At 35.9% G+C, this 230,686-nt stretch carries 202 protein-coding genes, 1 tRNA gene and 12 pseudogenes (2 of these 215 cut by a window edge); 101 read left to right on the forward strand and 114 right to left on the reverse strand.

The genetic code is table 11. The annotated features are described in order from the left end of the window. From IPK35_09780 to IPK35_09805, 6 genes and pseudogenes are all read left to right on the forward strand, one after another. Positions 1–219 carry the 3' portion of an RNA polymerase sigma factor gene (locus tag IPK35_09780; protein ID MBK8053540.1) on the forward strand. The gene continues 384 nt to the left of window position 1, outside the view, so only the last 219 of its 603 coding nucleotides appear in the window; its start codon lies beyond the left edge, outside the window; the stop codon is at positions 217–219. Next, positions 216–1,640 (forward strand): outer membrane beta-barrel protein, encoded by a 1,425-nt coding sequence (locus IPK35_09785; protein ID MBK8053541.1) that lies wholly within the window; start codon positions 216–218, stop codon positions 1,638–1,640. The genes IPK35_09780 and IPK35_09785 overlap by 4 nt, the downstream gene beginning before the upstream one ends. Before the next feature lie 214 nt (positions 1,641–1,854). Beyond that, positions 1,855–2,391, forward strand: coding sequence for a DUF2975 domain-containing protein (locus tag IPK35_09790; protein ID MBK8053542.1), 537 nt, complete (start codon positions 1,855–1,857; stop codon positions 2,389–2,391). A 3-nt stretch (positions 2,392–2,394) separates the two neighbouring features. Beyond that, positions 2,395–2,601: a helix-turn-helix transcriptional regulator gene (locus tag IPK35_09795; GenBank protein ID MBK8053543.1), complete on the forward strand. Its 207-nt coding sequence runs from the start codon at positions 2,395–2,397 to the stop codon at positions 2,599–2,601. 320 nt (positions 2,602–2,921) lie between these two features. Further along, entirely contained in the window at positions 2,922–3,128 is a 207-nt protein-coding gene (locus IPK35_09800) for a GNAT family N-acetyltransferase (GenBank protein MBK8053544.1), read from the forward strand. 335 nt (positions 3,129–3,463) lie between these two features. Then, positions 3,464–3,679: pseudogene (locus tag IPK35_09805) on the forward strand (SWIM zinc finger family protein). Positions 3,680–3,697: 18 nt separating this feature from the next. Here IPK35_09805 and IPK35_09810 read toward each other — a convergent pair. The 9 genes from IPK35_09810 to tnpA form a co-directional block, all read right to left on the reverse strand. After that, positions 3,698–4,468 (reverse strand): FAD-dependent oxidoreductase, encoded by a 771-nt coding sequence (locus IPK35_09810; GenBank protein ID MBK8053545.1) that lies wholly within the window; start codon positions 4,466–4,468, stop codon positions 3,698–3,700. Continuing rightward, positions 4,461–5,783 carry a hypothetical protein gene (locus IPK35_09815; protein MBK8053546.1) on the reverse strand — a complete coding sequence of 441 codons (1,323 nt, stop codon included), beginning with the start codon at positions 5,781–5,783 and terminating at the stop codon, positions 4,461–4,463. Before IPK35_09815 ends, IPK35_09810 begins: the two co-directional genes overlap by 8 nt. Next, a complete protein-coding gene (locus IPK35_09820; protein ID MBK8053547.1) occupies positions 5,780–6,142 on the reverse strand; it encodes an HAD-IA family hydrolase in 363 nt (120 codons plus the stop codon). Before IPK35_09820 ends, IPK35_09815 begins: the two co-directional genes overlap by 4 nt. Before the next feature lie 13 nt (positions 6,143–6,155). Next, on the reverse strand, positions 6,156–6,473 hold the full coding sequence (locus IPK35_09825; protein ID MBK8053548.1) for a hypothetical protein: 318 nt from the start codon (positions 6,471–6,473) through the stop codon (positions 6,156–6,158). A gap of 168 nt (positions 6,474–6,641) precedes the next feature. After that, positions 6,642–7,949, reverse strand: a complete 1,308-nt coding sequence (locus tag IPK35_09830; GenBank protein ID MBK8053549.1) for a type II toxin-antitoxin system HipA family toxin — start codon at positions 7,947–7,949, stop codon at positions 6,642–6,644. Further along, a complete protein-coding gene (locus tag IPK35_09835; protein MBK8053550.1) occupies positions 7,864–8,289 on the reverse strand; it encodes a helix-turn-helix transcriptional regulator in 426 nt (141 codons plus the stop codon). Before IPK35_09835 ends, IPK35_09830 begins: the two co-directional genes overlap by 86 nt. Positions 8,290–8,707: 418 nt before the next feature. Continuing rightward, the gene (locus IPK35_09840) at positions 8,708–9,475 is read right to left on the reverse strand and encodes a response regulator transcription factor (protein ID MBK8053551.1); all 768 of its coding nucleotides are present in this window, start codon (positions 9,473–9,475) and stop codon (positions 8,708–8,710) included. Between the two features lie 14 nt (positions 9,476–9,489). Continuing rightward, positions 9,490–13,029 carry a histidine kinase gene (locus IPK35_09845; protein ID MBK8053552.1) on the reverse strand — a complete coding sequence of 1,180 codons (3,540 nt, stop codon included), beginning with the start codon at positions 13,027–13,029 and terminating at the stop codon, positions 9,490–9,492. 491 nt (positions 13,030–13,520) lie between these two features. Continuing rightward, positions 13,521–13,973: an IS200/IS605 family transposase gene (gene tnpA / locus IPK35_09850; GenBank protein ID MBK8053553.1), complete on the reverse strand. Its 453-nt coding sequence runs from the start codon at positions 13,971–13,973 to the stop codon at positions 13,521–13,523. A 566-nt stretch (positions 13,974–14,539) separates the two neighbouring features. On the opposite strand from tnpA, the gene IPK35_09855 reads away from it, so the two are divergent. The 8 genes and pseudogenes from IPK35_09855 to IPK35_09890 all read left to right on the forward strand — a co-directional run bounded on the left by IPK35_09855 (position 14,540) and on the right by IPK35_09890 (position 27,239). Then, on the forward strand, positions 14,540–15,226 hold the full coding sequence (locus tag IPK35_09855; GenBank protein MBK8053554.1) for a hypothetical protein: 687 nt from the start codon (positions 14,540–14,542) through the stop codon (positions 15,224–15,226). Positions 15,227–15,230: 4 nt separating this feature from the next. Continuing rightward, entirely contained in the window at positions 15,231–15,977 is a 747-nt protein-coding gene (locus IPK35_09860) for a hypothetical protein (GenBank protein ID MBK8053555.1), read from the forward strand. Between the two features lie 319 nt (positions 15,978–16,296). Next, complete coding sequence (locus tag IPK35_09865) at positions 16,297–17,124, forward strand: hypothetical protein (protein MBK8053556.1); 828 nt, start codon at positions 16,297–16,299, stop codon at positions 17,122–17,124. After that, entirely contained in the window at positions 17,079–18,629 is a 1,551-nt protein-coding gene (locus tag IPK35_09870) for a hypothetical protein (protein MBK8053557.1), read from the forward strand. The genes IPK35_09865 and IPK35_09870 overlap by 46 nt, the downstream gene beginning before the upstream one ends. A 173-nt stretch (positions 18,630–18,802) precedes the next feature. Beyond that, positions 18,803–21,316: a tail fiber domain-containing protein gene (locus IPK35_09875; protein MBK8053558.1), complete on the forward strand. Its 2,514-nt coding sequence runs from the start codon at positions 18,803–18,805 to the stop codon at positions 21,314–21,316. A gap of 310 nt (positions 21,317–21,626) precedes the next feature. Next, positions 21,627–23,864 (forward strand): tail fiber domain-containing protein, encoded by a 2,238-nt coding sequence (locus tag IPK35_09880; GenBank protein MBK8053559.1) that lies wholly within the window; start codon positions 21,627–21,629, stop codon positions 23,862–23,864. A 105-nt stretch (positions 23,865–23,969) separates the two neighbouring features. Further along, positions 23,970–24,863 (forward strand): hypothetical protein, encoded by an 894-nt coding sequence (locus IPK35_09885; protein MBK8053560.1) that lies wholly within the window; start codon positions 23,970–23,972, stop codon positions 24,861–24,863. A 1,165-nt stretch (positions 24,864–26,028) separates the two neighbouring features. Then, positions 26,029–27,239 (forward strand): annotated as a pseudogene (locus IPK35_09890) (IS256 family transposase). Positions 27,240–27,269: 30 nt separating this feature from the next. Here the strand turns inward: IPK35_09890 and IPK35_09895 are convergent. Both IPK35_09895 and IPK35_09900 read right to left on the reverse strand, forming a co-directional pair. Continuing rightward, positions 27,270–27,623, reverse strand: a complete 354-nt coding sequence (locus tag IPK35_09895; GenBank protein ID MBK8053561.1) for a transposase — start codon at positions 27,621–27,623, stop codon at positions 27,270–27,272. Positions 27,624–27,645: 22 nt separating this feature from the next. Then, positions 27,646–27,882 carry a hypothetical protein gene (locus IPK35_09900; protein MBK8053562.1) on the reverse strand — a complete coding sequence of 79 codons (237 nt, stop codon included), beginning with the start codon at positions 27,880–27,882 and terminating at the stop codon, positions 27,646–27,648. Between the two features lie 170 nt (positions 27,883–28,052). Here IPK35_09900 and IPK35_09905 point away from each other — a divergent pair, with 170 nt between their 5' ends. Next, positions 28,053–28,307 carry a hypothetical protein gene (locus IPK35_09905; protein ID MBK8053563.1) on the forward strand — a complete coding sequence of 85 codons (255 nt, stop codon included), beginning with the start codon at positions 28,053–28,055 and terminating at the stop codon, positions 28,305–28,307. Positions 28,308–28,309: 2 nt separating this feature from the next. On the opposite strand, the gene IPK35_09910 is transcribed toward IPK35_09905, so the two are convergent. The 6 genes from IPK35_09910 to IPK35_09935 form a co-directional block, all read right to left on the reverse strand. Further along, complete coding sequence (locus IPK35_09910) at positions 28,310–28,954, reverse strand: DUF1801 domain-containing protein (GenBank protein MBK8053564.1); 645 nt, start codon at positions 28,952–28,954, stop codon at positions 28,310–28,312. Next, entirely contained in the window at positions 28,951–29,556 is a 606-nt protein-coding gene (locus IPK35_09915) for a YdeI/OmpD-associated family protein (GenBank protein ID MBK8053565.1), read from the reverse strand. Before IPK35_09915 ends, IPK35_09910 begins: the two co-directional genes overlap by 4 nt. 38 nt (positions 29,557–29,594) lie before the next feature. Then, a complete protein-coding gene (gene mgrA, locus IPK35_09920) occupies positions 29,595–30,590 on the reverse strand; it encodes an L-glyceraldehyde 3-phosphate reductase (protein MBK8053566.1) in 996 nt (331 codons plus the stop codon). A 171-nt stretch (positions 30,591–30,761) separates the two neighbouring features. After that, positions 30,762–31,739, reverse strand: coding sequence for a winged helix-turn-helix transcriptional regulator (locus tag IPK35_09925; protein MBK8053567.1), 978 nt, complete (start codon positions 31,737–31,739; stop codon positions 30,762–30,764). A 285-nt stretch (positions 31,740–32,024) separates the two neighbouring features. After that, positions 32,025–32,651 (reverse strand): nucleotidyl transferase AbiEii/AbiGii toxin family protein, encoded by a 627-nt coding sequence (locus IPK35_09930; GenBank protein ID MBK8053568.1) that lies wholly within the window; start codon positions 32,649–32,651, stop codon positions 32,025–32,027. Then, positions 32,606–32,914, reverse strand: a complete 309-nt coding sequence (locus tag IPK35_09935; GenBank protein ID MBK8053569.1) for a hypothetical protein — start codon at positions 32,912–32,914, stop codon at positions 32,606–32,608. The genes IPK35_09930 and IPK35_09935 overlap by 46 nt, the downstream gene beginning before the upstream one ends. Positions 32,915–33,181: 267 nt before the next feature. Here IPK35_09935 and IPK35_09940 point away from each other — a divergent pair, with 267 nt between their 5' ends. Beyond that, on the forward strand, positions 33,182–34,495 hold the full coding sequence (locus IPK35_09940; GenBank protein MBK8053570.1) for a serine hydrolase: 1,314 nt from the start codon (positions 33,182–33,184) through the stop codon (positions 34,493–34,495). Between the two features lie 39 nt (positions 34,496–34,534). Here the strand turns inward: IPK35_09940 and IPK35_09945 are convergent, their stop codons facing one another. Next, entirely contained in the window at positions 34,535–35,026 is a 492-nt protein-coding gene (locus IPK35_09945) for a macro domain-containing protein (protein MBK8053571.1), read from the reverse strand. A gap of 321 nt (positions 35,027–35,347) precedes the next feature. Next, complete coding sequence (locus IPK35_09950) at positions 35,348–38,449, reverse strand: DUF4981 domain-containing protein (protein MBK8053572.1); 3,102 nt, start codon at positions 38,447–38,449, stop codon at positions 35,348–35,350. 368 nt (positions 38,450–38,817) lie between these two features. Between IPK35_09950 and IPK35_09955 the strand changes: the two genes are divergently transcribed. Continuing rightward, a complete protein-coding gene (locus tag IPK35_09955; protein MBK8053573.1) occupies positions 38,818–39,993 on the forward strand; it encodes an IS4 family transposase in 1,176 nt (391 codons plus the stop codon). 296 nt (positions 39,994–40,289) lie between these two features. Here the strand turns inward: IPK35_09955 and IPK35_09960 are convergent, their stop codons facing one another. The 3 genes and pseudogenes from IPK35_09960 to IPK35_09970 all read right to left on the reverse strand — a co-directional run bounded on the left by IPK35_09960 (position 40,290) and on the right by IPK35_09970 (position 43,621). Beyond that, entirely contained in the window at positions 40,290–41,081 is a 792-nt protein-coding gene (locus tag IPK35_09960; protein ID MBK8053574.1) for a queuosine precursor transporter, read from the reverse strand. 89 nt (positions 41,082–41,170) lie between these two features. Further along, complete coding sequence (locus tag IPK35_09965) at positions 41,171–41,908, reverse strand: TIGR00730 family Rossman fold protein (protein ID MBK8053575.1); 738 nt, start codon at positions 41,906–41,908, stop codon at positions 41,171–41,173. 439 nt (positions 41,909–42,347) lie between these two features. Next, positions 42,348–43,621, reverse strand: a pseudogene (locus IPK35_09970) (sigma-54-dependent Fis family transcriptional regulator). 315 nt (positions 43,622–43,936) lie between these two features. Between IPK35_09970 and ddlA the strand changes: the two are divergent. Then, complete coding sequence (gene ddlA / locus IPK35_09975; protein MBK8053576.1) at positions 43,937–45,034, forward strand: D-alanine--D-alanine ligase; 1,098 nt, start codon at positions 43,937–43,939, stop codon at positions 45,032–45,034. 312 nt (positions 45,035–45,346) lie between these two features. Here the strand turns inward: ddlA and IPK35_09980 are convergent, their stop codons facing one another. From IPK35_09980 to IPK35_10020, 9 genes and pseudogenes are all read right to left on the reverse strand, one after another. Beyond that, entirely contained in the window at positions 45,347–46,108 is a 762-nt protein-coding gene (locus tag IPK35_09980; GenBank protein MBK8053577.1) for a hypothetical protein, read from the reverse strand. Positions 46,109–46,129: 21 nt separating this feature from the next. Next, the gene (locus IPK35_09985; protein ID MBK8053578.1) at positions 46,130–46,735 is read right to left on the reverse strand and encodes a GNAT family N-acetyltransferase; all 606 of its coding nucleotides are present in this window, start codon (positions 46,733–46,735) and stop codon (positions 46,130–46,132) included. A gap of 41 nt (positions 46,736–46,776) precedes the next feature. Then, positions 46,777–47,121, reverse strand: a pseudogene (locus tag IPK35_09990) (DHCW motif cupin fold protein). A gap of 58 nt (positions 47,122–47,179) precedes the next feature. Next, positions 47,180–47,589 (reverse strand): annotated as a pseudogene (locus tag IPK35_09995) (hypothetical protein). 64 nt (positions 47,590–47,653) lie between these two features. Next, positions 47,654–48,184 carry an N-acetyltransferase gene (locus IPK35_10000; protein ID MBK8053579.1) on the reverse strand — a complete coding sequence of 177 codons (531 nt, stop codon included), beginning with the start codon at positions 48,182–48,184 and terminating at the stop codon, positions 47,654–47,656. A gap of 11 nt (positions 48,185–48,195) precedes the next feature. Next, positions 48,196–48,861: an SUMF1/EgtB/PvdO family nonheme iron enzyme gene (locus IPK35_10005; protein MBK8053580.1), complete on the reverse strand. Its 666-nt coding sequence runs from the start codon at positions 48,859–48,861 to the stop codon at positions 48,196–48,198. A gap of 215 nt (positions 48,862–49,076) precedes the next feature. Continuing rightward, positions 49,077–49,586 (reverse strand): annotated as a pseudogene (locus tag IPK35_10010) (Crp/Fnr family transcriptional regulator). After that, positions 49,550–50,242, reverse strand: a complete 693-nt coding sequence (locus tag IPK35_10015; GenBank protein ID MBK8053581.1) for an IS982 family transposase — start codon at positions 50,240–50,242, stop codon at positions 49,550–49,552. The pseudogene IPK35_10010 and the gene IPK35_10015 overlap by 37 nt, the downstream one beginning before the upstream one ends. A gap of 4 nt (positions 50,243–50,246) precedes the next feature. Beyond that, positions 50,247–50,465: a hypothetical protein gene (locus tag IPK35_10020; protein ID MBK8053582.1), complete on the reverse strand. Its 219-nt coding sequence runs from the start codon at positions 50,463–50,465 to the stop codon at positions 50,247–50,249. Positions 50,466–50,635: 170 nt separating this feature from the next. Between IPK35_10020 and IPK35_10025 the strand changes: the two genes are divergently transcribed. Next, positions 50,636–51,280, forward strand: a complete 645-nt coding sequence (locus tag IPK35_10025; protein ID MBK8053583.1) for a DUF1801 domain-containing protein — start codon at positions 50,636–50,638, stop codon at positions 51,278–51,280. Between the two features lie 2 nt (positions 51,281–51,282). Here the strand turns inward: IPK35_10025 and IPK35_10030 are convergent, their stop codons facing one another. Together IPK35_10030 and IPK35_10035 are read right to left on the reverse strand one after the other, a co-directional pair. Beyond that, positions 51,283–52,746, reverse strand: a complete 1,464-nt coding sequence (locus tag IPK35_10030; GenBank protein MBK8053584.1) for a pyruvate kinase — start codon at positions 52,744–52,746, stop codon at positions 51,283–51,285. An 85-nt stretch (positions 52,747–52,831) separates the two neighbouring features. Next, entirely contained in the window at positions 52,832–54,583 is a 1,752-nt protein-coding gene (locus IPK35_10035; protein ID MBK8053585.1) for a lysophospholipid acyltransferase family protein, read from the reverse strand. 174 nt (positions 54,584–54,757) lie between these two features. Between IPK35_10035 and IPK35_10040 the strand changes: the two genes are divergently transcribed. The 7 genes from IPK35_10040 to IPK35_10070 all read left to right on the forward strand — a co-directional run bounded on the left by IPK35_10040 (position 54,758) and on the right by IPK35_10070 (position 60,124). Next, on the forward strand, positions 54,758–55,963 hold the full coding sequence (locus IPK35_10040; protein MBK8053586.1) for a glycosyltransferase family 1 protein: 1,206 nt from the start codon (positions 54,758–54,760) through the stop codon (positions 55,961–55,963). A 36-nt stretch (positions 55,964–55,999) separates the two neighbouring features. Further along, the gene (locus tag IPK35_10045) at positions 56,000–57,139 is read left to right on the forward strand and encodes a glycosyltransferase family 4 protein (GenBank protein ID MBK8053587.1); all 1,140 of its coding nucleotides are present in this window, start codon (positions 56,000–56,002) and stop codon (positions 57,137–57,139) included. 350 nt (positions 57,140–57,489) lie between these two features. After that, a complete protein-coding gene (locus IPK35_10050) occupies positions 57,490–57,774 on the forward strand; it encodes a hypothetical protein (GenBank protein MBK8053588.1) in 285 nt (94 codons plus the stop codon). Beyond that, positions 57,771–58,874, forward strand: coding sequence for an alkaline phosphatase family protein (locus IPK35_10055; protein MBK8053589.1), 1,104 nt, complete (start codon positions 57,771–57,773; stop codon positions 58,872–58,874). The genes IPK35_10050 and IPK35_10055 overlap by 4 nt, the downstream gene beginning before the upstream one ends. Positions 58,875–59,041: 167 nt before the next feature. After that, positions 59,042–59,191, forward strand: a complete 150-nt coding sequence (locus IPK35_10060; GenBank protein ID MBK8053590.1) for a hypothetical protein — start codon at positions 59,042–59,044, stop codon at positions 59,189–59,191. After that, positions 59,188–59,616 (forward strand): helix-turn-helix transcriptional regulator, encoded by a 429-nt coding sequence (locus tag IPK35_10065; GenBank protein ID MBK8053591.1) that lies wholly within the window; start codon positions 59,188–59,190, stop codon positions 59,614–59,616. Before IPK35_10060 ends, IPK35_10065 begins: the two co-directional genes overlap by 4 nt. A gap of 79 nt (positions 59,617–59,695) precedes the next feature. After that, positions 59,696–60,124, forward strand: a complete 429-nt coding sequence (locus tag IPK35_10070; protein MBK8053592.1) for a DUF4199 family protein — start codon at positions 59,696–59,698, stop codon at positions 60,122–60,124. Here the strand turns inward: IPK35_10070 and IPK35_10075 are convergent. Both IPK35_10075 and IPK35_10080 read right to left on the reverse strand, forming a co-directional pair. Beyond that, a complete protein-coding gene (locus IPK35_10075) occupies positions 60,110–60,898 on the reverse strand; it encodes a transposase (GenBank protein ID MBK8053593.1) in 789 nt (262 codons plus the stop codon). The two genes, IPK35_10070 and IPK35_10075, sit on opposite strands and share 15 nt — an antisense overlap. Next, positions 60,840–61,787 carry a transposase gene (locus tag IPK35_10080; GenBank protein MBK8053594.1) on the reverse strand — a complete coding sequence of 316 codons (948 nt, stop codon included), beginning with the start codon at positions 61,785–61,787 and terminating at the stop codon, positions 60,840–60,842. The genes IPK35_10075 and IPK35_10080 overlap by 59 nt, the downstream gene beginning before the upstream one ends. A gap of 191 nt (positions 61,788–61,978) precedes the next feature. Here IPK35_10080 and IPK35_10085 point away from each other — a divergent pair, with 191 nt between their 5' ends. Both IPK35_10085 and IPK35_10090 read left to right on the forward strand, forming a co-directional pair. Beyond that, on the forward strand, positions 61,979–62,599 hold the full coding sequence (locus IPK35_10085; GenBank protein ID MBK8053595.1) for a TIGR04282 family arsenosugar biosynthesis glycosyltransferase: 621 nt from the start codon (positions 61,979–61,981) through the stop codon (positions 62,597–62,599). 187 nt (positions 62,600–62,786) lie between these two features. Then, entirely contained in the window at positions 62,787–65,558 is a 2,772-nt protein-coding gene (locus IPK35_10090; protein ID MBK8053596.1) for a peptidase, read from the forward strand. 208 nt (positions 65,559–65,766) lie between these two features. Here IPK35_10090 and IPK35_10095 read toward each other — a convergent pair whose 3' ends face one another. The 11 genes from IPK35_10095 to IPK35_10145 form a co-directional block, all read right to left on the reverse strand. Beyond that, on the reverse strand, positions 65,767–66,240 hold the full coding sequence (locus IPK35_10095) for a hypothetical protein (protein ID MBK8053597.1): 474 nt from the start codon (positions 66,238–66,240) through the stop codon (positions 65,767–65,769). A 534-nt stretch (positions 66,241–66,774) separates the two neighbouring features. Further along, positions 66,775–69,138 (reverse strand): TonB-dependent receptor, encoded by a 2,364-nt coding sequence (locus tag IPK35_10100; GenBank protein MBK8053598.1) that lies wholly within the window; start codon positions 69,136–69,138, stop codon positions 66,775–66,777. A gap of 121 nt (positions 69,139–69,259) precedes the next feature. Beyond that, on the reverse strand, positions 69,260–69,820 hold the full coding sequence (locus IPK35_10105) for a hypothetical protein (protein ID MBK8053599.1): 561 nt from the start codon (positions 69,818–69,820) through the stop codon (positions 69,260–69,262). A 272-nt stretch (positions 69,821–70,092) separates the two neighbouring features. Next, the gene (locus tag IPK35_10110) at positions 70,093–70,236 is read right to left on the reverse strand and encodes a hypothetical protein (GenBank protein ID MBK8053600.1); all 144 of its coding nucleotides are present in this window, start codon (positions 70,234–70,236) and stop codon (positions 70,093–70,095) included. An 18-nt stretch (positions 70,237–70,254) separates the two neighbouring features. Next, entirely contained in the window at positions 70,255–70,533 is a 279-nt protein-coding gene (locus IPK35_10115) for a hypothetical protein (GenBank protein ID MBK8053601.1), read from the reverse strand. 227 nt (positions 70,534–70,760) lie between these two features. Next, positions 70,761–71,054 (reverse strand): hypothetical protein, encoded by a 294-nt coding sequence (locus IPK35_10120; protein ID MBK8053602.1) that lies wholly within the window; start codon positions 71,052–71,054, stop codon positions 70,761–70,763. A gap of 5 nt (positions 71,055–71,059) precedes the next feature. After that, positions 71,060–71,638: a sigma-70 family RNA polymerase sigma factor gene (locus tag IPK35_10125; protein MBK8053603.1), complete on the reverse strand. Its 579-nt coding sequence runs from the start codon at positions 71,636–71,638 to the stop codon at positions 71,060–71,062. 54 nt (positions 71,639–71,692) lie between these two features. Further along, entirely contained in the window at positions 71,693–72,439 is a 747-nt protein-coding gene (locus IPK35_10130; GenBank protein ID MBK8053604.1) for a hypothetical protein, read from the reverse strand. A gap of 75 nt (positions 72,440–72,514) precedes the next feature. Next, positions 72,515–72,898: a hypothetical protein gene (locus tag IPK35_10135; GenBank protein ID MBK8053605.1), complete on the reverse strand. Its 384-nt coding sequence runs from the start codon at positions 72,896–72,898 to the stop codon at positions 72,515–72,517. Between the two features lie 20 nt (positions 72,899–72,918). Next, entirely contained in the window at positions 72,919–73,380 is a 462-nt protein-coding gene (locus IPK35_10140) for a hypothetical protein (protein MBK8053606.1), read from the reverse strand. A 124-nt stretch (positions 73,381–73,504) separates the two neighbouring features. Continuing rightward, the gene (locus IPK35_10145) at positions 73,505–74,137 is read right to left on the reverse strand and encodes an NAD(P)H-binding protein (GenBank protein ID MBK8053607.1); all 633 of its coding nucleotides are present in this window, start codon (positions 74,135–74,137) and stop codon (positions 73,505–73,507) included. A 105-nt stretch (positions 74,138–74,242) separates the two neighbouring features. On the opposite strand from IPK35_10145, the gene IPK35_10150 reads away from it, so the two are divergent. Beyond that, positions 74,243–74,575: a helix-turn-helix transcriptional regulator gene (locus IPK35_10150; protein MBK8053608.1), complete on the forward strand. Its 333-nt coding sequence runs from the start codon at positions 74,243–74,245 to the stop codon at positions 74,573–74,575. Between the two features lie 348 nt (positions 74,576–74,923). Beyond that, entirely contained in the window at positions 74,924–76,246 is a 1,323-nt protein-coding gene (locus IPK35_10155; GenBank protein MBK8053609.1) for a hypothetical protein, read from the forward strand. A gap of 51 nt (positions 76,247–76,297) precedes the next feature. On the opposite strand, the gene IPK35_10160 is transcribed toward IPK35_10155, so the two are convergent. The 9 genes from IPK35_10160 to IPK35_10200 all read right to left on the reverse strand — a co-directional run bounded on the left by IPK35_10160 (position 76,298) and on the right by IPK35_10200 (position 84,441). Further along, a complete protein-coding gene (locus tag IPK35_10160) occupies positions 76,298–76,828 on the reverse strand; it encodes a DinB family protein (GenBank protein MBK8053610.1) in 531 nt (176 codons plus the stop codon). Positions 76,829–76,846: 18 nt separating this feature from the next. Continuing rightward, positions 76,847–77,365 carry a hypothetical protein gene (locus IPK35_10165; GenBank protein MBK8053611.1) on the reverse strand — a complete coding sequence of 173 codons (519 nt, stop codon included), beginning with the start codon at positions 77,363–77,365 and terminating at the stop codon, positions 76,847–76,849. 10 nt (positions 77,366–77,375) lie between these two features. Further along, complete coding sequence (locus IPK35_10170) at positions 77,376–77,828, reverse strand: GNAT family N-acetyltransferase (protein MBK8053612.1); 453 nt, start codon at positions 77,826–77,828, stop codon at positions 77,376–77,378. Positions 77,829–77,841: 13 nt separating this feature from the next. Next, complete coding sequence (locus IPK35_10175) at positions 77,842–78,933, reverse strand: aspartyl protease family protein (protein ID MBK8053613.1); 1,092 nt, start codon at positions 78,931–78,933, stop codon at positions 77,842–77,844. Positions 78,934–79,188: 255 nt separating this feature from the next. Further along, a complete protein-coding gene (locus IPK35_10180; protein ID MBK8053614.1) occupies positions 79,189–79,413 on the reverse strand; it encodes a hypothetical protein in 225 nt (74 codons plus the stop codon). Next, a complete protein-coding gene (locus tag IPK35_10185) occupies positions 79,410–81,935 on the reverse strand; it encodes a hypothetical protein (GenBank protein MBK8053615.1) in 2,526 nt (841 codons plus the stop codon). The genes IPK35_10180 and IPK35_10185 overlap by 4 nt, the downstream gene beginning before the upstream one ends. Before the next feature lie 50 nt (positions 81,936–81,985). After that, the gene (locus IPK35_10190; GenBank protein ID MBK8053616.1) at positions 81,986–82,900 is read right to left on the reverse strand and encodes a DJ-1/PfpI family protein; all 915 of its coding nucleotides are present in this window, start codon (positions 82,898–82,900) and stop codon (positions 81,986–81,988) included. Positions 82,901–83,236: 336 nt separating this feature from the next. Then, positions 83,237–84,124 carry a TlpA family protein disulfide reductase gene (locus IPK35_10195; protein ID MBK8053617.1) on the reverse strand — a complete coding sequence of 296 codons (888 nt, stop codon included), beginning with the start codon at positions 84,122–84,124 and terminating at the stop codon, positions 83,237–83,239. Beyond that, complete coding sequence (locus IPK35_10200; GenBank protein ID MBK8053618.1) at positions 84,070–84,441, reverse strand: hypothetical protein; 372 nt, start codon at positions 84,439–84,441, stop codon at positions 84,070–84,072. The genes IPK35_10195 and IPK35_10200 overlap by 55 nt, the downstream gene beginning before the upstream one ends. 397 nt (positions 84,442–84,838) lie before the next feature. Here IPK35_10200 and IPK35_10205 point away from each other — a divergent pair, with 397 nt between their 5' ends. Continuing rightward, positions 84,839–85,153, forward strand: coding sequence for a hypothetical protein (locus IPK35_10205; GenBank protein MBK8053619.1), 315 nt, complete (start codon positions 84,839–84,841; stop codon positions 85,151–85,153). 214 nt (positions 85,154–85,367) lie between these two features. On the opposite strand, the gene IPK35_10210 is transcribed toward IPK35_10205, so the two are convergent. Both IPK35_10210 and IPK35_10215 read right to left on the reverse strand, forming a co-directional pair. Beyond that, positions 85,368–87,170, reverse strand: coding sequence for a peptidoglycan-binding protein (locus IPK35_10210; GenBank protein ID MBK8053620.1), 1,803 nt, complete (start codon positions 87,168–87,170; stop codon positions 85,368–85,370). A gap of 676 nt (positions 87,171–87,846) precedes the next feature. Continuing rightward, entirely contained in the window at positions 87,847–88,395 is a 549-nt protein-coding gene (locus tag IPK35_10215) for a DUF255 domain-containing protein (protein ID MBK8053621.1), read from the reverse strand. A gap of 973 nt (positions 88,396–89,368) precedes the next feature. On the opposite strand from IPK35_10215, the gene IPK35_10220 reads away from it, so the two are divergent. From IPK35_10220 to IPK35_10230, 3 genes are all read left to right on the forward strand, one after another. Continuing rightward, complete coding sequence (locus IPK35_10220) at positions 89,369–90,313, forward strand: magnesium transporter CorA family protein (protein ID MBK8053622.1); 945 nt, start codon at positions 89,369–89,371, stop codon at positions 90,311–90,313. Between the two features lie 349 nt (positions 90,314–90,662). After that, on the forward strand, positions 90,663–91,640 hold the full coding sequence (locus tag IPK35_10225) for a ribonucleotide-diphosphate reductase subunit beta (GenBank protein MBK8053623.1): 978 nt from the start codon (positions 90,663–90,665) through the stop codon (positions 91,638–91,640). Between the two features lie 252 nt (positions 91,641–91,892). Then, positions 91,893–94,262 carry a ribonucleoside-diphosphate reductase subunit alpha gene (locus IPK35_10230; GenBank protein MBK8053624.1) on the forward strand — a complete coding sequence of 790 codons (2,370 nt, stop codon included), beginning with the start codon at positions 91,893–91,895 and terminating at the stop codon, positions 94,260–94,262. Positions 94,263–94,308: 46 nt separating this feature from the next. Here the strand turns inward: IPK35_10230 and IPK35_10235 are convergent, their stop codons facing one another. Further along, positions 94,309–95,289, reverse strand: coding sequence for a Gfo/Idh/MocA family oxidoreductase (locus IPK35_10235; protein MBK8053625.1), 981 nt, complete (start codon positions 95,287–95,289; stop codon positions 94,309–94,311). Between the two features lie 264 nt (positions 95,290–95,553). On the opposite strand from IPK35_10235, the gene IPK35_10240 reads away from it, so the two are divergent. Beyond that, positions 95,554–96,207: a methyltransferase domain-containing protein gene (locus IPK35_10240; GenBank protein ID MBK8053626.1), complete on the forward strand. Its 654-nt coding sequence runs from the start codon at positions 95,554–95,556 to the stop codon at positions 96,205–96,207. Between the two features lie 14 nt (positions 96,208–96,221). Here the strand turns inward: IPK35_10240 and IPK35_10245 are convergent, their stop codons facing one another. The 4 genes from IPK35_10245 to IPK35_10260 form a co-directional block, all read right to left on the reverse strand. Then, the gene (locus IPK35_10245) at positions 96,222–97,058 is read right to left on the reverse strand and encodes a hypothetical protein (protein MBK8053627.1); all 837 of its coding nucleotides are present in this window, start codon (positions 97,056–97,058) and stop codon (positions 96,222–96,224) included. Between the two features lie 220 nt (positions 97,059–97,278). After that, positions 97,279–97,695 (reverse strand): biopolymer transporter ExbD, encoded by a 417-nt coding sequence (locus IPK35_10250; protein MBK8053628.1) that lies wholly within the window; start codon positions 97,693–97,695, stop codon positions 97,279–97,281. Positions 97,696–97,701: 6 nt separating this feature from the next. After that, positions 97,702–98,103, reverse strand: a complete 402-nt coding sequence (locus tag IPK35_10255) for a biopolymer transporter ExbD (protein MBK8053629.1) — start codon at positions 98,101–98,103, stop codon at positions 97,702–97,704. 55 nt (positions 98,104–98,158) lie between these two features. Further along, positions 98,159–98,851 carry a MotA/TolQ/ExbB proton channel family protein gene (locus tag IPK35_10260; GenBank protein ID MBK8053630.1) on the reverse strand — a complete coding sequence of 231 codons (693 nt, stop codon included), beginning with the start codon at positions 98,849–98,851 and terminating at the stop codon, positions 98,159–98,161. A 382-nt stretch (positions 98,852–99,233) separates the two neighbouring features. Between IPK35_10260 and IPK35_10265 the strand changes: the two genes are divergently transcribed. After that, positions 99,234–99,371, forward strand: a complete 138-nt coding sequence (locus IPK35_10265) for a hypothetical protein (protein MBK8053631.1) — start codon at positions 99,234–99,236, stop codon at positions 99,369–99,371. Positions 99,372–99,589: 218 nt separating this feature from the next. On the opposite strand, the gene IPK35_10270 is transcribed toward IPK35_10265, so the two are convergent. Beyond that, complete coding sequence (locus tag IPK35_10270; protein ID MBK8053632.1) at positions 99,590–102,730, reverse strand: gliding motility-associated C-terminal domain-containing protein; 3,141 nt, start codon at positions 102,728–102,730, stop codon at positions 99,590–99,592. Positions 102,731–103,086: 356 nt separating this feature from the next. Here IPK35_10270 and IPK35_10275 point away from each other — a divergent pair, with 356 nt between their 5' ends. Next, a complete protein-coding gene (locus IPK35_10275) occupies positions 103,087–103,458 on the forward strand; it encodes a CoA-binding protein (GenBank protein MBK8053633.1) in 372 nt (123 codons plus the stop codon). 344 nt (positions 103,459–103,802) lie between these two features. On the opposite strand, the gene mfd is transcribed toward IPK35_10275, so the two are convergent. Then, positions 103,803–107,171 (reverse strand): transcription-repair coupling factor, encoded by a 3,369-nt coding sequence (gene mfd / locus IPK35_10280; protein ID MBK8053634.1) that lies wholly within the window; start codon positions 107,169–107,171, stop codon positions 103,803–103,805. A 171-nt stretch (positions 107,172–107,342) separates the two neighbouring features. Beyond that, positions 107,343–108,368, reverse strand: a complete 1,026-nt coding sequence (locus tag IPK35_10285; protein MBK8053635.1) for a DUF2279 domain-containing protein — start codon at positions 108,366–108,368, stop codon at positions 107,343–107,345. 544 nt (positions 108,369–108,912) lie between these two features. On the opposite strand from IPK35_10285, the gene IPK35_10290 reads away from it, so the two are divergent. From IPK35_10290 to IPK35_10335, 10 genes and pseudogenes are all read left to right on the forward strand, one after another. Beyond that, positions 108,913–110,034, forward strand: a complete 1,122-nt coding sequence (locus IPK35_10290; GenBank protein ID MBK8053636.1) for a PorP/SprF family type IX secretion system membrane protein — start codon at positions 108,913–108,915, stop codon at positions 110,032–110,034. 83 nt (positions 110,035–110,117) lie between these two features. Beyond that, positions 110,118–112,109 (forward strand): OmpA family protein, encoded by a 1,992-nt coding sequence (locus IPK35_10295; protein MBK8053637.1) that lies wholly within the window; start codon positions 110,118–110,120, stop codon positions 112,107–112,109. A gap of 241 nt (positions 112,110–112,350) precedes the next feature. Then, positions 112,351–113,202 carry an ATP phosphoribosyltransferase gene (locus IPK35_10300; protein MBK8053638.1) on the forward strand — a complete coding sequence of 284 codons (852 nt, stop codon included), beginning with the start codon at positions 112,351–112,353 and terminating at the stop codon, positions 113,200–113,202. Between the two features lie 51 nt (positions 113,203–113,253). Further along, positions 113,254–114,540 carry a histidinol dehydrogenase gene (gene hisD, locus IPK35_10305; GenBank protein ID MBK8053639.1) on the forward strand — a complete coding sequence of 429 codons (1,287 nt, stop codon included), beginning with the start codon at positions 113,254–113,256 and terminating at the stop codon, positions 114,538–114,540. Between the two features lie 33 nt (positions 114,541–114,573). Beyond that, a complete protein-coding gene (hisC, locus tag IPK35_10310; GenBank protein MBK8053640.1) occupies positions 114,574–115,620 on the forward strand; it encodes a histidinol-phosphate transaminase in 1,047 nt (348 codons plus the stop codon). Between the two features lie 2 nt (positions 115,621–115,622). Then, a pseudogene (hisB, locus tag IPK35_10315) lies at positions 115,623–116,731 on the forward strand (bifunctional histidinol-phosphatase/imidazoleglycerol-phosphate dehydratase HisB). 39 nt (positions 116,732–116,770) lie between these two features. After that, on the forward strand, positions 116,771–117,379 hold the full coding sequence (hisH, locus tag IPK35_10320) for an imidazole glycerol phosphate synthase subunit HisH (protein MBK8053641.1): 609 nt from the start codon (positions 116,771–116,773) through the stop codon (positions 117,377–117,379). Beyond that, positions 117,369–118,088 carry a 1-(5-phosphoribosyl)-5-[(5-phosphoribosylamino)methylideneamino]imidazole-4-carboxamide isomerase gene (gene hisA, locus IPK35_10325; protein ID MBK8053642.1) on the forward strand — a complete coding sequence of 240 codons (720 nt, stop codon included), beginning with the start codon at positions 117,369–117,371 and terminating at the stop codon, positions 118,086–118,088. Before hisH ends, hisA begins: the two co-directional genes overlap by 11 nt. A gap of 4 nt (positions 118,089–118,092) precedes the next feature. After that, positions 118,093–118,854 carry an imidazole glycerol phosphate synthase subunit HisF gene (hisF, locus tag IPK35_10330; GenBank protein MBK8053643.1) on the forward strand — a complete coding sequence of 254 codons (762 nt, stop codon included), beginning with the start codon at positions 118,093–118,095 and terminating at the stop codon, positions 118,852–118,854. A 14-nt stretch (positions 118,855–118,868) separates the two neighbouring features. Beyond that, a complete protein-coding gene (locus IPK35_10335) occupies positions 118,869–119,480 on the forward strand; it encodes a bifunctional phosphoribosyl-AMP cyclohydrolase/phosphoribosyl-ATP diphosphatase HisIE (GenBank protein MBK8053644.1) in 612 nt (203 codons plus the stop codon). A 425-nt stretch (positions 119,481–119,905) separates the two neighbouring features. Here the strand turns inward: IPK35_10335 and IPK35_10340 are convergent, their stop codons facing one another. After that, positions 119,906–120,073: a hypothetical protein gene (locus IPK35_10340; GenBank protein ID MBK8053645.1), complete on the reverse strand. Its 168-nt coding sequence runs from the start codon at positions 120,071–120,073 to the stop codon at positions 119,906–119,908. Positions 120,074–120,219: 146 nt separating this feature from the next. After that, on the reverse strand, positions 120,220–120,684 hold the full coding sequence (locus IPK35_10345) for a GNAT family N-acetyltransferase (protein ID MBK8053646.1): 465 nt from the start codon (positions 120,682–120,684) through the stop codon (positions 120,220–120,222). 75 nt (positions 120,685–120,759) lie between these two features. Between IPK35_10345 and IPK35_10350 the strand changes: the two genes are divergently transcribed. After that, on the forward strand, positions 120,760–122,118 hold the full coding sequence (locus IPK35_10350) for a Gfo/Idh/MocA family oxidoreductase (GenBank protein MBK8053647.1): 1,359 nt from the start codon (positions 120,760–120,762) through the stop codon (positions 122,116–122,118). A 255-nt stretch (positions 122,119–122,373) separates the two neighbouring features. On the opposite strand, the gene IPK35_10355 is transcribed toward IPK35_10350, so the two are convergent. Beyond that, positions 122,374–123,153 (reverse strand): hypothetical protein, encoded by a 780-nt coding sequence (locus IPK35_10355; protein MBK8053648.1) that lies wholly within the window; start codon positions 123,151–123,153, stop codon positions 122,374–122,376. Positions 123,154–123,186: 33 nt separating this feature from the next. Next, positions 123,187–124,482: a Na+ dependent nucleoside transporter gene (locus IPK35_10360; GenBank protein MBK8053649.1), complete on the reverse strand. Its 1,296-nt coding sequence runs from the start codon at positions 124,480–124,482 to the stop codon at positions 123,187–123,189. A 98-nt stretch (positions 124,483–124,580) separates the two neighbouring features. Here IPK35_10360 and IPK35_10365 point away from each other — a divergent pair, with 98 nt between their 5' ends. After that, positions 124,581–125,240: a uridine kinase gene (locus tag IPK35_10365; protein MBK8053650.1), complete on the forward strand. Its 660-nt coding sequence runs from the start codon at positions 124,581–124,583 to the stop codon at positions 125,238–125,240. Between the two features lie 72 nt (positions 125,241–125,312). On the opposite strand, the gene IPK35_10370 is transcribed toward IPK35_10365, so the two are convergent. From IPK35_10370 to gldA, 4 genes are read right to left on the reverse strand one after another with little or no spacing between them, the layout of a single operon-like run. Beyond that, positions 125,313–126,311 (reverse strand): hypothetical protein, encoded by a 999-nt coding sequence (locus IPK35_10370; protein MBK8053651.1) that lies wholly within the window; start codon positions 126,309–126,311, stop codon positions 125,313–125,315. Positions 126,312–126,331: 20 nt separating this feature from the next. Continuing rightward, positions 126,332–128,032, reverse strand: a complete 1,701-nt coding sequence (gene gldG, locus IPK35_10375; GenBank protein MBK8053652.1) for a gliding motility-associated ABC transporter substrate-binding protein GldG — start codon at positions 128,030–128,032, stop codon at positions 126,332–126,334. Between the two features lie 6 nt (positions 128,033–128,038). Next, on the reverse strand, positions 128,039–128,767 hold the full coding sequence (gene gldF, locus IPK35_10380; GenBank protein MBK8053653.1) for a gliding motility-associated ABC transporter permease subunit GldF: 729 nt from the start codon (positions 128,765–128,767) through the stop codon (positions 128,039–128,041). After that, positions 128,760–129,680: a gliding motility-associated ABC transporter ATP-binding subunit GldA gene (gene gldA / locus IPK35_10385; protein MBK8053654.1), complete on the reverse strand. Its 921-nt coding sequence runs from the start codon at positions 129,678–129,680 to the stop codon at positions 128,760–128,762. The genes gldF and gldA overlap by 8 nt, the downstream gene beginning before the upstream one ends. Before the next feature lie 354 nt (positions 129,681–130,034). Between gldA and IPK35_10390 the strand changes: the two genes are divergently transcribed. The 3 genes from IPK35_10390 (at position 130,035) to IPK35_10400 (ending at position 132,142) form a co-directional block, all read left to right on the forward strand. Then, complete coding sequence (locus tag IPK35_10390; protein MBK8053655.1) at positions 130,035–130,292, forward strand: hypothetical protein; 258 nt, start codon at positions 130,035–130,037, stop codon at positions 130,290–130,292. An 8-nt stretch (positions 130,293–130,300) separates the two neighbouring features. After that, positions 130,301–130,573, forward strand: a complete 273-nt coding sequence (locus IPK35_10395; GenBank protein MBK8053656.1) for a type II toxin-antitoxin system RelE/ParE family toxin — start codon at positions 130,301–130,303, stop codon at positions 130,571–130,573. Between the two features lie 210 nt (positions 130,574–130,783). After that, positions 130,784–132,142, forward strand: a complete 1,359-nt coding sequence (locus IPK35_10400) for a pyridoxal-phosphate dependent enzyme (protein MBK8053657.1) — start codon at positions 130,784–130,786, stop codon at positions 132,140–132,142. Between the two features lie 70 nt (positions 132,143–132,212). Here IPK35_10400 and IPK35_10405 read toward each other — a convergent pair whose 3' ends face one another. Beyond that, a complete protein-coding gene (locus IPK35_10405) occupies positions 132,213–132,716 on the reverse strand; it encodes a hypothetical protein (protein ID MBK8053658.1) in 504 nt (167 codons plus the stop codon). 361 nt (positions 132,717–133,077) lie between these two features. Here IPK35_10405 and IPK35_10410 point away from each other — a divergent pair, with 361 nt between their 5' ends. Beyond that, entirely contained in the window at positions 133,078–133,281 is a 204-nt protein-coding gene (locus IPK35_10410) for a hypothetical protein (GenBank protein ID MBK8053659.1), read from the forward strand. Then, the gene (locus IPK35_10415) at positions 133,256–133,849 is read left to right on the forward strand and encodes an alpha/beta hydrolase (protein MBK8053660.1); all 594 of its coding nucleotides are present in this window, start codon (positions 133,256–133,258) and stop codon (positions 133,847–133,849) included. Before IPK35_10410 ends, IPK35_10415 begins: the two co-directional genes overlap by 26 nt. On the opposite strand, the gene IPK35_10420 is transcribed toward IPK35_10415, so the two are convergent. Beyond that, a complete protein-coding gene (locus IPK35_10420) occupies positions 133,824–134,195 on the reverse strand; it encodes a hypothetical protein (protein ID MBK8053661.1) in 372 nt (123 codons plus the stop codon). The genes IPK35_10415 and IPK35_10420 overlap by 26 nt on opposite strands. A gap of 212 nt (positions 134,196–134,407) precedes the next feature. On the opposite strand from IPK35_10420, the gene IPK35_10425 reads away from it, so the two are divergent. From IPK35_10425 to queE, 3 genes are all read left to right on the forward strand, one after another. Continuing rightward, positions 134,408–134,905, forward strand: a complete 498-nt coding sequence (locus IPK35_10425; protein ID MBK8053662.1) for a DUF1761 domain-containing protein — start codon at positions 134,408–134,410, stop codon at positions 134,903–134,905. A 628-nt stretch (positions 134,906–135,533) separates the two neighbouring features. Continuing rightward, positions 135,534–135,914, forward strand: a complete 381-nt coding sequence (locus IPK35_10430) for a RidA family protein (GenBank protein MBK8053663.1) — start codon at positions 135,534–135,536, stop codon at positions 135,912–135,914. A gap of 5 nt (positions 135,915–135,919) precedes the next feature. Beyond that, positions 135,920–136,546, forward strand: coding sequence for a 7-carboxy-7-deazaguanine synthase (queE, locus tag IPK35_10435; protein ID MBK8053664.1), 627 nt, complete (start codon positions 135,920–135,922; stop codon positions 136,544–136,546). A gap of 84 nt (positions 136,547–136,630) precedes the next feature. On the opposite strand, the gene IPK35_10440 is transcribed toward queE, so the two are convergent. After that, positions 136,631–137,053 (reverse strand): nucleoside-diphosphate kinase, encoded by a 423-nt coding sequence (locus tag IPK35_10440; GenBank protein ID MBK8053665.1) that lies wholly within the window; start codon positions 137,051–137,053, stop codon positions 136,631–136,633. A 127-nt stretch (positions 137,054–137,180) separates the two neighbouring features. Between IPK35_10440 and IPK35_10445 the strand changes: the two are divergent. The 6 genes and pseudogenes from IPK35_10445 (at position 137,181) to groL (ending at position 142,984) form a co-directional block, all read left to right on the forward strand. Then, a pseudogene (locus IPK35_10445) lies at positions 137,181–138,187 on the forward strand (bifunctional oligoribonuclease/PAP phosphatase NrnA). A gap of 503 nt (positions 138,188–138,690) precedes the next feature. Next, on the forward strand, positions 138,691–139,131 hold the full coding sequence (locus tag IPK35_10450; protein MBK8053666.1) for an FKBP-type peptidyl-prolyl cis-trans isomerase: 441 nt from the start codon (positions 138,691–138,693) through the stop codon (positions 139,129–139,131). Positions 139,132–139,409: 278 nt separating this feature from the next. Further along, positions 139,410–140,456: pseudogene (gene prfB / locus IPK35_10455) on the forward strand (peptide chain release factor 2). Beyond that, positions 140,446–140,820 (forward strand): VOC family protein, encoded by a 375-nt coding sequence (locus tag IPK35_10460; protein MBK8053667.1) that lies wholly within the window; start codon positions 140,446–140,448, stop codon positions 140,818–140,820. The pseudogene prfB and the gene IPK35_10460 overlap by 11 nt, the downstream one beginning before the upstream one ends. Positions 140,821–141,034: 214 nt before the next feature. Continuing rightward, entirely contained in the window at positions 141,035–141,298 is a 264-nt protein-coding gene (locus tag IPK35_10465; GenBank protein MBK8053668.1) for a co-chaperone GroES, read from the forward strand. 48 nt (positions 141,299–141,346) lie between these two features. Beyond that, positions 141,347–142,984 carry a chaperonin GroEL gene (groL, locus tag IPK35_10470; protein MBK8053669.1) on the forward strand — a complete coding sequence of 546 codons (1,638 nt, stop codon included), beginning with the start codon at positions 141,347–141,349 and terminating at the stop codon, positions 142,982–142,984. A gap of 467 nt (positions 142,985–143,451) precedes the next feature. Here groL and IPK35_10475 read toward each other — a convergent pair whose 3' ends face one another. Next, entirely contained in the window at positions 143,452–144,531 is a 1,080-nt protein-coding gene (locus IPK35_10475; protein ID MBK8053670.1) for a M20/M25/M40 family metallo-hydrolase, read from the reverse strand. A 7-nt stretch (positions 144,532–144,538) separates the two neighbouring features. Then, a complete protein-coding gene (locus tag IPK35_10480) occupies positions 144,539–145,189 on the reverse strand; it encodes an orotate phosphoribosyltransferase (GenBank protein MBK8053671.1) in 651 nt (216 codons plus the stop codon). A 12-nt stretch (positions 145,190–145,201) separates the two neighbouring features. Between IPK35_10480 and IPK35_10485 the strand changes: the two genes are divergently transcribed. The 3 genes from IPK35_10485 to IPK35_10495 all read left to right on the forward strand — a co-directional run bounded on the left by IPK35_10485 (position 145,202) and on the right by IPK35_10495 (position 147,475). Then, positions 145,202–145,762 carry an NUDIX domain-containing protein gene (locus IPK35_10485; protein MBK8053672.1) on the forward strand — a complete coding sequence of 187 codons (561 nt, stop codon included), beginning with the start codon at positions 145,202–145,204 and terminating at the stop codon, positions 145,760–145,762. Between the two features lie 112 nt (positions 145,763–145,874). Beyond that, a complete protein-coding gene (gene mtgA, locus IPK35_10490) occupies positions 145,875–146,618 on the forward strand; it encodes a monofunctional biosynthetic peptidoglycan transglycosylase (GenBank protein MBK8053673.1) in 744 nt (247 codons plus the stop codon). Between the two features lie 374 nt (positions 146,619–146,992). Continuing rightward, positions 146,993–147,475, forward strand: coding sequence for a hypothetical protein (locus IPK35_10495; GenBank protein MBK8053674.1), 483 nt, complete (start codon positions 146,993–146,995; stop codon positions 147,473–147,475). A gap of 43 nt (positions 147,476–147,518) precedes the next feature. Here IPK35_10495 and IPK35_10500 read toward each other — a convergent pair whose 3' ends face one another. From IPK35_10500 to IPK35_10535, 8 genes are all read right to left on the reverse strand, one after another. Further along, a complete protein-coding gene (locus tag IPK35_10500) occupies positions 147,519–148,238 on the reverse strand; it encodes a pseudouridine synthase (protein ID MBK8053675.1) in 720 nt (239 codons plus the stop codon). Positions 148,239–148,454: 216 nt separating this feature from the next. Continuing rightward, positions 148,455–149,552 carry a redox-regulated ATPase YchF gene (gene ychF, locus IPK35_10505; protein MBK8053676.1) on the reverse strand — a complete coding sequence of 366 codons (1,098 nt, stop codon included), beginning with the start codon at positions 149,550–149,552 and terminating at the stop codon, positions 148,455–148,457. Positions 149,553–149,965: 413 nt separating this feature from the next. Further along, complete coding sequence (locus IPK35_10510; protein ID MBK8053677.1) at positions 149,966–150,337, reverse strand: hypothetical protein; 372 nt, start codon at positions 150,335–150,337, stop codon at positions 149,966–149,968. 330 nt (positions 150,338–150,667) lie between these two features. After that, entirely contained in the window at positions 150,668–151,114 is a 447-nt protein-coding gene (locus IPK35_10515) for a DUF2452 domain-containing protein (protein MBK8053678.1), read from the reverse strand. A 55-nt stretch (positions 151,115–151,169) separates the two neighbouring features. Beyond that, positions 151,170–151,880 (reverse strand): hypothetical protein, encoded by a 711-nt coding sequence (locus IPK35_10520; GenBank protein MBK8053679.1) that lies wholly within the window; start codon positions 151,878–151,880, stop codon positions 151,170–151,172. Positions 151,881–152,071: 191 nt separating this feature from the next. Further along, positions 152,072–154,021: a DNA primase gene (gene dnaG / locus IPK35_10525; protein MBK8053680.1), complete on the reverse strand. Its 1,950-nt coding sequence runs from the start codon at positions 154,019–154,021 to the stop codon at positions 152,072–152,074. Positions 154,022–154,050: 29 nt separating this feature from the next. After that, positions 154,051–154,776 carry a 4-hydroxy-tetrahydrodipicolinate reductase gene (dapB, locus tag IPK35_10530; protein MBK8053681.1) on the reverse strand — a complete coding sequence of 242 codons (726 nt, stop codon included), beginning with the start codon at positions 154,774–154,776 and terminating at the stop codon, positions 154,051–154,053. A 258-nt stretch (positions 154,777–155,034) separates the two neighbouring features. Continuing rightward, positions 155,035–156,432, reverse strand: a complete 1,398-nt coding sequence (locus tag IPK35_10535) for a PQQ-dependent sugar dehydrogenase (GenBank protein MBK8053682.1) — start codon at positions 156,430–156,432, stop codon at positions 155,035–155,037. Positions 156,433–156,726: 294 nt separating this feature from the next. Between IPK35_10535 and IPK35_10540 the strand changes: the two genes are divergently transcribed. Genes IPK35_10540 through IPK35_10550 form a run of 3 tightly spaced genes read left to right on the forward strand, consistent with a single transcriptional unit; the run spans position 156,727 to position 160,919 of the window. After that, a complete protein-coding gene (locus IPK35_10540; protein MBK8053683.1) occupies positions 156,727–158,676 on the forward strand; it encodes a peptidylprolyl isomerase in 1,950 nt (649 codons plus the stop codon). 3 nt (positions 158,677–158,679) lie between these two features. Continuing rightward, entirely contained in the window at positions 158,680–159,531 is an 852-nt protein-coding gene (locus IPK35_10545; GenBank protein ID MBK8053684.1) for a hypothetical protein, read from the forward strand. Between the two features lie 26 nt (positions 159,532–159,557). Continuing rightward, positions 159,558–160,919 carry a peptidylprolyl isomerase gene (locus IPK35_10550; protein ID MBK8053685.1) on the forward strand — a complete coding sequence of 454 codons (1,362 nt, stop codon included), beginning with the start codon at positions 159,558–159,560 and terminating at the stop codon, positions 160,917–160,919. Positions 160,920–160,932: 13 nt separating this feature from the next. On the opposite strand, the gene IPK35_10555 is transcribed toward IPK35_10550, so the two are convergent. From IPK35_10555 to IPK35_10595, 9 genes are all read right to left on the reverse strand, one after another. Continuing rightward, a tRNA-Ala gene (locus IPK35_10555) sits at positions 160,933–161,006 on the reverse strand. Positions 161,007–161,111: 105 nt separating this feature from the next. Beyond that, on the reverse strand, positions 161,112–161,303 hold the full coding sequence (locus IPK35_10560) for a hypothetical protein (GenBank protein MBK8053686.1): 192 nt from the start codon (positions 161,301–161,303) through the stop codon (positions 161,112–161,114). Positions 161,304–161,348: 45 nt separating this feature from the next. Further along, on the reverse strand, positions 161,349–161,621 hold the full coding sequence (locus IPK35_10565) for a hypothetical protein (protein MBK8053687.1): 273 nt from the start codon (positions 161,619–161,621) through the stop codon (positions 161,349–161,351). Positions 161,622–161,669: 48 nt separating this feature from the next. Further along, complete coding sequence (locus IPK35_10570) at positions 161,670–161,867, reverse strand: hypothetical protein (protein ID MBK8053688.1); 198 nt, start codon at positions 161,865–161,867, stop codon at positions 161,670–161,672. A gap of 20 nt (positions 161,868–161,887) precedes the next feature. Beyond that, positions 161,888–162,718 carry a hypothetical protein gene (locus tag IPK35_10575; GenBank protein ID MBK8053689.1) on the reverse strand — a complete coding sequence of 277 codons (831 nt, stop codon included), beginning with the start codon at positions 162,716–162,718 and terminating at the stop codon, positions 161,888–161,890. An 85-nt stretch (positions 162,719–162,803) separates the two neighbouring features. Continuing rightward, positions 162,804–163,025 carry a hypothetical protein gene (locus IPK35_10580; GenBank protein ID MBK8053690.1) on the reverse strand — a complete coding sequence of 74 codons (222 nt, stop codon included), beginning with the start codon at positions 163,023–163,025 and terminating at the stop codon, positions 162,804–162,806. 210 nt (positions 163,026–163,235) lie between these two features. Then, on the reverse strand, positions 163,236–163,556 hold the full coding sequence (locus IPK35_10585; protein MBK8053691.1) for a hypothetical protein: 321 nt from the start codon (positions 163,554–163,556) through the stop codon (positions 163,236–163,238). A gap of 246 nt (positions 163,557–163,802) precedes the next feature. Next, positions 163,803–164,717 (reverse strand): hypothetical protein, encoded by a 915-nt coding sequence (locus IPK35_10590; GenBank protein MBK8053692.1) that lies wholly within the window; start codon positions 164,715–164,717, stop codon positions 163,803–163,805. A 237-nt stretch (positions 164,718–164,954) separates the two neighbouring features. After that, entirely contained in the window at positions 164,955–165,155 is a 201-nt protein-coding gene (locus IPK35_10595) for a hypothetical protein (GenBank protein MBK8053693.1), read from the reverse strand. A gap of 377 nt (positions 165,156–165,532) precedes the next feature. On the opposite strand from IPK35_10595, the gene IPK35_10600 reads away from it, so the two are divergent. From IPK35_10600 to IPK35_10610, 3 genes are all read left to right on the forward strand, one after another. Then, the gene (locus IPK35_10600) at positions 165,533–165,787 is read left to right on the forward strand and encodes a transposase (protein MBK8053694.1); all 255 of its coding nucleotides are present in this window, start codon (positions 165,533–165,535) and stop codon (positions 165,785–165,787) included. Between the two features lie 201 nt (positions 165,788–165,988). Beyond that, complete coding sequence (locus IPK35_10605) at positions 165,989–166,114, forward strand: transposase (protein MBK8053695.1); 126 nt, start codon at positions 165,989–165,991, stop codon at positions 166,112–166,114. A gap of 97 nt (positions 166,115–166,211) precedes the next feature. Next, the gene (locus tag IPK35_10610) at positions 166,212–166,472 is read left to right on the forward strand and encodes a transposase family protein (protein ID MBK8053696.1); all 261 of its coding nucleotides are present in this window, start codon (positions 166,212–166,214) and stop codon (positions 166,470–166,472) included. Between the two features lie 271 nt (positions 166,473–166,743). Here the strand turns inward: IPK35_10610 and IPK35_10615 are convergent, their stop codons facing one another. From IPK35_10615 to IPK35_10625, 3 genes are all read right to left on the reverse strand, one after another. After that, positions 166,744–167,964 (reverse strand): TlpA family protein disulfide reductase, encoded by a 1,221-nt coding sequence (locus tag IPK35_10615; GenBank protein MBK8053697.1) that lies wholly within the window; start codon positions 167,962–167,964, stop codon positions 166,744–166,746. Positions 167,965–168,333: 369 nt separating this feature from the next. Further along, positions 168,334–169,032: a response regulator transcription factor gene (locus tag IPK35_10620; protein ID MBK8053698.1), complete on the reverse strand. Its 699-nt coding sequence runs from the start codon at positions 169,030–169,032 to the stop codon at positions 168,334–168,336. Positions 169,033–169,083: 51 nt separating this feature from the next. Further along, positions 169,084–170,541, reverse strand: a complete 1,458-nt coding sequence (locus IPK35_10625) for a HAMP domain-containing histidine kinase (protein ID MBK8053699.1) — start codon at positions 170,539–170,541, stop codon at positions 169,084–169,086. A 221-nt stretch (positions 170,542–170,762) separates the two neighbouring features. On the opposite strand from IPK35_10625, the gene IPK35_10630 reads away from it, so the two are divergent. The 4 genes from IPK35_10630 (at position 170,763) to IPK35_10645 (ending at position 173,107) form a co-directional block, all read left to right on the forward strand. Continuing rightward, the gene (locus IPK35_10630) at positions 170,763–171,323 is read left to right on the forward strand and encodes a 1-acyl-sn-glycerol-3-phosphate acyltransferase (protein ID MBK8053700.1); all 561 of its coding nucleotides are present in this window, start codon (positions 170,763–170,765) and stop codon (positions 171,321–171,323) included. A 180-nt stretch (positions 171,324–171,503) separates the two neighbouring features. Next, positions 171,504–172,310, forward strand: a complete 807-nt coding sequence (locus IPK35_10635) for a hypothetical protein (protein MBK8053701.1) — start codon at positions 171,504–171,506, stop codon at positions 172,308–172,310. Between the two features lie 18 nt (positions 172,311–172,328). Next, entirely contained in the window at positions 172,329–172,607 is a 279-nt protein-coding gene (locus tag IPK35_10640; protein ID MBK8053702.1) for a hypothetical protein, read from the forward strand. After that, positions 172,604–173,107 (forward strand): hypothetical protein, encoded by a 504-nt coding sequence (locus IPK35_10645; protein ID MBK8053703.1) that lies wholly within the window; start codon positions 172,604–172,606, stop codon positions 173,105–173,107. Before IPK35_10640 ends, IPK35_10645 begins: the two co-directional genes overlap by 4 nt. A 652-nt stretch (positions 173,108–173,759) precedes the next feature. On the opposite strand, the gene IPK35_10650 is transcribed toward IPK35_10645, so the two are convergent. After that, positions 173,760–175,520: a S8 family serine peptidase gene (locus IPK35_10650; protein MBK8053704.1), complete on the reverse strand. Its 1,761-nt coding sequence runs from the start codon at positions 175,518–175,520 to the stop codon at positions 173,760–173,762. Positions 175,521–175,775: 255 nt separating this feature from the next. Between IPK35_10650 and rplS the strand changes: the two genes are divergently transcribed. Next, a complete protein-coding gene (rplS, locus tag IPK35_10655) occupies positions 175,776–176,138 on the forward strand; it encodes a 50S ribosomal protein L19 (GenBank protein MBK8053705.1) in 363 nt (120 codons plus the stop codon). A 446-nt stretch (positions 176,139–176,584) separates the two neighbouring features. Further along, positions 176,585–178,126: an acyl-CoA carboxylase subunit beta gene (locus IPK35_10660; protein ID MBK8053706.1), complete on the forward strand. Its 1,542-nt coding sequence runs from the start codon at positions 176,585–176,587 to the stop codon at positions 178,124–178,126. A 188-nt stretch (positions 178,127–178,314) separates the two neighbouring features. Here the strand turns inward: IPK35_10660 and IPK35_10665 are convergent, their stop codons facing one another. The 3 genes from IPK35_10665 to IPK35_10675 all read right to left on the reverse strand — a co-directional run bounded on the left by IPK35_10665 (position 178,315) and on the right by IPK35_10675 (position 182,280). Beyond that, positions 178,315–179,043 (reverse strand): tRNA threonylcarbamoyladenosine dehydratase, encoded by a 729-nt coding sequence (locus tag IPK35_10665; GenBank protein ID MBK8053707.1) that lies wholly within the window; start codon positions 179,041–179,043, stop codon positions 178,315–178,317. After that, positions 179,004–179,699: a TatD family hydrolase gene (locus tag IPK35_10670; protein ID MBK8053708.1), complete on the reverse strand. Its 696-nt coding sequence runs from the start codon at positions 179,697–179,699 to the stop codon at positions 179,004–179,006. Before IPK35_10670 ends, IPK35_10665 begins: the two co-directional genes overlap by 40 nt. A gap of 610 nt (positions 179,700–180,309) precedes the next feature. Further along, the gene (locus IPK35_10675) at positions 180,310–182,280 is read right to left on the reverse strand and encodes a hypothetical protein (GenBank protein MBK8053709.1); all 1,971 of its coding nucleotides are present in this window, start codon (positions 182,278–182,280) and stop codon (positions 180,310–180,312) included. A gap of 434 nt (positions 182,281–182,714) precedes the next feature. Between IPK35_10675 and IPK35_10680 the strand changes: the two genes are divergently transcribed. From IPK35_10680 to IPK35_10705, 6 genes are all read left to right on the forward strand, one after another. Then, positions 182,715–183,893, forward strand: a complete 1,179-nt coding sequence (locus tag IPK35_10680; GenBank protein ID MBK8053710.1) for a thiolase family protein — start codon at positions 182,715–182,717, stop codon at positions 183,891–183,893. Positions 183,894–184,334: 441 nt separating this feature from the next. Further along, positions 184,335–185,681: a DUF5106 domain-containing protein gene (locus tag IPK35_10685; GenBank protein MBK8053711.1), complete on the forward strand. Its 1,347-nt coding sequence runs from the start codon at positions 184,335–184,337 to the stop codon at positions 185,679–185,681. A 126-nt stretch (positions 185,682–185,807) separates the two neighbouring features. Further along, on the forward strand, positions 185,808–187,226 hold the full coding sequence (locus IPK35_10690; protein ID MBK8053712.1) for a redoxin domain-containing protein: 1,419 nt from the start codon (positions 185,808–185,810) through the stop codon (positions 187,224–187,226). A 666-nt stretch (positions 187,227–187,892) separates the two neighbouring features. Beyond that, positions 187,893–188,840, forward strand: a complete 948-nt coding sequence (locus IPK35_10695) for an SDR family oxidoreductase (GenBank protein MBK8053713.1) — start codon at positions 187,893–187,895, stop codon at positions 188,838–188,840. A 30-nt stretch (positions 188,841–188,870) separates the two neighbouring features. Then, on the forward strand, positions 188,871–189,605 hold the full coding sequence (locus IPK35_10700) for a DUF1080 domain-containing protein (protein MBK8053714.1): 735 nt from the start codon (positions 188,871–188,873) through the stop codon (positions 189,603–189,605). 15 nt (positions 189,606–189,620) lie between these two features. Continuing rightward, positions 189,621–190,229: an HAD family phosphatase gene (locus IPK35_10705; GenBank protein MBK8053715.1), complete on the forward strand. Its 609-nt coding sequence runs from the start codon at positions 189,621–189,623 to the stop codon at positions 190,227–190,229. A gap of 25 nt (positions 190,230–190,254) precedes the next feature. On the opposite strand, the gene IPK35_10710 is transcribed toward IPK35_10705, so the two are convergent. The 4 genes from IPK35_10710 to IPK35_10725 are packed head-to-tail and all read right to left on the reverse strand — an operon-like array spanning position 190,255 to position 194,187. Beyond that, entirely contained in the window at positions 190,255–191,175 is a 921-nt protein-coding gene (locus IPK35_10710; protein ID MBK8053716.1) for a helix-hairpin-helix domain-containing protein, read from the reverse strand. 13 nt (positions 191,176–191,188) lie between these two features. After that, entirely contained in the window at positions 191,189–192,598 is a 1,410-nt protein-coding gene (locus IPK35_10715) for an HD domain-containing protein (GenBank protein MBK8053717.1), read from the reverse strand. A gap of 20 nt (positions 192,599–192,618) precedes the next feature. Further along, entirely contained in the window at positions 192,619–193,614 is a 996-nt protein-coding gene (gene dusB / locus IPK35_10720; protein ID MBK8053718.1) for a tRNA dihydrouridine synthase DusB, read from the reverse strand. A gap of 18 nt (positions 193,615–193,632) precedes the next feature. Next, positions 193,633–194,187, reverse strand: coding sequence for a hypothetical protein (locus tag IPK35_10725; protein ID MBK8053719.1), 555 nt, complete (start codon positions 194,185–194,187; stop codon positions 193,633–193,635). A 778-nt stretch (positions 194,188–194,965) separates the two neighbouring features. On the opposite strand from IPK35_10725, the gene IPK35_10730 reads away from it, so the two are divergent. The 3 genes from IPK35_10730 (at position 194,966) to IPK35_10740 (ending at position 205,906) form a co-directional block, all read left to right on the forward strand. Then, the gene (locus tag IPK35_10730) at positions 194,966–200,002 is read left to right on the forward strand and encodes a T9SS type A sorting domain-containing protein (protein ID MBK8053720.1); all 5,037 of its coding nucleotides are present in this window, start codon (positions 194,966–194,968) and stop codon (positions 200,000–200,002) included. A 118-nt stretch (positions 200,003–200,120) separates the two neighbouring features. Beyond that, the gene (locus tag IPK35_10735) at positions 200,121–204,608 is read left to right on the forward strand and encodes a T9SS type A sorting domain-containing protein (protein MBK8053721.1); all 4,488 of its coding nucleotides are present in this window, start codon (positions 200,121–200,123) and stop codon (positions 204,606–204,608) included. 335 nt (positions 204,609–204,943) lie between these two features. Then, positions 204,944–205,906 (forward strand): NAD(P)-dependent alcohol dehydrogenase, encoded by a 963-nt coding sequence (locus IPK35_10740; GenBank protein MBK8053722.1) that lies wholly within the window; start codon positions 204,944–204,946, stop codon positions 205,904–205,906. A gap of 257 nt (positions 205,907–206,163) precedes the next feature. Here the strand turns inward: IPK35_10740 and IPK35_10745 are convergent, their stop codons facing one another. Continuing rightward, positions 206,164–206,778 (reverse strand): inorganic pyrophosphatase, encoded by a 615-nt coding sequence (locus IPK35_10745; protein ID MBK8053723.1) that lies wholly within the window; start codon positions 206,776–206,778, stop codon positions 206,164–206,166. A gap of 103 nt (positions 206,779–206,881) precedes the next feature. Between IPK35_10745 and IPK35_10750 the strand changes: the two genes are divergently transcribed. From IPK35_10750 to IPK35_10770, 5 genes are all read left to right on the forward strand, one after another. Continuing rightward, positions 206,882–207,433, forward strand: a complete 552-nt coding sequence (locus IPK35_10750) for a cob(I)yrinic acid a,c-diamide adenosyltransferase (GenBank protein MBK8053724.1) — start codon at positions 206,882–206,884, stop codon at positions 207,431–207,433. Next, positions 207,434–207,913: a DUF4442 domain-containing protein gene (locus IPK35_10755; GenBank protein MBK8053725.1), complete on the forward strand. Its 480-nt coding sequence runs from the start codon at positions 207,434–207,436 to the stop codon at positions 207,911–207,913. A gap of 136 nt (positions 207,914–208,049) precedes the next feature. Further along, positions 208,050–208,523 carry a pantetheine-phosphate adenylyltransferase gene (gene coaD, locus IPK35_10760; GenBank protein ID MBK8053726.1) on the forward strand — a complete coding sequence of 158 codons (474 nt, stop codon included), beginning with the start codon at positions 208,050–208,052 and terminating at the stop codon, positions 208,521–208,523. Between the two features lie 16 nt (positions 208,524–208,539). Beyond that, positions 208,540–210,171 (forward strand): L-glutamate gamma-semialdehyde dehydrogenase, encoded by a 1,632-nt coding sequence (pruA, locus tag IPK35_10765; protein ID MBK8053727.1) that lies wholly within the window; start codon positions 208,540–208,542, stop codon positions 210,169–210,171. Positions 210,172–210,326: 155 nt separating this feature from the next. Beyond that, positions 210,327–211,052: an NUDIX hydrolase gene (locus tag IPK35_10770; GenBank protein MBK8053728.1), complete on the forward strand. Its 726-nt coding sequence runs from the start codon at positions 210,327–210,329 to the stop codon at positions 211,050–211,052. A gap of 439 nt (positions 211,053–211,491) precedes the next feature. Here the strand turns inward: IPK35_10770 and IPK35_10775 are convergent, their stop codons facing one another. The 5 genes from IPK35_10775 to IPK35_10795 form a co-directional block, all read right to left on the reverse strand. Beyond that, a complete protein-coding gene (locus IPK35_10775; protein ID MBK8053729.1) occupies positions 211,492–212,346 on the reverse strand; it encodes an MBL fold metallo-hydrolase in 855 nt (284 codons plus the stop codon). Positions 212,347–212,391: 45 nt separating this feature from the next. After that, positions 212,392–212,910, reverse strand: a complete 519-nt coding sequence (locus IPK35_10780; protein MBK8053730.1) for a 6,7-dimethyl-8-ribityllumazine synthase — start codon at positions 212,908–212,910, stop codon at positions 212,392–212,394. Between the two features lie 80 nt (positions 212,911–212,990). Beyond that, on the reverse strand, positions 212,991–213,320 hold the full coding sequence (locus tag IPK35_10785; GenBank protein ID MBK8053731.1) for a tetratricopeptide repeat protein: 330 nt from the start codon (positions 213,318–213,320) through the stop codon (positions 212,991–212,993). 157 nt (positions 213,321–213,477) lie between these two features. Continuing rightward, positions 213,478–213,687 (reverse strand): hypothetical protein, encoded by a 210-nt coding sequence (locus IPK35_10790; GenBank protein ID MBK8053732.1) that lies wholly within the window; start codon positions 213,685–213,687, stop codon positions 213,478–213,480. Between the two features lie 124 nt (positions 213,688–213,811). Next, positions 213,812–216,919 carry a hypothetical protein gene (locus IPK35_10795; GenBank protein MBK8053733.1) on the reverse strand — a complete coding sequence of 1,036 codons (3,108 nt, stop codon included), beginning with the start codon at positions 216,917–216,919 and terminating at the stop codon, positions 213,812–213,814. Positions 216,920–217,129: 210 nt separating this feature from the next. On the opposite strand from IPK35_10795, the gene IPK35_10800 reads away from it, so the two are divergent. The 4 genes from IPK35_10800 (at position 217,130) to IPK35_10815 (ending at position 221,017) form a co-directional block, all read left to right on the forward strand. Next, complete coding sequence (locus IPK35_10800) at positions 217,130–217,588, forward strand: DUF2384 domain-containing protein (protein ID MBK8053734.1); 459 nt, start codon at positions 217,130–217,132, stop codon at positions 217,586–217,588. Then, the gene (locus tag IPK35_10805; protein ID MBK8053735.1) at positions 217,588–218,043 is read left to right on the forward strand and encodes an RES family NAD+ phosphorylase; all 456 of its coding nucleotides are present in this window, start codon (positions 217,588–217,590) and stop codon (positions 218,041–218,043) included. Before IPK35_10800 ends, IPK35_10805 begins: the two co-directional genes overlap by 1 nt. Positions 218,044–218,116: 73 nt before the next feature. Continuing rightward, positions 218,117–218,818: a purine-nucleoside phosphorylase gene (gene deoD / locus IPK35_10810; protein MBK8053736.1), complete on the forward strand. Its 702-nt coding sequence runs from the start codon at positions 218,117–218,119 to the stop codon at positions 218,816–218,818. A 198-nt stretch (positions 218,819–219,016) separates the two neighbouring features. Next, positions 219,017–221,017 carry an OmpA family protein gene (locus IPK35_10815; protein ID MBK8053737.1) on the forward strand — a complete coding sequence of 667 codons (2,001 nt, stop codon included), beginning with the start codon at positions 219,017–219,019 and terminating at the stop codon, positions 221,015–221,017. A gap of 1,742 nt (positions 221,018–222,759) precedes the next feature. On the opposite strand, the gene IPK35_10820 is transcribed toward IPK35_10815, so the two are convergent. After that, positions 222,760–223,365, reverse strand: coding sequence for a WbqC family protein (locus IPK35_10820; protein MBK8053738.1), 606 nt, complete (start codon positions 223,363–223,365; stop codon positions 222,760–222,762). A 278-nt stretch (positions 223,366–223,643) separates the two neighbouring features. Between IPK35_10820 and IPK35_10825 the strand changes: the two are divergent. Continuing rightward, a pseudogene (locus IPK35_10825) lies at positions 223,644–225,243 on the forward strand (amidohydrolase family protein). 702 nt (positions 225,244–225,945) lie between these two features. On the opposite strand, the gene IPK35_10830 reads toward IPK35_10825, so the two are convergent. Continuing rightward, complete coding sequence (locus IPK35_10830; GenBank protein ID MBK8053739.1) at positions 225,946–226,242, reverse strand: RNA-binding protein; 297 nt, start codon at positions 226,240–226,242, stop codon at positions 225,946–225,948. 194 nt (positions 226,243–226,436) lie between these two features. Between IPK35_10830 and IPK35_10835 the strand changes: the two are divergent. The 4 genes and pseudogenes from IPK35_10835 to IPK35_10850 all read left to right on the forward strand — a co-directional run. Beyond that, positions 226,437–227,392: pseudogene (locus IPK35_10835) on the forward strand (amidinotransferase). 790 nt (positions 227,393–228,182) lie between these two features. Continuing rightward, a pseudogene (locus IPK35_10840) lies at positions 228,183–229,276 on the forward strand (DUF2911 domain-containing protein). A 455-nt stretch (positions 229,277–229,731) separates the two neighbouring features. Next, positions 229,732–230,130 (forward strand): DUF1801 domain-containing protein, encoded by a 399-nt coding sequence (locus tag IPK35_10845; protein MBK8053740.1) that lies wholly within the window; start codon positions 229,732–229,734, stop codon positions 230,128–230,130. A gap of 232 nt (positions 230,131–230,362) precedes the next feature. Beyond that, positions 230,363–230,686, forward strand: the 5' portion of a protein-coding gene (locus IPK35_10850) for a hypothetical protein (GenBank protein ID MBK8053741.1). Its footprint extends 102 nt past the window's final position; 324 of the gene's 426 nt are visible here — the first part of the coding sequence; it begins with the start codon at positions 230,363–230,365; its stop codon lies beyond the right edge, outside the window.

A 230,686-nucleotide genomic window follows, 5' to 3' on the forward strand; every position in this document is an offset into this window, starting at 1 on the left:
CTTCTATCGGTGATTCAGGAATTAACACCCGTCTATCGTATGGTCTTCACACTTTATGTCGTAGAAGGATACAATCACAGAGAAATAGCTGATATGCTCGGAATACAGGAAGGCACATCAAAATCTAACCTGAGAGACGCTCGTACAAAACTTCAACAATTGGTTTACAAAAGATATGGTCATCATTATCACAAACTTAAAATCTTAAGGGCAAAATGAGAAAAGAAGACTTTGACAAATCCGTTAAAAATAAGTTACTCTCTATTAAGGAGGATGCTATCACTGCTATTGAAGTTCAAAATGTATTGAATGTCATCAATCATAAGCCAGTAACCGTCAGATGGTACCAGAAGAATTTATTTAAGATATTTTCATTGAGTCTTATGGCAGCCTTAGTGGTAGGAGGATATTTTATTATTCAAAAATCTGGACATTTTACTAAAAATGATCCATTGAATGATGTCAAAGTTATTACTAAAAAAATTACACAACCATTACTATCAAAAAATGAGGGTCACTCTTCAAACTTGTCAGCAAATCGAAATGAAGCATCAAAACATGAAATCCAACCAACGGACAACGGTATAAATCATCTCGAAAAGTCCATAAAAAAAGCTCCAACCACTGCCAAAACTTCATTACAATCTTCTATCCGTGAAAAGATCGGATTTATACATAATTACTTCAATGAAAGGGAGGGGAATAATGAAGTTTTCACCAGCCGGAATGTTCTAAAAACAGAAATAGATACTCAAGAGCTGACACAGCAAAATGAACAGATTAACCACATAAATTTGCATCATTCTGAATCCAATCCCAGTTACAAAAAGGGAGAAAAAAATGCCATTGATGTCCCTGATAGTTTCGTTAGTATTGAAAATCCTAAACACAAGGGTGAAAACGGTCAGGAAGATACTCGTGAACAGGAAGATGTCAAAGTCCTTGTAAAGGATATAACCTTATTATCAGCCAAACCACTGATGTTGCATTTTCCCGAGAGAGGATTTGACTTTCCAACTATACAAATCAGACCTTCGTCCAAAAACCAAAAGTGGGCAATTGGAATTACAGGTGTTATAGGTGATGTCCCGAATTACGCAGCAGGATTATTTGCTGAGTATCATCTGAATAAAAGATGGACAGTTATCTCAGGAATTGATTACGTGATGAAGGGAGGGAGGTCATATAATAATCCTGTCGTATATATAAATAAGACAGGTCTGGATTTTTACAATACTTACAGCGTCGTTTTTAAACCTGATCTGTTTAACATCCGAATCAAGGAAAACTATATAAGTGTGCCGCTGGCAGCGCGCTATTATCAGCCGATTTGGAAAAGGTACTCCACATTTGCAGGAGTTGGTATCAGGTACCAGTCGCTGAATATCCAGCAGGTATCTTATACACTATCTCCCTCAGGTACAGGTGATGCTATTGAAAAAACCTACATCAGAAGTGCCGACCAGGCCTTTCATAGACTTCTTTCACCTAGTGCTGAGCTCGGATTTTCTGCTGCTTTTGGTCGGTATAGTTTTCAGGCTTCTGGTCTGATCCGTACAGAACCTGATGGTGAAAACAAACACCATCCCGGTAATGAACCCAAGCCTGAGATTAGGGTATATTTTAGCAGGAAGTTTTGACAAAAGAGTGATAGGTTATCTGTAGTAAGCATGATTCTACTCGAATCAATTAATGATTTTTTACCCCTGTAATATCCTTTTTCTGATAACTACAATCCTGAATTTATTTAATATTTCACGGAAAAAGAAAAAATATTTTAAAAATATTAGTAAAAATATATTGATAAACAATAAATATATATTATCTTTGCATTGTAATTAAAATTTAATTGTAATGTCAAAGAAAAATGATTTAGTTTTAGATGTATTAAATGTATTGTCCTGGATAATTTTTATCGGACTATGTATAGAGGCCGGAGCGTTGCTTTTCAATTTTGTTTATACGCTTTTCAAGCCCATTGCCACCCACAATGTGTATAAAGGTCTCGACCTTGCAGATATGTATCAAAACCAGTTTAACCATTATGTGGGTATTATGAGTTTTGCCATTGTGCTGTCATTGCTGAAAGCATACTTGTTCTATCTTGTGGTTAAGATGTTTACGAAACTCAACCTGGTAAAGCCCTTTAGCATAGAAATAGCCAAACTGATAGAAAAGATAAGTTATGAAGCCTTCGCTATTGCTATCGTTAGCATTGTGGCACACAAATACACCGCTAGACTCATTGAGTCAGGATATAAAGTGAGCCTGATTGAAGAATATTGGGATAATGTAGCAGCATTTCTGATGATGGCGGCCATTGTCTTCGTCATATCGCAGATATTTAACAAAGGGATAGAAATTCAGAACGAAAACGATTTAACAGTATAAACCATGCCCATAATAGTAAATGTTGATGTTATGATGGCTAAGCGGAAAATGTCGCTCAACGAGCTATCGGAAAAAGTGGATTTAACACTTTCTAATCTTTCGATCCTGAAAACAGGAAAAGCCAAGGCCATAAGATTTAGCACACTTGAAGCCATTTGTCGGGCATTGGATTGTCAGCCGGGAGATATATTGGAGTATAGGAGTGAATGACGGTTTGCTTTATGGCATATCTAATTATTGAAATAGTAATGAATTATTCAATAAACATAAAGATGATGTTGAATCTTAACCCTAATTATCATGACAGTTGAACCAATCTCATTGATCAACTTAAATGACTTAACCCATTTATCCATAGAGCTATGGCCAGAATGTGATTTTGAAGAAGAGTTACAAAATTGGAAATCAGTATTGATGTCTTCAAATCAAATTTGCCTTCTTGCTAAATATAATAATGCTTATATTGGCTTCATCCATTTGTCCATTAGAATGATTATGTAGAAGGGGCGAGTAGGGAAGATACTGCCTATATTGAAGCATTATTTGTTAAACAAAAATGGAGACATAGCAGCTTTGCCACGGAGCTTTTGAAAAATGGTGAAACCTGGGCAAAGTCATCCGGAATATCACAAATTGCCTCTGATACTGAAGTAGAAAATGTAGAGAGTATCGCATTTTACAAAAAAGCAGGATTCAGTGAAGTAAATAGGGTAGTTTGTTTTATTAAGGATTTGTAAGTTTTGAAAATTTCTATATAAAAAAAATAAAAAAAATGTCTTGATCGGAAAAGAAACGTCCCGAAAGATTAAGCATAACTTGACATGATACGACGAAAAATATACTGCCGAACAAAATAAAATTCTCCACTTAGAGCCAAATGATAAAAGTTTAAACATCCTCTAATCAAATACAATAAATTAGAGCTTTTTAGGCACAAAAAATAGGTGTACAGATTAAATACACTTCAGTTGGCAGAAAATGGATGTGTTGGTTTTAAAAGTAGATAATTTTGTTTTACTTTTACAGCAAGAAACTAACCATTGTGAAATTTACAGAATCACAAATTTAATCTATCGCACCTGACGACGCATCGCTCAAGGCTGGCAAGGCATTGTCTGGCAAAAATCAGTGGCTTACTGCTAGTTTTACCGAAAGATCACTATGGGGAGAGATCAAAGGAAGTGGATCGAAGCCATATCAGACCCAAGTAGATATCCACAATATTGCCTTCAAATGTAGTTGTCCATCCCGCAAATTTCCTTGCAAACATGGTATCGGACTCATGCTTTTGTGGGCCAATGATCCGTCAGCAGTAACAGCTGGCACCGAACCATCTTGGGTAGCAGAATGGATGGACAAAAGGGTAGCCAAAGCTGAAAAGCCCTCCGAACCAAAAGAACAATCCGAAGAAGACATTGCCAAATCCGAAAAATCCAAACAAAAGCGAGCCGATGATCATATGATGTCCGTAGAAGCTGGTGTGGAAGAGTTGACCCCCACCGACCCATTTATCACCTGCGGTATCAAAAACTATGGCTTCATTTTCAGTTTCATAAATATCTACTATACGTTTTCCGAAGATCAGCTTAAGTCCAAGTCCTTGGACCAGGTAGTTAGTGATAGCGGGTATGGTTTTCCTACTGTCTGCATTGATTTCATCAGGAAAAAATAGTGCTCCTTTGACATAACTATCTTTGAGCATAGGATATTTTTCTTTACACTGTTGCGCGGTGATCAGCTGAGATGGATATGCGTTTGCCGTATTGATATGGTGCAGCTCTTCTATGAGTGTCATTTCATCTTCGTCAGAAGCTATATAAATACTACCTTCCTTTCGCACGAAGATATCAGTATTTGCAGCTATGTCCAGATAATGTTTTGTAGAAGCAATACCATATTTTTGCCACTCCACACCAAACCCTGACGGCACTACCTGACCAAAATTAAGAATACTGGCTCCCATAGCCTGATAGTTTTTTTCAATCATCAATACTTTTAGGCCTTTTTTAAGTGCGTGGTAAGCGTGAGACAAGCCAAGTATGCCACCACCGATAACGATAAGGTCGTGCTTAAACATATTTTTGCTGAAGATTTATATCTGATACCATACTTTTTCCATGATCCGATTTATGAAGTAATGCAACTATCCAGATATGCGTGAGAATCATAATCATGACACCTATGATGCCAGCTACAACACACAATACAGTATAGAACTGTAGCCAGGAAATGCTTTGATTACCAAAATTTTTGTACAAAAGAATCCCCACACTACTCAGATAGCCAAATGCATCCACGATGTATATAAAAAATCCTACGTTTGCAGTGATCCTGAATGCCCCGATCAATCTGTCAAAAAGGATACCATTGTACAATATATAGGGTACAAATAAACCCACACCTGTAATCATCATCCACAACATACCACTCAGATTTCCCGTGTAAAATGCCAGTGTCGCCAAAACCAAAAGGACCAAACCAGCAATTGTCAACCAGAGATTGAGCAGCAAAGCTTTTTTGTTGTCTTTAATTCTGTAAAGTGCACCCAAAAGTATAAGTAGCAGCACAGTAGCAGGAATTTCTGATGTGGTATAGACTGATGCATCATCTCCATAACCTAGTCCTTTCCATATTTCTACCCCAAAATTATCCCTGACATCTCTGATCATAGTCAGAATGATATATCCCAAGATAAAGAGTACCAACACACCGCCAAAGTTTTTAATAATCGTTCTTCTTTCCAATGGAGACATTGGAAGTCTTTGTACGCGTTGCTCCATATCCGATTTGTTTTGAGCCGGTATCATAGTCAGCATCCATACAAACAGCAATGTCAATGGCACAAAAATGCAACCAATCATCATGGGCATCATTTTTTCAGAAATACCAGACTTAACCCAATATTGTCCTAGCGTTTTGGCCACTCCTGATGTAAAGATAAAATTGGCGCTCAGAATTACAGTCAGCAACTCAGTAATGCTACGTCCTTCTAAGTATTGAAAAACTACTCCCCAAATCAATCCTAATGCCAGACCATTGATAAATAACCACAACATACTCCATACCGGACTACTAAAGTAAAATAGACTCAAACCCGTCAAAGCTAAGCCAATCAACCCGATGTAATAATTTGCTCGGCTATCAGGCTTCATGGATGAGATAATGCGGATACCTAAAAACTTGGAACACGCATAACCGGCCACTTGTGAGACGATTAACACAATCTTATAATCCAGTCCAAAGAGCATTTGCCCTTCAAATAGAGCAGCAGCATATGGTTTTCGATACATATACATACAGAAGTAAGCTCCAAATGCAGCCATACTTGCCCATAGTGTTAAAAAAACCGGATGAGCTGACATCTGATGGTGCAGGTACGTCCTAATTTTCACAAAGTATTGTTTACGAAATCAATGATTTCTATCAGCTCCCTCAAATGATGAATGATATAATCCGGTGTCGCTGTACTTAAAATAGCTGCAGACTGTGCCCCTGTAGTGATGCCTATACTGTATTTCACTTTAGCGTTTTTACCTTCTTCTATATCGACTACAGAATCTCCTACTTTGATACATTCCCATGGTTTGATTTGATATTGATGTAATGCATAATGTATCATATCCGGTGCAGGTCTGCTGTGGGCGACCATATCTGCAGTAACCAATAAATCGATATCCCGGCCAGGAATGATATTTACCTTTTGCAGGATATCAGAAGCAACAGCATGCGTATATCCTGTATTGAATACCACCTTAATGTCTCTTTTATGCAAAAAAATACAAGAGCGCTTTAACCCCTTCAAACAGTTTCATCTGTATGGTACTATATGCTTCTTCGAGCAGTGTAGTAAATGATTGGTAGATTTCCTGAGCTATAGCTTCATCAGGTATTTCGTTTAAAACTTCGGCATATACAGTTTTGATGGCATCCAATTTTTCCTTACCGGCACCATGCATCAGAACAGTCTCCAGTTCTACAACTATCTTATGATCGACAAACGCTTTGGTCACACATTTATAGACCATATTATCTTCGTCGATCGTAGTACCAGCCATATCAAAAACGACCATTTTTATCATCACAAAGGTTTATTTGGTTATAAGCCACAAATTTGATATTTTGTGATGAGCTAATGATGTGATCTCAGGTTATGTATTTGTTATATTTACATTAAGGGAAGGTGATGGCGTGATGAAAAGTATTGATTTTCTTAGGTGTATATAAATCAGAAATACACTAATCAATATACTTCACTTTATACTCAACAAAGTTTTTGCAATACTTTCAGTTAGTTCCGTGCTGACCTGTACATCTGCTGCAAATTTAGGCCATTGAGAGATGGTGTGGTATATTTCAGAGATGATGCTCTTTGATTTTTTACATTTGATGGATTCCCCTACGGCCATTAGGTCATCTTTCGAAATATTATTTCTTTTGTTGTTGATGCTCAAAGCATGTTGACTCACCCATTCGCTTCCAGGGCGGTAAGCATGGCAGATATCGTATGCAGGTGTTAATTCCCATTTTTCATCTTTTTTTAATCTGAAAGCAAAATTTTTGGTGTGGTCGTCACAATTTCGAGCTATGACATTAAAAATCATTCGTCTATACATTTGCTCCATGTCTTGGTAAGTCAATTTTAGCTCCCTCATAGTTTGGAATAACTGTTCATAACTAAAACTATTCACCATGTTGAAATCAAAATGTTTAAGGGCACAAAATGTCTGAATATGATGCTTGGTCGCACCACCTTCACGGTCAAATCGTTTGGTCATAAAATGAGCCCTACCATTTTCTTTTAATAGTCGAGATGGCATCATATCTATTCCACAAGCTACAGCCATATTGTAATAAGCCATTTCCACTCTACCATATCCTTTACTTTTTCCTAGTTGGACATCGCTGACGTTGTCCAATTTTATCAACCAATGTTCAAATCCATTTGGCGCAATTGTTTGACCTGACTTCACTTCCCCCGTTTTTTCATTATACGCGATGACTGCTTTTGGGCGAGCACCACCAGCTGATGTGCCTATTTTCAAAATCTCCAATACTGCTTTTTCTTCATCCTTTTTGAGATTTGTAGTAAAAGATTCTCTTTTGGTAAGCATTTTTTGGGCGATGTCCACGAGACTATTTATCTCAATAGAAAATGCCTTTTTACTATCGCTCATCGTAGCAGGTTCAAACTCTAGTGCGCCCATGCCTCTATTTCCTATGAAGCACAACATTTCTACAGGGTTCATGCTGTCTTGTGGACGTCCTTGTTGGGCTAACCAAATATTGATCAACTGATTTCCATATTTGTCGGGTAGTACATCAGCTAATAAGCCGGGCATTCCTTTGAAAGTATCGTAGTCTGCATTTTTGTTTCTACGTAGTTCAGGGAATGTAAATATTCTATTTGCAGATGCAATAGGAAGCTTTAAGGGAGCTAAATCCCATTGGAGTTTTTTAAATTTAGAATCAAACTCAAAACTTGCAAAACCTTTCTTCTCGTCCCAGGAAACAGCTCCTACAAGTTCTCCCCATATTTTCACGAATGCCGTATTCATAATTCCACTTTATATCTTTTTCATCTGATTTGCCACTAGCTCTTTTGCGTTTAGTTTGTTCCATTTTTGCCAAAGCTAGTGGACTAATGGTTTGTGACACTGTAAAAATTTCCATTACATGCAATAAATCCAATACTCTCAACACTTGAATAAAAGTAGCCAAAGTGACCGTTTCACCACGCTCCAATAAACTTAATGTAGAGCGGCTAATCCCTGCAGCTTTAGCCAATGTATCTTGTGTTTTGTTTTGCTCCATGCGATGGTGTCTGATAAATACACCAATATGCTCTGCCAAAGCATGATCACTCATGGAGTCCCAATTTGTGTATGATAAACCAGTCATAAAATACAATAAATGATATTAGTGAATGAAATACAATACAAAAATAGGGTGTATTTATGAATTAGGCAAGTATTATTCAAATATATCTACATTCTGTATGATATCTCATTCATAATGTATTGTAAATGTATTTTGTGAATGATTTAGCATTCATTGATTTGCAAATAGTATTATTCCATTAAGTTCTTTATTCCGCAAAAACATCAACTCACCACAACTTAACCATACCTTAATATCGGAGATACCTACTGGTAAATAAAAAAAAGCACATTCCCACACATTGAGAAAATATTTTTTAGGGTCTAACCACAAAAGTAGGTAGAAATGATCGATATAATAGTCAATATTTGATTATTTGTTTATGAAGACTTTAAAATTCTGGTTCAGGGATAAAAGCTATTAACTCTGTACATCTTTTTCACTTCATCATTCCTGGAAAAAACCCTTCAATTGCTGTCATTATTTCATCTTTTTTTCTACGAGAGATCTCTATTTTGTCTCCATTTGTTAACTCCAAAAATCCACCGTCGGCTTTGATGAATTTAACTATTTTATTGATGTTTATCAGATGAGAATTGTGAATCCTTAAAAATTTATAAGGTGTCAACAATTCATCATATTCCTTTAGAGTTTTGGAGACTAATATTTTTTTACCACCTTCAAGATAGATGGTAGAATAATTACTCGAGCTTTCGACTCTAATTATATCTTTTACATAAGGAAAAATCATACCCTCGTGTGTATTTACTGTAATCTTTATTTGATCTATATTTGACTGATTGATCTGTTGGAGTAGGACATTCAATTGATTACCAAATTGTTGACTGGGTTCTACTTTTTGAAGACGACTAGAGACGTCCATTAGATCGTCTTTAGATATGGGTTTTAGGAGATAATCAAAAGCACTAAATTTGATTGCCTTGATAGCGAATTGGTCAAAAGCTGTAGTAAATACAATCTTAAAATCAATTGTTTTTAGTCGTTCCAAAAATGTAAAACCATTGATGACAGGCATCTCAATATCCAAAAACAGGATATCTGTGGTCTCCTTTTCAAAATAGTCGAGTGCTAATTGAGGCTTGATGAAAGATTGTACCACTTCGATAGAAGGACAATAAAGTTTGATTTTTTCTGTAAGTGTTTCTATGCAGTGCATCTCATCATCAATAATTATTGCTTTGGTCATGATTTGAATATTTTTTAAATGATGGGAATTAGTACAACAACCTTTGTACCACAGGCGATAAGATTGCTATCATACAAATCTTCTACAAAAAAAGTGATTTCTATATTGTTTCTCTGATTATATAGGTCGATTCGGTTTTGTGTGATGTCTATGCCATAGCTTTTGTGTTCGTGGTTTCTGTATGTCTTTTGTGCTTTAGATTTGGCTCGACCTATTCCATTGTCTTGGAGGGTATATTCCAGATAATCGTTGTTGTTGATGGTCATGGAGATGTTAAGTCGTCCACGTTTGTCTTCGAGATGTTTAATGCCGTGAAGGATGGCATTCTCGACATGTGGTTGCATGAGCATCGGAGGGATATTGATGTTATCTTCTATGATATCATCAGGTATATCATAAAGGACATCAAAGGCATCGCCTGTACGCAGGCGTTCAAGCTCAATATAGAGTTTTAATGTTTCGATTTCTTTGGCTATAGGTATCTGTTCAGATTTGCTATTGTCCAAAATATTGCGAATAAGTTTTGAAAACTTACCAAGATATTCGGATGCTATAATTTTTTCATTCTTGAGGATAAAGTTTTCTATGCTATTGAGACTATTGAAAATGAAGTGTGGATTCATTTGGCTGCGGAGTGCGTCGAGTTGAGCACCCTTAAGATCTTCGATGGTTGTTGCTAATTCTTTTTTATTTGATTCTAGTTCAGTTTTTGTTTTTAATTCTGTAAGTTTTACAGAAATATTTGCTGCAATCGTACTTAAAATTTGAATATCATTTTGAGTAAAATGATCCACTTCAGGGTGTTCTGCATCTATGATCCCTATGACTTCTCCATCAAGTAAAATGGGTACACAGATTTCACTCAATCGCACCATTTCATCTACTCTATATCTGGCATCCAAGCGAGTATCTTTGATGAGTACACTCTCTTTGGTCTCTGCCACATAACCCACTACTCCCTGACCCAGTACTACATCAAATACTTGTTTGTCGATTTCTTCTATAGATCCTTTTGGTCCGTAACCTGCTTTTTGAATCAATTTGCTTCTGTCATCATTCCAGAGATAAATCATGCAGTCTGCATAATTTAACTGGCCAATCAAGTTTTTTGCGACATCCCACAAAACATCATTTTCGTTATTAATATCTTTAAGTGAGTTTGAAAAATAATGACTAATGCGTGATAACTCATATTGGTTTTTGTATTGCTCGGCAGCCAATCGTTGGATCTCGATTTCTTGTCGTTGTTTTTCTTTTTCTGTTTTAAATCGCCATCTTATCAGCAACGAAATTATTGATAATATGCCCAAAATAGATCCATATTTGAAGGTACTTGTCTGGTACCACTTGGCTATAATAGTAAAATGTACTGTATCGATATTGGAAAAAAGTGAATTAACCTTGCCACGAACCTCAACGGTGTAGTCTCCCGGCTCTATGGTATTGATAGGGACAATGCCTTCATTACATTCTATCCATGTAGTGTCTCCTCCCGTATATCGGTAGAAGTATTTTCGGTCTGCCTTAGTAGTATAATCTATAATATTGAACAATATATTTACAGGGAAGTCTTCAAAACTTAGGTCGATCGTCTTTTGACTATTTTCATTAATTTTATAGACTAGGCTACCACCATTACCTTCCACTTCACTAATAACAACCGTAGGTTTTATCGTGGGTATGACATTGAATTGGTCTATGGAAATTCTTGTAATAACACCCGTGTATCCAACATTTAAAGTATTAATACTATCAACAAAAAAGGGCACACTATTCTCTGTCGTAGATAGTGGAAGTCCATCTTCACAAGTCAAATGTTTTACCATTCCTGTTTTAGGATTAATTTGAGTCAATCCAATGCTAGTCAATACCCAAAGATTCTTTTGATGATCTTGAGTAATTTTTCTAGTTATATTGGTATGCAATTTATTAGCTAAAGAATAGTGAATTTCTTTTTGATCACTTAAATGGTGGCAGATAAGACCTCCTTCTCCAGTGATCCAAAGATTTCCAAAGTCGTCAAAGAAAATGTCATATATGGCCTTGACTTTCTTATTATTTGCATTGATATGAGATTGATGGATGAATATATTTTTTAAGCTATCATATTTAAAAATTTGAAAATTACTGAGCGTCCATATATTGCCTTCTTTATCTTTTGTTAGGTTTAGCAAAGATGGGAGTTCTTTTTTCTTATCAAGATCAGCATGTAGACGAATAGGAGAAAAGGTCTTTGCTTTAAGGTTGTATTTTCGAATTTGACCTTCATTTGTCCTAATCCAGTATTCGTCTGAATTTATCGATACCATGTTTCTTAAGACATTGATTTCATTATTAGGAAACTCCATCGACTTTGGAGAATAATGGACAGGAGTAATTTTATCATTTTCATACAATGCCATACCTGAAGCCCCAAGAAGCACAACTTTATTCGGAGCAATCTCTAACATCTCTCGCACATCCAAATCATATTGTTTGCCCTGGAAACTATATTTTTTTATGGTTTTTGTAAGCTTATAATTTTTATCATATACTCTAATCCCATTAAAACCTAAAATACCAAAAATAGAATTACCATTCGCCATTTGTAGGCCGCATCGCACCAAACCATCATAAAAAATGTCAAATGGTTTTCCTCTTTCATAAACATATTCATTTGTAATGGCTTGTCTGAGAGGCTTTGCCTCTAATAGTCCTTCAGCTGAAGTTATGTATATGCTACCATCATAACCTTGTAGTAGAAAGCCTGGATACAAAGTACTATTCGTTTCATTATCAATGGTGAGAACTTGAGATGTATATTTTTTTGTCACTGGATCAACGATATATATACTTCCTGTAGTCGATTCACTGCAAAGTATCCAGTACTTTCCTTTATGATCTTTCAATTCTGTAATGTGAGAAACACGTTTGTTATTGAAAACATTGATTTTTTCTTTAGTAATTTCATTTATGATGCTAAGTCCTCCATTCCATTCACCATACCAAATAAGGCCTTGATGATCTTTAAACAAATACAACACTTCATAAGCATCACTTTTGACAATTCGTTGCCTATTATTTGTATTAGGATCGAACTTAAATAAGCCATGTATACTATATAGATAAATTGAACCATCCCATTGTGGTTCGGAAAGATGTCCGATGATATCTTTGCTAAACTTAGGATGTGTATCATCATCAGGGTTTCCTTTTAAACCAGTATTTTCAAATTTGGCATTTTGGGGATTCAATTTATACAAACTCTTTAAATCTGAAGATGCAATAAATACTTCTCCATTTGGTGCAAGTCTTACATACCCGAAAGGATTCGAAGTAGTATCGTTGTATTTGTACTCAAAGTTTGTAAAAGTATTGTTTTTCAAAAGACTTATACCCATACCATGATTTATCCAAATATTACCTTCTTTGTCTTCTGTAGTCATTGATACAGAATTTGACAAGATGGTATTGGAGTCGTTTGTATTGGTTCTATATACTTTAGTATTTTTGCCGTCCCATCTGCATAATCCATCGTAGGTGCTTACCCAGAAAAATCCTTTAGAATCTCTCATGATATGAAACAACGATTTATTAGGGAATGAATAAGTATTGTGATTTCTCGTGAAAGTAAACTTAGGGAAATCTTGACCATACAGTTGTAAAGAAAAGCTCCAGAAACAAATCAATATAAAGATTTTAGTTTTGATATTAACAAATTTATTATCTGAAAAAGATATCATGATTATAAAAGTATAAAATTACAACATTCTTACATTTTTCTATTATCAACTTAGAAAATGGTTGGTTTCGATTAGAGATCGGTAAGGAGATATTCTCCCTGTAACATCATTTAGATTGAACAATCCATACTCTATAAGGAATTCGTATCGCCCATACAGGGCTAAAACAATTTCAGGTGTTATATCAGGCCTGAAGGGTCAATATTTTATTGTGATGGGCAGCACCCATAAGATCAATTTGAGTAACAATGCCCTTCCCATTATCAGGATGATTATTATCAATAACAAAATCATTTATTGTAAATAATGTAGGAATTTGACACTTAATCCCAAACATATTTTTCATCAAATTCAATATTGTGTGCTACCATAATTTCCCTATATTCATCTTGAAATCCTTTTTTCTTATGATGGATTTTTTGTCTTTCAATATACCTGACCACACCTTGTACACCACTTTGACTTACAGAAAATACACCATAACCATCTTGCCAATAAAAATCAACTAATCTAGGATCAAGCGTCTTAATCCATTTAGAAGAACTTTTTTTGACTTCCTCGACAAGTTTTGACATAGACAATGGACGATACAGTTTACACAACAAATGAACATGATCCAAATAACCTCCAACAGATATAGTTTGGCAATTCAAATTATTCATTGTCTGCCCTAGATATCCATATATATCTGTTTCATATTCCGGTAGGATTAATGGCTGTCTATATTTGGTACTAAAAACTATGTGGATGTTTACATTAGAAATTGATTGCGGCATATCTGATTTTATTTTCCAAAAATAACACTTTTCATAATAACTAAGTTATGTTGAAATTTGAAATTAATATTTTATGAAATTGTCAAAAAATTTTGTGCGGAAAGGGCGATGCCCATTCCTATTGAACTGACACCCATTCAGGGCTAAAACAGTTTCAGATATTATATCAGGCCTGAAAGGTCGATATTTTATTGGGATAGGCTGCACCCATCACAACGCCCATTCCTATTGAACTGACGCCCATTCAGGGCTAAAACAATTTCAGATATTGTATCAGGCCTGAAAGGTCGATATTTTATTGGGATGGGCTGCGCCCATCAAACCATTGGATGGGCAGCACCCATCACACCTAGTGAAATATAAATAATCTTTAAATAAAAGGGTAAGGTTTACATTTTATTTTCACCAATTTTCATCACACTTTTACCGAAATCTAATTCATCATTACCGAAATCTATTTAGGTACCGTCGGTTTGAAATCCTTGCAATAGCTTTGTCATATAATCTTTTGGAATATAAGTTTACACGGATTATGAATCTTTTATTTCATCAAAAAATAATTCAACATGAAAAATTATCTTCTTTTATTTTTCCTTTGCGTAGCTGTATTTGCTAATGCCCAAAATGTGGGTATCAATAATATGGACCCTCAAGCTGCACTAGATTTGAAAGGAGATTTGCGATTGCGTACAGCAAACTTAAAACTGCAAGCAGCTATAAATCATAATGTCATATTAGATGAATACGGTAATGGAGTAGTGTATCATTTCATAGGTGATGCAGTTGCGAATGGCGGTGCGATCACAGGTTTTCAAGCCTACAAAGATGGACAAATTATCACTATATTTAACAATTGTACCTCTGAAGATATCATCCTTCATGATGCTGGTAATACTTTAAGTTTAGGAAGTGATAAGAAATATAGAATATTGACAGGTACAGGCCAAAGTGCAAATATCAAACTGAATGGTTCTATCACTCTACGGTACGATGGAGAAAAAGAGCGATGGATTGTATTAAATAGTCATTATGTAAATGGCTTGACTGCTACCCCATGGCTGATTAATGGAAATAATATAAGCAATAGTAATACTGCTAATGTAGGCATTGGCTTATCAGCTCCCTCTGAGAAGCTTCAAATAATTAACGGTAATATAAAAATTGGAGAAAATGGCTGGGGTTCTGCTGCTGATAATAGATTATTAAAATTTGGAGATGGCAGTTTTGTAACCATTGGCGAAGTGGGAGGATGATAAAATGGAAATAAAAGCAAACGATATAACTCTACAAACAACCATCACCAAGATACCTAACGGTAACCTGGGTATTGGAACTGGTGCTAACTCTATACAAAATAGATTACAAATAGGCAATCCGACAGGTTTTGTAAATAACGATATTGCTATTGGCAACGGTACACAAGCCATGTCATTATACCAAAGCCCTACTGCTTCAACTTTTCACACCAATACTAATTTTGCTTTTATGCCAGCTAGTGGTACAGGTAATTTAGGAATTGGAACTGATACGCCAACTCAAAAACTTCAAGTATTAGGAAATATAGCCTTAGGCAATGAAATGTATTCTACAGCAACTGCTGGATTGAATATAGTGCCTATTGGTGTCATTAAAATTAATGAAATTGGGGATAATAATCACAACGGCTATTATTTTACACCCTTTTATACAAATGAAGTTGGTAATTTGGGTTATGGTGGAGTTCGAATAATAACATCAGGAGCCGATGATGGTAGGATATTTAACATTCATCTTAATCCAGCAATAACAAACAATTATGTAAAAGTAATAGTTATTGGAGGTGCGGGATTTAACAATTCTAATGCAAGTGCAGCTATATATAGTGCAAAAGCTGAAATAGTTCCTTCGGAACCATTAGGTAACCCAGCAGGCTCTGGAGGTTTATCGTTAAAGATTTTTTATTATGGAGATAATTTGAATTACATGACACCGAATGGAACTTTTTTAATTTATGGAATAAAATAATTTACAAAAAAAGGATGTAGGGATGCAAACAACATCCATTGTCACTTATTTTCATTTTCGATCCGATCATAAATTGAATTACCGAAAAAAATAACCTTAAATTCTGGAACTACAATGATTATATCACCAGGTGTACTGTTTAAGGTGAATGGGCAGTAAGGTTTATAAAGTCATAAGTTGATAAAGTTTTTCTCTCCAAATTCTTAGTCGGCATTTCCGATCTCTAAGTCAAACCCACCACTTACCCTTTTCTCATAAATGGTGCATCTTTTATGTATATGTTTATGACAATTTTGAAGATCATATTTAATAAATATCAATGAGCAGAATTTTATCCTTTATTTTCTTTATCTTTATAGGTTTGGTGGCAGAAGCACAATGTCCTAATGGAAATATAACACTCACCACACAAGCTCAGATCGATAACTTTGCTGCAACTTATCCTGGGTGTTCCAATACCGAGTATGGTATTACTATAGTAGATGATAATGATAGGATGGGCAATATTACTAATCTCAATGGCTTGAGTGGACTTAATTCGATTGGGGGGTTCTTTCAAATTGCTCAAAATGATAATTTAACAAGTACGCATGGTCTGGGTAACATTACTTCGGTAGGTAGTTATTTTACCATTATTGATAATCCTAGCTTGGTCAACCTTGATGGACTAAGTGGCGTTAGTTCAATTACAGGTTTTCTTCATATTGAGAATAATGACGCCTTGACTAATGTTGATGGTTTGAGTAAAGTCTATGGTATTGGTAACCTTTCAGGTATAGGAAATACTTCATATAATAGTATCATTATTAGACGTAACGATTTATTAGAAAATATATCAGGTTTAAAAAATGTACTAACAGATTTCATCACCAGTATAACCATTACCAACAATCCACAACTCGCTTGGTGCGACCTCCCCAACATCTGTTCCTACCTTTCCAACCCGGCAAAACCTTCATCTATATCAGACAATGCTCCAGGCTGCCAATCAAGACCCCAAATCATTACAGAGTGTGTATCACCTTGCCCTACGAGTGATTTTACCTTGAGTACCCAAGCTCAAGTCAATTCTTTTCCAAAAGATACCAAGGTTGCCAAGATATGCCATTCAACATCACCATCAATGAGTCTATACCTGGCCATATGATCCATCTTGACAGCTTGTATGAGTTGCAAACTATCAAAGGCAATCTTTTCATATGGGACAATACCGGCTTGACCAATCTTGATGGCTTAAGTAATCTTGACTCAATAGGTGGTTATTTTTCTTTGGCTGGCAATACTAGTCTAACATCTTTATCAGGCTTAAATAAACTGGACAGCGTACAAGGTGGATTCGAAATAAGCAACAATGCTTTGACCAATCTTAATGGCTTAAATCGTTTAAAAAAAGTTAGTGGATATTTTGCTATTTTTTCCAATCCTACTTTGACTACGTTTGCGGGTTTGGATAGTTTGACTACAGTATCTGGCTTGACTATAAGCAACAATGATGCTTTAGTAAATGTAAACGGCATCAATAAACTAAAAACAAACAATGGTCCATTGAGAATATTCAATAACGCAAATCTTACTCAACTTCTTGCTTTAAATAATTTGACATCAATAAATGGTTTCCTGGAAATATACAACAATAATGCATTGACCTCCCTGGCAGGATTGGGTAATATTGACAATGCTGGTATCACAAATTTAATCATAACAAACTCAAGTCAATTATCTGCATGCAGTTTGCCAGGTATCTGTTCCTATCTTTCTACTGGGAAACCTCACACCATAAGTGGCAATATTTCTGCTTGTATAAACAAAGACTCAATAAATCAGTACTGTGGTCTACCATGCCCCTCTTCTAATGTCTATTTTTCAAAACAAAGCCAGATCGACATTTTTCCTACTTTATATCCAAGCTGTACTGTATTGCCTTCTGACCTTAGTATTACATACTCATTGAATATCACAAATCTTGATAGTCTCTTTCAGCTGACAAAAGTGATGGGCAATGTTAGAATAAGTTATAACAATAGCCTCATCCACCTTAATGGTTTGAGCAATCTGGATACCATCGGTGGATCACTAACCATATCAAAAAATCCTATCAATCAATTAGGCATGACTAATTTAAAAAAGATAGGAAGCTTCTTAGATATATACAATAATCCATTACTCAAAAACCTAAATGGATTAGGAAACTTATCGTCCATCAATGGTGGATTGTACATACAGGACAATAACAATTTGGCATCTATCCATGATCTTACAAATGTAAATTTTGACACTTCAGCTACAATTGTCATTGCTAACAATCCAAACTTATCATGTTGTACAATGCCTAATTTGTGCAATTATTTAAATAACTCAAATAATGCGTATGTACTAGGAAATGCACAAGGATGTATAGATAAAACACAAATCGTCGAAGGCTGCAATGGGACATTTTTTTGGCTGGGTACCACTAATGCCAACTGGTCCACCTTATCCAACTGGCCCTGCGGCATGATACCCAATACCAATGCCAAAGTAGTCATCCCAGACAATGCACCACATCAACCTACCGTGGATATGAATATAGAAGTTAAAAAAATAACGCTAAACGCGGGAGCTACCATGAATATATCACCAGGTGTAGTCTTTAAGGTGAACGGGCAAAATTAGGTTAATACGTGAAAAATTGGTCCAAAGAGCCATAAAAAAACTTTGTTCTTTTCCAATTTTCATCAGAATCTTACCTTTCTCTAAGTCCACGCCACCGAAATCTAATAGACCGAAATTATGATGCCCACGTAATCTAACTTTGAAACATAATTTATCAAAAAAAATAATTCAACATGAAAAATTATCTCTATTTGCTTTTTATTTGCGTAGCTGTATTGGCTAATGCCCAAAATGTGGGTATCAATAATACGGATCCGCAGGCTGCTCTAGATTTGAGCGGAGATTTGAGGTTGCGTACAGCGAACTTAAAACTGCAAGCAGCTATAAATCATAATGTCATATTAGATGAATACGGTAATGGAGTAGTGTATCATTTCATAGGTGATGCAGTTGCGAATGGCGGTGCGATCACAGGTTTTCAAGCCAATAAGGATGGGAGAATTATTACTATTTTTAACAATTGCCTTACAGCTAATATAGTACTTCACGATGAAAGCAATCCCATAAGTTTGGGTAGTGATAAAAAATATAGAATATTAACTGGCTCTGGTGATAGTGCGGTTATCTATCGCAATGGTTCGGTCACCTTAAGATACGATGGCGGTAAAGAACGATGGACTGTAGTGAGCAGCAATAATGTGGATGGATTATCTACGCTAAGCAATACCTGGAATACATTAGGAAATGCAGGTACTACAACAAATAGTTTTATTGGGACAACAGATGGAAAACCTCTTAGAATACGAATTAATAATGTTTCTTCAGGCATTATCGACTCCATCTATCAATCTACTGCTTTAGGGTATAAAGCACTAAAAAACAATACAAATGGTCAAAGCAATACAGCATTCGGATATGAAGCAATGATAGAAAACACAATTGGTGCTAATAATTCTGCTTTTGGTGTAAACGCTCTTTCAAATAACTCGACTGGAAACAATAATACAGCAATTGGGCCTGCAGCATTATATTCAAATGTTACCGGTTCTGAAAATGTTGGTATTGGATTTCAAGCATTAGCTAGTAATGAAGGAAGTTCAAATGTAGCTGTTGGTAATCAATCATTATTATCTAATACAACAGGTAAAAATAATGTGGCCATTGGTGATAATTCATTGTCCAATAGTATGGTAATTAATAGTCTTGTAGCAATTGGAGATAGTGCAATGTACAAGAGTACAAACGGTGAACAAAATACCGCAATAGGCTCTAAAGCTTTGTATAATAATATTAGTGGTGATTTTAATACTGCGGTTGGTTATCTATCATTAAAAGAAAATACAGGCTCTAACAATACAGCGGTTGGTAGAGCAACATTATTTTTGAACTCTACAGGTGAAAATAATACAGCAGTTGGGACTGATGCAATGATACTAAATACAACTGGAAGTATTAATACAGCTGTAGGGAGTAATGCTTTGCGACAAAATACTTTTGGTTACTCCAATACTGCATTGGGTGCTAGTTCACTGTATACTAACACGACAGGTTATGACAACACCGCAATAGGCACAGGAACATTAAATAGTAATGTTGGTGGTAATGCGAATGTTGCTGTTGGTCGAAATGCTTTAGCGTCCAATATTTCTGGTAGTAGTAATATTGCTATTGGGCCAGGTACATTATACAAGAATGTGATTTCAAACTATCAAGTTGCTATAGGTGACAGTGCATTACATAATTTCCGAACTACTGACAACTTTATAGGTCGCAATATTGCGTTGGGAGCCTTTTCTTCATATAGTAATATTGCTGGAGATGATAATATAGCATTGGGCTATAATTCTCTTAGTGAAAATCTTTTTGGAAATAGAAATATAGCAATTGGTAATGGAGCACTACAACATATGGGTTTTGATTTACCTATTAATTCCCAATATGCCAATGATAATATAGCCATTGGAACTGGATCACAAAGATCAGGTGCCGAAGGTCGTAAGAATACAACATTGGGACATCTATCATTAAATACAAACCTTTATGGTATAAATAATACAGCAGTGGGAGCTAATGCACTATTTTTAAATAGAGGAAGTGCAAATATTGGTATTGGAGTAAGTGCAGGATCTGAATCTTCTGATGCAGCAAGAGATGTAAATAACACTATCACAATTGGTAATAATGTTTCGACCAATGTTTCCAATCATGTACTCATTGGAAATCCCTTACATGCAGGCAATTATTATATTTGGGGAAGTGGCTGGGGTACAGCAAGTGATGAAAGGGTGAAAAATTCTGTGAAAGATGATGTACAAGGGCTAAGTTTCATAAAGAAATTAAGACCTGTGACTTATCATTACGATGTGGACAAGATATGTGAATTGGCAAATCAGAGACCTGAGACATTATTCGCTGAGGCAAAAAACCGTTCGAACAATCGGGTTTTTACTGGTTTTATAGCTCAAGAAGTGGCACAAGCAGCAAAAGAATGTGATTTTAATTTTAGTGGCGTTACAGCTCCCGTAGAAGGCTGGGATATATATACGCTCAACTATACAGACTTTATCATGCCTATGGTAAAAGCAATTCAAGAACAGCAGTTACAAATTGAAGACATGAAAAAATATATTGACTCTGCTAAATCTGAAATTCCAAAACAGCAATTAATCATTAATGCTCAAAATAAAAAAATTGAGGTCCTTGAAGCAGCATTAATTTCTATCAAAGATAAACTTGACATCAAATAATGTTGCGGTATTTATCGAAATTGCTTCTCATTTTCTTTCCTACAAAATACTCAACTCACTCATAAAAAAAATTAACCTTAAATAAATACATGAGCTTCCATCAAAATCTCCCGGAGCATAGTCTTTAAGGTATCTGGGCAGTTGTAAGTTTTGGTGTGGAAAATTGTTTACAAAGAGCTTAATTAGAACCTGTTTTACACCACTTTTTGTCATTATTCATCCTAACTCTTAGTCAAAGCATCCTAATTCTCAATACATAAAATTAAAAGGATATCATATCCTAATTTTGTAATAATAAATTCATATAAACATGAAAAAACAAATTTTTCTATTTTTTATAAGTGTCTCGACATTTGTCAATGCCCAAAATGTGGGTATCAATAATATAGACCCACAAGCGGCTTTAGATCTGAAGGGCGATTTAAGACTGCGATCAGAAACACTCTCGGGCATCATTAATGGTATAAATAATAATGTAAATATCTCTACTTTAAAATCGAGTGTTTATACGTTCAACCCATCGATAAATGGTTGTACTATTTCAGGATTTAATGGTGGAGTTGACGGTCGAATAATTACAATCTTTAATAATACCCTTGATGTAGTAGAACTAATTGACGAATCAAATGCAATAAATGGTAGTATAGCTGACAATAAGATTCTCACAGGTACTGGCAATTCGGCAATTATAGGTGGCAAAGGATCGGTCACACTACGCTATGATGAATCCAAAATGCGCTGGACAATTGTAAGCAGTAATTTTACTTCTGGACTTGATGACAACCCAAATCCTTGGTATACTGATGGCATTAATATTTTTAACCAAAACAGTGGCAATGTGGGCGTAGGTTCTCAGGTACCTGTTGCCAAGCTGCAGGTCGAAGGAGCAACAAGCAGCCCTACTATACCAGGTATGATTTCCAATGGCATTTTTAGGATAAATTCCAACAATGCTTCAGGATTGGATGTAGGTCAGATAAATGATAGTCCTTATTCATTTTGGATGCAAGGAGGAGCAATAGGAGTTGCATCTCTCCCTATGGCTATACAACCTCAGGGCGGCAATGTAGGCATCGGTACCACAGCACCTGCTCCCTCTGCTGTATTAGATTTAGCAAGCACAACACAAGGCTTTTTGCCTCCACGTATGACTGAAGTACAAATAGATGCTATAGCTACACCTGCAGAAGGCTTGATATTATTCTGTACAGACTGCAATTTTAAGGGCCTCCATCAGTTCATCAATGGAAAGTGGCAAGCGTTAAATGCCGTATGGAAATTAAAAGGGAATTCAGGTATAGATTCTACATGTTTCATTGGGACTACGGACAATAAACCATTAATTTTAAAATCAAATAATATAGAAATAGCAAGGGCCGATACAAACGGCAATTTGTATGTAGGAAACATTAATGTTAAACAAAGTTATAGTGTTATACCTGGTGTACTTTCATATACAAATCTGAATATTTCTGGAAATAGTATCCAAACAACGTATTTTCATGGATATGATTTTGGAAGTTCTGAAAACGCTGACTTAAAAATAAATACTGCTGGTGGTAATGTAGGCATCAGAAATTCAGGTCTAACACAAAATAAACTACAAATAGGAAATACACCAAATTTTGTTGGATATGATTTAGCGGTTGGAAATGGAATACAACAAATGGCACTTACTCAAAGTCCAACTGTATCCATTTGGTATTCGGATACAAATTTTGCACCTATGCCAGCTGGTGGTACAGGCAGGGTAGGTATCGGCACTACTGCACCCGAAGCACCACTACATGTAGTTGGTGCTGCCTTAGTTAACTCATCCTATGCTTTTTATGCAAAAGCTCTTAACGGTTTAACTGGAGCACCCATAACAAACACAGGTGGCGGAACATCTACTATTGATGTAAGTATTTATGCTAGTAATAGGGTATTAGCATCTGAATTTAATGCACAGTCAGATGCTAGACATAAATCTATTACAAATAGAAATGACAATACTTTAGCTCTTTCTAAATTACTTAAACTCGCACCTACCAATTATAAATTTATTGATACCGTAGGTAAAGGAAATAGAGAAAAACTAGGTTTTATAGCACAAGAAGTCGAGGCTGTTTTGCCTCTAGCAGTATCAAAAACTGCTGACTACGTACCTAATATATTTGCGATGGCAAAACTATTTTCCTATGAAGAGGGAAGTCATACGCTCACTATTTATCTTGAAAAAGAGCACGGACTTGAATTAAACGATGAGATTAAAATCGTATCAAGCTCTAATGAATTTGGAAAAATTACGAAGATCATCGACAAGAATACCTTCATTATGGATAATATACAGAAAAAACCTGAAGGCGTTTTTGTCTTTGGTAAAAAAGTCAATGATTTCAGAGTAGTAGATTATGATCATATCTTCACTTTAGGTATTTCCGCTATTCAACAGCTCGCAAAAGAGAATGAAGCTTTAAAAAGTAAAATATCAACGATTGAATCTCGATTTGATAAACTTGAAGCCTCACTAAAGCACACCCTTCCGTTAGTCTCTGATAGTAAGTAAATCTTAACACTAACTATTGAAATCTTCCATTGATTTGACATCAGTCCTATCATCACTATCAATAAATTCATTTATCCATTTTTTAACAATAAAATTTTTTAAATCATGAAAAAGTACTCTTTAAAATCATTAAGTATTATGGCATTTGCTACAGTTTTGGGAAGTTGCCAAAGTTCACTCACATCTGAGTCACAAGATTTCTGCCAGCTCACAGAAATTTCTGCCAATGATGGTTCCAGTACCAGATACACCTACAACTCCAATAATAAATGGGAGACTATAACTGTATCTGATGGGTCAAAATCTACAACCTACTATCTTGCTTATGACAAAACCACATCAAATGGCCCAGTCGTGAGCATTGGTAATACGGCCAATGGCTCAGTTTCAGTATTGGATTACAATAAAGATAATCTGCTGTCAAATGTTACCACCAATATCAAAAAATTGGACAAGGGATTGATTTTGGGAAGCAAAGCTACCGGTACTAACCACAAAATGGAAGTTAACTTTCAATGGAACAGCAGCAAACAGCTCATGAAAAGAACCTATGAAAACAATGTGGATATTACCATCAATAATGTCACCGAACCATTCCAATTCAGTGGATACGACACATTTGAATATGATGTTGCGGGCAATATCAAAAAAGTGAATTATTATACCAATGAAGAAATAAAAGTCGACGGCAAGATAGTAGTAAAGTCAGGTCTGACCGGGTATTCTATCTTTGAGTACGATGCCAAATCCAGCAAAATGATCCAACACCTGGGTTTAACCAACCTTGCATTGGACATCGATCTCAACGGGCAGGTACAAGTTGAACCCCGGGTGGGTAGTGCATCCGTAAGCAAAGTGACTTTTTATTCAGTGAGTGACGATGGTACTGTGACTCCATACATTACTACCTACACCAATACAAATAATGCATCTGGCTATTTGAACAAAACTGTCTTTGATGGTGACATGATCACCTTCACTTACAAAAATTGTAAATAGGCATTCCACTCCGAAAAGGTGTGCTGTGAATGATTAATCAGTAGTAAGGGTTAGTCAATGCTGTATAAGAGATGATGGTAGGTCCATCGGTGTCGGCTTTCAAGAGCAGGTATCAAACCGCTTTCCGATGCACTGATAGTAATAGAAGTGTGTTAAACGGTAGAAAGAAAAGGCTATCAAGAATAGTCAGGTACGAATTAAGGAGACAAACGAGAGTGAACCTGTGCTGAAGTTGTGAGAGGGTGGTACATTTTGTCAAAAGTTTGTATTCTTTTCTACAAGTGAAAAGCTGTAACGGGAGCTTGAATATTGGTTACAGGGCAAACGCAACTAAGCAGGTGTGAACTTAATTCAGGCTTTTATACGGAACTCAGGAAGTCCTTATAAAATGCAAAGAGAAGGGCACAAGTAGGCAATACTTACGAAGCTTAAAGTATCGATGATTATAAGGATGACGGATGCTGTTGTAGTAGTTATGAAGTGTTTGTAATGAACATGGAGCGAAGGGCAGCAGACATACAGTTTTAATTATTTAACCCCGCTATGCTTAGTATTTACTACGTCTGAGTGATGCCATGGCTGTGCTATGAAACGGAAATAGAATTAATGCCATATAATACATACAAAACACCAATATAAAATAAACACTTGACCAATTGTATTTACAAATCAGACTCAACAACCTTAAAAAATCAAAGCAAGAAGCACAAAAACTTGATCGTCATATTGGCCTATAGAGCGGAATGTGCCATTAAGAATAAATATAATCGCACCAGTTTATAAAAATACTGAAAATGACGGCAGGATGTTTTATTAAAACTTTTTTAAATCTCAATAATTGTGACCTTCTAAGCACGAAAATTAGATTAATGAGTACAAAGTTACATTCATTTTTTGTAATTGTTTAAGTCTTATTGAGCAAAGGTAATTTCTTTGCCATCAAAAACATCCATAAGAGTAGAGAAGACATTGATGTTTTGTTTTCGGAGTGTTGATGTAAATCCAGCTAGTCTGGCATGGTGGGGAGTGTAAGAAAGATTGTGTAAACTAGTATCAAGGAGTTAGGCTTCCATCTGTGGGGGGTACCCCCCACAGATGGAAAATTTTTTAATATGTTTGTGCGACCAAGTACAGACACATTTTTAACCTAACAAATTTAATAGTTATGCAAAGTAACAAATTTAATCTTAATCTCTCTGAATTTCTTCAGGATGTCAAGTCTCTTAATGATTTTGACAATGTTATGAATGGTCTTTACAAAGATGGCATTCAAGAACTTTTAAAAGCTGAACTAAGTCATCATTTAGGCTATTCAAAACACTCGCCCGATGGGATTAATTCAGGTAATTCCCGGAATGGGTGTTATAAGAAAAAGATACGCACTACACAAGGACAGGTAGAGTTGGATATTCCACGGGATCGTAACGGTGAATTTGAGCCTATCATTGTTCCCAAGGGCCAAACTACCACTGAGAAAGTAGAATCTGTCATTACATCTCTTTACAGTAGAGGTATGAGCACTGATGACATAACAGCTCAAATTCAGGAAATTTATGGCTTAGACGTTTCTAAAACCTTTGTTTCAGATATTACAAACAAAATGATTCCGGCTATCCAGGAATGGCAAAACAGACCTTTGGATAATACTTATTACATCGTTTGGATGGATTGTATTTGTTTTAAAATCCGGCAGGATAATAAAATCATCAACAAGAGTATTTATATCGTTATAGGACTGAAAACCAATGGGATCAAAGAAGTTTTGGGCATCTGGATGAGCGCCAACGAGTCTGCCGCGTTTTGGCTTTCTGTCTTAAATGAGCTCAAAGACAGGGGCGTTAAAAGATGCTCATTGCATGTACTGACAATCGTATAGGATTCACTCAGGCCATTCAAACTGCTTTCCCCGATACCGTATCCCAGCTTTGTATCGTTCATCAAATCAGAAACTCTATGAAGTTTGTCCCATGGAAAGATAGAAGGGCCTTCCTGGCTGATTTAAAAACTGTTTATGCCGCTTTAAATATGGAAACTGCTCTCATTGCTTTTGAAGCTTTTAAAGCAAAATGGGGGTCTAAATATGCCTATGCCATTAAAAGTTGGGAAGCAAACTGGTCAAATCTATCTCCCATGTTTCAGTATCCTACTAACATTCGTAAAATTATGTATACCACTAATACCATTGAAGGCCTCAACAGAGCCATCAGAAAATTTACCAAAACCAAAACACTTTTTCCAAATGATCAGGCAGCCTTGAAATCTGTATATCTTGCTATTCAGCAAATTCAAGTTAAATGGACAATGCCAATTCATAACTGGCATATTACTCATAATGAAATTTTAATTATCTTTGAGGATAATTTGATTCAGCCATAATTCTTTGAAGTTTTGTTTACACAAAATATTTTACAGCCTCGCATGGTGAATTGCTCCCTCAATTGATCTGAATGTGTTGGATACTTTCATTTTTATTTTCGATGGTCGCAAGTCCCTCTCCGCCAAATTATTTGTAAATGGAATAATAGGATCAAAGGCATAAGCCAAAACACTTTCTTTATGCTTCTCTAATCGCTCCAAGAGATTTAACCCTTTACTGCGTTTGTATTTTCCGCGTTTCCCACTCTTTTGGGGTGGTGGTTCTTCCTTTTTTCCATCGGATATAATAATATCATATTGTTTTTCTATAAATACTCTGTTTTTAATATTTTGGTTGATATCTATTTTTGCTTGTTTTAGCAACTCCAACAACATCTCACTCATGAGTTGAGCCCATGCTTTTTTATCATCTACCTCCTATATGTCCATCTTGTCCTCCCTGCTTCCCTCCTTTACTCTTTGGAAAGGCAGGCCTCTTACCATATCCATCCGAAGATGGTGGTTTGTGGCTATTACTGCTATTTTTATTTAATCGTTCGGTGAGTTCTTTGACCTTTGATTCCAATTGGGCAATCTTGGCATCTTTCAATACTATAACCGCTCGAAGAGAAGCATTCTCTTCTTCTAGTTCTTTGATTCGCAACTCAAGGGATGCAAATCTTTCTTCTATGGTTAATATTGGTATGATAATGAATACATTTTTATTCCCGTACTACTTATCATTCATGGTTGGTTCAAAATAAAAACCAAATATATCACTTTCTATAATATGTTGCTTATTTTTGACCTAAATAATTACGAAAATACTTAAAAATGAGAATATATTTCTACTTATTTTTCTTTTGTTTATATACAAATTCTTTTGCACAGAACGTGGGTATAAACAATACGGGTACAGCTCCACATCCATCTGCAATGCTAGATGTGAATAGCACAAACAAAGGGGCACATACGATAGAAGTGCTGGAAATGCTAAAAGATATCTCACAGCGACAATCAGAACACAGAAGTAAAAAACGTTATACTTTCAGGCCACTTAGTATAGCCAAGGAATTTATTGATAAGTAATACTATCGCAGAGATTTGTACTTATCGTGCAATCCTTCTCCATTCATGATCTTTTCGATACATTTTTCTATCCTGCTGAATCTTGCTTCTGATCCTTTGGGTTGAGAAATATAGATAACATATCCTCTCCTTTTACCGGGAGTAAGAGAATAGAAAGCATCTTTAAGTGCCGGTAAATCTTCAAATCTATCTTCCAATTCAACAGGAATAGGTTCAAGATCTTTTTTAAATTCTACTTTAGTTCCACTTACTTCAATGGCCACGGCTTCAGTGATATAATCCTTGATTACAGATGCCATCTCCAAAATTCGATCAACAGAAGTAAATCTGATGATACGGGCAGATTGTACACTTTCTCCTTGTTTTTCGAGTATCTGATGTGTGTCTTTAAGCAAAACACCTTTAAAAAACCCGAAGGTGACACAATCTTTTAGTGCACTGATGATGACGATATTTTTACCTTCGTGGGTATAGACAGGTACTCCCCATTTGATTTCTTCTTCAAGATCAGATTCAAGCATGATTTGTCTGACATGCTGCAATTCTGTTTGCCAGTTTCTGACCTTACATCGGTCGGTAGCATAGTATTCACAACGCCCGCAACCGTCCGCAATAAATAGATCGACTTTTGGATTGATTATCTTCATTTGGAAATTTTATTTGCCGGATTATATTGATTTGCTTTAATATTTTGCAATGCCAATGATACTGTTTCTTCCATTCTTTTTTGCCTTGTTTCAGGCTTTTTAGCATTATATATCCATTCGAGAATACCTCTTTTGGTTGATTTGGAAAATTTTTCCCAATTTTCAAATGCAAGCGGTGCTGCTTCAAACAGTTGTTTCATGTCTGATGGTACAATCAGGTTGTCCACAACATCAAGCGCGGTCCAGGTATTTGTTTTTTTAGCTAATTCCACCATGTAAAGACCGGCTGTATGCATCAATCCTTTTTGCATCAATGAAGCTACTTTTTCCTTATTGATTTTACTCCAGTTGCTCTTTGGATTTCTCTTAGCAAAATACTGGTAATAGCTTTCGTTATCCCTTTTATTGACTAAACTATCCACCCATCCAAAACATAATGCTTCATCCACAGCTTCAGAATAATATACACTTGGAATATTACTTTCCATTTTATAGATGATCAGCCATACGCTCTTTTCATTTTCATGGTTGTCGGAAAGCCATTTGCTCCATGACTCCTGACTATCTGCATAAAAAGTTTTTGTGCCTTTGTTCAGTTCCATTTTTCAAGTAAAAGTATGAAGATCCAGAAATTTAAGTTTTACATTAAGATGCCATCTATCAATGCAAGCTCATCTACGCTAAACGTATAATTTTTAAGACACTGAATGGAATCTGTAACTTGTTCAGACTTACTAACTCCAATAATTACAGATGTCACCCTTTCATCTTTTAGTATCCATGCCAGTGCCATTTGCGCCAGATTTTGTCCTCGTTTTATGGCCAATTCGTTCAATTGTTTTACCTTTTCAATTTGTGAAGCCGTTATTTGAGATTCTTCCAGAGCTCCATTCCCTCTGTGAGATGTTGCCCTTGAATCTTTGGGTATACCATTGAGATATTTATTGCTGAGAAGTCCCTGTGCCAATGGAGAAAACGCTATACATCCTACTGCGTTTTCTTTCAATACATTCAACAATCTGGCTTCCACCCATCTGTCAAACATGGAATATTTGGGTTGATGGATAAGGCATGGAGTACCTAGTCGTTTAAGGATTTGAAAAGCCTGCTGGGCTTCCTCCGCCTGGTAGCTGGATACACCCACATAAAGTGCTTTGCCTTGTCTGACCATCAAGTCAAGTGTTGACATAGTTTCTTCCAAAGGAGTGTAAGGGTCAGGCCTGTGATGATAAAAAATATCCACATAATCCAATCCCATTCTCTTTAAGCTTTGATCCAGACTTGCTACCAGATATTTTTTTGAACCCCAGTTGCCATAAGGGCCTTCCCACATGCCCCATCCAGCCTTTGTGGAAATAATCAGCTCATCCCGATATCCGGCAAAATCTGTTTTAAGAATTTTACCAAAGTTTTCTTCCGCCGAACCTGGAGGAGGACCATAATTATTTGCCAGATCAAAATGTGTTATGCCACTATCAAAGGCCAATTGTAAAATACCCCTTGCATTTTCGAATGAATCAATGTGTCCAAAGTTATGCCATAACCCAAGAGAAATAGCCGGTAACATCAGGCCACTTTTACCACATCGGCGATATTCCATGCTCTTGTAGCGCTCAGTATTAGGTATATATTGCATTGAATTTATTTTTTGAAGTAAAATAGATGATCCATGTATGGATTTGCCGTAAAGATAATTAATCGGTTTTTAACATCAAAGTACTCTATTGCATTGGTGTGTTTAACAAATTGCACAAATACTTAAATTTTAGTGCAAAAAATGGGATACACCCTTTATTAAGGATACACTTTATAACTCAGATATTACATCAAAACCCTTGAAACTTCCAGTTATTGCTAATCCAGATACTATTTTTGCAACTTTCTTGTTTTTAACTTTTGCAGCTATTTCGTTGATTGTAGATCCACTTCCTACAGCATCATCAATAATGAGTATATGATTATAACTTTTTTGGCTTGGAACTACAAAAGTATTTTTAGCATTTGCCACTCTTTCAAATATTTTAGACAAGGCTTTTTGAGGTATAATTATATTTGTCTTAATTTTGCTTATTTGAATTTGAGGTAAATTGATAGCCAAATATTTTTCTAGAACATCCATAATTTGGACTTTTCTGTTTATAGTTGGTGGAACAAATAGTACTGCGTCAATATTTTTGGATTGAATTAAATTCAGAATTCTCTGTTTTATCTCATTCACTATAATTGTCATTAAATTTTTATTTTGACCTTGCTTGGCATAATGCATTAAAGTACCTAAACGGGTCTTACCAAATCTTTCTATAGCGTAGAAGTCTAAATAATACAATTCATCAACATAGACTTGGCCAATTCCACTTGTATTTTTTAACTTTTCCAAACCGCTGATTAAACTTTCACTATCGAAATATTCTAAGTATTTTTTTCTTGTTTGAATGAATTCTTCTATGGTTTTTTCTATAGGCAAATTTTGTCTTTCACACCAATACTTCATAGCTTGGAGACCTTCTAACTTTTGGCCCAAAGGATCAATGGCTATAAAATGTCTTTGTAAAAACAATTCTTGGTCATAGGTTATATTTATATGATGGCTATTATCCGTTAGCTTTAGTAATGTATAATAAACTTTTGGAGGTAAACCCACCTTAACAATTAAATTATCACTTTCTAATTCCAAAATCAATCTATGAACGTATTGCCTGGAAACGGAAAGAGCATTAGCCATTTCATGAATGCTAATCTGATCATTTTTTTGAAGTAATTTTAAGATTTTATCTCTTGTCTTCATAGCACAAAGGTATTACATTTTGTTTACAGTAAACTATTTACTGTAAACAAAATGTATATTTTTAATAAAATTAATTCAATAAATTATTTTTATTTCCACAAAATGGAATTTCAGAAGGTAAAAAAAATGGAGAAAATACAGGTATAGGTGCTTTCAGCAATGTGGTGGTCATGACGACCTTTAATAATTCTGATGAATATATTAAAATTGGCAATAACAAAGGTATAGGAAAATTTGCTGATCGTGGAGCTGGCGGACTATACGTAAGCGATAAATAGGAACGTATTAGGTCAAATGATTTCTTACTTTAGTACTGATTGCTTTTTTTACTTTTTTCCAAGTCTGGCCTTTCAAACTTACAGGTTCTTCGCTGTCCTCGGCATCGTCAAAATAAACTATGGCCTGTGGTACGGTGATTAATAAATTTTGAGTGCTGTATTTTTCTTTATGAAAGGATTCAAACTGAGCCACTGAATAATGTTGTAGTAATTCGGCAATATCCCAAAAATCCTTCTTTTTTGCTCTGCCCAGAATGGCTTGCACCTTCATGGCAACGATATCTTCCAGACTATACATCCTGACTCCATCTTCTTCTACGATAGGTCTGATCAGTGGGTGCGGAAACCTGACGATATCAACTTTGATATTATCGATATAGCAGAAGATGCCAAATTTTGGAGGTTTTTGTTCAATGACTACCGTAGATCCAAAATGAGATTTTAATTGTTCAATGATTACAATATTATCAAACTTTGAGTTTGTAAAAAGGTCTAAATCTACTGAAATTCTATGTCCATATTTTAATGATAAAGCAGTACCGCCTACAAGGCTAAAGTCTTGTAGTGTTGACAATGTCATTAGTTCTTTTAGTATGGAAAAAGTTCCGGGTTCAACTGTCTCAAGGTGTAACATCTGAAATCTTCAATGGGTCTATCAATAACGGCACTAGCCAAATAAATTCTAGTGAGTGGTAAAAATTTTTCATTCAACAACACATCAGTGATCTTTTCATCTCCATAATATCGCCTGCAATTGCGAATATCAGGAACATCGCCCCTTTCAAACACTCTTTCAATGACAAAGGCGGCACGTTTGTCATAATCAAGTTTTTCGAAATCGACATCCCAAAAAATCCTTTTATTGAAGACTGGTTTTTCTTTTACTTTCTGAGACATACATCTTTTGTATTATTTCTCCACAAAGATAAGATATTATGAATAATTTTATTTATAGTTGCAATATTTTGTGTGTATAACCAATTGCACTTTTTCAGTGTTCTTTTTTATAAACGGTAAAAATGTGGTTGAATTGGGCGGGTCGCCCATTAAGGGAATGAGGGTAGCGAGGAATAAATTTGAATTTGTGCAGTTTGTTATACACACCAATATTTTAAACCTTTGGCTCAGAAATGAGTCTAATACTGAAGTAATATTTTATAATATATGAAAACTGTATTTTTCTCACTTTTTTGTCTTTTATGTAGCAGTGTTGTTTTATCACAAACCTACTTTCCGCCCAACAACGCTCAGACATGGAGCACAACAGACCCTTCAACTTTGGGCTGGTGTCAGACGAAAATCGACAGTTTATATCGTTTTCTTGAGTCCAACGATACCAAGGCTTTCATTTTGCTCAAAGACGGGAAAATAGTCCTTGAAAAATACATGAACGGGCATACCGTGTCTTCAAACTGGTATTGGGCATCCGCCGGAAAAACACTGACTGCACCCCTTGTAGGTATAGCACAACAGGAGAACCTCTTAAAAATATCTGAACCCTCATCCAAATATCTTGGTAAAGGTTGGACAAGTTGTACACCGGAGCAGGAAGATAAAATCACAATACGCCACCAGTTGACTATGAGTAGCGGCTTGGATGATGGTGTGGCTGATCCTTTCTGCACATTGAGTTCATGCCTGAAATATAAAGCAGATGCCGGCAACCGATGGGCGTACCATAATGGTCCATATACACTGCTCGACGGTGTCATAGAAAAAGCAACAGGTAAGTCACTCAATCTGTATTTGAATCAAAACATAAAGCCTGTGACAGGCATGGATGGTCTCTTTGTCAAACAAGGATATAATAATGTCTATTTCAGCACAGCCAGAAGTATGGCCAGATTTGGTCTGCTTATCCTCAATAAGGGAATTTGGGACAAAACCTCTGTACTCACCGATCAGCAATACTATGATGCTATGGTCAATACCTCCCAAAACATCAATTTATCTTACGGCTATCTCTGGTGGCTCAATGGCAAAAACAGCTATATGGTGCCTGGCGCCCAAATAAAAATCCCGGGAAGCCTACACCCAAATGCACCGAATGATATGTTTTCTGCTTTGGGCAAAAACGGACAGTTTATCAATGTCATTCCTTCACAAAAAATAGTCATGATCCGCATGGGCGACAATCCTGATAGCGCTTTAGTCCCATTTCTATTTAATAATGATATCTGGAAATATATCAATAATCTGTCCTGTACTTCATCTCTGGATAAGCCTTCAATACATAAATCTACAGCTTTTAAGCTTATCGAAAATCCAGTCTCGCAAATCTTACAAATAGTTAAAGATGAAGTTGATCAGGATATGGTTTCTATTGCAATTTTTGATATTGCGGGAAAACAAATCCTTCAAAATGAATATTACGGCAGCAACATTAGTATTAACGTCGAAAATATAAAAAGTGGCTTATATTTTGCTTTTTTAAAAACCAAAAGTGGATTGCATAATCTTAAGTTTATAAAGCACTGACGCTATATTATTCTCTGTTAAACCAAAATATAATAATGGTTATTTTTCCTCAGCTTTTGACCCTTTTACAAAATTACTATATACAAAAACAGGTATCTCCAATCCGTCAAGGTGTTTAATTATAGATTGTCTCACATCTTTCCAGTCAAGTCCACCAACACCTGTCGCTAATTTAGGGATGGCGAGGCTTTCACAATTTTCTTTTTTGATGTACTTTACCAGTTCTTTTAATGTTTTATCGAGACTGCTCAAAGATGCTTTTCCCGGATGACCTTTATAATTTTCTGATGGTGCTGGTTCCTGAGCCATAAGATTGATGATTCTGATACCACCTACACCGGCCCATACCCAAATTTCTCCTGGCTTTGGATGATGTGTATGACAGTAATTTCTGAATCCCTTCACCATCGAAGGATAGTTTTCTCTCAAACTTAGTGCCAGACCTGAGTCAAAATGATCCATTGGAGCGATACAGTGTGCTATTGTTTTTGACCCGGAAAGTAGGATATCTCCTGTGACTTCTTTTATCATACTTTTGTTATTTTTGGATTATCAAAATTAATTTATATCCAAAAATATGTAAAAAATATAGTAATTATTCTGACCTCTGTCATCTGAAGATATGATTTGAATTATCAGACCGTTACTTTTCAGCTTTGAGTCTGGTTAAATTTTGTCTTATTAACTAATTAAGAGAATATGATGCAGGAGATAAAAAACGAATTTAGCCTTCCTGACAACTAATTTATAGGCAGTTAGGTGAACTAATTGATGGAAACTTTTATATTTAAATTAATAACGCATTGATATTAAGGCAATAAAAAAATAAACATATCCATATTTTGATCATGGTTAAAATCCATACGGTTTTATAAAATATGTATATTGATAATCTTTGTATGGAAGCTGATACTGCTTTTGAGCTATTCTGCCCCAGCTATCTTCACAACCAAGGCCTGCCTGTATTAAATCAATATTTAAATTTACAGCATCTGATTTTTGAAGATCTGCAGGATGGCGATTGTGTTTTTTTGTGCCTTCGTCAAGTTCATCTATGGAATACTCCAAAGCAGATATTGAAAGAGGTTTGTCACTGATTATTTTGATTCCCTGGCCTGTGATATTTTTATTTATCCACCATCTGACATCAGTTTTATTTCCGGATTCCTGTGGTCTGATATAAGGATAAAACTGGTCTGCTACACTTTGATGATAAATCCCAACAAAAGCGGCTGTATTTCTGTCCGAGTAGTTTTCGCCCGGACCTTTTCCATAGTATTCTATTTGATCCAAATCTTTATTTAATTGCATTTTCATCCCAAACCGAAATAAATTGGCAACACTTTTTTCTTTATTCGCCATCAGCTTTTGAGTAATTTTTATTTCGCCGACATTATTTATCAGATAAACCAACTCCATCTTAGACCCTGAATCCGGTATCTCGTAGTGAGCCTCTACTTCTGCCAATCCATCAATGTTTCTCCATTTGAAGTTTTTCAGCTTCATTTCAGGGTTTTTCCAGATGGCGTATGAGTTATTGATGTTTGCACCAAAATCATTGTCTGTTGGGGCACGCCAGAAATTAGGCACAATTTTGCTGCCCTTTGCAAGGATTGGCTGGTTTCCTATGTGATATTTATGGATAAATCCGGTCTCCCTGTCAAATTCCACAGTAAAGACCGAAGACGATACCTCAAGCGTGATCATACTGTTTTCTCTGACTTTCGGGAGTTCTGTTTCAAGGTTTGCAGATTGAATTACATTTTTCATTCTATAAGTATCAGGCATACCCTCATCTATCAAAAACTGAAACTTTGCCACTTCGTGGTCTGCTTCTTTCAGGTCTTCTGCTTTTTTTGTCAAAATCCTGATATTCAGATATTTTTCTCTTCCGTCTGATTGAATAGAAAAAGGTAGTGTGAGACCGGAGTATTTTTGTGGCTCAACTTCAAGTTTGTCCAAAACTCCTGATTCGATAAGTCTTCCTTCAGATATGATCTCCCACCGCAAATAATGGTTGTTAAGGGTTTTAAAAAAATATTCATTAAAAACTTCAATTTCATTAGCACCTTTATGTTTTATCCAAATATCCTGATAATAAAATTTCACTTCATCGGCATGTGGATTGGGAGATCTGGAAGGAGAAAACAGACCATTATTGCAAAAATTGAAATCATGACCATCATAATCATTCCAATCACCACCATAAAAATATTGGTATTGACCATCAGGTCGCTGCTGTCTGGGAGACTGATCTACAAAGTCCCAAATAAAACCACCCTGATAAGAAGGATATTTTCTTGTTAGTTCCCAATATTCTTTAAAACCACCCATAGAATTTCCCATAGCGTGGGCGTATTCGCACTGGATCAGGGGTTTTACAGGATTTGATTTTGCATAGTTTTCACAGCCTTCATAACTGAGGTACATCGGACAATATATATCTGACCATTGCATATCATTTTGATTTTCACAAGCCCTTTCATACTGAACAGGCCTGGAACTATCCATTTTTTTTATAAGCTGATATGTGTCTATAAAATTCTGTCCAAATCCGGCTTCATTTCCCATGGACCAGATGATAACGGACGGATGGTTTCTGTATTTTTGAATATTTCGCTCATTTCGCTGTAAATGAGCCAACTTAAACTCCGGGACTCCGGCCAATGTATTTGCACCGTATCCAATACCGTGAGACTCTACATTTGCTTCTGCCACTACGTACAGACCATAGCGATCACAAAGCTCATACCATCTCCCTTCATTTGGATAATGGCAAGTTCTGACAGCATTGATATTGTATTTTTTCATCAGACTGATGTCCTGCATCATCCTTGACTCTGTCATGACATATCCAGTGACCGGATCCATTTCATGACGGTTGACGCCTTTGATCAAGATAGGTTGTCCGTTGATCAGCATCCGGCCACCTTTTATTTCTATTTTTCTGAACCCTACTTTTTGCCTGATCACTTCAGCTACCTTATCACCCGTCATGAGGGCGATTTCAACAGTATATAAGTTAGGTGTTTCAGCGGTCCAGGACTTTACATTTTTTACGGTATATTGAACACTTTCTGATTTTTTCTGATAATTAATGGAATGCGTAAAGGTTGTTTTCCCATCTGAATCCATCAACGATAATTTGACTATTTCATTTTTACATGCTTTAGAAAAATCAATATCAACACTAAGCAAACCATCCGTATAAGAAGCATCAAGATCAGCATTAATTTTTACATCAGAGATATGAGCAATCGGCCTTTTGTATAGATAACAGCTTCTCCCGACACCACTTAGTCTGACAAAATCCTGATCTTCAAGATATGTCCCGTCGCACCACCTAAAGACCTGAAAAGCAAATATATTTTCGCCAGCCTTGACAAACCTTGTGACATCAAATTCTGCTTCCAATTTGGAATCTTCGCTATAACCGACAAACTGGCCGTTGATGTAAAGATACATATTGGAAGTCACTGATCCAAAATGGGCGATTATTTGCTGACCTGTCCAGGTAGCAGGAATTTTTACCACCTTTCTGTACGTCCCCACGTGGTTGTTTTCTTCCGGTACTATAGGTGGATTATTTTTGTACTGATTGTGCCAGGCATAACCTATGTTTTTGTACACCTTGTCACCATATCCATTGAATTCCCACAGGCCAGGAACAGGCAGCTGTTTCCATGACCTATCATCATAGTCGGTTTTGAAATAATCTCCGGGTCGCATATCAGCATTTCTAACCCAAAGAAATTTCCATAACCCATTCAATGACAAATAATTATCTGAACTTTCACGATTGCCTGACTCAGCCTTTTCCCTACTCTCATAGGCGAAATAATTGGTGTGCATTGGCATCCTGTTGATTTCATTGAGCTGAGGGTTTTGCCATTCAGGTAGTTGAGCTAAGCCTTTGATGCTTACAAACATAAGAAACAGAAAATAACGCTTCATATAGGTATTGGTAAGTGAAAAAATAAAATACAGTTACACTACTTATTGATACTGAAATACCATCAAATATAATGATTTTATTTTAACGTCGATTAGATAAGGAAGTTTTTTTTTCCTTTTACCCTATCTAAATCTTTCCCTTACAAAGGAGAGACTTCATAAAGGTGTCTGAACTAAACGACATTGGATATTATTTTAAGAAAAACAGGAAACTATAAAAAATTTCACTACTAACCGACTTAAAAAATAAAAAAGCGGGTTAACCTCAAAGATTAACCCTTTTGTCATACCTTTTGGCTACCAAACACACTAAGTATGACAGTCAAAGATAACTCAAAAAATTAGTCGGTCAGCCAATTTTCAAACAATTGATTGATTTTATACCAAAAGATAAGTTTGCAGTATTAGCACTAACCCACAAAACAGATAAGCATTATAGGTCATTCCCTGCTTGGACGCAACTGATCACTATGCTTTTCGGAATATTTAGCAGATGTGATTCTATGGGTGAAATATGTGATGGAATGATGGGAATGCAAGGTAAATTAAATCATCTTGGACTTAAATCGTCACCTGCCAGAAGTACTGCTGGTGATGGATTGAGAGAACGAGACAACGTGTTTTTTGAAAAGCTGTACTTTGAACTTCTGCAACATTTTAAGCCAATTTTGTCGGTCAGCCGCATTAATAATGTATCATTCAGCGACCTATTTATCTTTGATTCGAGTACCATTAGACTATTTTCTGATATTATGAAAGGTGTGGGGCGCAATCCAAAGGATGACGGCAGGAAGAAAGGTGGGCTCAAAGTCCATATGCTCATTGATGCACACGCTGATACCCCTGCGTTTGTAAAGATCAGCGAAGCCAAATGTCATGATAAAACTTTTATTCAATACCTAAACCTTCCCGAGCATAGTATGGTGGTGTTTGACAGGGCTTATAACCATTACCTCCAATTTGCTAAATTTACAGGCAAGAAGATCAATTTTGTATGTAGATTGAAGAAAAATGCAGTGTATGACATCATAGAACAAACATATTGTAAAGAACTGAACGACACAGAATATGGTGTCTTGAAAGAAGAACACATACACCTTAAATACAAGGACAACGGAGAAGAAAAAGCGTTGTGTTTGAGGAAAGTCACGTACAAAGACGAAAAAGGAAGGGTATATGAGTTTATCACCAATAACTTTGAAATAAAAAAAGAAGAAGTAGCTTATATATATAAACTCAGGTGGAATATAGAGCTCCTGTTCAAGAAATTGAAACAAAATTTTCAATTGCACTTTTTCTATTCAGAAACAGAAAACGGGATAAAGACACAAATATGGTGCACATTGATAGCACAATTACTACTCCTGATACTAAAAGTAAAATCCGAAACAAAAAAAGCCTTCTCTACAGTGGCAGCATTGGTGAGGATCCATATGATAAGCCTCATAGATGTAATCTGGATGGTTGAAAACAGCCGCAGAACTTATGTAAAAGCCACAAAGACAAAAAATAAATCACCCTGTCCTCAATTATCGATCTTTTAAAATATGGGGGTACTAAAGGAAGTCTTAAACAATGGTCATTGACAGTCAGTTGTTTATAGGTGAAATTTGATGAATTATAATTTAAGTCGGTTAATAGTGAAAAAATTTATGTCTCTGCTTATGGTTTTTTTAAAAAACAAAAAATATAGGTTTTTAAAGATCAAACTTTATAAAATGACGGAACCAGCTAAAAATATCGACAGGTCGCTCCATGTGATATACCTTTTGTTTTCTGGAAAAAGTTTTTAATCATAAATTGTCCGGATCTTGCACAAAGTTACATAGTCAGTAACAGATCACAGGTTTAAGGCTTGTTTTCTCATGTTTTCTGCTTCATCTGTACCAATATATCTGTCAATGATAAAATGACTCAGATACAACACCGGAGTAAGTATGATAGCCATACTGCCCTTATAGATATAATTTACAGTACCTATGGCAAGCACTCTGGTGATATCCCAATCAGAACCTATCCAGAAAGCTATCAGAAGAACTATATAACTATCTACAAGCTGCGAAACCAATGTTGAACCTGTGGCTCTAAGCCAAATGTATTTATCTCCGGTGGCAGACTTGATTTTTTGAAAAACAAATACGTCCAGAATCTGGCCTACTAAAAATGCAAACATTGAGCCAACAATAATCCAAAGACCCTGACCCATTACTTTATTAAAAATCATGCTCATGTCACTCACATTTCTGGCTGGATCATCTGACAGCCCACTCTGGAACTGCCACCAATCGTTTGGAGGCAAACAAATAGCTCCATAGACCATAATAAATGAATAAAACACTATCCCTATAGCGAGAAAAGATAAGGTTTTCACGGCTTTGCTGCCATAATACTCATTTATAATGTCAGTCATCACAAAAACCAAAGGCCATAGAATAGCACCTGCTGTAAGATTAAATCCTAAGCCATCCACACCAAAAATCTTCATATTAAGTGGAGCTAAGCCAAAGAGTTTTTCCATAGAAAATATCTTGCCTCCTATAAACTCAGCAACCAACGTATTGCCAATAAACAAACCTGTCAACAGGAAAAACAGAAAAACCCCCTTGTCTTGCAGTATCCTTTGTATTGCCATAAACGCTTATGAATAATAATTCTATTTACAAAATTAAATATTTTTTTTTGCAAAATTAAACTACATCTTTACTCCCCATATTGAGCTGATTACAACTCATAATTTGGTTTGATAGAATGTATCCTGTCAGAACCATCATAAAAATTGCGAATAATTGAAACCACTTCATCAGGATCATCAGTGATGGGCAGCAAATCTAAGTCTTTGGAAGATATATTATTTGCTTGTGACAACATCACATCATGAATCCATTGCTTCAGTCCTGACCAATATTCTGTTCCAACCAGGATCACAGGTACCATTGATATTTTATTGGTCTGAATCAAAGTGAGTACTTCAAACAGCTCATCTAATGTTCCAAAACCACCAGGACACACTACAAAGGCCTGTGCATACTTGACGAACATGACTTTTCTGACGAAAAAATATCTGTGGTGCAGTATTTTTGATGGGTCAATGTATGGATTGTTGAACTGCTCAAAAGGAAGATCAATATTTAATCCCACTGAAAGTCCACCACTTAGATAGGCTCCCTTATTTGCTGCTTCCATAATTCCTGGTCCTCCACCTGTGATCACACCAAATCCTTCTTCAGTACATTTTGCTGCAATATCTGTTGCAAGTTTGTAATATGGATCATCAGGTTTTGTCCTGGCTGAGCCGAAAATAGAAATACATGGATCCAACTTATTTAAACTCTCAAAGCCATCCACCAATTCAGCGATAACTTTGAACATCGTCCATGAGTTTTCGCCCTTGATTTCACTCCATTTCTTTATTTCGCGATGTATATGGGCATCTGCTTCTTTCAACTCTTTTTCACTCATGATTAATTTGTTTGTCTTTATAATTTACTGGGTGCTTCAATTCAAAAGTTATTTACTATTTACTATTATTAAGATAACACTCTACCGATTAATATCAAAAAAAATACCTGCGATCCGATCATTTCAAAAGGCAGGTATTATAGTCAAAAGAAATTACATTGCGAAAAATTTTAATTTAAATTCATTGGAAATGTGTCAATTAAAATTCTAAATTTTTGAAATCAAATTTACTTTAAGTATAACCTAAATATCTAAAATGAGATTCGTAGTGAGAGCTTCAAATACAAGAAAATCAGCGCTTTTAGCGACAAATCATAGTCACCACTATGGTGCGAAGCTAAAAGTGATCCGCCGCGGCGGAGACTGATTTTGAAGTATTTGGAGGTCGTAATAGATTATCATTTTAGATTTTTAGGTTTAAGTTTTTGAACATGAAGAACTAAACCAATTCTCCCTTATATTTCTCAAATTCCTCGCGAAGGTATTTGTTTAATGCGCTAAAGTTGTCAAACTGATCAAAAACAGATGACATGGCATTGCTAGTTCTATTATTACACTGAACAAAAGTCTCCACATCATTCCCCGAGATAGAGCTACCCGAAAGTATGATAAGTCTTTCAACCACATTTCTTAATTCCCTGATATTTCCTGTCCAATTGACTTTTTGAAGCAGTTTTAAAGCCTGGGGTTCTATTTTTTTGTGAGCGATATTGTATTCATCACAAACCATTCCAATGAAGTATTTGACTAATTCAGGAATATCTTCCACACGTTCATTGAGTGATGGTACTTTGATGATAATAACAGCCAACCTATGGTAAAGGTCTTCTCTGAAGTTGCCTTTGGCTATCTCTGCTCTCAAATCTTTATTGGTGGCTGCTATGACACGTACATCCACATTGATATCTTTCTCTCCCCCAACTCTGGTAATCTTATTCTCCTGAAGTGCGCGCAATACCTTTGCCTGTGCCGAAAGACTCATGTCGCCGATTTCATCAAGAAACAAAGTACCTCCATGCGCTTGTTCACATTTACCCAGCCTTTGTTTTATTGCAGATGTAAATGATCCTTTTTCATGCCCAAACAATTCAGATTCAATTAATTCTGAAGGTATAGCAGCACAATTCACTTCTACTATGGGGTAATCTTTCCTTCTACTCAATTGATGTATCCATCTGGCAACCAACTCCTTACCAGTACCATTTTGACCGGTGATCAGTACTCTGGCTTCTGTCGGAGCTACTTTATCGATGGTGGATTTGATCAGTTCCATATTGGCAGACTCGCCTATCATATCCTGAATCTTAGATTTGTACACCTTTTTTGCAAGACTTTTTTCTCAGTTATAAGACTGGATTTATCTAATGCATTACGTAAAGTAATCAGAAGTCTGTTCAGATCGGGTGGCTTTTGTATAAAATCAAAGGCACCTTTTTTTACAGCTTCTACAGCGGTGTCAATATTACCATGTCCTGATATCATAACCACAGGCGTGTCCGGCGTCAAATTTTGTATTTTTTCGATCGCTTCCATACCATCCATTCGCGGCATTTTTACATCCAGAATGATCACATCATAACTTTGTTGCTTGATTTTGACAATACAATCCAGCCCATCAACTGCTTCGTCCACTTCATATTTTTCAAACTCCAAAATATCTTTTAGTGTCTTTCTGATACTCTTGTCATCGTCCACAATCAAAATCTTAGCCATACGTTATATATTTGTATTTTAAAAATGATAAAATCGGATACTATTTGAAATAATAGTTTGAAGGCAATGTCGTTTAAATAAGGAATTTTTTCTTTGTTTTTACCCTATCTAAATCTTTCCCTTGCAAGGGAAAGACTTCATAAAAATGCCTTAACTAAACGACATTGAATTTCAGGGTGTAAATATATAATCTTTTTTAATAATAGGTAATATTTTTTATATCAATTTTATAAATATTAATTTATTTTGTAATTTGTATTATTGATTTATGTGAATCATTTAACTTTGGGCATTATTTTAAATTCTGAAAAAAAAATGAAAAATAAAATGAATCTTGCTGTCATTATAGGCGGCAAATCTCCGGAGCACGCCATATCTCTGAGATCCGGTCGTAGTGTAGTTCAGTCCCTTGATTCTGAAAAATATGACATTACTGTTATTGGCATCAACAAGGAAGGCATTTGGCATCTTCAGGATACCAACGATTTTTTACTTCACGCTGATGATAATGTAAAAATAACCCTAAAACCTTCTGATACAAAAGTATTTCTTGACACCAATGGTAAAAAGACCATCCTTTACAACAGAAAAAATAACCGCAAAATTAAGGTTATTGATGTCGCATTCCCGGTGATTCATGGTGCCTATGGTGAAGATGGAATTATTCAGGGTCTGTTTAGATCTGTCAATGTTCCTTTTGTGGGTGTCGACTTGATGGCGTCTTCTGTAGGCATGGATAAAGATATAGCTAAAAGGCTCTGGAGAGATGCCAATATCCCGATCGCTGCTTTTGAAGTAATAGATCTCAGCAATAAAAGCAAGGTGCGATATGAGGATATCATTAAAAAACTTGGTACTCCGGTATTTGTCAAACCTGCCAATGCGGGTTCATCTGTAGGAGTGCACAAAGTCACCACCAAAGAAGAATTTAAGGCAGCTGTGAAAGATGGCTTCCTTTATGATAGAAAATTGCTTGTAGAAGAAGCTATCACCGGGATAGAAGTGGAATGTGCCGTATTAGGCAATGAATTTCCTGAAGGGTCTGTCATAGGTGGCATCATGCCGACAGAACAGTTCTACTCTTATGATGCCAAGTACATCAGCAGCTCCGGTGCAAAACTGATGATTCCTGCCCCTATATCTCCTGAAGTAGCTTCACTGATAAAAACGACAGCTATCAAAGCTTTCAGATGTATAGGAGCTGAGGGTCTTTCAAGAGTAGATTTTTTTCTGAAACCTGACAACACCATTGTCATCAATGAAATCAATACTATGCCGGGCTTTACGAGTATATCAATGTATCCTAAACTTTGGGAAGCTACGGGATTGCCTTATCCTAAATTACTCGATCGTTTGATAGATCTGGCTATAGACAGACATAAAACCGTCAAAAAACTCAAAACCAGTTGGTAGGATTTTTACAAGTAATGCCCCCAAGCAGGCGCGAGTTTGTGACTCGTGCCCTGGTACCTTTTCATTGTTGAATAAGTTCAAAACGAGGTAAAAATAAAAATAGGAGAATAAGATACAAATTTCTGTGTAAAGTTGGAGTATATTTTGTTTATTTTTGCAATTGTAGTTGCAGTTAATGTAAAGGTAGGTAATTTTTTTTTAGCTGGGTCTTGGGTAATAATTAGTGTTATAGGCACATGTTGCAAACTTGCGCCAGCAGAGAAATATCAGGTTTTTTTTTTTGTTACATTGTTGAAAAAGCAGTTAATCATTTCATCTAAACAAAGATTTTCCCTGCAACGCCTGCACCAACGTAAAAACAGCCAATAAGCCATACAAAATGGAGATCATAACAGTCAATTTCAGATCTTTGAGCACATAATATGCGACCACTGGCAAGACTTGCAATGCATGCATACCTATAAAATGTGCGATACGAAGGTCACCTGCAAGCTTACTCCAACCTACGATGTAAAGATCGGAATTGTCATTGACCAAACCCACGGTATGGCTCAATCTACTTCCCATCAAAAAACCCTGAAAGGAGAAGATCACAAAAATGATCAGACTCAGTCGGATCGCCCACAGATAATAGTCGGGCAGTTCTGGAAATTTCCCAGAGAAAAACAGCATTGCAATGTAAGCAGTATACAGGGTCACTAACGAAGCAGCTATCGCCATCATAGAAAATAAGGTGGCGTAGATTGGCGTACTCAAATTGAAATGGGATTCTTGTCCTTTGCTGGCTTGCCACGATATATAAATGATTTCAAAACCCAATAAAATTATAATGGACCAGTTGAAGACTTCGATATTAAACTTGGGTAGATAATGACAGTACCAAGCCATTGCCCATGCATATAAGAAGGTAGAAAAAGCAAATTTAAAGGGTTTAAACCATGCATTGACACCATAAACTTGAGTAGTAGTCAATTTTGTGAGTAGTAGACAAGCGATAGCAAAAAATAAACAAGCTAAGCCGTAGTAAAATAAAGTTTCGTTGCGGAATTTAAGTTGTTCTATAAAATACATGATACAAAATTAGTCGTAAAATTTTTATTGTTGGGTTTGTTCCGCCCTTTCTTTGATTAATTTCAACCATCTATCATGCAGTTTTTGTAGTTTATTAGGCTGAAGCAACATGTCCAAATTTTTTCCATTATAATCAAATTCTCCCAAAAGTTGAAAGTTGTTCTTTAAATAAAAGCGTATGGCTTTTTCATTATCAGCTTGAACTCCAGCCCATAAAATCACTCTTTTTATATGGTATTCTTTTATGTCGTTTAGGACAAAATGAAACAGAATGTTCCCTAATCCACAACTTTGCCATGCATCAGCTACCGATGGTGCAAACGTACAATCTGTGCTTTCATCAAGGTTTATTCCGTAAGATTGATAACGATTGCGGTCGTGGTCTAAGTAACCTTTTTTTATAATAAAATACGCTACAATACTTTGGCTTAATATATCTACTGCTATATATCCAATGTTTTTGTCTGTATCATAATAGTCGGATACAGACTGCAAATCAAAGGCATGTGGGCCAAAGCGTCTTTTCGTGTCCAAGCTGAGATTATCAAAATATTTACACAAGTTTTCGTAGTCTGGTTGCTCAAGTTTTCGTAAAATTACTTGTTTATTATCTTTCGTTGTGATTGTCATAAATCTAAGTTCTTTAAAAATTTATTGTAATTAAAGCGTAGTTACCCATTTTTTAAAAAATCCCCGTCAATAATCATCAATTTCACACTGTGATTACTGATAGATCTATGTGAACTCAAATTGTCTGAAACGACATAAGTCATCCCTGCTGACAATTCGAACATCTGCCCATCTTCCAGTTCACTTATAAATTGGCCTTCAAGACAGTGTACTATGTGTCCTTTTTGGCACCAATGATCAGCTAGATAACCCGCAGAATAAGCTACAATTCTTATTCGTAAGCCTTCATATAACATCGTTTGCCATGTGGCTATGCCAGTTTCACCTGGTTATTCTACTTTGGGTATTTTGGTCCAGTCAATTGTCTGAAAAGGGATGTTGCTCATTTTATTAATTCTAAAAGTGATTATATTAATTGATGTTAGGCTAAACTATTTTCATGTATTATCTACTTGATTTCATCGCTTTGACCTTCTTTACATTGTCATCAGATAAGAACTTTTGATATTCATCCGATTCCATGCCAAAAAGAGCGACCTTCCCATTTGTGTCACTATGAATGCCAAATCCATACGTTTTTGTCAAAGGTGAAGCACGGAAACAAGGTTGGCCTTTGGAAAAAACTGTTCTCTCGCTTTCGGGTATTCTTCTGAGATTAGGTCGTTTCTATCGGCAAAGACTTGAAAAAAAATGTCATCAGAAGTATAATAATATGGACTAGCCGAGATAATTTCATATTGCTTCTGAGCCACTGTTTTTGTATCTTTTGCAGGTGGTATCGTGCCAGTACTCGCCTTGGTGTCTTCTGCTACTTCAATGAAAGTGCTGTAATAATTTGTGGAATGTGTCTTCATTTTTTTGATTTATTTGTCTGTAAATTTTATCATTCTTGATTTTAATGTACATCTTTCCTTGAATTTACAAACTTTCAAATTCTTTTGGATACCTTACAAGACCAGATACATTTTTTAATCCGTCATTTACCAATTCAAATGCCATAAAAACATTCGAAGGGACATTGTATGGTGATATGATGTTCCATTTTTCAGCTGCTTCAAAACCAAATTTTGGATAATATTTTGCATGTCCCAATACAATTACTGACTTAAATTGCAATTCCCTTGCCTTATCAATTCCGTGGTTGATGAGCAGTTTTCCGATTCCTTTTCTTTGATGTGCGGGAATTACAGCTAATGGTGCAAGCGCTAGACTCTCAGTTTCAGTTTCGTTTTCTTCTATGATTTTGATCCTTGTAAATAAAATATGTCCTACAATTTTTTCATCCAGAGTTGCCACTAAAGAAAGTTGGGGAACAAAATCTTCAGCATTATTTCGCAAAGCATTGACCAATTTCGCTTCATTTTCTTGTCCAAAAGCAGCGGCAACTATTTCAAAAATTTGATCATAGTCTTTTTTATTTTCCTGCCGAATGAGCACTTGAGTTATCATATATTGGTATTTTATGAAGTTGGATTTTCTGTCAAGTTTCTTGCAATTCTAAATCCAAGATCATCAATTTTAAATTTTAAAGGATGACTTCTTCGTCGATTGGTAGCCATTACACTCCGCTCTTCATCTGACCAGCCACCACCTCTGATTATACGGTATGTGCCATAAACTGATTCATCATATATGTCAGAACACCATTCCCAGACATTGCCGAGCATATCATATAGTCCCCAAGGATTAGGTGCTTTTTGACCTACGATATGTGTTGTCAATGATGAGTTATCTTTGTACCAGGCTATATCGTTTATATTTCCATATCTATTACCAGGTGTCCCTGCTTTACATGCATATTCCCATTCAGCTTCAGTTGGGAGTCGAAATCCATTTGATGTGATATCAAAAGAAATTTCTTCGATTTCATCTTGGATTTCATAACAAGGAATTAGCCTTTTATGAATTGATAATTTATTGCAAAAACACACCGCATCTTTCCAAGTCACTGATTCAATGGGCCGATTGTTGCCTTTTAAAGTACTTGGGTCTTCAGATGTAATGGCAAAATAAAGTTCTTGTGTTACTAAAATTTTTGAAAGCAAAAAGGGTTGCACTTCAACGCTCCATTGCTTTTTAAGTCTATCATCTCTTAACTCTACAGTTCCACTAGGTATCCTGACCATTTGATGGTCTAAGTCAATAATGTTAATAGCGTTCAATATTTTTATTGTTTTAAAATCTGTATAGGACTTTTAATCATCTTTTATTCTATCACCAACTATTGATAAACAGATAAAACGCCAATTTTGTGTTAAACGTCTAACATATACGTAATTATTTTTTCATTCCTACAAAGAAACTTAATTTTTTGAATGCATTAAATTTTTTAAAACTATATTTATTGTTTTGCTTTCTTCAGTCTGCTCAGATGTATTGGAGTGATGCCCAAATAAGAAGCTATCATGTGTTGTGGTACTCGATTATGGATATTGGGGAAAACTTCGGTAATAGAGTCATATCGCTGTTTTGGTGTCCTGATATAAGTATTTTTAATTCTGTCGTCCTGATATATAAAGTAATATTCAGCGATGAGTCTTCCCATTTTTTACCCTGCTTGGAGATGTTCGTATCCCCAATCTATCGTGGCCCGTGGCAGTACGACTACTTCAGTTTCTTCTAAGGCTTGTAAACTATAAAAGGAGGGCAATTTCTGAATGAAATTGGAATAATCTGCAATAAATTGATTTTCTAGTGCAAAGTGAATGGTATGCTCCATACCTTCATGATCGGTGATGAGTACCCTGATGATTCCTTTATTGATAAAAAATACTTCATGGGGAACCGTGCTAGGTTTACTAACCCGTTGCGCAGTTAAGCAGCAAGAGCAATTTTGAGTTTGTTTAATGATTTTTGTTTGGAAAAATTATTTAATTGTAGCGTAGCAACTGCTGCCACTTTACAAGTCAATCTAGCGATAAGCCCGTCTGATGTTTTGGCATAATTTCTTTTCACCATAAATTGATCATCTAGTTGGGAAATTTTCGTTTCTATCTTTTTCCTATGATACGCAGAAGCTTTCGTCCACATCGTTTGACCTTTCATGTTAGCTCTTAAAGGCGTAACTAATTGGATTGATTTTGTCTCAAATAAGGACAACTGAACGGACTCGGATATATAACCTTTATCTCCAAGTAGTTGACAATCAGATATATCTATGATTTCATCAAATTTTAAAAAATCAATATCAGCTACATTGGCTGGTGTTATGGCTACTGTGACTGGTATACCTTCGACAGAAGAAATGATGTGCATTTTATATCCATAATAAAATGCTTTAGAAATAGCATGGTACCCGGTTGCAGGTAAGCAATTAGGGTCATCCATACAGATTGTTGATCTGTTTTTTCTTGCATTTTTAGATATTGGGAGCGGCATACTGTCAACAATAAACTTATCACATTTAGGGTTGATAATATTACAAACCTTCGTACCCATCAGAGAAATATAGCTAGATAATTTTTTTCGCCGTCTATTGTAATTTCTTCTATCAATAAGGACGAACAATTCGTCATGATATTCTTCTTTTAGCTTTTAGCTTATTAAAGAGATGATTTTCAGAATCAATACTCAAGGACTCCGCTGTCAGAGACAAGGCAACTAATTGAATATCAGACATTTTAGGTTTATTCGGGTATTTAAAGAAGTTACCATCATCAATGATTTCATCATTAAAAATAGATTTGCATATGTCGAAAATAATATCGAAATTTGTCTTTATGTTGTGCATTGCGAAAAAGTTTGAATGTTTCCGCTAAGTTACTGAATTTCAGTAATATGCACAACATTTTTTTTATTATATATTAGGGTTTCTTAACTGCGCAACAGGTAAGATACAGTATCATTGGCATTGCAAAATATTAAAGCAAATCAATATAATCCGGCAAATAAAATTTCCAAATGAAGATAATCAATCCAAAAGTCGATCTATTTATTGCGGACGGTTGCGGGCGTTGTGAATACTATGCTACCGACCGATGTAAGGTCAGAAACTGGCAAACAGAATTGCAGCATGTCAGACAAATCATGCTTGAATCTGATCTTGAAGAAGAAATCAAATGGGGAGTACCTGTCTATACCCACGAAGGTAAAAATATCGTCATCATCAGTGCACTAAAAGATTGTGTCACCTTCGGGTTTTTTAAAGGTGTTTTGCTTAAAGACACACATAAGATACTCGAAAAACAAGGAGAAAGTGTACAATCTGCCCGTATCATCAGATTTACTTTTGTTGATCGAATTTTGGAGATGGCATCTGTAATCAAGGATTATATCACTGAAGCCGTGGCCATTGAAGTAAGTGGAACTAAAGTAGAATTTAAAAAAGATCTTGAACCTATTCCTGCTGAATTGGAAGATAGATTTGAAGAGTTACCGGCACTTAAAGATGCTTTCTATTCTCTTACTCCCGGTAAAAGGAGAGGATATGTTATCTATATTTCTCAACCCAAAGGATCAGAAGCAAGATTCAGCAGGATAGAAAAATGTATCGAAAAGATCATGAATGGAGAAGGATTGCACGATAAGTACAAATCTCAGCGATAGTATTACTTATCAATAAATTTCTTGGCTATACTAAGTGGCCTGAAAGTATATCGCTTTTTACTTCTGTGTTCTGATTGTCGCTGTGAGATATCTTTGAGCATTTCCAGCACTTCTATTGTATGTGCCCCTTTATTAAGCATGATACATTCAGCCTGTGTGGCATGCCCGGCATCTGTGATTTCTGAACGGGTGGCAAGACCTGATTTATTCAGATTTTCCAGCACCTGAGTAGCCCATATGACAGGTACATGGGCAGCTTCGCATATCCACAATATTTCTTCCTGAATTTCGGACATGCGTTCAAAACCTATCTCAACTGCTAGGTCACCTCTCGCAATCATGACTCCAACTGTTTCATCTTTCATGCCTTCCATGAGTAACTCAGGTAAATGTCTTACGGCCTGAGGTGTTTCAATTTTTATGACAAGATGTGGAGGATGATCATAATTGTCAGCCATCATTTTTCTTAAATTTGCCAGGTCTGACGGGTAGCGGACAAATGAATATCCTATAATATCTGCATTTTCGCATATGAACGGAAGACATGAAACGTCAAAATCAGTTAGTGGAGCAATATCCATTTCAGAGTCGGGAAAGTTGATTCCTTTGTCATTCTTTATCACTTTTTTAGCAGATGAAACCCTGGTAATTCTGACCTTTGCAATGTTATTTTTAACTTTTTCAACGATGCCTCTTACTATACCATCATCAAAATATACCCTGTCGTCTTTTTTCAGGAAAGAAATTAACTCAGGCTCTCCGGGGTTGATGATTAAGTCTTTTGGATCCAAACCTTCGTCGGAATTTGCCAGATAAATCAATTTTCCAACCTTGACTTTTGCCTCACCTTTCTTTCGTCCTTTGCCTATTAATTCTGTTCTGATCTTTGGTCCTGCCAAATCCATATAAATTTTACATGGTTTACCCGTTTTTTGACATGCCTTTTTTATTTTGTTGATCATACTTGCCCACACTGATTCGTCATCATGCGCACAATTGATTCGGGCTATATTCATACCATTGAGCAACAGGTTTTTTATTACGGCATAATCTTCTGCAAAGGTACTGTCTAAGGTGATCATGACTGAAGGATGAGCGTCAATCTCCTTTTGACCAAATAATGCTAAAGACTTATTTCTCATAATTGCCTGACTGCACTCATAGTCGCAAATCTCTTTTTGGTCAGCAGTATATTTTTTACCTAATCTTTGGTTGATAGCTTTGAGCTGGGCCTTAATATGGCTTTCAGAGCTGGCAAGAGATGATAAACCCAAATTATGAAGCTTATCCTGAAGCTCTCTGATGTCCATGCTTCTCAAGGATAAATAATGAATCAGATTTCGTGCTGAAATATGATTGGATGGATGCAGCATACTGCTAATTAAATCTGTTCTTTTTGACTCTTCATCAACCATGTTTTTCTCAAGCAGTTCTAATGAAGATTTTATTGCTTTTATATCAATCATTGAATTTTTTTTAATCAATTTCAAAATTAGGTGTTTCAAGTCATTCACACGTATGACTTAAAAGGATACTGTTTCATGATTTAGATCACCTTTCAAAAATATCAGTTTTCAGCTTTTTGATTTCTATATACATCAAAACATCTAAAGCATTATTAAACGTTGGATCAACATTGATACCCAGAACCGATGCATTTTGTTTCAGATACTTTTTGATCAGGATGGGTATTTTTTTACCGTCAGGCTCTATATTACTGATGATTTTATCGGCGTCACAAATATCTCCGTTGATCAATTCCTTGAGGGTGCGCTTTTGTAAGGGATTGAGAGGGTATTTATAATGTTTTTTAGGCTTAATATGGGAAGAAAAGCGCTGGTCAAGATAATGATGCTCCAGGTATCTGGTAATAAGCGCTTTGGAACAATCAGAAAAATCATTGCTGATACTTGCTGCTCCAATAAGGTATTTATGGTCAGGATATTGTTGAGCAACTATCATTATTCCTTTCCATAAATTAAACAATGGCGTTGGCTTTTGTTGGTAATTTTGTACAATAAATGATCTGCCCATCTCTATAGATTGGGACATAATTTCATGCATTTTATCCTGAAGATGAAATAGCTCTTGAATATAAAAACCATTAATCCCATATTTTTGATAAATTTTTTTGCCCAAGCCCAATCGGTAAGCTCCTGCAATTGCTTTATTTTGGTCATCCCAGAGGATCAAATGATGATAATAATGGTCGTAATGGTCTGTATCTATAGATTTATTGGTACCTTCTCCTACGCTTCTGAAGGTGATTTCCCGAAGTCTTCCTATCTCATGAAGGAGTTCTGGTTTATTATCGATTTTGGTGAAAAATATTTTATAGTCGCCGGATGAAAATAACATATCGCCGGCTATTTCCATTTTCTGAATGATTGTTTTAATAGTTTCTTTTGAAACGCTTTGGGCAATATTTTGTACTTTTTTAAACTTATACTGCTCTAAATTGATGATTTTTTTTCTTCTTTTTTTGAAGAATGTCAGTACTTCTAATTGTTGTCTGAGCATGTCTCCGAAACTGTCTATATCGTCGTAATTTTTTAGTGTGTTGGGACCAATTGGTGAACCAATGCGTACCTGAATTTTTTTATTTCTGGTCTTCATCACTTCACCTGGTAAACCGGCAGTTCTGAAATTATGGTGGATACCTGCCATAAAATAAAACATTGGGCTGTTTTGCGCATTAAAATACATTGGTATTACAGGGACATTGGCTTTTTTTATAAGTTTTAAAGCACTTTTATCCCAGATTTTATCGGTTATCTTACCATTAAGAAAATTGGACTTTTGAGAAACCTCACCCGCAGGAAAAATGCCAAGAGGAATGTTTGCTTCTAAGTGAATTAATGCAGATCTGATGCCGCTGGTACTCCTAAAAACGTCTTTTCGGGTTTCGAAAGGATTGACAGGGCAAATATGATCAGCTATGGGTTTGATTTTACAAAGTAAAAAATTGGCCAAAATCATGGCTTTTGGGTGGCATTCCATTAAGATTTTCATCATGATCAATCCGTCAATTCCACCAAGGGGATGATTACCTATGGCTATAAATGGTTTATCTATAGGGATCTTCTTCTTATCTGCATCCGATATTTCGACTTTGATACCCAATTCATTTAATACAGCATTGATAAAATCAAGCCCATCTAAATAAGAGTAGGTATCATATATCTTGTTTAAGTCTGAAATACTGAGCATATGCATCAGTCCATTACTAAGCGATGTACCCAGATGTCCAAATTTTGATAAACCCAAAGTGTCTGCTATCTCTATATTTGTTACAATAGGCATAATGACTAATTTTTGTAAAAGTAGTTGTCGAATATTAACTCAAAATGAATTGTATATTAAGTCATTATTAATTGCAGATCAATCAAGTATGTATTTCGTATATTTAATATTTAGGTAATATTCTATTAATATTGGATTAGCATTACTTGTATATTCTTGCAACAAATTCCTTTTATGTCACAAAAACTCAGACTTGCATTTTTTGCAGAAATCCTCATAGAAGATTTTGACGGGGCATCCAGAAGCATCACAAACATTCTTAAAAGAATTCCAGCCGACCAACATGAAGTACTATTGATTTGTGGTGTTCCTCCAAAAAATAAAACCAATTGGCAGATTTTTATCGTTCCGGTTGTAAAAATTCCTGTCAATGAAGATTACAGAATGGCGGTACCCCAACTTGGGTTTAACAGATTGCATAAACAATTGATTGATTTTAATCCTGATGTAATTCATATTTCCACTCCATCTTTATTGGGTAAGTATGCATTATCATACGGGCGCAAACAAAACATACCTGTCATTACGGTATATCACACCCATTTTATTTCCTACATAGATTATTATATGTCAAAAATGAAGTTTTTGATACCTGTAGTAAAAAGCTGGATCGTATCTGGCCAAAAAAGATTTTATGCTAAATGTGACAAAGTCTATATACCTACCAAAGCGATGAAAAATGAATTGCTGGATATGGGGTTTGATGAGCACAACTTTAGGATATGGCCCAGAGGAATCAATACGACACTTTTTTCACCGGGAAAGAGGGACAGTAAACATATGAATTCAATAACCCAAAACACCAATAAAAATATCCTGTTTGCCAGCAGATTAGTTTGGGAAAAAAACCTTGAGACTTTGATTCGAATTTATCAATTATGTACATCCAAGAACCTGCCTTATAATTTTATTATAGCAGGAGACGGTGTTGCCAGAGAAACATTAAAGGAACAAATGCCAGATGCTATCTTTTTGGGACATCAAAATCATGAGAGTTTAGCTGTTCTCTATGCTTCATGTGATGTATTTTTATTTACATCCATATCAGAGACTTTTGGCAATGTAGTGATAGAAGCACAAGCTTCTGGGCTACCTGTGGTCATAGCTAATGGTGGTGGTTCTGCAGGATTGGTAGATCATGGTATCAATGGATATCTTTGTTCTCCACAAGATGAAAGTGTTTATCTGGCTTATATAAATGATATTTGCCAGAATACAACATTAAGTGGCTATTTGATCCAAAATGCATATGAAACTGTCAAACAATATCAATGGTCATCCCTGATGGAAATATATTTGAGTGATTTGCAGGTATTAAAATGTAAAAGAGAACAGGAAAAAAATATCTCCATACCTTTCCCTATGGAGTTGGCCATGTGATTTATTGTTTAGCTCATCAATAAAAAATAAATAACATTGACGGTACTTTTTATTACCCATAAGTATCCTCCTGCATTCGGCGGCATGGAAAATCAAAGCTTTCATTTGATCAACGGTATTAATAAAATGCTTAATACACATCAGATCATTTTTGAACAGAAAGAACCCATTTGGAAATTTTTCTTCAAGTTGAGATGGAGAGTCAAAAAAATGTTGAACAACCACCCTGAAATCACCCACATCCATCTGAATGACGGCTTGATGACGGCTTTTTGTTATTTATTGCGAGTTGATTTTGCCGGAAGGAAGGTTTTTGCAACTTTCCATGGTTTGGATGTTGTATTCCCCTTGGGATTATACCAAAAATCTATTTTCCCAAAGATGATCAAAAAACTAGATAAGATCATTTGTGTCAGCATGGCTACTCAGGAGGCTTGTGTGAAAAGAAATGTTACCAAAGAAAAAATTGCAGTTGTTAATAATGGAGTAGATATAAAAAAGGGTATGGAGAAATATCCGGACTTTGGTATGTTATTCGATTCATTAAACCTTGATTTAAATTGTGATAAAATTATTCTCACTTTAGGAAGGCCTGTAAAAAGAAAAGGTTTTAGCTGGTTTGCTAAAGAAGTCATTCCATTGCTTGATGAACATATTAAAATGGTCCACATAGGCAATGTCTCAGGATTGAGTTCTGCTTCAATGTTAACTTTGATACCTCGAAGTTGGGAAAGAAAATTTAATTTGTTTTTAGGTAAAACAGATGATAGCGTCTCACTTGTAGCTTCACACTTGAAAAATCCCCAAAGAGTAATCCTTGCTGGTCGATTATCTGATGAAGAAAGAGATATATTAATCCAAGCTTCTTCTGTTGTTGTTATGCCCAATATTGTAGTGTCTGGAGATATGGAGGGTTTTGGATTGGCTGCGCTGGAGGCCGCCGTAATGGGTAAAACTGTGCTGGTATCTGATCTGGAAGGTATGAAAGATGCCATTATAGATGGTAAAAATGGTTACAGGATTGAAACAGCCAATGCCCGGGTTTGGGCAGATGCTATTTGCGCGCATATAGAAAAAAATGAGCTTCATTCAAAAGATATCAGAGACTTCACGATACAAAACTACAGCTGGGAAAAAATGTGCCTTGGTTATGTGAAGGAGATGATTGAGTCATGAAATATACGGGTTAGGGAATGATACCTGATAGAATCTGAAATGGTATACTGTAAATTCCAAATTAGTGACTACTCATTTTTTAAATATTCTAACCATGAGTATTTAAACCATAAAATGCAATCGGGTAAATTCCAAAACATTAAGTTAACATTTTAGTGATGATACGATAATATCTTAAATACATTGAGTTAACATATACTGAACACCTTTGCGGATTATTTTAATAAACCAAAATCAATCAGTATGAACAAACAATTTTTACAATTATGTATGACATTGTTATTTTCATTTGCGGTGGTAATGATACATGCGCAAATCAAAATAACAGGTAATGTCAAAAGCGCGATACCTTGGCTAACCCATATCAAATAGATTTTGTGCTCAGTGGACACATTCATGATTACGAACGACTGACCAAAAAGTATGACGATCATACAACAACCTTCGTCGTATCAGGTGGTGCAGGTGGCGGCATCGAACCTAAAGATAGTAATCCTGAGCCAAAAATGGATCGTCTTATTAAACAACATCATTTTGGGAGGATGACGCTACAAAAAAATAAAGCAATGATGTACATTTACGACATCAATGGAGATATCATAGATCAATTAACCATTCAAAAACCCAACAAATGATCCGATATTTTTTAGCCATCCTTTTGTGTGCTGTTTGTTTTTTACCCATGAAAATTTGGGCACAGACAGCCAATCTACAGACAGAAAATGTTTTCCTTATCACGCTCGATGGACTGAGATGGCAAGAACTTTTTGGTGGCGCAGATGATAGTCTCATTCACAATACCGTATTTACCAAAGATACTGCAGCACTCAAAAAAGAATTTTGGCATACAGATCCACTCAAACGTAGAGAAATCCTGATGCCATGGTTCTGGAATACCATGGCAAAAGAAGGACAAATCATAGGCAACAGAAAATACGAGAACAATGCCCAAGTGACGAATATTCATTGGTTTTCTTATCCCGGATACAACGAAATTTTGACAGGCTATACCGATCCCTACATCAAATCAAATGATAAAATCAATAATCCAAATGTCACCGTCTTAGAATGGCTCAACCAAAAAGATGCGCTTAAAGGAAAGGTAGCGGCATTCGGTTCGTGGGATGTTTTTCCATTTATCATCAATAGAGACCGATCTGGCATCCCTGTCAATGCAGGATTTGAACACGCAATAGGCGACGATCTGACTTGGAAAGAAAAATATCTCAACGAACTTCAAGACCAAACACCTAGTCCATGGAGTAGTGTGAGATTAGACGTGTTTACCCATCAGTTCGCACTAGAATACATCCAAAAAAAGCATCCAAAACTGCTCTATATTTCCTATGGTGAAACCGATGATTTTGCACATGACGGCCGATATGATCACTATCTCCATGCGGCTCGCAGGACAGATAAATTTATCCATGACTTATGGGCTTACTGTCAGTCAGATCCCGTCTATAAAAACAAAACTACCTTCGTCATCACCACCGATCATGGACGTGGTGACATCGTCAAAAAAGAGTGGACATCCCATGGTAAAATCTACAAAGGCAGCAACGAAATATGGATGGCAGTCATCGGTACTGATACACCAGCCTTGGGCGAAAGAAAAGACAAATCCCGTTTCTTTCAAAATCAAGTAGCCAAAACGGTAGCAGCATTTTTTGGTTATGAGTATAGCAATAAAGAGGAAGTGGGTGATGTATTGGATGGTGTGATTGGGAGGTAAAGTGTGGCGTTGGTTTTTGAGATTTGAAAATATTGTTTAAATCTACCCAATATGATAAAAATACTCCGATAACTTTTTAAAAAAAACATTATAAAATAATATATATGTAAAAAGTAAATGCGTAAATTGGCCCTTGAGCCAACCTGAAATCAAACTCTCTTACCAAAATGATTACACAAGACGCATTTACCACAGGCAAAAACCTTATGGGAATAATATTAGAAAAAATGGTTGGTATCAACAAATGTCAGAAAGAATTTTTTATAGAAGTAGAGTTGTTATTCCTAACCATCAGACTATTGAATACACAGAGATGAACAGACAGTTTAGAAACAACGGTATATTGATTATACTAACTGTATTGATTATACTCGGAATGCTTGTGTTCAACGTATTCCATTATTCTCTGAGCTATGGCATTATCGAAATCAACAATATCAATTCGTTGTTTTTGGTTCCTTTTATTTTATTGGTTTGTTGGCTTGGAATCCTGCTCGGCTCAACAAAAAAAGATGTCGAATTTGAACTGGCTTTCCAAAATCAAATATCAGAAAGGGAGAAGGATGTCATCGAGCGAATAGCACAAGGTAAAAAAAATCAGGAAATTGCTGACGAACTTTTTGTTGATATTTCTACTATCAAAACACACATAAATAATATTTACAGAAAAACAGGTGTCAAAAACAGGAGAGAATTGACAGACTTAGCCAGAAAAGTAGAAGAAAAGGTTGAAAATGAATGATTCCACCCCTTTTTCCACCTATTAAGATTTTCAAAATGACTGAATCCGGTTGACCTTTGCACAAACAAAAATAATTAAAATGGCAAATTTTAGGTTTTACAAATCGGCAGTTTTTAATGGAGCTGCGGTAGCACTTGCAGGAAGTTTTCTTATGGTTACATTATTGGCTTTTCAGCTAATTGGACCCAAGGCTATCTCATTGGATACAGAAATGACAGGCGGTACCATTTTATTTCTTATGCTTTACCTCTTTTTACTTTTCGCAATTTACCATACCATTCAAAAACAAAAGGAGAACAACGGTCAAAAAATCACCTTCAAAGAAGCTGTATTTCAAGGGTCCATTTTAAGTATGTCGACGGCTTTGGTGAGTGTTTTACTGACATATTTATTTTATGAAATTCTATACCCGAACTATGTGATGGAGATGTTGGGTTCTTTACAAACAAAAATGCAAATTTCAAATGTGAGTCCGCTCCGAAAAGCTCTATTTTTAAAAATCGCATAAAATAGTACTCTTGGGCTGACGGGATAAAAAATTGACATCTTGAAATAAGGTTTTTATAATCTGACGCCTCGTATAGACCATCACAATTGTTTTGATGAAATTTAGGGCAATATTTGGCAAGTTTTGGCCATTTTCTGTCACAAAATTTACGATTCGGACAAAGTTCACCCATAAACATCTCATGTTGGCCCACATTTGATGTTTGCTTAATCCCCTATACCTACTCTTTGCATTGGGGTAGTGATAACTTACCTGAAATATGGTGGCTTCAACATTGTTTCTTCTCTGTATTTCTTCTTTTGGTGTAGATTCTATTTTCTTCCTGATCTGGTAGGTATCTATTTCTTTTTGCGTGATATATCTGTATGATTCGCCTGTCTTTATTCGCCATTTTTCAGTACCATCTTTACTGATTACTTTTATACTTTCTACTTCTTCACCAGTTTGTGTATCTTTTACTTGCAATGTTTGGTCTTCCGTCATTTCCAACTCGTATCTTCCTTTGGCTCCTTGTATTGCTTGTAGGTTTAAGTCTATATCGTTGTCTTTACAATAGTTTTGATTTTCGGGACTATGGTAGGCACCATCTGCATACACTGATTCTATCTTATCTGATATGATTTCCTGTGTTTTTTCGGTATCTTCTTTTAAGAAGTCAGTGTCAGGAGTACTTACTACTTTAACATTGACATTCGTAATTAAATTTAGATTTTCATCATCGCATGTCTCCGTTACATTCACACTGTAGCCTTTTACTTGTTTTTTTTTGTCCATCGTTACCTCCTTTGCTACGGTAGGTACTGTCGGTATCGTGTGGCGATTGTACAGACTGCGCCGATATGGATTCTTTTTCTTTGGCTACTATCATTTTATCTTCGGTGATCTCGTACTGTTCGGTGAATACTCTTTGTAATGTTTTGTAACTGTCTGTTTGTGAGCCTTCGGTTAGCTCTAATACTTTCGATATCAGGGTACCTAACTCTTTTAATTTACTCTTAACTTCCTGGCTCGTATGGGTGTACACTACTTTGTCTCCTTGCATTTTTAGTGCGTCTTCCAGCTTCTCTTTAAGTGTAGCTTCTAAGTGAGCATTGTCTTTTATTTCCTTGTAATAAAGCTCTAACGTTTTATGTATCAATTCGTAACGGCTCAACCATGCTATATTACTTCCCAATAACTTACTGTCCATTCTTATTTTCTTGCCGCTTACTCCAAATTCAATACATTGATCCTTTGTCGTCTGGGCAAATACTTCTGCAAATAGATTTTTTCCGTTTTCCTTGTCATAAGCTGCTACATTGTGCCGAAATAGATAGTAAGTGGATTCTGTAGGTATGGTGTCGCTTAAATTTAATAACCCTAATGCACTTCGATATAACAAGTTGAATCTACAGTTTTCAAATATCTTCTCATCACTCAAACCATCTGCTTCCTTCAATATCATCATCCCTATCATTACTCGTATGGATGCATTTGGTCTGCCTTGACTATCACTATATAAAGGACTGAACAACTCCTCGTCTATGCGCATAATCACTTCTTTGCGAAATAGATTATGCCAGGCATCAGGATTTTCATACACTGTTTGTACCTTGCCACTAAATAATGAAACAGGGCTTGAAAACATATCCAACTGTAGGTGCTTTGATGATTTTTTTAGCATCCGGATTAAAGTTATTTTGATATCACAAATTTAAAACATATGTTCTTTTTTATACTATATTTGTGAATCAATTATTAAATACTTTTAGGAGTGGACTCAATCATAATATATTGTAAATTAAATAATTATGATCGTAAATTTTGTAATCAATTTTCTGTTTGGTATTTCATGTGTAATGTAGAGAAAAGATATTGAAAGGAAATAGTTCTGATAAACTCATCATATTCATTAAAAACCCTATAGTGGGCAAGGTGAAGACCCGTATAGCAGCTGGATCTGACGATGATCAGGCACTCATAATTTATAAAAAATTGCTTAAAATCACACGAAAAATTACAACAACACTTAATGTGGATAAGTATCTTTTTTACAGTGATGCGATATCACTGGATGACGACTGGGACAATAATAAATATATCAAAAAAAAACAAGCGGACGGCGATCTTGGACATAGGATGTTCCACGCATTTCAAACATGTTTTAGTTCGCAAGCTAACTTTGATAGCAAAGTACTCATCATCGGTAGTGATTGTCCCTACATCACTCCGGCACTAATTGAAAATGCCTTCTCTGCATTGGATGATCATGATGTAGTTATCGGGCCGACTAAAGATGGGGGTTATTATTTACTAGGTATGAAAAAATTACATCAAGCACTATTTTATGGGGTAAACTGGAGTAGTGATACTGTGTTTAATACCACGCTTGAAAAAATTAAGAATAATGGTCTGAGTTACACCCAAACGACTCTTTTGAATGATATCGACACATATGAAGATTGGGTGGAATTTCAAATGTCTGGTAGACAATAAATGCTTTCTGAATAAAATTAATATCTTTTAAAAAGGTTCAACAAAGTCAATCTCATAAATTTTTGCTCCCATAGAGAGTAATTTTTATGAGAATGCTTTATTTATAAATTAATTCATACATTTGGCGACCTAATTCAATAGTAGATTTTACGAATTTTATCCTTTACCATTTTAAAACAAATCTTATATGAACCGGAAATGGAATATTTTTACAATTATCCCTTGCCTTCTTTTTATCTCTGTGGTGATCAATGCTCAAAATATTCCTTCGCCCAAGGAGCATTTTGGTTTTGAAATAGGTGATGATTATCATCTGGCAACATATACACAAACAGAATCTTATTTTAAAAAACTGGCAGCCGCGTCTCCAAAAGCAAAATATAATATCATAGGTAAGACCGAAGAGGGTAGGGATCAGTTCATGATGGTGGTGACTTCTCCTGAAAATCAACAAAAATTGGAATATTATAAGTCTATTTCTCAAAAATTAGGTAATCCGGATGGTATTTCAGATGAGCAAGCCAGAGCGATGGCACGAGAAGGTAAAGCAGTGGTTTGGATTGATGGCGGATTACACTCTACCGAAACAGTTGCAACTCACCAACTGATTGCGACTGCTTATAAGCTGCTCACAAGTACTGATCCGGAGACTACAAGAATTCTGGACAATTTGATCATACTGATGGTACATGCTAATCCCGACGGGCAGGAACTTGTCACCAATTGGTATATGCGTAATCCAGTCCCTGAAAAGAGGTCGTTGCAGCACGTGCCAAAACTATATCAAAAGTACGTAGGTCATGATAACAACAGAGATTTCTATATGCTCAATATGAAAGAATCACAGAATATCGCCCGACAGTTGTTTGTTGAGTGGATACCACAGATCATGTACAATCATCATCAAACGAGTCCTGCAGGTGCGGTAGTAGCAGGTGCTCCATACAGAGACCCTTTTAACTATGTCATGGATCCGCTTATTATATCAGGACTCGATGCCATAGGAGCTGCCAATCAGAATCGTCTGAATGTAGAGGGCAAAACAGGATATACCAGCAAAAGTGGTTCAGTATTTTCTACCTGGTACAATGGTGGACTTCGTACTACCACTTATTTCCACAACATGGTAGGTTTGCTGACTGAAATCACAGGTGGACCTAACCCTATGAATATCCCATTGGTGACAAATCGGCTCATTCCAAACGCTGCTACACCAAACCCCGTAGTGCCTCAAAAGTGGTTTTTCAGACAAAGTATAGACTACTCGGTATCTCTTAATTATGCTATGCTGGATTATGCTGCCAGAAACAGGGATCAGCTCTTATACAATATTTATAAGATGGGTATGAACTCTATAGATCGGGGTAGCAGAGATTATTGGGCATTGAGCCCTTCAAAGATTGAAGAAATGAACCGGCTCATTGCTGATGGACAAAAAAATAAAACTACTGAATCTACTACAGCCAATGAAGAATCATATTGGACAGGTGGTCCAGGTTCACCTAAAAAAATCTATGATACTGTAATGACAAATCCAAAATATAAAGATCCCAGAGGATTTATCATACCATCAGACCAGAAGGATTTTGCCACGGCGGTAGAGTTTCTCAATGCATTGATAAAAACCGGAGTGATAGTACACAAAGCCACAAGAGAGTTTAACGTAAATGGCAAATCATATCCTGCCAACTCCTATATCGTAAAGACGAATCAGGCTTTCAGACCACATGTGATAGATTTGTTTGAACCTCAAGACCACCCCAATGATTTTCAATATCCCGGAGGACCACCCGTACCACCATATGATGCGGCAGGTTGGACACTTGCATATCAGATGGGTGTAAAATTTGACAGAATCATGGAAGGGTTTGACGGGCCTTTTGAAAAAAATCCAATCGGTCAGCTTCTGGAACATAAAGTAAATCTTCCTGACTTGGCAAAAGTGAAAGGTTTTCTTTTTAATGCCGCCGTAAATAACTCTTACAAAGTCATCAATACTTTTTTGAATAATAATGTAGATGTATTCCGGATCACTAATGAAATAGCGGATGCAAAAAGCGGTGCAGGTTCGTTTTTTGTACCTGTCAATGCTAAGACCAAATCCATCATTGCCCAAAATGCTGTATTGATGAAGCAAGCACCTGAAGTTGCCAGCGTAAATCCTTCTTCAATACAAAAAATTGGCCATGCACGTATAGCTCTTTGGGATACTTATGGAGGGTCGATGCCATCAGGTTGGATCAGATGGATGATGGAACAATTTAATTTTCCAATGAAACTGATCTTTGCCAATGAAATTGATAGCGTAAATCTGAAATCAAATTATGATGTTATCGTTTTTGTTGGTGGCTCCATCCCTGGTATCTCAGGAACAGGTGGAAGAAGTCAAAGCATGCCTCATGCAGACTCTATACCATCTGAATACAGGCACACTTTAGGCCGAATCACCGTCGATAAATCCATACCCCAATTAAAAAATTTCTTGGATGAAGGAGGAAATATTGTCACTATTGGCTCTGCTTGCAACCTTGCTTATCACTTAAAACTTCCTTTGTCTAATGCCCTCACAGAAATTGTAAATGGTGAACCAAAACCATTGCCTAAAGAAAAGTACTACACTCCGGGTAGTATATTGAAAGTAGCTGTAAATAATAAACAAGCTGCGGCTGCCGGAATGGAAGAGACAGCAGACATATATTTCGCCGACAGTCCCGTTTTTAATATTTCACCTATGGCATTGGCCAAACAGGAAATTGTGCCACTATTGTGGTTTGGTAAGGAAAAGCCCCTTAAGAGTGGTTGGTCGTGGGGTCAAAACTATTTGCAGGATAAAGTTACAGGATTTATGGCAAATGTAGGCAAAGGAAAATTATATGCGTTTGGGCCTGAAATCACATTCAGAGCTCAGTCACATGGCACTTTTAAATTGCTTTTCAATCAGCTATATACTACAAAGTAGGTAACCTGTATATTAAGAATAGTTATTCGGTAAAGCGAGATAAAAAATTTCAGCATTTTATACTCCAGTAAATGTTGAAATTTTTATTTTATTCTTAATTTTTACATGGCTAAATATTAGATTTGTACGCATAAAAGCCTGTGTCTTATCATGTCTTATCTGGAAGAGAAAATAAGGAGTTTTTTTCCCTATTGTTTTTTTAAAAATACTACAATTTGGATAGAAATAAAAATTCCATCTGTTGTTTGCCTATTGCTTTTGGATCTGAGATTAAAGTCATTTTTTTTGCCCGAATATGTGCACCCGATGTCTGATCACCAAATTCCAGCATATATGTTTTTTCCGGCAGACTGAGTTCCCATTTTCTGACTTTAAAAAATCCTGAATGTTCTTTAAAAGTACGTAAGGTGTAGTTCTTTGTTGATTTTTCTTGTACGTTTCTTGTCAAATAGTCATATTTCACCACATCTTCCAAAAATTCAAAAGTACCTATATTACCTGTTGCACGCCAAATACTATCTGTCTCGCTGCCGCCGGTAGGCGTCTTAATGATATACAATATTCTCAAACTGTCCAATTTCCAGACACCTGTCAAACTTTGAGACCCATGTGTTTCGGGTTTAGTACAACTAAATGTCAATAAGAGTGAGAGAGGTATTAGGATATAAATGATGTTTTTCATTTGTTGGACTTTAGGTTATTATACAAGATTACAATTTAATACACGGTTAGGTATCTTTCACTTTGATTTTTACAGGGTATAAATTTATAACGTGATTTTAACCTTCTTCGTTGAAATTGAAAGAAGTTTTTATAGAGATGACTGATTTCTTGCCAATTGGAAAGGCGAGTATGTCTAAAGGTTTTCAAAAAAACGAATCTGTCAGTACTGGTCGATTCGCAATGACATATTTGTAGATTGAGTCTCTGCTCCCAAAATAAATATTTGATGATCACTAAATGTTTTTTAACCTTTCCCATTCCTTATCAGCGGGTAGACCTAAAAGTAAACCATTGATTATCATTATAGTAAAAATCGATATTATTTGTTTACTTTATCAAAGACTTTTCGTGTGGATTATTGATTAGGTATTTGAATTATTTTTCATAGTTAAACTGATCATAGAGTTTTGTACGAATCATATGGAGTTCAAACTCAAAAATTGTGAACCACATCCTTAAAATGAAGACCTCCAATGAGTTTATACCTTAAAAATCAACTGACACGGCTATTTTCAGATTGTCCGGTTGATCGGATTTTGTAATTGGTTTTTTTGATTTTTCCGAAATTCCATGAGGCTATGCATCTGAAATAGGCATTATTGAATCTTCTGTTATAGTAAATCACAGTTTGACCAACGTCGTAAGTGCCGGATGCAAAAGTGCGATTAAAGATATCATTTGCAATCAATCTAAGTTTTACTTTGTTGTCCAAGACTTCCTTTTCGACACCTATCATGACTAATGACCTTGTAAATTCATCATTTAGTCCATCTTTTTTCCTTCCCATATACCAAGCTAACAGTTGGATTTTAAATAAATCTTTAACATTATAGGTATTTCTGGTATGCAGATATACCTGAGGTGCCGGGGAATTCACATTGAAATCATATTGGTTGTCATAAAGTTGACTATAACTTATGTTTAAGGTATTGACTGAAGTAAATGTTTTTGAAGTTATGTTTTTGGCGAGTGACGCAAAGTAACTGTGACCTTTTTCTAAGTTTATGGCTTTTAATATGTAGCTAAGCGAAGTGGTTCCTCGTAAAGCAGCAGCGTCAATTGGGTCTATTAAGTGGTTATAACCAATTCTTACATCATATCCTTTGTAATTGGCTCCCAACTCAAAGGCATGAACTTTTTCGGGTATCAGATTGGGGTTTCCTTCGATGGTGGTAAACGGATCCTGATAGATCACATATGGATTTAATGCCTGATATCTCGGCCTTGTAATACGTGCGACATAAGATACTCTCATTTTCAGGGCGTTGCCCAAGGTGGTGTTGAGTTGAAGATTGGGAAAAATATTCAGATAATTGTCATCAAGTACCTGGCCGCTACCTACACTTGTATTTAGCCTGTAATCGGTCCATTCACCCCGAAGCCCAACACCAATATTTACTTTTTTGTAAGTGCTTCCAATGTTTACATAAGCTGCTGAAATCTTTTCATGATACTGGAAGTCATTGGACAGAATCTCATCTAAAGTAAACATTGTTCCTCCATCATTTATAAAAAAATCTGTCCCTGATTTTGTGGATACATAGCTATACTTCATTCCGAGATCCAACTTTGTTTTTCCCTTCAATATTTTTGAATAATCAACTTGTGTACTGGATATATCGATATTGTGACCTACGTCGTTTTTAAGAAGTCTGATGCCTTCTACAGTACTTACAGTCCGGTTTTCGCTTATAAAATCATCAATTTCTGAATTGAAAAGAGAGTATTGAGATCCGATAAATAAAGTGGAACCTAAGGAGTCAAGGGTTCTATTATAGTTTAAGGTAATAGAATTATATTTTCTTACTTCATCCTTTGCTATGTTACTCTTATAAAGACTATTTTTTGCCTGGTATGATATAGCATTATTACTTATAGTATTACCACCCATTTTTTCAAGAAATCCGTTATATGCCAGATTGATAACGCTCTTGCTATCAAGGTTGTATTGCATACCCAGCCCATAATTCGAATAGTTTTTCAGTTTTCTTTGCCAATCTGTGGTTAAATCTGATTTAAAATAATCGTCAGTCGAAGGCCTTGTTCGCGTAGTGTGAAGGAACTCTCTGTTGGTTCCTGTCAGGAATGAATAATTACCTACAAAAGATAGTTTGTTTTTGACATAGCTTAGGTCCAAAAAAGATTGTGCATTTGTTCCTGCAAAATCAGAATGTGTCAATTGTTGGCTTACAGTTCCCAACATGCCTTCTTCCTGATTTTGTTTGGTGATGACATTGATGACAGCTTTTCCTTCGGCATCATACCTGGATGATGGGTTAGGGATTATGTCAATTTTGACGATTTGAGAAACAGGTATTGCTGACAATTGTTCGGAGGTAATCAGACGTCCATTCAGGAAAATAATGGCTGCTCCTTTGCCCAAAACAGAAAATTGTCCGTTGTTTTCTATGATATTGGGTGATTTTGACAGTATCTCCGTCACCGAACTACTGGCTGACAGGATTGTTTTATCTACATTTATTTCAATGTTTCCGTTGGAATTGTATTTTACCATCGGTATTTTAGCCACGACAGTGACCGTGGACAATATGTTTACATCCATGCGCATCACTATTGTGCCTATATCTATGTCAGCATTACTGCTATGTGCCACTTTTATAATGGTGTCCGAAAATGCCAAAGCAGAAAACTTCAACAGTACTTGGCTATGGTTTAAATCTTTGATCACAAATGGACTGTCATCAAAAACAGCCCCTTTTATAAATGATGAGTCTGCTGCTGAAAGAACATAAATATTGCCAAAAGCCTGCTCTTTATTATCAGTAACCACTCTTCCTGAAATGGTCTGTATGGACTGGCTTGAAGCTTTTGATGGTGATAATATGATCAATGCCATAAATAAACAAAAATCTATTTTCGCAGTGCGACATAGCTTAAAGGCTCTATTCATAGTGTTAAAATGTTGGTATTGTTGTAATATCATCAGGTTTTTTTTATTGTTATTGAGTATAAGTTGTTTATTTAAAAATTTTACTGTCTTGTTTCAACCTTGCTATCAATGTATCATTTTTCCTAGGATCTTTTTGTTTTGGTGAAGTAAAATCTATGACAACTTTCTTCTCAGTAGCGTTTTCAGGAGGGAAATTTACATCAAAGATATTAACCCATGTTGTGGGCACCGAAGAGATTGAAGGCCAGTAAAACCCACAATAGATCGGTTTTTTATCCAATGTTGCAACAAACATATTGCCATGTACGCTTGTAGACTTGAATAATAATTGATTTTTCGAAAAAGGAAGTGTAATAGTATGGTTTGCGGTATCATATTTCAAAATATCATCGTACCTTAATACAGGAATTTCCTGAAGTTTTATAGTATCTATATTGAATGTGCTATAATCTGCTCCCCAAATTGAGTGAATGTCTTTCTTTGGAATATAAATTTCAAATCCCTGACCAATATTATGTTTTTGGATGTTTTCTTTATGGCAAGAGCAAATAAAGAATACCAAAATAGCGAAGTGAGATATTTTATTTTTCATAATTGGTGGAGAAAAGGAGATGGATAGATATTTCATTTCAAATGAATTTAAATGTTGTTGAATGAGTGATATTGTACAATTGTCAGAACGTAAATTTGAATAAAAAAGTGATAAAATTTAAAGCCATAAAACAGACAATTCAGGACAAAATGTAGGCAAGTATAATGAGATGGCAAAATCTTCTGCAGAAACAGCTTTTTTGTCATTTGTAAAAATTACCACTGGTTCTTATAATCCACTCCTTCATAAGGCTACAATAAAAAAAGGCAACCCATTAAATGAGTTGCCTTTCTTTCTGCATAATTTTGCTACTTGTTTTCAGTAGCTTTTCTACATTCCATTTTTTGATGGCATTTGTCAAGGTATTTGGGTTTGCCCACTGTCGCAAATAATACCCCAACTGTGATGATAGCGCTTGCTATTCCGATTAAAAATCCTGACTTTCTGTTCATTTTTTTACTTTTTTGAAATTAATAATTTTGATTACCACATCTTCCGCTAAAACGGTTTTGCATTTTTTCTTTCATTGTGCTGAATTCTTCGTCATTCATGGCTCGAATTTTTTCCGCAAATGCAAAGGGCGGCATTCCCATTGGTGAAAAACGATTTGCCATCATCATTCTACCCATTCCGAATGGTGTAAAGATAAATTTGAGCAATAACACAATGAATAATAATGGTCCTGTAAAGAATACAAATGTTCCTAATAAGGCTCCTCCGATGATTGGTTTTAAAACTGACTTGTTCATTTTTTTTGATTTTTAAATTTTTAATTTATTTGTTTATAATATGGAAGACGAATGAGCTTTGATTTTACTTTAAATGATTTTACTTTTTTATTCTTTTTTTTAAAACCTTAGAATTCCTTTCGCCTTTTATATATAGGAAGACGATTGACTTCGATTATTACTTTAAACAAAATAAAAAAGCCTGTAAATATCTTATCTACAGGCTTTTTTATAATTGATGTTACTTATTAACGATTACATCTATTTTTCCATTCTTCTTTAAACTGTTGTCGTTCTTCATCCGTCATATTCATCATTTTTTCTCGAAACTTTGGATTGGCAAAGGGTGGTCTTTTATTGCCCCATCCTAAACTTCCTAATAGAATACGGCTCAGTAAAAACAAGCCTAAAGCCTGAAAGTAGCTTATCTCTTCTAAGCCAAAAATTGCTGGAATGAGCCAATTCCAAAGTAACATTACAATACCACCAATAGCAAAAAATATGGCTATGGGTATAAAAATAAAAATGGGTCTGCGTTTCATTATTATTAAAAATTTAATTCGTTATACAATGGCAAAAGCCTTTTCTTTAAATGCTTTACAGCATAACCTTTTCGGCTGATAATGGTTTTTAGGTTTTCGCCTGTTTCATCGGCAATCTTTTGCAAGGTTTTGTCTTCTATTTCGTTTTCTATAAAAACGAAACGTTGATTTTCCGGAAGTTCGTTTAGTGCTTTCATCAATTCATCCCAAATCAATTCCTTAAACATAACCAATTCCGGATTATTGCTGTCGTCTATGAGCAAAGCATCTTTTATGGAAAAATCACCTTCTTCATCTTCGTAGGTATAATCTTCCAGATTGTCGGTTTTCTTTTTACGGTAAAAGTCTGTTATTCTATTTCTGGAGACTGAATAGAGCCATGCTCCCGCATTCTCTAACTCATCAAGATTGGACAGATTGGAGAATTGATACCATACTTCCTGTAATATGTCTTCTGCATCTTCTACGATATTGACTTTATTTTTGATAAACGAAAACAACTGTTTCCCAAACCGATTGATGGTTTGAGCTACAGTATTATTTTGTTGTGTATCGTTCATCTTTATATTTAAAATTGCATCCATATTTAGGATGACGAATGAAGGTGAGAATTACTTTACATGTATAATAAAAAAAATTTAAGTCGTAAATAAACCAAGATAATCAGTGCGTTCTTGAGATGCTAAATCAATAACATCAAACCTTTTAGCGTGAGAAAATGAACCTACATCACTATCACTGTTGATTAAAATTGCTCCCATTAGGATAACGTATTTACAATTGTATTTTGTATTGGCCACCAATACGTTTATCCTTTCATCTATGGCTTCATAAATGACTTCGGTGGCTTCGTACAAAGGCAATTCTGCATTTACTATTCTCTCTTTTCGTTTGTACAAAATTTGCTCAATGGTATTCATTTGATAATCCATATCGCTCATTTTTCCTTCTTCGATCTGATTGTTCAAAAGTTTGTTTAAAGCACCTTTTGCAGCTCCGCAGCAGCCACTATTTTTACCCTGGCCATGTCTGTGTATTTCTCCCAAAGCACCGCTTTTGGTGACACCAATATGGGGTCCATAATAAATAAACACTGCACCATCGTCAGGAACGTGGCTGGCAAAAGCACCCATTCCAGTAAGTCCTGTAAATGGAAAACCATCTAACCCACCCATTTTGAAGGGTCCCAAAAACTCCTGTGTTCTCGCAGGATATTGAATGCTATTGACATCATCGCTACAAATGCTATCGGCATACATAATTTGCGATGGTTCTAAATCTAATTGACTTTCTACAAAATCAATAAGTCCATTTACTCCATCTAAAGTAGTAACGGCATTTGGGTAATACTTTCTGATGAGTTCTAATTTTTCTCTTTTCTTCATAAAAAATAATGATTAATGGTTAAAGATAAATGGTTTAGATTTGCATTTGTGGTTATTATAATGCTTGTGATAAGTTTAAAGCAACACCTCATTATACGGTTCTATCTTAGGTGGCAAGTTAGTTTCGTTCAGCATTTCTAAAATATCTATTTCTATATTTCTGCAAATAAATGAAATAGGAATATCTGCCGCACCATTATCAAAAGGATTTTCACTCGTTTCGCCTATTTGCTCCATCGTCATAAACACCCACGAAATTAAAACAGAAAATGGAATAACGAGCCAAATACCATATTCGCCAAACTTCCCCATTTCAGTAAGTAATGCAAATGGTAATAATATTATAAATAAATGCACAAAAATTCTACTAAACAAACTGTATTGACGAAACAGTGGCGTAGTTTTAATACGTTCACAACCACCTTGTAGGTTATAGAGTTCTGCTAATTGTTTGGTCAAATCACTATGTTCATATTCGTCTAACTGTTTATCTTTTTTAGCTTGGTTATGACTTCAAATTGATACTTTAATGTATAGCTGGCAATATTACCTTTATGTTTTACTTTTTCGAAAATATCAGATTTGTCCATTTTTTCGAAAAGCTCTTTGATGGCAATATCAAATTCTTTTACTTCTTCTGATTCTGAAACATACTGACGATGATAATCTTCATTACCGGTAGCCCAAGGTATGGTTTTTCTTAATTGCAACCGAAGAATATTGATGTATGCGATATGACGCATCAAAAAATCTTTTTGCAGAGTTTTATCATTTATGAGAGATATAAATGATGCTGCCAATATTCGACTGGTATTGGTGATGCCACCCCACAAACGCCTTGCTTCCCACAGTCTATCGTAAGCTTGATTATTTTTGAAGCCCACATAAAAAGCCACGGCTGTACCCACAGATGCTACAGGCAGAAATGGGATAGCAATTATTTTTAGATTTAAACTTCATACAATGCAACCACTGTAGTACTTAACAACAATGTTCTGATTACATTCTTTCTGCTATATATCCAAGCTGACTGTAAAGTAATGGTCTTGTTTATTAACATATTTATTAAATATTTGAAAGTGAAACATATTTAAATATCTCTGTATGATTTTCGGCTTGCTTTACCATAAAATCAGCTACATCGGCACGGTTGATTCCACCAATGTTGATACCTTTATAAAGTTTGTTTTCGGCACGATATTTTTCGGTTAAAGGTTTATCTTTCAACATACCCGGTCTTACAATTTCCCATTTCATTTTTGAAGCAGTAATGATTTCTTCCATTTTGGTTTTGTCGGCATACACATCTTTTAATAGAAATTTGAAGAAAAGTTTCATTATAAATCCGTGGTATTTGCCACTTTCACCTGCACCAAAGCCTGTCAATATAATGAATGGTATTTTTGTATTCGATTCTGCTTGAACTTCAACCAAAAGTTTTACAAAATCTGAGTATAAAGTCGTAGCCTTCATACTTGTGCCCGTACCCAATGCTATGATTACGGCATCAGCATTTTCAATAGACTTTTTCAAATCTGCTTTGTTTGTAGCACTTCCTTTTATGGTTGTCATATTCGAATGGCTTGGCAAATTGATTTCAGAACGAGACAAGGTCGTTACTTTATGATTTCGCTCTAATGCTCTTTTTACGGTTTCCAGTCCTACGCCTGCTGATGCACCGATAATTGTTATATTCATTTTTATGTTTAAAATTACTTCTGCAAAGGTATAAATATAGTATCCAAAATATACTACCTTTGCAAAAAATACCACTATCTTTTAGGATACTTAAGCATCATCAAAATGAAGAATAAAGAAAAACAAGTTCAGTTAAGAGATGTCCAAGATGTGATAGAGATCATTGGTGGTCGATGGCGTGGAGCTATTTTGGCGAGTCTTTGCGACAAGGCAAAAAGGTTTAACGAACTCAAAAGAGATTTGGGAAGTATCACTCCACGGACTCTCACAAAAGAATTGAAATATCTTGAAATGAATAAATTGGTCGATCGCGAAGTTGATGCATCAAGTGCTATATCTGTGGTGTACAGTATCACTGAACATGGCAATTCTTTACAACCCTTAATTGGTCAAATAGTGGCTTGGGGTCAAAAACACAGGAAGGTTATAATCGGTTGATTTAATATTGTGCCGATACAAGACCAAATTGATGTACTTTTGTCACAACTTGTTACAGCAAGATATCAAATTGTTTTCCTTTTAATTTTTGTATTTCCAACAAAGTAATAAATTTTTATGATAAATGATAAATCTTCAAAATATAAAGTCATCTTGTTATGGATCGCAATTATTTTTAGTGCATTTTTAATTTTTGCTGTATGTGTGTCTTGCTATTATTCGCATGATTTAATACAATTGTATAAGATCTCATTACCGCTGATGATTGCAATTTTGGCTATAATCAGCTTAAAGAAGTAATTGTTATGTAAATATACTTACACAAGCTTTTACTAAACATGAAACGATATGAATTTCTTTCAATTTTTTGAAAACTTAATTTCATCTGTACAAAAGTCAACGAAGCCGCAGCAAAAAGCATGGCTCAAGCTCCAAGGAGATCATATGACCTTTTGGCGTCAAGGTTACGAACGGCAGTTTGATTTGTCGGAATTGCGTAAGGTCTCAGGTTCAGTATACCCAACTTCAATTGGCTCAGGTCTATCAGTGTTTGTTAATTTGACCAATCAAAATACAACAATATACGTTCCATCAGATGCCGATGGATTCTCAGATTTATTGAATTATTTGCAGAATAAATACCAAATTGCTGCTTCACAGTTTGATTTTTTGATACAAGAGTATCCGAATGAAAACCGACTGCTCTGGCAGCGATATGATTACACAAAATCTGCAATTTTAGATGCAAAAGACCCTGAGTCATTGCGAAAAAACCTATGGCAAGGCTTTCAATGTTTTGATCAACCTGAAATAGTATTAGCTTGGAATAAAAAAATAACAGATTTTGAAATTCTTGATTTTGTGGACTTGTCTGCTGGCGAACGCGGCTTGCCTCATTACATTCGCTTTAAAAAGAAGATCATTCTTGGCAATTTGGTACTCGAAGATTTTACCATCACGGTGCTCCAAAGCAGGAATGATACACCACCCAAAAACTATCAGGCATATATTTTGATAGAAAATCCTGGCCAGCACAATTATTATTTGCCTAAAGAGTGCCTTGAAAAAGTGCTCGGAGTGCCTGCTACTTGTCATGAATCAAAGGAAGCATTGACCGCTGTATGGAACTGGGAAGGTTTAGAAATCAAACTGTCATTTTATTTTGATGGCCCCACGAATGAAGGGTCGGGACATTGTTTTTTCTATCTAACCAACGACCGAAGCTACCCGGAATGTTGGCTGAGTGTCGCTCATGAATGGAATTTTGAAGTAACTGAAAGCATGTACCTAAACAAAAATTTTCCTATTTATTTTGATTGGCGAAATAATCCCTATGTAGTTCCTACGCCTGAAGGAATACAAAGATCCGATATATATCCCGACAAACCCTATATCATCTGGCGTGATGATTCTACTAAACGTTTCGGTTTTGCAAATTCCATAAATGCAGTCATTATCCCACAGGAAAAATTGATCTCTCTGAATAGGGAAGTTTGGATGCCTGATAAAGGTGAAAGTGCTGAACGCTTAATAGCACAAGTTGAACATGATGGCGAACAGATATGGATAGTTGTCGCTGATGGAAGTTTAGATGATTTCAAGCCTTATGTAGATAAGATTGAGCGGTTTTTGCAACGAAAAGTCACGGTTTCTAACCCTTGGGGATATTGATAAAAAGTAAAAGACTATTTCGGTGTAAACTTCTATATTAATCCAAAAAACCTACCTCTTAAGCATCGGATAATACTTCTCCTCCAAAACCCTAAAATGCCAACGCTGATGTCCTGCCAACATAAAACCTAATGCAAGTGGCCCATATTGCACACCGCTGTATCCATGACCATTTTGCAACAGCATATCATCAGTAAAAGACTTGAACATCATGATGGTGGTTCTGCGGATGAGTTTCAATTCATCAAGGATTTCATCCAATGATCGACGGGTTGCAAGTGCGTTTTTAGCAAATTCATTTTCGTCATAAGGTGTCATTTTTTGTTGATCACCTCTGGCGATAGAGAGGATACGATATACAAAAACACGCTCTGTATCTATGTAGTGTTGTAAAATATCACGTAATGTCCATTTTCCTTCAGCATACACCTGATCACCCAGGGCTCTCCACTTGTCCACAGGTGCATCGTTCAATTCTTGTAAACTCAACTCTAAAGCTTCTACTACGCTCAAGTGGTCATCTGCCAAAGCGATATATCTATCAAAGTATTCGGGCATGATTTTGATGTCTGATTTTGTCATTTTGATCTGTTTGATTTTTTAAATTTTACTTAATACCATTTCCCAATTCCATTCCCAACTTAGTCCTTCATCCACAGAAAATGCCTGGGACCAGATAGGATGATTTGCATTTGTTGCGTCCCATTTATACAGGACTAAAATTTCTTGACCTTTAAAAATATCTTTCGTGAAAAATTCACCAACCTTGTTTTCAAAACTTCCTACAACCGGATGGGTATCCATTTTTGGATTGCTACTATCGATCCAATAAATAGTCCAAAGCTTTGTGTGGGTATCAAATAGTCTTACTGCCATACCTTCAAACGGTACACCTTCGAAAATTGAATAATAGTTTTCAATATTTCCCATAAGTGTTTTTCTTAGATGAATTTCTGATTCAAATGATATCCATTCGGTGCTTCCTACTAATCTTTCCTTTAGTTTGCGATTCTTTACATGCCATTTTCCTTCCAGGAAATCAAAGTCAGAATAAGTAGAAGTAGCAGAGGGTGCAATGGTCAAGTTTGGATGTGATGATGTGATTTTTGTTAAATCCATTTTCTTTTGTTTATTTAGTGCTTAAAAAATAATAATTATGTTCTTCATCCAGCTCCCAATCGGTTGCCTTATAAAGTTGATTGGCAATAAGATTTGTCTTTTCTGTTTCTAATGATAAGCCACACGCACCTGTTTCAATGCCAAATACTCTGCTGGCTTCTATCAATGCTTTGCTAACTCCTTGACCCCTGAATTCCTCAGCCACAAACAGATCGTTCAATAGCCATAATCGCTGCATCCTAGTAGACGAAAATAAAGGGTATAGCTGCACAAATCCAGCCAACTTGCCTTCTCTTTCACAAAGAAATATTACTGATTCATCACGACTCAATCGGTCTGTCAAAAACGAAACAGCACTAGCTACATCGCTTTCTTTACGGTAGAAAACCCTGTATTGATCAAAAAGGATCGCCAATCCAGGCACATCATTTATTTTTGCTTTTTTAATATTGTTGTTTGTCACTTGTTACTTTTATTTAAATTGTTGGTTTTATATACACTTTATCCTTTTTGAAATCAAGTATTATATCAAATCTTTTCAATACATTATTACCGAAGTAGTTGACCATTTCACCCATAGGCCCATCACCTTCCATAATAAGTGTTTGAATATTTTCTACTTCAAAACCGCCAACACTTATTTTGGGTATCATTACGGTTTTAGTTTCATACTGATTGCCTGCTCCATCACTTATTTTTGATTCTTTTATTACCTGCAAATTTGTGGGCAATTCATTTTTTCGAATCCATTTTTTATTGAGCACCATTGCCAACTCTGAACCGTTGTCCATTAAAAAATAAGATCTGTGTTTTTTATCATCACTGTGTACGATGGCTTCTATACATGGCCACGATTTAATAAAAACAAGGTCCATTTTTTGATATTCCTTTAGATTATCAGGCAATTTATCTCCAACTATAAGGACAAGATTTTCATTATTGATGGTTAGAATTTTGTTTTCAAAGGTATGCCACCCGAACCGTCCATCCATACCATGAGATGCATTTTTTGCATTTGTGACATTCGCATTATTCCATATTATTTTCCCAATTTGAATTGTATTAATTTTGGCCTGACTTACTTTACTTCGACCTTCTTTTGTGAGTCTGAAATCGAATGTACCCAAGTCAAAATGAATCTTTAGGCTATCCTTTCCATTGACCACTGCATCTACTACTAATGCATTATGTCCACTAAGTTGAAAAGGTATCGTATCATTTTTTGTGGAAGTAAACTGAGATGTGGGTACATAGCTTTCAATCCTGGTAAAACAAGAATCCTTTTCATTCAAAAGAATAATGAAATCGTAATGCTGCCCCGGCTTAACTTTAAACTTTAAGGAATCAATATCAGTATAAAAAGTTACCCATTTAGTCTTTTTAGATCTATATGCTTTATACACATCGGGTTTAGAGTCAGGACTTAAATACCAGCTGTCTTTTTCAAAAAATCCATCGTCGTTTATTGATACCTTTTCGGATGTTGCTCTTATGACAGGTAACTTTTTTTGAGCATAAAGATTGAAGGCCAACACACCAATAATAAAAAACATTATACACTTCTTCATATATCTGTATTTAATTGATCATTTAAATAATCTTGAAAATCAGGTCTGTCATGCTTACACAAAATATGTTTAACCCAAGCATTGCGTTCGTGCCACCACACTGCCATTTCCCATACGCAGGTGCAAATACCATCTTGAGAAAAAAGTTGAAATTCCTGTTCGTTATACTTTTTAAATAAACAAAATTTTGCAACATGTTTTCGTCTATCCACCAATTGATGATGGCAAAGACACCTTCCTTACCTTCGTGCAAAATCAGTGTTGCAAAATCAGTGTTGCAATTTTATAGGTTGGTAAATCATGTTTGGAGGCTATAGCCAACCATTCTTTTAATTTGTTTTTAGCATCCATTAAATTGGTTTCTGTCACAAACTCATGATGAACAGATATGCTGTAAATCTTGACTTTCCAACCTGTCACATGATAAATTTCTACAAAACGGATAGGGCGATTTTTGTATTTGGTAAAAGTATTGATCATTTTATACTATCGTTATAATTTTTTTCATAACTGTATACTGCTTCCAAAATAACCTTATCATCTTTGAATTTTTCTTTGAGCATGGTATACATTTCTCCAGCTCTTTTGTCTTTTAATAGATCTATAAGTTGAACATTTTGAAAAATAACGTTAACATCATTATCATTCAATGATTTTTTGAAGCGATCTATCAATATCGGATATGCCAAATCCCCTTTTCCTAGACTCACTAGAGTATTCATCGCCGTAAATGGATAATCCCATGTAGGTGTTGCCAAATACCATCGGGGCGAAATATTATCTTTGATACAATACATCGCATAATCCGCAGCTCTTTCATCGCCTAATTGTTGTAAGCCATTCAGTGCGCTGATTCTGTTTTGGTTTTTCCACGATTTTTGATTTTCCATATTCATCAATACATCATAGGCCTTAATGCTTTTGGTTTTACCAATGGCTATTGCTGCTGCATTGATCACCCGATCGCTTGTATCGGTCAATGCTGATTGGTACAAATCAAAATATGCTGAATCGGAGGTGCTTCCAAGCATAAATATAGCAGTACTTTTTATCCAGGATTTTTCTTTTTTGATGATGTCCAATAATAAGGATTTAAACGATGCTGGATAGGGTTTTGGTTGAATGCTTTGTAAGCTGCTCAATGCATACATGCGGTATCTCCAGTATTTATTCGATTGGATTTCATCTATAAAAAGAGCTTCTATTTTGCTTTTTTCAGAGACAGTAGTGGTGCTATCCGAAGCTATAATCACAAGATTGTCTAAAGCCAATTTCCGGGCCGCAATGTCCTTAGCATTTTTGAGTTGGTTTTCGAATTCGCTCTTGTTTTTTTCAAAAATATAATCACAAAGAAAATTTTCATTGACGTTAAAATGTACATATTTAGGTTCCACTTTTTGCGAAAAAGATACTATGGTTTCAGCTTGTGGCTTTAACTCCATATATGCTCTCCGGCCATCTATTTCGATGGCAATTTTACCTTTAAAGAAGTTTACTTGGTCATAGCCCGACTTATTTTCAGGACCTTGATTCTGTTTAACTGTTAATAGGAGTTGCTTTTTGGCATTGTCATACTTTTTGGTAACAACTAAATTTGGCATACCAATTTTATAAATCCATTGGTCAAAGAACCATTGATAAGATTTTCCTGAGACTTTCTCAATTGCATTTTGAAAATCCTTTGTTGTGACTTGTTTACCCGCATGCGATTTTACATAATATTGTATAGCTTTCCACCATTTATCTTCTCCCAATTCTTGTTGTAGCATTCTCAAAACCAAGGCTCCGCGAAACTTATTATTGTTGTTAGAATTGTAAGAAGGAACATTTTTAAAATCATTAGGAACTATTGGATATTTGACATCATTTTGCCAATCACCAGCTACGATTGATTTTTCCCACGGATAATGATACCACAACAGATATTCAGCTTCACCATTATCTTTTATGGTAAAAAGTCCAGCGAAATATGCTGCAAAAGCATTGTTGAGCCAGATGTCTTTCCATGTCTTAGGCATTAATAAATTACCAAACCACTGAGCCGTCAAAGCTTGCACTGCAACGCCATCCCACAGGTATTTGAAATCTTTGTGCACACCATAATCATCGATGTAATTGTCCGAAAGCATGACTGTGTTGTGCTGACCTACCAAACCCGGGAAAGGGTAATCTTGAACTACTACCTGATTGTAAGTTTTATAAGGGAATGCATAACCCGTCTTACTTTCAAGAAATTTTACCATCTCAGGCAATAATTCAACCGTAGATTTTACTGCTTCTTTTTCATCAGGATAACCAAAGGTTTGAATGGTGGTATTATTTGTTTTTTGCACAATGGCTTCATACTCGCCTACAACTATAGATACTAAATAATTGGGAAATGGTCGTGACGATTTGTAATGATAAGTTCTGCTACCATTGTTATTATCTTTAACATCAATCAAATTGCCATTTCCTATGACCATGAGCGGTTTTTCTACCGTAGCAATGATTTCTGTTGTATGTATATCAGCTATATTTTCATTGCATGGAAACCAATACTTATTGCCATCTGGCTCCCCACTGCTCCATATTTGTTTGCGCTTGATTGGTGTAGTAGTGGTAGGGGTCATAAACCGTAGCCCTTTACCAAAACTACCACCAATGGCGTTTGGATCTGAATAATTGATGTATTGAGTACTATATTTTACTAATAGTATGATGGCTTCCTTTGGTGAGTATTGTCTATCTAAACGTATCAGTAAATTGTCATTAGCATCTCCACCTTCATACTTAAAATCCAGACTTTTCCCATTGATAGAAATAGATTCGATCAAAAGATTTCCTGCATCTAAATAAATTTCATTTGAAGCGGACGAGCTGTTAAGGGTGATTTCAGCTGTACCAAACGCAGTCTTTTTGATCCAGTCAAACTGTAAATCCAATGTGATGTTTTTAATATCAACATTTGCTGCAAGTGTGAGCACTTTAAACAATAAGATAAGAAAAAATATATACTTCATTTGAATTTCAATTATTTTACTAATAATATTTGATTATTTTAATATTGCCATCAGCTCAAAATTCTCATCAATTGTTTTTCGCTTTGTAAGCCTACTTTGTTGGCAATCTCCCTACGTGACAAATCAAGATTTTTGAGTAAAGTTTCTGCTTTCTCTTTGCGAATGAGTGTCACAAAATCATTGACAGTGATGCCAGTTTCTTTTTTGAATATTCTGGTAAAATTGCGTTCGCTCATATGGGCCATTTCAGCCAGATCATTCAAATACATTTTCTGCGATATGTGATCAATAATGTAATCTTGCACCTTGTGTATACCTGCATGAATGTGATTACGAAAAGTCAGGTATTCACTTTCCTGAGCGGCATTACCTTTCCTGCGATGGTAAACGACCAATTCACGAGCTACCAAATGAGCGAAGTGGCTACCTTTCAATTTTTCAATGATGTGAAGTGTCAAGTCTATGCCTGCTGCTATACCAGCGCTGGTGTAGATTCTGTCCTGATCAGTAAAAAGGATATTTTCTATCACCTGGATCTTGGGAAATCGCTCTTGCAATGCTTTGGTTTTCTTAAAATGAGTAGTGCAGTTTTTGCCATCAAGTAGTCCCGATTGTGCAAGGGCGAAAGCACCCATACATATACTGCATATATTCGCTCCATGATCGTATTGAAGCTTGATCCATTCAAAAAGGCTTTTCTCTGCAACAAAAGATGGCGATACCATAAAATCATAGGCCGAACCTGGAATCATCAGATAATCTCCTTTGGCCAATTGTGTACCGGAGTAATGCCCTACCTGTCCTATCGGAAGCCCACTTGTGGTAGTCACTTGCTGGTCCAATGTACAATATTCTATGACAAATTCAGCCCCAAAGTCTATCGCTTCATGCAATGCTTGATCAGGTCCAGCCAAATCGAGAATATGGATGTGCGGCAAGAGTAAAAAGATAAATTTTGTAGGCATATCATGCTGTTTACACCGCAAAGGTAAGTTTTAAAATAGATACTTAAAGGACAGTAATTGGACATATTCGGCCACATAATACGATATCAGATATAAAGCAACTTTTCAGAACCCCGTTTATTCAATCATAAAGTGATTAGTAATAATTGAATTCACTGAGAAATATGTTTCGTGACTCGCTTTTAAATCCAACTGTGATCAATTGTGAAGGGAGAAGATAGCCTTTTTCGTCAATATTTAGTGCTGGTCTTTATTAAGAATTTGGAAAATGAATGGCTATCTTGTTTTTTGTTATACTCTTAAGAATCGTTAATCTAAAATCTAAGTAAGTATATATTACTTGAAGAGTGCTTCAATCGCTTTTTCTACTTTAAGTTGGTCGAAGCCGATAAAAATATTTTCCACTTCTCCATTTTTATTGATGAGTAATGATGTAGGACATCCGCTAAACCCAAGAGAATTGAAATATTTTTGACCTTTGAAAAGCATTGGATAGGTTGGTTGTAATTTATTATGAAAAAATGCCATATCGTTTTCGTTGTCTTCCACATTGATTGTAATCAGTTTAAAAGGCTTATCCATATATTTTTGTTGTATTTCATTAAAATGTGGTAAAGCTTTTTGGCAAGGACCACATGCTTTAAACCAGAAGTCAATCAATATTATCTGGTCTTTAAACTCGTCCAATGAAACTTTCCCAATATTTTCAGGTTGGTAAGAAGGTAAAGAGAAGGAAGGTAATTTTTCTTTTTTTTGAATGACTTTTTTTGGATCCTCTTTAACGAATGGCTTGTATCCTTTCACGATACTTTCAGTTTTCCAAATATAATTAGTTTTGGGTGGCTTGTTAACAATAACATTTTTATATACAAAGCGCTCAAAGTCAATTTTATCTTCTCCTGTAATAATTGTTTGACTGATGAATTGTACAGGAAGTTGTGTTTTTTTATCTACTATCAACAGGTATTTTTTCTTTATCTTATCATCTGTTAAATGTTTCCAACTACCATATCCTGATAACCATTTATTTATAGGTTCAATAATAACCAGAGTATATTTGCTTTGCATCATACTTGTATCAACAATTGATATTAGAGCAGATTCATCATTTAAAATCTCGCCCATTGCTTTACTAATCATCAAAATTGATCTCCTCAAATAAGAATTGTTCAGTTTTTGTAAAGGGATATTTTCAACGGTATATTGCTTTTTATCTTCAAACAATGTAATGTAGTCATGCCCTGCGTAAATGCTTGAAAGTATAATCTTTTTACCTTCTTTTTTTGACCAATGAATTGTAGAGAATCAGGATTATTATTTATTTTTTTAAAATAACACTTTGAAGAATCTTTATAGTTATAGTTCGTTGAATAATAAATAGCCTCATAGTTCAAATCATATTCATATGAATTATTTTTATCCCATTTGATTTTCAGACTTTGTAATAAATGTTTAGCATCCAAATTATTTTGCCCATTAATAACATGACTACTTAAACTTAAGCAAAGAAGAAACAAAAAAGGAATGGTTAATTTTTTCATATAATATTATATTTTATTTCAATTTCGTTTAGATAAGAAAAAAATGTGCTAAAATACTATGATATAAAGGATAATACATTTATATTTGCGATATATAAAGGAGTATTTCCTACCAAAAGTACAACAAATTTTTGATTATCGGTTAACATTTTTAAAACATATAGCCCATAAGTTCGACGACGAGCAATTTGAATTCCGTTCTAAGTACGGTATTAAAAAAGCATTCAGTAGGGTTAAGTTCTTCACTGTCAAGAAGTTAGTGGTACTTCTTATGCTTCTTAAAAATTCTTATCAATCGGAATTAGATCGATTTTGCAAAAATCTATTAGATGAAGACTATAATATCCGAGAGAGAAGTTTTAAATCAACATAGTGTTGTAGTATAAAAAAAATAGATATGCCCACAGAATTAATCATTGACAATAAGAGGTATGTCATTCTTCCAAAGGAAAAATATGAAAGCTTATCCAAAAAGCAAGTTTATGAAAAGTACAAGGGAGAGCTTTTAAACTTAGAAGAAGCCAAGGCAAGGACATTAGCAAGAATGGAGAAATGGGACAAATTAAAAATAATTTACTCAGCTCATTTTGCTGATGACGTTGCTGATTTGATCTTTTTTATAGAAAGAAAAGGAATGCTTTCAACTTCAAAAAACAATGCAGAAAAAGTTTTCACCTATATAGAATCTTTGGATTTCAAAAAGGTAAATTAAGCAACATCCAAAGATAGATTAATGGCTTAGGATGGACTAAAATGTGTTAGTTATAATCGAAAATATACCATTGTTTTTATAAATTTTAAGAAGAAGTTATAATAACAGAATTTATCTCTTATAAGAGTACAAATTTGGTAAAAAAAATGCCGCTTGTAAATGAATACAAACGGCATCTTGTAAGATTTTAATTAAAAATTTCTTTCTCCGGAAATTATTTTACTCCTAATGACTTAAGGGTTTCAAAATCAAGATTTCCAACAGGAAGATTATTGTCTTTTTGATATTTTCTCAAAGCAGTTTTAGTATCTGCTCCTATGATATTATCTTCACCCGCAGGTCCGATATCATAACCTCTTTCTTTCAATGCTCTTTGTACTCTTCTGATTAAGTCAGTTGTTACATCTGTATCACAAACAATTTCTCTCCACTCTGAAAAACCACCAGCTTTTACAAGTTTTCTTTTAGTGATGGTAGTATATTCAGCAGCACTTTCAATTCTGCTAACAGATGCAGGTGCAGCAAGTTTTCTCATGGTGACTGTTTCGTATGTGTTAGATCCACTTGCAGCTACAGGTGTAGCAACTGCGTCAGATACTAATTTTTCATATGATCTGGTACCATATTGAGCAGCTGATTCTACAGAAGAAGTAGTAGCAGGACTCTCCAATTTTTCATATTTTACAGTAACATATTGTGCAGGCACATCTGTAGAAACTGCTGATGCGCTTGTATATTTTTTGTAAGATCTTGTCTCATATTTTGCAGGTATATTTACTACCTCAGTTGTTGCAGGGTTGACCAATTTCTGATAAGATCTTTTACCCATTTTGGCAGGTACTGAAACTTTAGAGGTAGTGGCAGGGCTCACCAATTTTTGATATGATCTTGTCTCATATTTTGCAGGAACGCTCACAGTTGTGGTAGTGGCAGGACTTACTAATTTCTGATAAGATCTTGACTCGTATTTAGCCGGAACAGTCACACTTGTAGTTGACGCCGCTGTTTTTACCTTTTCGTATGTTCTTTTAGTGAATTGTGCAGGCACTTCAATAGTTTTGATACAATCATCACCACTAGCCTCGTAACCAGCAGTACATCCTTTTGCAACTCTTTTTGTGATGGTTGTGTAGCTTGCAGGTATTTCAACCAAACACCATACCATACAGTCGTCCGGATTGGCAGACAGACAGTTTTTATCTGCTCTTTTTTTCTCCCATTTAGTGCTTGCAGGAGCTGTTTCTACTCTCTCTGTTGTGGTTTCAAACTGCATTGCAACTTTTTCGATTCTTGTGTAAGCATCAGCAATTTTTATTTCTTCAGATACAGTTTCATAAGTTGCAGGAACTGTAGTCAATGTAGTGTAAGCATCTTTTACAAGGACTTGTTCGGTCACAGTTTCATATTTAGCTGGAACAACACTTAGTGTAGTGTATGCATCTCTGACCAAAACCTGTTCAGTCATGGTTTCGTATTTTGCCGGAACTACTGTAACTGTTTCATAAGCATTTTCTAATAATACTTCTTCGGTAACCGTTTCAAATTTGGCAGGGATAACTTTTAACTCCGTATAAGCATCTCTAACCATTACTTGCTCAGTTACTGTTTCTGCTTTAGCTGCTGCAACACTCAATGTGGTACCGGCTTCTTTTGAAACTAATTGTTGAGTAGTGGTTGTAAACTTTGCCGGAACAACAGTCAAGGCAGAACTTGCCTCTCTTGTCAAAACTTGCTGGTTTACTCTTTCAAATTTTGCTCCTGACACAGAAACAGAACCGGCTGCTTCTCTTTTAAGAAGTCTTTCTGTTGCTGTCTCGATTTTGGCTCCCGTGATCTCAGCTCTGCTGCTGGCCGCTCTGGTCATGATTTTTTCAGTAACTGTTTCATACTGATCGGAAATCTCACATTTTGCATAACACTTTCCCGGTACTGATGGCATACCAGCCTCTGGCTGTGCCGATAGACCAAGAACAAAAAATGTAAAAACTCCAAGAAATAAAGTTTTAATGGTTCTCATAATGTAAATGTTTAGTTATTAAATTAAAAAATATATACTTAAAATTAAGCTTGCACATTAAATGTTACACTCCATTTCTGTTAAAGAAGAAATTTGAGATTTACCTAAAAATACTATATCATTAATGGGGTAATAATGATATAGACTAATAATCTGCTGATTTGTCACAAATGTACTATAAATATATATATTAATTAGAAAAATGTCACTATTATTTACTTATTCACTTACTATTATAGGAGTTTGGTTAAATTTTTATGTTTGAGTGGAAGTGAGGAGTCTGAATTTTAGGAAAGATGATTGAATGGTTTCTTCAATGACGAGAATTGAGTAAAATACTTTAATCAATAAAGCCTTGTACAAAGCGTAGCCGAAGCACTGCACTGAGTTAAGTTGAAGCGAAGGTACTGCGAGCAACTGCTCGTAGCCAGTACTTGATTAAGCCGGTCAAGACGATTTTTTAATAAAAATGTCTTGATCGGAACAGAAACCTCCCGAAAGCTCAAGCGTAGCTTGACACAGTACGGCGAAAAATATAATGCTGACTAAAATAAAATTTGCCATTTGAAGCCAAATGATAAAAGTTTAAACATACTCTAAAATCATAAAAATAAAATATATCTCCTCAATTCATTATTGATTCGAAATCACAAAGCACGGAATTAAGATGGAATGCCTAAGGGTTGCTTTTCGCTTTTTGGAGGGCAATTTCAGCATTTTTCATAAGCTCCTTATGGTAGCAGGCACCTTCCTTTCTATATATTACCCGACCTCTGCTATCAAGCCATAAGAGGGTAGGAATAGTGGTAATATCATAAATTAGTTTTAAATCAGGACCTTCATTTTGATCAACATCAACCTTATAGTTGATAAAGTTATCGTTAAAATATTGTGCAGTTTCCTGGTGGGTATAAACATCTCTTTGCATCAGCTTACATGGTGCACACCAGATCGCATTGATATCTAAAAAAACTGGTTTATTCTGACTTTTTGCAAAATCAAGCACATCACTCAATACTTTATCATTTTTGAAGTCAAAAGCGAAAACAATTTCACTTTCACCATTTGGTTCGGATGAGTGATCTTTTTTTACTTCACTCCCCTTTGAACTTACTTCAGTGTTTTTTGAATCCGATTCTTGCTTGGCAAGATTTTCTGAATTCTTAGGACTGCATGAAGTTACCAAAATCAAATTTACAAATACTAAAATCTTAATTAGATTCATTTTTTGCATGTGCAATATGTTAATTTATAAAAATGATACAAATATATAGTATTATATTATAATATGTAAAATTTTGAAAATGTTTTTTTTGAAATCAAATATATCGTTAATTCAATTTAAGTTCACAATACGATTTTATTCACTTACAGGGTTCACAATTATTGGCTAACTAACTACTCATGAAATTAGCATATGTATGTCTTTTATACATCGTTTATCACGGGACATATTTAAACGGACAGAATAAAGTTTTATTTTGTTATCCTAAACTTAAAAACGCAGGTGAATGATCATTAAGCTTTTTGTTCTTCCATTCATATAAATTAAGTACCATAAAAAGGTGCTGGAATAAACAGACAGACAAAATTAGTATAAGAGTATGTTTAAATTTTTATGTTTGAGCGAAAGTGAGAAAATTTAATTTTGGACAAGGCATATTTTGCAGTCGTAGCCGGAAGTTACGGCGAAAAATATAACGCTGCCTAAAATTAAATTTGCCGCTTGGAGCCAAATGATAAAAGTTTAAACATACTCTAAGCCGAAATTGCTGATTTTTGATGATATAATACTTATAGTAGTCAAAGAACGAACTTGTCCATCCCATTTTAAGGGTGACTGAATGGTTGCAACGCAAATTGAGTGAACGATTTCACTCAATAATGAAGGAACCACAAACGTCGGCTTGTGGACACATTTAGGGTGGGTAAATTTTAGAGGAATAGTAATCCATTAAAAACCTGTATGGGTATACTGACCAAAGTAGAAGGTAAATGGCCTTTGCATACAGATCTCATAGAATATATTTATAATAAATATAATGTACAACTTATGTCTCAATTACTTTGCCAATTAAACATGGTCATGCAAGAATAATTTCCAATTTTGGATTTTTTGCCAATTTCTTTATTATATTTGTGATTTTAAATCATGTTTTTGCTGCAATTTTAATCTTTTTAAATGGATACTGAGGAGAATGATAAAGTTTTTTATAAAAAAAAATGGAGAATTAAAGCAAATAGAATCACAATCACATGCTTCATGGATCAATGTTTATCCGCCATTTGAACATGGAGAATTGGATCGTTTGGCTGTAAGCCTTGATGTTCCACTGGATTTTCTGACTGACTCTTTGGACGTAGATGAGAGGTCTAGATTTGAAAAAGAAGACCATTCCACATTAATACTTATAAATAGTCCTATCTTAAACGAAGAAGGCAAAGATAGTGAAGCTATTTACATTACTGTCCCAATCGGAATTATTTTGACGGAAAATCAAGTGATCACTGTATGTTCTGATGAGAATCCTGTTCTGGACAAGTTTGAAGATAATAAAGTTAAAAATTTCAATCCTGGTGATAAAAATTTGTTTGTCCTTCAGATATTTGAGCAAAATGTTTACAGATTCTTGGAATGTTTAAAAAAACTTAACCTCAAGAGGAATCTTATCGAACGAGAATTGTACAATTCGAGTCGTAGTTCTGAACTCCAGCAACTATTGAGAATTGAGAAATCATTGGTATATTTTGTGAGTAGTCTAAGTACAAATGAACTGCTCAAAATGAAACTAAAACGGACAGATTTATTAAAGATTGGAAATGAAGAGCCTTATGCAGACTTGTTTGAAGACATTATCATTGATAATTCTCAAGCGTTGGAAATGTCCAATGTTTACACAAATATCTTAAGTGGAACGATGGAGGCATATGCTTCGATCATTTCCAACAATCTTAATGTCATAATTCATAAACTTACCATTGCTACGATCATATTATTAGTGCCTTCCATGGTGGCCAGCTTCTATGGTATGAATCTTGAATATCTTCCTTTCCGCAGTTTGAAATATGCATTTCCACTTATCATTATTATTTCAGTGTTTATGGGATTTGGTGTGGTCTATTATTTCTCCCGAAGGAAGTAATTACACCTTTTAGTGATGAGTTTTACTCGTATAAAAGTCAGCTCTACAACAATTATTCAAAATTTTCTTCATATATATTCTTGCGTTTTTCAGCTCTTTATTTTTACGCATTAAAAGTTATCCACATATAATGTAATATTTTTATGGTATAGTGGCCTGATATTTAATGTGTTGTAAAGTTATCCACATTGTGTGGATAACTTGGTATTTGATATTACACTTTTTTGTAATTTTTCTTCATTAATTTGCACCCCGTTACTGAAAAATATTTTTTTAAGCCGTCTGATTCCTTTCAACCTATTTTTTCAGCAACACCACAAAAAATTAAATCAATAAATATAATAGCACCATGAGTATTACTAATGAACCCATCCTTACAGATAATCCGGGAAGATTTGTCCTGTTTCCCATTGAACACGATGATATCTGGAGTTTTTATAAAAAATGTGAAGCAAGTTTTTGGACGGCAGAAGAAATTGATCTTCATCAGGATGTCGCAGACTGGGACCATAGATTGAATGATGATGAAAAACATTTCATAAAACATGTTTTAGCCTTTTTTGCAGCAAGCGATGGGATAGTCAATGAAAATCTTGCTGAGAATATGGTAAGAGAGGTTCAGTACACCGAAGCTAAGTTTTTCTATGGCTTCCAGATCATGATGGAAAATATTCATTCTGAAACATATTCGTTACTTATAGACACATTGATAAAAGACAATACTGAAAAAGATTACTTATTAAATGCAATTGATACGGTTGATTGTGTAAAAAGAAAGGCTGATTGGGCACTGAGATGGATCTCCAATGGAAGTTTTGCAGAAAGACTCATTGCATTTGCCGCGGTGGAGGGAATATTTTTCTCCGGTTCATTCTGTTCAATATTCTGGCTGAAGAAAAGAGGTCTTATGCCGGGACTTACATTTTCAAACGAACTGATCAGCAGAGATGAAGGAATGCATTGCGATTTTGCATGCCTGCTTTACAACAACCATATTGTCAATAAATTGCCAAAGGAAACCATCCATGCTTTAATCACAGATGCTGTAGTCATAGAAAAAGAATTTGTCACAGATGCTTTGCCTGTCAACCTTATAGGAATGAATGCTGATCTCATGTGTCAATACATCGAGTTTGTGGCAGATAGATTATTGGTATCACTTGGAAATCCAAAAGTGTATAATGTTGAAAATCCATTCCCCTGGATGGATATGATTTCACTACAGGGAAAGACTAACTTTTTTGAGAAAAGGGTAGGAGATTACCAAAAAGCAGGAGTAATGGCTGAGAAAGAAAATCAGGTATTTACTTTAGAAGCGGATTTTTAGGACTTATACTTACATATTAAGAGTATGTTTAATTTTTTATTACCTTAAAATCAATGTATTATGACCCTGGCTTCAAAATAATCGCCTTATTTAGTTTACTAAAAGCGTTGATTATTTTATCGTCAGAACCATAATCTCTTGATTTGCAACTAAGAAAAATTTTAAACATACTCTAAATTTCTTAATGACCAGACACTTACTCAAGGGTAACAATCTATTTTATTGAATCATCGCTAAACACAAATTTTTAAAATGCAGGTAATTAAAAGAAGTAACAAAAGAGAAGCTGTAAGTTTTGATAAAGTAACAGCCAGAATTAACAAACTCTGTTATGGTCTAAACTCTAAGTTTGTTAATCCTATTGAGATATCCAAAAAAGTAATACAAGGCCTTTTTGATGGTGTCAGAACTACAGAATTGGACAACCTTGCAGCAGAAACGGCTGCTACGATGGCCGCAATACATCCTGATTATGCTATTCTTGCTGCACGGATCGCAGTATCAAATCTTCATAAAAATACAGAAAAGTCTTTTTCAGTTACTATGGAAAAACTTTACAATTACATTGACCCAAAAACAAATCAAAGAGCAGGATTAATTTCAGATCAGACGATTGAAATTATAAGACACCACGGGGACTCTTTAGACTCTGCAATAATATACGATAGAGATTATAGCTTTGATTATTTTGGTTTTAAAACGCTTGAAAAATCATATCTGTTGAGAATGGATGGAGATGTGGTTGAACGACCTCAACATCTTTTGATGAGAGCATCCGTGGGTATCCATGGATATGACATAGATACTGCTATTGAAACCTATCATCTTATGTCAGAAAAGTGGTTTATCCATGCCACACCGACACTTTTCAACGCGGGCACTCCAAGGCCTCAATTGTCATCTTGTTTTCTTCTTAGCATGACCGATGATAGTATTCCGGGTATTTTTGAGACATTATCAAGATGTGCAAAAATATCCCAATCTGCAGGAGGTATAGGGTTATCGGTCCATAATATACGTGCAAAAGGGTCATATATCAAAGGCACAGGTGGAACATCCAACGGACTAATTCCGATGTTAAAAGTATTTAATGATACAGCAAGATATGTAGATCAGGGTGGTGGAAAACGAAAGGGGGCGTTTGCGGTCTATCTCGAACCATGGCATGCCGACATTTATGACTTCCTGGACCTTAAGAAAAATCACGGTAAAGAAGAATTGAGGGCAAGAGATTTATTTTACGCCATGTGGATCCCTGACTTGTTTATGGAAAGGGTGAAAGAAAATGGAAACTGGTCACTTTTCTGCCCCAATGAAGCTCCGGGACTACATGATTGTTATGGTGGTGAATTCGAAGCATTGTACCACAAGTATGAATCTGAAGGCAGAGCGAGAAAATCTATCAAGGCACAAGACTTGTGGTTTGCAATTTTGGAGTCTCAAATAGAAACAGGTACTCCTTACATTTTGTACAAAGATGCTTGCAACAGAAAATCCAATCAAAAAAATCTTGGCACCATCAAATCCAGCAATCTATGCACTGAAATCATAGAATATACAGCACCTGATGAAGTAGCAGTTTGTAATCTGGCATCCATCTCTCTTTCAAAGTTTGTGGACGAAGATAAAAAATCATTTGATTTTGAAAAGCTGCATGAAGTGACTAAGGTGATCACGCGTAATCTTAATAAAATAATTGATATCAACTACTATCCGGTTGAAGAAGCGAAAAATTCAAATTTCCGTCACAGACCTATTGGAATTGGTGTTCAAGGCTTAGCAGATGCATATATATTGATGCGCATGCCATTTGATAGTCCGGAGGCTACAAAATTGAATAAGGATATTTTTGAGACAATTTATCACGCTGCTGTTGAAGAATCATGTGACCAGGCCGAAAAATTGGGGCAATATCAATCATTTAAAGGATCTCCTGCCAGTCAAGGTATTTTGCAGTTTGATATGTGGGGTGTTACGCCTTCAGCAAAATATGACTGGGATACATTAAAGCAAAAGGTGGTGAAATCAGGATTGAGAAATAGTCTTTTACTGGCTCCGATGCCAACCGCATCTACTTCACAAATCTTAGGTAATAATGAATGTTTTGAACCTTATACTTCAAATATTTACACCAGAAGGACACTTTCAGGAGAATACATTATAGTGAACAAACACCTCTTGAAAGATCTGACACGTCTTGGGTTATGGAATGACAACCTTAAACAAAAATTGATGGCTGCCAACGGATCTGTTGCCAATATCCCTGAAATACCTGCCGACCTGAAAGCTTTGTACAAAACGGTATATGAGATCAGTCAGAAGATAATCATAGACCAGGCTGCCGATAGGGGAGCATTCATTTGTCAGTCTCAAAGCCTTAATCTATTTGTAGAGAACCCAAATTTTGCGAAGTTGAGTTCTATGCATTTTTATGGATGGCAGAAGGGGCTGAAAACAGGTATGTACTACCTGAGAAGCAAGGCGGCTATTGACCCAATCAAATTTACACTGGACGAACAACACCAAAGAGTGCAAGCAACAAAGGAAACCGAAGAAGTTCAAGCTTTAGCAGAAGGAGCAGTTTGCAACATGGATGAAGGTTGCCTGATGTGTGGAAGTTGAGTTTCTCTTTCAATAAAACCTAACAAAACAAATAGAATAGGACTGACTAATCCCAAGGATAAGTCAGCCCTATTTGTTTTCTGGTGAGATCCATTAGTTTGGCTAAATTTTGGGACATTTTGTAAGTCATGATATTACTTTCTGGTTTGTTATTGAGCAAACATTGATTAAAATGCTCAATTTCATGATAATATCCATGACCGGATTTGCCTGTATCGACTTTTTGAGATCCATTTTCTGTTTCTAAGAAATAACAGGATTGTTCATGAAATCGACCTGGTATAAGTATTTTGCCTTGTGTACCAAATATTTCACATTTAGTATCTGTCATCATTGACACTGTGGAATACAATGAAGCTGTTGCCCTATTTGAATATTGAAGCAAAATGGAACATTCATCATCGACACCTGTCTCAATGATGTGTCCGGATGCATAAAGATTTTCAGGTATTCCAAGCAGGTACAATGAAATGAACAAAGGATAAATTCCGATATCTAATAATGAACCACCTGCCAAGTTTTTATCGTAAAGGCGACCTTTGGGATCATATGAACCTTTAAAGCCAAAATCAGCAGTCAAATGTCTTACTTGACCTATTGTACCTTTTTCTATTTCATTTTTTACTGCGATAATAGCCGGCAGAAAAGCCGTCCACATAGCTTCCATCAAAAGGACTTTGTTTTGTTTTGCAATAGCAAAGAGTTGATCTGTAAGGTATTGATTTACCGTGAGTGGTTTTTCGCACAACACAGCTTTTTTTGCATTAAGACACAGAACTGCATGTTCAAAATGATGTGAGTGTGGAGTGGCAATATAAATTGCATCGATCTCACGACAATTGACCAGATCTTTATAGTTTGTAAACATTTTTACAGCTCCGTACTTATTTGCAAAATTTTGAACATTTTCTCTTTCTCTGGAGGCACAAGCATGTAAATAACCTGTCTTACTTAGACTTAAATCATCAGCAAATTTGCGCGCAATCCTTCCACACCCCAATATGCCCCATTTTATCTTTTTACTCATCTGAATTTATCATCTTATAAGTAACAAATATAGTCCTAAAATCCTTAGTTTTGTGCATAAAATACAGAAGTGTGTATAACAAACTGCACAAATACTTAAATTCCCTCACTACCCTCATTCTAAAGGGACGACCCACGCCAATGCTTTCAATATTTGCGCTGGTCTCCCCTTCAGGGGTTGGGGGTAAGTATAGGCAAATGTAGCAAGTTAATTTTTTTCACAAAAGTGCAATTTGTTGTACACACAATACAGAACTAGTTTTGTATGCATGATGCTGACCAGAATCTCCAATGTCCACTTTGTTTAGATACTGATGTTGAAAAAACAGCATTTAGTTTCAAAATCAGGCACTATTATTTTTGCAGGAACTGCAATTTAGTTTATGCAGATCGTCTGACTTTACCGGATGCAAAAGATGAAATAGAAAGATATAAATTTCATCAGAATAGTGAAAAAGATGATGGTTACCTTACTTTTTTGGAAAAAGCAATCACACCTTTGTTAGACCGGATCAGCCCGTATGATGTAGGCCTGGACTATGGATGCGGACCATCTAAGACAACAAGTGAGCTTCTGGCTCGGGAAAATATTCTATGCGACGTGTATGACCCCTTTTTTTATCCACAAATTCCTAAAACTGAATATGATTTTATCATTTCAACGGAGGTGTTTGAACATTTTCATCAACCGTATTCCGATATAAAAAAAATGATCTCGCTATTAAAACCAGGAGGGTATCTTGGCGTTATGACAGAATTTTGGCAGGATATGGATAAATTTGCAGACTGGTATTACATAAGAGATCATACTCACGTTTGCTTTTACCACTTTGATACTATGAAGTATATAGAAAAGTCACATTCACTAAAAATGAAATACACAGACGGTAAAAGAGTAGTCATCTTTCAAAAGCTGTAAATTTACAGCTTTTATTACCGTACTTTAAAATCGACCAAAACTGTACCACACTGCATTTCATTGTCAGACTTCGAAAATTTATATTTCATAGCTGATTTTTTTGCCAGGTCAATAAGATAAGCATCTGAAGTAGTTGACCCTCTTTGAGTAAATTCTGCCTTCACCACTCGGCCGGTATTATCTACACAAATAGAAAGGTTAACTTTTCCTGTTTTTTGCGAATTGTCAGAAAATGAGGGTTCATACTCAACGCCTCTTCCGGACAACCCACCACCAACACGTCCAGAGCCTTTGGTAATTCCTTCCAAGGCCTTTCCATCCGGGCTTCCTTTGTCTGTTCCCTGATTTCCCGTATTGTTATTATTTCCTTGTCCTTTTCCAAAAAGATCAGAGTACTTTTTCTTTTGATTAGCGCGGTCTTGTGCTTCTTTTTCTGCTTTAGCTCGTTCTTCAGCTTCCCTTGCTGTTCTTTCTGCTTCTAATCTTTTACGGGATATTTCTTCAGCATTGTCATTTTTTTGCTTTTTTTCATCATTCTTAGGCTTGTTTTCCTTTTTTTCAGTTGCTATTACCGGGGATTCATCTTCTCTGACATCAGTTTTGATATTTTCCTGTAGAGGTGCATTACTGGAAATAGTTTTGGGAGGCACAGCTGCAGACTGACTGGAATTTTCTTGAGAAGTTGCTTCTTCCACCATACCGGCTTCAGGGTCACCAAAGGTTATGAGTATGCCTTGAAGATCTTCTTTCTCCACTTTGCTTAGTAATGGCAATAAAAGAAGAATAATGAGCAGTATGTGCATCACAAGGCTTGTAATCAGGCTCTTATTTTTATTTTTGGTATTATTCATAATCTCTTACCTGATAAAATACGATATGAAATAAAAGTAATCAATACCTGCATTTCAAATAAATTGGTTGATGATATATGGTGTAAGATGATTATACTGGTTAGCTAAAATTGTAAAATGTGAATTTTTATATTGAATGACTTACCTCTACAAAAAATCATCCATTACAAATGATTTTATATTTGGGATTGACTTTTCTTTCGGTTTTGTTATACAATAATCAATTTTTTTGTGTGAACCCACTTGGCTCTGTTAACACGGCCCTTACTTCCATTTTGTAAGCTAAATCCAGTACGGCTACGACAGTTTCATTGCTGGCTTTTGCTGCTGGCGATACTACGATCGCAGCCTTTTCTTTATCGATCCTTTTTAGAGATTCCATTTGTCTTTTTATACCTTCAAAACTGATAGGTGCCCCATTTAATGAATAATTCCCATCCGTACTTATAGCGATCACTTTATTTTTTGCTTTAGGTGGTGGTGGACTGGTTTTTTTGCCAGGGAGCTGAAGATTTAATGCATTGGGAGTGACAATAGATGATGTTAACATAAAGAATATCAACAGCAGAAAAATAATGTCTGTTAATGAAGACATATTGAACTGTGCACTGACTTTACTTCTTGATTTTACAGCCATGATTTTTTAATTTTTATGACTAGGTTGAGTCGCAATGATAGCTTTGATTTTGAGTCCGCTGGCAATGGCCATAGCTTTGTGTACATTTTCCCATGGTACTCCGACTTCAGAAATGATAGTGAGTGTAGCGTTTTCCTTATTTTCAGTTTCTCTTACTGCCAGTGCCACATCTTTCTCCATATCAGAGATGGAAGATGCCTTGCCAGCAATGGTGATGGTACCATCTACCAGCATCATGATCGGCAGATTTGTGGGTGCAACGGCAGTTGAGTCTGATTTAGGCAGTTGGACAGAGATTTGAACCGCATTAGATGTCAGCATAAAAAATATCAACAATAAGAATATAATGTCAGTTAAGGACGACATATTAAATTCTGCTGATATTTTACTTCTTTTCTTTACTGCCATTTCAATTGACTTGTTTAGATATTAATTAAATGCAAACAATGATCAATTATAATATTTAGTGCCCGGGTTCTTGTAATAGGTCCATAAAGTCGATAGTAGTTTTTTCCATGAGGAATACTACTTTTTCAACTTTGGCCACCAACAAATTATATCCAACAAATGCAAATATACCGATCACTAATCCAAATGCAGTAGTGATGAGTGCCTGATAAATACCAGCCGCCAGTACTGCAGGAGTTACATTTTGTTGCGTGGACATACTGTAGAAAGCCAGTATCATACCTGTAACAGTTCCCAGAAAACCAATCATTGGTGCAGCTCCTGAAATACTGGCAAGCGTTGATAGATTTTTTTCCAACTTAAATACCTCCAGATTGCCTACGTTTTCAATAGCCGCATCAATGTCTTTTAACGGCTTTCCGATTCTTAACAATCCTTTTTCAATCATCCTGGCGGCAGGAGTATCTGTAGCTCGACACAATGCCTTTGCTCCTTCGATATTTACTGATGCTACTGACCCTCTTATGTTGTTAATAAAATTTTCATCGATTTTGCCCGCTCTCTCGATTGTAAGCCATCTTTCAATAAAAATATACAATGCGAGAAATGAAAGTATAAATAAAATACCCACAATTACCACTCCCATAACACCACCAGAAAGGATGATATCTACAATGCTTTGGGATTGGACCTCAGTAGTGACGTCTGTTGATGGAGCTTGAAATAAAAAGAAACCTAAGTTGATCATAATGATAATTTGCTATAATGTGTTAAAATGAACGGTATTAAAGAGATTTTATTTTGCGAACTTCACAAAATACTTGCAAATTTAATATAATATTATGATATTATAATTTATTTACATACATTTTTTATTCATTTATCGTTTTTTGCAACAGACATAGCTTCGATATTGCACAAGTGTGTAATATTTATAATTTGTAAGGTTGGAATAGAATTTGAGAGTAAGTCTTTTTTATAATGTGTGTTCTTTTTAAACCTAAATATCTAAAATGAGATTCGTAATGAGAGCTTCAAATACAAGAAAATCAGCACTTTTAGCGACAAATCATACTGTGTGCAGCTATGCTGTAGTCACCATTACAGCATAGCTGCACACGGTATGGTGCATGACTGAACGGTGCTACAGCAAAATAGAGTGGGAGCTCAATTTAGTGAAGGAACCGTCAGCACACCTGACGGCATGGTCATGTAGTTTCATAGGTCAGAATGCAGTATTTGGAGGTCGTAATAGATTATCATTTTAGATTTTTAGGTTAAAGAGAATAACATGGTTAAACTCGGTGGGTTGTCACAAGCGTAGCTTGACAAGCTCTTCAGTGCCTGCCAAGCTATGCTTGGGAATGAGGGTAGAGATGAAGAAAATTTGAATTTGTGAAGTTTGTTATACACACAGTCACAACTGTTGCGTTGACCCAACAGTTCCCAATCAATCGGAAAGTCCTGATAATTTGATAAGGTAGAATTAACGGACTACAGTGATGTCTTTTTTGAAAATCTGCCTGTTTCCTTCCCAATCTACATAATCAATAATCAAAATATAGACTCCTGTTTCAACTGGCCTGCCTTGCACCTGGCCATCCCAACCTTCATTTGGTTCATTAAAATGCTGGGAAGTAGTTTGATAAACTTTATTGCCATATCGGTCAAATATCGCATATTGGTTGAAGGTAATAGGAATCAGGTTTTTGAACATGGTCAACCGATCATTAATGCCATCATTGTTGGGAGAAAAAATGTTTGGTATAAAGAAATTTAATTCATTTTCTACTGTAACAATAATCCGTGTTGTTGCCACACAACCATGTATTGTAGTAACTTCGAGTACAATAATATCGTTTTTCAATGAATTAAAAACTAATTCAAAATCATTACCTAAAACTGTACCTTTACTGTTTTTCCAAACTATTTCATCAATTTCGTCATCAGGATAGTTGGAAGTGAAAGTAAGATCAGCACTACCATTAAAAGCAATAGTTACTTCTAAAGGTGTTTCTACAGTAAATAATTTTGGTTCCGCAATGCTAAACGTCTTTTTGTGCGCGCAATCAAATTTATCTCTTACTTCGATGGTGTATTCTCCTTTATCCAGATTGATATTCTGAACTCCTGCCGCTTTTTGATTTAAATTATAGATATAAGGACCATATCCTCCTTTGACTGAAGTAACGATAGCCTGGCCATTTTTTTGGCCATAACAAGATATATCTTTAACATCCAATAATATGTCCTTTGGTATTTCTGGGTCATTGATAATTTTGATATCACCTGATTTTTGACATCCATTTTTGGAGTCCAGCACGTTTAAGGAATATGTACCAACGGAAGATGCTTTTAGCTTTTTATCTTTATGATTACTTGAAATGGTACCATCGACCGTACTCCACGTGTAAATGAGATTTGAGTTCAATGAAACTTGAGGCTCAATATCAACCGATGTTGTATTACAATGCCATTTGATATCATCCTTTAAAGATACATCAGGTTTTATTTTATTTTCACTTATATTTATCTGCTCAAAACTCCAGCATTTACTTGCAGATGCCATCACTTCCGCTTTGTATACGCCAACTTCATCTACTTCAAGGAACAGCTTAGCAGGGTATGAACCATAGAATGCCTGATCAGGTAGTACTTTGTACCACCTGACGGAATCTACTGTCAGATTGGTGGTAAGTAATATGGTATCTTTGGGTCGGTAACAAGTAAGCATATCTCCTGTGAGGGTAATGGCTGCTTTGTTAAAATTATAAGGTACTATAAATGATGTGTCTGTTTGACAGCCATTCAGTCCGATCGCTTTAAATTGAAAAGGTTTTCCTGTTGTTACATTGATGGAATCTGCTGTTGCCCTAAATCCCTGAAGCTTTTGTCCTGTCGGCAAGATCCACTCTGAAGACGCGAGAGGAGTTGAAGAAGCTACAAGGATATCAGGATATTTTTCATTAGCATTGATACACCTTACTGATGGTATTGAAGCAGTGATTTGTGGCAGTTTCTGATCTGATGAGATTGTAAAACTTGTAGAAGCTGTGCATGATGACCCATTTGCTTGATATGATCCTGTGACAATGTATGTTCCAGGCAAAGTTATGGAACCCTGTGTAGTTTGGCTCACCGTATTGTTGTTTGCTGCATTTTTCCAGATAAATGTCAACGGATCTGGAGCATTGGTACTAGATAGAACTCGTGCATTTATAGACTTAATATTGCAGTTAAGTATGTTGTTATCTATAAACATACCAAGAGAAATTCTGATAGTATCAACGTTAAACTTATGTATAACATCACATTTGGCAGCATCTTTTACGATGTGACTTCCTGCAATATAAGATTTGCCTTGAAAGTGATAGGATTGACCTGAGCAAATAAATTTAGTTCCACCGTCTATTTCAATGACGGACTTTTCGTCCACGATAAATTTATGTACTAATGCACAGTCTGTTATGTCGACGACTTCAAATGTTCCTTTAAAATAATCTTTACCCTGAAACCTGAATGCTTCGCCCGGACATACTAATTGTTTAGCGATTAGATTTTCCTTATTTCTTTCTACTTTAAATGCTTGTGATTTTACCCTGCAAGGGTCAGTGCTATCAAAAAGTGTGGTATCCCGACTGACCTGAATACCCTGATATATATATGATGTATTGGGACAAATAGAAATAAGAGGTAGGGCTGTTGTATCCGGAGGATTAACCGTAACGGTCCAGGTTAAAATTTCCCCAGCGGCTGCGTTAGCACAAGTCCCACCATAGAAAGGATGAAATGAAGTAGATACTGAAATGGTATAGGTTCCTGGCTTTGAGAATTTAATTTTAGTGTCTAATCCGGTACTATCATCCCATAAAAAACTTCTTCCTTCCAAAGGTATTACCTGCCAACTAAAACATATTCTGTCTTCAACAGGTGTTTGAGAAGTTAAGTTTCCGCACGATGATGGTAACGCAAATTGCGTTTCAGGAGGAGTAAGATAATAGTTTAATTCACTATTTAAATCACTGCACTGTACTACATTTGGGCCAGAAATTCCTCCTTTTTTTAATAGTGATGCATCGATAGGTTGGACTTTAGAAGTATCAATCCCTTCGATTACTTTAAAGGCATAATTACATACAGAGCCCCCATGTCCATCGATAAAAATAAATCCTGGTTCGCCAGGAATAAACTTATCTGACGATACTCTAAAAGTTCCTTTCAGTCCTGGTTCTCCAGGTCCGGGCGACTTTGAGCAATCGACAGACAAACTGCTCTTACATCCAATGTACAAACCCGCTTGTACACCATTATTACCGCTTGAAGTTGTCGTACAGTTTGTAATAGAAATTTCTATAGTAACTAATTTACTACATGGAGTAAATGAAAACCACTGAACATTATCAAAATTACCAGTATTATTACAAAGTGCACCCCATGGTTGTGAAACAGATCTATAATCATTAAGTCTGCCTTTATAATTATTAATTTCATTTCCACACATATAATACGCTGTGCTACATAGCTCTCCCAATGGGCCGCTGGAAAAATTACATTGACTCAATAGGGATGTAGTGTTTACTGTTGTAAGTAAAACAATGGAAACAATAAAAATAAATACTCGGCTCACAAGGATCATACAATAAATAAGTATATTCAAAAAGCAATTCAATACAAAAACATTTGAAACATTACAGAACAGCCTTCTAATTAATACTTCATTTTTCGATTTATATTTAATTTAAAATCAATAACTAACAAATAATAATATTGTTTAATATATTTTATAATTAATTATTACCGCAAAGATATAAAAGATTATTTAGTAGCAATAAAATTGACATATAATATTACAATTTTATAAAACATAAAATGTGCCAATCTTATTGCCAAACAAATTTATCCTGATCATATTTTAATTGTTTTCCTACACATTTTCTTTAGAATACTGGAAAACCTTTATACCAATTTTGAGTTGTATGATACATGAACAGCAAAAATAAAAAAACCTTAGTGCTTGGTGGATCTGAAAATCCCGAAAGATATTCCAATATGGCTATCAGATTACTCCGTAAAAACGAAATTGAAGTAGTTTCTGTAGGACGTAAAAAAGGAAAGGTTTTGGACGTAGAAATTATGAATACTCCTGAAGCTTTTGAAGAAATACATACAATCACCCTTTATGTCGGCACCAAAAACCAAAATCCATATTTTGACTATATACTTGGGCTTAAGCCTAAAAGAATTATATTCAATCCCGGTACCGAAAATGATACACTAAGATCTCTGGCTGAATCTGAAGGAATAGAGACTGAAGAGGCTTGTACTTTAGTGCTACTCAATCTACGGCAATATTGAGTCCACTCTGAAAAGTCTTTGATGAAAAAAATGAAAAAATATTAATTTCTACTGCATTGATAATCAATCGTTTCCCTTTAGGGATTGGGAAAAAAATGGTTGATTATCATAAAATAATTGTTTTCGGAGTGGACGCAATATTGAAAATAAAAATAATTGCATAGTATGTTTAATTTTATTCAGAAATCGTTTGTGAAAACCCTTTTGTTGAACTAAAACCCAATGCCGTTTAGTTAAGTCCATTTTATGAAGTCCTTCCCTTGCAAGGGAAGGATTTAGGATGGGTAAAAACAACCAAAATTCTCTTAACTAAACGACATTGAAATAAAACCTGGAATTCGGGATTAATTCACAACGTTTTCCACAATTTGACTTAGTAAGGTTTTAGCATCTTTCAGGGTTTTTACATTTTCTTTAGTCATGATAAGGTAGTTGCTTGTTTGTTTCATGTTGAAACCGAGTTTTTGTCCATCTGTGGATACGTATTTGAGTATACCGTGGAAGACATCAGATTCAAAATATATAGATTGAGCATTTGAAATAAAATAGCAATTCATTTTTCGGTTCTTATGTATTATCCTTTCAAAACCCAATTTTTTTGCGAGAACCCGTAACCTTAAACCATCAAACAATTCAAAAACCTGAGGAGGAATACTTCCAAACCTGTCTTTGAGCATTTGTCCGAATTTTTCAATACCCTCTTCATTTTCCAGTTTGTCTAGTTCTGTATAGAGCAACAACCGCTCCTGAATATTTGAAACATAAAAGTCCGGAATCAGCATTTCTATGTCCGTATCGATATCTACTTCTCTGACAAACAATTGTTTTTTTGCATTCTCTTCTTCAAACAAATCCTTAAAATCGGTTTCCTTAAGCTCAATTACAGCTTCTTCTAGGATTTTCTGATATGTTTCATAACCAATATCTGCAATAAAACCACTTTGCTCTGCGCCTAAAAGGTTTCCGGCTCCCCTTATGTCCATATCTTTCATAGCGATCTGAAAGCCCGAACCCAAATCTGAAAATTCTTCAAGGGTTTTTATCCTTTTTTTGGCTTCAGGAGTAAGCACAGACAGCGGAGGTGCAAACAGATAGCAAAATGCTCTTTTATTGGACCTGCCTACACGACCTCTTAGTTGGTGCAAATCACTCATGCCGAATTGATGTGCATTATTGATGATCATGGTATTGGCGTTGGGGATATCTAATCCTGTTTCGATGATATTGGTACAAACTAATACATCAAATTTTCCATCGATAAAGTCGATCAAAGTTGTTTCCAAATCATGAGCTTCCATTTGCCCGTGAGCTACTGCGATAGAAACATCCGGACAAAGGTTTTTAATCAAATCTGCCACTTCATTCAAACTTTTCACCCTGTTGTGAACAAAAAATATCTGGCCACCCCGTTGTACTTCATAGTATATGGCATCCTTTATGAGTTCGTCACTGAAAACCCTTCTTTCTGTATAAATCGGTTGTCTGTTAGGCGGTGGTGTTCTGATAATGGAAAGATCTCGTGCAGCCATGAGTGAAAACTGTAATGTCCTCGGTATCGGTGTCGCTGTAAGTGTAAGCGTATCTACATTGACCTGCAAGCTTCTGAGTTTTTCTTTTGATGCTACACCAAATTTTTGTTCTTCGTCTATAATCAGCAGCCCAAGATCCTTAAATTTTATATTTTTACCCAAAATGGCATGTGTGCCTATCAAAATATCAATTTTGCCGGACTCCGTATCTTCAATGATCTGATTTTTGTCCTTTGTACTTCTGAATCTGTTGATATAGTCTACGGTAGCTCCAAAATTCTTCAGCCTCTCTGAGAAAGTTTTATAGTGTTGCAGCGCTAATATAGTGGTTGGAACAAGTATGGCAACTTGTTTTCCTGCAACTACAGCTTTATATGCTGCACGAATGGCAACTTCCGTTTTCCCAAAGCCTACATCTCCACAGATCAGGCGGTCCATAGGGTAGTCCTTTTCCATGTCTGCTTTGACATCCTGAGTTGATGTAATTTGATCAGGAGTATCTTCATATATAAAGGATGCTTCCAATTCGGTCTGAAGGTAGCCATCAGGTGGAAATGAAAACCCTTTGGAAGCCCTGCGCTGAGCATAGAGCTTGATGAGTTCCTTGGCTATATCCTTAACCTTTGCTTTAGTTTTTCTTTTCAGCGCTTTCCAGGCATCTCCACCGATTTTGTTGAGCTTTGGTTCAGTACCATCTTTTCCTACGTATCTTGATATTTTGTGCAAGGAATTGATACCTACATACAGGATATCATTGTTTTGATAAATTAGTCTGACCGTTTCCTGTTTATGGCCATTAATTTCGATGGTTTCGAGGCCAGAGTACCTACCGATACCATGATCTATGTGGGTGACATAATCCCCAGCTTGCAAATCTTTAAGCATCTTCAGTGAGATAGCCATGTCTTCCGTAAATCCTTGTCTGAGCTTGTACCTGTGAAACCTCTCAAATATCTGATGGTCTGTATAACAAGCTATTTTCAGTTGGTGGTCTATAAATCCACTGTGAAGAGATTTATGGAGTGGGTGAAATTGCACTTGTACACCCATGTCTTCAAAAATATTGTAAAATCGCTCGATTTGCTTGATATTGTCTGTAAATATGAAGTTGGTGTACGCATCCCGTGTATTAAGTTTAAGGTTTTCAATCAGCAAATCAAAGTTTTTATTGAATGCTGGTTGAGCTGAAGTTTTTCGTGTGATGACATTGGATGTTTTAAAAAGTCTTGTTTTAGCCAATAATAGCAAATTGAATTCCGAAAGTCTTTCCACAATGGAAGTGGGATAGATAAATGCCCTTTCATTAAATATCTCACGAAGTTCTTCTTCTGACTTTACCGTCATACTACTGGCATAACTTTCTGCTTTTTCAAAACATATCTGGAGTTTCTCAATCAATAAATCAGGTTCTTTTATCCAAATATTGGTCTCCTTTGAAAATACGCTGAAAATGCTGACTTTTTGGTCTTGTTTAAATTTGTTGTTGATATTAGGTATGATTGATACCTGGCTTATATTGCTTACAGATAGCTGATTGATTGGATTGAATGTACGGATGCTTTCTACTTCCGTGTCAAACAGTTCAATTCTGTACGGCCATTCATTACCATAACTAAATATATCAATAATACCCCCTCTTATAGAAAACTGACCCGGTTGATAAACAAATTCTACTCTTTCAAAACCATACATCACCAATAACTCAATCATAGTGTTGACATCCAGATCAGCATTTTTATTGACTTCAATTTTATCTTTATCCAATATGGCAGGATCAACAGCTTTTTCAAATATAGCTTCAGGATAAGTGACTAAAATCTGAGATTTACCTTTTACAAGATGAATTTTATTTATGGCTTCAGTTCTTAATAGAACATTGTTTTTATCAAGCTCATCATATTGGAGTGGCCTTTTGAAAGAATCGGGAAAAAAATGTATGGTTTTATTTTCCAGAATTGCCTGTAGTGTGTTTAATATATATGCCGCTTCTTCTTTATCGGAAGCAATATAGATCTGGGGCTTTCGGGAATTTAAGAAACACCCTGCAAGAATAAAACAATCCGAAGCTCCTAAAAGTCCGTCAAGTTGAATTTTTTCAGCAATTTCCCCGGAAGTCAATGTATTGATCTCAGCTACACTTCGATCTTTAGCATAAAGACCACTTAATACGTCGATGTTACTCACAAATGTGTTTTGAAGTTTGATATATTGAACACAGCATATTGTTTTTAGTTTTCCTAAATCATTCCAATATTACTTGAAAATCTATCCAGCATCATTATAATAAAAATATACATCATGTTTTTTCAAGAAATAGATTTAAAAAGTTCATTACGGAAAAATGAATACACATATTTACTTAAAAAGGTGAAAAACAACCTGACCTTGAGTGTTGAATTCAATAGCAGGAGAAGGCATTTTGAATACATTTAATCCTGTAAAAAGTGATTTGAGAAATGGGCTCTTTGTTTTTATTTTTGAAAAGTCAATGTCCGGGCTGATATAAAACTGACTATGTCGCGGAAAATCATTTGTATTTAGAGTATACATTTTATTGTCTTTTGACCAACTGTTTTCGAATCCACCAAACAAATTTTCGGCACCATATCCTATTGCCAAATTTAACCACTTTGGCCATTTATTGCCCGTATTTAACAAAGCATGAATATTGAAAGAAGCCCAGTAAGTCTGCGCATTGTAATCTTTAAGGTATTTTTCAAAAAAACCTGAACCGAATAGGTCATTGGCTCTGGTATTCAAGTCTGTTGTGGCCAATCCATCTGATGAAATGACAGAAACATTTGAATAAGTTTTAGGAAATGAGGAAACTTTAATGATGATCTTTTGCTCATTCCAATAGTATTGTTGCAAAGCAAAGATGGATGTTCCGGCCATATTTGCAGTCATGTCAGAAAGGGAAAATCCCCATTTTGCTGAATATCCATCAAACACTTCCACTGTTCCCTGAAAAATCGTGCTGCAAACGATACCTGTCCAAATACTACTTTTTTTGTTTAATCCTGTCCATCGGGCACTTTTGTAGGTGAGATATCCCTGAAAATAAGCTGTGTGAATATGGCCTGCCTTGTCCATATGCCGCCACTCTCCAAAATCATTGAAAAAGTGAAAAGGTTGGGTCTCAAATTTGCTGTACCATGTATTATATAAGCCAATAGCAAAACTTGTGCTCACAACTCCAGTTACGCCAAGTGCTGTGTATACCCTAGTTTTATTCAGTGTATCAGCAGGAACAAAAAATGATTGACCTGACTGTGGGGCAATCAGGTAAATATAGAAAAAACAACATAAAATTACTTTTCTTTTCATCAATTCCGGAACAAAAGTAAGTATTTCTATTAATAGTATGTGGAGAATTTTCAATGATATATTTACAGTTGGAATCAGGTCATACTACGCCAAAAAAAAATATTCAATCTATTTCTATGTAATTGAATTGGATAATCTAAACATACTCTAAATTGAATCAGGCTAAAACGTGTGGATAAGAAATTGCACTTTTACAGTGTTTTTTTTAAATTAATGGTAAAAACATGGTTGAATTGGGCAGGTCGTCTCAAGCGTAGCTTGACAAGCTCTTAAGGGATTGAGGGTAGCGAGGAAGAAAATTTGAATTTGTGCGGTTTGTTATACACACGCCTAAAACCTAATAGTTTTATTAGAATTTCTTTTTGTCAACTGTTCTCAACATTGTCGAATTCAAATATACAGATATTATAGTGAATAGAAAATATTCTTACAAAAAAAAAATAAATCATAATGTATTGTAAATTAAATAATTATGTTTATAAATTTCTGTAATCAATTTTCTGTTTGGTATAAAAAATAATGTTAAAAAATCCTTGGATGCATAAATATTTAAAAATTGCAGTATCTTTCGACGTTGAATTTGATAAAATACGGACATATGCCTTTAAAAGTACTTAATTATCTGGCTTTGATCTTTATCTGTATTGTGACAGTTGATGCACAGGAATTGCATTATTCAAACTATCACTTTACACCTTTAAATGTCAATCCCGCCAATGCCGGAGCATTTTCCGGTTCCTATAGAGTGAGTGGAATTTATTCAGACAAACATGCTTCGATTACTCCGCGACCTTTCAGAACATTTACCTTGTCTGCTGATGCACCCATAGTCAGAGGTATACGGAAACAGGACTGGATAGGGATAGGAATTGAAATGGATGTAGTAGGGAAGTCCGGCATTAATTTTGATGCAATGGATATTTCACAGGAGCCTGGGGCAGCAGCTAAAAGCACTCAAAGCTGGACATTTATGAAAATAGGCGCTGCATACCATTTTTCGTTGGACAAAAAACAAACAAATATCATCACCCTTGGGGCACAGTTTATCAATGGCAGCAGGGACTTCAATACACTCAATCAAAGAGACGGTAGAGTAGGCCTGCAAACAAGTTTCAGAGACCTTGATATCATCCATTTTAATAAAGGCACTGCCGGAGGCACCGGTGGAGGAAACAACACCGGCAGAGTTGATTTTTCATCATATAAAGATCTGAGTGTGGGGTTTTTGTACAAAGTAAAACAAAAAGAGAGTGAGTTAAGGTTAGGATTTGCCATGGAAGGACTACTTAATCCCGCTGTAGGATTCAATAGCAGAGGAGCCAATAAAGATTCATTGGAGTCTAAATATTTTGGGCTCAATATCCATGGAAGTTATGAACTTATGTTGAATAAAAAAACTCAGTTAGTCCCTGGATTTTATTATTACAGTCTTGGACCTGCCAACGCTTTGAACATAAATACACAAGCATGGTACAAGATTGATCCGGAAAAGGATTTTCGGGCTGGTGCAGGTTTGGGATTAAGAAATTTAAGAGCTGCAATCATATATTTGGGTGCTGAATTTAAGGATCTGAGAGTAGGTCTGGCTTATGATATTGATATTTCTGCGGCCACTATTGGCTCAAGATCAGTTGGGGGATTTGAACTTTCAGCAAGTTATCTGGGAAAGATTTATAAAAAGCCAAAGCCAAAACCTATCATTATGTGTCCAAGACTTTAAGACAGATGATGATTTGTACATTTTTGAAATTTATGTTTTCACTATCCATAAACCCCGTTAACATTTAACAAATCAAAAGTAAGATGATAACCAGATTATATATATTAGCCATATTTTCCGTCATGACATTGGTGTTAAATGCGCAGCCTGTCACCGCCAGCAAGGTTGATGTAATGATAGAAACAGCCAATAATGCAGCAGAGAACCATGATTATCTCAATGCCATCGAATGGTTTGAGAAAGCATATAAGGAGGACAAAGATCAAAATCATCAGGTTGCTGTAGGTGATATGTACATGCTTTTGCGTGACTATGCCAAGGCTGAAAAAGTGTATGACCGGGTACTCAAAAGAGATAAAAAAGAGGAATTTTTTGATATCAGACTGGATTATGCAAGATCATTAAAATATCAGGGTAAATATAAACAGGCTATGGACGAATTGAATGCATTTGTTTCTATAGCTGAAGATGGTGATTTGAAGAACGAGGCAAAAACAGAACTCAAAGGCATTTTGTTGCTTGAGAAACTTCCTGAAAACATAGAAGCAGCAGTTACATTTGCAGGAGATAATGTGAATTCTCCATCAGGTGAGTCATCACCGGCTATTTATACTGATGGTTCATTATATTTTACGGGGTTGAATGCAAAAACACCTACAGTATTGGATGGTACTGAAGGCGAATACCATGCAAAGATTTATACTACAACTAAAACACCCGATGGTACTTACAGTAAAGCAGTAGCCCTTGAAGAAGCCATCAACAGGATCGATTTTTATAATACCGGGGTTTCATTTTCCGGTGATGGACAAAGATTGTATTTTACAAGAGCCAAATTCAATAACAACAAGATGGAGACATCTCAGATTTACATGTCAAAAAGACAGGGTGACAAATGGAGTGCTCCTTATCCTATTGATGCAGTCAATGACGGTAATCGGTCTTCCCATCCATTTGAAGGAGAATTGTTTGGATCCAAAGTATTATACTTTATTTCAGATATTCCTGGTGGAATCGGTGGGTTTGATATTTATTATTCTCCTATGTCCGGTGAAAACTACGGCAAGTCAGTCAATCTGGGCAATACCATTAACACAAACAAAAATGAAGAGTCTCCATTTTATAAGGACGGTGTACTTTATTTTGCGAGCAATGGACATCCCGGTATGGGTGGTTTGGACAACTTTTATAGTGAATGGGATGGTAGTAAGTGGAGTGAAGTTAAAAATATGGGATACAATTATAACACTTCCTACGATGATTCATTTTTGCGGTTTTCTCAAAGTGGCGCCTCCGGAGTATTGGTTTCCAACAGAACGCACAAGGATAAGAAAAAGATGAAAAATACTGAAACCTGCTGTGATGATATTTATCTAATACAAATCAGGGACATTATTATAGACCTGAAACTTATTGTTAATAATGAAAAAGGCCCACTCGAAGGAGCTGTAGTTGAGCTTTTTGATTCAGGAAGAAAAAACCCGTCAGATAGCAAGACTAATACTTTAGGAGGAGATTTCGGATTTCTTTTGGATGCGGATAAATCATATTTTGCGACGATCACCAGAGAAGGTTACTTTCCTGACTCTGTTAGTTTCAATACAAATGGGATAATAGATGATTATACTGTCAAAAAGACCGTAACACTGAAAGCTAAGCCAGAAGCACCAAAAAGAATCATAAAGAGAAATGAGCCTATTTTACTCAGGAGTATATTTTTTGATCTTGATGATGACAAAATCAGGGCTGATGCTGAGCCGGATCTCGCATATCTCAAATCTTTGCTGGATAAATATCCGGATTTGGTGATAGAGTTATCATCTCATACTGATAGCCGATCGGACAATAATTATAACAAGAACCTCTCACAACGCAGGGCAAACTCTACTAAAAATTGGTTGGTTGAAGAAGGGATTAATCCGGCAAGGATCAAGGCCGTAGGATATGGTGAAACCAAACTTCTGAACAGATGTAAGGATAATGTCAAATGTACTGAAGAGGAACATCAGATGAACAGAAGGTCAGAATTCAAAATAATCGCTGGCCCTCAGACAATAGAAATTGATGAACAATGATTTTTTTATCCTATAATGTTTTTATAATTTAAAAGATTATTTACATTTGTTGCTTGAAATATTTAAATGAAACTCAATTTACATCATCATCACCATCATTATACTTTCCTGATCAGGTAAGCAGATTGTGATTTATGTGTAAATCAAAATATTATTTAACAACTGCCTGCTTGATCATAGCGGGCAGTTGTGTTTTATAGCCTACCCGTTTGTAATCAACAAGCAATTAAAAATTGTAATCATGCTGAAAATAGCAGTACAAAAATCAGGTCGACTATATGATGAGTCCCTGACATTATTAAAATCATGTGGACTATACGTGGACAATGGAATGGATCAGCTAAAAGCAGAAGTTCGAGGATTTCCTGCAGAAGTGTATTTCTTAAGAAATAGTGATATACCTCAGTATCTTGAAGATGGTGTCGTAGACATAGCCATCATCGGAGAAAATGTCTTGTATGAACAAAAAGTAGGGGTAGAAGTCCTGGTCAAACTTGGTTTTTCAAAATGCAGGCTCTCTATCGCCGTACCTAAAAACATGCATTATGATGGGATTTCTTCGCTTCAGGGTAAAAAGATAGCAACGTCCTATCCAAACAGTGTTCAAAAATTTTTGGGTGAAGCAGGAGTTTTGGCTGAAATTCATATTATATCGGGTTCTGTGGAAATTGCACCCAACATTGGTCTGGCAGATGCGATTTGTGATCTTGTGAGTAGTGGCAGTACCTTATTTAAAAACGGGCTGGAAGAAAAAGAGATCATATTAAAATCTGAATCCTGCCTTGCGGCCAATGTAGCTTCACTTAAAACTAAAATGGATATCATCTATGACCTGGTCTTCCGTATCGAATCAGTATTAAAAGCAAGGGATAACAGATATATTCTCTTTAATATACCGAATGAAAAAATAGCCCAAGCAAGTGCCATACTTCCCGTTTTGAAAAGCCCTACTGTCTTACCATTGCTCGATGAAGGTTGGAGTTCCTTGCACTCTGTTATTAATGTAAAAGACTTTTGGGACGTCATCAAAAATCTTAAAGAAATCGGAGCTCAGGGAATTTTGGTAGTACCCGTTGAAAATATGGTGGTATAAGTAATATGCTTTGATTCAAACTTAGTTTTAGATATATTAAATAGTTATAAAATGCTTGCAATAATAAATAATCCGGAAAGAAATCAATTTAAAAAGCTATCCAAGAGGCCTGAAATTGACAACGTGTCATTAAGTACCGGTATACAAACCATCTTCAATGAGGTCAAAAGGAATGGAGATAGTGCCATACTAAACTATACAGAAAAATTTGATGGTGTAAAACTTGATAAAATCGTGGTAAAAATCGGCCATCCTGATGAGATTTCAGGTATCGACCTATCATTGAAATCATCTATACAGGTGGCATATCAAAACATTTATAACTTCCACAAAGCTCAGGCTGGTAAGGACATTCAGGTTGAAACTATGCCGGGTATCATTTGTACCCAAAAATCACTGCCCATCAATAGAATAGGTTTGTACATCCCGGGCGGGAGTGCTCCATTGTTTTCAACGGTACTGATGCTTGCTGTACCTGCCCGGATAGCAGGATGTAAGGAAGTCATATTGTGTACACCGCCGGACAAAACCGGCAATATTCATCCGGCCATTATCTACACAGCCGCGTTGTGTGGTATTAATGAAGTAATAGTTGCCGGTGGGTCTCAGGCTATTGCAGGTTTGACATTCGGCACAGAATCGATCCATTCCGTTGATAAAATATTTGGGCCGGGCAATCAATATGTCACAGCTGCAAAACAGATGGCTCAGCAGTACGGCGTTGCTATTGATATGCCTGCAGGACCAAGTGAGGTATTAATTTATGCTGACCACACCTGCAATCCGCAATTTGTGGCTTCAGATTTACTGGCACAGGCCGAACATGGCTCAGACAGTCAGGTGATATTGGTGTCTGAATATATAGAAATCATTGATGCCGTCAATCATGCTTTGGGACAACAAATAAAAAATCTTCCCAGACAGCATTTTGCAAAAGAAGCACTGAGTCACAGTAAAGCTATATTGATGAGTTCTGTAGATGATTCATTTGAATTCATAAACCATTACGCTCCTGAACATTTAATCATAGCTTCTGAGTCTTTTGAACAATATGTTGATAAGATTACCAATGCCGGATCTGTTTTTTTGGGCAATTATTGTCCTGAAAGTGCGGGAGATTATGCTTCAGGTACCAACCATACCTTGCCAACGAATGGATGGGCCCGATCATATAGCGGAGTCAACCTGGATTCATTTTTGAAAAAAATTACCTTTCAGAGCATCTCGCAGGAAGGCTTGCAAAGACTCGGTCCCGATATATTAAATATGGCTGAAGCCGAGCAGTTACAAGGTCATGCCAATTCTGTAAAAATCAGATTAGAAAACCTTCAAAAATAAAACGATTCCTAAATTTAATAGCGCGATCAAATAATGAAAGATATATTCAAAAATCTGGTTAGAAAAAATGTCCTTGCACTGGCACCTTACAGTTCAGCCAGAGATGAGTTTACTGAAGTGGCGGATGTCTATATTGATGCTAACGAAAATCCTTACAATTGGGATTATAACAGATATCCGGATCCTTATCAGCAAACTTTAAAAAATGCTATCAGTGAATGGAAAAATGTACCGGCGGAAAATCTCTTCCTTGGGAATGGATCTGATGAAATTATAGATTTGCTGATAAGGGGTTTTTGTGAGCCCCAGATAGACCAAATTCTCACATTCAATCCATCATATGGCATGTATAATGTTTCTGCGGATATCAATCATGTGGCAGTAAGGACTTTTCCTCTTGATGAAAATTTTGAGTTTGATAGGGATGAATTCATCAGGAAGATAGAGCCCAATGACAAATTGATCTTCATTTGCTCACCTAATAATCCGAGTGGAAATACATATTCAAATGAAGACATTATCAGCATCTGTAATCGATTTTCCGGTTTAGTAGTGGTAGATGAAGCCTATATAGATTTTGCAGATACCCGAAGTATGGTTAGCTATATCAGGCAAATTCCCAACCTTGTGGTGATGCAGACTTTGTCTAAAGCGATGGGAGCTGCAGGTATTCGTTTGGGTATCGGTTTTATGGATATTGAGCTCGTGACTATCCTTAACAAGATCAAACCGCCGTACAATATCAATGAAGCTTCTCAGAAGATAGCGCTTTCCATAGTGAAAAACAGAAAGGAGAAAATGGCACAGGTTTCCGAAATATTGAATGAACGAGCAAAAGTCACTGATCAGATAAGTCATTACAAATTTGTCAAAAAAGTATTTCCGACCGAAGCAAATTTTGTACTCGTCAGAGTAGATGATGCAGATCATTTGTATCGATATTTGTTATCTAAAGGAATCGTCGCCCGTAATAGAAATAAACAATTCAGGTGCGAAGGCTGCATTCGATTTACGATAGGAACGCCATCAGAAAATCAAGTGCTTATGAATGCTTTGAATGAATACCAAAATCAAAATTGAGGATGAAAAAAATATTATTTATAGACAGAGATGGTGTGATCATCAAAGAACCTGATGATTATCAAATAGACTCCATCGACAAATTGGAGTTTTTACCGGGATTATTTAAGTATCTGGGAGAAATAGCATCAAAGCTGGACTATATTTTTGTGATGGTCACCAACCAGGATGGCTTAGGCACAGATAGTTTTCCTGAAAAAGACTTTTGGCCTGTTCAGGAGTTGATTATCAGGAGTCTTGCTAGTGAAGGTATCACTTTTGAGCAGGTATGCATAGACAGGAGTCTTCCTCATGAAAACAGTCCCTACAGAAAGCCCGGAACTGCTATGCTTACAAAATATATGACAGGACAGTATGATCTGGAAAATTCTTATGTCATCGGTGACAGAGCAACAGATATTATGTTGGCCAAAAACCTTGGATCAAAGAGTATTTTACTGAAAAATGACCTTCATCATGTGGAGCTAACTTCTATTGTACCAACATTTATTACAAAGTCCTGGAATGATATATACAAAACCCTGATTACATCAGACAGGAAGGCAAGATTGAAAAGAATGACATCTGAAACCGGTATCGAAGGCATGATCAATTTGGATGGAAATGGAATGAGTGAAATAAAAACGGGTCTTCCTTTTTTTGATCATATGCTTGATCAGATAGCCAAACACGCACAAATTGATCTCTTTCTTACTTGTAAAGGAGATCTGCATATAGACGAGCACCATACTATAGAAGATTCGGCTATTGTGCTTGGAAAACTCTTTTAGAAGCATTGGGTAAAAAAGCCGGAATTCAAAGGTATGGTTTTGCCTTGCCTATGGATGAAGCTCAAGCCCAGGTTTTATTGGATTTTGGGGGCAGACCATGGATGGTTTGGGACGTAACATTTAGCAGAGAGAAAATAGGTGATGTGCCTACTGAGATGTTTTATCATTTTTTTAAGTCATTTTCAGATAATGCCTTGTGCAATCTCAATATTAAAGCTGAAGGAAGTAATGAACATCATATTATTGAATCGGTTTTTAAAGCATTTGCAAAGGCTATATTAATGGCAAAAACCAGAAATTCATCAGCAATGGATATTCCAAGTACTAAAGGTAGTTTATAACGGCTGTCTACAAGCCAAACCAAAACCTAAACACAGATTATGACAGTACTAATAGATTATGGAGCAGGAAATACCAAATCAGTGATGAATGCCTTGGATCGGATCGGAGCACCATATATACTATCATCAGATAAGGAAATCATTGATCATTCTTCAAGATTGATTCTTCCGGGTGTTGGGCATGCGGCGGCTGCTATGGAACAACTGAAGTCCCGTAACTTGATTAGCACCTTAAGAAATTATCGTAAGCCATTTCTGGGCATATGTCTCGGAATGCAGCTGATGTTTGACCATTCAGAAGAGGGGGCAACACCTTGCCTGGGTTTGATACCCGGAATAGTAAAGAAATTTATTTCTGATTCTGTAAACAAAGTACCGCACATGGGATGGAATGATTTTACAAATGACAAAGGGCATTATATATTTGATGGAACTGATGGAGCAAATGAAGCTGCTTATTTTGTACACAGTTATTATGTCTCCCTGTCTGAGTATACTATTTCATCCTGCAACTATATCATACCATTTTCAGCAGCAGTGTCTTTTGAAAACTTCACGGGTATACAATTTCATCCCGAGAAGTCAGGAGCTGCCGGACAAAACATTTTATACAATTTTACAAATTTAGCTGAGAACAATGCAAACTAAAATTTATCCTGCGATTGACATCATCGATGGTCAGTGTGTCAGACTGACCAAAGGAGATTATGATACAGTAAAGGTGTACGATAGCGACCCGCTGGAAGTGGCAAAACAGTTTGAAGATGCTGGTGCCAAATACCTGCACGTAGTCGATCTGGATGCAGCCAAAAATCCCGAAAATAATAACAGGAAGCTCATATCAAGAATCATTCAAGGCACCGACTTATTGATACAAACCGGTGGTGGCATCAGACAGGAAGTAGACGTAGCTGAGTTACTTGATTTGGGAGCTGACAGATTGATCATAGGCAGTGTAGCGGTGACCAAAAGAGATGAAGTGTATCATTGGATTTCAAAATTCGGTGGTCACAGAATAGTGATAGGCGCTGATGTAAAAGATGAAATGATTGCTACTCATGGTTGGTTGAAGGTATCTGATGAAAAAATATCAGATTTTATGGCAAGCTATAAGCAGCATGGGGGAACTACTTTTTTATGTACGGATATCTCAAAAGACGGCATGTTGGCAGGTAGTTCGATCGAACTTTACAGTAAATTGATGCTACAATTTCCTGGTGTTAATCTATTAGCTTCCGGTGGTGTGACAAGTTTGGACGAGGTAGAAAAACTAAAAAAAATGGGCATGGAAGGCATTATTATTGGCAAAGCTATTTATGAACAAAAGATCAAAGTGTCAGACCTGTTTAAATGCTGAAAAAATGCTGAAGAAACGTATTATACCGTGTCTCGACATCAAGGACGGAAGAACTGTCAAAGGGACAAACTTTGTCAATCTGCGTGACGCAGGTGATCCTGTAGCACTTGCAGAGAGATATAATCAGGAAGGTGCCGATGAACTCGTATTTCTGGATATTAGTGCTTCACTGGAAAACCGGCAAACTCTTGTCAATCTGGTAAGTGAAGTGGGAAAAGCCATCAATATACCCTTTGCAGTAGGTGGTGGCATCAATGATCTGCATATCGCGTACAAACTCCTGCAAAATGGGGCTGATAAAATCAGTGTCAATTCTGCGGGGCTAAAGAATCCAGCACTGATCACTGAGATTGCCATGGCCTTTGGAGAGCAATGCCTTATTGTGGCTATAGATGCACGCTATTTGGACGGTAAGTGGATAGTACACAGTCACGGTGGCACCAGGCCTAATGAAAGGTTACTGTTTGAGTGGGCACGTGAGGTGCAGGAACTCGGTGCCGGAGAGATACTTTTTACTTCCATGGATCATGACGGGACAAAAAATGGCTTTGCAATAGAAGCACTAAAAAAGATGAATCAAATGCTCCATATTCCCATCGTTGCATCAGGCGGAGCCGGCACTATACAACATTTTGTAGATGTTTTTGAGCAAACAGATGTAAGTGCTGCATTGGCAGCAAGTGTATTTCATTTTCAGGAGATAGAAATTGTTACACTCAAAGATCAATTAAGTAAATCAGGTATTCCGGTCAGAAGGAGTATGTAAAAAACACAAATATGATGATAGATATCAATAAAATAGATTTTAATAAAGGACATGGCCTTGTGCCGGTCATTGCGCAGGATGTTGATACTCAAAAGGTACTCATGATGGGCTATGCCAATGAAGAAGCTATAGAAGTTTCACAAAAATCCGGGAAACTGACTTTTTTCAGCAGGTCAAAAAACAGGATTTGGACCAAAGGGGAAGAAAGCGGACATTTTCTGGAGATCATTTCTATGGCATTGGACTGTGATGAAGATACCATACTGGCCAAAGTACGCCCTAAAGGTCCGGTATGTCATACGGGCACCGATACCTGCTGGGCAGAATCCAACCAGCATTCAGAGATACATTTCATTGAAAAACTTGAAAGGGTGATTGAAGATAGGAAAAAACGATTCAACGCTGAAAATTCCTATGTAGCCAGCCTGTTTACCAAAGGAATCAACAAGATTGCCCAGAAAGTAGGAGAGGAGGCCGTAGAGCTGATCATCGAGTCCAAGGATGACAACGAAGCACTTTTCCTGGGAGAAGCAGCGGATTTGTTATTTCATTATCTGATCTTGCTGCAAGCTAAGGGGTATAAAATCGATGATGTTTTGAAGGTTTTGAAGGAGCGGCATAAGTGATTTGAATCATGTGACACAATAAGTCTTTGCTATAAATATCTACAATGAGTTCATTGATGAAGCCTAATCGGAAGGCAGACCTGATGAGGGACAAAAAGAACTTAATATCAATTGGACAAGTAATTGAGATACGCCCTTAAAATTTCATTATGAGTAGTATGTCTGTTATGAATTATTTGGGTCAGAATGTTTGGCGAATGCAATCTCAATTTCCAGATTAAATAAATAATTGAGTTTGGTTTAAGTGAGCAGGTGAACTAAATGAGACGATTTTTTTAAGCCAGCTTAATAATATATTGATTTTAAGGCAAAAAAAAAATTAAACACTCATATTTAGGGTATGCAAAAAAAAAGCCTTCCCCGATACAATCAGGAAAGGCTTTGTTTTTATTTTTATCGCAGTCTGTGCGAGAAAAATCTATTAATTATTGCTGAACTGTAGTGTCAACTGTAGCAGCTGTAGTATCAACAGCAGCTTCAACTGGAGCAACTTCTTCAACTGGAGCAGCTTCAGCAGCAGGTGCTTCAGCAGCGTTTTTACAAGAAGCTAAAGCTAACACAACAAATAGACCGAGGATAAATGACTTTTTCATGAATAATTGATTTAAATTTAAATTTTAAAAAGATTTCGTCACAATGATATGACTAAATTTCCATATGTAAAAAGTGATTTGAATATCATTAACAAACATTCGGTAAAACTTTGCTATAATACCTAAATTTCATGTCAAATCCTTGTTTAAACCAATTTTTTATACATAAACATGTGGTCGATCCCGACTTCTTGAAAGATAGGACCTTTCGTCGCATATCCGGCTTTTTTATAAAAATTAATGGCAGTATCTCTGGCATGAAGCTCTATTTTTTTATAGCCTTTAGCGACAGAATAGGATTCACAATACGCCACAAGAAAGCTGCCAACTCCTTTTGACTGATATTGTGTATCTACAGCAACCTGTCTCATTTTGACCGTGTCATGGTTTATGGGTTTTAATATGAGGCACCCAACAAGTGCTGCGGTATGTTTTTCATAGCACCCGATATGAAAGGAGTCAAATTCAGTTGCCAAATCTTCCGGTAGAAATTCAAGTCCTAAGGGTTTTCTTAGTACGTCATACCTTAGCTTTATTGACTCATCATATTCAGGAGTGGCAAAATCAAAAGATGTACAAAAAAAATCTTGATTTGAATTATTGTGTAACATAAAAAACTTTGATCAGAATTAATTCAAAATAGTGGTAAAGCTATAAATAATAATATATTTGCCAAAAATAATAAAGTGAAAAGAAGAAAGTTTATAAAAGATACATCTGTTGTAGCCGGACTTGGTTTTGCTGTAAACGGATTTTCCATCGGCACATCAAGTTTTGCAAAGGATAAAATGCGCCTTGGCTTTATAGGTGTCGGTGCCAGAGGACTTGGCACACTGGAATTGGCTCTCAAAAGGACTGACGTAGAGATACTTGCAATATGCGATATTGACCCAATTACAACCGCTAAAGCTGTAAAAGCCATGGAGAAAGCGGGGAAGAAAAAGCCTCAGTTATACACCGATGGCGACTATGCCTATAAAAAATTGCTGGAACAAAAAGATATTGATGGAGTATTTATATGTACACCCTGGGAATGGCATACACCTATGGCAGTAGATGCTATGCTGGCAGGAAAAGCAGTAGCGTGTGAAGTGGCTGGCGCTATGAGTATTGACGAATGTTGGCAATTGGTTCGTACCTATGAAAAGACCATGACCCCTTTTATGATTTTGGAAAACGTATGCTACAGGAGGGACGTTATGGCAGTGTTAAATATGGCTCGGCAGGGTTTATTTGGTGAGATGATACATCTGGAAGGAGGATATCAGCATGATTTGCGTGAGGTCAAATTTAATGATGGAGTAAACTACTATGGCGGTGGTGTGGAGTTTGGCGAAAAAGGCTATTCAGAAGCTAAATGGCGTACGACTCATTCTGTATATAGAAATGGCGATTTATATCCTACTCATGGTATAGGGCCGGTAGGTAGTATTATCAATAATAACAGGGGAAACAGATTTGAATACCTGACATCTATGGCGTCAAAGGCGAGAGGTCTGAGTGATTTTGTAAAAAATCACCCTAAGGGTGGCATGGACCATCCCAATGCAAAAATAAATTTCCGACTGGGAGATGTGGTCACTACCAATATCATGACTTCCAACGGAGAAACTATCACCTTGTCTCATGATACTAATTTGCCGAGACCTTATTCCTTAGGTTTCAGGGTGCAGGGAACCAAAGGTATCTGGATGGATGTCAATAAATCACTCTACATCGAGGGTAAGAGCCCGTCACACAAGTGGGAATTAGCTGAACCCTATCTTAATGAATATGACCATCCTTTATGGAAAAAATATTCATCTGATGCTTCAGGTGCAGGCCACGGTGGTATGGATTGGTTTGTGATGAATGCTTTTGTTGAAGCTTATAAGCGAAGTGAGCCAATGCCTCTTGATGTTTATGACCATGCAAGTTGGGCAGCTATCACTTGTCTGTCAGAACAATCTATTGCTCAGGGAGGTGAGCCTCAGCCATTCCCGGATTTTACAGATGGTAAATGGATGACAAGAAAACCTATATTTGCACTTGATGATCGGTATTGAGATGTAATTTTAAATAATTTTAAGTTTTTGATCATTTGATTCATTCCAACATGTTTTTAAGCTTATGTTTAAGTTTTATTTTTAGATAATGAAGTTAATGAAAAGGCTTATTTCAAACGAAAAGAGGTAAATTTTGCATTCAGCCGTTGCAGATGGGCAATCCGACTAAAAATTTAGCGAATTTCAGTCAAAAGAAGACATTTTATTACTTAAGGATAAATTTTAAACATACTCTAAACTTAAATATAGTCGGAATTAATTTTTTGGTTTATATTTTTGCCCTGACATGTCCTTAATCAAAATTTCAGCTAAAAATGGGTATTCGTTTAGCTTAAGTTTGTAATCTTCGATTTTTTTACCATTAATTGGGGTGTTTTTGCCAACGATGAATCCTTCTGAGACTAGTTTTCCATTTTTGTCAATTATTGAGACTTTTATTGAGGTGGCAAGTGCTCCCGATATTCCAAAAGCAGATGCTCCAAGAACCGATAAATTGAGAAAACTAACTGCAATGGCATCCACTTTCAATTTCTCACATATAGTGATACAGATTTTTTTATTTTCTTCACTTAGTAATACTTTTGGCAAATTGCCTTTTTTGCAGATGAAGGGCATTTTTTCTTTGTCGGGAATGATGAGATAAGGAAACTCTTTATCTTCAGTTTCCATAGATGAAGCATTGTGTTGCACTTCTCCGAATCCCGGATTCTCATATAATTCATCACCACTTAATACATTGATTTTAAGTTGATTTGAGATGATTAAAGCTAAGCTATCTCTAAAGGCGTTGATGATTTTGGTTTGTTCATCTATCAATAAATTAGCTATTTTATTGGTTTTGGAATTGAACATCCCGGCATCAATCAATGGGAAAATTGGTTGATCAATTTTACCTATCACTACAGGCATAAGTGCTACACTTCTAATTCTTTGACTTTTAGAATAAGGAATACTTGTAAGCACTCTGATCTGATTGCAGGAACTTAATATTACAACAATGAATAATGTAAATATTAGTCTAAAATAAGTTTTCATAATTATTGTTTCATCATGATTAAAATAATACTCTTACATCAGAGCTCCGATAATGGTTGCCGAAAATAGTGAGGCTATCGTACCTCCCAAAAGTGCTTTCATCCCAAACTCTGACAATGTTTGTCTTTGACCGGGTGCCAATGATCCGATACCACCTATTTGAATACCGATACTTGCAAAGTTTGCAAAACCACAAAGCATATATGTAGCCATTATAACAGATTTTTGGTGGACTAAATGTACTGCGTTAGCTGGATTTTTAAGTTCCGCGAGCTGTGCATAAGCTACGAACTCACTGGAAGCTAGTTTAATTCCCAATAGCTGTCCCATTGTCATGATATCCTCACTTGCTACGCCGATTAGCCACATGATTGGTGAAAAGACCATGCCTAGTATGGTCTCAATAGACAACTTCTCGTACATCGTATTGTCCGAAATTACATTGTTCAGATAAGTATATTCTCCGATTTTCCCAAGTCCATAATTGATAATGGCGATAAATGCTATAAATACTAAAAGCATAGCGGCTACGTTGGCTGCAAGTTTGAGGCCTTCTGTAGTTCCATTGGCTATGGCATCGAGCACGTTGGAACCTATATTTTCATAAGAGACATTGACGTCTGTGTTGATTGGTTCAGTTTGTGGATATAAAATTTTGGATATAAAGATGGCTCCGGGAGCTGCCATTACAGATGCTGCCAGTAGATGTTTTGCAAATTCCAATCTGAGCAATGGATCATCACCCCCCAAAAAACTAATATAAGCTGCCATGACAGCTCCGGCAACAGTGGCCATGCCGCCTATCATCACAAGTAGCATTTCTGATTTGTTCATTTTTTCAAGGTATGCTTTGATCATCAAAGGAGCTTCTGTCTGACCAAGGAAAATATTACCTGTAACGGATAAACTTTCGGCCCCGGAAATGTGCAATAATTTTGTAAATACCATAGCAAATGCTTTTACAACAAACTGTATGACACCCAGATAGAATAGTAAGGATGTTAATGCTGAGAAAAATACAATCGTGGGCAATACCTGGAACATAAATATAAAACCAAAATTTTCTGCATTCATCATTCCTCCCAACAAAAATGTGCTTCCTGCTTTGGTAAAATCAAGGATCAAAACAAATATTCCACCTATAAATTCGAAGATAGACTTGATAAATGGTACTTTTAAAACCCCTAAGGCCAATATCAGTTGCGCTCCTAAACCTATGCTCACGGTTTTCCAGTTGATCGCTTTTCGATTACTGCTGAATAAGTACCCTATACCGATAAGAACCATCATCCCTAAGAGTCCTCTGCCCATGTTGATCATTAATTCCATTATTTTCTGCGTGTTTTTTGTGACTTGATTTTAAAATGTGAATTGAAATCCGTTAATTTGTCGGAAAAATAGAATTAATATTCCAATCACAGAAGTTTATGAGCTTAAAAAATACTAATACCTTTATAATCGGAATATCAGGTGGCAGCGGATCAGGTAAAACATCTTTTATAAAAGACTTAAAAGGTAGTTTTGATGACACTGAAGTTTGTTTTTTATGTCAGGATGATTACTACAGACCCAGAGAAATGCAAAAAGAAGACGAAAACGGAATTAAAAATTTTGATCTTCCGGAGTCAATGGACCTTGATGAGTTTTATTTTGACCTTGTGAAACTTTCAAATGGGTTGCCGGTAGAGAGGGATGAATACACTTTTAATAATGAAATTAAAAATCCGGGTAAACTACACATAAAACCTGCTCCCATCATTGTGGTAGAAGGCCTGTTTGTGTTTCATGAACCGAAAATATTTTCGAGTATGGATCTGAAAATCCTTATCCATGCTACTGATATTCAGAAAATTATAAGAAGAATCAAAAGGGATAGGGTAGAGCGCAATTACCCACTTGAAGATGTACTTTACAGGTACGAACACCATGTTTTGCCTTCATTTGAGACATTTATTTTCCCTTTCTTCAACAAAGTAGACATTGTAATCAATAATAACAGAACATATGATCTTGGCCGTGATATGCTGATTTCATTCCTAAAATTAAAATTACAACATTTTAAAGTCGAAGCTCCCATCTTAGTTTGATTCGGATTAGTTTTATATGTACATAGAGTACCATTTCTCAAAATATACTCAAACCAGTACTTTTGAAGGTGCTCACTTCATTTGTAAAAAGTCGCTGTAACTTCTGAATACATTACCAAAAACCCGTGTTTGGACTGAATAAAAATCAGTAGAGTCCACCAATACATATAGTCTGTTTTGAAAGCGTATTTCCCCGGGGCTATTTGTCAGACCAAATTGATTTTCCGGATCATCATATTTATAAAATGCATAATGATTTTTTGTGCCGTCTTTTTTTGCCAATTCTATAGCACAGGATGGCAGAGATTGTAGGACTCTTTCTTTTTCCGGAGATTGATTCATCAATTTTTCTGCTCCTAATGATTCAAACTGACTCAGATAGGACTTCATGAAGTTTTTATTGGTAATATGCCCTTCAGCATGCCGATGCATCAAAGGTGTGAGCATAAGGTCCGTTTTGTTTTCAATCAGAAATGAATGTACATTATCCTTTGGGTAGATGACTTTCAGGGATTTTATTTTTTCCAAAGGCGTTTGGAATATAAACTTGTCTCTGTAGTTATCAAGAGGTTGCTCAAACCGTGATCTAAGTCCACCTGATAACCCAGGGAGATGCATGGCAAAGGCTTGTTTGGAACCGCCCAAAACCATAAATGTACCATCCCCGTCTTGTAAATCAGAACCGATATGTATAATTTTCTCCGGAGTCTTCCCATTGTCCAGATATACATCTACCTGGATTCCGTTTTCTTTGACACTTTTCAGAATTGTGGGTATCGAATTGTGAGGCGGAACATATAGCAACCTGACTCCGGTTAAAACTTTTTCGATGTGCACCATTATACCAGGGTCAGCAGGATATTTGCCGTTGATGAGCCACATGCCCCCAGCTCGTGTGAAAACAATAGGTTGTAATTTTACGTGTTTTACTACAATTTTGGAGACATCGGTAATGTTTTTGACTGCAATTCCTCTATCAGCCGTTACAAGTTGTGATGCCTCCCTTTGGTGCTGAAAATAGAGAAATGATGCTACTCCGCTCAGCCCTATCAATACTAAAAGAAGAATCAAATTTTGATTATTCAATTTTTTCACGATGCAAATTTTCGTTTGCGGAAATACTGATATAAAAATCCCATCAAAGCTATCAGTACCACAGGAACTACCACATTGATAAGTTGCCATTGTAGTTTCTCCTGTTTTGTTTTGACGGTATCCAGTAACCTGAGCTTGATTTCTTTGGATCTTGACTCAAGTACACTTTCAGATTCAAGCATGTATTCTACTGCGTTCAGAATAAAATCTTTGTTGCCTTTATAGTATCTTCGTTCCCACTTATTAAATCCTATATCTTCAGTCTCACCCGAGGTGGGATTGACAAGATTTTTGGCAAAATCTGAATCTGAAATGACCAATTGTTTGGCATCTGATGCGCTCTTGTCAATAAATCGTATATTCATTCTGTCAAGGATAGCCTTAAAATCAGGGGTGAGTCTGTTTTTGAAAAACGATTCAAATTCGCCTTCTAACAGTACAGCTACAGGTCTGTGACCATCATTAAATTTTGTTGGATCAGGTGCCGTTTTTAATATTTCAAAAGTAAGTCTGACGGGTGCAAGTTGGGCTCGTGAGTATTTTGAACTGCTTATCAACACTGTTTTTTTGACTTGTCCATCTGTTTTTACAGTATCTATTGTGCCCGGAAAAAACAAATTGACCCTATCAATATTTTTAGTGACAGGATGTGCATTACTCCCTACTGCAGCAAGATGATACGGCCAGGGAAAAAGTTTGGTTTGCGGTTTGTCGCCTGCCATCCCTATCACTTGCGGTATACTGCTGCACTCTATATCCATGATAAGATCGGGCATAAGCCTGACACCGTACTTAAACAAAAGGTTGTCCAATTCTAATTGAGAAGCCTCAGGGACATAAAACTTTTGTTTATTGATACTGTCAAGAGAAACAGGAAACTTATCTATCATCCAGATGATTTTACCACCTCTCATCACGTATTGATCCAGTTTAAATTGGTTTTGAAGTGAAAACGGTAACTTTGGCCCAGCCACTATCACAAGATCAATAGTGGAGTCTATCATCATCATACTGTCGAGACTTATTCTCCCCAACTTATGAAATCTTCTAAGCTCACTTTCTAATCTGAAAGTCTGACTTTGATCCCACTCATCCTGTCCTTGTGTAAAAAGTATGTTTTTTTGTCTGTCTGCCTTCAGTTTTAAAAATGCATCCGCAAATTTATATTCAAGTAAGGCCACTGATTTATTTAGTATGATTTCTTCATTGTCTCCGGGTTTTTGCTCTTCAAGCAGATTTATCACCATCTTTCTGGATTTATAGTTGATGATGGCAAAAGGGAAAACCGGTTTTTGGACTAACTCCGTACCATCAGAATAACTCAGTGATATGGGTACGATATTATCTTCCCTTAGTTGGATACGACGTAGCTCTTTTTCCTTTGGAGTGCCTGCAGTAGGGTCTTCAAATTCATAGATAATGTTGGAATTGACATCCCGAAGTTTGAGCAACATGTCTTTTACAGAAGACTGCAGCCTGCGAAAACCGGCAGGAAACTCCCCTTCGAGCAGGACATTGACGGTGATATTGTCATCCATAGATGCTACAATATCTTTTGTATTTTTACTTATGGTATATCTATTGTCATCCGTAAGGTCGACCTGAAAATTGGCAAATTCCGCTATCACATTAATGATCAATATGATAACAAAAACCAGAACAAAACTTACATAAGGGTTGGATCTTTCCAGCTTCATATCTGTCTATTTTCTGAATTGTATGACCATAATAGTAGCATAAACAAACAAAACGATCACCGAAATGAAATAAACAATGTCTTTTGTCTCTATCAATCCCCTTGAAATGTTGGTATAATGGTAATTCATTCCTAATTTTTGTATCAACAGGTCAAATGACGTGGCAAATACAGGTAAAGCTGAAATATATAGAAATGCCCAATGCACAAAAAAACATAGGAAAGCTCCGAGTATGAACGCTGCAATCTGATTATATGTCAATGCCGAAGCAAACATACCAATGGCTACAAACGCTCCACCCAAAAACAACAATCCTATGTAGGAGCCAAAGATTGCTCCTGAATCCAGATTGCCGGGAGGTGAGCCAAGTTGATATACAGAGTAGTAGTATACAAAAGTGGGCAAAATCGAAAAAAGAACCAATACAAAGTAGGCAAGATATTTTCCGGCTACGATATCGTATATGGTCAATGGTTTTGTAAATAATAATTCGAGGGTACCCTTTGATTTTTCTTCAGAGATAGAGCGCATAGTAATGGCAGGTATTAAAAATAAAAATACAAGCGGAGCTATAGAAAATAGCTGATCCATAGTAGCATAGTTATAATCAAGCACACTTGTATCAGAAAACACCCACATAAAGAGCCCAATCGACAGTAGAAACACACTCATCACCAGATAACCTGTCAATGAGCTGAAAAAAGCATGGATCTCCTTTTTAAAAATACTAAACATCAGCTGTCTCCTTTGTCAGTTTTCTGAAAATATCCTCCATAGAAGCCTTTTCCTGACGCATTTCCAGGATGGTCAAACTTTTACTTACAGCAGTATCAAAAACTGATTTTCGAATATCAGCATTCTTTTCAGCTGTGAAAACCAACATCTTGCGATCTTTTGTGATACTTGACAAACCCTGGATTTGATCAAAAAGCGTCGGTGAAACTTCATTTTCGGCAAATTCTACATGAATCACCTGTCCGAAAGTAAGTGTGGATGACAATTGATGCATTGATTGATCAGCTACTAATAAACCATTATTGATGATGACGACTCTATCACAAAGTGCCTGAACCTCCTGCATGATATGCGATGAAAAAATCACCGTCTTTTCTTTTCCCAGATTTTTTATTAATGACCTGATTTCTACCAGTTGGTTCATATCCAATCCCGATGTAGGCTCATCAAGTATCAGTACAGAAGGATCGTGCATGATTGCCTGAGCCAGACCAACTCGCTGACGATAACCTTTTGACAGTGTGCCTATAATTTTGGTTTGTTCATTGCCCAGTCCGGTCATTTCTATCACTTCATTGATCCGGTTTTGTTTATTGTCAATTTTGTGGATACTTGCTACAAATTGCAAAAACTCCTTCACATACATCTCCTCGTACAGAGGATTGTGCTCAGGTAGATATCCTATCCGTTTGCGCACTGACAGAGGCGAAGTCATGATATCGTACCCATCTACTTCAGCTGTCCCTTCTGACGGTTGGATGTAACAACATATCATTTTCATGGTAGTAGTCTTTCCGGCACCATTAGGTCCTAAAAAGCCAAGAATTTCACCAGGTTTGGCATCAAAAGACAAATCATTTACGGCTTTTTGTGTGCCAAATACTTTAGTAATTCCTGAGACTTTTACTGACATGGGTATTTCTTTTAGGTTATAATTGTTGAGTAGGATGTTTTTAAAACGACGCAAAATTAATAATATTATTTAAACCAAAAGATCAACACATATAATACATTGTTAATGTTTATATATTTCGGATATCAGTGAGAATGTCTTTTGACAAGGAGGAAGTATTGACTATATGAAACTATCAAGTGAAAGTCCGGGAAAGTTTGATGAAAAAAAAAATATCCAAAGTTACGTACCTTACTACAAGAAAAATGTTTCTTTAAACAATTTTAAAATAAATCTAAAAGATATTTGACTTTTAATAATAAATATAGTACTTTTGTTTGTACTATATTTCGCATTAAATTTAATACTATTTTAATGATCACTGCAAACGAACTCAAAATCAAGGGCATTAAAGCCATAGAAGACCAATTAGCCCAAACTCCTGAAGCTGCCATCACTGTACATGGAAAGGTGAAGTATGTGGCAATGACAGTGGAGCAATTCGATAAAATGCGCATGGCAGAGCTCGAAGTGGCTTATATGCTTTGCAAAAAAGATATTGAAGATGGAAATTTTACTATCGAAACAGCAGAAGAACACTTAGAAAGATTGTGGCCTGAAATTCAGAAATAATTATTCTTATGCCAAAAATAATAACAACAAGTTACTATGAAAAAAAACTAAAAATTTTTAGGTCAAAGCATCCCGAGTTAAGAGAAAAATATGGAAAAATCATTCAATTGCTTCAAGCCAATCCCTCACATCCGTCTCTTCGATTGCACAAATTAAAAGGAAATCTATCAGATCTTCATTCAGTATCACTAAATATGAAATACAGGATACTCCTGGACTTTATTATAAAAGATGACCTGGTTATTCTTATAGACATAGGCGATCATGATGAAATGTATTAAGCAGCAAATTAAAAAACTTTATAGAATCGGCATTTCAAGATCACGTTAATGAAAAAATGGAAATATTACCTATTAGTATCCTGATTTATATTTTTCAGAATCAGTCTAAATTCTATTTTGAATAATTACCTACTTTATCAAGGATCATTGTAAAATACATTGATTTTTTATATTTTTGCAGAATATTTTATCAATTTACTTAATATCATGATGGATTATCGGAATAATATTTTGGAAACTATTGGCAATACGCCTATGGTCCGACTCAATAAAGTGGTGGATAAAACCCCTTGTCTGGTTTTAGGGAAAATTGAAACCTTCAATCCCGGGCACTCAACAAAAGACAGAATGGCCCTTAAAATGGTGGAAGATGCTGAGAAGAGTGCAAAAATAAAACCAGGTGGCACCCTCATTGAGTGTACTTCCGGTAATACAGGTATGGGTGTGGCCTTGGCTGCTGCTGTAAAAGGCTACAAATGTATATTTACAACCAGTGACAAACAATCCAAAGAAAAAATTGACATGCTCAAAGCCGTAGGCGCTGATGTCATAGTCTGTCCGACCAATGTAGAACCGGACGATCCGAGGTCATATTATTCAGTCGCTGAACGATTAAGTAAAGAAATTCCAAATTCAGTATGGCTCAATCAATATGATAATCTCTCTAACAGAGAGGCACATTACGAATCTACGGGCCCTGAAATTTGGAATCAAACAGATGGAAAAATCACCCATTTTATTGTTGGGGTTGGTACGGGAGGTACTGTCTCAGGTGTGGCCAAATATCTAAAAGAAAAGAACCCCGAAGTTAAAATATGGGGTATAGATACTTTTGGTTCGGTGTTTAAAAAGTATCACGAGACAGGAATATTTGACAGAAAAGAAATCTATCCTTACATCACCGAAGGCATAGGTGAAGATATATTACCCAAAAATGTTGATTTTTCACTGTTAGATCATTTTGAAAAAGTCACAGATAAGGATGCTGCCCTTGCCGCACGTCGATTGGCCAGAGAGGAAGGTTTATTATTAGGTTACAGTGCCGGCTCGGCTTTAGCTGGTTTGCACCAGATGAAAGATCGATTGAAACCTTCTGATGTGGTAGTGATTTTATTTCATGACCATGGGAGCAGATATATCGGAAAGTTGTACAACGACGATTGGATGCGTGAAAGAGGTTTTATTGACAATGAACTGAAGGTAAAAGATCTGATTCTGTATAAAAAAGACAAAAAATTTATATCCGTAGATGCAGGCGAAACTGTAAAAGCTGTACTGCATACTATGAAAGAGATGGATATCTCGCAGCTTCCTGTCATGCAAAATGACAAAATAGTAGGGTCAGTCACCGAAAGCCACATCCTTGAGTTCATACTTAATAATCCGCTGATGAACAGCGAGAAAAAAGTATCTGAAATTATGGATGCTCCTTTTCCAAAAGTACACTTAGACTTACCTGTACGTGACTTGAGTAAATATATATCAAAAAATACGCCTGCGGTGATCGCAGAAGACCTTTCAGGAGACTTGATTGTGCTGACACAATATGATATAATTCAGGCTTTGTGATACTGTAATGCCAACAGAATAAAAGCCCTGGTTGTTAGATTTCGCCGTTATGGAAAACTTGCTGTAAAAATTATTTTACTTTTATTTTTTTAGTACCAACGAGAGTAAGTAAGCCACTCTTATGTTCTTTTAGTTCGATCGTATATTTGCCAGGAACGGCATAGTTGTACATCAGGTTCTTTTGAGTGACTATAAGTCTCACTCCATCTCCCATTTCCATGACGTATCTTGATGCTTTTTCATCACCGATAAAATCAAAAAAGAAATCCTCCCCTGATTTTACTGAACCTGGAATTTTTACTAATCTGTCAAAATCATTGGCTTTACTTGAAGAATCATCTTCATCTCCTAGAATGATTGCAGCAATTGATGCAGGTGATGAAGGATCATTTTTCGGATTATTATTACCATTTGCTCCATTGACAAAATTGTGACCAAATAGATAGATAGAACCAATTATACCAGTGAGAACAATCATTGTCATCAAAAATGGTTCAAAGTGAGCAGCGAAAAATTGTGATAAATGGAAAGATTTCTTAGATAACTGTACAGGAGTGTAATGATTTACATTCATAAGATCGGATTTGGGTTGAAATAATCAATAAAAAAAATCGGTGGTTCCTTCCGACAATTTTGGGGTGTAAGAAGGAAGTGTAAAGGTAATACTTTTTATTAAATAAAAGATTATATTTCTTTATTATAATAAAAATATTTCATGTATAACCATAAGATTATGAAGTATTAAATGTTTTTAATTTTAAAATATATTGGTTTATTGACATTTATAATATCGAATTATATGTATATGAAAATAAAATATGTGTCAACTTTTTAGCATGGTTTTGGTTTTAACTTTCGAAATAGATCATCATTGAAAAAAATCAATCCTCGGCAAAATAAGTATGAATGCTTTTATAAAAAGTAAAATCCGTAATATGATGCACCAATTACTACTTCCAAGAGGTAGGCAATACAAGCCTCGTCCGGAGTTGGAGTATGGGTGGGACAAGATTTTTATTGAAAATGGTGAGAAAAGAATTTGTGTATTGTGGAATAAAAACTCTTCCATAGACACAAATCGTATCATCATATTATCTCATCCTTATCTTACCGATGCCAAATCTTTTTTTTTTAGTTAGAGGCCATACCGAGATGTACTTGGAGCACCAATATCAAGTTGTACTTTTTGACTATAACGGATTTGGAGAAAGCCCTTTTGTAGATTTTAATTATGCTGAGGATCTGCGGATAGTGGCAGATTTTGTTAAAAAAAGAGCATCAGAGGCAATAGTATTTGGCCATGGAATTTCGTTTGGAGCCTCTCACACTATAAATTATGGCACAAAGGAGCAAAATGTATTTCACAAGATTATTGTTGAAAACTGTTTGGATTCCAATCTTTCTTACTATAGAAAAAGAAACAAGAAACTGCATGTGGTCATGTTGGGCCTAATGAAAATATTTCCCCAAGTAAATAAGGATCATGACTACATCAAAAGTATGAGCAAACTCACAGGTGTAAATGGTGTACTGTTGATATACAATAATAATGATGACCTTACCACTGTATCAATGGGGAAATCATTGTATCTTGCCAGCAATATCCCTGCACAATTAGTAACCTTCGACGGTATACATCTTAGGGCTTTACAAGATAATAAAGAGGCGTACACTAAAGAAGTTATTTCTTTTTTACAGAATATTTGACAGATTCATCTATTGCCAGAGCTTCAGACATGATTGTGTTTAAGTCCTCCAAGGGTAGGCTTGCAAGGTCAGTAATCATAATTCCGGCTACCTGCTTTCTTGTTCCAAATTCCATTAAGCTTGCTTTTTTCATCAACTCATTGGCTCTTGTAAATGCTATTTCAACACTTCCATGATTTGTTGAGTTTAGGTAGCATATCCAACTTTTTTTATAATAAAACGGGATGCCATAATTCAATTTAGGATATATTTCTGCATCAGAGCTTAAAATCCAAAAATGCAGGAATTCAAGAATTTGCTTTTGATTTCCTTCTTTTTCATATATGTAAAGTTCTACTGGGTTCATGCATTTAAATTATAAACAACCAATTAATCTTGACGAATATCTGAATCATTCAAGGGTTGTTAATTTTCCAATTTATAAATGAGAGTAAAAATTATCCTTTTGTTCATTCAGTTTCGAATTTTGTCAAAGTCATTTAAAAAATAAATTAAATCTGTAATTTACATAAATCAATTATTTTATTACATTTGTACCAATCAAAACATAATATTAATATGGAAAGTTTTAATTTTTTAGTTGTTTTAGCCTCGGGATTAGTGCCTTTGGCGGTGGGAGCCATATGGTATGGTCCTTTATTTGGTAAGGCATGGATGGCTGCTGCTGACATGACCATGGAAAAAATGGTAGGAGCCAATATGATGAAAATTTATGGTTTAGCACTGCTTTTTGGATTGATGCTTGCCGTCGGATTATTTCCCATCGTTGTGCACCAAATGGGTATTTTTTCAACATTGCAAAATGTTGGAGTAGACACTCCAGGTAGCGAAGCCAATCTCTTTGCTCAGGATTTTATAAGCAAATACGGAACTGAATTTCGTACTTACAAGCACGGAGCATTCCATGGTTTTTTGACTGGATTATTTGTCTTTCTGCCTATTATGGCTACCAATGCACTTTTTGAAAGAAAGAGTTGGAAATATATCTTTTTAAATGTTGGGTACTGGACACTATGCGCCGCCATCATGGGTGGTATCATAAGTGCATGGGCTTAAAATTTTGCTGTGACTATTTTATGGCAGAAAGATTGTTTAGTGTGTCATTTGTAAGCGGTTATTGTAAGTCTTCAACACAGGGCACAATTTTTATGAAAAATGTAAAAAGATGTTTATACCATACGGATAATTGAATGCAGATTTTTTAGGTTTTAGTTAATTGATTTACAATGTTTTATGCTTTATTTTTAAAAAATTTGTCTGTTCACAATATTGTGCGAATGTGTTCAAGTTGCAAATGAATTTTAAGCCTTAAAATTATGATTCATTGGGATGTAAAAAAAAAACTTCATCCCAGTGAATCTTTATAGTAAAATGAAATCATCCTGAATGCCCAATTGCAAGTTGCCACATCATCAGTAAAGTTGTACTGACGATAATTTGTTTTTCTAAAGACGATGCTTTACATGTCTTTATTTTATTACGACGATAAATGTTCATGACGATAAATGTCCTGATTTTAAATCACTTTAAATTCAAGCTTCGTGTTACCGCTTTGGGTAAAGATAAACTTCGTCTTTACTCAAAATAAATACAAGAGTAAATGGATTTTTGGGAAACTAATTTATTTTGAGTATATAAAGTTATGGCATAAAACTGTAAAAGAAATTTAAGCAAAAATTAAAAAATGAAAACCAAAGTAAGTTCAAGTGCAATTTGGGAAGATTCAATAGGATACTCCAGGGCTGTGAAAGCTGGGAATATCATAGAGGTTGCCGGTACAGCAGCTGTACGTAATGGAGATGTTGTACATACCGGTGATCCCTATAATCAGGCAAAATACATCATAAAGATCATAGATCATGTACTCAAACAGTTGGATTCAAGGCTTGAAGATGTAGTGCGAACCCGTATTTACTTAAAACATGTGAGTGATTGGGAAGAAGTAGGAAAGGCACATGGCGAATTTTTCGGAACAATAAAACCGGCTTGCTCAATGATTGCTGTATCTTCGATGATAAATCCCGAAATGCTTGTGGAAATTGAAGCCACTGCCATTATTAGTTAAAGAGCATGTACAAAATAAAAGAAATCTATTACACGATCCAGGGAGAAGGGTTTCATGCTGGAAGGCCGGCAGTTTTTTGCAGGTTTTCAGGGTGTAATCTTTGGAGTGGGAGAGAAGCAGACAGAGATAAAGCAATATGTAAATTTTGTGATACTGATTTTTGGGGTACAGATGGAAGATTTGGTGGCAGATATGATGCTGTATTGTTAGCGGAGACCATTAAATCTCTTTGGCCACCAGGTAGTGAAAATATTTTTGTAGTTTGCACCGGCGGAGAACCTGCTCTGCAAATGGATGATATATTAATCTCAACTTTCAAAAAATTTCATATTGAAATTGCCATTGAAACTAATGGAACCCTGCCTTTACCAGAAGGTATAGACTGGATATGTGTCAGCCCGAAATCAAATACAGAAATAATAATGACTAAAGGTGATGAGTTGAAGCTGGTATTTCCTCAGAAAGAAAATATCCCCAAAGATTACGAACATTTAGACTTTAAACATTTTTATTTACAGCCTTTGGATGATACATTCAGAGTGCAACATACTGAGGCAGCGATTCATTATTGCCTGCAACATCCTTTTTGGAAACTTAGCGTTCAGACCCACAAATTTCTGGGGATTGACTGAATTTGTTGAATTGTGACTTAAAAAACAAAAAGCCGGAAGAATCAACTGACATCCGGCTTTTTAGTTTTAATTTTACAATGATAATTATCCGAATATCTCAGTACCGGCAAAATGGAATGCACCTTCAATCGTTGCATTTTCATCACTATCGGACCCGTGAATGGCATTTTCACCAATGTTTCTTGCATATTTAGCCCTGATTGTACCTGGTGCTGCATCTGCAGGATTAGTAGATCCGATCAGTTTTCTGAACTCTTCCACAGCATTTTCTTTTTCAAGGATGGCAGCTACTATTGGTCCTGATGACATAAATTCCACCAATTCCCCGTAAAACGGTCGTGCTTTGTGCACAGCATAAAATTCTCCGGCTTTTTCTGCAGATAATTTTGTATATTTCATGGCTACTATTTTAAAGCCTGCTTCATTTATCTGAGATAAAATAGCGCCAATATACCCTGAGCTTACCGCATCAGGTTTGATCATTGTAAATGTTCTGTTAGTTGCCATAAATATTAAATTTTAATTTTGTAATTTGAAAAACGCCGCAAAAATAGGAAATCATATTCTTCATTGATACAAAAAACAAAAATTAATTTTGATTTGTTGGTTTTTTTACTCAAATTTGCGACTTTTTATGACCGAAGAAATCCGCCTGTTAAAAGAAGTACTGATATTGCCTAAGAAAATCAGTATCATAACTCATCGCAATCCGGATGGTGATGCTATCGGGTCTTCTATGGCGCTTTACAGGTATTTGACAAAGCTAGGCCATAACTCAAAAGTTATCTTCCCCAGTGAATATCCTGCGGGTTACAGTTTTATAGAAGGCGTGAGCTTGTCTGTTATTTTTGATTCCGATCCTGAACAAGCAAGATCAGTTATTGATAACAGTGAAGTCATATTTTGCCTGGATTTTAATGGATTAGACAGAGTTGACAAGTTGGGAGAAAATATTCAGTTCAGCAAAGCAAAAAAATCCTGATTGACCACCATCTTGACCCGGAACCGTTTACTGACATCGAATTTAGTGACATTAATTCAAGTAGTACATGTGAATTGGTATTCAAGGTAATAGAAGGCTTGGGTGATATTGCAAAGATAGACACTTCCATTGGTGAAGCACTCTTTACAGGCTTGATTACTGATACTGGATCATTTAGATACGGCACCAGACCATACACATATGAAGTCGCTTCAAAATTGAAAGGACTCGGGGTGGATGATTATAAACTGGCGGATAAGATTTTTAATTCTCAGAAAGAAAAACACCTGCGATTGCTTGGCCACTGTCTCGCAAACAGGATGGAAGTCATAAAGGATTATGGAGTGGGGATCATGTGGCTTACCAAACAGGATTATGTTGACTTTGAAATTCAGCGTGGTGACACAGAAGGCATCGTCAACTATATGTTGATGATCGAAAATATTAGAGTAGCTGCCTTTATTTTAGAGCAACCAAGTATTATTAAAATCTCTCTTCGCAGTAAGGGAGATATTTCGGTTCAGGAGATTGCTCAGAAATATTTCAATGGCGGAGGTCATAAAAATGCTGCAGGCGGTGGAGTTTATGCCAATCTTCAGGATATCATTGACAAAGTCAAAAAAGTCATGCCTTTGTACCTACCTAAAATTCAATCCTGATGAAAGACAGATGTTCTTTTTTAAATAATTAATAATTTTCAATAAAACAAATCATGAAATTTAATCTTAGTTCAATTTTATTTTTATTAGCAATAGGGATAATAGGTTGGAAAAGTGGTGATACTAAATTATCAAGTGGGTTTGATTATAAAGTAATTCAAGCTGGAAAAGGGGATGTACCAAAAGTAAATGACTACGTATTTTTTACTATAAAAATCACCGATGAAAAAGGCAAAGTACTTCAGGAAATGAAAGAAGGTCCACAAATGCCTGTGATGCAAATTTTGCAGGAAATGCCCAAACACCCAATGGCAAATCCAGTACTTGAATTACTTGCCATAAGTAAAGTCGGAGGTGTGTATCAACTGATTATGCCCGTGGATTCGATTCCAAATCCACCTGCTGATATTGCTGATATGAAGCACATCACTTATGAGGTTGGTATTAAAGAATTTAAAAATGAAGAGCAGTATAAAAAGTATATGGAGGAGCAACAAGCAGAAATGCAGGCAAAAATTACTGCAAATATGGAAAAATTACCTGCCATTGAAGAATTAACTAAAACGACTTTGGAAGATTATAAGTCAGGTAAGTTAGAAACTAAATCAACAGCATCCGGCCTTAAGTATTATATCGTGAAGGAAGGTCAGGGACCAAACCCCAAAACAGGAAATACTGTAAGTGTAAATTATTATGGTGTGCTAAGTGATGGAACAATGTTTGATAATTCTTTCCAACGGGGTCAGACTTTTCCTTTTGGTTTAGGTCAGGGACAAGTTATAAAAGGTTGGGATGAAGGTATAGCACTTCTCAATAAAGGAGCAAAGGCATTCCTATTTATTCCGGGAGCCTTGGGTTACGGGGCAGCGGGTAGTCCGCCTGTAATACCCGCCGATGCAGAGCTTGTGTTTTACGTAGAACTTGATGATTTTACAGGACAATAAGTTTATTGTTTAAAATATATTCAATGTCGTTTTGGATTATTCTAAACCCAACGGCATTGAATATTTGTTACCTAAATATCTTAAAGTGAGCTTTTCAAATGTGTGCTTTTCTAAACACATGAAGTAGGACGAAGCATTAGTAGGTCATTTAGATTTTTAGAAGTAAAATAACATCTTAATAAACAGCATGTTATTTTAAGTAGAAAGGAAAAGTATTTTTTTAAAATTTAAACATGCAGGGCAATGACCATAGAGCAGTTAGCTGACTTAAGGGTGCGATTGACATCGGTAAGGAGGTATCTTTGACGTCGATCGCCGTATTATTGAAATAGAAGAGAAAGAACAAACTTCTCTGGACCCAACTTTTTTGGAACGATCCTGAAAAAGCTGAAATCACATTAAAAGAGCTGAAGGATCATAAAAAATGGGTCGAAAAATACCACATGCTTGAGACAAGCATAGATGATCTTGATGTGCTTCTGGAGTTTTTGAAAGAAGGTGAAGGTACTGAAGCCGAAGTAGACGAAAAATATAAAGAACTACTTAATCAATTAGATGATATTGAGTTTCGGACTACACTTGATCAACCTGAAGATGCACTAAGCTGTACCCTCGAAATCAATGCCGGGGCCGGAGGTACTGAAGCTTGTGACTGGACTTCAATGCTCTTAAGGATGTTTTTGATGTGGGCAGATAAAAGTGGTTATAAAGTAACAGAACTGGACAGAATTGATGGAGATGTTGCAGGAATTAAATCAATCTCAATAGAAATTGATGGAGAGTATGCATATGGTATGCTGAAAGGAGAAAATGGGGTTCATAGACTGGTACGTGTAAGTCCATTTAATGCTCAAGGCAAGAGAATGACCTCGTTTGCATCTGTCTTTGTCCATCCTCTCGTTGATGATACTATAGACATACAAATTAATCCTGCTGAAATAGAATGGGATACTTTCAGAGCCCAGGGAGCTGGAGGACAAAATGTAAACAAAGTAGAAACAGCAGTGCGTATCAAACATATACCTACTGGCATAGCTATTCAGTGTCAGGAGGCAAGGTCACAACACGCCAATAGAGATAAAGCCATGCAGATGCTTAAATCCCGACTTTATGAGATAGAGCTGGAAAAACAAAGAGCAGAGCGTGAAAAACTCGAATCTCAAAAAATGAAAAATGAATGGGGTTCTCAGATCAGGTCCTATGTTCTGGATGACAGAAGGGTAAAAGACCACCGTACAGGTCATGAGAACAGAAATACTGATGCAGTATTGAATGGAGATCTGGATGGATTTCTTAAGGCTTATCTGATGTGGGATGGAAATTGATCAGTTAACCTTCGATCACTATTCAATTGCAGTTAAAGATCTTGACAAAAGTTGTCGGTTTTATGCGGAAATTTTAGGGTTGAATAAAATAAACAGGCCGGATTTTGATTTTGAAGGTGCCTGGTTTTCGATAGGGGAATATCACTCGTTGCACCTTATTTCAGATGAAAATACCGAGGTACAATTTTCAGGTACCAGACAATTACACTTCGCTTTCGCAGTTAAGGACATTCTTAATTTTAGGACTTATTTACTGTCCAAAAACATTGAAATTGTCAAAGACATAAAGTCCAGGCCTGATGGTATGTTGCAATTATTTATTAGGGATCCTGATGGATATTTTGTTGAAATTACATCGTTGTAGCTGCAGTACTTGATGATTCAGTTGCTAAAAGATCTATGGATTGCCATCATGTCATTTTGGCAGGTGCAATAATAGCTATTGATCACAAATGGCATGTTGTAGTTCAATTTGGCAGGGCGAAATTTAGGAATTCTACTTTGGCACACTTCATGATATATAACAGGGAAATCTAAAATTTATTTATTTAACATATTAAATTAAAATCAGATATTATATGAAACCAATTAATGACAGAGTGGTAGTAAAACCTGCACCAGCAGATGAAAAAACAACAGGGGGAATCATCATTCCTGATACAGCGAAAGAGAAACCTCAGAGAGGAGAAGTTATCGCTGTAGGTCCAGGCAAAGATGGAAACAAGATGACAGTAAAGAAAGGTGATACTGTTCTGTATGGCAAATACGCCGGTCAGGAGATCAATTTTAAGGGTGAGGACTATCTGATCATGAGAGAAGATGATATCCTGGTGATTATCTAATTATTTTTAAAAACAAATTCATTAATTCATTTTCAAAAATTAAAATATATGGCTAAGATAGTAAGTTTTGACACGGAAGCTAGAGTAAAATTAAAATCAGGGATTGATCAATTAGCAAATGCTGTTAAAGTGACTCTGGGACCCAAAGGTCGTAATGTGGTCATTCAAAAAAGTTTTGGTGCACCTGTAATCACAAAAGACGGAGTGACAGTTGCTAAAGAAATCGAACTTGAAGATGCAGTAGAAAATATGGGAGCTCAAATGGTAAAAGAAGTAGCATCTAAAACTGCGGACGCAGCTGGTGATGGTACCACTACTGCAACAGTTTTGGCTCAGGCTATGGTCAATGCCGGTATGAAATATGTGACAGCAGGAGCTAATCCCATGGATTTGAAAAGGGGTATTGACAAAGCAGTTGGCGCTGTTATTGCTGATCTGAAAAAACAAAGTGAAGTGATCGGTTCGGATTTTCATAAAATCAAACAAGTTGCGTCTGTATCGGCAAACAATGATGAAGAAATAGGTACCTTGATAGCTGATGCTATGAAAAGAGTGACCAAAGATGGGGTCATCACTGTAGAAGAAGCCAAAGGAACAGAAACATATGTGGACGAAGTAATAGGTATGCAGTTTGACAGAGGATATTTGTCTCCTTACTTTATCACAAATACTGAAAATATGACCACAGAATATGAAAATCCTGTGATTCTGATTCATGATAAAAAGATTTCCAATGTTCAGGAAATTGTTCCTGTGTTGGAAAAAGTTGTGCAGACAGGAAGACCTTTGCTTATCATTGCTGAAGATGTAGATAGCCAGGCTTTAGGCACGCTGGTAGTCAATAGATTGAGAGCAGGATTGAAAATCGTAGCTGTAAAAGCTCCTGGATTTGGTGACAGACGTAAAGCAATGCTTGAAGATATAGCTATATTGACAGGTGGAGTTGTCATTTCTGATGAAAAAGGTTACAAGCTTGAAAATGCCACTATTAGTGAGCTCGGTCAGGCTGAAAAAATCACAGTTGATAAAGATAATACAACTATTGTAAATGGAAGAGGCCAGCAAGCAGACATCAATGCAAGAATCGGTCAGATCAAGGCTCAGATAGAGACCACTACATCTGATTATGACAAAGAAAAACTTCAGGAAAGACTTGCTAAGTTGGCTGGTGGTGTGGCGGTACTTCATGTAGGAGCTGCTACTGAAGTGGAAATGAAAGAGAAAAAAGACAGAGTCGATGATGCACTTCATGCTACAAGAGCTGCAGTAGAAGAAGGTATTGTAGTAGGCGGAGGAGTTGCACTTATTAGGACTATCAAAGGGCTTGAAGATCTTAAAGGATTAAATGAGGATGAAAATCTTGGAATTCTTATAGTAAAAAAAGCACTTGAAGCACCACTCAGAATTATAGCTGAAAATGCCGGAGTGGATGGTTCAGTAGTATTTCAGGAAGTGGCCAAAGGAAAAGGAGCCAATGGCTATAATGCGCGAACAGGAATTTATGAAGATCTGAAAAAAGCAGGTGTTATTGATCCTACCAAAGTGACAAGAATAGCTCTTGAAAATGCAGGATCTATAGCGAGTATGGTTCTTACGACTGAATGTGTCATCTCAGACAAAAAAGAAGAGAATGCCGGTGGTCATGCACATCCTCCTATGGGTGGTGGCATGGGCGGCATGATGTAAGCCATAAGAATTAGAATATGTTGATTTTTTAGGTAAGATCTGCGTAATGCAGATTAATAAAAAAAGCTCCTGATAACTTCGGTTATTCAGGAGCTTTTTTTTTGAAGTGTTTTGGCTTCACGCCGAAGGGTTCATCACTGTCTTCGCAATGAATCCGAATTCCGTCTCCGAATTGAAACCATTACCTGCATTGAATCTTAACTCAACATACAAAGTTCATCAATTAGAGAAATTATAGTGGACAGAAAATAAGCTGCGAAAAATTTAAATCATAATGTATTGTAAATTAAATAATTATGATTATATATTTTCGAAATCAATTTTCTGTTTGGTATAGTTAAGTTAGTATTGACATTAAAAATCAATGTCGTTTAGTTAAGGCATCTTTATGAAGTCATTCCCTTGCAAGGGAATGATTTAGATAGGGTAAAAACAAAGAAAAATTCCTTATCTAAACGACGTTGACATTAAAAATACTTAAAACTTTGTCCTGGCTTGATGCTAAGTAAAGATTCATAAATAAGATGAATGACACTTTCCACGTCTTTTTTATGCGCCATTTCTACTGTCGTATGCATATATTTCAGTGGCAAGGAGATCAATACAGATGGGATGCCGCCGTTGCTGTATGCAAAAGCATCCGTGTCTGTACCTGTGCTTCTGCTTGATGCAGATCTTTGGAAATCAATATTTTTGGATTCTGCTACTCCTATTACTTGATCAAGCAATAAATTATGAACAGCCGGTGCATAAGTGAGAGTAGGGCCAAGACCACATTTTATATCACCCTGGATTTTATTATTGACCAAAGGTGTACTGGTATCATGGGTTACATCAGTAATGATGGCTACATGGGGTTTTATAGTGTTGGCAATCATTTCTGCACCCCGAAGCCCAATCTCTTCCTGAACAGCATTTACTATATATAACGTGAATGGAAGCTTTTTTTTCTTTTCTTTCAGAAGTCTGGCAACTTCTGCAATACAAAATCCGCCAAGCCTGTTATCCAAAGCTCGGCCACAGTAGTAGATATCATTTAGTGTAGTGAGCTCATCCTGAAATGTGATGACACATCCCACATGAATACCCATAGCCAAAACTTCGGCTTTATCCTTTGCTCCAACATCTACAAAAATATTATCTACTGTAGGCGCCATATTTTCATCTTTACCTTTCCTGGTATGGATTGCCTGCCATCCAAATACACCCTTTACAATTCCTTTTTTTGTATGAATATTGACACGCATTGAAGGGGCAATGATATGGTCTGAACCACCATTCCTGATGACCTGAATGTAGCCATTGTCAGATATGTAATTAACGTACCATGAGATCTCATCAGCGTGGGCTTCGATAATTACTTTGTACTCATGTCCGGGGTTGATGACACCATAAGCGGTGCCATAATTATCAAGATGCCAGGAGTCAACATAAGATTTGATGTATTCTACCCATATTTTCTGTCCGGAGGCTTCGTAGCCTGTAGGTGATGCGTTGTTCAAGTATTTGTATAAAAACTCTTCTGATTTTTGGGTGATAATATTCATTTAAAATTTATGGCTTATCGTTTAAAAAATATTTTTGATACCAGGCTTGAGGATCTTTATTCCATTCACCCAGTATTGATGATTCAGATAAAGAGATGTATTTACTTTCGATAGCTTCTTTCAGCAAAGCGTTATAATTGGACAAAGTAAGGTATTTACAATTGTTTATCCTAAAATTTTCTTTTGCTTTTTCAAAACCATAATCAAAAATAGCTAATACCCCCAATACTTGATGCCCCTCCTTTCGAAGGATTTCAACTACATCAATCGAACTACTTCCTGTCGAAATAAGGTCTTCAACAACAAGGATTTTTGCACCGACAGGAATTTCTCCCTCAATGAGGTTTTGTCTTCCATGCCCTTTAGGAGCAGATCTCACGTAACAAAAAGGCTTGTCAAGATAGTCGGCCATTAGCGCTCCATGAGCAATCCCGGCAGTAGCAACCCCTGCAATCATATCAAAATCACCAAATGACTCCGATACTTCACCAAATGCTTTTTTAATAATATTTCTTACTTCAGGATAAGACAGAGAAACACGATTATCGCAGTAAATAGGAGACTTAATACCAGAAGCCCAAGTAAAAGGATTTTGTGGGTTTAATTTAATTGCGTTTATTTGCAAAAGTTTTTGAGCGATCAATTTTTCAGTACTCATTTTAAGCTTTAAATGGAGAAACCGCAAATTTATAAAATATATATCAATGAAGTGGAAGTTATTCTGAAACCTTCTGCAGATATTACTTTGGATGATGCAGTTTCTACGGGGAGTGTCGTCGTTAAGTACACTGGCAATAAAAAACATTTGTTGGACTATATCAACATTCTTGAAAAATCAATAAAATCTGAAAAACTAATCATCCACTTTGAAGATTTTGTGAAGCTAAAAGCAGATTTTAAATCTCATTTCTCTGAAATAGAAGCTGCAGGTGGTTTGGTGGTGAATGAAAAAAATGAGTATTTGTTCATTTTCAGAAGCGGATCCTGGGATTTGCCAAAAGGCCGTATAGAAAATAATGAAACAAAAAAAATTGCCGCTATGAGAGAAGTGACAGAGGAAACTGGAATTAAAAAGTTGACTATCATTCAGAAACTGATGATCACAAGACATACATTTCGTAGCAATGTGGGCAAAAGGATTATTAAAAAATCATATTGGTATCTGATGGATGCCAAAAAGCAGAATACCACCCTCAAACAAATGAAGATATTGTTCAAGCCGAGTGGATGACATTAGAAAAGTTTTATAGTAAAAAGAGACAAGTTTACCCCAATATTCTGGAAGTGCTGCATACCCAAGAAACACCAACAGATAAGAGTAAAGTGCAGATAAAAATAAAATAGTGAAATATATCAAATATATAAAAGACTGGATTAAAAGTTATTACAAAGATCTCTTAGTATTCTGTATCACAATTTCATTTGCCTGGGTTTTGATATATCGAATAGTGCCGCCCCCTGCCACTTTACTGATGTTTACCCGAATATTGACAACTGAAGGTGATTTTCAATATAGCTATAAAGGAATATCTAAGATTTCACCACATATACAAGTGTGTGCTATGGCATCTGAAGATCAAAATTTACCATTTCATAGTGGTATGGACATAGAAGCCATACGAAAAGCTGCAGCAGTAAATAAAAAAGGTAAAAAGGTATTCGGGGCAAGTACTATCAGTCAGCAGGTGGCAAAAAACGTCTTTTTATTTCCTCAAAGATCCTACATTCGCAAAGCTTTGGAGCTATATTTCACCATGATCATTGAAACATTATGGTCCAAGGAAAAAATACTCGAAACATATCTGAATGTGGCTGAAATGGGTAATCTTATATTCGGAGTCGAACAGGCAGCCCGGAATTACTATAATAAATCAGGAGCTATACTAAATGTAAGAGAGTCTGCAGCCATTATTTCCGTCTTACCAAGTCCGAGAAAATATGATGTTAAAAATCCAGGCAAATATGTAGGAGCCCGACAACGCGAAATAGCTGATCTCTATTATTCATTGGACGGAATCAGATATCTCAGAGAACTCTATGTAAAAGCGGACAAATCCCTCTACGATTTCAGAAATTATAAGAAATAGGTCATTATTTGGGTTGCGAGTACAATCTAATGTTTTGTCAATTGTGGTAATTCGTCACTTAAGGATCACAACTGACTTGACTAAGCGGGCAGGGGTAGAGGGCAGTTTAAACAATTTCAATACAAAAATGAGATACACCCCATAAATGTAACATTAGTCTCTTTAACATCTTTCCTGCTCTCATTTTTGGAGTGTGATTTTAGACATCATAATAATAATCAACATAGATTTTGAGTATAAAATTTTAGGAATACGAATCAGTTTTGTACCTTTGCAAGAGAATAAGAAGGGGTTTTCTGGAGCATATATTTCAATGATCCCTACGAGTGCCGGAAGTGTAAATTATACCCATTACCATTAACATATATTGAAGAATGACAGATCAGTTTAAAAAATTAAGCAAGCATGAGTGGGAGTTGTTGGTCGAAGCTATTCCATTAATTGGCATACTGATTGCAGGTGCAGACGGAGAGATAGATGAAGAAGAGATGGATTGGTCAAAAAAGATTACCCATATCAGAAGCTATAAAATGAAAGGTAGTGTGAAGTCATATTATGAAGAAGTAGACAGGGATTTTGAAACAAAACTTATGCACTATTCTGAAGTTTTACCTTCAGGTGTTGAAGAACGTACAGAAATAATTTCTGAAAAACTTCGTCATCTGAACCCTATCTTAGCCAAGTTGGATTCTGATCTTTCATATAAATTGTATAAAGGATTTTTAAGTTTTGCTGATCATGTGGCCAAAGCTTCAGGAGGAGTTATGGGCTTTTTTGCGGTCAATAAAGAAGAAGCAAAATTATTAACCCTGCCAATGCTTAATCCGATCTATTTTGATGGTACTGAAGAAGAATAAGTAATGTGATGCGATAGGAATATCTATGATGTAAAAAAAAATACTATCTGCTTTTTCTCTTCCCGCTATTCCTGAAATCTTTAAATGATTTGTTTGCCTTATTTGTTTTTGGCTTGAACTTTTCAGATTTTATTTCTTGTTTGATTTTTGTTGAGGATATTTTTAAATTTGGGTCAATCTTCAAGAGAGGATATAGATCTTGTTGTGTCATAGAAATAAACTTACCGGGTACAAGCTTACCTATTTTAAGACCTTCTATCTGTACTCTGACTAAGCGTAATACCGGATAACCTACGGAAGCAAACATCTTTCGGATCTGACGGTTTTTTCCTTCTGTGATCTCTATCAAAACCCAGGAGTCAGGAATACTGGCTCTGTATCTAACCGGAGGAATTCTTTCTGGCAGCGTAGGTGGCTTAGGAAGTTTTTTTAACGTGCAGGGTAGGGTGCGGTACGTACCCTTTTCCAGTTTGATATCTACACCTTTACAAAGCAGGGTGATGGCCTTTTCATCTATATCATTTTCAACCTGAACGATGTAGGTTTTTTTATGTTTTTTTGATGGATTCAGAAGTTGGTCGTTCAGCGATTTGTCATTTGTCAGCACGAGAAGACCTTCAGAGTCTTTGTCCAATCTTCCTACAGGATATACATCCTTTTCTATATTTAAAAAATCAGAAAGTGTTTGATGGTTTTCCCTTTCCTTTGTAAACTGAGTGAGTACATTATACGGTTTGTAAAATACATAATATTTAAAATCCATAGTCAATAATTAGGGTGTATTTCATTTTTTCGCTTCACATTATAAAGCACCATTTTATTATATCGCGATTCAGGCAAGATGCCTGTCTATATTGCATCGTAGCTGGAAGCTACGACGAACAAACGAAACTTGATAAGAAAGAGTAAAGGGCGAAAAAATGAAATGCACACAATAATTATGTATTTGTATTGATGTTAAAGAAACTCCTATCTGCATTTATACATTAAATCTGAAATGCATGACATCGCCGTCTTCTACCACATATTCTTTGCCTTCAACACCCATTTTACCGGCTTCTTTCACCGCATGCTCAGACCCATATTTGACATAAGCATCGTATTTTATGACTTCTGCCCTGATAAATCCTTTCTCAAAGTCAGTGTGTATGACTCCTGCCGCTTGAGGTGCTTTCCATCCTTTTACGATAGTCCAGGCCCTGACTTCTTTTACTCCTGCTGTGAAATATGTATATAAATTCAACAGCTTATAGGCAGCCCTGATGATTCTGTTGACTCCGGCTTCATGAAGCCCCATAGCTTCTATAAATTCCATACGTTCTTCCTTGCTTTCGAGCTCCGCAATTTCAGCTTCTATTCCTGCACATATCAGCAATACTTCAGCATTTTCATTTTTTACTGCATCCATAAATCGCTGTGTATGGACATTTCCTTCGATCACTGCAGCTTCATCAACATTACAAACATAAAGGATGGGTTTGCCTGTAAGAAGATATAAATCCTTATAAAGCGATTCATAATGCTCGTCGACTTCAAAGCTTCGGGCAGGTTTTTCACTCTCGAGATGTTTCAGCAGTTTTTCTGCCCATTCTACATTGAGTGCATCGTCTTTAGACCCTGATTTTGCTTGCTTTTTTAGTTTATCAATCCGTTTTTCCATGGTTTCGATATCCTTAAAGATGAGTTCAAGGTCTATGATCTCTTTGTCTCTTACCGGATCAACACTCCCGTCTACATGGATGACATTATCATCTTCAAAACATCTGACTACATGGACTATGGCATCAACTTCGCGGATATTTGCCAAAAACTGATTGCCCAGTCCTTCGCCTTTTGATGCACCTTTGATAAGTCCGGCAATGTCAAGTATTTCAACGCTCGTGGGAAGTACTTTTTGAGGATTCACTAATTCAGCAAGTTTGTCCAACCTTGTATCAGGCACTACTATCACCCCGAGATTAGGCTCTTTGGTTGCAAACGGATAATTGGCAGCAAGCGCTTTTGCAGATGTTAATGCGTTAAAAAGTGTTGACTTGCCAACATTTGGAAGTCCTACAATTCCACACTGAAGTCCCATTGAAATATAATTTTGGTGAAAAACGCCACAAAGGTACGAATTAGGCTTGAAATAGTAGTTTATTATTTAAAGTTAACATAAATATGGAAAGTTTTTAATTAAAGTTTCAAATAAATGCTGCCATAAGGTGAGATTAAATATTATTCTTAATAGGGCTATTACCCACTTCCTATTTTAAGCACCGATGACTTTTATATTGTAAGCAAGTCAGCTGTCTTTTATATTTAAGATTTTTTAAATAAAAAATGAAATGTTAATAAATGGTGTTGTTTTATCATGATGCTCAATGATATCTAATATATTTTAACGCCAAAACTGCCACCACTTTTTATCAGATTTATCCTTAATTTTTAACTCTTGTTTATTTTGCTTTATTTTACTATAACTGTAAATTTCAACTTTTTCATCAGTTTTCATTTGCCCAACATAACTGCTTCAAACAAATAATAATCATCTGCTATTATTTTATAGCCGTCGCCAAAAATCATTCCAAAACTCATTGAAGTCTCATTGCCGAAAAAACCACAGCCTTTAGGAACTTTTTTCAAAATGTCTTTAAAGATAAAATCAAAATCTTCAAATAAAAAATCACTATCAAAATAAACTAAAGTAGAATTATTTCTCGAAAATACTACAATAGTATTTTCGTCATATACGCCAGCATCGTATTCTATCCATTCACCAATTCTGTTTAGACTTAGTTTAATATTACACTCATCCTGAACTATATCCAATATTTCTTTCTTGTTACCAGCAGCAACAATTCCAATAATCGTCATTCCCATAAATTAAGTTTGTTTTGTTTTTGATTTTTAAATGTTTGTAATGCTATATAATTTCAGAAAAAGTCTCTCTGTCTATACACCCCTATTTTCAAAGGCAAAAGTAATTAAAAAGATAGATTTTCATCTAATTCAAGCTACTTTTATAATCAAATAGTCAATATCTATAGTATGAAATGAAAAATTTAAATACCTTGTATTTGAATTAACTTTTAGGTAATAGTCTCATATTTCAAAAAAAAACCAAAACAACTCCTTTTAAGTACTAAAAGTGCTCTTAAATCATTAACGTTTAAAGATTTAATTACATAAAATGCTACTATTTCTAAAGCGTTAAATTTCTGGATTTAAATCTTCATGAAGAATCGACCAGGTATAATCCGCCAGTAATAGTACTGATGCTTTATAAATAAAAGGTGATTTAAGTCCCCATTCGTCTGGGGAGATCATAGAAATCATCCATGAACTGTCTTTTCTTTCATATACATAATATGTATGGCCAATCAAAGGCTTAAATCCTACGTCTGCTCTATATATCTTCTCAGAAATATTAATCCTGTCATGGATTGCCTGAGCTTGTTTGATCAGTGTTTCTACCTGTTCTTTTATCTGTACAAGTTGATTTTCTGTTTGCTGGTACATCGCTTTCATCGCATTACCTTTGGTTCGACCTTTGTCCAAAGGCCTGATAATAGCGCTGCCTACATGGTGCGCATATGGCAGTAAGTGTGGTGTTTCAGTGATATGATCAATACTGATCGGATTGTTTTGTTCAGACATTGTCCAAAATTGTTCTATAAGTATCAATACACCTAAAAATAAAAATAGTTCAGGATCAGAACATAATAAATTTGGAACGTTTACCACATTGTGCTTTACCAAAGTAGCCGATGCCCCAGTTCAATTCAAACACTACACCAGCAAATGCGACATTGGATGATTTATAACCTGCAGCAAATATACTTTTATCTCTAAGTGGTGTATTAAGTGGTGATCCTTCTTTGACAAAGTCGGTAAAGGCATACTCCAATCTCAGTCCCAGTATGCCACTAAATCGCCCGTCATTACCCATAATATTGGCTCCGAAACCTACAACCCCTGCTATGTTATTGGAATTATAACCTTCAGTTCTTTCATTGGTTGTGTTTTCAAGATTGTCTTCTACTTTGGAAACAAATGAAATTTTTGGCCCGATTTCAAAGTATCCAAGGTTTTGTGCGTTTTTGTATAGTGCATAAACATCTGTTGTGGCCCAGGAAATACTTGCAATTTTCCCAATGGACAATATGTCAAAATCTTGTTTTGATGAGCTTCGCATTGCTTCAAGTGACAAACCACTGAAGCCGAAGTTGACTCCCAATTTACCTCCAAACCCATAACCTGTAGCAATTTTATAATCGTAATCTTTCGAATCAAAGATGGCAGAATTGATGAATCCTGTTGCACCGTACTGAACCTTCAAGCCTGCATCAAACCACACTATTTGCTTTTGTGCCGATAACTGAATCGAGGCTAATACACCGATTAAGAAAATGAACTTTTTCATGAATATAAGATTTATTTTTGTGAAAAAAAAGATGCTCAAGGCACAAAAATAATAAATTATATATTATAAAAAAAAATAATTTAACCCATATTTAGATCTTGTATCTTTAAAAACTTAATCTTGTGGGAAATTCAAAGATTAATTCAATGCATAACATCAGTTAAAACATGTATTTGAAGAAGTTAAAAGAATTAGTATATTACCGTGCCCAACTTTGCCGCAAGTTCATTTCTCTGGTTTTGAACGACCTGCAAAACCTTTAAGTTAAGAATATATTCTTCGGTCTCGATATCTTCAGGTTTGGCATTATCAAAAAAGTGTTTAAGCTCTTCAATCACTTTTTTACTTTTCTTGAGCTGCAGTCTTAGTATAGCATTGGTAGCATCTCTAACATAATTTTCATCGGGCATCTTTTGGGTCTGAAGAAACATTTCCCTTTTTTCCCATGAGGCATAGACATAAGGTGTTGCTAATGCTGTGATAGCAAACTCCCGTATTTCTTCATCAGCATGAGATGTAAACCATGAGTGACTTGTTTTTGATCCGCTCAATCGGAAGTTAGAGACTGAAATTAAAATCTTTTTATACATTTCCACATCAAAATAGGACAGCAAATCCAAAGTGTTGTCCAGTATAAAGTCAGCTACGGTAGTATTTTCTGTTTCATCGTACCAAAGGTGTCCGTAATTAATGATAATATCGCAGATCGTTTTCTCCTGCCATGCATCATTGAGCACCAGCATCGGTCCGTTTTCTGATAAGATTTGTTTGGCATTCAGCCAGTCATCTTCACTCCCTGTTTGACTTACCTGATCCTTTAGGTGAGAAGAATCTTTTCTCGATTTGAGTTCCGTCCTTACAACTTTATTGACCTCATTATTGAGCATGGATTCGCTCAAATCGAGCATGGTGCTGCATTGTTTTACATAGAGTGCTCTTTTGAAATTATCAGGAATCCTGGCGATGCTACCAACAATATCCCTAATGACGATTGTCTTTCTGATTGGGTCATTTTCAACTTCTCCAAGTAGTATTCTGGTTTTGAAAAAAACGAAATCTTCTTCATTTTTTTTCAGAAAACTCAGAAATTCTTCTGTTCCTTTAGCTGCCAAAAATGAATCCGGGTCATGGCCTTCAGGAAGCAACACGAGCTTTACATTCATGTCAGACTCCAGTATAAGATCGAGTCCTCTCAGAGCTGCTTTAATACCTGCCGGGTCACCATCATAGATAATTTTGATATTCGGCGTATATCTTTTTATGAGTTTGATCTGCTCCTTGGTGAGAGAAGTACCTGAGGAAGCTACGACATTGGAAATATTGCCCTGATGCAAGGTAATGACATCAGTATAACCTTCGACAAGGATACATTCATCTTCTTTTCTGATTTGTTCTTTTGCAAAATACAGACCATACAAGACAGATCTTTTATTATAGATCTCAGATTCCGGCGAATTGATGTATTTTGGTTGTTTTTTGTCTGAAGACAATGTACGTCCTGCCAACGCCACTACTTTGCCGCTGATATTATGGATTGGAAAAATTACTCTGGCCCTAAAAAAATCAGCATCTGATTTGGTAGTCAGCCCAAGACTATGCAGATGGTCTATATTAAATTTCTTTTCTATAGCTTTACGAGTGAATTCATCTCTCTCCTCAGTAGCATAGCCCAATTGGAATTTTTTAATAGTAGACTCTCTGAAACCCCTTTCTTTAAAATAGGAAAGTCCGATAGCTTTACCTTCAGCTCTGTTGAAAAGTACATCTTCATAGTAATCTCTGGCATATTCATTGACTATATATAGTGAGTCAGTGACTTGTTTTTGCTGGATCTCTTCAGCTGTATTTTCGGTTTCTTCTATCTCGATTCTGTATTTTGATGCCAGAAATTTGATTGCTTCAGGGAAGCTTAGTTTTTCATGATCCATGATAAACCTTACAGGATCTCCACCTTTGCCACAACCAAAACATTTATAGATATTCTTTGAAGGTGATACTGTAAATGAGGGTGTTTTTTCGTCATGAAACGGGCAGTTTCCTATCATATTGACGCCTCTTCTCTTTAGATTAATAAAGTCACTTACCACCTCTTCTACCTTGGCGGTGTTCATCACTTCATTGATTGTTTTCTGAGTTATCATATTAAGGATTAAGGCTTGAATTCCAAGTGTTACCTGATTTCAAGCACATCTTTCATGGCATATATTCCTTTTCTGCCTGGCAACCATTCAGCCGCCAACACAGCTCCAGAAGCAAATCCCTTTCTTGAATGAGCTGTATGTTTTATTTCTATATCATCAATTTCAGATTTGTAACTCACTATATGAGTACCAGCAGCAGGATCTTTTCTTATCGACTCGATAAACAGGTTTCTTGAATTTTTCTCTTCAGGATGCGTAATTGTCCACACCTTTTTTCTGGACAAATTTTCTATGATATCTTTAGCCAGTGAGATGGCAGTCCCACTGGGTTTGTCAATTTTTCCAGTGTGATGTACCTCCTGTATATCTACATCATAAACTTCATATTTTTCCATGAGCGATGCCAGTACTTTATTGATTTCAAAAAAGATGTTGACACCGATACTGAAATTTGAAGCGTAGAGAAAACTTCCGTTTTTACTCAGACAATACTTATCAATTTCTTCCTTTTTATTTAGCCACCCAGTGGTACCTGATATGACGGGAATACCTGCATCGATGCACTGAATGATGTTTTTGTATGCAGACTCGGGAGTGGAAAACTCGATAGCCACATCGGCCCATTGCAGGACTCGGGGATTGAAATCATTTAAGTTTGCGCTTGAAATTTTACAAGTAATGGTATGACCGCGTCTCAATGCAATCTCTTCAATTTCTTTCCCCATGCGCCCATAACCTATAAGTGCTATATTCATATTGTTTATTTATTTAAAATTGCTGTAACAAAAAAGCTTTGGTAAGATAACTCGCGTGAATTATTTGTGGTCTATGATCCTACTCTGGCTTCAAAATAGAATAGCAAAGGTAAAATTTTCAAAATATGTTTTTAACTTTTCTTTGCGTATGTTTCAAATTTCATTATTAGTTTGCTTAGTTCACCTTACAGGATCAATCAGGTGTACTTTTTTCACAAAATTTTGTAAGCAAACTCTTATTTTGAAATATATTTTATACTACAATTTTACAAATCTAAGAGGTTTGCCAACCGGAGAAGCGGGCATAAATGTGTATATTCCACTCTGAAGTTGGTTTACATCGACTTCCAGATAATTTTGCCCGTTGGTAAAGTGACCTTTCATCATTTCTTTTGCGTGTATATCAAGGATTATCCAAGTGTCGGCTTTGATATCTTTTAGCCAATTCAAAGTGAAAAAGTCTTTTACAGGGTTTTGAGATATTTGGAATACATCCTGAATAGTCTTGTCATCAGTATTATTTGTTTTTTGTCTTATTTTATGAATATCGCCCGATGCAAGACTGGCGATATAAAGTTCTTTTTTACGATCTTCACCAAATGACACGTACTCCATATCTGCTCCATCAAGCAATAGATCATTGATCCATGTTCCATTGGAAGATTTGTACAGTGCCCATATTTTGCCGGTACAGAAATCAGTGTAAATATATTTTCCTTCCAAAGTTTTATTTTCTGAACCTCTATATACAAAACCTCCGGTCACAGAACATCCGGTTTCAAAGGTGTTTCGGTACACGAAAACAGGTTTTGTAAATGTGGTATTCGGATTACAACCTGATATGTTGAAATTTGCAAGACCTTCAAAACATCTCCAGCCATAATTAAGTCTTGGAATGTTTATTGGAACCACGTTGATTTCTTCCCACTCATCCTGACCTACATCGGCAATCCACAATTCTTTTGTTACTTCATCCAAACTGTACCTCCATGGATTTCTTAGGCCCAATGCCCAAATCTCAGGTAGTGTATCTGTTGAATTTTTAAAAGGATTGTCATTAGGTATGTTATATGGACCGGATTCGGTATTTATATCCAGTCTTAGCATTTTGCCCAGCAGGCTCTTTGGGTCTTGAGCACGGTTTCCGGGATCTCCACCACTTCCACCATCACCCATACCTATGTAAAGATAACCATCAGTGCCAAATACCAGATCGCCTGCATTGTGGTTAGGGAATGGTTGAGTCACCACTATGATAATTTTTCCTGTAGATGTATCTGCCTGGTCTGGATTATCAGTTTTTACTTTGTACCTTGCTACAGTCGAGTGGCCACTGATATTGGTATAATGGACAAAAAAGTACCCATTATTTTTGTATTCAGGGTGAAAGCACATTCCTAAAAGACCTCTTTCATTAGCAGATGAGTTTACTTTATTTTTTATATCCAGAAAAGGTTCAGTATTGATCTTACCATCACCATGAAGAATACGGATTATTCCGTCCTTTTCAGTGATAAACAATCTCGCATCCTCAGACAAAGTGGAGGAGGAGATATCTACAGGTTTCACAAACCCTCTGCCCGAGAGAATAAGATCAATACCTTGGTTGACAGCCACTAAATGACTTGTCAAAAGAAAAAAAATGATTGTTTTCATTGTTTACGCATTTTGTGAGAATGCTTAAATCATGATCTTTTATATAGGAGTTATTTTCTTTTCTGTGGCCTTGGCCGACTAATTTCAAAGAATATTGGTTTAATGCCATTTATTGGCCAGACTTAAACAATACACAACTGCATTAAATCATAAAAATAAACGCTCTCTGATTTATTGGTGTCATAAAAATATTACTTTTTCTTAATATATTATGAAAAATGCAAAAATTTTCAAATAGAAAAGTACTTTATAATGCTATCTTTGCGTTTTATTTTGAATTCAATATTCTAAAAAATGTCATTATTAATTAAAATACAAATTGTTTTAACTTTTAGCCTTTGTTTGTTTTTTACAGGAAGTGCTCAGAAAGCTGAAGATATCTTGATGAAGGTGGGCAATACGGATGTTACTGTTGGGGAGTTCAGGTATATCTATGAAAAGAATAACGGAGCAAAAGCAAATTATTCAGAAGCCAGCATCAATGAATACTTAGACTTATATACTAAGTTTAAGCTTAAAGTGGAAAAAGCAAAGCAGATACAACTCGACACCATCGAGGCACTCAAAGTTGAACTTGATGGGTATAGAATGCAACTTGCCGGGTCATATTTGATAGATAAAGAAGTTACGGAGTTTTTACTGAAAGAATTGTATGAGAGAATGAAGTTTGATGTAGAATTCAGCCATATTTTTGTACCTGTGGCTGAAAATGCACCCAATAAATCAAGGCAAGATGCGATTGAAAAACTGAGAGATGTCAGGAATAAAATATTTTCAGGAACTTTAACATTTGAGAATGCTGTATCTGCATGGTCTGATGATAGGGCTACTGCTGCCAATGGAGGGTCTATGGGGTACTTTACAGCTAAACTGCCTTCAGGCTTCTATGAGTTGGAGAGTGCTATTTACCAAATTCCCGTGGGAAGTGTGTCAGATGTAATACAAACAAAAATAGGATATCATCTTGTAAAAGTGACTAACAAAAGGCCTTCTCGAGGTCTGATAGAAGTAGCCCATATACTTATAGAAACCCCGGGACAAGAGAAAGCTGAAAATATCTACAATCAATTGAAGAGTGGAAGTAAATTTGAAGATCTTTTAGCCTTACATTCTATTGATAAAACCTACAGCGGCGCTGGCGGCAAATTGCCTGTCTTTGGAATCAATACTTATGATGTGAAGTTCGAAGATGCTGCATTTGCACTTGTTAACCCCGGAGATATATCCAAACCGGTTCTTACTAATTCAGGATGGCATATCATCAAGCTCATCAATAAACTTAAACCCGATACTTATGAGATTTTTGTAAAAAAAATGAAGTCTCAAATCAATAAAGATGAACGATTTAATGCGGCCAAGTTTAAGCTCATAGAAGATAGTAAAAAAGCATCTGGTTATAAAACTGATACAAAAGAACTTTCTGCTTTTACTTCAAAGCTCAATGACGAATTTTATTCTTACAAATGGTCACCTGATTCAACCTTGAGAAGCGATAAGATTTTGTTTTCATTTGGAGGCAATACAAGGTACAGTATTAAGGAATTTGCTGACTACTGTAAAAAAAATTCAAAAACCAGACTAAAATATGATAATACCAAACCGCTGAATGAAACTGTAAACGAATTATTTACAGATTATGTCAATCAAAAGGCTTTGGAATATGAGGAAAAGAACCTTCCGGTCAAATATCCTGATTTTAAGTCATTGATGCGGGAATATGAAGAAGGAATTTTGCTATTTGAAATCACCCGAATGCACGTCTGGGATAAAGCCAATCAAGACACATCAGGACTTAAATTGTTCTTTCAAAATCACCAGAAATTATATAATTGGCCTGAAAGAGCGACCTTAGCAACCATTAATATAAAGAGTGTAGACAAATCAGAAATTGAAAAAATTTATGATTTTGCAAATAAAAATGATATCAATGCTATTCAAAAAAAGTATAGTGATAAACCTGAACTGGTAACAATCATTGAATCTTCATGTGAAAGGCAAAGTAAAGATTGTCAAAACCTTCCTTGGCAAAAGGGTGTACTATTACCTTTGGAAATAGCTGATAATGGGTATAAGTTTGTGAAGGTAATTGACATCACCCCACCCAAACCCAAATCGCTTAGTGATGCCAGAGGATATGCAGTAGCTGATTATCAGGATTATCTTGAAAAAGAATGGATTAAGCAATTGACAAAAGAGTTTAAGGTGGTGACCAAACAAGATGTGTTGAAAAAACTAAAAAAATAAGTTTTGAGACGAATTTCAATTTTTATCGCTCTCGTATCGGTCACCATGCTTTCGTGTGAGAATTATTTTAGTTCTGGTACAAAAGATCCGGTTGTTGCAAAAGTAGGAGAAAGAAGATTGTTTTATTCACAACTCAAAGGATTAGTTGTACCAGGTACTATAGCTTCTGACAGCGCAGCCATAGTTGATGGGTTTTTACAGAATTGGATAAGAGAAAATTTGATGATTGTGGAAGCAGAAAAAAATATAGCTGCAGATATTAATTTAAATAAACTTGTGGATGATTACAGATCATCTTTGCTGGTGTATAATTACGAAAAAAAACTGGTAGAGCAGCAATTGGATACTATTGTACTTTTGGCTGATAAAAAATCCTACTATGAAGTCAATAAAAATCTGTATCAATTGTCACACCCAATTGTGAAGTGCCTGATTGCCAAAGTGCCGGAAAGCGTAAAATCATTACAAGCTATCAAATCTGCATTAAATAAGTCAGATTTGACAGAAGCAAATTTTCTTGTGAAGGAAAACGCAGTTTACTTTAATGGTGATATCGATCTATGGATGTCAGTGGAAGACTTGAAGTCTTTAATACCTGACGGAATGATTCAAACGGAACAAATATCTACTGGTAAAATATTTCAAAAAAGAGACAATAAGCATGAATTTTTTGTTAAAATTTTGGGTCATTACGACGAAAAAGAAATTCCGCCGTTTGAGTATATTGATAGTAAAATCACTAAATCAATTCTTAGTGAAAGAAAAAATACCTTATTGAAGCAATACCGGACAACTCTGTATGATCAGGGAGGTCAAAGCGGTGCTTTTGAAATCTTCGATTTTCAACAAAATTAAGTATTAATTAAAAAATATAATAACTGATGCAACATATTCGAAATACTTTTTTCTTATTTATCCTGTTTTCCTTATGTGGGATAAACGCTTTTAGCCAGGATAAGTTAATAGACAAAGTAATCGCCAAAGTAGGTAGTGAACATATACTGCTTTCTGATGTCGAAGAGGAATTTTCATACGCAAAAACTAAAGATCCTGGTCTGAGTGATGATATCAAGTGTATCATTCTGGACAATATGATTGCTCAAAAATTGGTCATTTATTACGGTAAAGTAGATAGCGTGGAGCTTTCTGACGAAGAAGTTGAAACTCAGTTGGATTACAGATTTGAATCTATACTCAGACAAATGAACGGCGATGAAGCTTTTTTTGAGGATTATTATGGTGCCAATATTTCAGAAATGAAAGAAAGATTCAGAGATGATCAAAAGCATAAGATTCTGGCAGAAAAGATGCAAATGAAGCTCATTTCTGAGGTAGATATTACACCGAAAGAAGTTGAAAAGTTTTATAGAAGTGTTCCTGTCGATTCATTGCCTTATTTTAAATCCGAGATGGAAATATCAGAAATCATCATGACTCCTAAAGTCAATGCCGTCGAAAAACAAAAAGCGCTTGATAAAATCACGACCCTACGTCAAAAAGTCATATCAGGAGAGATGAGCTTTGCTGATGCTGCTTCAAAAAATTCTCAGGATCCGGGATCTGCGGCAAGGGGAGGTGATTTGGGGTTTGCCAAAAGAGGCGTTTACGTGCCTGAATTTGAGGCTACGGTTTTTTCACTCGGTAAAGATGAAATTTCAGAGGTGATTGAAACCGAGTTTGGATTTCATTTTATTCAGATGACAGAAAGGAGAGGCAATACAGTCAAAGCTAAACATGTACTGATAAAACCTGAAATAACATCTCAAGATCTCGACATAGCTAAAGCCCTGATGGATTCGATTAGAAGGGTAATTTTAGTTGATTCACTGAAGTTTGAGTCAGCCGTCAAAAAATACTCTATGAAAAACCTCCCATCATATAGCAACGGAGGTAGGGTCAAAAATCCACAAACCAATAATACTTTTTTTGCAGCGGATGATCTTGACCCTGATAGTTACTTTGCAATATTTGAATTAAAGCCCGGAGAAATATCTAAACCACTCGAAATTCAGCTACCGGATGGCCAAAAGGCATACAGGCTTATACAACTCAACACCATCTCGAAGCCTCACAAAGCGAACCTTAAAGAAGATTATGACAAATTAGCGCAGTTTGCCAAAGAAAGCAAAAAAAATGAATATTTTATGAAGTGGCTTGGGAAAAAACGCGCCCAAACATTCATCTATATAGATCCGATATTTGAAAAATGTAATTTAACAGGAAAAAAGGGAGTGCAGCCCTAAGAAATGAAAGAAGTGGAGAATACCGGGCTCGAACCGGTGACCTCTACGCTGCCAGCGTAGCGCTCTAGCCAACTGAGCTAATTCCCCTAACTTTTGATTGGCGTGCAAAAGTAATAATTTTTATATTATCTAATTACTGCTTCTGTATAATATTTCATTAGTATTCTCCTAAAATATTTAGGAGAAGGGCGATTAATGATTAATGGCACCCAAAATGATGGCAGGAAAAATGAGTGGCGTAGCCGCAATGTAAGGTATTGAGACCAACATATTTGGTAGATTGTGATACTTCAGTACCTTGGATATATCATGAAGACTATTTGTATCAACAAAGTATTTGGGATCAAAAGTTATGTTGAGATATTTGAATATACGTTGTATCATACCTATTGTTTCTACTTCATCTCCTTCAACACCATGTCAAGCACATCATGGAGCATCGGGTCTGAGGTCCTGGGGCATTTTCGAGCATGATGCGGCCTTCAGGATCAAGGAGGATATAATGTGGTATGGACTTGATATTGAGCTGGCGGCATAGATCCGAATCAAAACCTTCATGCATGATGTAATTGTCCCAGTACATATTTTCTTTTTCGATGATTTTTTCCACTTGTCGGTAGCGGCTGATCCATCGAGCGATATGGATACTACTTTGAGACCATGGTAGCGGTATTTATCTTGGATATCAGCGAGTGCTGGCATGGCATATAGACATGGTTGACACCAGGTGGCCCAGAGGTCGATGTAGGTCTAAGCACCTTTTATGCTATCCAGATTTAAATTTTCCACTAGTGCATTTTGGCAAATTATAGATAAGAATTGCCGATGTTTTTCTTCAATAAGTGTTGTATCTTTTCCGTTTTTCAATAGAAGATCATCCAAGGTGATTTCTTCAATACTGGAATTTTTTAAATTTAAATTATTTTCATTTGATTTTTTTATATCCAAATTATTGGGAGTTTTTGAAATTAATGAGAAGTCAAAATCCTTTGAACAGGGATTTTTTTTTTTTTTTTTTTTTTTTTTTTTTTTTTTTTTTTTTTTTTTTTTTTTTTTTTTTTTTTTTTTTTTTTTTTTTTTTTTTTTTTTTTTTTTTTTTTTTTTTTTTTTTTTTTTTTTTTTTTTTTTTTTTTGTTTTTTTTTTTTTTTTTTTTTTTTTTTTTTTTTTTTTTTTTTTTTTTTTTTTTTTTTTTTTTTTTTTTTTTTTTTTTTTTTTTTTTTTTTTTTTTTTTTTTTTTTTTTTTTTTTTTTTTTTTTTTTTTTTTTTTTTTGAAAATCAAACCATTTTCATTAAATACATCTGAGAATAAGTATCCATATTTATTTTGGCTAAATTGTCTCTTTTTATCAATATATAAAGTAAAAATCGTCTCCTTTGTAGGTGTAGTTCCAGAATACACATCGGTTGTAATACCAGTTATCATTTCTTCTTTGCGGACATAGTCAAATTTTTTAACTTCATTGATTGCTGTCTTAATTTTCATTTTTAGCATTCGCTCACCTTTTGACGGAATATACATATTATTTTTAAGTTGGTAGTTAGTCCAGCTTTTTTCACCTTTAATGTATGTCAAAATTAGAGTATCTGCACAAATTTTATATTTCTTTAAAGTAATTAATGATTCTTCGTAAGGAATATCACCATAAACCGACCCGTAAGTGCTTAACTGCTTGTTATATAATTCTTTTGACTTTTCATTGTATATTTCGTTTTCTTCAACATATATAATGCCATTATACACTTGTCCGGATAACAATACTGTCCAGCAAAATAGAATCACAAATGTAAAACACTTCATAATTATTATTTAAAAGAAGAGTTATTTCTTCGGAAATTTAAAAAATAGTTACCACAAAGAAATAACTCTATAATTTATAATAATCTTATTGGTGATGATAGCAATACCAACCTAAATTCCCTTGATAATCATACCCTTGACATGAAATAGGAGGTACGTTTAAAACAGCTAAATATTGAGCGGGATTATTCTGTTGTAAATGAGACAAAACAGCAGGAACATCATCGCACATAATTCCTCCATTAATTTTATTCAGTCCACCTTCTTTCTTCACTTCATACCCCTTAAAATCTTTTAAACTTAACATAATAATACAAATTTAAATAAAATTTTGAATAATACACATCGCTCTTTTGTCGCCATGAAAAAAAAATCCCCACAGCGGGGTTTGAGGCAGCTATCCCCGGACTTGCAAATCTGATGCAATAATAAAGGCTCTCACTGCAAAAAAAAAACGTGCAGTGAGAAAATTTTCTATAAAAAAAATATTTTCAAAAAATAATATAATGTTACTTTTTCAGGCATATGCCACTTTTATATGTGCAAAGTCGATAAATGAAGGCACTATTTTACCATTTATCATGATCGTCGGATAAGTTGTTATCTTATTTTCTTGAAAGAACTTATCATTCTCTTCTATGGCATGTTTACCATATATTTTGTTGTTTTCAGAGATATTATCTGTATTTTTTCCGATCTTCCAGCCAGAAAATATATCTAAAGCGGAAAGTATCTGAATTGAATGACATGCAGCAGAAAATTTATACATCATATGCTGGTGGTATGGTGTATCGTCATATTTGATGAATATTTGCAAACCTGCTTCTTCATTCATCATCACTAAGTAAGCCGACAGTCTAAATGCATGAATTTTTTTGCAAAATATTTTAAGAAAGCAGCTACTATATTTGTTGTTCTGTCTTCTTCATTGGATACAGTAATAACCATAATCGAACTCAACTTTTTTATTTAAAATATAATTTATTACTATCCAAAATTTTAAATGTTTTAAATCCATATTTAGTATATTCCAATAAACTGTTATTTGATTTGTCCTCCATAGATATGAAACTGTAGACTGTATTTAATCTAAAATCTTTATTCTTAAAATAATAAAAAATAATTTTTTTTCAAGATCACTAATTGGTTCTAAAAAATATTTTTTTCTATTTTTATTGACTTGGTTTATTTTTTTTTCATCACAACGTAAAAGCACATTATTGATTTGGGCATAAATAATTTGATTCCAATAATGACATCCAAAATTTAAAGTAGAATCAGATACAAGTCCTGAAAAAAAACTGAGTTTCATAGGATGCATTTTCCCTTCAAAAACGGCCTTTTTTAAATTTGGTAAAAATTGATCACCATTTCCTGCTTTAAATTGGTGAAGGAGCATTAAATCAAGAGGATTATTGTGCCTAAAAAAAGTATCATTTCTAACCCATATTCCTATTTGAGCATCGTGTGGATAACCTTTGCTTTCTAATAAATTAACTAACATAGGTTGAATTTGGTCATCTATTTTTTTCATAGTAATCGTATCGTAGATGAATCTGCTATTTTGATCTAACTCAAATAGTGAATCGATTGTCTTCCTATAAACTGAATCATAATTAGCCTGATAATATGTATTGAATTTTAAATAATTTTTTTCGATAAATCTTTTCCAAATAGGATTTTCAACAATGTTTCCAAATTTATTTTGTTTAAAAAAATTTGAGTTAGCCCCTCTTTTGATCAAAAGTTCTCCATAGTACTGATATAAAAGACTATCTTTTAAATAAATAGCACAAACAAATGCATTTTGCAAGTCATATGAATTTGGGTTCATTAATTTAAACGACTTTAAAAAGTATTGAGAAGCATTTTTGATCTTGCCTTCAACTATTGCAAGTTCCGCCTTATTAACTAAGCAATAATACTTTTTCACTTTACGCTCTTGAGCAAAAAGTGAAAAACATAACAACATAAACATTAATCCTAAACCATGCTTCATAGTTTAATATTTAACAGTGCCTTATTATTGATAAAATGTAAAAATATGTTAAAATTATAATGTTAAGAAATGTTTAGATAAAATCAAAGGGATTTGGGATTAGATTTTATAATCAATTCATTTAAATCCTTCAATTACTGTCATTTTACTTACCGATTATATTTTTTAACAAAACTTTAAAATTGACATATTCTAATATGTACATTCAAACATATTAAAACATGTCAATTTAACGCTTTAAGCACAATTAATAGTCGACTTGGTACCATTATCATCCCACAGATCCATTGTACAATCATCATTTTCATAATCCATTTGATAATGAACTCCATTTCGTGTATGTGAAGAAGTATAGTTGCCGCCTCCATTGATTAATTTAGTATTTCTTTCGCTCAACTTAACTTCATAAAATCTTTTAAACTTAACATAATAATACAAATTTAATTAAAAATTGAATAATACACCTCGCTCTTTTGACGCTATGAAAATAAATTTTCCTCACAGCAGGGTTTGAGGCAGCTATCCCCGGACTTGCTTTTTCCATGGTTTTTTTTCACTTGTCCGAAGCTGCCTAAATGTAAATCCATGGCAGTATAAAATTACTATTTTATCATATCTTTTATTAATTTTTTCAAAGTTGGATCGTTTGGTTTGGGGGCATTCGCAAATTGTAGTTTACCGTTTTTATCAAAAATCATATATCTTGGGATTTCATTTATCTTCATAGACTCCATAAACGCAGATGAACCTGTATAGTTACCCCCAAAAATCGGACAGCAAGTTAAATAAATTTTTTTACACTAAATTTGCTGTTTATGACAAAGAGAAAATTAACATCAGTATTTAAGAGCAAGGTGGTTTTAGAGGCTCTTAGTGAGCGATACAGCTTATCTGAGTTAGCTCAAAGACATCAGGTTGCACCTACTCAAATTTCGACATGGAAGAAAGAATTTCTGAGTAACGCATCGGGTTTTCGAAAAAGTACCTCCAAGACCACAGAATCTGTGCCAACGGATCGGGATGAACTATTAAGGACAATCGGGAACAGAAGGTTGAAATTGACTTTTTAAAAAAGTTTAAAGAGACTGGGGTTGAACATCGCCATTAATTCAAAGGATCATCCCGGGAAAGTATTTCGCACCAGTGCAAATTGCTTGGTATAAACCGAAGTACTTACTATTATACTCCAATAGCGGAAGCTGCACTGAATCTGAGCTCATGCGGCTCATGGATGAGCACTATCTGCTGCATCCATACAAGGCGTGCCACGGATGTATATATGGCTGAAGATGGACAAAGGCTACCAGATCAATATAAAACGAATAGAACGTCTGTATTATAATCTGATGGGACTTAGAGCCATAGTACCAGGTCCATACTTCGAAACGGCATCCTGAACATGCTGTATCCCTATTTGCTTAGGAATGTGGAAATTACCAACCTATCAAGTATGGGCTACCGACATCAATATGATGCTGTGGTTATTTGTATCTGATGGCCGTTATAGATGTGCACAGTCGCTTTATTTTAAGCTGGGATATATCCAACACGATGGATGCGACTTGGTGTGCTGGTCTAGTTCAGAATAGTATAACACGTTGGGGAATACCGCAAATAATTAATACAGATCAGGGGTCACAGTTTACGGCTGCTGAGTTCCTGCCAGGTACTGGACAATGGTATCAAACTGAGTATGGATGGCAGGGCCATAGACAACATCTTTATAGAGCGATTCTGGCGGACACTAAAGTATGAACACGGTATTTGAATCGACAAGTGATGGGAAGGAATTATATAAAGGAATTGATACATATATGAATTATTACATATGGAAAGAAGGCATGAGTCATTAAACTATTGCACACCTTATTCACAATACCAACAAAAAAACAAATAAAATAAAATGAGCAAAATAAGGCATTCTAAGAGTTATCCACATATCTTTGTTTTGTTAACAAAGAAAGAAAAAAGTAAAAAGAAAGAAACATATAATAATAAATAATAATATATTTATTATAAATTAAGATTAAACTGTCCGAACATTGGGGGTAGCTATACCTGAATTGGAAGCAAAATATGATTGTTCTAAATACTTATTTTTTCTTAAGAATCTCCTCCATTTAACTTCAGAATCTTTTACTGCAATGCAAATAACCTGAAATTTATTTTTATCAAAATGAGTAGATAGCTTGTAGCTAAGCGGTAATGACTCAATACACGGTCCACACCATGTAGCCCAAAAATCAACATAACTTACCTTGCCCGATTTTATTACTTTATCAAAATCAACTTCTTGGTTATTGAAATTTTTTAACCACAGTGAGGTGGAGAAACTTTCATCAATATTATACTTATTTTTCAAATACTCTATATAAAAGGTATCTTTGGGCTCCGAATACACTTTAAGATAATCATCAAAATATGATAATTTCTGGGTGTAACTAGTATGTTGACAAAGTTCATCCAAACAGAATCTATGTTTTAGTTGGTTTTCAAGGGATTTTGGAAGGATTCTAAACTTTTTATAGACTTTTTCAATGTTGTAACTCGAATTTTGCAAAAGTGACTTCAAAAATTGCTTTCGAAGTATGAGGTAATCTTGAGCGTTTTGGTATGCAAAATCATATAATATATGTTGTTGTTCTTTAATAAAAAAGGTATCTCCAATCAAATTTTGTGAATAAATTTTATTGAATTGACTTGTATAAATTCTTCTTGAATCTTCTGAACTTTCATTATTTATATATTTAGAAATAAATCCTTTTTGATCTCTAATTGCAAAATTGAGAGAATCCAGATCGATATAGTCTTTTTCAAGGCGACTTAGCGCTTTATTTTTCCTAATTTCATTAATAGAATGATATATTTTTACATAACTATAATCTCTCAACATGCACAAAGGATTAATCCTGTCAAATTCAAACTCCTTGTATAATAAAAATTGAATGTTTTGTAATGAATCAAAATATTGATGTTTCATGCCTGAGATTGGTTGGGATAAAATATATGGGATATTGTTATCTGTTTTTATCGTGTAAGTTTTGTCGGGAGACAACCAGAAATAAAAAAAGTCTACACCATTAACACCGATTCCAAGTTGCAGTTTTTTATCATGATGTTCAATAATCAAGGTGTCTATACCTTCAGAAGAAACTGCTACCGTTTGAAAAATAAGATTAGAGTCAATATAAAAAATAGGATCAGAAAAATCAGCAAAATTGGTCGTTATTATACCTGACTTTTTCACAAAAGTGGTATTTAAATTCACATGATCAAATATAATTTTATATTGATTTTTTATATTTGGAAGATTCTCTTTTTCCTTGTATGAACATGTACTACCAATTAATGCAAAAAAAAAGGCAATAAATATAATTTGGGGAAAAACAAAATATTTTGACTTGAGTACTCATAAGATAAATTTAGCCTTATTCCTTATTTTATCTAAGACCATCCTGCCTTTTATAGTTGCGTCAGTTCTATTTCTTAAAGTGGACAGAAAATATTCTCCGAAAAACTTAAAAAATAAATCATAATATATTTTAAATTAAATAATTATCATGATAAATTTCCGCAATCAATTTTCTAATAGTATGAAAAAAAAAAAGCCCGCATTTTACCCTTTCATATACATCCTGAATCCGTTGCCGTGGATATTCTCTATTTCGATATTTTTATCTTTGCTGAGATATTTGCGTATTTTTGTGATAAATACATCCATACTTCTCGCTGTAAAATAATTGTCATCCTGCCAAATCTTGGTAAGGGCTTCAGATCTCTGGAGCACATCATTCATGCGGAAACAGAACAGTCTCAACAATTGTGCTTCTTTAGGTGACAATTTATCGTTTGTGCCATCAGGCTTATAGGTGAGAATTCGTAATGCATAGTCAAAATGGTAGTCACCAATTAAAAATTCTCTTTGGTTTTCAGGATTTTCTTCTGGTTTTGAATTGCGACGCATCACCGCTTTGACCCTGAACAATAATTCTTCTGAATTGAATGGTTTGGTGATGTAGTCATCGGCACCCAATTTGAACCCTTCCAAAACATCTTCTTTGAGCGTCTTTGCTGTCAAAAATATTATCGGCGTCTCTTTATTGAATGTTCTGATTTCTGTTGCCATATTGAATCCATCTTTTTTGGGCATCATCACATCCGAAATACACAGATCATAATGGCTTTTTCTGAATGCTTCAATGCCCGCCTCTCCGTCAGTTGCCAATGTTACTTCATAATCATGCATCTCGAGATAAGATTTGAGTACATCTCCAAAATTCTGATCATCCTCCACCAATAAAATTTTGTTATTCATAAAACAGATTTTTATATTTTAAAATATAGTATTTATACAGTATATTACAATTTATTTTGAATTTTGTTTTGAAGGCAATATTACGGTAAATGCACTTCCTTTGCCCGTTTCACTTTTTACTGACACTTTGCCATGATGGGCTTCTACCATCGCTTTTACATAACTCAGGCCCAGACCAAATCCTTTGACATTATGTATATTGCCGGTATGGACTCTATAAAATTTTTCAAAAATATTTTTTAAGGCGTCTTTTGACATTCCTATGCCATTATCTGCAATAGTGAATTCTATCCCACCTTTTACATTTCTGGTGCTGATGACAATTTCAGGATTTTGAGGGGTATATTTTTCAGCATTGTCTAAGAGATTGTTGATGATGCCGGATATATGTGTGATGTCTCCGGTGATCTCAGCATTGGTTGCTTCCAATTGTGTACTGATACTGCCCCCTTTAGCCTGTACTTTTAGTTCTGCATTGACTACAGCGTCCCTGATGATATCATGTAGATCAAACGGATGAAACTTTAGTTCTACATTTTGTTTCTCTATTTGTGCCATTTGAAGTACTTTTTCTACCTGGCTGAGCATACGTTTATTCTCTTGTTTGATGATGTTGATAAATCGTATGATTTTGTCTTTATTTTCCAGTATAGTAGGACTAAGGATGGAGTCTGATGCAAGTGATATTGTAGCTATGGGTGTTTTAAATTCATGAGTCATATTATTGATAAAATCGGTTTTCATTTCGGAAACCTTTTTTTGGTGAAAAATGACCCAAATAGTATAGGAAAAGCAAAGAAGTATAAGACCTGTAAAAACTGTCGAACTCAGGAGGATGCCGATCACATTGGACCATAAAAATCGGCTTTTGCCTGGAAAATACAGGTTTAGGTGGCCGGGATCATTGATTTCATCAGAGAAAAGCGAAATCTTGTATTCAGCTTTATAGAGTGGGTTCATGGCTGCCACATTGCTTGATTTGGTAGTATCACCTATGGTCGCAGTATAGTTGCCATTTTCTATAAAATAGGCTTTGTCTCTATTGGAGTACACCCCATATTCATAGGGCAAATCGATATCTTTTGATTCCAGCTCTATTTGTAGATTTTTGTCTAAGGTCTCTATGTTGATATTTTCAAGGAGCTGATAAGGGTCATATATAAATGATCTGTATTCTATGTCCTTTATCCTTTGGCTTAGTTCAACATTGTTTTTAGAGATATCTTCGAGTATGAGATCGTTAAGTACACTTTTGGGCTCGCGTATTTTTTTTTCATAAAATAGCTTTTCTGCTTCAGTTTCTGCATCAGAAATCAGTCTTTTTTTGACATTGTTGAGAGCGAGTGTTACTTTGTCATTGAAGTTTTTTTCATCCAGATCTACTGCGCGCTTTATCCAAAAAAACTGTATTACCCCTACACCTACAAGTGAAAGCGTCATGATGATGATGATGGTCCAGATGGCATTTTTAGTCATGGCTACAAATATAGTTGAAGAATTCCAACACATTTTTGTTTTAACAACAAATTAACTCATAAGCGGCAGGTTTTGTTTTACAGTTAGGCATTTATATATGCTAATAAGTATTGATGTATGTATACATCCCTTTTCAATATGACAACAATCATTGGCTAATCATATTTATTAGAATGCTGCCATGACAAACCTCATTAAATATTTTTAGAAAATTTGTATTAAAATCATCAAATTTGCATTTTAAATCAAAGGACATGCTGAGACTTATCGCCAGATTTTTTTTATGGTTATGGGGTTTTAAAGTGGTAGGAGACCCTGAAAAAACACCTAAAAAGGTGTATGTTGTTTATCCTCACACGTCCAATTGGGATTTTCCACTTGGCATCTTGCTGAAATTCGGTATGCCTATCAATGTTAATTATGTAGGTAAAGAATCACTTTTCAAATGGCCCTGGGGTTGGTTGTTCCGGTGGCTTGGCGGCATTCCGGTAGACCGGAAAAAAAGTACCAATTTTGTGGATATGATGGCAGATTTGTTTCAAAAATATGATAGACTTGCTATCACCGTTGCTCCTGAAGGTACCAGAAAACGAGTACAAAAGTTCAGAACTGGCTTTTATTATATAGCGAACAAGGCAAAAGTACCTTTGATTTTGGTAAAATTTGATTTTGGACATAAACTTGTCGAATTTAGCGAACCATTTTATACCACAGGGGTTTATTCTGATGATCTGAAGTTGATCATTAATCACTTCAAAGGAGTCAAAGGGTACAACCCTGAATTGGCTTGTCAATGGGAAGACGAAGATTTATAATTTTAGAACACCAAATGCCACCGTTTAAATGGAATGTAAAATTTGGAAATGACCAATTCATGAACAAAGATTTTATATTCACATCTAAGTAGAGCCGATTTTTATTGATTAAAATAGTGACCTATCTTTTTATGTGCATTTACATACAAACTTAATCACTATCAACTTTTAATTATTTTCATGCAACGTTTATTTATATATTTTGGACTGATTTCAGTATCGGTTTTATTTCTCTCCAATGCAGGTGGTGTACCTCAAGGCGTGACAGGCTCGATCACGGAGGCTTCTCACAACTCATGCGGCACTTGTCACTCTCAAGGTAATTTTGATGTGACTATAGATTTTAAAGTATTAGATAAAGACAAACAGCAGGTTACAACATATACTCCTGGCGAAACATATACCATTAACCTTAAGGTCAACGCCAATAATAATCCTAAATCATATGGCTTTCAGCTTACTGCAATTGAAGAAAATACCAAAGAAGATGCAGGAGTCTGGGATCGATATGGTGAAAAGGTGAAACCGGTCAATTTGACCATTTTGCAAAAACAAAGGAGATACCTCAATCAATCAGATCATAAAACTGATGGATTCTTTACTGCAGAGTGGAAAGCTCCCGGCACTGATAAAGGCAATATTGTTTTTTACTATGCCGGACTTGCTGTCAATCTCAATGGAAATACTTCAGGAGACAAACATACCAAAGGCCAATTCATATTAAATGGTAAAACAACATCAATCGAAGATAAACCTATCGATACGAAGATGTTATTATACCCAAATCCTGCCGGAAATCAACTGCAAGTACCATCTGATCTGATCACACAAATTGACTTTATTGATCCATCATGCCTTCTGAAAGTCCATCTTTCTGTGGAAAACGGTATCGTGAATATCTCAAGTTTACCTTCCGGACTTTATATTTGTCAGATGAAAGACCAACAGGCTCAGGTTATTTCTACTCAACAATTGATAAAACTATAAAAGCAAAGTTTTAAAAAAATGAAAACTGAGAAGTACAAGATCGCAATGGTATCCTATCTTAATTCAAAACCATTTGAATACGGGCTTTTAAATCATGATTATGCTTCTTATTTTGATATTATAACTGCTGACCCTGCCACATGTGCCAGATTATTTGAAGAAAAAAAAGTGGATATTTCACTCATTCCTGCGGGGGCGCTGCATGATCTGAAGGATGAACATATGCTGATTAGCGATTTTTGTATAGGATGTGACGGTGAAGTACGTACTGTCGGACTTTTTCAAATGTCCCTTTGAATCAAGGGAGAAGATTAGTGGCTGATCATCATTCAAGGACATCTGTTTTGTTATCGCTGGTCTTGCTAAAGGAAGTTTTCAATATGGAGATACCTGTACTGGTCGCTGACATCAATCAAGTTGACATAAAAGAAGATGACATCGTACTCATGATCGGAGATAAAGTTTTTGAAAAAGAATATGAATACCAATATAAAGCTGACTTAGGTGGGATATGGAAACAATATACTCATTTGCCATTTGTATTTGCTGTCTGGGCCGCTGATAAGAATTTGCCTATGGAAGCTATAGAAATGCTCAATGATTCACTTTTACATGGGATAAACCACATTGACAAAATAATCGAAGCTCAAAGCTATGAAAATCTGGATTTGTACTATTATTATAAAAAAAATATAAGTTACATAATGGATAGTGATAAAAAATCAGCACTCAAACTATTTTTACATAAGTCGGCACCTTATCATCAATCACTGTTAGTGGCGGAGCGACGGGAGTGAATGATATCGAAAAAATTTCAATTTTACCTAATTGGTTAGCTCTACTTTCTCAAATTACGTTTGTTCGTCGTAGCTTCCAGCTACGATGCAATATAGACAGGCATCTTGCCTGAATCGCGAAATAATAAAATGGTGATTTTTAATTTGAAGCGAAAAAATGAAATACACCCAAAAAAATTCAATTTTACCTAATTGATTATCTCTGCTTTGTCAAATTATACGGATTTTCCGATTGAATGGAAACTGTTGGGTTAACCCGACAGTTGTGATCCTAATTTGCCCAACCAATTAACTTTAACAATGAAAAAATATCATGGTGTGTATAACAAATTGCACAAATTCATATTTTCCTCCCCGCTACCCTCATTCCCTAAAGAGCCTGTCAAGCTACGCTTGAGACGCCCCACCCTTTATCATTCTTCAGACATCTGATCTCCCCTTCAGGGGCCTTCAGGGGTCGGGGGTAAATTGATGAAATATTCCTTATAGACACATTCTCAAAAGTGCCGTTTGCTCGTTTTCATTCTTACCCTAAAAGAAGTGCAATATGTTATACACACAATATCATGTTTCCTGTAGATTACTTTTTGATGAAAATGTACTTGACTTAGATTTTTGAAGGTGACCAATTAGAATTATCTCAATGATGCACTTAAGGGTTCTTTATAAACTTAGCCGTATAACTCTTTCCTGCTGACAATACCCTGACTACATAAAAACCACTTTGGTAGTCTTCTATGTTGTGTTTTATAAGCGTCTCAGGATGGCTAAATATTTTTCTTTCTATAAGTCTCCCCTGGATATCAAAGATATGTATTTCATCAAGGAAAATCTGATTTTCTGATGATATAAAAATTTCCTGATGAGCCGGGTTTGGAAGTATTTTCAAAGGATTGTTGTCATCAGTATGAATAACTGAAGATATTAATGATAAAGACTTTTTAACTGCTGCCAGTGCATCTATACGTCCATAACCATAGACGGGGTTTGGAATCTGGCTTCCCGGAATCTGGTTGCATATCTGATCAGAAGTTCTGCGGACTGCCGTTGATTCGATGATATCTTCTATGATGTTTACTTTTCCTGCCAATGATGGGTTTGCAGAAATCATCAACGCCACAACACCGGCTACATGAGGTCCGGCCATGCTGGTACCGTTGAATGAAGCAAATCCGCCATTTCTGATGACTGATCTGACACCTACACCAGGAGCGGAGACATTGGGCTTGATGCGAAAACTACTATCTATGACCACAGGACCACGACTGCTAAAACCTGCAATTAAGTCGTTTCTGTCAGTAGCGCCTACAGAAAATGATGGCTCAAAAAAACCCGGCGGACCCGTGACAGTTCCGCATGCAGATCCACTATTTCCAGCAGAAACCACCACAACAATGCCGGAAGCTTTTAAATTTTTTACTACTTCTTCCATCATTTTGAAATTGGATGGGTTGCATCCTTCTTCTGTAGAACAATACCACGAATTATTGATGACGTGCGGAGATCTGGCAGGGTCTGCATTTTTGCCATTTTGGTCGTATGGGGCTAATAACCATTCAAAGCACTCAATATAAGTAGAAGGTTGTCCCCATCCTCTGTCCATATTGCGACATGCTATCCACTTGGATTCCGGCGAAACGCCTATTTTATTATTGTCATCTTCTCCCACCATAGTACCCATAGTATGCGTTCCATGATTATTGTCATCGCAAGGTTCTTTTGTACTGTATCCACATGGATTCAATAGAGAATCCGGAAATTTTGGATTATTTTTTTTAATAGCATCATGCCAATGATAAGAGTGGCTGACATTAAGCGAGTCTGTATACCCTCTGTATTGTTTTTTTAGCGGGCTGACATCCCAGTCATAACCTGTATCCTGACCACCTACAACCACACCTTTGCCTCTGTAGCCCAGCAGCCAAACACTATCTGCCTTTATAGTTTTTATACCCCATTCCGGTTCAGGCATACGCACAGATTCAGCGTTTTTAGTAATACTGTAATCCAGCATTTTGATGGGACTATTATCTATGATCTGTTCCACGTCTGCTCTGGCTGCCAGTGTCATCATAGTGCTGTAATCTGATTTTACTTTGATCGCATTTGTGATTATGAACGATTGGAAGGGGATTTTATTTATTATAAGGAATTCAATTACAGGTCTTTGGGTTTTATTAGCATTACTTAGAAGTGCGTCGTACACAAATTTGCCTTTTTCATTTTTTGATAAGAAATCGGGAGTTGTAGAAAATACGACCCTATCTTTCATCAATACTAAATATTCATTGGATGGAGTAGATCGATACTTTTCAAGAAGGGATTTATCTACTTTGGCCGAAGGATCGCTTGCAATAATAGTGGTTTGTAAAGCCAAAAAAATTGCAGAGAATACTAATATTCGTAATGTCATGAGTTTATTCCGGATTTTAAGAATGAACAATTACAGCAGGATATAGTTGAGCGACAAAGGGGAATAAAGTGATTTTCAGGATTTTTAATCATTCTTTCATTCAGATTTTTCATCTTTATGATTGTTCATAGTTATTTATAAAGATTGATATTTAAAAAAAAATGCATATATGTATTTTTTTCTTAAATTTTAATCTAAATTTAAAAAAGAAAACTTATCTTTGCGCTCCATTTCAGAAATGTTATAAAATTAAAGATCATGAATTTAATAAGTTACGTTCACGAACAATTGACTCCGAAGAAAGAATATCCTTCTTTCAGACCTGGAGATAATATATCAGTGAGTTATAAAATCATAGAAGGAGCCAAAGAAAGAATTCAGGTTTTCCGTGGTGATGTGATACAAATCAATGGCGAAGGTCCTACAAAAACCTTTACAGTCAGGAAAATTTCCAATGGGGTAGGAGTAGAGAGGATTATTCCTTTTTCTTCACCTGCGATTGCCGAAATTGAAGTACTGAAAAGAGGAAAAGTGAGAAGAGCTAAACTTTACTATCTCAGAGCACTTACCGGTAAAAAAGCAAAAATCAAAGAAAGAAGATACGTCGCAAAAGCGTAGTTTTTATTCTCAGATATCATACAATCAAAGGGGATTCAGATTAATTTTGGATCCCCTTTGCTGTTTTGAGTTTAAATACGAAAAAAAACGACTACATGTGGAATCCAACTTTTTTAATAATTGTTTAGGTAGTCTATTTATTGCAAAAATATCAGCATTAATTTTCAAATTGGTTTTTTTTAAGGGGTTTAAGCCACTTAGGGTTGATCTGTTTTCTTTTAGTGAATTACCTGAATAAATACCTTTTTAATAATTAACATTTGAATTGTGCTTTCTTTTCCAAATTAATGTTTAATTGCAGCTATGAAATTGTTGTTTTTAGAATAAAATTTGCTTTATTATGATTTTTATCATTCTTTGATATGACTAATTCCATATTTCAGATTTCAGATATTTTCTTACTTTTGACCTTGAAACAATCATAATAACAATTTTAAAATACTGTCATGGAAGATAAAATTAAATTTCTGAAAGAACAACGTAGCGTGGCACTCCAGGGTGGTGGCAAAGATCGTATCAAAAAGCAGCATGGGAAAGGCAAACTAAGTGCCAGAGAACGCGTTGAACTTTTAATGGATCGAGGTTCATTTGAAGAAATCGGGATGCTCAAAGAACACAGATCATTTGACTTCGGAATGGAAACACAACAGTTTCCAGGTGATGGTGTGATCACTGGATTTGGAACGATAGGGGGTAGATTAGTTTATGTTTTTTCACAGGATTTTACTGTTTTTGGTGGAGCATTGTCAGAAACTCATGCACAAAAGATATGCAGGGTGATGGATCTGGCCATAGAAAATGGTGCTCCGGTCATAGGATTGAATGACTCGGGTGGTGCAAGAATTCAGGAGGGTGTTGATAGTCTCGGTGGCTATGCCGACATTTTTTACAGAAATACCAAAGCTTCAGGTGTAATTCCGCAATTGTCAGCTATAATGGGGCCATGCGCTGGAGGGGCAGTATATTCGCCGGCTATTACAGATTTTATACTGATGGTAGAAAATACATCATATATGTTTGTGACAGGTCCAAATGTCGTCAAGACTGTGACCAATGAAGAAGTCAGTTTTGAAGATTTGGGCGGGGCTTCTACTCACTCTACAAAAAGTGGTGTGACTCATCTCACTGCAGCCAATGACCTAGATTGTATCAATAAATTAAAGAAGCTTTTTTCCTATATTCCACAAAACTGCAATGAAAAGCCACCTTCCATACCTTACGAAACAGGAAATGAGTATAGAGACCAATTAAAAGATATCATACCATCCAATTCTATGCATCCTTATGATATGAAAGATGTCATAAATGGTATAGTAGATGAAGAAAGTTTTCTGGAGATACATGAGAATTATGCAGAGAATATTATTGTAGGTTTTGCAAGGTTAGCGGGTAAGAGTGTGGGCATTGTTGCCAATCAGCCATATGCATTAGCAGGTGTTCTGGATGTAGATAGTTCCAAAAAAGGTGCAAGATTTGTTCGTTTTTGTGATTGTTTTAATATTCCGCTTTTAGTTTTGGTGGATGTACCAGGATTTCTTCCGGGCACTGATCAGGAATGGAATGCGATTATCACTAACGGGGCAAAACTGCTTTACGCATTTTCTGATGCAACGGTACCAAGAGTTACAGTCATCACAAGGAAGGCTTATGGTGGTGCCTATGATGTCATGAATTCAAAACATATCGGTGCAGATATGAACTATGCATGGCCAACAGCGGAGATTGCCGTGATGGGAGCTAAAGGAGCCAGTGAAATCATTTTTAAAGGAGAAATCTCCAGTTCTGATGACCCTAAGGCAAAACTTTTGGAAAAGGAGAAAGAATACCAGGAAAAATTTGCAAACCCATACCGAGCAGCAGCAAGAGGTTTTATAGATGAAGTGATCGAGCCAAGAGAAACAAGACGTAAGCTAATAAGGGCATTTTCAAGTCTTGAAAAGAAAAAAGTGCTCATGCCTAATAGAAAACATGGAAATATTCCTATGTAAGGTTAAAGGATAAGTTGCCTGAAGGTATCTATCTATACTAACCGATTTTTAAAAATGATTCACATCAAATAGTCAGATGGACAATGAAGTGAATCATTTTTTTTGTCACGGCCCTTTATTTTCGCGTTATCCGGAAATACTCAAAAAACAACTTCCTGTATGGAATGGGTGTTTCAAACTTCCACAAATTATTTCAAACCTCCCAATCTCCTTATCACTTCAGAGGCCATTGTTAGTCCAAACAGCGCCGGCATATAAGATATTGTTCCATAGTACGAGCGTTTGTAGTTTTTGCCATCAGTTAGTTTAAGTGCAGTTTTTGGTTGTATTTCTTCTGAAAAAACTGCAAGGATACCTCGCTTTATGCCTTCCTTTTTTAATCTCTTTCTCACAGTATGAGCAAACTTACATTCTTTTGTGCGGGAGATGTCAGAGATTTTAATTTTGGAAGGGTCCAACTTGCCGCCTGCGCCCATCGCAGCGATCACTGGAGTCTGTATATGTTTTGCTGATTTCAGGAGTGTAAGTTTTGGGGTGATACTATCTATACAATCGAGTATGAAGTCGTATTTTCCATCTTCCATCAACCGGAGCATATCATCGGGTTCCATAAATTTTTCATACATCTTGATATTGAGGTCAGGATTGATGTCTTTAAATCGGTTGTACAGCAATTGGGCTTTGGACATACCAATCGTCGAATGTACTGCCTGAAGCTGCCTGTTGATATTGGTTGGATCCACTACATCCCCATCTATGATAGTGATATTGCCTACTCCGGCCCTTATTAAAAATTCACCGGCGTAGCTCCCGACACCACCCAGGCCTACCAATAAAACATTGGACTCCATGAGCCTTGTTATGCTTTCATCTCCTGTCAGGAGTTCTGTTCGTTCCAACCAGGCTGGTATTTCCATTTTTCTGAATAAAATTTTACAAAATTAGAAAATATCACTTTCTTCAGCTCATAAGCGCTGCATTTTCTTAGATGGCTGAATAATTCATATCTTTTTTTGATATCTGCCCTGAAGTCACTGTCGGTTTCGATAAACATCCTGTCCAACGGGATATACACCAGAGTGTCCGAAAATGTAGTGGTCATCTGATGACATGGAGCTACAGAAAGATAGCAACCTGAATCAAGCACTTGTTTTGCCAAAATCTTATTTCTCACAAAACCATGGATGACCCATGTAGTACGGCCATAGTTTTTTTTCATTTGCAATATGCGATCAAAGGCCCTTACACAATGTATGATCACGGGAGAATTTAGTCGATTAGCCAGCTCTATTTGCTGAAGAAAGGCTGTTTCCTGAATTTTTTCTGAAGCCCCTTTAAGTCCGTCAAGGCCGCACTCTCCGATACCAAGACAAAAATTATCCTTATGATAGCTCTCTTTGAGTAGTAAAAGTTGATCATCAGACAGGATATCAGTCAGCCACCATGGATGATACCCTATAGTATAAAATTTGGCTGCTTTCAATTTTGAGCCATCCAGAGATACCACTTCCAGTATTTCAGGGCCATTCCACTCACTGTGGGTATGAAAATCAATAAATGGATACCTGCTCATAGCACTATTCTGACTGGAAAACTATCATATTATGCAAAAATAAGTATTACAGACGTTGTTTAATTGTAAATAGGAAATTACCTAAGAAATTTTAGTTTGTAAAACAAAAGTTTTGTAAAAAATGAACTTAGAGTATGTTTAAACCTTTATCATTTGGCTCCAAGTGGCAAATTTTATTTTAGCCAGCGTTATATTTTTCGCCGTACCGTGTCAAGCTACGCTTGAGCTTTCGGACCGTTCTGTCCCGATCAAGACATTTTTTTAAAAATCGTCTTGACCGGCTATATTCAGTATTCGCTGCGAGCAGTTGCTCGCAGTTCCTTCTTTATTGAGTAAAGTATTTTACTCAATTCTCGGCACAGACGAGACCATTCAGTCATCTTGTCCAAAATTAAATCTTCTCACTTTCGCTCAAACATAAAAATTTAAACAAACTCTTACTTCCTCAAAGTTTGATGATTATTAGACTTGATTTTGTATCCATTGAGTAATCCTTTGACTTTCATATATATCTGACTGGTCTTCCGCAGAGGAAGTCTTTTAGAAATATCAATGTATAACATTCATTTACAGTATCTGACCTTTCATTGTAGCACTTTGACTATAGAGTTTAATGTATCACCATATATTTCCAATCATATCCATGACCTTTAATTACTAAGATATATTTTTCTTTTTTAGATTCCAATTTGATTTCAGCTTCAGGGCTGTTTATTGATTGGCTTGCAACAAGTCTGCCTTGTATGTCATACAATAAAATATTTTTTACATGCGTTTCTGGCTCATCGAAGTAGATGCTTAAAAAATCAGGATTGCTCACAATGATTGGTTTTTTCTTTTGATATTTTTGAGTCTCGATGGACGATATTGGTAATGTTTGCTTTATAAGAGCTGTAAATTGCTCAGGAGTTACAAACTCGACCTTATCACCTATTTCCGGATCAGATTGGATGATTTCCATTAAAGATTTAAGCCTCGGCAAAGTGACATCAGATGGATTATTGTTGTTTATGATTGTTTCATCGCTTCGCAATCGTTGATATCCTGCCAGGAGAAAGACCGGATATTGCTTGTTTTTCAATTTTTGTACTATGGATGATGCCACATTTGTAAGATTGGTCATGTTTTGATAAAATGTGTTATCATCCACGTGATTGAAAAGCAAGCCTCCGTATTCAGTATAAAGTTTTTGTGTCTGCAGTTTTGGGTCAAAGAGAAATGTTAGCTCAGCATTGATCTCTTTCGAAAACTTACCAAGCTTGCCAAAATCATAGCTGTTGGAAATGGAAATTCCACGATATGAAGAAATGCCAGCTCCATTATAGTGCTTATATGCATAAATAGCAGGGATTTTGTATTTGTTTAATAATGCTGCAGCCTTTGATTTTGCATATGCTGAGACTTCAGGAGGAAAAAGGTCATGATAAGCATATCCCAAAGGCGAAGTGACTGAAATAAACCCATCTTGAGCTGTTGCATTCTTGTAGTAATATTGGGCTATGAACGGAAACTCTTCAAAAAAGTGTAAATTTATACCCCATCCGATCGGAACCTTACCTCGGTCCGATGAAAGCCATCCCCCTGATTGAAATCCAAAATTCCAATTACCTGCATCACCTTCTGAACCGATAAAAAGCACATAATATTTATTCTCCAATTTTATTTCAGTTTCCTTCATATTTGACTTTCGATTGTATTCAAAACCTGGAACGGATGGAAATACATGGTGCCAGGAGAGATTTGAAAGTAAAGTTTCATGAAAACTCCCTCCCCATGCTGATATCCACTGTATTAATGGTTCAGGTCTCATCCATCCATATACGTTGAATAGTTTACCAGGATTTTTTAGTTTGAGATATGTCATCACTTTTTCTAATATTTCTGCTTTTTCGTCGCTCAGGGATGTAAATTTCAGAGATTCAGTTCCTCCTAGATTTAATTGAAACATTCTTTTACTAATAGCCCAATCTGTGACCTCTCTGAGATAAAACGATGTCGGATTTGAACGTGGCAAAATATTTTCTAAACCCCATTGCAACAGCATGAAATACCTTTTTTCCTGACTTAATCCAGTATTACTCCATGTATGAGCAGGTGACTCTAATCGAGCTGACACTTCAATATCAGAGAGCTGACCGAAATAATCTCTGATGATTGTTTTTTCTGACCTTTGTATCTGAATAAAAGTATTGTCATAAGCCACAGGAATACAATCTGTAAAACCTCCCAACATAGCGGCAAATTCACCCTGCCACATAAAAGATTGTCCGGAAAAATTTGAATAAAGTAGTGCAGGATCATAAGTGATAGTGCCTTTTATGTCTGATTTAAAATAATCAATAAGATCATTGATATTGATTATGGTTCTAAATTGAAAATTTCCGGCGTTTTGATAAATTTCTTTCCACACTTCATCGGTTTGGTTGTAACTCCAGGTTTCATAAACATTCAGAAGATAAAGTCTAGGCTCTGTCCTATTGACTATTCCGGCGATAGTCATAGCTATAAGCTTATGTTGTTGGGATTGCCCTTGTCCACTAAAAAGAATTTTTTCAGAAAATCCTTTATTTACCAATATCAAAAATAAACATATTTTTATAAAACTCCTGATATTCATTAGTTTTTAAATTTGGATACAAGTTAGCAATTTTTTTAAATACCCACCAAAAACTAATCAGAAAAGTGAACCTTAAAATTTTATTGCTAAAGGATAAATTTTAAACATGCTCTAAGGGTTTAAATTTTATGTTTGAGCTAAAGTGAGAAAATTTAATTAAGGATAAAATAACTGAATGGTTTCTTCTTTGACGAGAATTGTGTAAAATATTTTACTCAATAAAGCGTTGCACTGAGAGTAGCCGAAGCGCTGAACATACCTTATATCAACTTTCTTTTTGTCAAAGAAATCAAAATTTCGAATTCAACTGTAGTAATGTTGAGAAATATTTAAATATAAACATATCTTTGTATCCATTTACTTTGTCAAAAAAAATGAAGGGCAAATAAGATTTTATCATGAAGGAAGTGTATATTTTATCAGCCGTAAGGACACCTATTGGTAGTTTTGGAGGCAGTTTAAGCAGTATTCCAGCCACAAGATTAGGTGCTGAAGCAGTCAGAGGAGCAGTTTCTAAATCAGGCCTGCCTCCTGAAAAAATTCAGGAATTATTCATGGGTCAAGTTGTTCAGGCAAATGCAGGTCAAGCACCAGCCCGTCAGGTTGCTGTGTATGGAGGATTGTGCAATAAAACACCGTGTACTACTGTCAACAAAGTGTGTGCATCAGGGTTGAAGGCTGTTATGTTTGGGGCACAATCCATTCAGTTGGATCAAAATCATATAGTAATTGCCGGTGGTATGGAAAACATGTCATCTATACCATTTTATCTGCCAAAAGCAAGATATGGTTATGGTTATGGACATGGCGAGCTCTTGGATGGACTGGTGAGAGATGGACTTGCCAATGTGTACGACAACCAGGCTATGGGATGTTTTGCTGATGCTACTGCGACAAAATTTGAAATTTCCAGAGAAGATCAGGATAGTTTCGCTATTCAGTCATATAAGAGAACTGCCCAAGCGTGGGAAAATGGACTTTTCAGTGATGAAGTAGTAGGGGTGGAAGTGAAAGACAGAAAAGGTAATGTAACACTAATCGCACAGGATGAAGAGTACAAAAATGTAAATTTTGAAAAAATACCGGGATTGCGACCAGTTTTTACAAAGGAAGGTACGGTGACTGCCGCCAATGCATCTACTATCAACGATGGTGCAGCAGCTTTGGTACTTGCGGATGAAGCAACTGTCCAAAAAAATGGAATCAAACCTCTGGCACGTATAGTTGCGTATGCTGATGGTGCTCATGAACCTGAATGGTTTACTACAGCTCCTGCTATAGCTGCAGAAAATGCTCTGAAAAGAGCCGGCTTATCCATCGACCAAATAGATTATTTTGAAGTTAATGAAGCATTTTCAGTGGTCGCATTGGCATTTATCAAGCACTTCCATCTGGATCAAACCAAAGTTAACATAAATGGCGGTGCAGTATCAATGGGGCATCCTTTGGGCTGCTCAGGAGCCAGAATTTTGACCACATTGTGTCATGTCCTACATCAAAATAATGGCAAATATGGTATGGCAGCTATCTGCAACGGAGGAGGTGGGGCCAGTGCCATCATCATAGAAAGATATTAAAATATGAGATTGTTAATAAAAAATTAGCAAGTTATTAACAATATTTTCAAGTTAATGAGAGTCAAAGAGTATGTTTAGATTTTTGTTGTCTTAAACTCAATATATTATAAACCTGACTGCAAAAAAATTGCCTTATTTAGTTCACCTGCCCGATATTAATATATTTGGCAGATAGTCTAAATGCGTTGTTTATTTTAATGGCAGAACCATAATGTCTTGATTTACAACTAAGAAAAATTTTAACATACTTTAAATTGTTTTTGAAATATTTGTAAATACGCTATATATAATGATGTTCAAAAGTAAGATATGAAAATTTTACGTATTATTAATGTTCATAATTATATCGGTTCTTTTATGGACAATTTTTTTAGGCAAATCATAATAACTTTCCTAATTATAATTTTTTATACAATTTGTGTAAAGGCGCAAAAAGTCAACATGACATTTCAGATCGATGGATACAATAATGATACATTGTTAATAGCATATTATTACGGAAATAGAACACTTGTCAAAGACACTATTTTAAGAAGAAGTGACAAAAAAGGGTTGTTTAGATGGGCACAAGACACTCTGGTGCCACAGGGTGTATATCTTGCCTTGATGAAGCCCAATAACAATTATGTACAATTTTTGGTAAACGATCGCCAAAACAGTCTTAAATTAAAGTTTCATGCTGACGATCTATCGAATGTTGATGTTGCCGGATGTAAAGAAAATAAAGCATTTTTTGAATTTCTCACATATCTTGGTGAAAAGAGGGTAGCAAGAGACACACTTAATGCAAGGTTGGAAAGGGCAATAAATAACAATTTACCCCAAGAACATCTTAAAGACGATTTGAGCAGACTTGATCAGGAAGTCAAATTATATCAACAAAATATATTGAGGCAGTTTCCCGGAACAGTACTTGATTTGTTGATTTCTTCCAATATGGAGGTAGAGGTACCCGAGTATGCGGGAGATGAAAAATCCGTACAGACTCAAAAGTACCTTTATTATAAAAATCATTATTTTGATCAAATCAATTTTCTACATCCGGCACTGATTCGTACACCAACTATCCAACATAAAGTGGATGACTATTTGAATAGATTTACGGTGCAAATACCTGATTCTCTGATCATTACGGTGGATTATATTTTAAAACTAACTCAGCCCAACAAAGACGCTTTTCAATACTTTTTGTCAGAATCGCTCAATAAATTTGCACAATCAAATTATGTAGGTCATATAGATATTGCTGTGCACATCATAGATAATTATTACGCAAAAGGCTTAGCCCATTGGGTTGCTGAAGAAAATATAGAAAAATTGAAAAGTGATGCTGATAACATCAGACCTACCATGTTGGAAAAAAAAATGCCTGATATCACTACCTATCTGGAAGATAATACTCCTGTCAGACTTTATGATATAACATCAGATTATGTCATTGTATTTCTTTGGGATCCAGATTGTGCTACATGCAAAAAATTTGCACCTGAAATAGTGAATTTTCAGAAGAAACACTCAGATGAACGTGTAAAAATTCTTACTATCTGTAACCAGCCGGGAGAAAAATTTAAAAATTGCTGGACAGTTGTAAAAGAAAAAGGAATGGATGCACTGATCAATACGGGTGATGAATACCAAAGATATCAATCAAAGATACGGAATACCAAAGTACCTAAAATATTGATTCTGGATAAAGACAAAAAAATTATTCTCAAGGATTTTGCCGCTGACAAACTGGATGAAATTTTTGAAAACCTTGTGAAAGAAACTGACAATAGAATAAAATGATATTTTTGTTAAAAAATTATTAATTTATGATATATATAAAGATGTGGTGCTATATATGTTGTATGATTGCAGTATGATAACTGTCTATAATAGTATTTGATAATTATTTTAATTACATTGATTTTTATGAAGGATTTTCACTTGATTTTATTTGGAATATTTTTCTCATTCTGTATAGGTTTTGGACAGAAGTTTTCTGTGGACTTCGAGATAAAAAATTACAACAATGATACTATCATCATTGGGAATTATTATGGAGATAAAACTTTGGTAAAAGATACCTTATTTGCTAGGGGAAATGGTAAATTTTCTTGGAATCAAGACACAATACCTGCTCAGGGAGTTTACTTGGCGTTGTTGAAGCCAGACAATTCTTACGTTCAGTTTTTAGTCAATGCCAAAGGAGAACATTTCAAAATGAAATTTGACGCCAAAGATTTACTGTCAATTTCAATTGCTGGCAGCACTGAAAACGAAGTGTTCTACAAGTATCTTGACTTCATCAAAGAAAAAAGGGTAATTGCAGATACTATGCGTTCGCGTAGTGAAAGAGCAAAAATTGCCAACAAGACAGATGATGAAGCTCAAAAAGTACTTGGCCAGCTTGATAATGATGTGAAAAAGTATCAGGCGACCATCGTAAATACGTACCCTGGTACAGTAGTTGGTACCCTCATGAAGGCCAATACGGACATCGAACTTCCTGACTTTTACGGTCATGAGGATACTGTGAGATACAAAAGGTATTATTACTACAAGGATCATTATTTTGATAATATAAATCCTGCACACCCTTCATTGATTCGTACCCCATATTTGCATCAGAAAATTGATTACTATATTTCTAAACTTGTGCATCAACAGCCTGATTCGCTAGTTAAATCCCTGGATCTTGTTTTGCGGTGGCTTGAACCCAATGCCGAAGCGTACCGATTTTACCTTGCGGATTTCTTAAACAGGTATGCCCAAATGAAACTTGTCGGGCATGATGCCCTCTATGTACATCTTGTGGATAATTATTATTCAAATGGTAAAGCTATTTGGGTGACCCAGGAAAACATAGACAAGATGAAAGAAAATGCAAATGATCTGAGACCCATTCTTATAGGTAAAAAAATGCCGGATATTACTACTTACAAAGAAGATAATACTCCGGTCAGATTGTATGATATTAAATCTCCTTATACTATAGTAATCTTTTGGGCACCAGATTGTGGTCATTGTAAAAAGATTATGCCTGACGTAGTCAGCTTCTATAAAAAAAATAAGGACAAAGTCAAGCTTTTGGCTATCTGCACCAAAGGTGGCGAAAATACAAAGAGTTGCTGGCCTGCTGTAAAAGAAAAGGGAATGGAAGACTTTATCAACACAGCTGATGAGTACAGTCGCTACAATATGAAAGTTCGAATCAAGACAACTCCAAAAGTTTTTGTATTGGATGAAAAGAAAGAAATCATCATCAAAGACATCCCTGCGGAAGAACTCGATAAAATTTTTAATGAAATAGTCAGTTTTGACGATATGAAAAGAACAAATAAAATGTAAATCGTTAGACTTTTGAAAAGTAAACTTCCTTTGAACTCTTTCATAAGATTATTGCCAAATATTAAAAATTAATCTAACTTCTTGAACAATAGAAATGTATTTCATGATCTAAATATAAGGACCAGCATGTTGGATAAAATTAATATCAACGTTGTTTGGTTAAGATATCTTTATGAAGTCTTTCCCTTAAAAGTGAAAGATTTAGATAGGGTGAAAACTAAGAAAAATTCCTTATCTAAATGACATTATAGATTAATAATTAATATATAGAAAATAAAAATATTAAAAAATGAACATATTATTTTTTTTTATAATATGTTATTCATATGTTTGCATCGTCTTACGACAAATAGTTTGATGTTTTTTATTTTGAGACCTTAGTTTTTTAAGGACTGTAACACAAAGAAGGAGTAACAAATATACCCGAAAGAGGTCATCCCGATAACCGAAGATTGCTGATGACCGGGAAATATGTCACCCAACTCAGAATCATTAAGATAAAGAGTGTGTTTACAGTCCTTTTTTTATAATACTCATGTACAACGGGTATAAAAATTTACTTTCAAGAACAAACTCACAACAATTCAACTTCATTCATAGCACATCTTCACATAATTTCTTACCTTTACTCCCTGCATATCACTTCTTATTATTAAAGATTTTATTGTGAAAAGAGTATTAATTACCGGGGCAGCGGGTTTTATAGGATCGCATTTATGTGACAGGTTTATCTCCGAAGGTTACCATGTCATTGGAATGGACAACCTCATCACCGGGAATATTAAAAATATTGAGCACTTGTTCCCGCTTAAACAGTTTGAATACTATCATCATGATGTATCCAAGTTTGTACACGTTCCTGGAGATTTGGATTATATCCTTCACTTTGCTTCACCTGCAAGCCCGATAGATTATTTGAAGATGCCAATACAAACACTCAAAGTAGGTTCGCTTGGCACACATAATTTACTAGGTCTTGCCAAATCAAAAAATGCAAGAATCCTGATAGCATCGACATCAGAAGTGTATGGTGATCCCTTGGTGCACCCACAACATGAAGAATACTGGGGAAATGTTAACCCAATAGGACCTCGTGGGGTATATGATGAGGCCAAAAGATTTCAGGAAGCTATCACAATGGCATATCACACTTACCATGGCTTAGAAACAAGGATTGTCAGAATATTTAATACTTATGGACCTAGGATGAGAGTGGAGGATGGTCGGGTATTGCCAGCATTTTTTTCTCAGGCCATCAAAGGAGAAGGTCTGACAGTATTCGGTGAAGGGCAGCAAACGAGATCCTTTTGTTATGTGGACGATTTGGTGGAAGGTATTTACAGATTATTGCTTAGTGACTATCATCTACCTGTCAATATAGGAAATCCTTCAGAAATTAATATTATGCAGTTTGCACATGAAATTATGGATTTGGTCAGAAATCCATCTGCTCATATCATTTACAATCCACTTCCAGTCGATGATCCAAAGCAGAGAAGACCCGATATCACCAGAGCAAAAGAGATTTTGGGGTGGCAGCCAAAAGTATCAAGAGAAGAAGGGTTATTAAAAACCTATGTGTATTTTAAAACAGTTGTGAAATCTAATATTTAATGTAATTTGATGATTTAAAATCTGAATCTTATGATGCGCGTTCATTCATTGTTTTGTTTTTTGATGTTTTTTACCTGTGTTTCTTATGGTCAGGAGCCTACAGACCCAAAAGCTACCGAAGATTGGTCACGCCCGCCCACTATAGTGAAACCGGTAGAAACTCAATGGCCTCGACCTTATGACGCAGTAGTTTTGCTTGATGACAAAACTTGTGCATGGTCTAAACTTGACGGAACACCTATCGGATGGACTAATGAAAATGGTGTTATAACAGTAAAACCAGGCACAGGAAATATTATTTCAAGTCACAAGTTTGAGGATTGCCATTTGCATATCGAGTGGAGAAGCCCCGTCACTGTCAAAGGAGAAGGGCAGGGAAGAGGAAACAGCGGTGTTTTCCTGCAATCTATATATGAAGTGCAGGTATTGGATAGCTATAATAACGAAACATACTATAATGGTCAGGCAGGATCAATATATAAACAACACCCACCACTTGCTAATGCATGTGCCAAACCAGGCGATTGGAACGTTTACGATATCATTTACAAAGCACCAAAATATGACATTAAAGGCGAAAAAATCCAATCCGGCTATATCACGGTCATACATAATGGCTTTGTAATTCAAAACAATACTTTGATACATGGTACCACTCCATACATAGGATTTCCAAAGAATCCGGTGCACCGTGGTGCTCCTGTCATGCTTCAGGATCATTCTGATTTGGTTAGCTATCGGAATATTTGGGTACGTCGGCTATAATCTTATACATAAATCATGCAAATTAATACAGTAATATTTGACTTAGGTGCTGTGCTTGTTGATTGGAATCCAAGATATGTTTACAGACAACTATTCAGATCGGAAGAAGCTGTCGAACATTTCCTTGGTAATGTGTGTACCAATCATTGGAATGAACAGCAGGATGGAGGAAGATCATTTGAAGATGCTACAGCGATCCTGGTCCGAGAATATCCGCATTACAACTCTGAAATTAATGCATATTATGGAAGATGGGAAGAAATGCTCAAAGGTCAGATAGATGACTCTGTACAATTATTGGAAGAATTAAAGGCCAGCAATAAATTTCAAATTTATGCTTTGACCAACTGGTCGGCTGAGTCTTTTCCTGTAGCCTTGGAAAGGTTTCCTTTCTTATCCTTATTTGATGGTATTGTAGTATCCGGAGACGAAAAAATGAAAAAACCCCATCATGAGATCTATAGATTGTTGATGGAAAGATACAATGTTGTTCCATCAGAAGCTATTTTTATAGATGACAATTACCAGAATATTCTCGCTGCTGAGTATTTGGGCATCAGATCAATTCATTTTCAGCATAGTCAACAATGCAGAGATGCATTAAGTCAAATCATAAACTGGTAATAGAGGATTTAATATCTTTCAAAGCCTATTCATCCTTTACTCCTAAATATGGCAGGATTTTCAAGCCTGTCTCTTCTTTTAGAGATCTGATGCGGCTTATATGTTTTGCATCTGTGAATGGGCCATGCTGTTTTTTGTACATTAATAAGGCATTGGCAGTTGCTCCTGATATATAAGGATGTTGTACAAAGGTTTTGTAATCAGCTGTATTGATATTTATCTTTTTGATCAGGTCAGGATCGACAGTGATTTGATTTTTGATGCTCTGAAAAATGGTGTCATGAATCACATTTAACTCTGTCAACTGGTCAGAAGACAGAAAACCTCCGGTTCTTTTTCTCATTTGAATTATTTTGAAAGCAGTAAATGGACCGATACCTTTGATACCTACCAATTCCATGCTGTCTGCTCTATTTAATTCTATGACCCTAATGACTTTATCTGATCCTTTGATTTTTGGCATTTCAGGATCATTACTATTGGTGTATTGTGTAGTGTATTTTGTAGGATATGTTATAAAATCATCGAGTTCATCTACCAGTTTTGGATCTATACCATATATCTCTTTAAACTTTTCACGGGTGTATATGATTCCCCCTTTTGAGACATAATTGACAAGGCTCTTGGCTCCATATTTATTAAAGCCCAGCAATAATAATGAGTCATAACTTATGTCATTGGGATTGAAATTGTATTTAAGGCGTTTGACTGATCCGGATTTATCTCCTGTATCGTCCCATAGATCAGAAATGTCATTAGCATTGTTAGTTTCATTTTCTTCCGTATTTAGTGTATCAAAATAGTAATCCTTTATAATTTGTGGTGGTTGTGGCTTTGTGTAGGGCCAAAATTTAAATGCTGAGATCGTGACGGAACTCAGAATAAGAAAAGCGATGATGCCTCGTCTTTCCTGTTTGGTAAAAGTAAAAAAATCCTTGTAGTCCATATCCAACAGAAAATTATATCAACTTCAAATCTTTTGCTTTGTCTATCATAAAATCGTAGGCCGGTTGATAAGCATTTGCAATTTCCCCATCGAGAATGGCTTCTCTGATAGCATTTTTTATTATTCCTACTTCCCGGGATGGTGGTAGTTTGAGTATGTTCATGATATCGTCACCACTGATGGGAGGTTGCCAGCTGCGCAGTTGATCTTTCTCCTCTACTTCTTTTATTTTTTCAGTCAGGATTTTATAATTGTCCTTATACCTTATGACTTTGCCTTCATTTTTTGATGTTATGTCTGCTTTACAAAGCGTCATCAAGTCTTCGATGTCATCTCCTGCATCAAAGAGCAACCGTCTCACCGCTGAGTCAGTAACTTCATCATTGGTCAATGCTATAGGACGCAAGTGCAGCAATACCAGTTTTTGTACATATTTCATTTTTGAATCCAAAGGTAATTTCATTTTCTTAAATATCCTGGGAACCATAGCAGCACCCAAAGCCTCATGCCCATAGAATGTCCATCCTAAATTCTGGTCAAATCTCTTAGTAGGAGGTTTGGCGATGTCATGGAGAATGGCTGCCCATCTTAACCATATATTTTTAGTTTCTTTTGAGATATTTTCAAGTACTTCAAGTGTGTGATAAAAATTATCTTTGTGTCCTATGTTATTTCTGATTTCAACTCCCTGCAAAGCTGCCATTTCTGGAAAGATGATGTGAAGCAAACCGGTATCATAGAGGTAATTAAATCCTTTTCCGGGACGGTCTGATGCGATGATTTTCTCCAGTTCTGTTGTGATTCTTTCCTTGGACACAATATTTATCCTGTTCTTATTTTTGGCTATGGATTTATAAGTACTGATTTCAATTTCAAAGTCCAATTGTGTTGCAAATCTGATGGCGCGCATCATCCTCAAAGGATCATCCGCAAATGTTTTATCCGGATCCATGGGAGTTTTGATGATTTTATTTTCTAAGTCATAAAACCCATTGAACGGATCAATGATCTTCCCATAATCTTCTTCATTGAGACTTACTGCCATAGCATTGATAGTAAAATCACGTCTGTTCTGATCGTCTTCAAGGGTACCGTTTTCCACGGCAGGTTTGCGGCTGTCTGCACTGTATGATTCTTTGCGCGCACCTACAAATTCGATTTCGATGTCTTTGTGTTTGATCATGGCTGTGCCAAAGCGACGGTACACTGCAATATGGGGTAATGGAGTAAGTTTTGAAGCTAATTTTTCAGCAAGAGCTATCCCGTCGCCAACACACACTACATCGAGATCTTTGGATTCTCGGGCGAGCAATCTGTCTCTCACATAGCCTCCCACCACATATGCGGCTACATTCTGTTCCCGAGCTGCTGCCTGGATGAGTTCGAAAATACTTCTTTCATATGGTTTGATATTGAAGACCATCTCACTTGATTTGTTTGTAGTTAATAGCTCACGGGCAATTCCAGATAGTGTTCTTTCATTTCATCCAATATCCCTAAAACAGACTGACTATCCATTTCAGTAACAAGTCTTGCCCTGAATTCCTTTACACCCGGTAATTCGCGGAAGTAGTTGGTATAATGTCTTCTCATTTCTACAATACCGAGTTTCTCACCTTTCCATTCTATACTCTTTAACAAGTGTCTGCGGGCCACTTCCACTCTCTCTTCTATATCAGGCGGCGGTGGTACTGTACCATCTTTCAGATAAGATTTGATATCCCTGAATATCCAGGGATAACCTATACTTGCTCTACCAATCATTATACCATCAACCCCATATCTTTCCTTATATGCCAAGGCTTTTTGAGGTGAATCAATATCACCATTGCCGAAAATGGGGATAAACATCCTTGGATTATTTTTTATATCACCTATGAGTGTCCAGTCAGCTTCCCCTTTGTACATTTGTTTTCGGGTACGGCCGTGTATGGTGAGGGCCTTGATACCAATGTCCTGAAGTCGCTCGGCCACCTCGACAATATTTAACGAATTTTCATCCCATCCGAGCCTGGTTTTGACAGTGACAGGCAGATTGGTCGATTTCACTACTTTTTCTGTTAATCTGATCATTTTTGGAATGTCCTGCAGTATCCCGGCACCTGCCATCTTGCATACTACCTTCTTAACAGGACAACCAAAATTGATGTCTAACAACTCAGGATTTGCTTCTTCCACTATTTCTGCTGCTCTTCCCATAGAGTCTATTTCTGCACCAAATATCTGAATACCAATAGGTCTCTCATCATCCCATATATCAAGTTTTTGAACACTTTTTGTGGCATCTCGGATGAGACCTTCCACAGAAATGAACTCAGTGTACATAAGATCACTGCCTTGTTCCTTACATACAGCTCTGAAGGGCGGATCACTGACGTCTTCCATCGGTGCCAAAAGCAGAGGAAACTCACCAAGCTCCGTATTTCCGATTTTAACCATGTTACTCTTAGAAAATTACTAAAAATTGTATGAGGCTCCAAACCAGTATTCTACTACTGAATTCTGAAATGATCTTGCATTTTCATTGGCTATGTACATTAATTCGACGCCGAATCTCCATTTTCCAAAGCCACTCGAGTAACCCAGCCCAACTAATGGGTAATTTATTTTAATTGCAGTTGGATCCGAATCATACTTCATGAATGCGTATTCGGTTTGAAAATAAAGTTCATCAATAATTTTTGCTCTCCCATACAAAAAACCCCCTAAATCAAATAAAGATGGACCATTGACATTTCTTTGATCATAAAAGAATTTTCCACCCCCGCCTAAGCTAAATCTTTTATGGAGTTTATACCCAACATTTATTTTGGAAGAAACGGAAAGGCCACCAAAAAATCCCAGGTTACCAAATCTGATTTCCGGATTAATTTTTTCCATCAGGCTTATCTGTTCTTCCTTTTGTTTGGATTTCTTTTTGGATGTCGTCCTTTTTCTGACTTGAGCATCAACATCTGTAGCCGAAGCCATCAAAATGACTATCAACATTAAAAAGCCTGCCAATTTTTTCATAAACTGCTTTGATTTACTGATTGAACAATCGACAAAAGTAAACATTGGTAAGCAAAATGGCTGTAATGATCTTGCTTTTTAACTAAAAATTATCATCATAAGGGACATTAGTTGTAGTGGTAACTAAATTTTTCTAAAATCCAACTTCATTCACCGCACAAATCAAGCTAAATATACTTGTATCAAAATGATAGTATTGGACTCCTCATGGATGATCCGATTTGTCTCTTCTGTCAAAAGGTGAAAGTTTTAATTGAAAGCTTTATTAACCGGAGATTTGAATAAAAAATACCAAATATCCACTGAAAATAAGGTACATTGAATTACTTTTTTATGCGCAATGTAATTTGCTGTAAAATAACTGATTATATGTCATAATTTTTAATTGATCATTGCAAGTTATAGAATAACAATATTTTATAAATTACAAATATGTTATATGTGATTCATATTACGATAAAATAAATGTCAAAATTTTTATAATTTTTGATAACCGTTTATATCGTTGTCTATGAACTATTTTAAATATTATATTAAGATTTAATGTGACATTCATATTAAAATAACTGCTTATGCATCTATGTTTTTGGTCTGAAATTTGGATTTGTAATACAGCAAGATGTGTGAACGATAATCAGTTTTTATGAAAATGATGCAAAGTCTTACAACCTGCCGGTAACCAAGTAGTACACAATATAAGCCTGAAATATCTTGAGTGGTATGTAAGGTAAATATATTTTTATTAAGCAATTACGAATTTTACAAAATCCATCAATCGATGAAGAACCCATTACTTACACATTTTTTCAGGCTGATGAAATCAAATTTCTGGAAGCCTATCAGAGTCACTGCTTTTTTGACTTTGGTGATTACCAGTGGTGCTTTGTGCCAGACACCTGCCAGTCCTGCAAAATCGGAATGCACATGTCTGAATAATGCTACTACTCCAACTAATGGTCAGTATCGCGACTCCATTAGGTTTAATGCCACCCCAGGTCATGTGTGGGAGTTGATAAGTCCTATTTCAGGATTTTATCATCCTGCGTCCCTACCACCGCCGAATGTGCCAATCATTTACTTACCCGGTACCATAATACCAGAAGTTTCACCGGGTGTTTTTGCGATTGCAGCCAAAAGAGTATCAGGACAAGGTTGGTCTGTCGGAATCAGAAACAAAAACACTGGTGAAATGAATACGGTCACACCCTCACAGGTCTGTCAGTACCCATTGCATCCTACAGCGATTCTGTTTACGGGAGACGCCAATGTATGCCCCGGAGCAACTGGTAAAGTATACACACTTTCTTCCGGACCGACATACAGCAGTTTACTTTGGTCTTTGCCATCTGGTGGAACGATTACTGGTGGGTCTACTACAAGTGCCGCCACCATCACCTGGGGTCCAACGCCAGGCAGGTACAGCCTCGGTGTCAGTGGTATTGCTTCCAGCTACTCTGGTCAGCCTTTAGGATGTTCATTTACATTGAACAGACCTATCGATGTAGTGGATGTAGCTGACTACACGACTATAAGAGGTGATTTTGGCAATTGTATAGGTGCAACCGAGAGTTACTCCATTGCAGCTACCTCAGCTCAACTAAATCCTGCAACAATTTCTTGGGGCGTTTTCACTGATCCGGCAGCTACTATAACTGCTGTTGGTATTTCAGTGACAAATCCTGGTGGTTCTATCAATTCCAGGACGATCATCTGGCCCAATGCAATTGGAGTATATTACCTGGCAGTAAGAGGTCAATTCAGAATAAATTCGTCTGCAGATTACTGTTCATTTACCAGCATACAGCGCATAGACATTGTCAATGAAACTACAGTGCCTCCTATGGCATGCAAGAGTCTTGTCAATATTTCTATGAATCCTGACTGTGAGCTCTATTTTCAGGTAAGTCAGTTTCTGGAAGGACAGACCTTACCTGAATCATCGTTTGATATCATCATCAGAGATCTTGCTACTGGAGCTATCATACCGTACGGAGCTTTAGGTTATCCTTACGTTGGGAAAACATTGGAAATCAAGGTAGTCCATGAGTGTAGTGGCAACTCTTGTTGGGGTTATGCCAAAATAGAAGATAAATCCATCCCTGATCTGGTATGCCCTCCCAATCTTACTATCGACTGTGATGACATTGATAGTTTGAATATCACTGGTTTTCCGGTGATGCCTGTGGGTGCAGATACTACACTTATAGCTAAAAACAGCTGGAGAGTGACCGACTTTGACAGGTGCAGTGATGTGACTATATCATATGTGGATACAGCTGTGACCTCGTGTACAGCTACTTTCAGTTCTGTCATCACCAGAACATGGAGAGCAACAGACAACTATAATAATACATCTTCTTGCAAACAAACCTTAAGTGTCAGAAGATCAACATTGAGAGATGTCATATTTCCGCCAAGCTGGGACAGTATAGCAGGGCCAAATCCGTCATTAGTAGCATGTGGAAATTGGAAAAAAGAACCTTATATACTTAACGGTATAGTTCAGACAGATTCAGTACCATCTCCTGATCACACAGGTTGGCCTATAGGTATAGCTTGTCTTAAGTCTCATGTGACCTATACCGACAGAAAGTTACTGCTTTGCGATGGCAATACAGAGACATATAAGCTTTTCAGAAAGTGGAGGGTTTTTGATCATTGTGCAAGCAAAGATACATCTTATACACAGTTGATAGCTGTGATGGACAATCAGCCTCCAGATGTGACTTGTCCAGCTGATGTAACGGTTAAAGGATTTTCTGAAGGTGGTGCAGCTATATTGAACACTGATAATTACAAATGTTCAGGAGATTGGGTAGTGAGACCTCCAATATTAATAAGTGACTGTTCTGCTGTGACCTGGGATGTATTTTTCAAGCTTGCTGATAAAGATGGCAAAGCTCCTGTTGGCGCAGAATTCGTAAAATCTGATGGTCAAACCATAGTTGAAGGTACAAGACCGGCCTTTAGAAAGGTCATTGATACACTTGATAGACCTTTTACTATCAAAAACTTACCTGTTGGTCAGACTTGGATTCAATATGTTTTCACAGACAAATGTGGTAATATCTCCATTTGTAATACAGAAGTTTTTGTTATTGACAACCAACCACCTGTAGCTGTTTGTGACAGAAACAGTGTAGTAGCAATATCAAATGCTGCCGTGAGCGGACAAGCCATAGGTGTTGCCGGCGTATTGACATTTGACGATGGTAGTCACGACAATTGTGGTATTACATGCATGAAGATACGAAAAGTTGATAGTCTGACAAGCTGGACCAGTTTACCATGTGACAATAAGTTGACATTCAGATGCTCAGACGTTGGCAAAAGTATTATGGTGGAGCTGGGAGTGTGGGATGCCGACGGCGCATTCAATTCCTGTATGGTACATGCCAGAATTCAGGATAACATTTTCCCTACAGTCAATGCACCTGCAGATATGACCATCAGCTGTAAAGCAAACGTTGATAATCTGAGCCTTTATGGTACAGCCACAGCATCTGACAACTGTACCCACACGCTGCGTGACTCTATAGTCAGGGATCTCAATACTTGCGGTGTTGGTACTATCCGAAGATTTTTTATAGCTACAGACGGATTTGGCAACAAAACAGTCAAATCACAATTGCTTACTGTGCACAATTTGTCACCTGTTAATACTGGTGATATCAATTGGGGACCTGAGATAGTTAACAGAACAAACAATAGTTGTATAAGCAGAATCACCCCTGAAGATTTAAACGTGGCAAGGCCAGAATTGTCATCTAGTGCAAAAGCCAATAAATGTTCTAACATGGCTTTTTCTTATGAAGATGTCGAGTTTAAGTTTTCTGATGGTGTTTGCCGCAAAATACTCAGAACATGGACAGGTATAGACTGGTGTCAGAGTGGCGTCTCATTTTCAAAGTCACAACTGATCATGATATCCAATACCGTGGCACCGGTTATTGTAAATGGTTGCCATCAGGATAGCTTGAAGATATCTCCTGAAGGTACTTGCCAGGCAAGAGTAGAAATTACTGCCAGAGCTACCGAAACTTTATCTGGTGATTGTGTCAGTAATAAGTTAGTCTGGTGGTACGACCTTGATGTCGATGACAATGGTTCTATTGATTTCAAAGATGTGGAAGGCAATGTATTCAACAGATTGCTCAATTACGGCAGACACAGACTTATCTGGTATGTGAAGGATGATTGTAATAATGTGACTTCATGTACCAATATCTTTACTGTGCGTGATACCAAAAAACCGACACCGGTGTGTGTCTCTGATTTAGTGACCGTCATCATGCCCACATCAAGAGAAGTGAGTATCTGGGCTTCAGATTTCCTTACTCCTTCCACATTTGACAATTGTAGTCCTTATGCTCAGATCCGTGCTTCATTCTCTACAAATCAATCAGATATATCCAGAACTATCAGATGTAGCGACCTGCGTGGAGCTGCTTTCAGAGATACGGTTTTCAATGTGTATGCTATAGACCAGGAGGGAAACAGTGATTTCTGTACTGTAAAATTAAGAGTACAAAGCAACAACAATTCTTGCCTTCCGGCGATAATTGAGTCAGTAGGCTTTAAAGGAGCTATTTACTCAGAATCTGCAGAAATGGTGCAGAATGTACATGTGGGACTGATGTCTGATCAAGTAGAGTTTCCTAAGTCTGTGATGACATCTACGGATGGCAAATGGACAATGGCAGGACTCAAAATGTATAAAGACTATATCGTCACAGCAGATAAAAATGATGATGTGCTCAATGGTATTTCCACACTTGATTTAGTCCTGATACAAAGACATATTCTGGGACTTCAGGAATTGGATTCTCCTTACAAATTGATTGCTGCCGATGTGAACAATTCACAGAAAGTAACCGCTGCCGACCTTGTTGAATTAAGAAAAGTGATTTTGGGTATAAAATCAGAGTTTGCCAACAATAAGAGCTGGAGATTTATCGATGTGGCACATCAGTTCCGTGATGCTAAAAACCCATTCCCGTTTGTTGAAAAACTTTCGATGACGAAAGTAGATCATGATGTTGCTGGCCTTGATTTCTATGCAGTGAAGGTAGGTGATGTGAACGGAACAGCGCGCAAAAATGCAAATTCACCTGTAGCCACTGAACCGAGAACGACTGTACAACTCGAAGCCAATAAAGTCAATGTCAAAAAAGGTGAAGTAGCTGTAGTCACTATAAAAGCCAGTGATTTACATAGTGTTACAGGCCTTCAGATGACACTTGGTCTGAACCATAAGTACGCTGAGCTGATCAATATTACATCAGATGTACTCCAATTGAAATCTGAAAATCTTGGATTAGTACATCTTTCTGATGGTTTGATCCATCTGAGTTGGAATGACCAAAACCCAGTAATGGTGAAAGATGAGATGATCAGGATCACTTTCAGAGCACTTCAGGATATCAATGATATGAATGTGGTGAAATTGGAGAGTGCTTATCTGACCCCTGAAATGTACATTTCAGAAGGTGCAGGCATCAATACACTGAAAGTAACGCTTCAATCTGTAAATACATCCAAGTCTGCTGCAGATCAGTTTGAGCTGTTCCAAAATGTACCCAATCCATTTAATGCTGCTACTGTCATAGGATTCAACCTTCCTGCAGCAGAAGTAGTGACACTCAAGATCTTTGATCTGACAGGAAAGCTGATCTACCAGACGAAAGGCAGTTTCAATAAGGGATACAATACCTTCAGTTTAGATGCCAATGAGCTCCAGCTGAATGGAGTATTGTACTACCAGGTAGAAACGGAACTGAACTCAGCGAACCGCAAAATGATCATCATAAAATAACACACATATAAAATCAAGGTGAACAAGCCGGAGGAAGACGAAATAGTCCGGCTTGTTGATCTTCATCATTTTTAACATGACACATAACAGATTAAATCAAAATTTAAAATTTATTACAATGGAAAGACCCTTATTTACACAAGGCATTTTTCTGAACTTAGTTTCAGGAAACTTTAAAGCGATGGTACGGGCATTCTCAATTGTTTTAACCATAACTCTTATACAAAATTTTGGACAGGCACAAGTCAATTGCAATACGATATTAGCTTGTAGTGACGGAGTGCAGATATCATTAGATGATGATTGCAATATGACGATCAATCCATACATGATGATGCCCCAATATACATATCATGCAGATAGTTTTGATGTGGAAGCAACTTTCTTAAATGGAACTTCCTTGCCTACGGTCAGCGGAGGTACCGATTTACGAGGGAGAATGATCAAAAGGGTTCAAATAGACAGAACGCATGTAGGTATGACTTTAAAGGTGAAAGTCTCGTTGCGTGGATGTGGTAATTCATGCTGGGGCCATGCAGCTATTGAAGATAAGCTGGCACCTGTGATTAGTACTTGTCCGTGCGAGGAGAGAATCACAGGGTATACAGGTACAATACCATCAGGCTCTCCAACTTTCAACCGGCCAAATGTGGGATGTGGTACATTTGTAAATGGAGTGAGTTATGTCACGCGTAGTTTTGCAGTGGATAGCAATGGGGTGGTGGATATATCCTTACCGCAGACAAATACCTGGATATCATTATATCAGGGTACCTTCACTCCCGAAAGCCCATGTACAAACCTCATTGCTACTGATGATGATAATATTAGTATTTCTCTGGCGAGAAATAATACCTATATTCTTGTCATCAGTACATCAGGTGTGGGTGGAAATCCTGCTTTCAACGTTTTTATGGATAGTCGCAAAGGAAGTATAAAATCTTCTGTCACTGCTCTTGTATGTGAAAGTACATGCGGAAGTGAATCAATTATCCTTAATGATGCTATTACGAACAGACCTGTATTTACAGATGCATGTGGTGGCACTATCACTTATACCAAAACAGACTCGGTCACAATCCTTCCATGTAGTGCCAGATTTGGTAAAATCATCAGAAGACAGTGGACAGCGACTGACCCGAGTGGCAACAAATCGCTTGTGAAAACGCAGTACTTTTATATCAAGAGAGCGACTATCGCCGAAATCACATGTCCAACAGACTGGATCAGAGATTGTACAGTTTCATACACAAAACTACCAAATGGTGCACCACATCCTACTATGGGTCCAAACCCAAGTGGAGCTCCTGGTGGAACTGGTTGCGAAAACATCCAGATATTTTATGATGATATCGTTTTTGATCTTTGCGGTGCCGGTATCAAGGTAAACCGACGATGGACGATCATTGATTGGTGTACAGGAAGGGATACTGTTTGTAGTCAGCTGATAAAGATAGAAGATACACAGAAGCCGATAATCACATGCCCTGCTGACATTATAAAAATTCCTGGATCTTTAGAAAATCCTGCAGATATTATCTCTGTTTCATCAGATGGATGTACAGCATCATGGGATGTAAAACCTCCTGTTTCTATAAGTGATTGTTCAAAAGTAACTTACGATGTTTTCATCAAGTTGGCCGGCAAAGATGGTGGTGCACCTCCTGCAAGTGTTCCATTCGTCAAAGTGGACGGCCAAACATGGGTTTCAGGTACAAGTCCTGCTTATGCATCTACTATACCTCAGACAGATCGGTCATTCCGAATTGAAGGCTTACCTTTAGGTCGTACGTGGTTGAAATATGTGGTGACAGATGAATGTGGCAATTCAACAGATTGTTTTACAGAATTAGATGTGGTAGATCGTACTCCTCCTACAGCTATCTGTGAAGATGAGACTGTTATTTCTATAGATGATACAGGTTGGGGTGTGCTGAAGGCAATTTCTCTGGACGACCACAGTACTGATAATTGTACACATCCTGACTCACTTAGATTTGAAGTCAGACGTAAAAACAAATTTTGTCCTGGATATGCCACAGATACCATGTTCAGAAGTGAAGTCAGATTCTGTTGCAGCGATGTGACAGCTCCTGAATCTTATCACGCAGTAGTATTGAGGGTACATGACAAAGCAGGAAATTTTAATGAATGCGAGACCACTATAAAAGTACAAAATAAGAGACCTGTCATGATACAATGTCCTACCAACAAATCATTGACTTGTGGTGATAGTAGAATTGGTACCTGGGTGTCAGGAACTCAGGCTTTTGACACTACCTTTTTTGGCAAACCTACAGTAACAGGAGTATGTGCAGATGCGAATGTGGCAAGCCGAATCATCAGCAACACTATTAATTCTAAGTGTAATACAGGAACAGTGAGCAGAGAGTGGTACCTTGTATCACAACCTGCCGTGAAATGTACACAGCAGCTGACTATCATATCCCCTCCTTTCAATTCGTCAAGTGTGACATTTCCTGCTGATATTACATTATCAACCTGTGATTTGGGCAAAGCGACGCCTGACTTTCTTAACAGTAAACCAATTGTTTCTAATTTGGGTTGCCGGGATATTGGTATTTCATTTTATGATCAGGTATTCAGAGATGTGCCCGGTGCTTGTATTAAAGTAATCAGAACTTGGAAAGTTATAGACTGGTGCAGCTATGCCGCTAACCCTGTAGTCGTTGAGCAATCTCAAAAAATCCTTTTGACTGGTACCGGACCTGTGACATTTACAGGATGTAACAATCGAACTATCACAGCTAGTCCAGGCAAATGTGATACCACAGTGACACTTTCTGTAAACCCCATGGATGACTGCACTGATGAGGAGGAATGGAAATATTCTTGGACATTGAACCTTGATAGCGACAAAGGCAGTTCAATTGATGATAACGGTACTACAAACAGTACTACTCAAAATCTTCCAGCGGGTACACACAGAATAAGTTTTACTGTAACAAATGTATGTGGGACTCAGTCCATATGTGCATATAATATTACGGTGATAGCCAACAAAGCTCCCACACCTGTATGTTATGGAGAGATAGTGTGGGTGATGGACCGATCTGGAACGACCGATGTATGGGCAAATGATTTCATTCAGTCTACCAGTACCAATATCTGTGGCAGAGCGGCTCAGTTTGACTACTATATTTTCAAAAGAGATAACAATAATATAGTATTCAATACTACGACGACAGGTATAACATTAACCTGTGCAGATATTCCAAATGGTCAAGTCGCGAGAATTCCACTAAAAGTATATGTGAGAGATCGTAATAGTGGATTATCGGATTTCTGCAATGTCACATTAATTCTACAAGATTCTCCATTGACCAATGCATGTACAGATAGACCAAATCTTTTGCCAGTCATATCCGGCAGAATATCGACAGACAGAAATGAAGGTGTTGAGGAAATTGAGGTATCTCTGAAAAACATGACTAGCTCAGCTGAAATCAAGAGTATGACAAAACAAAACGGTGAGTACAAACTGGAAGGAGTGGATGTTTTTGATCCAAAATCTATGGGAGCATACAAAAATAATGATATTCTTAACGGTGTATCCACATTGGATTTAGTGATGATACAAAGGCATATTTTAGGAATTCAGAAAATTGATTCACCATACAAATTGTTGGCAGCTGATGTTAACAATTCAAGGAATATAACTGCAAGTGACCTAGTTTCACTCCGAAAGTTGGTTTTGGGAGTCACCAATGAATTTGACAACAATACTTCATGGAGATTTGTACCTTCATCGTATGTATTTTCAGATGTAAACAACCCATTTGACTATCCTTTCAAAGTGAATTTTGATTCTCTCTATGAAGATAAAAAGAATGTCAACTTTACAGCTGTAAAAGTGGGAGATGTAAATGGAAGCGTGGTAGTCAATGCCAAATCAACAGAATTCAGATCAGGCAATACGCTCTTCACTTCTGATGAGATGAAATTTTCTGCTGGTGAAATTGTGAAATTTGAAGTCCGCGCTGGTGATGATATGTACATATTAGGTACACAATTTGGAATGCATTTTAATGCCGATCAGTTGTTGTTCACTGGTCTGACAAGTGGAGCATTTGATATCAAATCACAACATTACAATCCGTTTAATGCTCCAAATGGCAAACTAAATTTCAGCTATGATATAGCTAACGGCAAATTGCTGAAATCTGATGAAGTTTTATTCACCATTGAGTTTAAGGCTTTGGCTGGTGGAAATACCAAGAATATCAGATTAGATCAGTCCGTCATCAGACCTGAAGTGTATGATGTAGATGGATCTGTGCGCAATTTGTTAATCCAGACAAGAGATAGAAATATCAGCCACAGCCAAAATAGTTTGTACCAGAATGAACCAAATCCATTTAAAGAGTCAACTGTCATTTCTTTTGAATTGGCCAAACCTGAATTTGTGAAATTGAGAATTCTTGATCTTACTGGTAAGTTGATATATACTTCAAATGGTAATTACGAAAAAGGTTTCAACAGCATCAATGTGAATAATACACAAATTGGGACTTCTGGTGTGTATTACTATCAGATAGAAGCAGGAGAATTTACCGCAACTAAAAAGATGATTTTAATCGAGTAATGTGTTTATAAAAATGATTCTGGGTTTTATAACCGGATATGGCAACATATCCGGTTTTTTTTGGTTCTAACAATACTATTTTATTAGGACGTACTTTACGCAAATAGAGGATTTTTAACGTAAACCTAAAAATCTTAAAGGAATTTCCTATTCCAGACCAAAATTACTGCAAAATAAGGCTCCGCCGCCGCGGATCATTTTTGACTTCGCACCATAGCGATGCTATGATTTGTCGTCAAAAAAAACTTATTTTATTGTACTTTTGATCTTCATTAGGGAACTCATTTTAGATATTTAGGTTAAACAAATTCAACAAATAACCACAATGAATATTCATGAAAGCATTCGTTTTAAATGAATTGCACAAATATCCGGAATTACAATCTACTACATTTCCTACTTTGGGTGATGATGATGTGTACATCAAAATTAATACGTCTTCATTAAATCACAGAGATCTGTGGATAGTTAAAGGCATGTACCCGGGTATATTATTGAATTCAATTTTGGGTTCGGATGCATGTGGCGTTTCTGGAGGAAATACATTTGTGATCAATCCTGGACTATTTTGGGGTGATAATCCGTATTGTCAGTCATCCGCTTTTCAGGTTTTGGGTATGCCATCTCCTGGAACTTTTGCTGAGCATATTGCTATCAATAAAAAATATCTCTATGCATGTCCTGCTCATTTGACAGAAATTGAGGCCGCAGCCATTCCTTTAGCCGGTGTAACAGCGTACCGGGCCCTTTTCAAACGAGCATTAGTAAAGAAGCAGGATAAAGTGCTTATATCAGGGATCGGAGGTGGAGTAGCCCTTTTTGCAATGCAGTTTGCCCTTGCGGCTGGATGTGATGTGATAGTGACTTCTTCCTCAGACTACAAAATTGCAGAAGCTATTGATCTGGGTGCTCAGGCAGGATATCTTTATACTAATCCTGATTGGCACAAAGAATTTATCCATGATTTTGGAGGCGTGGATGTGATTGTGGATGGTGCATGTGGTCAAGGATTTAATAATCTGATAAAAATCTGTAATCCTGGAGCACGTATAAGTTTCTATGGCGGCAGTGCAGGAAAAATAGATGGATTAAACCCTCAAATCATTTTTTGGAAACAAATTACAATCGCCGGATCGACTATGGGTTCTGATCAGGATTTTGCTGAAATGATTGATTTTATTTCAGTGCACCAGATCAAACCAGTCATAGACTCTGTTTTTCCTTTTGAGCAGATACCAGAAGGGTTTAGTCGGATGGAATCGGGACTTCAGTTTGGTAAAATTGTATTCCAGCATTGATGGACTTCAAAAATTCGTTTTCATGGTGTACCAAGATCGCAAATAAAAACTTAGGTTATTCGAAAATTACTTAATTCTACTTTGTCACCTTCACTTTCATCAAAGTGTAATCAATCGGTTACTTAATATTTTTTCATGGTTGAAGATAAATGTATGGTAAAATAGGGTCACAGCTGTTGGGTTAACCTAACAGTTTCAAATCAATCAGAATATCCGTATAATTTGACAAAGAAGAATTACATGTGATGATTTTATCATCATCTTCTGTAGTGATGGTGATAATCATTTATACTTGCATTGATGACTTCATAGGCTGTGTTTTTACCATATACTTCATCAATAAAGCAAGAAGGATCTTTATGTGGCATTTGTTTGTAGGTCAGAAAATAATGTTTTAATCTATTGATTATGGTAACAGGTACGTCCTGAATGTCTTTCCATAGGCCATAAACATCATCATTTTTCAACACCGCTATGATTTTGTCATCGGCTTCGTTATTATCTATCAACCTAAAACCACCAATAGGAAACGCTTTTACTAAGATATCTCCGTGGGTGATTTCGCGCTCTGTAAGCACGAGAATATCTAATGGGTCACCGTCTCCTTTTATATTACTTCTGCCTGTTGATAACATATTAAGTTTAGCTACATCTTCTGCACAGTAGGTCTGTGGCAAAAATCCGTATAATGCTGGGACAATATTGCTAAATTTCTGTGGCCTATCCACTTTTAAATATCCAGAATGTTTATCAATTTCGTATTTAACAGTGTCACTTGGAATGATTTCAATAAATGCTGTAACTAATTCAGGAGCTTCATTTCCTAAATCTACGCCATGCCATGGATGAAGTTTGAAAATATTTGTAGTCATACGTTTTTTTAAGAGCACAAAGGTATTTATTACATCACATGATTAAAGTTTATAAAATGTTAAAGATTTGTTTTTATCTTTGATCGAAAATTTAGTCCTTCTTATGAAAATTTATACAAAAACCGGGGATGAAGGCACCACAGCTCTTTTTGGTGGTAAACGAGTGCAAAAGGATGATATTCGCATCGAAGCATATGGAACTGTTGACGAATTAAACTCATTTATCGGTTTGCTCAATGCATCATTTCAGGAGGCAACGCAAAACTATTTTCTCTCAGAGGTGCAAAAAAGACTTTTTACAATCGGGGCAAATCTTGCTTCAGACCCTGAAAAAAAAATGATAACTCCTGATATCAAAAATGATGATATTCAGACACTTGAGAATGCTATGGATACTATGGATCAATTGTTGGAACCGTTAAAAAATTTTATTTTACCTGGCGGTGATACCGTGATAGCACAAGCGCACATATGCAGGACAATTTGTAGGCGCGTTGAAAGAAGGGTTATCACCTTGAATAATGTTTCACAAGTGGATCCTGCGATCATCATTTATTTAAACAGATTATCTGATTATTTTTTTGTGTTGGCAAGATATCTATCCCACAGAAATAATATTGCAGAAATTCCCTGGATACCTAGAAAAAATGTATAAATGAATAGTCAATCCCGGATATACCAAAAAAGAATGCTTAACCCCTTCTGGTTCAAAATCGGAATGCTCTTCAAGTTACCATCCGTTTTTTTTTGGGGAATAAGAGTTACGAAGTTAGATGATAGAAATTGTGAACTTACAATTCCCTTTTGCTGGAGGACCCAAAATCCGTTTTCATCTGTTTATTTTGCTGCTCTGGCTGGCGCGGCTGAGCTTTCTACAGGGGCTTTGTGTCAGCTGCATCTTGCGGGAAGAAAACCCCATTCTATGTTGGTTGTTGATTTTAAAATGAAGTATCTGAAAAAAGCCAATTCAAAAATAACTTTTGTTTGTAATCAGGGCGATGAACTGAGCAATCTATTGGACCAACTTAAAGATCCTGGTGATACCGCCACGATGACCATGATATCAACAGGACGGAATATACTGGAGGAAACTGTTTGTCTCGCTGAAATCACATGGTCATTCAAAAAGAAATAGAAAGAATCTATGAAAAGCTTTTTGCATTTTTAAATAGCATTAAATTGATGAAAACAGGTTTTTTGTAATATTTTTTGTATCAGAACTGTTATTGTCGTTACTTTGCTACATAATATTCAAAACTCTCTAAAAATAAATGAAAATTGCAGTTTTTCCGGGGTCATTTGATCCTATTACCTTAGGTCATGTCGATCTTGTCAGACGAGCAGTTCCATTGTTTGATAAAATAATCGTAGCTGTTGGAATAAATAATTATAAAACTACCTTATTTTCCTTGGAAAAAAGGATGGAATGGCTTAAACAGGTTTTTAAAGGATATGATAATGTTGAGATTTCTTATTTTGAAGGACTGACTGTAAGGTTTTGTCAGGAACGCGGGGCACATTACCTGATCAGAGGATTGAGAAATGCTTCAGATTTTGATTACGAAAAAACCATAAGTCAGATAAATACCATCATGGGAAAAGAAGTAGAAACAATCTTTCTGATAAGCCAGCCTGAATATTCACATATAAGTTCCACAATCGTAAGGGAAGTCATAAAAGGCAACGGAGATGTATCAGCTTTTGTCCCAAAAAACATTTCAAAAGAACTTCTAAAAATCGACTAACCAAATCAATATTAATATGTCAAATGCAATATTTCAGGTGCCGAAAGCTCAAAATGAGACAGTGCTGTCCTACGCACCCGGCTCACTTGAAAAAATAAATGTTAAAGCAGCTTTACGAGAGCTCAAGAGCAAATCTGTCGAAATCCCAATGTATATCGGAGGTAAAAAAGTATATACAGCAGATACCAGAAAGATACACCCACCGCATGAACTCAATCACACATTGGGGACGCATGCAGTTGGCGCAAGAGAACATGTAGATATGGCCATTGAAGCCGCATTGCAAGCTAAAGAGCAGTGGTCAGCCATGGCGTGGTATGAGAGAGCATCCATTTTTTTGAAAGCAGCAGATCTCATAACTGGTCCTTATAGAGCAAAAATGAATGCAGCAACTATGTTAGGTCAATCTAAAAATATATTTCAGGCTGAAATTGATGCTGTCTGCGAACTGGCGGATTTTTTCCGGTTCAATGTTCAGTTTATGACAGAAATATATACACAGCAACCTGAAAGCAGCAGAGGTATCTGGAATAGGTTGGAATACAGACCATTAGAAGGATTTATCTTTGCATTAACTCCTTTTAATTTTACGGCCATAGCAGGAAATCTTTGCGGAGCACCTGCCTTGATGGGCAATACTGTCGTCTGGAAACCAGCTGAAACACAAATTTATTCTGCGGCAGTGATCATGGAAATTCTGGAAGAAGCAGGCCTGCCTCCGGGAGTTATAAATCTCATATTTGTAGATGGCCCTACTGCGGGTGACGTTATTTTTAGACATCCTGATTTTGCAGGAATACATTTTACGGGAAGCACCGGAGTCTTCAACAGAATTTGGAAAACTATCGGCGAAAATATGGCACTTTATAAATCTTATCCGAGATTGGTAGGGGAGACCGGAGGTAAAGATTTTGTAATAGCACACCCATCTGCCGAAGCGAAAGAGGTCGCAGTCGCTTTATCCAGAGGTGCATTTGAATTTCAGGGACAAAAATGTTCGGCTGCATCGAGAGCTTACATACCTGAATCATTGTGGCCTGATGTAAAAAAATACCTGGTATCAGATCTTCAGGATTTCAAAATGGGAAGTACTGAAGATTTCAGAAATTTTATAAATGCAGTTATTGACGAAAAAGCATTTGATAAAATAACATCATTCGTAGCTGCTGCCAAAAGTGATCCTGATGCAGAAATCATTACAGGTGGAAATTTTGACAAATCTAAGGGGTATTTTATTGAACCAACTGTAATTAAGGTAAATAACCCTTCCTATATCACCATGTGTGAAGAACTTTTTGGACCCGTACTAACCATTTATGTGTATCAGGATCATCTTTATAATGAGACACTAGAACTGGTTGATAAAACAGGACCTTACGCTTTGACTGGTGCTATATTTTCAAAAGACAGATATGCACTTAGCACCGGTGTACAAAAATTGTCCAATGCTGCAGGTAACTTTTATATCAATGACAAGCCTACAGGGGCCGTTGTTGGTCAGCAACCATTTGGTGGTGCCAGAGCTTCTGGAACAAATGATAAAGCAGGTTCAATTCTCAATTTATATAGATGGGTATCAGCGAGGACTATCAAAGAAACATTTGTTTCTCCGATAGATTACAAATATCCATTCTTGGGCGAAGAGTAATCTTAAACCTGAAACAAAAGGATTTACTTTTTACGTAGGCAGGGGCAGGGAGGAAGAAAATTTGAATTTGTTCAGTATGGTATACATACAGGAGCCTTATTGTCCTTATTTTTTCAAAAAAAAACTTAACTTCGCACGGTCAAAACAAAATAAAAATGCCTCCAACTTCTGCCCAGAACATAAATACATGGATCACTCAGATACATAACGACTTTAAAGCGGCTGTGTCTGTTGATTGTGTGATTTTTGGATATGATGACAATTCACTGAAGATATTAGTTTCCCGGTGCGATATGCCGCCCTTTGAAAATGAGTATTCTCTCCTCGGCGATTTAGTGAGACCCGAAGAAAATACTGATGAAGCAGCTAAAAGAGTTTTAATCGCCAAAACAGGTTTTGATGATGTGTTTCTTGATCAAGTTCAGGTTTTTAGTAATAAAGGTAGACATCCTTTGGGTCGCGTGATTACTGTGGCATACTATTCCTTGATAAAAATAGATGATGACCATCTTGCTCACATCCATCCCAATAATTTTTTACGCTGGATTCCTGTTACAGAAGTCCAGTCATTGGCATTTGATCACCTGGAAATTATGAATACTTGTCTTAAAAAACTTCAGAAACACCTTCGGGAACAACCTGTTGGTTTTGAATTGTTGCCACAAAAATTCAGTCTTCTTCAGCTTCAACGATTGTATGAAGTAATTTTAAATATTCATGTGGACAAACGCAATTTCAGAAGAAAACTCAAGTCGTTAGGTATTCTTAAAGACATTGGTGAAATACAGGAAGCGGTATCCCACAGGCCGGCAAGATTATATACTTTTGATCATACTGTGTATGAAAAGAAAAAAAATGCAGGTTTTAACTTCGAACTTTGAGTCAGCTTAGAAAAATCTTTGAGCAAAAATTGATTAAAATAATTATTTATAATACATAGGTAATCAAGTATTTGTATTTAATAAGATAAGGCGATTGCTGAAGCTGTGCCACCTTTATCCTGAATAAATAGTTAACATAGAATATTTAGAAAAAATATATTATCATAATGTATTTTATATCAAATAATTATGTTTTAGATTTCGTATTGGATTTTCTGTTTAGTATAAAACCTAATATCTAAAATGTTATTTGTAGTGAGTGTCTCAAATACAAACTGCCCGCATCGAAGGCGGCTGTTAAAATCAGCACTTTTAGCGACATGTTATAGTCGATTCTATGATGCGAAGCTTAAAGTGATTCGTCGTGGCGGAGACTGATTTTAAAGTATTTGGAAGTCGTAATAGATTATCATTTTAGACTTTTTGCTAGTATATAATCCTACTTGATTATTTCAGAAAGAGACACGGACTCCCCAAAAATCACTCTGCCTGTCTCAGTTTTGATGATATTACCGCAAGCAACATCCAGATCATGTTCAAAAAACAAGAAATGGTTACCATCTGTTGCTCTTTCGTGCAGCAATTGTTTTTCAGCAAGTGTGTCCAAAGGTCTCATGTCATATGCCATAATGTATGGTAGCTGTACATGGTGATGCGATGGAATCAGGTCAGCACAATAAATGAGTGTGTTGCCTGAAGGCAGTTTTATGTAGGGGATCATCATTGCTTCTGTATGACCGTAAACAAAGCTCACAGAAATATTTTCGGTAAATCTGATACCTTCCTGCACATCCAAAAACTGCATCATTCCCATGTCTTTCAGTGGAACAAAATTTTCTCTTAGAAAAGATGCTGCTTCCCTGGCATTGGGGTCATATGCCCACTTGTAATGTTTCTCATTGGACCAATAGGTAGCATTTGGAAATACAGGAATGATTTTTCCGCCTACATCATGAGTAAGAGCACCACCCACGTGATCAAAGTGAAAATGTGTTATAAATACATCTGTAATATCTTCACAGTTTAATCCAATTGTTGAAAGTGCTGAAGAAAAATCCTGACTGTCATGTGGATAAAAATGTTTACTAAACCTTTCATCCTGTTTATTACCGACGCCTGTGTCTATGAGGATTTTTTTATCCCCATCTTCTACCAACAGACACCTCATTTGCCAAGTGCATAGATTTTCATCGTCAGCAGGATTCAGATTATTCCACATTCTTTTAGGCACCACTCCGAACATGGCACCGCCATCCAATTTAAATTTACCGGTTTCAATGATATGTAATTTCATATTTATCAGATATTAAAAACTATAACCTAAAAAAATATTTGGCTGTCAAAACCCAATTTGTTTTTTATCCCCGTGCTTAATTTCTTTGGCGAGATGTATCATTTTGATAGCCGTATGGGCGGCTTCGATACCTTTATTACCGTGTTTACCTCCTGATCTGTCAATAGCTTGCTGCATATCATTTGGAGTCAAGACTCCGAAGACAACTGGTTTGCCAGAAACAATACTTAGGTTCATGATGCCAGTTGCTACTGCATTGCTGATGTATTCATCGTGTTTGGTTTCTCCTTTGATTACACAGCCAAGACATATGACTGCATCCAATTTTTTATTGGCAAGTATCATCTTTGCCGCAGACGGCAGTTCAAATGCCCCAGGTACGGTTACAGATAAAATTTCGTCATCTTTGCAGCCGTATTTCTTTAATTCAGCTATACAAGCGTCTCGCAGGCTGTAAGTTACATCCTTATTCCATTCAGATGTAATGACTGCAAGATGACTATTTACCAAGGGTTGTATTATTGAACCTTGTGAATTGGAAAGGTTTTTTTTCTTTTCCGCCATGTCTATAGAATTTATGAAAATAAAAAAGGCAGAATTTAAACATAAATCCTGCCTTTTGAGTTTATTTTTTAAGTCAAATTTTATTGCTGGAATCTGGCAATCAGCTTTTCTGCATCTCTGAATTCATTGGAATCAGGATATTTGGTTTTTATTTTTTCCAATTGTTCGACAGCTTCCTTAGTTTTGCCTTGTGCATGATATAAGAGAGCAAGTTTGTGAAGATAATATGGTGTCAGCAACTCATTGTCAGATGATGCTGCATCCTGATAATATCCTAATGCTTTGTCTTTGTCTCCAAGTTCTGCAGTGGCGTCTCCCAGTGCACCGTTTTTTGTGATAGCCGTTACTTCATCAGAAGCAGAATAATCTTCCAGATAGGTAATAGCATCATCATACTTTCCTAAATTCAAATAAGAAACACCTGCATAATATGACGCGAGATTAGCTGCTTTGGTACCGCTATAGTTGTCTATGATGCCTAAAAACCATCATATCCACCTCCCGGATTTTCCAAAGCCAGAGCAAATGAATCCTTTGCAAAAGCTTCTTCAGCTTTGTACATTGCATTCACAGCATCTTTTCTCTCGGTCCGACATAAAGGTATTTGTAAGCAAAATATAATGCTACAATTGCTCCCAAGCCAATGATCACATAAGTTATTAATTTTTGATTCTTATCAAAAAAGTTTTTTACTGTGGGTACATTACTTCCCTTCACCTCTACCACATCAACAATCTCGTCTGCTATGTCAGAAGATTTACCTTTTCTTTGTGCCATATTGTAAGATTTTTAAAAAATTTGCGCAAAGGTAATAATTCCACTATATTTTTTTATAAAACAGCAAAATTTATGTAATATTTTTTTAATTTATAACTTTTGGTTTTAACCTTTGTAGGATATTCTACCCTCCGCCTTCTTTTTTCTTCTTGAATGGGTTGAAGTCTTTTAGCTTCTCTTTTATCTTGTCTACTTCTTCTGTTGATTTTTTATCAAGGATATCTTTTGCTTTTTGTTTCAAAGAGTCTGAAATGACTCCTTTTGTAAGTGTATCCAGTCTGTTGATGACCTGGTCTTTTGCCACGGTTTTAATGGAATCAATCGCTTTATCGGCTGCTTTTTCGACCTGGGATTTTACTTTTTCCAGTTCTTCATTTGCCTTCTTGGTAATGGTGTCTCTTAGTTCAGTTTCTTTTTTCTTAATTTCTGATTTTACACTGTCGGTGACATTTTTTACTATGTCTTTAGCCTTTGATTCTACTGCATCTGTGTAGGTTGATCCTTGTGAATTTCTTGGTATTATCTTGAAATTAGGTTTTTTAAAAGGCCCTGTCATTAATACATCGAGAAATACTTCAGGTCCCTGTTGGATATTGATGCCAAGTTTACTGGCTTCTTTTTCAATATTGCTCAAACCGGCTTCTGCTACACTTAGTATTTTGTTTTTCTTTATGATTTCTCTTGGAATCACGAGATTTATTTTATAATCCATCTCCTTGCCAAATCCATGTTTGCCGGAAATCGTAAAATCTATACCTTTAATTTTAGTGTTATAAGGTTTTAATTCCATAAATCCCTTCACTATTTCAAACCAGTTTTTTGAATTGGAAAGATTGAGTTCAGAGAGTTCTTTTATTCCGGTTTTTTGAGCCAATTCAGCCATAGGATTGTTACCTTTTATAGCTCCGTTGAGTGTTTCAATCATCCCGGATGCATCAAGGGTACTCAAGTCCGGCATCATAGTACCACCTAATTTTCCACGCATGACGATGCTTGTATTAAAAAATCCATTGATGTAAGCAGCAATCGGCGCTACTTTTTTGAACATGTCGATTTTGGATATTGCTTCGGCAAATGCAATTTTGCTCAAATCGAGTTTGACCGCAAAGTCTGGTTGGCTAAGATCAGTCGAATTATACAATCCTTCAAAAAACATTTTGCCACCCAATGCATTGGTTTCTACATTTTTAATGGCTACTTCTTTATTTTTTACTTCCAGTAAGCCTTGAAAATCCTTCAGATGCAGATTGGTATACATAAGGTCCTTTATCTGAGTGCGCAATTGAATCCTGACTCTATCAGGAACAGGTATAGCCGATGTATTATCTGTTCCTCCGGATGGGGTATTTACTAAAAATTGATTGGCATCAAAATAGTCTGAGTACAATTCTAGTTCTCCATCCAAGATATTATTGTTGAAAAGATAATCATATGCATTTATCACTTTCCCTTTTAGCCGAAGATCACTTTTTTGAATCTTGGCAGACAACTCGTTTATCTGAATTGCATTAGCAACCATAGCTCCATTGATATTGATGTTCTCTATGGTTTTATCATTAAACAAAACTTTCCCGGCCTTTATATTGAGATTCAAACCTGAATTTTGAATGATTCTATCATCAATGGTTACCGGTGCTGTGGTTGATTTGGATTCAGGTGCCTTATCAGGGTGCTGCATCCACTCATTTAAATCCAAAAAGCCTGAATTGATACTGAAATCAGCATTTATTTTATTGTCTAAAGTAAGCAAAGACAATGGGTTGTGTATTTTTAACGAAACATCGGCATCACTTTTACCCATTTTTATACTTTGTGCACTTGCTTGTAATATTTCAGGTGATGCTGTCATTTTTCCAGTTCCTATGGTGACTACAGGCATACCGCCTGATTGATAAACGATGGAAGAAACCGACCCTTCGCCAGAAAAACTGATTTTGTTATAATTTTTTGCTTTTATATCCTCCATCTTGGCTTTGAAATCCAGATTGCAATGGAGTTGGCCAGCAAGTTTTTCCAGATTTTCTATCGGGAAAGCATTTTTTATATTGGCCAGATTAAGTTTTGCTTTTAGATAACCTGTCACATTTTGGTCACTAGTCACTCTTGTCACCAATAGTTTTCCTTCTATTGGATCATTACCTATGGTAAGTTTTATCATCGGTACAGCAAATGAAAAGTCACTCAGATTAGGCTTAGATGATTTTACATTTATATTGGCCTGAATATTTTTTAACTCTTGGGGTAGATCCGGATATTTGGCAGATCCATCCTTTATCACGCATAGAATATCAAAAGCAGGAAATATACTTTTTTCACCATTATAAATGCCCTTGACAAATCCTGAAAGTGATGCATTGCCCGCGGCTTTTACATTGGCGAAATCTTTGGTGTAAGCACCCGGTATCAAAGAAAGAAAGGATTTAAATGATTCAGATGCTGTCTTAAATGTAATATCATTGTAAATTCCTTCATTTTTGATCTGGAAAAATCCATCAGCCTGAACATCAAAATCATTGATTTTCAGGGTATTATTTAGTAATGTGTATTTATTTTCAGGAAAATTCAAATTTAGGCCAGCCTTAAGGTTTGCCTTCGCCCGGTTTAGGTATTCTGTTCCGTCAAATCTGACATACACTTTTTCAGAATTGGTTTCGGTAAACAAATCAAAAACATCTTGTGTAAAGTCTCCTTTGCCTTTATGATTGAAGTTTTCAAGAGCCATGAATAGGTTTAGAGTATTATCCTGATATGTAAGATTTCCTTCCTTTATTTCATAAGATCTTAATGACAGCTTGTACTGAGATGCTGTTTGAGGTTCTTTTTGTTTTTGAATCAGGTAATTTACTCTCAAGGAATCTAAAATGACAATATTGATTTCAGGTCTGTAAGCATATAGTTTTTTGATTTCAGGTGTTTTGTCTTTTCCAAATAGTAAAGAAAGATTTAAATCTAATGCAGTTTCGGGTGATGCATATAGCACTATGCCTTCAAATGTATCCTGTCCTACCACAGATAAGCTGTCAATAGTGATTCTCAGCGAAGGGAATGAAGAAAATACTGAAATATCAGCATCTTTAAAATCTACTGTAGCATTGATATTTTTATTGGTTGCTTGTTTTAAATACTGAACGATTTTATCCTTATAAACAAATGGAATAAGAACGCCTGCAAGTATTATTCCTATCAAAAGAAAGAATAATATTCTCAGAAAGCTTTTAATTTTTGTATTCATTTTTGTCATTGGATTTTAAGATTTTATCCTTGGTACTACCTTCCATTAAACTTGCATTAATAGAACATCGTATATTAAGACGATCAAACAAGAGAAAATGTTTTATATTGGATATGGAAAGATGTATGAACAAAAAAAAATAAAAATAAAATAAAATAAAACTTGACAATTACGACAAATGACATTATATTTGTGTCAAAATATCATTTTATGTCCTATAACAAAAATATCGATGAGTATTCATCCTATGCCAATGAGCCTGCTGTAGCTTACATCTCAAAGCCACAGTATACGTCTTCTGCTGATTTGATGGTGGTGCGCAATGCCAGGTCCGGGTTGAAGACAGGCTACTTTTATTTTTTGGGTGAAAAGATGGATTTGAGTATCTCAGATCTTGCTAAGATTCTCAATGTTTCTTTACGGACTCTTCAGAGATATCTTCCTGACCATCTCTTAGATACGGACGCTTCCGCAAAAGTGATTCAGCTCAGTCTTTTGAATCAGCATGGTTTGGAGGTTTTCGGCACACAAGAAAGCTTTAATTCATGGTTGAAAGCACCCGTTATGGATTTAGACTATCAGACGCCACTATCTTTATTAGATACACCTTTTGGGTTTGAGCTTGTACATCATATTTTGGGGCGCATCGAGCATGGTGTTTTTGCGTGATGGAAGTTTACAGAATATGCCGGTCAAAATACTCCAATGATTTAAGTGGAGAAGGTGCCAAACTGTATGGTGGTCGGTGGAACAGACCAGGTATTGCCGCTTTGTATTCCAGTGAAAGTAGGGCGCTTGCTTTACTTGAATTAATAGTTCACTTCAACAGTGCTGATGCTTTGCGGCTGGATTATGAATTTCTGTCTTTAAGTATAGATGAAACACAGATTGTTTCTTTATGTGAAGAAGTACAGGACTATGAAGCGGAAAATAAAATATTTCCTTATCGGGAGAGAACTGAAGTTCTGTTTTTTGAAAAAGAAGTCTTAGCAATAAAAGTACCCAGCGTGATCATACCTCAGGAGTGTAATATAATTATCAATCCTATGCACCAAGGGATGAAAAGTATCCGTATTCTGGCAAAAGTAAAAGTGATGATTGATAAAAGATTGAGACCCGTGTAGGAAAATGGCATGATTTTGTCTGTGATATAAAGGCATTATCACACAATTTCTTTTTTTTAAATAATACAGATCTATGGCAACACCTCATATAGAAGCAAAAGATGGCGAAATAGCAGAATCCATCCTCCTTCCCGGAGATCCTTTAAGAGCAAAGTTCATTGCAGATAATTTTTTAACTGATGTATTTCAATTTAACAGAGTAAGAAATATGCTTGGCTTTACAGGAAACTACAAAGGGAAAAGGGTTTCTGTAATGGGCTCAGGTATGGGCATGCCATCGATAGGTATATATTCTTATGAATTGATCAAATTTTATGGTGTTAAGAAATTGATCAGGGTTGGTTCAGCAGGCTCAGTACAGGAAGATATCAAAATTAAAGACCTTGTCATCGCTCAGGCAGCTTCTACAAATTCTAACTTTAGTAAACAATTCAAACTAAGAGGAGAGATTTCTGCGATATCAGATTATGGACTATTGTCCAAGGCTGTCAATCGTGCTGAAGAATTACAATTGCGTCATCACGTAGGCAATATTATGAGTTCAGACACCTTTTATGATTTTGAAAAAGGTAGTTGGAAAAAATGGGCAAAAATGGGAGTTGCCTGTCTTGAAATGGAAGCTTACGCCCTTTTTCTTACTGCTACACTTCTGAATGCCAAAGCTTTGACTATCTGTACCATTTCGGACTCTCTTGTCACCGGTGAAAGTATGGATCATGTGGACAGAGAAACTGCATTAGGGGATATGATTAGGCTGACTCTTGATATCATTTAAAGGTTTTAATACTGAGTCTCAACGAATGACTTATGTGAAACCAAACTTAACTTTGTAAAATATCTTAGCTCAAAATTTGATGCAAATCAAAATTATCTCCAAACTTTTATTTCTCACACTTCAGATTGAAATTTTAAAGATACGCTGAAAAACAATTATAATATATTTTGTTATATTTGTATCACCTTAATTGTCTATATGAAGTTTATTCATATTCATATTTTTTATGTATTTCTAGTCATTACAGTGATTTCGTGTTCTGTTTCCAAAGGAATAAAGGACGGAGAGACGGCATTTGAAAGAAAGCAATATGCAGTTGCTGTTGGGCTTCTGGAAGAAGAATATGGGCAATCCAACACAATATCATTTAAAGGGCGTAAAGCTTTTTTACTAGGACAATCTTACCTTAAACTACATAATTACAATGAAAGTGCCAAATGGTTGGATCTGGCTGTGAAAAATGAATATGGAGCAGAAGCTATAGCTGCATTTGCGCATATATCAAAAGTACTTGAAAACTATGACATCGCTATTTCTAATTATGAAAAATTGCGAGGAATGACAGGTAGAAAACAAGAATTTGACCGTGAAATCCTCGTATGTAAACAAGCTTTAATTTCCAGACAAAAACCTGTTGAATACACGGTAGAGAAGATTTTTGAAAATTCAGCTGTCTCAGACTATAGTCCTGCACTCTTTGAAAATGAATATTTAGTTTTCACTTCTGAGAGACAGGATGCCACAGGGAAAGGAGTCTACAATTGGACAGGTGAAAAATTCAGTGACATATTCATTACTATAAAAAGTGGTTCGGAGGTCAGAAGATTTGATTCTGCTATCAATACTGAGCACAATGAAGGTACTCCTTGGTTTTCAAAAGATATGAACACTTTATATTTTACACGGTGTTTCAGTACCGGAAATACTGATTCGAAGTGCAAAATTATGTATACAATCAGGACAAATGATGTTTGGAATGAAGCTGTATCCTTACCTTTTGTCAAAGATGAAGCAAATTACAGTCAACCTACATTAATTGAAAATGATAGTGTACTTGTATTTGCTTCAGACTTTGAACAACCAGGCGGAACGACCGATTTGTTTTATGCTGAACTTCTTGAAGATGGATCATGGACAGACCCTGAAAAGTTTCCTGCGTCCATTAATACTCAAGGAAATGAAAAATTTCCAACAGGAGACGGCGATACATTGTATTTTTCTTCAGATTACCTTCCGGGTTTGGGTGGATATGATATTTTTAAAACTTACTTAAAAGATGATTTTTCTTGGGCTACACCTGTCAATATTGGTTACGGCATCAATTCAGGTGGTGATGAGTTTTCATTTGTTGTTGACTATAAAGCAAGGCCAAAGGCCGGGGTGACGCAGCAAGGATTTTTTACAAGTTCAAAACCAGGAACCGGAAAAGACGACATTTACAGATTTAACAAAATGATACCGATACCTGAAGTACCGAAAGACGTAGTGATACATCCGGATTCATCTGCAAAAGTCATAAAGAGCCTGTTCCTGACTGTCAAAGTATTTATCAATGAATATACAATTCCTGACGATCCCAATTCCCCAATAGCATCAAAAAAGCCACTGAATGCAGCATTTGTAAGAGTTTCAAATCAAAATAATCAAAAAATATCTGAGGGCTACACCAATGATAATGGTTTGTTCTATTGTGCTGTACCTGAAGATGCAGATATAAAAATTACAGGTATGAAATTGGAGTATCTCAGCAACGCAAGTACTGTTTCTACAAAAAATTTGATCTGGAAAGAGAAAGAAACTTCAAAAACCATCAATACTGAATTGATTCTGGATAAAATATATTTAAACAAGGAAATAAACCTCAGCAATATCTATTATGATTATGACAAATGGGATCTAAAGCCTGAGGCAATACCAACTTTAAATAAGTTAGTCACTGTACTGAGAGAAAACCCAAGAATAAAAATCCAATTGTCGAGTCATACTGATTGTCGGGGCGCTGAGGACTATAATATAGTACTATCCCAAAAGAGAGCACAATCAGTAGTAGACTATCTCATTGCTAATGCAATTGATCCTTTGAGACTTATGGCTTTGGGATATGGAGAAACTTTGCTTATCGATACTTGTGTTTGCGAACAATGTACAGAAGATCAGCATCAATCCAATCGGCGTACCACATTCAAAATCATCAATTAATGGTGATATGCTTTGACAATATGCTGTGATCAAATGATTACTATACAATATTATTGAGTTCCATTTTGATTTCGTTTTGTACGTTATTGACCTTTTTATTGTAACACCTTCTTTGTCAAGCATTTGATCAAATTCATAAAAGTTGGACTCAATTTTATGTCGGATACGCTGTGTGTAATCAGATAATTTTTCAGACACTTCCTGACTCATTTTTGTTCTGCCTTTCACTATTTCTTCTTCAAACTTGTGGATGACTTTACTTCTATTCAAACCTAAAGTAACACCAGCAAACAGTACCCCAACAGCAGTTAAAACACCCCCTGTGATATCAAACACAGCACCTTGAGCCACAGCAGCTAAAATTACACCTACGATGGCTACTCCACCACCTGCAGCCAGATTTGGTGTCATTTTTGAAGATTCTGAAACCATGCTGTCATCGTAGAAGTTTTCTGCATTATTCATAAACTGGCTGAAACTCTGTTGAAGGTCTTTGAGTACATTAATTCGTCTCTCTGCAATATCTGCAAATATTTCATCATTATTTTTGAGAATGGTTTCAGAGTACCGTAACTTATTATCTACCAGCTTGCCCATGATCTGAATGTTTTCAGCTACATCTATGATGCCATTTTGCAGTTTGTCTCTCAAGGAAGTATTTAATCGGAGTTCAAAGTCTTTTGCCTGTGTGTTCAGCCACTCTTTCAGACTTGATTCCTTACCAAAAATGGACGAAAACGATCGCTTTACCACACTCATAAAAGACAATCCATCTTCCAGATCACTTAGCTTCTGTCTTGTGATATTGTCATAGCTATCCAAAAGATTTTCGGCCAGCACCTGGATTTGTTTTGATGTTTTGAGGTGTTGTGTATCAATGAGTTCTCTGATTTCATCTCTGAATTTTACGTCTACTTCATATTGGTTGATCCTGTTTTTCATGCTGTCGTCCAACTTATTCGAAATAGTAAGTAGTGTAGCTACATTATTTTGAAATTTTAATTCAGGTGCCTTTCCACCAGTGATATTATCGCTTATAAAGTTGCGAACTTCTTTGAAGCCCGAAATATCATGAAAGTCAGCTTGCTCAAGTTTGGCAGATACCGCAAAAACTCTGGGATCTGCAATTCCCTTTTTTCTGGCATGTTCTACAACTCCTTCATAGTTTATTTTCAAGTCATTTTCCGGCAATAAGTCTTTTTGCTGCAAAACAAAGATGATTTTGCGGTGCCACTCTGCATTGATATAGTCGAAAAACTCCCATGAAGATTGTCTGTACGGATTTTTTGCTTCAAATACAAATACAATCAAATCTGAATATGGGATAAACCTTTCAGTGATTTCCTGATGGTGTTCAACAATTGTATTGGTACCAGGTGTATCCACTATGGCTATTTCCTTTAAGATCTCGATAGGTTGATGTATCTTTTTTAGGTACGGGTTGATGGTTTCGATATACTCAGCATCACCATAAATAATTTGCTGAATGGTATCAGTCATGGGCATAGGAGCAACTTTACATATTTCCTTATCAGTATCAAGCAAGGCATTGATAAAGCTGCTTTTTCCGGCTTTCACTTCGCCCACTATGACAAAGGTAAAAGGAGCTTCAAGTTGATTGCGCAATTCATGTAGCGTTACTTCCAGTTTTTCGTGTCCTACTTCCATAGTGACATCTATGAGCTTGTCAGTAATGATAGCCAACTTCACCAATTTATCCCTCAATCCGGACGAATGCGTTATCATGGGTTTAAAATTTTGCTTATTTTCATTGATTTAAGTATTCCATGAGCTTCAGGTCCTGTACAGAAAATAAGGTCCAGTATACTCATATTGGGTGTAAAGTTATGTTTTTCTTCCCAAACCTGAGGATATTTAATATACCTGACTTCATCGGATGGGATTTGATGTAAGTTATTTATGTAAGAATCAGAAAAAGTTATCGTTGTCGTAAGTCCCAGTGTAGAAAACATCCTCAACATAATATCCGTATTCAAATCAAATAAATAAGTATATTTTTTACAGAAAACCTTCTCAATATCAGGATAGTAAAATTCATAGTATGGGCTATTTCCATATGCAGATTTTAAAGTAAGCAGATGATTTTTAATCCAGTTTTCGTTGTAAGATATTTTAACATTTGTAATCAGTTGCTGTGCATTTTTCCCTTTTTGTAATGGAATACTGAGCGTTTGAATTCCATTGGATGTGAGAATTTGGTATCTGTTTCGCCATGACTTTTTTTGATAATTTTCAAATTTATCTATTATTAATTCATCAAATGCTGTATAGATGCAATAAAGCGATGTAGGCCCAAACAAATGAGTATGGTGGTGTATCTTATTCATAACGCAAAAGTACCATTTTACTCCGGATGTGAAATTGTAATTATTTTAGAATAAAATTATTACTTCATAGATATTTTCCAGATATTTTATATTTTTGGATTTTGATGTAATAAAGGCAATATCCTTAAGTATGAATTCAACATGTGACATCCATATTCTAAAAAGAACGACTAAGACCTGTTTGAGGTTATTTGGGGGCTTTCAAGGTTGAATTTATTAATATTGTACTCCAACCAATCAAGAGACAGGCTGATTCAAAACGTTAAAATTTTTAGAAAATGAAATATTTTATAACACTATGTTTTTTTATTATTTGCTCTTTGGTGAATGGACTCCTTTACAGCCAGATTCAGCAAGCTCCCCAAAGATCAGAAGGTGATGGACCGTTCGAGAGATTGATCATTCGGGGTGTAACCGTGATCAACAGTACTGGAGCACCTCCGATAGGCCCGGTGGACATTGTCGTTGAAAAAAATATCATCAAACAAATCAAAAGTGTAGGATATCCGGGTACACCAGTCATGGATAAAGATCGCCCAAAAGCAGGTGCCGGTGATAAGGTGATGGATTGTGAGGGCATGTATATCTTACCAGGATTTGTGGATATGCATGGACACATTGGAGGTCAATCCCAAGGTACACCTGCTGAATATGTTTTCAAATTGTGGCTTGGTCATGGTATTACTACAATCAGGGACCCTGCCAGTGGTAACGGTGTGAAATGGACTATGGAACATAAAGCAAAGAGCCTTAAGAATGAAATTGCCGCACCAAGGATTTTATGTTATCCGGCATTTGGTTCAGGATGGGACAAACCGATATCAACACCTGAAGAAGCGAGATTGTGGGTCAGAGAAAATGCAAAAAATGGTGCTGATGGTATCAAATTTTTTGGTGCAGCACCTGAAATTTTCAAAGCGGCATTGGATGAGAATAAAAAGCTGGGACTAAAGTCCGCCTGCCATCATGCCCAACTAGAAGTCGGAAGAATGAATGTAATGGCTACAGCTGCAGCCGGTCTCACTACTATGGAACATTGGTATGGCCTTCCTGAAGCACTATTTGATGGTCAGACCCTGCAGGATTATCCATCTGATTACAACTATAACAATGAACAACATAGATTTGAAGAAGCGGGAAGACTTTGGAAACAAGCAGCAAAGCCAGGATCGGAAAGATGGAACTTTGTCATGAATGAATTACTGAAAATGGATTTTACATTGGATCCTACTTTCAATATTTATGATGCCAACAGAGACCTGATGAGGGCTAGACAAGCAGACTGGCACAAAATCTACACATTGCCTTCACTCTGGAAATTTTATGCTCCTAGTAGAATATCTCATGGATCATATTGGTTTGATTGGGGTACAGAGCAGGAAATTGCCTGGAAGGAAAATTATAAACTATGGATGCAATTTGTAAATGAATATAAAAATAAGGGTGGGAGAGTGACGGCCGGTTCAGATTCAGGGTTTATTTATCAGCTCTATGGATTTGGGTACATCAGAGAACTTGAATTGCTGCGCGAAGCCGGATTTTTGCCACTTGAGGTCATCAGAGCTGCCACACTTAAAGGAGCTGAAGCTTTGGGTATGGTGGATAAAATTGGCAGTATCGAAATAGGTAAGTATGCTGATTTTGTTTTGCTGGACGAAAATCCATTGGCCAATATAAAGGTCCTGTATGGAACCGGAACAATAAAACTGAACGAAAAAACGAAGCGGAGCGGATAGGAGGTGTCAAATATACAATAAAAGATGGAATCATTTATGATGCAAAAAAATGCTCGCTGATGTAAAAGCTATAGTGGACAGAGCCAAAGCTGAAAATGATGGTGAACTTTTACAGCCCGGAGAGAAGAAGCTCAAACCATAATAAAAAATGGCCTGTTTTGGTGCAACAGGCCATTTTTCTAATCCCAAGGATCAAAACCAACATTTACTCAAACCAGATAATCAGCTTTCTCAAGGCCAACTACCATCCTTTCTTTATAACTCAAGCTCAATTTATTATCTCTGTCTATCCAATTCTTATTCGTTAACAGAATTGGAAATAATTTCTCTTATTTGATGATACAAAGATGATGGTTAAAATATTTTAAAAAAAATACAAAAAATGCCATAAATAATATAATATTATATATTATATATAAATCATTGATTATTAATATTTGTTTTTAATTTTTAAATTCTGTTTAGTGAGGAATTTTTGTATCTAATTTTTATTAAACAAATGAAACTTGAAGTTGAATAGGAGTATGTTTATAATTTTTCTTAGTAGTGAATCAAGAGATTATGGCTCTGGCGATAAAATAATCAACGAATTTAGCTTTTCTGACAACAATGATAACAATGATAATAGGCGGGCAGGTGAACTAAATGAGGCGATAATTTTGAAGTCAGGTTTATAATATATTGATTTTAGATTTTAAGGCAATAAAAATTTAAACTCTTACAATCATGGAAAGTAAATGAAGTCAGGGTAAAATTCAAAAATAGAAAAATGGACCTGTACAAAACAAAAAAGCCTTTCGATGACTCGAAAGGCTTAAAAGATTCAATTTTATAATTCAATATCTTAATATCTTCTCTCTCTTGGTCTAAAATTGTTATCTCTACGCGGAGCGTTCGCAGGTTTTGGTTCTGCTTTTTTACATACGATGGTCTGACCTTCAAATTCAGTTTCATTTAATCCTGCAATCGCGGCGATACCTGCATCCTCACTTCCCATTTCAACAAATGCGAATCCTTTGGATCTTCCTGTATCCCTGTCCATAATAACCTTGGCCGAAACAACTTCGCCATACTGTGAAAATAGATTTTCTAAAGCTTCAGAACTTGTTCTGTAGTTCAATTTAGCAACAAAAATGTTCATTAAAAAAATAATTAAAAATAAATAAAAAAACAAAATCAACCTTTTTGACAAGGTCTAAAATTTGATATCACTACAAAGATATGATATTTTATAATACAAAATTAAAATTGGATCAAAAAGTTATTAAAAAATCGTTAATTTTTGACAAAAGTACTGAATTAGCGTAATTTTGCGTCAAAATCAATCTTTTTTGCATGCAACAACTATCAAAGAATATCTTAATGATCAGACCGGTAAATTTTGGATACAACTCTGAAACAGCTCTGAACAATTCTTTTCAGTCTGTGGATACCATTAATGATCCGGATCAACTCAAAGAGACAGCCAGAAATGAATTTGACAATATGGTGTCCATTTTGAGATCAAAAGGTATCAATGTGCTCGTGGTTGAAGATAGTTCATATCCGGTAAAACCGGATGCTGTCTTTCCAAATAACTGGATAAGTTTTCATGAAAACGGAGTTCTCATCACCTATCCTATGTATGCTGCAAACCGCCGGATAGAAAGAAGAGAAGAAATTATAGATGCCGTAGGAAGAGAGTTTAAGATCAGCAACAGATATTCCTTTGAATTTTATGAAGATGATCAGGAGCCTTTATTTTTGGAAGGGACAGGTAGTATGATTTTTGACAGACCAAATCATGTTGTATATGCTTGCTTGAGTGAAAGGACAGATGCAACACTATTGGATAAGTTTAATGTCCTTATGGGTACCACAAGTGTTGTTTTCAGATCTTTGGACAGAAACGGCAACGATATTTATCACACCAATGTTATGATGGCGCTTGGAGAAGATTTTGTCGTGATATGTATGGAGAGTATTCCTGATGAAGATGCCAGGAAAAGCTTTATAAATCATTTGCCGAAACTGGTAAAGATGTCATAGAGATAAGTCTGAGCCAAGTTGAGTCGTTTGCTGGCAATATGCTGGAAGTAAGAGCTCAGGACAATAAACGATATCTTTGTATGTCCCAAACGGCTTTTGATGCTTTGTCATCAGTTCAAAAGGAAAAACTAAGTGCCAAAACTCAATTACTCCCAATACCAATCAACCATATTGAAAAATTCGGAGGAGGAAGTGTCAGGTGTATGATGGCTGAGATTTTTTGCCACTCAAAAGTAAGAGGATACTTAAAAATAAATTCTTAGTTGGTTATAAATCTATAGATTATTGTTCTGTAAATATAATTTCTTAAAATCACTTATAAAATGTGATTGGTAGTAATATCCTGTTGAATATTCTAATTGCGTTAAAATTAGTTAAGTGTTTTTATTGGAAATCAGTTTCATAGCCTTGTGAACTCGGGCTTTACGACAGTATTGGTCTATTGTGATTCCAGTAATAGATAAAAATCTCTGCTTAACTCTTCTTCTCAAAACACTAATGCTATTCAGATGAAGTTGAATATTTTGGGATACACCCAATACTTTCTCTTATGGACTTCACTGATTTATCTTCTTTTTTGTTGAGCAATTTGTTTATAAAATATTCTTTTTTCATTTAATCCTACTTCTAAAGTTTATGTGAAAGGATTACCAATATACCTAATTTTAACAATCTACGATATTGAAATGTAAATTTAGGTCACATTCCCCGGCATTGTAAATGGTATCATTTAGTGTCAAAAATGATTGCGAAATTATCATTTGGCAAGAAATAACTTAATTTTTAGTTTTTGATAATTATGTAATTTATTTTATCATACATTTGAAGAATAATTAGATATTATTCACTAAAAAGCTTTGATCTTATTTTGCATTTGAACAATTTTACTTTAAAGCTAATATCTACTTTTGTGATATTTAAATGGTATTCTACATGAAGTAGGAGAAATGATGTAGTATCTATAATGAATATTTGCAAATTACTCGAATCAAAATTTAAAGGAAATAAAAATTTAGGACAATAAAATTTAATTAGTAATGAAAAACTTAATTATTGTTTTACTTTTTTACAAATACCTTGTTTGCTCAATTACAGCCACTTACGACGCCAAATAACGGTGGAAATAAAAGAGCTACGGTTAGTGAAAATATACATCTGTGCGAAGTGAAGCTTACCTATAATCGGCCGGCAGTAAAAGGTCGTGAAGGCAAGATATGGGGAACAGACATTGCTCATTATGGTTTAAAAGATTTGCAGTTTGGAAGCAGTAAAGCTGCTCCTTGGAGAGTTGGAGCTAATGAATGCACAGTTATCTCATTTTCGACAGAAGCAAAGGTAGAGGGCAAAAGTATTGCTCCTGGTAGCTATGGCTTGTATATGAATTTAGGTGAAACAGAAACCACCATAATCTTCAATAGGAACACAAGCGCTTGGGGAAGTTTTTCTTATAACCCTTCAGACGATGTTTTGCAAGTAACTGTAAAAAACGAGGCCATCAATCAGAGTGTAGAATTTATGAAATTTGAGTTTGACAATCAAAGTCAGACCTCAGCCATATTAGCATTGTTATGGGAAAAACGTCGTATCCCAATGAAGATTGAAGTAGATGGATTAAAGTTGCAGTTTATCAGCTTCAAAAAAGAGTTGGAAACACCAAAGGGTTTTACTTCTGCTGCTTTTGCGCAGGCTGCTAACTTTTGTTTGCAAAACAATTATGAGTTAGAGCAGGGATTTGCATGGGCAAATAGATCTGCTGCATCTCTATTTCCTGGCGAAAGGAACTTTGTTTCGCTTAGTACAGTAGCTAATTATTTATTCAAACAAGGTAAGCAAACAGAGGCAGATGCAGTCATGAAAGAGGCAATTCCACTCGGCAATGCTATTCAGGTCAGTACGTATGCCCAGGAAGTCTTATCACACAAAAGAGAGCTACTGAAGCCTTGGAAATATACAAAGCTAATTATGAAAAATATCCCAATATATTTGCAACCAATTTTGGAATGATAAGAGCTCATTCTGCTTTAGGTGAGTTTAATAAAGCCTTGGAATTTGCTAAGAAAGCCTTGCCACAAGCTCCAGGCGATTCACAAAAAAGTCAGGTTGAAAAAATGATAAAAGATTTAGAAACAGGCAAAGATATCAATTAAAAATGTTTAGGAACCTATTTAAGTTAAGTGCCATTTTGCAATTAATTACGGCCGCTTTTCATGCTTTGAGTTTTTTTTCGGAATCCTTAGCTGATAATGATACAGAAAAAACTTTGTTTGATTTGATGAAAAATTATCAAAGAGATTTGGGAATGGGTTTTAAGTAGAGTACCGATGATCTGTTTCTTTCTATGAGCATTTGTTTTACACTTTTATGTTTGTTCGCTGGCCTGGTAAATCTATTTTTACTAAAAAAAACGGAAGACAAAATATTACTTGGAGGCTTATTAAATATTAATATTTTGATTTTTGGTAGCTTATTTTTTGCAATGGCTTTCCTTACTTTTTTACCACCTATTATTTGTACTGCTTTAATATTTTTAGGTTTAATTGCTGCTAAATTTTATCTGAATAAGTCAGGGCGATTAGATACTGTAAATAATCCAAGGTGAGACATGGAAGAAATCATTGATTATATTGCAAAAATTGAGGATGAGCACCGCAAAGAAGATTGCCAAACATTATTGAAAATGATGTCAGAGATTTGTAATGAACAGCCCAAACTTTGGAATAATTCTATAGTTGGTTTTGGGACTTATCAATACAAATATGAATCAGGGAGAGAAGGTGAGTGGTTTATAACTGGTTTTTCGAATAGAAAAAAAAGTTTAACGATTTATATAGTAGCAGGTTTTTCGGATTATAAGGATCTTCTGGCTCAACTTGGAAATCACACAATTGGCTCCTCATGTTTGTATATCAAAGGATTAGCAAGTATTGATTTAGATATATTAAAGCTATTGATAACGAAATCAACTGAATATATGAAAGCAAGGCACTTTTATCATAATTAGTAATATTATGCACGACACAAATATATTTTCCCATTGGAGAGCATCTATTTTTTGCATTTTGATGAGCATATCCTTTATATCTTGCACAAAAAATGTAGATACTTTTAATCAAGTCAAAAAATATGATGCAGTAATACTTTTTGTAGGAAATAGTCTTACTTACACCAACGACCTACCTCAAATTCTTGTAAAACATGCTGAATTTAAAGGAAAAAAAATTAAAACAGAATCTTTGACATTACCAAATTATGCTTTAGTTGATCATTTGGCGGAAGGCAAAGTCCAAAAATTAGTTGATTCAAAAAAGTATAACTTTGTTATTGTACAGCAAGGGCCTTCATCTCAAGAAGAAGGACGAAAATTATTGTTTGAGGCTGCTGAAATATTTAAGGATCTTTGTGCAAAAAATGATGCTAAACTTGCTTTTTATATGGTATGGCCAGCACACGCTAATTATCATCACTTCGATGGTGTAATCAAAAACTATACCGAAGCTGCATCGAAGAGTAATGCTATACTTTGCCCTGTTGGCAAGGTTTGGAAGGATTATATTGAC

It is taken from the genome of Saprospiraceae bacterium (assembly GCA_016713025.1).
GTDB lineage: Bacteria > Bacteroidota > Bacteroidia > Chitinophagales > Saprospiraceae > OLB9.

Bases quoted from the DNA above. Each gene is read 5' to 3' on its own strand.
- IPK35_09785 (MBK8053541.1), top strand. From the start codon at position 216: ATGAGAAAAGAAGACTTTGACAAATCCGTTAAAAATAAGTTACTCTCT.
- IPK35_09790 (MBK8053542.1), top strand. From the start codon at position 1,855: ATGTCAAAGAAAAATGATTTAGTTTTAGATGTATTAAATGTATTGTCC.
- IPK35_09795 (MBK8053543.1), top strand. From the start codon at position 2,395: ATGCCCATAATAGTAAATGTTGATGTTATGATGGCTAAGCGGAAAATG.
- IPK35_09810 (MBK8053545.1), bottom strand. From the start codon at position 4,468: ATGTTTAAGCACGACCTTATCGTTATCGGTGGTGGCATACTTGGCTTG.
- IPK35_09835 (MBK8053550.1), bottom strand. From the start codon at position 8,289: ATGACTGGTTTATCATACACAAATTGGGACTCCATGAGTGATCATGCT.
- IPK35_09840 (MBK8053551.1), bottom strand. From the start codon at position 9,475: ATGACCAAAGCAATAATTATTGATGATGAGATGCACTGCATAGAAACA.
- IPK35_09845 (MBK8053552.1), bottom strand. From the start codon at position 13,029: ATGAGAGATTCTAAAGGATTTTTCTGGGTAAGCACCTACGATGGATTA.
- tnpA (MBK8053553.1), bottom strand. From the start codon at position 13,973: ATGCCGCAATCAATTTCTAATGTAAACATCCACATAGTTTTTAGTACC.
- IPK35_09855 (MBK8053554.1), top strand. From the start codon at position 14,540: ATGAAAAATTATCTTCTTTTATTTTTCCTTTGCGTAGCTGTATTTGCT.
- IPK35_09860 (MBK8053555.1), top strand. From the start codon at position 15,231: ATGGAAATAAAAGCAAACGATATAACTCTACAAACAACCATCACCAAG.
- IPK35_09865 (MBK8053556.1), top strand. From the start codon at position 16,297: ATGAGCAGAATTTTATCCTTTATTTTCTTTATCTTTATAGGTTTGGTG.
- IPK35_09870 (MBK8053557.1), top strand. From the start codon at position 17,079: ATGCCATTCAACATCACCATCAATGAGTCTATACCTGGCCATATGATC.
- IPK35_09875 (MBK8053558.1), top strand. From the start codon at position 18,803: ATGAAAAATTATCTCTATTTGCTTTTTATTTGCGTAGCTGTATTGGCT.
- IPK35_09880 (MBK8053559.1), top strand. From the start codon at position 21,627: ATGAAAAAACAAATTTTTCTATTTTTTATAAGTGTCTCGACATTTGTC.
- IPK35_09885 (MBK8053560.1), top strand. From the start codon at position 23,970: ATGAAAAAGTACTCTTTAAAATCATTAAGTATTATGGCATTTGCTACA.
- IPK35_09895 (MBK8053561.1), bottom strand. From the start codon at position 27,623: ATGAGTGAGATGTTGTTGGAGTTGCTAAAACAAGCAAAAATAGATATC.
- IPK35_09905 (MBK8053563.1), top strand. From the start codon at position 28,053: ATGAGAATATATTTCTACTTATTTTTCTTTTGTTTATATACAAATTCT.
- IPK35_09910 (MBK8053564.1), bottom strand. From the start codon at position 28,954: ATGAAGATAATCAATCCAAAAGTCGATCTATTTATTGCGGACGGTTGC.
- IPK35_09915 (MBK8053565.1), bottom strand. From the start codon at position 29,556: ATGGAACTGAACAAAGGCACAAAAACTTTTTATGCAGATAGTCAGGAG.
- mgrA (MBK8053566.1), bottom strand. From the start codon at position 30,590: ATGCAATATATACCTAATACTGAGCGCTACAAGAGCATGGAATATCGC.
- IPK35_09925 (MBK8053567.1), bottom strand. From the start codon at position 31,739: ATGAAGACAAGAGATAAAATCTTAAAATTACTTCAAAAAAATGATCAG.
- IPK35_09930 (MBK8053568.1), bottom strand. From the start codon at position 32,651: ATGTTACACCTTGAGACAGTTGAACCCGGAACTTTTTCCATACTAAAA.
- IPK35_09935 (MBK8053569.1), bottom strand. From the start codon at position 32,914: ATGTCTCAGAAAGTAAAAGAAAAACCAGTCTTCAATAAAAGGATTTTT.
- IPK35_09940 (MBK8053570.1), top strand. From the start codon at position 33,182: ATGAAAACTGTATTTTTCTCACTTTTTTGTCTTTTATGTAGCAGTGTT.
- IPK35_09945 (MBK8053571.1), bottom strand. From the start codon at position 35,026: ATGATAAAAGAAGTCACAGGAGATATCCTACTTTCCGGGTCAAAAACA.
- IPK35_09950 (MBK8053572.1), bottom strand. From the start codon at position 38,449: ATGAAGCGTTATTTTCTGTTTCTTATGTTTGTAAGCATCAAAGGCTTA.
- IPK35_09960 (MBK8053574.1), bottom strand. From the start codon at position 41,081: ATGGCAATACAAAGGATACTGCAAGACAAGGGGGTTTTTCTGTTTTTC.
- IPK35_09965 (MBK8053575.1), bottom strand. From the start codon at position 41,908: ATGAGTGAAAAAGAGTTGAAAGAAGCAGATGCCCATATACATCGCGAA.
- ddlA (MBK8053576.1), top strand. From the start codon at position 43,937: ATGAAAAATAAAATGAATCTTGCTGTCATTATAGGCGGCAAATCTCCG.
- IPK35_09985 (MBK8053578.1), bottom strand. From the start codon at position 46,735: ATGACAATCACAACGAAAGATAATAAACAAGTAATTTTACGAAAACTT.
- IPK35_10000 (MBK8053579.1), bottom strand. From the start codon at position 48,184: ATGATAACTCAAGTGCTCATTCGGCAGGAAAATAAAAAAGACTATGAT.
- IPK35_10005 (MBK8053580.1), bottom strand. From the start codon at position 48,861: ATGGTCAGGATACCTAGTGGAACTGTAGAGTTAAGAGATGATAGACTT.
- IPK35_10020 (MBK8053582.1), bottom strand. From the start codon at position 50,465: ATGCACAACATAAAGACAAATTTCGATATTATTTTCGACATATGCAAA.
- IPK35_10025 (MBK8053583.1), top strand. From the start codon at position 50,636: ATGAAGATAATCAATCCAAAAGTCGATCTATTTATTGCGGACGGTTGC.
- IPK35_10030 (MBK8053584.1), bottom strand. From the start codon at position 52,746: ATGATTGATATAAAAGCAATAAAATCTTCATTAGAACTGCTTGAGAAA.
- IPK35_10035 (MBK8053585.1), bottom strand. From the start codon at position 54,583: ATGCCTATTGTAACAAATATAGAGATAGCAGACACTTTGGGTTTATCA.
- IPK35_10040 (MBK8053586.1), top strand. From the start codon at position 54,758: ATGTCACAAAAACTCAGACTTGCATTTTTTGCAGAAATCCTCATAGAA.
- IPK35_10055 (MBK8053589.1), top strand. From the start codon at position 57,771: ATGATCCGATATTTTTTAGCCATCCTTTTGTGTGCTGTTTGTTTTTTA.
- IPK35_10060 (MBK8053590.1), top strand. From the start codon at position 59,042: ATGATTACACAAGACGCATTTACCACAGGCAAAAACCTTATGGGAATA.
- IPK35_10065 (MBK8053591.1), top strand. From the start codon at position 59,188: ATGAACAGACAGTTTAGAAACAACGGTATATTGATTATACTAACTGTA.
- IPK35_10070 (MBK8053592.1), top strand. From the start codon at position 59,696: ATGGCAAATTTTAGGTTTTACAAATCGGCAGTTTTTAATGGAGCTGCG.
- IPK35_10075 (MBK8053593.1), bottom strand. From the start codon at position 60,898: ATGGACAAAAAAAAACAAGTAAAAGGCTACAGTGTGAATGTAACGGAG.
- IPK35_10080 (MBK8053594.1), bottom strand. From the start codon at position 61,787: ATGCTAAAAAAATCATCAAAGCACCTACAGTTGGATATGTTTTCAAGC.
- IPK35_10090 (MBK8053596.1), top strand. From the start codon at position 62,787: ATGAACCGGAAATGGAATATTTTTACAATTATCCCTTGCCTTCTTTTT.
- IPK35_10095 (MBK8053597.1), bottom strand. From the start codon at position 66,240: ATGAAAAACATCATTTATATCCTAATACCTCTCTCACTCTTATTGACA.
- IPK35_10100 (MBK8053598.1), bottom strand. From the start codon at position 69,138: ATGGCATTGATCATATTATCACCATCAAAAGCTTCAAGCCAGTCCATA.
- IPK35_10105 (MBK8053599.1), bottom strand. From the start codon at position 69,820: ATGAAATATCTATCCATCTCCTTTTCTCCACCAATTATGAAAAATAAA.
- IPK35_10110 (MBK8053600.1), bottom strand. From the start codon at position 70,236: ATGAACAGAAAGTCAGGATTTTTAATCGGAATAGCAAGCGCTATCATC.
- IPK35_10115 (MBK8053601.1), bottom strand. From the start codon at position 70,533: ATGAACAAGTCAGTTTTAAAACCAATCATCGGAGGAGCCTTATTAGGA.
- IPK35_10120 (MBK8053602.1), bottom strand. From the start codon at position 71,054: ATGAAACGCAGACCCATTTTTATTTTTATACCCATAGCCATATTTTTT.
- IPK35_10125 (MBK8053603.1), bottom strand. From the start codon at position 71,638: ATGGATGCAATTTTAAATATAAAGATGAACGATACACAACAAAATAAT.
- IPK35_10130 (MBK8053604.1), bottom strand. From the start codon at position 72,439: ATGAAGAAAAGAGAAAAATTAGAACTCATCAGAAAGTATTACCCAAAT.
- IPK35_10145 (MBK8053607.1), bottom strand. From the start codon at position 74,137: ATGAATATAACAATTATCGGTGCATCAGCAGGCGTAGGACTGGAAACC.
- IPK35_10150 (MBK8053608.1), top strand. From the start codon at position 74,243: ATGAAGAATAAAGAAAAACAAGTTCAGTTAAGAGATGTCCAAGATGTG.
- IPK35_10155 (MBK8053609.1), top strand. From the start codon at position 74,924: ATGAATTTCTTTCAATTTTTTGAAAACTTAATTTCATCTGTACAAAAG.
- IPK35_10160 (MBK8053610.1), bottom strand. From the start codon at position 76,828: ATGACAAAATCAGACATCAAAATCATGCCCGAATACTTTGATAGATAT.
- IPK35_10165 (MBK8053611.1), bottom strand. From the start codon at position 77,365: ATGGATTTAACAAAAATCACATCATCACATCCAAACTTGACCATTGCA.
- IPK35_10175 (MBK8053613.1), bottom strand. From the start codon at position 78,933: ATGAAGAAGTGTATAATGTTTTTTATTATTGGTGTGTTGGCCTTCAAT.
- IPK35_10180 (MBK8053614.1), bottom strand. From the start codon at position 79,413: ATGATCAATACTTTTACCAAATACAAAAATCGCCCTATCCGTTTTGTA.
- IPK35_10185 (MBK8053615.1), bottom strand. From the start codon at position 81,935: ATGAAGTATATATTTTTTCTTATCTTATTGTTTAAAGTGCTCACACTT.
- IPK35_10190 (MBK8053616.1), bottom strand. From the start codon at position 82,900: ATGCCTACAAAATTTATCTTTTTACTCTTGCCGCACATCCATATTCTC.
- IPK35_10200 (MBK8053618.1), bottom strand. From the start codon at position 84,441: ATGAAAAAATTAACCATTCCTTTTTTGTTTCTTCTTTGCTTAAGTTTA.
- IPK35_10205 (MBK8053619.1), top strand. From the start codon at position 84,839: ATGCCCACAGAATTAATCATTGACAATAAGAGGTATGTCATTCTTCCA.
- IPK35_10210 (MBK8053620.1), bottom strand. From the start codon at position 87,170: ATGAGAACCATTAAAACTTTATTTCTTGGAGTTTTTACATTTTTTGTT.
- IPK35_10215 (MBK8053621.1), bottom strand. From the start codon at position 88,395: ATGAATCTAATTAAGATTTTAGTATTTGTAAATTTGATTTTGGTAACT.
- IPK35_10220 (MBK8053622.1), top strand. From the start codon at position 89,369: ATGATAAAGTTTTTTATAAAAAAAAATGGAGAATTAAAGCAAATAGAA.
- IPK35_10225 (MBK8053623.1), top strand. From the start codon at position 90,663: ATGAGTATTACTAATGAACCCATCCTTACAGATAATCCGGGAAGATTT.
- IPK35_10230 (MBK8053624.1), top strand. From the start codon at position 91,893: ATGCAGGTAATTAAAAGAAGTAACAAAAGAGAAGCTGTAAGTTTTGAT.
- IPK35_10235 (MBK8053625.1), bottom strand. From the start codon at position 95,289: ATGAGTAAAAAGATAAAATGGGGCATATTGGGGTGTGGAAGGATTGCG.
- IPK35_10240 (MBK8053626.1), top strand. From the start codon at position 95,554: ATGCATGATGCTGACCAGAATCTCCAATGTCCACTTTGTTTAGATACT.
- IPK35_10245 (MBK8053627.1), bottom strand. From the start codon at position 97,058: ATGAATAATACCAAAAATAAAAATAAGAGCCTGATTACAAGCCTTGTG.
- IPK35_10250 (MBK8053628.1), bottom strand. From the start codon at position 97,695: ATGGCTGTAAAATCAAGAAGTAAAGTCAGTGCACAGTTCAATATGTCT.
- IPK35_10255 (MBK8053629.1), bottom strand. From the start codon at position 98,103: ATGGCAGTAAAGAAAAGAAGTAAAATATCAGCAGAATTTAATATGTCG.
- IPK35_10260 (MBK8053630.1), bottom strand. From the start codon at position 98,851: ATGATCAACTTAGGTTTCTTTTTATTTCAAGCTCCATCAACAGACGTC.
- IPK35_10265 (MBK8053631.1), top strand. From the start codon at position 99,234: ATGACTGAACGGTGCTACAGCAAAATAGAGTGGGAGCTCAATTTAGTG.
- IPK35_10275 (MBK8053633.1), top strand. From the start codon at position 103,087: ATGAACAGCAAAAATAAAAAAACCTTAGTGCTTGGTGGATCTGAAAAT.
- IPK35_10290 (MBK8053636.1), top strand. From the start codon at position 108,913: ATGCCTTTAAAAGTACTTAATTATCTGGCTTTGATCTTTATCTGTATT.
- IPK35_10295 (MBK8053637.1), top strand. From the start codon at position 110,118: ATGATAACCAGATTATATATATTAGCCATATTTTCCGTCATGACATTG.
- IPK35_10300 (MBK8053638.1), top strand. From the start codon at position 112,351: ATGCTGAAAATAGCAGTACAAAAATCAGGTCGACTATATGATGAGTCC.
- hisD (MBK8053639.1), top strand. From the start codon at position 113,254: ATGCTTGCAATAATAAATAATCCGGAAAGAAATCAATTTAAAAAGCTA.
- hisC (MBK8053640.1), top strand. From the start codon at position 114,574: ATGAAAGATATATTCAAAAATCTGGTTAGAAAAAATGTCCTTGCACTG.
- hisH (MBK8053641.1), top strand. From the start codon at position 116,771: ATGACAGTACTAATAGATTATGGAGCAGGAAATACCAAATCAGTGATG.
- hisA (MBK8053642.1), top strand. From the start codon at position 117,369: ATGCAAACTAAAATTTATCCTGCGATTGACATCATCGATGGTCAGTGT.
- hisF (MBK8053643.1), top strand. From the start codon at position 118,093: ATGCTGAAGAAACGTATTATACCGTGTCTCGACATCAAGGACGGAAGA.
- IPK35_10335 (MBK8053644.1), top strand. From the start codon at position 118,869: ATGATAGATATCAATAAAATAGATTTTAATAAAGGACATGGCCTTGTG.
- IPK35_10340 (MBK8053645.1), bottom strand. From the start codon at position 120,073: ATGAAAAAGTCATTTATCCTCGGTCTATTTGTTGTGTTAGCTTTAGCT.
- IPK35_10345 (MBK8053646.1), bottom strand. From the start codon at position 120,684: ATGTTACACAATAATTCAAATCAAGATTTTTTTTGTACATCTTTTGAT.
- IPK35_10355 (MBK8053648.1), bottom strand. From the start codon at position 123,153: ATGAAAACTTATTTTAGACTAATATTTACATTATTCATTGTTGTAATA.
- IPK35_10360 (MBK8053649.1), bottom strand. From the start codon at position 124,482: ATGGAATTAATGATCAACATGGGCAGAGGACTCTTAGGGATGATGGTT.
- IPK35_10365 (MBK8053650.1), top strand. From the start codon at position 124,581: ATGAGCTTAAAAAATACTAATACCTTTATAATCGGAATATCAGGTGGC.
- gldG (MBK8053652.1), bottom strand. From the start codon at position 128,032: ATGAAGCTGGAAAGATCCAACCCTTATGTAAGTTTTGTTCTGGTTTTT.
- gldF (MBK8053653.1), bottom strand. From the start codon at position 128,767: ATGTTTAGTATTTTTAAAAAGGAGATCCATGCTTTTTTCAGCTCATTG.
- gldA (MBK8053654.1), bottom strand. From the start codon at position 129,680: ATGTCAGTAAAAGTCTCAGGAATTACTAAAGTATTTGGCACACAAAAA.
- IPK35_10390 (MBK8053655.1), top strand. From the start codon at position 130,035: ATGATCACTGCAAACGAACTCAAAATCAAGGGCATTAAAGCCATAGAA.
- IPK35_10395 (MBK8053656.1), top strand. From the start codon at position 130,301: ATGCCAAAAATAATAACAACAAGTTACTATGAAAAAAAACTAAAAATT.
- IPK35_10400 (MBK8053657.1), top strand. From the start codon at position 130,784: ATGGATTATCGGAATAATATTTTGGAAACTATTGGCAATACGCCTATG.
- IPK35_10405 (MBK8053658.1), bottom strand. From the start codon at position 132,716: ATGAATGTAAATCATTACACTCCTGTACAGTTATCTAAGAAATCTTTC.
- IPK35_10410 (MBK8053659.1), top strand. From the start codon at position 133,078: ATGATGCACCAATTACTACTTCCAAGAGGTAGGCAATACAAGCCTCGT.
- IPK35_10415 (MBK8053660.1), top strand. From the start codon at position 133,256: ATGCCAAATCTTTTTTTTTTAGTTAGAGGCCATACCGAGATGTACTTG.
- IPK35_10420 (MBK8053661.1), bottom strand. From the start codon at position 134,195: ATGAACCCAGTAGAACTTTACATATATGAAAAAGAAGGAAATCAAAAG.
- IPK35_10425 (MBK8053662.1), top strand. From the start codon at position 134,408: ATGGAAAGTTTTAATTTTTTAGTTGTTTTAGCCTCGGGATTAGTGCCT.
- IPK35_10430 (MBK8053663.1), top strand. From the start codon at position 135,534: ATGAAAACCAAAGTAAGTTCAAGTGCAATTTGGGAAGATTCAATAGGA.
- queE (MBK8053664.1), top strand. From the start codon at position 135,920: ATGTACAAAATAAAAGAAATCTATTACACGATCCAGGGAGAAGGGTTT.
- IPK35_10440 (MBK8053665.1), bottom strand. From the start codon at position 137,053: ATGGCAACTAACAGAACATTTACAATGATCAAACCTGATGCGGTAAGC.
- IPK35_10450 (MBK8053666.1), top strand. From the start codon at position 138,691: ATGCAGGCAAAAATTACTGCAAATATGGAAAAATTACCTGCCATTGAA.
- IPK35_10460 (MBK8053667.1), top strand. From the start codon at position 140,446: ATGGAAATTGATCAGTTAACCTTCGATCACTATTCAATTGCAGTTAAA.
- IPK35_10465 (MBK8053668.1), top strand. From the start codon at position 141,035: ATGAAACCAATTAATGACAGAGTGGTAGTAAAACCTGCACCAGCAGAT.
- groL (MBK8053669.1), top strand. From the start codon at position 141,347: ATGGCTAAGATAGTAAGTTTTGACACGGAAGCTAGAGTAAAATTAAAA.
- IPK35_10475 (MBK8053670.1), bottom strand. From the start codon at position 144,531: ATGAATATTATCACCCAAAAATCAGAAGAGTTTTTATACAAATACTTG.
- IPK35_10480 (MBK8053671.1), bottom strand. From the start codon at position 145,189: ATGAGTACTGAAAAATTGATCGCTCAAAAACTTTTGCAAATAAACGCA.
- IPK35_10485 (MBK8053672.1), top strand. From the start codon at position 145,202: ATGGAGAAACCGCAAATTTATAAAATATATATCAATGAAGTGGAAGTT.
- IPK35_10495 (MBK8053674.1), top strand. From the start codon at position 146,993: ATGACAGATCAGTTTAAAAAATTAAGCAAGCATGAGTGGGAGTTGTTG.
- IPK35_10500 (MBK8053675.1), bottom strand. From the start codon at position 148,238: ATGGATTTTAAATATTATGTATTTTACAAACCGTATAATGTACTCACT.
- ychF (MBK8053676.1), bottom strand. From the start codon at position 149,552: ATGGGACTTCAGTGTGGAATTGTAGGACTTCCAAATGTTGGCAAGTCA.
- IPK35_10510 (MBK8053677.1), bottom strand. From the start codon at position 150,337: ATGGGAATGACGATTATTGGAATTGTTGCTGCTGGTAACAAGAAAGAA.
- IPK35_10515 (MBK8053678.1), bottom strand. From the start codon at position 151,114: ATGTCTGAACAAAACAATCCGATCAGTATTGATCATATCACTGAAACA.
- IPK35_10520 (MBK8053679.1), bottom strand. From the start codon at position 151,880: ATGAAAAAGTTCATTTTCTTAATCGGTGTATTAGCCTCGATTCAGTTA.
- dnaG (MBK8053680.1), bottom strand. From the start codon at position 154,021: ATGATAACTCAGAAAACAATCAATGAAGTGATGAACACCGCCAAGGTA.
- dapB (MBK8053681.1), bottom strand. From the start codon at position 154,776: ATGAATATAGCACTTATAGGTTATGGGCGCATGGGGAAAGAAATTGAA.
- IPK35_10535 (MBK8053682.1), bottom strand. From the start codon at position 156,432: ATGAAAACAATCATTTTTTTTCTTTTGACAAGTCATTTAGTGGCTGTC.
- IPK35_10540 (MBK8053683.1), top strand. From the start codon at position 156,727: ATGTCATTATTAATTAAAATACAAATTGTTTTAACTTTTAGCCTTTGT.
- IPK35_10550 (MBK8053685.1), top strand. From the start codon at position 159,558: ATGCAACATATTCGAAATACTTTTTTCTTATTTATCCTGTTTTCCTTA.
- IPK35_10560 (MBK8053686.1), bottom strand. From the start codon at position 161,303: ATGATACAACGTATATTCAAATATCTCAACATAACTTTTGATCCCAAA.
- IPK35_10565 (MBK8053687.1), bottom strand. From the start codon at position 161,621: ATGCCAGCACTCGCTGATATCCAAGATAAATACCGCTACCATGGTCTC.
- IPK35_10575 (MBK8053689.1), bottom strand. From the start codon at position 162,718: ATGAAGTGTTTTACATTTGTGATTCTATTTTGCTGGACAGTATTGTTA.
- IPK35_10580 (MBK8053690.1), bottom strand. From the start codon at position 163,025: ATGTTAAGTTTAAAAGATTTTAAGGGGTATGAAGTGAAGAAAGAAGGT.
- IPK35_10585 (MBK8053691.1), bottom strand. From the start codon at position 163,556: ATGATGAATGAAGAAGCAGGTTTGCAAATATTCATCAAATATGACGAT.
- IPK35_10590 (MBK8053692.1), bottom strand. From the start codon at position 164,717: ATGAAGCATGGTTTAGGATTAATGTTTATGTTGTTATGTTTTTCACTT.
- IPK35_10600 (MBK8053694.1), top strand. From the start codon at position 165,533: ATGACAAAGAGAAAATTAACATCAGTATTTAAGAGCAAGGTGGTTTTA.
- IPK35_10605 (MBK8053695.1), top strand. From the start codon at position 165,989: ATGTATATATGGCTGAAGATGGACAAAGGCTACCAGATCAATATAAAA.
- IPK35_10610 (MBK8053696.1), top strand. From the start codon at position 166,212: ATGGCCGTTATAGATGTGCACAGTCGCTTTATTTTAAGCTGGGATATA.
- IPK35_10620 (MBK8053698.1), bottom strand. From the start codon at position 169,032: ATGAATAACAAAATTTTATTGGTGGAGGATGATCAGAATTTTGGAGAT.
- IPK35_10625 (MBK8053699.1), bottom strand. From the start codon at position 170,541: ATGTGTTGGAATTCTTCAACTATATTTGTAGCCATGACTAAAAATGCC.
- IPK35_10630 (MBK8053700.1), top strand. From the start codon at position 170,763: ATGCTGAGACTTATCGCCAGATTTTTTTTATGGTTATGGGGTTTTAAA.
- IPK35_10635 (MBK8053701.1), top strand. From the start codon at position 171,504: ATGCAACGTTTATTTATATATTTTGGACTGATTTCAGTATCGGTTTTA.
- IPK35_10640 (MBK8053702.1), top strand. From the start codon at position 172,329: ATGAAAACTGAGAAGTACAAGATCGCAATGGTATCCTATCTTAATTCA.
- IPK35_10650 (MBK8053704.1), bottom strand. From the start codon at position 175,520: ATGACATTACGAATATTAGTATTCTCTGCAATTTTTTTGGCTTTACAA.
- IPK35_10660 (MBK8053706.1), top strand. From the start codon at position 176,585: ATGGAAGATAAAATTAAATTTCTGAAAGAACAACGTAGCGTGGCACTC.
- IPK35_10665 (MBK8053707.1), bottom strand. From the start codon at position 179,043: ATGGAAATACCAGCCTGGTTGGAACGAACAGAACTCCTGACAGGAGAT.
- IPK35_10670 (MBK8053708.1), bottom strand. From the start codon at position 179,699: ATGAGCAGGTATCCATTTATTGATTTTCATACCCACAGTGAGTGGAAT.
- IPK35_10680 (MBK8053710.1), top strand. From the start codon at position 182,715: ATGAAGGAAGTGTATATTTTATCAGCCGTAAGGACACCTATTGGTAGT.
- IPK35_10685 (MBK8053711.1), top strand. From the start codon at position 184,335: ATGACATTTCAGATCGATGGATACAATAATGATACATTGTTAATAGCA.
- IPK35_10690 (MBK8053712.1), top strand. From the start codon at position 185,808: ATGAAGGATTTTCACTTGATTTTATTTGGAATATTTTTCTCATTCTGT.
- IPK35_10700 (MBK8053714.1), top strand. From the start codon at position 188,871: ATGATGCGCGTTCATTCATTGTTTTGTTTTTTGATGTTTTTTACCTGT.
- IPK35_10705 (MBK8053715.1), top strand. From the start codon at position 189,621: ATGCAAATTAATACAGTAATATTTGACTTAGGTGCTGTGCTTGTTGAT.
- IPK35_10710 (MBK8053716.1), bottom strand. From the start codon at position 191,175: ATGGACTACAAGGATTTTTTTACTTTTACCAAACAGGAAAGACGAGGC.
- IPK35_10715 (MBK8053717.1), bottom strand. From the start codon at position 192,598: ATGGTCTTCAATATCAAACCATATGAAAGAAGTATTTTCGAACTCATC.
- dusB (MBK8053718.1), bottom strand. From the start codon at position 193,614: ATGGTTAAAATCGGAAATACGGAGCTTGGTGAGTTTCCTCTGCTTTTG.
- IPK35_10725 (MBK8053719.1), bottom strand. From the start codon at position 194,187: ATGAAAAAATTGGCAGGCTTTTTAATGTTGATAGTCATTTTGATGGCT.
- IPK35_10730 (MBK8053720.1), top strand. From the start codon at position 194,966: ATGAAGAACCCATTACTTACACATTTTTTCAGGCTGATGAAATCAAAT.
- IPK35_10735 (MBK8053721.1), top strand. From the start codon at position 200,121: ATGGAAAGACCCTTATTTACACAAGGCATTTTTCTGAACTTAGTTTCA.
- IPK35_10740 (MBK8053722.1), top strand. From the start codon at position 204,944: ATGAAAGCATTCGTTTTAAATGAATTGCACAAATATCCGGAATTACAA.
- IPK35_10745 (MBK8053723.1), bottom strand. From the start codon at position 206,778: ATGACTACAAATATTTTCAAACTTCATCCATGGCATGGCGTAGATTTA.
- IPK35_10750 (MBK8053724.1), top strand. From the start codon at position 206,882: ATGAAAATTTATACAAAAACCGGGGATGAAGGCACCACAGCTCTTTTT.
- IPK35_10755 (MBK8053725.1), top strand. From the start codon at position 207,434: ATGAATAGTCAATCCCGGATATACCAAAAAAGAATGCTTAACCCCTTC.
- coaD (MBK8053726.1), top strand. From the start codon at position 208,050: ATGAAAATTGCAGTTTTTCCGGGGTCATTTGATCCTATTACCTTAGGT.
- pruA (MBK8053727.1), top strand. From the start codon at position 208,540: ATGTCAAATGCAATATTTCAGGTGCCGAAAGCTCAAAATGAGACAGTG.
- IPK35_10770 (MBK8053728.1), top strand. From the start codon at position 210,327: ATGCCTCCAACTTCTGCCCAGAACATAAATACATGGATCACTCAGATA.
- IPK35_10775 (MBK8053729.1), bottom strand. From the start codon at position 212,346: ATGAAATTACATATCATTGAAACCGGTAAATTTAAATTGGATGGCGGT.
- IPK35_10780 (MBK8053730.1), bottom strand. From the start codon at position 212,910: ATGGCGGAAAAGAAAAAAAACCTTTCCAATTCACAAGGTTCAATAATA.
- IPK35_10790 (MBK8053732.1), bottom strand. From the start codon at position 213,687: ATGGCACAAAGAAAAGGTAAATCTTCTGACATAGCAGACGAGATTGTT.
- IPK35_10795 (MBK8053733.1), bottom strand. From the start codon at position 216,919: ATGAATACAAAAATTAAAAGCTTTCTGAGAATATTATTCTTTCTTTTG.
- IPK35_10800 (MBK8053734.1), top strand. From the start codon at position 217,130: ATGTCCTATAACAAAAATATCGATGAGTATTCATCCTATGCCAATGAG.
- IPK35_10805 (MBK8053735.1), top strand. From the start codon at position 217,588: ATGGAAGTTTACAGAATATGCCGGTCAAAATACTCCAATGATTTAAGT.
- deoD (MBK8053736.1), top strand. From the start codon at position 218,117: ATGGCAACACCTCATATAGAAGCAAAAGATGGCGAAATAGCAGAATCC.
- IPK35_10815 (MBK8053737.1), top strand. From the start codon at position 219,017: ATGAAGTTTATTCATATTCATATTTTTTATGTATTTCTAGTCATTACA.
- IPK35_10820 (MBK8053738.1), bottom strand. From the start codon at position 223,365: ATGAATAAGATACACCACCATACTCATTTGTTTGGGCCTACATCGCTT.
- IPK35_10830 (MBK8053739.1), bottom strand. From the start codon at position 226,242: ATGAACATTTTTGTTGCTAAATTGAACTACAGAACAAGTTCTGAAGCT.
- IPK35_10845 (MBK8053740.1), top strand. From the start codon at position 229,732: ATGGAAGAAATCATTGATTATATTGCAAAAATTGAGGATGAGCACCGC.